This is a genomic window from Streptomyces sp. NBC_01267 (genome assembly GCF_036241575.1).
In the GTDB taxonomy this organism is placed as follows: domain Bacteria; phylum Actinomycetota; class Actinomycetes; order Streptomycetales; family Streptomycetaceae; genus Streptomyces.
In genome coordinates this window covers 5,505,590-5,736,275 of record NZ_CP108455.1, presented here as the reverse complement: position 1 = coordinate 5,736,275, position 230,686 = coordinate 5,505,590, and the positions used below count along the sequence as shown (strand labels likewise).

Here is a 230,686-nt window from a genome sequence, read left to right as displayed (position 1 = left end):
GAACGGAATCCATTGACATGTCAAAGCGGAATCCCGCACATTGAGCGGCACTCAAAAAGACGAGCGGAGAGGTACCTCGTGCCGATCGAACAGCGCGGAGTCGACACCATCCCGGACGTGGAACGCACCAGCGGGCCACGCGACCTCATCAGCATCCTGCTGGGGTCCAACCTCTGCCTGGGCGTGATCATCTTCGGCTGGCTGCCGGTCTCCTTCGGTCTCGGCCTCTGGCCGGCGGTCACCTCCGTCGTCGCCGGGACCGTCGTCGGCACGCTGCTCACGGCGCCGCTCGCCCTGGTCTCGCTGCGGACCGGCACCAACCTCTCCACGTCGAGCGGCGCCCAGTTCGGCGTACGCGGCAGGCTCATCGGTTCGGTCGTCGGCCTGCTGCTCTCGCTCGGTTACACCGCACTGACCCTGTGGGTCGGCGGTGACGTGATGATCGGGGCACTGAACCGGCTGACCGGCCTGCCGGACAACGGCTGGATCCACGCCCTCGTCTACGCGCTGATCGCCGCCCTCACCGTCGTCGGAGCGGTGTTCGGATACCGGCTGCTGCTGCGGCTCAGCAAGGCCCTCGCCGTCGGCATGACGGCCCTGCTGGTGCTCGGACTCCTCGCGTACGCCCCCGACTTCACCACCGCCGCTGCGCCGCACACCGCGTATCTGCTCGGCTCCTTCTGGCCCACCTGGTTCCTCTCGGCCGTCGCCGCCGGGCTCAGCGGGCCCATCGCCTTCATCACCCTGCTCGGGGACTACACCCGCTACGTCTCGCCCCGGCGCCACAGCTCCCGCGCGGTCCTGGGCGCCACCTGTCTCGGCCTCATACTCGGACTGCTGGTCCCCCAGCTCTTCGGCACGTACACCGCGCTCGCCGCCCGCTCCGCCGCCGACTTCGCGGGACCGCTCGTCGCCGCCTCGCCCGGCTGGTACCTGGTCCCGCTGCTGCTCGCCGCCTCCGCGGGTTCGGTGGGCAACGCGGGGCTGATGCTCTACTCGATGGGCCTGGACCTGGACGCCATCCTGCCGCGCGCCACCCGCGCGCGGGCGACCCTGGTGGTGGCCGCCGTCTCCACCGTCTTCGTCTTCGTCGGCCACTTCGCCTGGGACGCGCAGTCGGCGATGACCTCGTTCGTCCTGCTGCTCACCGCGGTCGGCACGCCCTGGGCCGTCATCACCGTCATCGGGTACGTCCGCTGCGGCGGCCGGTACGACCCGGACGCCCTCCAGGTCTTCAACCGCCGGTCCAGGGGCGGGATCTACTGGTACAACGCGGGCTGGAACCTCCGGGCGGCGGTGGCGTGGGCCATCGGCGCGGCCGTCGGTCTGACCGCGGTCTCCACCCCCTTCTACGAGGGCCCGCTGCTGCACCTCACCGGCGGGGTGGACTGCAGCTTCCTGTTCTCCGGTGCGGTCGGCGGGCTGGTCTACGCGGCCCTGACCGCGCGCACGCCCGACGCCGCTGCCCACCCGGACAGCCTGGCGGATGAGTCGGACCCGTCCGAGATCTCCACCGGGGCGCTCGCGGAGTTGTAGCGTCGTGGCCCATGGACCGTGAGATACAGGCTTTCGTTCCCGAACCGGCCCGCACCGAACGGATCGCGGCCGAGACCGCCGCAGTCACCACCCGCTGGCCCGACCCCGCCGACCGGCCGCCGCTGTTCGGCGTCCCGGTCGGTATCAAGGACATCATCCAGGTCGACACCCTACCCACCAGGGCCGGTTCGGCCCTCCCACCGGAGGCACTGGCCGGACGGCAGGCCACCGTCGTCGACCGGCTGCGCGCGGCGGGAGCCGTGGTCGCGGGGAAGACGGTGACGGCGGAGTTCGCCGTACTGGCGCCGGGGCCGACCCGCAACCCGCACAACCTCGCGCACACACCCGGCGGATCGAGCAGCGGTTCGGCCGCGGCGGTCGCCGCCGGAATGGTTCCGCTGGCCGTGGGGACCCAGACCGTCGGCTCGGTGATCCGGCCCGGCGCGTACTGCGGAGTGGCCGCCTTCAAACCGACGTACGGGCGCATCCCTGTCGACGGCGTCATCGCGAACGCCCCGAGCTTCGACACCCTGGGGCTCTTCGCGGCGGATGTGGCGGGCCTGGCTCCGGCCGCCGCGGTGGTCTGCGACAACTGGCGCCCTGCCGTGCCCACGACGGAACTCCCGGTGCTGGGCATCCCGGAGGGCCCCTATCTGGAACACGCCGAACCCGATGCGCTCGACGCCTTCCGGATCCAGGTGGACCGGCTCGAAGCGGCCGGGCACCTGGTACGGCGGATCGCCGTGATGACCAACTTCGAGCAGGTCAGGGCCCAGCTCTTCACGATGAACCGCTACGAGGTGGCCCGCACGCACGCCGACTGGTTCGCGGAGTACGGCGAGCTGTACCGGCCCGAGACGGCGCAGGCGATCCGCGCCGGGCAGCTCATCACGGAGGTGGAGTACGCACGCGCGCAGCGGGAGCGGGTGGCGTTCCGTGACCGGATGGCGGCGGCGATGGCGGACATCGACCTGTGGATCACCCCGTCGGCGACGGGTCCCGCGCCGAAGGGGCTGGCCACGACCGGAAGTTCGGTGATGTCCCTGCCGTGGAGCAACGCGGGGCTGCCGTCGCTGAACGTCCCGGCCGGGGTGGCGGGGAACGGTCTGCCGCTCGGTGTGCAGTGCGTGGCCGCGGCCGGGCGGGACGAGGAACTGCTCGGCTGGGGCCCGGCGATCGAAGCGACGCTGCGGTAGGGCCCCTGCTCCGTACGCGGTCGTCGGAGGGGCTCGGTACGGAGCCCCTCCGACGGTCCGGTCACGGGTGTCAGAAGGACGCGGTACGGAGCCCCTCCGACGGTCCGGTCACGGGTGTCAGCCCAGCGGGTGCATCCAGCCGTACCGGTCCTCGCCGATCCCCCGCTGGATGTCCAGCAGCGCCGCCCGGAGCTTCAGCGTGACCTCGCCCGGCTCCCCCGAACCCTGCTGCCACTCGCCGCCGTTGGACTTCACCGTGCCGACGGGGGTGATCACCGCGGCCGTGCCGCAGGCGAAGACCTCGGTGAGCGTTCCGTTCGCGGTGTCCGCGCGCCACTGGTCGATGGAGACGCGGCTCTCCTCGGACTCGTACCCCAGGTCGCGGGCGACCGAGAGCAGCGAGTCACGGGTGACGCCCGCGAGCAGCGAGCCGGTGAGCGCCGGGGTGACGATCTTGTTCCCGTACACGAAGTACAGGTTCATGCCGCCCAGTTCCTCGACCCACTTGTGCTCGACGGCGTCGAGGTAGGCGACCTGGTCGCAGCCCTGCTGGGCGGCCTCGGCCTGGGCGAGGAGGGACGCGGCGTAGTTGCCGCCGGTCTTGGCGTCGCCCATACCGCCGGGGACGGCGCGGACCCGGTCCTCGGACAGCCAGATCGAGACCGGCTTGACGCCACCCTCGAAGTACGCGCCGGCCGGGGAGGCGATGACGATGAAGAGGTACTCGTTGGAGGGCTTCACGCCCAGCCCGACCTCGGTCGCGATCATGAACGGGCGCAGGTAGAGGGACTCCTCGCCGCCGTGCGCGGGGACCCATGCCTTGTCCTGCTGGACCAGCGCGTCACAGGCCGCGATGAACGTCTCGACGGGCAGCTCGGCCATGGCGAGACGGTGTGCGGAACGCTGGAAGCGCTTGGCGTTGGCCTCCGGGCGGAAGGTGGCCACGGAGCCGTCGGGCTGGCGGTACGCCTTGAGACCCTCGAAGATCTCCTGCGCGTAGTGCAGCGTCATGTTCGCCGGGTCGATCGACAGCGGCGCGTAAGGGACGAGCTGGCCGTCGTGCCAGCCCCGCCCCTCGGTCCACTTGATCGTCACCATGTGGTCGGTGAAGTGGCGGCCGAACCCCGGGTTGGTCAGAATCGCCTCCCGCTCCGCGTCGGACAGCGGGCTGGAGGTGGGCTTGAGTTCGATCGTAGGCGTCGTCATGAGTGGTTGTCCTTCACCGGTTGTGTGTGACGGACCGCGCTCACGCCACTACTAGGACGTCCGAGCTTCCCCTCATACCGCGGCCCCACGTCCGATTATCGCGCGTGGTCTGCCGTGGATGAAATGCGTGAATGCGGTCCAGGAATCGATGGTCGCACCCGAGGACCGCAAAACACAGCCGCCGGGTGTCTGTGCGACCCGGCGGCTGTGATGAATCAGTCGACGGGTCAGCCCGCTACTCGTACCGCGAGCGCGTCGCCGATCTCGTCCGTCGTGCGGAACGTGCCGTCGCGCTCCGCGAGGTCCGCGGAGACGGCGTCCTCGATACGGGCCGCCTCGGCCTCGAAGCCGAGGTGACGCAGGAGGAGGGCGACCGAGAGGATCGTGGCCGTCGGGTCGGCCTTGCCGGAGCCCGCGATGTCGGGCGCCGAACCGTGCACCGGCTCGAACATCGACGGGAAGGTGCCCGCCGGGTTGATGTTGCCGGAAGCCGCCAGGCCGATGCCGCCGGTCACGGCAGCGGCGAGGTCGGTGAGGATGTCACCGAAGAGGTTGTCGGTGACGATCACGTCGAAGCGCTCGGGCTGCGAGACGAAGAAGATCGTCGCGGCGTCGACGTGCAGGTAGTCGGTGGTGACGTCCGGGAACTCCTGGGCGACCTTGTCGAAGATGTTCTTCCACATGTGGCCCGCGTACACGAGGACGTTGTTCTTGTGCACCAGCGTCAGCTTCTTGCGCGGACGCGCCTGGGCGCGGGCGAAGGCGTCCCGCACGACGCGCTCGACGCCGTACGCGGTGTTGACGCTGACCTCGGTCGCGATCTCGGCCGGAGTGCCGGTGCGGAGGCTGCCGCCGTTGCCCGTGTACGGACCCTCGGTGCCCTCCCGGACGACGACGAAGTCGATGTCCGGGCGACCGGCCAGCGGGGTGGCCGTGTTCGGGAAGAGCTTCGAGGGGCGGAGGTTCACGAAGTGGTCGAAGGCGAAACGGAGCTTCAGGAGCAGACCGCGCTCCAGGACACCCGACGGCACGGAGGGGTCGCCGATCGCACCGAGCAGGATCGCGTCGTGCTGCTTGAGCGACTCCAGCTCGGCGTCCGGGAGGGTTTCACCGGTGCGGTGCCAGCGCTGGGCGCCGAGGTCGTACTCCTTGGTCTCCAGCTTCACATCCTGAGGAAGGATCGCGTTCAGGACCTTGAGGCCCTGGGCCACGACTTCCTGGCCGATGCCGTCACCGGGGATCACTGCGAGATTGAGGCTGCGAGACATGACGGCACCCTACTGCGCGTCCCAGGTAATGACATAAGCGTCCACTATCCGGACAGCCCGTCTGCTGTACGCCTGTCGTTCATCCGGAGGGGAAGAGCACGCCAGACGGGCCAGGCACCTTGTGCGCCATGGACACACCTCGCTTCGGTATCCCCGAGAAGCTCGCCGGCCGGATGAGCATGGCCGAGCAGCACGAGTACCTGCGCACCAAGCTCACCCGCCGCGGAGTTCTCCGTACGACGGCCGCCACCGCCGCCGTCGCCGGGGCGGGCGTCGCGGCGGGCGCCCCGGCCGCGTACGCGGCCCCCGCACACCGGCCCGCCCCTTCCACGCCCGCTCACTCCACGCCCGCCGTCGACGGTTCACTGGTCGCACCGTTCGGCCGCCACCTCGCCTACGGAGCGGACCCCAGGACGCAGATGCGCGTCTCCTGGCAGGTCCCCTTCGCGGTGAAGCGGCCGTACATCCGGATCGGCACCGCCCCCTGGGACCTGAGCCGGAAGATCAGCGCCGAGGTGCGGCACCTGACCACGCCCCGCCTGAACGGCGGCAAGATCGCCGCCGCCGAGCAGTTCTACGTCCACGCCGGACTGGACCGGCTGCGGCCGGGGACGACGTACTACTACGGCGTCGGGCACGACGGCTTCGACCCGGCCGACCGCCGCCACCTGGGCACGCTCGGCACCTTCACCACCGCTCCCGCGCGGGCCGAGTCATTCACCTTCACGGCCTTCGGCGACCAGGGCGTGAGCTACCACGCGCTCGGCAACGACCAGCTGATCCTGGGCCAGAACCCGTCGTTCCACCTGCACGCGGGTGACATCTGCTACGCCGACCCGTCGGGCTCCGGCCAGGAGACCGACACGTACGACGCGCGCACCTGGGACCAGTTCCTGGCCCAGACGGAGACCGTCGCGAAGACCGTGCCGTGGATGGTGACCACCGGCAACCACGACATGGAAGCCTGGTACTCGCCCGACGGCTACGGCGGCCAGAACGCGCGCTGGACCCTGCCCGACAACGGCCCGGACCCGGTGAACCAGCCCGGCGTGTACTCGTTCGTGCACGGCAATGTGGGCGTCGTCGCGCTGGACGCCAACGACGTCTCGTACGAGATCCCCGCCAACTACGGCATCAGCGGCGGCAAGCAGACCCGCTGGCTCGACAAGCGCCTCGGCGAACTGCGGAAGAACCACGACGTCGACTTCGTCGTGATCTTCTTCCACCACTGCGCGTTCTCCACGACGAACTCGCACGCCTCGGAGGGCGGAGTGCGCGAGGAGTGGGTACCGCTCTTCGAGAAGCACCAGGTGGACCTGGTCATCAACGGCCACAACCACGTGTACGAGCGCACCGACGCGATCCTGCGGAACAAGGTCGCCAGGAAGGTCCCCATCGGCGAGCGGACCGACCCGACGCGGGACGGCATCGTGTACGTGACGGCGGGCGGCGCGGGCAAGTCGCTGTACGACTTCCCGGCGCCCGACAGTTACGAGGGACACCTCGACGAGCAGGAGAGCGTGCCCACGTACCACTGGGTCAAGGGCGGCGCCAAGGCCACCGAGACCGTCGAGTGGTCCCGGGTGCGGTACACCGGCTACTCGTTCCTCGCGGTGGAGGTGACGACCGGCCGACAGGCGAAGCTCAAGGTCAGCGCACTCGCCGAATCGGGCGAGCGCATCGACCACTTCGAGATCCAGCGCGGCCACTGACCCCGTGATCCCGCTCGACGACCGCCCTGCGCCGTACGGTGCTGGGCGGTCGGCGCCCAAGGGTGCGAGTACCGGCGGTCAGTGACCGGTGGAGCCGCCGTTGTCACGGCGGTCGAGTGCGCGCTGGAGGGCTGCTGCCGCGTTCCTGCGGTCGGACTCACCCGAACGTGCGGCGCGGGTGGTGTGACGGACGCGGCGGACGGTCTCGGCCATGGTGATCGACTCCTTGAAGAGCAAGGGGGATATCGATGCGCCGGAAGGGGCGGGGAGCGGGGCGCCGCAGGGGTTACCTGCATCGGGGCGCGGCTCACGACCGCCACTCGCTGGGTCGAGCGAGACGTTCGGCTTCTACCAAGCTAAGGGAGCAGGGCCGCTCTGTCTCCACAATTACTCGGACTTCCTACTATCTGAGACGCGATCACATCTCCGCCTGACTCGCGCACACCCCTACCTGGCTCGCGACGCCACCTAGGTTGCATTCCTAACTAGGTGGTGCTGCAATACAGCCATGGCCGCAGACCGCAGATCCAGCTGGCTCAAGGGCGTCCTTGACCTCCTCGTGCTCACCTGCCTCACCGGAGGCGAGAGCTACGGATACGAGATCGCCAAGGCGCTGGCCGCCGCCGGGGTCGGCGAGATCAAGGGCGGGACGCTCTACCCCGTACTGAACCGGCTCGAAGAAGCCGGACTCGTGGTCGGGGATTTCCGCGCCGCCGAGCGCGGGCCGGGGCGCCGCTACTACCGGCTGACCGGCGGGGGCAGGAAGGCACTCGGCGAACAGAGCGCGGCCTGGCTGGAGTTCCACACGCACGTACGGACGATGCTGGAACCAGGGGGAACAGGGGACATGCCATGACGGATCGCTCGGACACCGATATCGAGTACTTCGCGGAACTCACCGCGGCGCTGCGCTCACACGGGAGGCCCCGGGAGGAGGTGTCGGCCACCGTCGATGACCTCTCGGGCTACCTCGCCGAGACCGGGACGAGTGCGCAGGAGGAGTTCGGCCCGGTGGACGTGTTCGCGGAGCGGCTCACGGCGGCCGAGGACGGTCCCGCCGCCGGGCAAGGGACCGAGCCCCGCACCTGGAAGTGGATCGCCGACATCTACGCCGACCGCCGGCAGCTCAACCACTTCGGCGACCAGGGCTGGGAGATCGAACGCATCGACCGCTTGGGCCGGTTCGTCGCCCGCCGCGACCCGGCCACCGCGATGCGCTGGGAGTACCGGCGCGAGGTGGTCAACGCAGCGGACCGTACGGCGAAGGCGGCCGAACTGGCCCCCGACGGTTGGGAGTTGTGCGGCCACTGCCTGTACCTCATGTACTTCAAACGGCCGAAGGCGGCGAGCGCGGGCCCGGCGGCCGACCTCGCCGAACTGCCGGAAGTCCCGCACCAGAAGATCTTCCTGCGGAATCGCGCGCAACGCGGAAAGCTCTTGCTCGCCCTGCTCTCCGCCGTGGTGAGCGGCACGGTGGTGTCCCTCGCCGTGCAGCACGGGGCAAGCGTCACGCCCATCCTGATCGCAGCGCTGCTCGCGGGGGTGGTGGGCGGGGGCACTGCCTGGTACGGCGTCAAACGGGACGCCGTCGGACAGGTCGAGGACTGAGCCGGTACCCGCACCTGCCGATCGCCCTGGTTCGCCCCTTCGCAGATCAGATTTCGCAGATCAGATGGAGCAAACCAGGGCGTTCGGGCCACAGCTCTTCCGAGTGGCTAGCGGGTCCTCGCCGCGTTCCTGCGGCGCAGTGCGAAGACCAGGCCGCCGCCGAGTGCGACCGCGGCCGCACCGATGCCGGTCACCAGGGGGGTGTTGCCCGCGCCGGTCGAGGCCATCGTGCCGGTCGCGTCGCCGACCGTCGTGGTGCCGTCCGTCGTCGAGCCCCCGGTCGACGTCGTGGAGCCCGAGGTGCCCGTACCGCCGGTCGACTGGGCCTGGGTGCCGCCGTTGGTCGAACCGGACGTGGAGCCCGACGTCGAACCGGCCGTCGATGAGCCTCCGTTGGATCCGCCGGATGAGCCTGAGCCCGTGCCGGATCCCGTACCCGTGACGTCGATCACGAGCTTCGCCTTGTCGTTGGCGGCGTTCTTGTCGAAGACCGGGTGGATGTCGTACACCGACGTGGCCTTCACCTCGCTCGACGTGTCCTTCGCGCCGCTCTCGATCTTGAGCACGAACTTGTACGTGTGCAGCGAGCCGACCTCGTAGAGGTGGTCGGAAGGCAGGCAGACGTACGTGCGCTTGCCCGGTGCGGACGGGCCGCTCGGGCCGTCGATACCGAAGGGCAGGCAGTCCTTCGGGACCTCGACGGCCGTGGTGCCCTTGGGTATGCCGACCATCACCGCCGGCTGGTCGTCGCTCGTGTTGTCGTCGATCCAGCCGGGGCCGTCGTTGCGCAGCCCCGCGGTGACCGTCACCTTGTCGCCGGGCTTGCCCTTGGCGTTGTCGCCGACGGCGGCGAGGTCGGCGGTGTTGTCCGCGGTGACCGCGAGCGAGCGGTAACTGATGTCGGTGGAACCGGACTCCGGGTCGCCGCCGGTGGAGCCGGTGCCGTACTCCACGTTCTCCAGCAGCGCCTTGGACAGCACCTTGAACTTGAGGGGCACGTCGAAGGACTTGCCCGGGTCGAGCACCTGGTCGAAGTGGCAGACGGCCACCGACACCTGGTCGGCGTCGGTCGAGTACGTACATCCGGCGGCGTGCTCCGGGAATTCGATGCCGCGCGTGATCCGCAGCCGCATCGTGAGGCCGTCGGCGGGCGCGTCGCCCTGGTTGGTGAAGGTGAGGGAGTCCTCGCGGACCGTGCCCGGCTGCCACGGATCGCTGGACAGCTCGGACACCACGAGGGCGGGGGCTGTCCCGTCGGCGTGCGCCTGGGCGGCCGGTGCGAGGGCGACGGCGAGCAGGGCCGCCGCTACGGCGGACGACGAGCTGATGCGGTGACGCAAAACGGTTCTCCCGGGTGGGTTTCTGCTGTGTACGCGGGTACCTGCGGCGCGGGTTCTCGGCCTGCACGCACGGGCACCTCCCGCGTGGGGGGGCTTCGACCACACGTGAATTCATGTGCGGTACGGGGGCTTTGACCGCCGGGTGACGCACAGGGTTGCACGAGGTCACGGGACCATCACCGGTGCGGCACAGGTCCCACACCTGGAGCCGCGGACCGCGGCCGGCTCATCCGGTGACGGTCTCGATGTCCTCCGGCACGCCCGTGACGCCCCGCACCACCTCGCCGCTGCCCCTCCGGACGGGCAGCACGCTCGCGAGCAGCCCGTCGTCGGCCGGGTACGGGAGCTCCCGGGGCAGCAGGGCGGTCGCCGCCGCTTCGTCGCCCTCGCGGACCAGCGCGTGGATCCGGTGCACCAGCGGGGTGACGTCCCGGATCGAGACCGTCCATTCGTCCGCGTACCGCCGCGCCGCCTCCCCGCTGAGGCCGAGCTGCAACGAGCGGTGGGGCTGCGGGCGGAGCCACAGATCTCGTTCCGGGTCCCACTGCACCCGGGCCGGTGACCGCTGCAACTCCCTCTTCCAGGCGGCCTGGTCGGCGTGGAACCCGCGCTCGTACGCGGAGAGACACGCGTGCCGCAGCGCCCAGTCGAACCCGGCGCGGCTGATCTCGACGGCCAGGACCGTCTCCTGGCCCTCCTTCGCCGCCCAGCCGCAGCGGTACATCATCCACAGGAACGACGGCTTGATCCAGGTCATCCGGGACCGCTTCCAGGCTGCGGGGAAACGGCCGTCGCGGGCGGCGGGGAGGCCCAGGGACGGGGTGTACGCCTGGTAGACGGTGACCGTCGACTCCGTGTGGAGCGCGCGGATGCGGTGGGACGGTTCGGGGGCGAGGTGTTCTGCCATGCGGGCAAGGGTGCGTCGGCGCACGGCGGGCGCGCCACTGAATTCCGTACGGCCCCGGGAACGCGAAACCGCCCCCGCCCGGTGGGGGGACCGGATGGGGGCGGAGCTTCGCGGGGCGTGCCCGGGGTGACCCGGGGGGGGTGTCAGCCCTGGTGCGGGTAGGTGTACTCGGTCGGCGGGACCAGCGTCTCCTTGATGGCCCGGGTCAGGGTCCAGCGCTGGAGGTTCTGCGGGGCACCGGCCTTGTCGTTGGTGCCGGAGGCACGGCCGCCGCCGAAGGGCTGCTGGCCGACCACGGCGCCGGTCGACTTGTCGTTGATGTAGAAGTTGCCCGCCGCGTAGCGGAGCTTGTCCATCGTGTACGCGGTAGCGGCGCGGTCCGACGAGATGACCGAGCCGGTCAGCGCGTAGTCGGAGACCGACTCCATCTGGGTCAGCATCGCGTCGTACGCGCCGTCCTGGCTGTCGTCGTAGACGTGGACGGCGAGGATCGGGCCGAAGTACTCGGTCGTGAAGACCTCGTTCTCCGGGTCGGAGCACTCGATGACGGTGGGTCGGACGAAGTAGCCGACGGAGTCGTCGTACGTACCGCCCGCGACGATCGTGCAGCTCGGGTCAGCCTTCGCACGGTCGATCGCGCCCTTGTTCTTCGCGAACGCGCGGTCGTCGATGACGGCGCCCATGAAGTTCGACAGGTCGGTGACGTCACCCATGGTGATCCAGTCGACCTCGGCGGCGAACTCCTCGCGGAAGCCGCTGTTCCAGATCGAGGCGGGGACGTACGCACGCGAGGAGGCCGAGCACTTCTGGCCCTGGAACTCGAAGGAGCCACGGGTCAGCGCGGTCTTCAGCACGGCGCGGTCGGCGCTGGGGTGGGCGACGACGAAGTCCTTGCCGCCGGTCTCGCCGACCAGCCGCGGGTAGGTGCGGTACTTGCCGATGTTCTCGCCGATCGTCTTCCAGAGGTACTGGAAGGTCGGGGTGGAACCGGTGAAGTGGATGCCCGCCAGGTCGCGGTGGTTCAGGGCGACCTCGGAGACGGCGATGCCGTCGCCGGTCACCAGGTTGATGACGCCCTTGGGGAGACCGGCCTCCTCCAGGAGCTGCATCAGCAGGACGGCCGCGTGGGTCTGCGTCGGGGACGGCTTCCAGACGACCACGTTGCCCATCAGGGCCGGGGCGGTCGGGAGGTTGCCCGCGATGGCCGTGAAGTTGAACGGCGTGATCGCGTAGACGAAGCCTTCGAGCGGGCGGTGGTCGAGACGGTTCCAGACGCCCGGGGAGTTGGCCGGGGGCTGCTCGGCCAGCAGGTCACGGGCGTACTTGACGTTGAAGCGCCAGAAGTCGATGAGCTCGCAGGGGGTGTCGATCTCGGCCTGCTGGGCGGTCTTGCCCTGGCCGAGCATCGTCGAGGCGGCGAGCGTCTCGCGCCACGGGCCGGACAGCAGCTCGGCGGCGCGGAGGATGATCGCGGCACGGTCGTCGAAGGACATCGCACGCCAGGCCGGGGCGGCGGCCAGCGCGGCGTCGATCGCCTCCTGGGCGTCGGCCTGCGTGGCGTGCGCGCCGGTACCGATGACCGACCGGTGGTTGTGCGGCTGCACGACGGTGAACGGCTCGCCGCCACCCATCCGCTTCACACCGTTGATGGTCATCGTGAGCTCGATGGGGTTCTCGGCCAGCTCCTTGAGCTTGGCTTCGAGACGCGCCCGCTCCGGGGTACCGGGGGCGTAGGAGTGGACCGGCTCGTTGACCGGCGCGGGGACCTGGGTCACAGCATCCATGAGTGCCTTGTCTCCTTGTGTCAGGGGTGGGTGGTCAGCCGGGCGGGTCAGCCCTTGGTGAGGATGGAGCGGCCGAAGAACAGCAGGTTGGCCGGCTTCTCCGCGAGACGGCGCATGAAGTAGCCGTACCAGTCGGTGCCGTACGCGGTGTAGACGCGCATCCGGTGGCCCTCGGCCGCGAGCCGGATGTGCTCCTCGCTGCGGATGCCGTACAGCATCTGGAACTCGTACTCGTCCAGCTTGCGCCCGGCCTTGCGTGCCAGCTCCTGCGCGACGGCTATCAGACGCGGGTCGTGGGACCCGATCATCGGGTAGCCGTCGCCCTCCATCAGGGTCTTCAGGATGCGGACGTAGGCCTTGTCGATCTCGGGCTTGGCCTGGTGCGCGACGGAGGCGGGCTCCTTGTAGGCGCCCTTCACGATGCGGACGCGGCTGCCTGCGGCGGCCAGGCGGCGGGCGTCGTCCTCGGTGCGGAACAGGTACGCCTGGATCACGCATCCGGTCTGCGGGAAGTCCTTCCGCAGCTCCTCGTGGATGGCGAACATCGAGTCGAGGGTGGTGTGGTCCTCGGCGTCGAGGGTGACCGTGGTGCCGATCTCGGCGGCGGCCTCGACGACCGGGCGGACGTTGGCGAGCGCCAGCTCGTGCCCGCCCTCCAGCGCCTGGCCGAACATGGAGAGCTTGACGGACATCTCGGCCTTGGTGCCCAGACCGAGGTCCTTGAGGCGGCCGATCAGTTCCAGGTAGGCGTCACGGGCCGCGGCGGCCTGCTCGGGCGTGGTGATGTCCTCGCCCACCACGTCCATGGTGACCTCAAGGCCCTTGTCGGCGGCGTCCTCGATGATCGGGACGACCTGGTCGACCGTCTCACCGGCGATGAACCGGCCGACGACCTGCTTGGTGCCAGGTGCGGCCGAAATGAAACGGCGCATCTTGTCGCTGCGGGACGCGGCGAGAATCACGGGACCCAGCACGGGGCACCTCCACGGAAAGTACGAACGAAGGCCGTACCTGCGCAGACCGATACAGAGCGGTACAGAGCGGTACGGAGAACCACCGTGAAATCTAGGGATCACTCCGATTTTCTGCCATCGACAGCTGTCACGCATCCGTACCCCGGATCTCAGACATATGTCTGAAGGGGTGCGAGAATGCCAGGGTGAAGGCTGATTACCAGGACCTGGCCGACGAGATCTCGGCGCTGCTCGGCGCCCCCGCGACGCTGGAGAACCGGGATTTCGGGCTGATCGCCTTCGGCGCGCACGACAGCGAGGACGACAGCGCCATGGACCCGGTCCGCACCCGGTCGATCCTGACCCGGCGCTCGACACCCGCGGTCCGTGCCTGGTTCGAGGGCTTCGGGATCACCCACGCGACCGGCCCGGTCCGGATCCCCGCGGCCCCCGACGCCGGGGTGTACCGGGGAAGGATCTGTCTGCCGGTACGCCACCGTGGCACGGTCTACGGCTACGTCTGGCTCCTGGACACCGACCCGGGCCCCACGGAACAGCAGCTGGCCGCGGCGATGGAGGTGACCGCGCGCATCGGTGACCTGCTCTTCGACGAGGCACAGGCGGGCGCCGGTCTGTCCCGCGAATTCCGCGCGGTCCTCACCGCCGAACGGGGCTGGCCGCGGGACATGGCGGTCGCCTCCCTGCGTACGGCGCTGGGCCCCAGCGCCGACGGGCTGCACGCCATGGTGTGCGTGACGCCGTGGCCGGACGAGGACACACCGGTACGCCCGGTACCGGCCACCGCGGCGCTGTGCACCATGCCGGCCGACGGCGGCCCGGCGGCCGGGGACGCCACCACGTACCGCCTGGCCGCGCTGATCCGGCTGCGCACGCCGGACGCGCTCGACCCGGCGCTGACCGCCGCGGCCCACCTCAGGGAGTCGGCGGGCGCCGGGGCCACGGCGGGGATCGCACCGGCCCGCCGGGGTCTGGGCGAGCTGACCGCGTCCTGGCAGGAGTCCTCGGCGGCATCCCGCGCCGCCGCGGCCGAGAGCCGGTTCGGCGCGGTCGCCGCATGGGCGTCGATCGGCCCGTACCGCATGCTGACGGCGCTCCCCCAGGAGACGGCCCCGGACCCCGTGGTGGGCGATCTGCTGTCGCCCGCCCACGCCGAACTGGCCCACACCGCCGAGGTGTTCCTCGACCGCGCGGGCCAGGCCGGGCGTACGGCGGCGGCACTGGGCATCCATCGTCAGACGCTCTACTACCGCCTCTCCCGCATCGAGCAGCTGACCGGCCTCGACCTGGACGAGGGCGAGGACCGGCTGCTGCTGCACATGGCGCTGAAGAGGGCTCGGCTGTAAGAGGCCGCGTCGGTCTCCGATCCCGCCCCGGACAGCAGCGCACCCGGCGCGCAGACATCTGTGCTCCACATGTCTACGGGCCGGGTGCGCCGGTGAGGTACGGGGATCAGTCGGTCAGGTCCACCGAACGGGCCGAGACGGCGCCGATCTCGTCGGAGATCTCGGCGAGCACGGCCGGCGGCACGGTGTCGTCGACGGTGAGCACGACCAGCGCCTCGCCACCCACGGCGGCCCGCGAGACCTGCATGCCCGCGATGTTCAGCCCGGCCTCGCCGAGGATCTTGCCGACCGCGCCGACCACGCCGGGGCGGTCGGTGTAGCGCAGGACGACCATGTGGTCGGAGAGCGCCACGTCCACGTCGTACTCGCCGACCGCGACGATCTTCTGGAGGTTCTTGGGGCCGGCCAGCGTGCCGGAGACCGAGACCTCCTCGCCGCCCGCGAGCGTGCCGCGGACGGTGACGACGTTGCGGTGGTCCGGGGACTCCGAACTGGTCGTCAGACGGACCTCGACGCCGCGCTCCTGCGCGAACAGCGGGGCGTTGACGTAGCTCACGGTCTCGTCGACGACATCCTCGAACACGCCCTTCAGCGCGGAGAGTTCAAGGACCTTGACGTCGTGCTGGGTGATCTCGCCGTACACCTCGACGTCGAGCCGGGCGGCGACCTCGCCCGCCAGCGCGGTGAAGATCCGGCCGAGCTTCTCGGCGAGCGGCAGCCCCGGACGGACGTCCTCGGCGATCACGCCGCCCTGGACGTTGACCGCGTCCGGGACCAACTCACCGGCGAGCGCCAGGCGTACGGACTTGGCGACCGCGACACCCGCCTTCTCCTGGGCCTCGTCCGTGGACGCGCCGAGGTGCGGGGTGCAGACGACCTGGTCGAACTGGAAGAGCGGGGAGTCCGTGCAGGGCTCCTTCGTGTACACGTCCAGACCGGCACCGGCGACGCGGCCCTCCTTGAGGGCGGAGGCGAGCGCCTCCTCGTCGACGATCCCGCCGCGGGCGGCATTGACGATCCGCACGTGCGGCTGCACCTTGTGCAGCGCCTCGTCGCCGATCAGGCCGATCGTCTCGGGGGTCTTGGGGAGGTGGACGGTGATGAAGTCGGCGACTTCGAGCAGTTCGTCGAGCGTGAGGAGCTTGACGCCCATCTGGGCTGCGCGCGCGGGCTGCACGTAGGGGTCGTACGCGACGATCTTCATACCGAAGGCCGACATGCGCTGGGCGACCAGCACGCCGATCCGGCCGAGACCGACGACGCCGAGGGTCTTCTCGCTCAGCTCGACACCGGTGTACTTCGAGCGCTTCCACTCGCCGTTCTTGAGCGCGCTGTTGGCCTGCGGGATGTTGCGCGCGGTGGCGACCAGCAGACCGCAGGCCAGCTCGGCGGCGGTGACGATGTTGGAGGTCGGGGCGTTCACGACCATGACGCCGGCCTTGGTGGCGGCGGAGACGTCGACGTTGTCCAGGCCGACTCCGGCGCGGGCCACGATCTTCAGCTTCTTCGCGGCGGCGACGGCCTCGGCGTCGACCTTGGTGGCGGAGCGCACCAGGATCGCGTCCACATCGGCGATGGCGGGCAGCAGTTCGGCGCGGTCCGCACCGTTGCAGTGCCGGACCTCGAAGTCCGGGCCCAGCGCGTCCACCGTGGCGGGCGACAGCTCTTCAGCGATGAGTACGACAGGTTTCGAGCTCACGTGAGTCCTCACAAGTCCGTTGCGGAGGGCCGTCCCGACGGCCGCAGGCGGAGGGGCTGGGCGCGTGGAAGACGCACGACGCTGTGGGCCTGACGCGTATGTTCTGAGCAGTGTAGTGGCGTTGCGGGGTGGATATTCCGCCGATGCGGCGGGATCACCCGTACGTGGTTGGACGAGGTGGACAAGGGGGCTCCTCCGTCCGGAGAAGCCCCCTGATCCGTACTGCTTACGCGTCGCCGTTGTCGACCCAGCTCATGAGCTTGCGGAGCTCCTTGCCCGTGGTCTCCAGCAGGTGGTTCTCGTCGGCCTTCTTGTACTCGTTGTACTTCTTCAGGCCGCCGTGGTACTCGTCCATCCAGTTCTTGGCGAACGTACCGTCCTGGATCTCGCCCAGGATCTTCTTCATCTCGACCTTGGTCTGGTCGGTGATGATGCGGGGGCCGCTGACGTAGTCGCCCCACTCGGCGGTCTCGGAGATCGACCAGCGCATCTTCTCCAGGCCGCCCTCGTACATGAGGTCCACGATGAGCTTCAGCTCGTGCAGGCACTCGAAGTACGCGATCTCCGGCTGGTAACCGGCCTCGGTCAGGGTCTCGAAGCCCGCCTTGACCAGCGCGGCGGTGCCGCCGCACAGAACGGCCTGCTCGCCGAAGAGGTCGGTCTCGGTCTCCTCGGTGAAGGTCGTCTTGATGACGCCGGCGCGGGTGCCGCCGATGCCCTTGGCGTACGAGAGCGCCAGCTGCAGGCCCTTGCCGGTGGCGTCCTGCTCGACGGCCACGATGCACGGAACGCCGCGGCCCTCCTCGTACTGACGGCGGACCAGGTGACCCGGGCCCTTCGGGGCGACCATGCAGACGTCGACGCCGGCCGGCGGCTTGATGAAGTCGAAGCGGATGTTCAGGCCGTGGCCGAAGAACAGCGCGTCGCCGTCCTTGAGGTTGTCCTTGATGGACTCCTCGTAGACCTGGGCCTGGATCGGGTCCGGGACGAGGATCATGATGACGTCGGCCTCGGCGGACGCCTCGGCGGGGGTCACCACACGCAGGCCCTGCTCCTCGGCCTTGGCCTTGGACTTGGAGCCCTCGTGCAGACCGACTCGGACGTCGACGCCCGAGTCACGCAGCGACAGCGCGTGGGCGTGGCCCTGGCTGCCGTAACCGATCACTGCGACCTTGCGGCCCTGGATGATCGACAGGTCGGCATCGTCGTCGTAGAAAAGCTCGGCCACTGGGATATCTCCTTGGTCTGCAGGTGTTACAGCCCACCGTACGGCGGGCGGGTGGAGGAAAGTTTCCGGGTCTCGCAATGCGAGCAGCCCTTGACCGGTTCTCAGGCGCTGCGGTCGAGCGCCCGCAGGCTGCGGTCCGTGATGGAGCGCGCGCCTCGCCCTATGGCGATCGAACCGGACTGGACGAGCTCCTTGATGCCGTACTGCTCCAGCATCTTGAGCATCGCGTCCAGCTTGTCGGTGCCCCCGGTGGCCTCGATGGTCACGGCTTCCGGGGAGACGTCCACGGTCTTGGCGCGGAACAGCTCGACGATCTCGACGATCTGGGAGCGGGTCTCGTTGTCGGCGCGGACCTTCACCAGGACGAGCTCGCGCTGGATCGCAGCGCCGGGCTCGAGTTCGACGATCTTCAGGACGTTGACCAGCTTGTTGAGCTGCTTCGTCACCTGCTCGAGCGGCAGGTCGTCGACACTCACCACAATCGTGATGCGGGAGATGTCGGGGTGTTCGGTGACGCCCACGGCGAGCGAGTCGATGTTGAAGCCGCGGCGGGAGAACAGGGCGGCGATCCGGGCGAGGATGCCCGGCGTGTTCTCGACCAGGACGGAGAGCGTGTGCTTGGTGGACATGTCGTCGGTCTCTCTCTGCTCTCTCAGTTCTCTTCGCTGTCGCCGAAGTCGGGGCGGATGCCGCGGAGGGCCATGACTTCGTCGTTGGAGGTTCCTGCGGCGACCATCGGCCACACCATCGCGTCCTCGTGAACGATGAAGTCGACGACGACCGGGCGGTCGTTGATCGCGTTCGCCTCCGCGATGACCTTGTCCAGGTCCTCCGGGCGCTCACAGCGCAGCGCGACACAGCCCATCGCCTCGGACAGCTTCACGAAGTCCGGGATGCGGGTGCCACCGCTGGCCTTGCCGTCCACCGCGATGCCGTCGGCGCCGGGGCCGGAGTGCAGCACGGTGTTGGAGTAGCGCTGGTTGTAGAAGAGGGTCTGCCACTGGCGGACCATCCCGAGGGCGCCGTTGTTGATGATCGCGACCTTGATCGGGATGTTGTTGAGCGCGCAGGTGGTCAGTTCCTGATTGGTCATCTGGAAGCAGCCGTCGCCGTCGATCGCCCAGACCATCCGGTCCGGCATACCGGCCTTGGCGCCCATCGCGGCCGGGACCGCGTAGCCCATCGTTCCGGCGCCGCCGGAGTTCAGCCAGGTGGCGGGCCGCTCGTACTGGATGAAGTGCGAGGCCCACATCTGGTGCTGTCCGACACCCGCCGCGAAGATCGTGTCGGCGTCGGCGGCCAGCCCGATGCGCTCGATGACCTGCTGCGGGGACAGGCTGCCGTCCTGCGGCAGGTCGTAACCGAGCGGGTAGGCGTCGCGCCAGCGGTTGAGGTCCGTCCACCAGTCCGCGTACCGCTTCTGGGCGGCGGTGCCGATGGTGCCCTCGGTGTGCTCGGCCTGGACGGCCTGGACCAGATCGGCGATGACCTCCCGGGCGTCCCCGACGATCGGCACGTCCACCTGTCGGTTCTTGCCGATCTCAGCGGGGTCGACATCGGCGTGGATGACCTTCGCGTCCGGGGCGAAGCTGTCCAGCTTGCCGGTGACGCGGTCGTCGAAGCGGGTACCGAGGGCGATCAGCAGGTCCGACTTCTGCAGCGCGGTGACGGCGGTGACCGAACCGTGCATGCCCGGCATGCCCACGTGCTGCGGATGGCTGTCGGGGAACGCGCCGAGCGCCATCAGCGTCGTGGTGACCGGCGCTCCGGTCAGCTCGGCCAGCACCTTGAGCTCGGCGGTGGCGTGGGCCTTGATGACCCCGCCGCCGACGTACAGGACCGGGCGCTTGGCCTGGGTGATCAGCCGGGCCGCCTCACGGATCTGCTTGGCGTGCGGCTTGGTCACCGGGCGGTAGCCGGGCAGCTCCTGCTGCGGCGGCCAGGAGAAGGTCGTGTCCGCCTGGAGCGCGTCCTTGGCGATGTCGACGAGCACCGGGCCCGGACGGCCGGTCGAGGCGACGTGGAACGCCTCGGCGATGACCCGCGGGATGTCGGCGGCGTCGGTGACCAGCCAGTTGTGCTTGGTGATCGGCATCGTGATGCCGCAGATGTCCGCCTCCTGGAAGGCGTCCGTACCGATCGAGGCGGCGGCGACCTGGCCGGTGATCGCGACCAGCGGCACCGAGTCCATGTGCGCGTCGGCGATCGGGGTGACCAGGTTGGTGGCGCCCGGACCCGAGGTGGCCATGCAGACCCCGACCTTGCCGGTGGCCTGGGCGTAACCGGTGGCCGCGTGGCCCGCGCCCTGCTCGTGACGGACCAGGATGTGCCGCACCCGGGTGGAGTCCATCATCGGGTCGTACGCCGGAAGGATCGCACCGCCGGGAATGCCGAATACCGTGTCGGCGCCGACTTCCTCAAGAGAACGGATGAGGGACTGCGCGCCCGTGACGTGCTCGACGGTGACGGACGACGGTCCGCCGTTACGGGCTCGCGGCTGCGGGTGGTGGGCCCCGGTGGCCTGCTCGGTCATCGGCATTCTCTTCTCGAAGCTGAGGGTTTTTGCGGGGATTTTCGCGGTGTTCGGGTGGTGCTGGTGCAACAAAAAACCCCCCGTGCCGTGAGGCAAGCGAGGGGAGCGCGTCGGTGCGTTGTGCGGAGCTGGTGAGGAGCTCTGCTTCAGCCGACGCGCTTTCCAAGTACGAGAATTCGGGTGGTCATGGCCTTGACCCTCCTCCTGGCGCCCGGTGACTGTCAAGTGGGTGGGACGGGCGTCTCATTATTTGAGCTGGCGAACGAGGGGGTACCGAGCAGGACGGGCCGGGCCGCGCCGCCGGGCAGGGGGAAGCGCGCGCGGGCCAGGGAGCGGCGCAGGCGGTACTCGTCCAGTGGTCCGGAGAAGGCCATACCCTGCCCGTGCGTACACCCCATCGAGCGAAGAGCGATCACCTGTTCGGGTAGGTCCACGCCGTCGGCGACGGACTGCATGCCGAGGTCGCAGGCGATCCGCAGCAGTCCGCTGGTGATTTTGTGCAGCCGTGCGGATTCCACCACTCCCTCGACGAGACCGCGGTCCAGTTTGAGTACGTCGACGGGCAGTCGGCGCAGGGCGTTTATCGCGGCGTACCCGCGCCCGAAGCCGTCCAGCGCGATCCGTACGCCGAGCCTGCGCAGCACCATCAGACGGCGCTCCAGCTCCTCGAAGGCGATGCGCGGGTCGCTGTCGGTGATCTCGATGACCAGGGCGCCCGAGGGCAGCGCGTGCCGGCTGAGGAGTGCCTCGATGGACGCGAGCGGCATGGACCTGTCGAGCAGCCTGCGGGCCGAGAGCCGCACGGCGACCGGCACCTGGTGCCCGGCGCCTCCCCGGTCGGCTGCCTGCTCGACGGCTTCTTCGAGCAGCCAGCGGCCCAGCTCGCCGGTACGTGCCCCCTCTTCCAGGTCGCCCGCCCCCTGGACCTGGAGGAACTCGGCCGGGGTGAAGAGGATCCCCTGGGTGGAGCGCCAGCGCGCCTGGGCGGCGACCGCGGCGATCCGGCCGGTGGTGAGATTCACCACGGGCTGGTGCAGCAGGGCGAATTCACCGTCGTGGAGCGCGGTGCGCAGCCGGGTGGACAGCTCGGACCGGCGGACGACTTCGGCCTGCATCTGCGGGGCGTACAGCTCGACGCGGTTCTTACCTCCCGCCTTCGCCCGGTACATGGCGAGATCGGCGTTGCGCATCAGGTCGGTCGGGGTGACACCGGATTCGGCGAAGGCCACGCCGATGGAGGCCGCGACCCGCACTTCGCTGCCGTCGATCCGGTACGGCTGGGAGAGCCGCAGGCGCAGCCGGTCGGCGATCTCATGGACCTGGCACTCCCGGGCGGGCTGGTCCTGGCTGCCGTTGCCGACGATGAGCGCGGCGAACTCGTCGCCGCCGAGACGGGCCGCCGTGTCCGCCGACCTGACCGACTCCTGGAGGCGGCGGGCCGCCTGGACGAGCAGTTCGTCGCCCGCCTGGTGGCCGATGGTGTCGTTCACCGCCTTGAAGCCGTCGAGGTCGATGAAGAGCACCGCCGTGCCGTGGTCGGTCGCCCTGCGCCCGCCGAGCGCCTCGCGGACCCGGTCCGTGAACAGGGCCCGGTTGGGCAGGTCGGTGAGCGGGTCGTGTTCGGCGTTGTGCTGCAACTGGGCCTGGAGGCGGACCCGTTCGGTCACGTCCCGGCTGTTGAAGATCAGCCCGCCCTGGTGCCGGTTGACGGTGGACTCCACATTGAGCCAGTCCCCGGTCCCTGATCTGAAGCGGCACTCGATACGGGTGGTGGGCTCGGAGGCGGGCGACGCGGCCAGAAAGCGGCGCACCTCGTGGACCACGCGCCCCAGGTCATCGGCGTGAATGAGCGAGGCGAGCTCGGAGCCGATGAGTTCCTCGGCGTCCCGGCCGTAGACACCCGAGGCTGCCGGGCTGACGTAGCGGAGTATGCCGGTCGGCGCGGCGATCATGATGACATCGCTCGACCCCTGCACGAGGGACCGGAAGTGGTTCTCCTTCTGGGCCAGTTCATGGGTGAGTGCGATGTTGTCGACGAGCATGATGCCCTGCCGGACCACCAGCGCGAGGACGACCGTGCAGCCGGTGAAGACGACCACCCGGTCCACCCGGTGGCCGTCGATCACGTTGTTGAGGATGCCGAGCGTGCAGACGGCTGCGGCCAGGTACGGGGTGAGTGCGGCCAGCGAACCGGCGATGGGACGGCTGGGGTGCCGGATTCCGCGCGGTTCGGGCACCGGGTCGGTGCCGGTGAACCCGCTCGCCCCCAGCCGGGCACCCCAGGGCGCGTACGCCAGGAGCAGCGAGCCTGCGAACCATCCGGCGTCCAGCAACTGCCCCGAGCGGTAGCTCGCCCGCAACAGCGGCGAGGTGAACAGGGCATCGGACAGCACGGTCAGCGCCAGCCCGGCAATGGCGGTGTTGATCGCCGAACGGTTGGCGTTCGACCTGCGGAAGTGCAGGACCAGCACCATGGACACCAGGACGATGTCGAGGAGCGGATAGGCGAGGGAGAGCGCGGCGTGCGCCACGCTCTCCCGGCCGCCTTCCAGGCGTGCGGCGTGCGCGAGGGCGAGGCTCCAGGAGAGCGTCAGCAGCGAACCGCCGATGAGCCAGGCGTCCAGCGCCAGACAGACCCAGCCCGCCCGGGTGACCGGCCGCTTCGCGAGGACCAGCAGTCCGACGATGGCGGGTGGCGCGAAGCAGAGGAAGAAGAGGTCGGCGAGCGAGGGGGTGGGAACCGGAGTCCGCAGGATGACCTCGTACCACCCCCAGACAGCGTTTCCGCAGGCCGCCATGGCGGAGGAGAGTGAGAACAGCAGCCAGGCGGGACGGAACCGGCTTTCCCGGGTGCGTGAATAGAAGAAACAGGAGACCGCGGCGAGCGCCGCCGCGAAGCTGAGGCCGAAGTCACCCATGACGAGCGCCAGTTCATCCGATCCCCAGTCGAACGCCGAGCCGATCGCATAGCCTCCGCACACCACCGCGAGAAGGAGCTGGGAGAGCAGACCCGCGGGGCCGCCGGAGACCGGCTGCCGGGCGAGGAGCGCCCCCGACGTGCTCACCGGTCCTTCCCGGATGTCGCCGTCCGCCGCATCGCCGAGCGAGGGTCCGAGCCGCGCGCCCTCGTCCGTCGGGGACGTCGTCGGTGGATCCGCCGCGTCGGTTGGTCAGTCCACTGGCCGTGCATCGTCCGTCGCCCCCTCAAGATCTGTGCGCTCGCCCGCACCGCGTCCCTGCGCGGCCCCCATCCGGACGATACACCAGTACCGTCACTCAGGGACATAGCTTCTCTACTCTCCGTGACGAGCAAAGGAGTTATGGGCACCCGGCACATCCGAACATCCACAGAACGGTCTTATTCGGTCGTCAGCACCACATTGTCCAGCTGCTCCCCGGCGACGAACCGGGTGAGCTGGGAAGCCAGCAGCCGCTTGGCGCGGGGCATGAACGCCGAGGTGGGACCGCCTGCATGGGGGCTGATGAGGCAACCAGGGGCATGCCACAGCGGATGCCCGGCGGGCAGCGGCTCGGGGTCGGTGACGTCGAGCGCCGCATGCAGTCGCCCCGACTCCAGCTCGGCAAGGAGTGCCTTGGTGTCGACGACGCCCCCTCGCGCGACGTTCACCAGCAGCGCACCGTCCTTCATCGCCGCCAGGAAGTCCGCGTCCACCATGCCCCTGGTGTCCTCCGTGAGAGGAGTGGAGAGGACGACGACGTCCGCGTCCAGCAGCAGCCCGGACAGATCGGTGAACGCGTGCACTTGACCGCGCTCCGTGGTGCGCGAGGAGCGCGCGACGCGCGCCACCCGCGCACACTCGAAGGGGACGAGCCGGTCCTCGATGGCCGCGCCGATCGACCCGTAACCCACGATCAGTACGGACTTGTCCGCCAGCGCGGGGCGGAACCCCGAGCGCCACTCCTCCTGTTGCTGTCCGCGCACGAAGTCGGGGATACCGCGCAGGGACGCGAGTATCAGCGCGAGGGCGAGCTCGGCGGTCGACGCCTCGTGCACACCGCGGGCGTTGCAGAGGCGCACCCCCGGGTGCAGGCCGCCGATTCCCGGGCGAACGTGATCGACTCCGGCGGACAGGGTCTGCAGGACCCGCAGGGACCTCATCGCGGCGAGCGGGCGGACGGCGACCTCCATGCCCAGCATGTAGGGGACGACGTAGTACGCGCAGTCCGCGGGGTCCGCCGGGTACTCGGGCCCGCCGTTCCAGTAGAGGTAGCGCGGGCCGTCGGGGAGCCCGTCGATCTCGTCGGCCGGGATGGGGAGCCACACATCAGCAGTCATGGTCAGGAGGTTAGTTTGGGGGACGCGAAGAGGGAGGATGCGGCCAGGTGGAGCGCAGGACAATCGGGGCGGCAGCGCTCGAAGTGGGCGCGATCGGGCTCGGCTGCATGCCGATGAGCTGGGCGTACACCGGCTCGCAGCAGCGCGGGGACCGGTCTCTGCGTGCCGTGCATGCCGCGCTCGACGCCGGCTCGTCCCTGCTCGACACGGCCGACATGTACGGGCCATTCACCAATGAGCTGTTGCTGGGTCGGGTACTGAAGGAGCGCAGGACCGATGTCTTCGTCTCGACCAAGTGCGGGTTGCTGGCGGGCGAGCAGCACATCGTGGCCAACGGCCGTCCCGGCTACATACGCAGGGCGTGCGACGCCTCGCTGCGGCGGCTACAGACCGATGTGATCGACCTGTACCAGCTCCACCGGCCCGATCCCGAGGTCCCGGTGGAGGAGACGTGGGGCGCCATGGCCGGGCTGGTGGCCGCGGGGAAGGTGCGGGCCCTGGGGTTCTGCGCGATAGGGGCGCGAGCCTCCCGGCGTTCCGGTGCGCGGCTGTACGACACGACGGTCAGCCAGCTGGAGCGGGTGCAGCAGGTGTTTCCGGTGAGCGCGGTGCAGGCCGAACTGTCCGTGTGGTCACCGGAGGCGCTGGACAGGCTGCTGCCGTGGTGCGAGGCGCGGGGAATCGGTTTTCTGGCCGCGATGCCGCTGGGGAACGGTTTCCTCACGGGGACGCTCACGCCCGGGATGGGTTTCGAGCCGGACGACGTGCGGGCCCGGCATCCGCGGTTCACCGCCGAGATGATGGCGGCGAACCAGCCGGTGGTCTCAGGACTCCGGCGGGTCGCCGAGCGGCACGGAGCGACGCCCGCGCAGGTGGCGCTGGCGTGGGTGCTGGAGCAGGGGGCCCATGTGGTGCCGGTGGCGGGGACCAAGCAGGAACGGTGGGCGGTGGAGAATGCCCGCGCTGCGGAACTGGTGCCGACGACGGAAGATCTGAGGGAGATCGCGGAGCTGCCGGCCGCGCGGGGTTCCTGGGACTGACCCCGTTGCGGTGGGGTGCGGGTGGTACTGGTGTGCGGCGGTGCAGGTGCGCGGGCCTGGTGCGGAACCTTCGGCAGGGTTGCGGTGTATGAACAGTAGCTGTGCTGTCGTCGAAGGGATCAGAACCGTGCAACGTCCAGCTGTGACAGCCGTGTTGGCGGCATCCGTGCTGCTGTCGCTGGCCGGGTGCTCCGCCGGGGGCGGCGGGGCACTCTCCGCACCGGACCGGAGTCCTGGTTCACACCCCGCCGCCTCCGCCTCGGTCTCCCCGTCAGCCTCTGTACCCCCGGCGAAAGGCTCGGTGAAGGTGGTGTCGACCCTCGCCACGGGCCTCCGGTCGCCATGGGGTCTCGCCGTGCTCCCTGAGGGAGATCTGCTGGTTTCCTCACGTGACGAGGCCACGATCACCAGGGTCGACGCGAAGAGCGGCAAGAAGACCCTGGTCGGGAAGGTGGCGGGGGTCGCCCCGGCCGGCGAGGGGGGCCTGCTGGGGATAGCGCTCTCCCCTTCGTACGCCACGGACCATCTGGTCTACGCGTACTTCACCACCGCCTCCGACAACCGCATAGCGCGCATGCTGTACGACGAGAAGCAGCCCCCGGGTGAGCAGCTGGGAGCACCCGACACGGTCTTCAAGGGCATCCCCAAGGGGACCGTCCACAACGGCGGGCGGATCGCCTTCGGCCCGGACAAGATGCTCTACGCGGGCACGGGCGAGACCGGCGACCGCGACCTGGCCCAGGACAAGAAGTCGCTGGGCGGGAAGATCCTTCGGATGACACCCGACGGGCAGCCGGTGCACGGTGATCCCTGGCCCGACTCCGTCGTCTACACCTATGGGCATCGCAATGTGGAGGGGCTGGCCTGGGACAAGGACGACCGTCTGTGGGCCAGCGAATTCGGGGACCACACCTGGGACGAGTTGAATCTGATCCAACCGGGGAAGAACTACGGCTGGCCGGAGGAGGAAGGCAAGGGCGGGAAGCCGGGCTTCGTGAACCCGGTGGAGCAGTGGAAGCCTGCGGTCGCCTCACCGAGCGGCATCGCCTATGCCGAGGGGTCGATATGGATGGCGGCTCTGCGCGGCGAGCGGCTGTGGCGTATCCCGCTGAACGGGGACAGACCTTCAGCGACACCGCAGTCCTTCCTCCAGGGCAAGTACGGACGGCTGCGCACGGTGGTGTCGGCCGGGGGAAACCGGCTGTGGCTCGTCACGAGCAATACGGACTCACGTGGGAAGCCCGGCCCGAGCGACGACCGGATTCTCCAGCTGGAGGTGAGCTAGGACCTCTCGTTTGGATCACCCGGGCTCGCGGGCTGTCCAGTCGATCTTGTGGGTTCAGCTCGGGACATCCGGTGCGGTGCGTCACGAGGCGCCGTGCGGGCGTCCTGGGCCCCGGCAAGGGCCTGCTGGGCAGCCCCTGGGCGGGGTTACGCTGGGAGCCGGGGCTCACAGTGGGGGTCTGAATGTTCAACATGATCGAGCAGCTGTTCTCGCCCGGACGTAAGCACACCGAGGACGAGAACAAGCGGCTGGAGCTGTCCCGGGTCGATCTCAACGACGGCGACCCAGGGCACGGACCGATAGATCTGGATTCGGGCACGGTGATCATCCGGCGAGAGGAACAGCCTCCAGCTCAGTGACCACTCAACCGCCGGAACCGGGCGCACCAGCAGCGGCACCGCCCACGGCGCTGCCGGCCACGGCGCCCGTGCCGGTCGCCGTGGCGATGGCTGTGGCAGTGTCCGTGCCAAGGTCTGTGAACAGACGCAGCCGGTGGGCCAGTGCCGCTGCCTCGCCGCGGCCCGCGACTCCCAGCTTCGCCAGGATGTTGGAGACGTGCACGCTCGCCGTTTTCGGCGCGATGAACAGGGCTTCGGCGATCTGGCGGTTGGAACGGCCCGCAGCGACCAGGCGCAGTACGTCCTGCTCACGGTTGGTGAGGCCGAAGCCGTCGACAGCCGGGCGCGGGTCCGTCGGTGCCGGGGCCTTCTCGTCCGCGTCCGCGCGGAGAGAGACCCGGGCCCGCTGAGCCAGGAGTTCGATCTCCTCCCCCAGTGGCCGGGCGCCCAACCGGTCGGCCGTGGCATAGCTCCGGCGGAGCAGGGCGGTCGCCAGCTCCCGGTCGGAACCGTGCGCGAGCAGGGCTCCGGCCCACTGGTAGCGGACCTGCGCCAGCTCGTACGGATGCTCCAGCGGCTCCAGGGCAGAGGCTGCCTCGGCCCACTGGTCCGGCCGGTCCCGGCCCTCGGCCCGCGCCAGTTCGGCGGTGACGTGCAGGGCGTAGGCATCCCAGAGAGGTACCGGGGTGGCCAGCCGTTTCGCCGCCGAGCGGATCAGGGCCAGGGCGTCCGGGCGCCCCGGCTCCGCCGTCGGTAGGCCCCGGGTGTTGGCCTCGGCGGTGGCTGCGGCGAGCATCAGCGGCCAGCCGTAGCACTGGGTCCCGGGCGGGAATCCGGCTTCCGTCGCCTCCGCGAGCGCGCCCCGGACCTCGTCGATGTGGCCCTGTGCCGCTGCGATCGCGACGGTGAGCCGGGCCAGCGGTATCGAGTGCTGAGGCATCGGGTCGTGTGTGCCGAAGTGCCCGTTCGCGGACTCCAGATATCCGGCAGGCGTGCCCCGTTCGCCGCGTCGCAGGGCGAGTTCCGCCAATTGGATACAGGCGTTGCCACGAGGGTTGGCGCTCCGCGCGGCCAGCAGGGTGCGGTGGGCGCAGGCCGATGCCTCGTCCCAACGCCCCAGCGAGAGGAGCGAGTCGGTCATATTGCTGCGGATCCAGGCCTCCTGGTCGTGCAGGCCGTACCTGGCTGCCAGTTCCACCCCGGCCTCGGCCACGGCCACCGCCTTGCCGGAGCAGCCGATGGATTCCAGGTTCGATGTCAGATTGGTATGGGCGCGGCAGAGTTCGCCTATCAGGCCGAGTTCGGCGGAGCGGTTCACCGCGGCGTACATCGTGGTGAGGCCGGTCTCGATGTCGCCTGAGTCGACCAGCAGACCGCCGAGCGTGAGCCGGGCGTTCAGTTCGATTTCCTCCGCGCCGACGAGCCGGGCGTAGTCCACCGCCCGCTCCGCGGCGGCCAGACTGTCCGGGCCCGGCTCGTGGAGCATGGCCCAGCCTGCGGCGGTGGCGAGCACTTGGGCGTGGACCGCGGACGGGGGCAGTCCGCGCACCAGTTCCTGGGCGGTGGCGATCTCCTCCCAGCCGTTACCGCGTGCCAGGCCCTGCACCAGCTTCGAGCACTCGGTCCAGAACCAGGCAGCGCGGAGGGGGTCTCCCTGCCCGACCAGCGTGGCAGGGCCGTTCTCGCCGTTCCCGATGAGCGCGGCAGGGCCGTTCTCGCCCTCCCCCATGAGCCGCAGGGCCTTCCTGATGATCTTCAGGGCGCGTTCGCGCTCGCCGCAGAAACGTGCGGCGACCGCCGCCTCGGCGAGCAGGTCGAGATAGCGCAGCGCGGAGGCGCCGGTTCCGTAGCCGTAGGCCGGGTAGGCGTCGGCGGTTTCGATCGGCCGCAGCCCATCTCGTACTTGGGCGGGCGCGCTGTCCCAGAGCCCCATCGCCCGTTCCAGCAGCCGCAGTTGCTCGGCGTAGGCGTGTCGGCGCCGCGCCTCGGCGGAGGCCAGGAGTACGGCGGGCAGGGCCTTCGCCGCGTCGTGGGCGTAGTACCAGTAGCCCGCAAGACGCGTGGTGCGCGCGTCGGCCCGTACGAGCGTGGGGTCGGCCTCCAGTGCCTCGGCGCAGCGGCGGTTGATACGGGAGCGTTCGCCGGGCAGCAGATCGTCGCTGACGGCCTCGCGCACCAGCGAGTGGCGGAAGCGGTAGCCGTCGCCGTCCGGCACCGCGATCAGGATGTTGGCGCCGACGGCGGCCCGAAGCGCCTCGATCAGGTCGTCCTCGGGCAGCCGGGTCACCGCCGCGAGCAGCGGGTATTCGACGGTCGAGCCACCCTCGGCCACGAAGCGGGCGACCCGCTGGGCCTGCTCGGGCAGTTCCTCCACCCTGACCAGCAGCAGATCGCGCAGCGACTCGCTGATGCCGGAGACCGAGCCGCTGCCGCTGCACACGGCAAGTTCCTCCACGAAGAAGGCGTTGCCGTCGGAGCGCTCGAAGATCTCCTGCGCCAGGGACGGTTCGGGTTCGGCTGCGAGGATGCCGGTCAGCTGACGGACCACTTCGACGCGGGTGAAGCGGGACAGCTCGATCCGCCGGACCGTACGCAACCGGTCCAGCTCCGCCAGCAGCGGTCTCAGGGGGTGGCGGCGGTGGATGTCGTCGGCGCGGTAGGTGGCGACGACAACGATCCTGCCCCTGCTCAGGGTGCGGAAGAGATAGGCGAGCAGATGGCGCGTCGAGGCGTCCGCCCAGTGCAGGTCCTCCAGCACCAGCACGACGGTGCGGTCCGCAGCGATGCGTTCGAGCAGCCGGGCCGTCAGCTCGAAGAGCCGGGCCGTGGCGTCCTCGTGGTGCGTCTGGCCGCTGGTGTCGCCCAATTCGGGCAGCAGCCTGGCCAGTTCGCCCTCCTGGCCCTCGATCGCGTCGTCCATCTCCTGGGGGAGGTGGCGGCGCAGCGCCCGCAGCGCGGTGGAGAAGGGGGCGTACGGCAGGCCGTCGGCGCCGATCTCGACACAGCCGCCGACCGCGACGACGGCCTTCGCGCGGCAGGCGCCGTCCAGGAACTCCTCGACGAGCCGGGTCTTGCCGACCCCGGCCTCGCCGCCGATGAGCAGCGCTTGCGGCTCTCCGCCGGCCGCGTGGGCAAGCGCGCCGTCGAGGGCGGCCAACTCGTCGGCGCGACCCACGAATACGGGGCTGACTGACTTGAATTCCACATCGCCGAGCATCGCACAGCGGCCCGACCGGACGGCCCCCGTTCTCCGGCCGCCGCCCGCCGCGACGACCACGCCCGCCGTGACCGCCATGCCCTCCGTACGACTACGGGCGGGACGACTATGCCCCCCGTCGCGTCGCTCATCAAGCCGCACGGTCATCAGGCTGCTCAAGCCGCACGGTCATCAGGCTGCTGAGGCGAAACGTGACCTCGACGAATCCACCTGCCCTCCCGTGTCCTGGTTCCGGGACCCGCGGGCGGCACGACGCACGGTCCTGCGCGCGGTCCGGCGGGCAGCGCGGGCCTGGTCGGCCAGGCGCTCGGCCTCGGCCTCACGCATGAGGTCGGCGGTGCGGAACTTCTGGAGCTGGTGGTGAAACATGGCGTTCTCCCCTGTGGCGGAGGCCGGTTCCGGCTTCCTTCGGTGCCTCGATCCTGGTCTGCCAGGGGGGTCCGCCACATCGGGCGAGTGCCGCATCCTCATGGCGGAGGGGCCTTAGGCCGCGTACGTGTGTGCTTACGTACGGCCCAGGCCCCCCGCGGGATGTCTTACGGGTGCTCCTGGCCCTACTGGGTCGGGGTGGACGTCGCCGCAGGAGCGCTGGGCAGCGCGGCGAACAGGTCGAAGTACATTCCGGCGGCGATCACCAGACCGATGACCGCCACGGCGACCGAGCCCCAGGCGACCGCACGCACCCAGACTGCTTGCGTCCGGGCCGGTGTGCTGAACAGCGGGAGGGCCAGCACGACCACTCCGACGATCAGCGCCAGCAGCGCGAACCCGCCGTTGACCAGGGCGGTGGTGTGCCAGGGGGCCGCGTAGACCTCGTGGATCTGCTGCGCCGCCGAGGCGCCCTGCGGAAGGTGGATCTGACCGGTCAGGGTCTTGCGCTCGGAGAGCACCGTGCCCATCCAGCTGCCGGAAAGGGCGACGAAGGCGAGCGCCGCCGCGACGACGGCACCGGCTCCGGCCCCGACCCCGCTCCGCCGAGCGACGGCGGGGTCCGCATCCGGTTCCCCGTCCTCGGCTTCGCCCTCTCCGGTCTCCTCCTCCTCGGAGGCGGAGTCGTGAGGGGCGGAGCTATGAGAGGCGGAATCGCGAGGGGCCGAGACCTGAGGGGCCGAGTCGTCGGCGTTCTCCGTGACCGCCTCCGCCGTGGCTTCCTCGGCCTCTGCGGCCTGCGCTTCTGCGGCGGCGGAGTCGTCGATCGTGTCGGGCTTGGTGGTGGCGTTCATACGGCGCACGCTAGGTGGCCTTTCTGAGAGCGCCCTTAACGCTTCCTGTGCGCCCGCCACTCGTCCGCGAGGACCGACCACATCTCCATGTCGAGCCGGACGCCCCGGTGCGGATAGCTCTCCCGCCGTACCCCCTCGCGGGTCATGCCCAGGCGCTCGGCGACCTTGACACTGGCGGTGTTCGTGGAGGCAGCCTCCCATTCGATCCGGTGCATTCCGCGCTCCTCCACCGCCCAGTCGATCAGCACCCGCACCGCGCGGGTGACCAGCCCGCGGCCCGTTCCGGCCGGCTCCAGCCAGCAGCCCACCTCACAAGTGCCCGAGGCGCTGTCGAAGACCCGGAAGAGCACTCCACCGACGAGGGTGCCGTCCAGCCAGATGCCGTAGAGCATGCCGGTGTCCGCGGCCTGCTTCTCCGCGTACGACTGGAGGAACGCCCGCGCCGACACCAGGTCCGTGGCGGCCGTCGCCAGTCCGACGAACTGGCTGATGAACTCGCGTCCACGGTCGATGTGCGCCAGGTACTCCTCGGCCCGCCAGGGCTCCAGGGGCCGCAGCTCCCCGCCGTCACCGAGCGATATCGCGAACATACTTCTCCTCCACCAGGGTCTTCTCCGCCGCCATGGTCTCCGGCTCTGCTGTCTCCGGCACGGTCGTGGGCTGCTGGGGAATTTTCGCACGCGTACGGCACCCGGGATTCTCGATGCTGATGCGGGGCAGCCGCCGGTCCAGCCAGCCGGGCAGCCACCAGTTGGCGCCGCCCAGCAGATGCATCAGGGCGGGGACCAGGAGCGTACGGAGCACGAAGGCGTCAAGGGCCACGGCGGCGGCGAGCGCGATGCCGAACATCGCGATGACGCGGTCACCGCTGAGGACGAAGGCCAGGAAGACGGAGATCATGATGACGGCCGCCGAGTTGATCACGCGGCTGGTCTCGGCCAGGCCGACCCGTACGGCCCGCCGGTTGTCGCCGGTCTCCAGCCACTCCTCGTACATGCGGCTCACCAGGAACACCTGGTAGTCCATGGAGAGCCCGAAGAGCACCGAGACCATGATCACGGGCAGGAAGGGTTCGATCGGCCCGGCGCTGCCGAGTCCCAGCAGTTCGCTCCCCCATCCCCACTGGAAGACCGCGACCACGACCCCGAAGGCCGAGGCCACGGCGGCCACATTCATCACGGCGGCCTTCAGCGGAATGCCGACCGAGCGGAAGGCCAGCAGCAGGAGCGCGCAGCCGAGCGCGATCACCACACCGACGAACAGCGGGAGTTTGCCCACGATGACCTGGGCGAAGTCGTCGTAGCTCGCGGTGACACCACCGACGTGGACGGCGAGTGACGTGCTGTCCTCGGCCTTCGGAATCACGTCCGTGCGCAGCCGGTCGACGAGGTCGCTGGTCTTCTGCGACTGCGGGGAGGAGTCCGGGACGACGGTCAGCACGGCCGTGTCACCGCTGCTGTTGTACGTGACCGGGCTGACGGAGGCGACATCCGGGGTCGCGCGCAGTTGGTCGGGCAGTCTGTCGAGAGCGACCCGGTCCCCCGCCCCGTCGAGCTGGGCGACCAGGGTGAGCGGGCCGTTGACGCCGGGCCCGAACCCCTTGGCGAGCAGGTCGTACGCCTGCCGGGTGGTCGATCCCGCCGGGCTGTTGCCCTGGTCGGACGTGCCCAGATGGAGCCCGAACGTCGGCAGCGCCAGGACCAGCATCACGGTGGCGGCGAACGTGCCGAGCAGCTTCGGGTGCCGCTCCACGAAGGCGGACCAGCGGGCGGCGAATCCGGTGGGCAGCTCGGGCTGCGGGCCGCGCTCGGCGAGCCGTCTGCGTTCGCGGCGGCTCAGCGCCCGCATCCCGATGAAGGAGAGCAGCGCGGGCAGCAGGGTCACCGAGGCCGCCACGGTCAGTACGACGGTGAGCGAGGCGGCGATGGCGACACCGTTGAGGAAGCTCAGCCGCAGGATCAGCATGCCGAGCAGGGCGATACAGACCGTCGCACCGGCGAAGACGACCGCACGTCCGGTCGTGGCCACCGACTGCGTCACCGACTCGGCGACCGGCAGACCGCTGCGCAGCCCCTTGCGGTGTCTGGTCACGATGAAGAGCGCGTAGTCGATCCCGACGCCGAGGCCGATCAGCATGCCGAGCATCGGCGCGAAGTCGGCAACGGTCATGACATGGCCGAGGAGTTCGATCCCCGCGTACGCCGTACCGACACTGACCAGTGCGGTGGCGATGGGCAGCAGGCTGGCGGCGAAGGCGCCGAAGGCGAGGAAGAGGACGAGCGCGGCGACGGCCACCCCGATGATCTCGCTGGTGTGCGCGCTGGTCGTCTGGGTGAGTCCTATCGCGCTGCCGCCGAGTTCGACCTGGAGCCCGTGGGCCTCCGCCGCCTTCGCGGTGTCGACGACCGTCTGGACCTGTGCCTTGGGGATCTCGTCGGACTGTGCGTCGAAGGTGAACGTGGCGTAGGCGGTGTGCCCGTCCTGGCTGGTCTGCGGTGCGCCGACGGACGCGATGCCGGGAAGGCCGTCGATCCGGTTCAGGGTCTGCGTCATCCGCTGCTCGACGCCCGAGGCCCGGACGCTGCCCTCGTCGGTGTGCCAGACGATGGTGTCGCTGTCGCCGCCCTGGCCCTGGAAGCCCTGGTCGAGCAGGGCGGTGGCCCGGCCCGATTCCGTACCGGGTGCCTCGTAGTCGTTGGAGTACGCGGATCCGGCGACTCCGGCGGCAGCCGCCGTGCCGCCCAGGGCCAGGAGCCAGAGCAGGACGGTGAGGAGGCGGTGCCTGATGCACCATCGCGCGATGGCTGCCAACGGACTGCTCCCTCGGTGATTCGACCCGGGCGATTACAAGGTCTTTATCGGGAATAGACCGAAAAGAGCGTATGACCTTTGACGAGTCACTCTGACATCGAAACGTGATCAATTGCCGCTTTCGTGGGGTTAGTCACAGGGACACGAACGGCCGTAGGGTCGGTGCATGGCTGCAGACGAGGGGACCGTACGGCTCGACACCTGGATCTGGTCGGTACGGCTCACGAAGACCCGCTCACAGGCGGCTGCCGCCTGCCGCGCCGGTCACGCCCGGCTCAACGGGGAGCGGGTGAAGCCCGCCCATCCGGTGCAGGCGGGCGACGAGGTCCGGCTGTTCCACGCGGGTCGCGAACGGATCGTCGAGGTGTCGCGGACCGTGCGCAAGCGGGTGGGCCCGCCGGTCGCCGCCGAGTGCTACGTGGACAACAGCCCGCCGCCCCCGCCGCGCGAGGCCACGGTCGACATCCCGGTGCGCGACCGGGGCACGGGAAGGCCGACGAAGCGGGACCGGCGGGAGATGGAACAGCTGCGCGGGGACATCCGGGGGCGTTGACCGCACGCCCCTTCGGCCCGAGCGGCCCTTCCGCACGGGAGGGCCGCACGGGAGTGGGCGCCCGGTCAGCCCCCGAACAGGTGGAGCGCGCCCCACAGCGCGACGGTCGACACGGCCAGCGTCGCCGGGACGGTCAGCAGGCCGAGCCGGGAGAAGGTGCCCAGCTCGGGTTCGCTCCCGTGCTCGTTCATGATGCGGCGCCAGAGCAGCGTGGCGAGCGAGCCCACGTACGTCAGGTTCGGCCCGAGGTTGACGCCGATCAGCGCGGCCAGAACGGGCCCGGGGCCTGCGGGGCCGACCACCGGCAGCAGTGCCAGGATCGCCGGCAGGTTGTTGATCGCGTTGGACAGTACGGCGGCGACCACGGCCACCGCGAGGAGCGCGGGCAGCGAGGCGCCGCCCGGCAGCAGCCGGCCGATGCCGTCGCCGAGACCGTTGTCGACCACCGCCTTCACCACGACGCCCAGCGCGAGGACGAACAGGCAGAAGTACGGGTTGGCATCACGCACCAGGCCGACGACGGTCGTACGTCTCCGGCGCAGCGCACGGACCGCGAGCACCAGCGCCCCCGCGACGGCGGCCCAGACCGGTTGGGCCCCGGCGAACGAGGTGACCACGAACCCGGCGAGCGTCAGCCCCAGCACCACCAGGGTGAACACCGGCACCTCGGCCCGCTCCGCTTCCTCCGTCGGGTGCGCGCCCGCCGCCAGATCCTTGGCGAAGAAGCGGCGGAAGACGGCGTACTCGACGACGACGGCGGCCAGCCAGGGCAGCGCCATCAGCCCGGCGAACCGGGTGAAGGTCAGCCCGCTCGCGGCGAACGCCAGCAGATTGGTGAGGTTGGAGACCGGCAGCAGCAGCGAGCCGGAGTTGGCGAGATGCGCGCACGCGTAGACGTGGGGCCGCGAACGGGCGCCGACCCGCGCGGCCGTGGCGAAGACCACCGGGGTGAGCAGGACGACGGTGGCGTCGAGGCTGAGGACGGCCGTCACCACGGCGGCCACGACGAACACCCCGCCGAGCAGCCGCACCGGCCGCCCGCCGCAGACCCGCGCCACCAGGTCGCCCGCGGCGGCGAACAAGCCGTCGGCGGCGCAGAGTTGGGAGAGTACGAGTACGGCGGCGAGGAAGCCCACGACCGGGAGCAGGGTGCGGATCTGGTCCCACGCGTCGGAGAGCGGGACGGCTCCGACAGCTACGACGATCACGGCCGCAGGGACGGCCGCGGCGGCTTCGGGGCGGCCCTGGGGACGGGCGACGGCGAAAGCGAGTACGCCGAGCAGCAGGGCTACGGAGAGGGTCTCGGCGGCGATGGTGTTCAGCGGGTGCTCCGGAGATGTGTGGGGGGGGGTGGGCCGCTGCGCGGAGCTTTTCCCCTCCCCGCCCGTTCCCGTGACCGGGGCTCCGCCCCGGGCCCCGCTCCAAACGCCGGAGAGGCTGAAAATCGCCGGACGCGCTTGAAATCAAGCCCGTCCGGCGATTGGGGACAACGGGGGCCTGCCCCCGTTGTCCTGAGGCGTCAGCCCTCGGCGCCGAGCTTCTCCAGGATCAGCTCGCGCACCCGTGCCGCGTCCGCCTGACCCCGGGTGGCCTTCATGACGGCGCCCACGAGCGCACCGGCCGCGGCCACCTTCCCGCTGCGGATCTTGTCGGCGATCGCCGCGTTGGAGGCGATCGCCTCGTCCACGGCCGCGCCGAGCGCGCCGTCGTCCGAGACGACCTTCAGACCGCGCTTCTCCACGACCTCGTCCGGGCCGCCCTCACCGGCGAGCACGCCGTCGATGACCTGGCGGGCCAGCTTGTCGTTGAGGTCGCCCGCCGCGACGAGCGCAGCCACCCGGGCGACCTGCTCGGGCGTGATCGGCAGCGCCGCGAGCTCACGGCCGGTCTCGTTGGCGTTGCGGGCCAGCTCGCCCATCCACCACTTGCGGGCCTGGTCGGACGGGGCGCCCGCGTCGATCGTCGCGACGATCGGCTCGATCGCACCGGCGTTGAGAATCGACTGCATGTCGAACTCGGAGACGCCCCACTCCTCACGCAGCCGGTTACGGCGTACGCGCGGCAGCTCGGGCAGCTCGGCTCGCAGCTCCTCGACCCAGTCGCGCGCGGGCGCGACCGGGACCAGGTCGGGCTCCGGGAAGTAGCGGTAGTCCTCGGCGTTGTCCTTGATGCGGCCGGCCGTGGTGGAGCCGTCCTCCTCGTGGAAGTGCCGGGTCTCCTGCACGATCGAACCGCCGGAGTTCAGCACCGCGGCGTGGCGCTGGATCTCGTAGCGGGCGGCGCGCTCCACCGAACGCAGCGAGTTGACGTTCTTCGTCTCCGAGCGGGTGCCGAGCTTCTCGACACCGTGCAGACGCAGCGACAGGTTCACGTCGCAGCGCATCTGGCCCATTTCCATCCGGGCCTCGGAGACGCCGAGCGCCTTGATGAGTTCGCGCAGCTCGGCGACGTACGCCTTGGCGACCTCGGGGGCACGCTCCCCGGCACCCTCGATCGGCTTGGTGACGATCTCGATGAGCGGGATGCCCGCGCGGTTGTAGTCGAGCAGCGAGTGGGACGCGCCGTGGATACGGCCGGTGGCGCCGCCGACGTGCAGCGACTTTCCGGTGTCCTCCTCCATGTGGGCGCGCTCGATCTGCACCCGGAAGGTCTCGCCGTCCTCCAGCTGGACGTCCAGATAGCCGTTGAAGGCGATCGGCTCGTCGTACTGCGAGGTCTGGAAGTTCTTCGGCATGTCCGGATAGAAGTAGTTCTTCCGGGCGAAGCGGCACCACTCGGCGATCTCGCAGTTCAGCGCGAGGCCGATCTTGATGGCCGACTCGACGCCGATCGCGTTGACGACCGGCAGCGAGCCCGGCAGACCCAGACAGGTGGGGCAGGTCTGCGAGTTGGGCTCGGCACCCAGCTCGGTCGAGCAGCCGCAGAACATCTTGGTCCTGGTGCCGAGTTCGACATGGACCTCAAGGCCCATGACGGGGTCGTACGTCGTGAGGGCTTCCTCGTACGACGCGAGTTCAGTGACGGTCACGATGAGACTTTCCCTCTCAGCCCAGCAGGACGTCGTCGTCGCCCAGGCGCTTCAGCTCACGCAGGAGCAGAGCGATGCCGGTGGCGATGGCGGCGGCGGAGACGACGGCGTCGACCAGACGGAGCGTGTCGTTCTCGGTACGGGCCTGCTTGGCCTGCTTGACCACGCTCAGCGCACCGAAGGCGGTGGTTCCGATGGACAGGTACGTACCGGCCTTGGACTTCTTGAATCCCTTGGCCTTGCTCACAGCACTCACAACGACGGAGCCTCCTCAAGCAGCGGGTGTCCCCACTTTTCCACGAAGGCGGCCTCGACGGCGGCCCCGACCTTGTACAGACGGTCGTCCTTCATGGCGGGGGCGATGATCTGCAGGCCGACCGGCAGCCCGTCCTCCGGGGCCAGGCCGCAGGGCAGCGACATGGCGGAGTTGCCGGCCAGGTTGGTCGGAATGGTGCACAGGTCGGCGAGGTACATCGCCATCGGGTCGTCGGCGCGCTCACCGATCGGGAAGGCGGTGGTGGGCGTGGTCGGCGAAACGATCACGTCGACCTGCTCGAATGCCTTCTCGAAGTCCCGCGTGATGAGCGTGCGGACCTTCTGGGCGCTGCCGTAGTACGCGTCGTAGTAGCCGGAGCTGAGCGCGTACGTACCGAGGATGACGCGGCGCTTGACCTCGTCGCCGAAACCGGCCTCGCGGGAGAGCGCGGTGACGTCCTCGGCGGACTTCGTGCCGTCGTCGCCCACCCGCAGGCCGTACCGCATGGCGTCGAAGCGGGCCAGGTTGGAGCTGCACTCCGACGGGGCGATCAGGTAGTAGGCCGAAAGAGCCAGGTCGAACGAGGGGCAGTCCAGCTCCACGATGTCGGCGCCGAGCCCCTTGAGGAGCTCGACCGACTCGTCGAAGCGCTGGATGACCCCGGCCTGGTAGCCCTCGCCGCGGAACTGCTTGACGACGCCGACCCGCAGCCCGGCGACCGAGCCGTTGCGCGCGGCCTCGACGACCGGCGGGACCGGGGCGTCGATGGAGGTCGAGTCGAGCGGGTCGTGCCCGGCGATGGCCTCGTGCAGCAGGGCCGCGTCCAGCACCGTACGGGCGCAGGGACCGCCCTGGTCGAGGGAGGACGAGAACGCCACCATGCCGTAGCGGGAGACCCCGCCGTAGGTCGGCTTGACCCCGACGGTGCCGGTGACGGCAGCGGGCTGGCGGATGGAACCGCCGGTGTCCGTACCGATGGCGAGCGGGGCCTCGTACGCGGCAAGCGCGGCGGACGAGCCGCCGCCGGAGCCGCCGGGGATCCGGGTGAGGTCCCAGGGGTTGCCGGTGGGTCCGTAGGCGCTGTTCTCCGTCGACGACCCCATGGCGAACTCGTCCATGTTGGTCTTGCCGAGGATGACGACGTCGGCGGCCTTGAGGCGCTTCGTGACGGTCGCGTCGTACGGCGGGATCCAGCCTTCGAGGATCTTCGAGCCGACGGTGGTCGGGACGCCCTCGGTGGTGAAGATGTCCTTCAGCGCCAGGGGAACGCCGGCCAGCGGACCGAGCTTCTCGCCGTTCGCCCGCTTGGCGTCGACGGCGCGGGCCTGCGCGAGCGCGCCCTCGCGGTCGACGTGCAGGAAGGCGTGCACCTTCTCGTCGACGGCCGCGATGCGGGCCAGGTGGGCCTCGGTGACCTCGACGGCCGTGAGCTCCCCGGAAGCGATCTTCTCGGCGATCTCGGCGGCGGTGAGCTTGATGATGTTGATGTCCGTCATGACTGTTAGTCCTCCCCCAGGATCTGCGGCACCTTGAAACGCCGCTGCTCCTGGGCGGGGGCACCGGAGAGGGCCTGCTCCGGGGTGAGCGACGGACGGACCTCGTCCGCGCGCATGACATTGGTCAGCGGCAGCGGGTGGGAGGTCGGCGGTACGTCTTGATCGGCGACCTCGGAGACGCGGGCGACCGCGCCGAGAATGTCGTCGAGCTGTCCGGCGAAGTGATCGAGCTCTTCGGCCTTCAGCTCCAGACGTGCCAGCCGTGCGAGGTGGGCGACCTCCTCGCGCGTGATGCCAGGCATGCGGCGATCCTCAGGGGTGAGTGTGAGTGGATTTTGGCCCAATCCTATGGGGCGGGGGCCCCTGCTCACTAAACGGATTCCCCTGGGGTGGTGGTGACCGGGACGGGACGGTCGTTCCACGGGGTCTGCGCACGGGGCTGTTCCACTCCCCCGATGCCGTGCGGGCCGGGGGAAACCCCGTCTGCGGGTACGTGCTTGTCGCTACGGCCGCGGCTCCGGCGGCCGGCCCGGCCTGCTGTGCAGTACGACCTGACCCATCCTTTTCTCCTGCTCCGCCGCCGCGGCAGCCGCAGCCGCAGCCGCCAGTTCCGCGGGCCGCTGCCATCCCCGGGACCCACGCGCCAGCAGCCACGCGGTCGCCTCGTGCGGCGGCATCGCCGCGGCCACCAGCCATCCCTGCACCGCGTCGCAGCCCAGGTCCCTCAGCCGTTCCCAGGTCTCGTCGTCCTCGACGCCCTCGGCGACGACGATCAGGCCCAGCGAGTGCGCCAGGTCGACGGTGCAGCGGACGATCTCCGCGTCCTCGTTGTCCACCGCCAGCCGGGCCACGAACGACCGGTCGATCTTCAGTTCGCTGACCGGCAGCCGGCGCAGGTGGACCAGTGAGGAGTACCCGGTGCCGAAGTCGTCCAGCGACATCTTCACGCCGTGCGCGGTCAGCCCGGCCAGGGTGTCGGCCGCCCGCTGCGGGTCCTCCAGCAGGACGTGTTCGGTGATCTCCAACTGGAGGGCGCCCGGCGGCACGCCGTGCCGGGCCAGCCGCGCGGCCACCGCGCCCGCGAAGCCGGGGGTGTGCACGTCGCGCGGCGACACATTGACCGCCACCGGGACCTTCAGGCCCTGCGCGCGCCACTTGGCGACCTGGGCGAGGGCCGTCTCCAGTACGTATTCGGTGAGGTGCGGCATCAGCCCGGACGACTCGGCGATCGCGATGAACTCGTCCGGGGGGACCCTGCCGCGCTCCGGGTGCACCCACCGGACCAGTGCTTCAAGTCCCGCCACCTGTCCGTCGAACCGGACCTTCGGCTGGTAGTGCAGTTCCACGTCACCCGCGTCGAGGGCGCGCCGCAGGTCACCCAGCAGTCCGAGCCGGTCAGGTGTGTTGGAGTCCCGCTTGGACTCGTAGACCTCGACGCCCGTGCGGTCCCGCTTCGCCTGGTACATCGCTACGTCCGCCCGCTGGAGCAGCCCCTCGGCGTCCAGCGCGTGGTCGGGAAAGACGGAGACGCCGGCGCTCGCCTCCAGCACCAGCGTCAGTCCGTCCAGGTCGAGCGGGGAGCCCAGTTCGGCGACGAGATGGCGGGCGATGCGCATCACGCTCGTCGCCGAGTCGGCCACCGGGAGCAGTACCGCGAACTCGTCGCCGCCCAGCCGCGCGACCTCCGCGCCGCGCGGCAGCGCGAGCCGCAGCCGGTCTGCTATCTGCAACAGCAGCCTGTCGCCCGCCAGATGGCCGAGCGTGTCGTTGACCGACCGGAACCGGTCGAGGTCGATCAGCACGAGCGACGATCTGCTTCCGCTGCTCTCCGCCTCCGACAGCGCCGCCCAGGTCCGCTCCAACAGCCACTGGCGGTTGGGCAGTCCGGTCAGCGGGTCGCGCAACTGCTCCTCCGCGCGGGCCCTCGCGATCCACAGCGTGGAATCCAGGGCGATCAGCGGTACCGCGAAGAGCGGCAGCAGCAACGGCAGCGACATACCGACCACGCAGATCAGCGGGGCGATACCGAGCAGGGCGACGCCGACGAGGCCCTGCCTGACCAGTGCCGTGCGGGCCACCGTCGGAAGTCCGCCGTTGTGCGGCGCCAGCGCGGACCACAGCAGCACCCTGGTCACCAGCAGATAGGCGCAGGCCGCCACCACGATTTCTAACGCGGAGCCGATCCCCCAGTGGAGTGGCCGCCAGGGGTGCTCGACGGTCGGGGCCTCCCCGAACGCGGCGAGGACGAGAGCGGCGGCGCCGATGCCCAGGATGTCGGACGCGCCGTGCAGCAGCCCCTGCCGCCAGCGGTGGCTGCGCGCCGCCCCGACCAGGACGACGACGGCCAGGCTGACCAGCGCGGCCGGCAGCCAGCCGTACAGCAGCAGTACGGCGAGAGTGAGGGCGGCGCCGGATCCGGTGCCGCCCCACCAGCGGTCGCGGCCGAGGGCGACCAGATGGCCCACGATGACGCCGGTGAGCACGGCCAGTGCCCAGCCGACCGTGCCGTCGGGGAACAGCGCGCTGCCGTCCCGGACCGCCTGCAGCAGCCCGGTCGCCAGAGCGATGGCCGCCAGTCCCACGACGAAGGGGAAGGCGGACAGCTTCGACACGGAGTGAGCGAAGTACGCGAGGCCGCGCACTCGCCCGTCCGGATCGGCGCTCTCGGTCGGTTTCATGCCCGTCCCTCTCACAGCCGGCAGTGCCCATGCCACGCGATGGCCCTCTGTCGTGCCATCACGACTTGAACCCGTCCCGAGCTCCGGGGGAGCAGGGGAGACCGTTTGGAAGCCGTGCACGACGGGCGCACTGTTCAACAGTAGGCCGCAGAAGGCCCCGACGGGCAGCCGTCTGCAGGTCTTGCCCGAATGCGACCCGACCATCCTTAACCATCTGCTATGCGCCGAACGGGTGAGCTTGGGCCCGGTCCTGCGGCTACTCCGCTGCCGGACCGTCTGCCGGTTCATCCGCCGGTACCGCCGCCTCGCGGGCCGCGTCGGGTCCTTGTTCGAGCAGTACGGCGAAGCCCTCTTCGTTCAGCACGGGGACCTTCAGCTGCATCGCCTTGTCGTATTTGGAGCCGGGGCTGTCCCCCACCACCACGAAGGCCGTCTTCTTGGAGACGGAGCCGGTGACCTTCGCGCCGAGGCTCTGGAGTGCTTCTTTCGCGCCGTCGCGGGTGTGGTGCTCCAGGGTGCCGGTGACCACCACGGTGAGCCCGTCCAGCGGGCGGGGGCCTTCGTCCTCGCCACTGCCCTCGTCCTCCGTACGGACCCCGGCCGCCCGCCACTTGCGCAGGATCTCCCGGTGCCATTCCTCGTCGAACCACTGCTTGAGCGAGGCCGCGATGGTCGGCCCGACACCTTCGACGGCGGCCAGCTCCTCCTCCGTGGCCCCTTCGATCCGGTCCAGTGAGCGGAACTCGCGGGCCAGTGCCTCGGCGGCGACGGGGCCCACGTGCCGGATCGACAGCCCGGTGATGATCCTGGCCAGTGGCCGGGTCTTCGCCGCCGCGATGTTGTCCAGCATCGCCAGGGCGTTCTTCCTCGGCTCGCCCTGCTGGTTGGCGAAGACCGTGGCGATCTTCTCCTCGCCGGTCTTCGGGTCGCGCTTGGGCAGTCCGCTGTCCTGGTCCAGGACGTACGCCTTGATGGGCAGCAACTGGTCGATCGTGAGGTCGAACAGGTCGCTCTCGTCGCGCAGCGGCGGTTCGGCGGGCTCCAGGGGCTGGGTGAGCGCCGCCGCGGCGACATAGCCGAAGTTCTCGATGTCCAGGCACTTGCGCCCGGCCAGGTAGAAGAGCCGTTCGCGCAACTGGGCCGGGCAGGAGCGGGAGTTGGGGCAGCGGAGGTCGATGTCACCCTCCTTCATCGGGCGCAGCGCCGTCCCGCACTCGGGGCATTCGGCGGGCATCACGAACTCCCGCTCGCTGCCGTCCCGCAGGTCCGCGACCGGGCCGAGGATCTCCGGGATGACGTCCCCCGCCTTGCGCAGCACCACCGTGTCACCGATGAGCACGCCCTTGGCCTTCACCACGTCCTGGTTGTGCAGGGTGGCGAACTCGACCTCGGACCCGGCCACCGTCACCGGCTCGACCTGGGCGTACGGGGTGACTCTGCCCGTACGGCCCACACCGACGCGGATGTTCACCAGCTTGGTGTTGACCTCCTCCGGCGCGTACTTCCAGGCGATCGCCCAGCGCGGCGCGCGCGAGGTGGAGCCGAGCCGTCCTTGGAGCGGGATCTCGTCGAGCTTGATGACGACGCCGTCGATCTCGTGTTCCACGGAGTGCCGGTTCTCGCCGAAGTAGGCGATGAACTCCCGTGCGCCCGCGAGGTCGTCGACGACCTTGTTGTGTTGGGCCGTGGGCAGGCCCCACTCGTGCAGCAGCTCGTAGGCGTGCGACAGGCAGTCGATGTCGAAGCCCTCACGGGCACCGATGCCGTGCACCACCATGTGCAGCGGACGCGTCGCGGTGATCTTCGGGTCCTTCTGGCGCAGCGAACCCGCCGCGGCGTTGCGCGGGTTGGCGAACGGTTTGTCGCCTGCCTCCACCAGCCGGGCGTTGAGCCCTTCGAAGGCGTCCATCGGGAAGTACACCTCGCCGCGGATCTCGACGAGCGCCGGGATCCGCTCGCCGCGCAGCCGGTGCGGGATGTCGGCGATCGTCATGACGTTCGGCGTGATGTCCTCGCCGGTGCGGCCGTCGCCGCGGGTGGCGGCCCGCGTCAGTCTGCCGTTCTCGTAGGTGAGGTTGACGGCCAGGCCGTCCACCTTGAGCTCGCACAGGAAGTGGTAACCGGCCGAACCGACGTCCCGGGCCACCCGCTCGCCCCAGGCGGCCAGTTCCTCGTCGTCGAAGGCGTTGTCCAGCGACAGCATCCTGTCCCGGTGCTGCACGGACGTGAACTCCGTCTCGTACGCCCCCGCTACCTTCTGGGTCGGCGAGTCGGGGGTCCGCAGCTCCGGGTACTGCTCCTCCAGGGCCTCCAGCGCGCGCAGCTGCGTGTCGAACTCGGCGTCGCTGACGACCGGCTGGTCCTTCACGTAGTACCGGAAGCGGTGCTCCTCGATCTGCTCGGCCAGCTGCGCGTGGTTCTCCCGCGCCTCCGCAGGCACAGCACCCTGCTGTTCGACAGCCACCGTCTCGTCCTCCCGTTGATGGAACTCAGCCCGTTACTCAGGGTTGTCCGCGAGCGACTTCGCCGCACGGATACAGTGCGCGAGGGCCGCACGGGCGTACGCGGGCGAAGCGCCCGCCAGCCCGCACGCCGGGGTGAGCACCAGGGACTCGGTGAGAGTCCCCGGATTCAGCCCCAGCCTGCGCCACAGCGTCCTGACACCCATGACGCTACCGGCAGGGTCTGACAATGCGGTGTCGGTGCCGGGCACCACTCCGGCGAAGAGCCGGGTACCGCCCTCCACGGCCTCTCCGATCGCGTCCTCGTCACGCTCGGTGAGAAGGCTGAAATCGAACGAGACGCCTGCGGCGCCGGCCCGCCGAAGCAGCGCGAACGGCACGTCGGGCGCACAGGAATGCACGATCACCGGACCGTCGCTGACCGCCATCACGTCGCGCAGCGCGCCCTCGACGAGCTGCCGGTCCACGGCCCGGTGGGTCCGGTAACCGCTGGCCGTCCTGATCTGCCCGCGCAGTACGGAGACGAGCGACGGCTCGTCGAGCTGGAGCACCAGCTGAGCGCCCGGCACCCGGCGGCGCACCTCGGCGAGGTGCCCGCGCAGCCCCTCGGCGAGCGAGGCGGTGAGGTCCCGGCAGGCGCCGGAGTCGCCGAGAACGGCCTCTCCGCCCCGCAGTTCGAGCCCGGCGGCCAGCGTCCAGGGCCCGACGGCCTGCACCTTGAGCGGCCCTTCGTACCCCTGGGTGAACTCCTCCAGCGCGTCGAGGTCCTCGCCCAGCCAGGAGCGTGCACGACGGGTGTCGTGACCCGGCCGGTCGCTGACGCGCCAGCCGCTGGGCTCCAGGTGGGCGTACATCTCGACGAGCAGCCCGATGGTCCGCCCGATCATGTCGGAGCCCGGCCCGCGCGCGGGCAGTTCGGCCAGATACGGAAAGTCCTCGAAGGACCCGATGACGGTCTTCGCGGTCTCCCGCGCGTCGCCGCCCGGCATGGAACCGATCCCGGTGGCCGGTCCCCAGCTGAACTTGCTCTTCTCGCTCACGCACAAAGCCTACGAGCAGGAGGGACAGCCGGATGACGGCCGAGGCCGGGGCCGGGGCAGCGGTCGCGCTGTCAGTGGGCGGTACTACCATCTGGCGCACAGCAATCGGGGGAGAGCGATGAAGGACGATCTGGACGGCTGGACCTGGAACTCCAGCGGCACGGAGTCGGAGGACCCGCCGGTGGTGGGCCCCGACGGGCGCGTCCCGCGGATACGGCGCAGCCCCGCCGAGTCGGCGCGTGCCACGGCTGCGTGGGTCCGGGTCAGGGCGGTCAAGCTGGTGACCGTCGCGGTGGTGCTCGCGCTGGCCATCGGTGGCTGGCAGACGTACACGTACCTCACCCGCTACCACGAGCAGATGAGCGGGCCGCACGGCGACTTCCCGGCGGCGCTCGGCAGCAGTGCGCCCGTGAAGCCCAGCAGGGTGGTGGCGACCTTCGAGGGCTCCATGAGCGGGATCGCCGGTGGGCTGTACCTGCACGAGGAGCCCAGGGGCGTCACGGCGTTCTCTCTCCGTACGGGCAAGAGCTACTGGCACTACGGGCGGGAGAAGACCGGCCTGGTGGACGTGACGAACTCCCGGGACACGGTGGTGCTCTCGTTCGACGACCAGCTCGTGGTCGGGATCGACGCACACAGCGGCAAGCCGCGCTGGCACGTCAAGGTGCCCGGCGACGCGAAGTCCGGGCAGAGCAGGCTCTGGCTCGACGAGGACACGGTGATCCTCAGCCAGCCGGCCTCGGTCACCGCTCTTGCCGTGCACGACGGCAAGCGGCTCTGGACGGCTCCCCCGCCCAAGGGGTGCCGGAAGTGGGCCGTCCGGGCCCCCGTCGCTCTGAAGGACGTGGTGGCGTACCGGGCCACCGACTGCGAGGGCAGCAGTGACGAGTACGTCCTGTCCGGTATGGACCGGAGCACGGGCCACCCTCGCTGGCAGCTGAAGGACGAGATCACCGGCTACTGGCGCCTCGACGACCACACCATGGCGACCGCGTCCGTGCGCGACGCACTGGTCGTGACCGATGTCTCCGGCAGCCGGCCCCGGACCCGTTCGACAGCGCTGTCGAACGACCTGTCTCTCGGCTACGCCGACGACAACATCATGGTGTTCGACTCCAGCAGCAGCCGGACTCTCACCGCGATACGGGTGACCGCGGAGGGGAACCGAACCGCCTGGACCCACCCGGCCACCAAGGGGCTTGAGTTCGGCAGGCCCTGGATAGCCGACGGCCGGGTGTACGTCACCCAGGGCGTCCCGCCACTCGATGCCCGGCGGGACAAGGTGCCCGCCTCCGCCCGGCTCCTGGTGCTCGATGCGCGTACCGGTCACGAACTGTCCCGGGCGGATCTGCCGAAGTCACTGTTCCAGGGCGAGAACGAGGACCAGAGGTCGCTTCCCGCGATCCGCGGGGCGGGGTCCGGGGTGGTCCTGATCGGCTGGGCGGACTTCGCCTTCTCCTCGGTGGATCTGGCGCTGGCGGAGTGAGCGGTCTCAGCGGCCGGCGCGCACCGTCAGGTCGTTGACCTCCGCGTCCCGCGGCAGGTCCAGCGCCATGAGGATCGTGGTGGCGACCGACTCGGGGTCGATCAGGCCCTCCGGGCGGTACTCCTTGCCCTCCTGCGAGTGGACCTTGGCCTGCATCGGGCTGGCGGTACGTCCGGGGTAGACGGACGTGACCCGTACGCCGTTCCCGTGCTCCTCGTGGCGGAGCGCGTCGGCCAGGGCCTTCAGCCCGTGCTTGGCGGCGGCGTACGCGCCCCACTCGGCGTGGGCGTTCAGGCCCGCGCCGGAGTTGACGAAGATCACCTGGCCCCGGACGGTACGGAGCTGCGGCAGCATCAGCCGGGTCAGCTCGGCCGGTGCGACGAGGTTGGTGTTGAGCTGCTGGTGCCAGGTCGTGGGGCGCAGTTCCGCGATGGGGCCGAGGTCGACGATGCCCGCGATGTGCAGCAGCGAGTCGACCTGCGCGGGCAGCGCCTGCTTGTCGAGCGCCCAGGAAATACGGTCGGGGTTCGCCAGGTCCGCGACGAGCGTGCCCGCCCCGGGGAAGCGCCCCGCGAGCTCCCTGGCGCGCCCGGCGTCGCGCGCCACGATGACGAGGTCGTCACCCCGCTCGTGGAGACGGCGCGCGACGGCCGCGCCGATGCCGGAACCCGCGCCGGTGATCACATGTGTAGCCATGGCCCCATCGTCGCACTACTGCACGCCGTGCGACTCCTCCAGGTAGGCCAGCGCCGCCACCCCGTCCTCCGCGAAGAACACCAGGTCAGTGAGGGGCACGGGCAGGAAGCCCTCGTCCTCCATCCGCTGGAACTGCTGCTTCAGCCCGTCGTAGAAGCCCGCCGTGTTCAGCAGCACCACGGGCTTGTCCGTCCTGCCGTGCTTCTTCAGCTCCAGGATCTCGGTGGCCTCGTCCAGCGTCCCGGTCCCACCGACCATGATCACGACAGCGTCCGACTTGGCGAGCAGCAGCGCCTTGCGCTCGGCGAGGTCGGCGGCGATGACCATCTCGTCGGCATCGGTGCGGGCCTTCGCGGCCAGGAAGTCCACGGAGACCCCGACGAGCCGCCCCCCGTTCTCCTGCACCCCGTCGGCGACGACCTTCATGAGGCCGCTCTCCGAACCGCCCCAGACCAGGGTGTGACCGCCCTTGCCGATCAGCTCGGCGAATTCACGGGCGGGGCGGGTGTAGCGCTCGTCGAGGTCGGCGGCGGAGAGGAAGACACAGATATTCATGCGTCCACCGTAGAGGGAAGAAGCGGGCCGCTCCGAGCGCTGTACCAGTCATGACTACCGGACACCGCATCACCGTCGAGCAGGGCACCGACCATGTACGGGTTGTTCGTGAGGGCCAGGTCCTGGCGGAGAGCCGCCGCCCCCTGCTGCTGCACGAGACAGGGCTGCCGGTGCGCTACTACCTCCCGCCGGAGGACGTACGCACCGAACTGCTGACACCTTCGGACACGCACACCCACTGCCCGTTCAAGGGCGACGCGTCGTACTGGTCGTTGCCCGGGGCCGCCGATCTGGTCTGGGCGTACCCGGAGCCGCTGGCCCAAGTGGCGGAGATCAAGGACCACTTCTGCTTCTACGACACCGAGGTGGTCTGAGCCGCCCGGCTGCCGGGTGGACCCAGGCGGAGACGGCCCCGAGGGCGAGTTCGAACCGGACGGTTCTTCCCGCCGGGTCCACCCGGGCCCTCCGAAGCGTCAGGCAACAACTGCGTCGAGGTCGCCGTGCCGCACGCGGACGGCATCGGGGGCGCTCTGACGTGCGGGGCGCCCGGCGGGCTCGTCCGAGCACGGCCCGCAGACCCTCGAAGCCGGGTTCAACAGCCGCAGCCGACCGGCGGGGACGACGTCAGGGCGAGCGCGGCAGTTCGCAGCTCGGCCACCCAAGTCGGCTGGTCGAACCCCAGCGTGTACTCGATGCAGCACACGCATTGCGGGATCAGCGACACGAACACCCGCTCCTCCGGGGTCTCGACTGCGGTCTCCCACCAGTCGTCCGCCACGGTCTCCGTGAGAGCGGTCTCCCCGCCGTCGATGATTCGCTCTGCCAGGCGGCGCAGCGCGTGGCGGCGTGCCAGGCCGGGAGCAGGCAGCTCGATTCCTGACTCGGAGAGGGCCTGCTCGAACGCATCACGAATGTCGCGGGGATCAGCGGTGCGCGGCCACCCTGCTAGTTCGCACAGTGTCGGGGCGTCCAGCCCGGCGGCGAGCGCCTCGGCAGCGATCATCGGCAGGTCCTCCGAGCAGACCTCACCCGCCTGATATCGGCACGCCGCCTCCGCCAAGGACATCCGACCGTCCGGCGTGACGATGCCCGGTTCCGTTGTCACCGCTGCTCTCCCCCTGCTGGCTCGCACGATGCCGCATCGTACACAGGCGAGTCCGTACCCCTGTCACGTGAGTCCGTGCCGCTCCCCGCGCAATTGCCGGGACGGCGCCGCCCCCGAGTGCGGTGCCACAACGGGGAGTTGACATGCAGAGTTCGAGATACGCCCTCGTCCTAGCCGCGCTGTGACCCGGTCCGGGCGGGCCGGCTCGCCCGGCCGATCCGCACTACCGGCCGCCGCCACCTCACCCGGCACGGACGACCGTGCCGGTCACACCGCCGCCGTGGCCGCCCGGTCCGTCGTGGCGATCGTCGCCGAGCCGACGACCCGGGTGCCGTCGTAGAGCACGATCGCCTGGCCGGGGGCCACGCCCCGGACCGGCTCGTCGAAGGAGACCCGCAGCTCGTCACCGACCAGCTCGGCGGTGACCGCCGTCTCGCCGCCGTGCGCGCGCAGCTGTGCGGTGTACGCTCCGGGGCCCGCCGGGGCGTTCCCGCACCAGCGGGGCTTGATCGCGGTGAGCGCGGTGACGTCCAGGGCCTCCACCGGTCCGACCGTCACCGTGTTGTTCACCGGGGAGATGTCGAGCACGTAGCGCGGCTTGCCGTCGGCGGCCGGGTGGCCGATCCGCAGGCCCTTGCGCTGGCCGATGGTGAAGCCGAAGGCGCCGTCGTGGCTGCCCACCTTCGTACCGGACTCGTCGACGATGTCGCCCTCCGCCTTGCCGCCGAGGCGCGAGGCGAGGAAGCCCTGGGTGTCGCCGTCGGCGATGAAGCAGATGTCGTGGCTGTCGGGCTTCTTGGCGACGGCCAGGCCCCGCCGCTCGGCCTCGCCGCGGATCTCGTCCTTCGTGGTGAGGGTGTCACCGAGCGGGAACATCGCGTGGGCGAGCTGGCGCTCGTCGAGGACCCCGAGGACGTACGACTGGTCCTTCGCCATGTCGGAGGCGCGGTGCATCTCCCGCGTGCCGTCCTCGTTGACGACGACCGTCGCGTAGTGGCCGGTGCAGACCGCGTCGAAGCCCAGGGCGAGCGCCTTGTCGAGCAGCGCCGCGAACTTGATCTTCTCGTTGCAGCGCAGGCACGGGTTGGGGGTGCGCCCGGCCTCGTACTCCGCGACGAAGTCGTCGACGACGTCCTCACGGAACCGCTCGGCCAGGTCCCAGACGTAGAACGGGATGCCGATGACGTCGGCCGCGCGCCGGGCGTCGCGGGAGTCCTCGATGGTGCAGCAGCCGCGCGCGCCCGTACGGAAGGACTGCGGGTTGGCGGAGAGCGCCAGGTGCACGCCTGTCACGTCGTGCCCGGCTTCGGCGGCGCGGGCGGCGGCGACGGCGGAGTCCACGCCGCCGGACATGGCGGCCAGTACCCGGAGGGGACGGGGGCGGGGGCTCTGGGATGTCTGAGTCATAGCCGTACCAGGGTACGGGCACGGGGGAACCGAAAGCGCGTGAGTATGCGTTGACGATCGTATGGGGACAAAGGGCAGCGCAGGATGGAACCCCGGCCGCCACCTGGGGCGCCGGGGCCTGCTGCTCGGTGGGCTGGGCGGGCTCGGCGCGGCTGTCGGAGCCGTGGTGCTGGGCCGCGAGCACCGGACGCACGGGGGCGGCGGACCGCGTGAGGCGGGCGCGGTGGACTACGCGGGCGCGCAGTGGGCCGCTGCCTCCCCCGCGAACTACCGACGGGCCGACCGCCCCGACGACTACGCGATCGACCGGGTGGTCATCCATGTCGTGCAGGGCAGCTTCACGATGGCGCTCCAGGTCTTCGGCGACCCGGCGCACCGGGCCGCCGCGCACTACGTGCTCCGCAGGGACGGGCACGTGGCGCAGACGGTCCGCGAGCTGGACGTGGCGTTCCACGCGGGGAACCGCTCCTACAACGAACGCAGCATCGGCATAGAGCACGAGGGCTTCGTGGACCGGCCCGCGTCGTTCACGGACGCGATGTACCGGTCGTCGGCGCGGCTGACGGCGGGGATATGCAAGCGGTACGGGATACCCGTCGACCGGGAACACATCGTCGGGCACGTGGAGGTGCCTGGCGCGGACCATACGGATCCGGGGCGGTACTGGGACTGGGCGCACTACCTGAGGCTGGTGCGGGCCGTGTGAGCGGCTGAGAATCACGGCCCCGGGCAGGGCCGGGTGCCGCGTGGGCCCGATGGGCCGAGGGCCGTCGTCGCGGCGGGCGGCTCAGCTCAGCCCCGCCGACCTCGCCCGTTCCACCGCGGGACCGATCGCTTCCGCCACCGCCGCCACATCGGCCTCCGTCGACGTGTGCCCGAGCGAGAACCTCAGCGTCCCCCGTGCCAGGTCCGGATCCGTGCCGGTGGCCAGGAGTACGTGGCTGGGCTGGGCCACCCCCGCCGTGCAGGCCGAGCCCGTGGAACAGGCGATGCCCTGGGCGTCCAGGAGCAGCAGCAGGGAGTCGCCCTCGCAGCCGGGGAAGGTGAAGTGGGCGTTGGCGGGGAGCCGGTCGACCGGGTCGCCGCCGAGGATCGCTTCGGGGCAGGCCGACCGTACGGCCGCGATCAGTGCGTCGCGCAGCCCGCCGATCTCGCGTGCGAAGTCCGCCTGCCGCTCGGCGGCCAGCGTCCCGGCGACGGCGAACGAGGCTATGGCCGGGGCGTCGAGCGTTCCGGACCGGACATGGCGTTCCTGGCCGCCGCCGTGCAGCACCGGGACCGGGGTGTACTCGCGGCCGAGCAGCAGCGCGCCGATGCCGTAGGGGCCGCCGATCTTGTGGCCGGACACGGTCATCGCGGCCAGGCCGGACGCGGCGAAGTCCACCGGGAGCTGGCCGTACGCCTGGACCGCGTCGGCGTGCAGCGGGATCTCGAACTCGGCCGCCACCTGGGCGAGTTCGCGGACCGGCAGGACGGTGCCGATCTCGTTGTTGGCCCACATCACGGTGGCCAGGGCCACATCGGACGGGTCCCGTTCGATCGCCGCGCGGAGGGCTTCGGGGTGCACCCGGCCGTAGGCGTCGACCGGAAGGTATTCGACGGTCGCGCCTTCGTGGGCGCCGAGCCAGTCGACGGCGTCCAGGACGGCGTGGTGCTCGACGGGGCTGACCAGCACCCGGTTCCGGCGCGGATCGGCGTCCCGGCGGGACCAGAAGAGCCCCTTGACCGCGAGGTTGTCGGCCTCGGTGCCGCCGGCGGTGAAGACCACCTCGCTGGGGCGCGCGCCGAGCGATTCGGCGAGGGCCTCGCGGGCTTCCTCGACGGTACGCCGAGCCCGTCGCCCGGCGGCGTGCAGCGATGAGGCGTTGCCGGTGACGGTGAGCTGGGCGGTCATCGCCTCGACCGCCTCCGGAAGCATGGGAGTGGTCGCAGCGTGGTCGAGGTAAGCCATGGTGACCACGATTCTACGAGCTTCGGTTTGTCGGCCCGACGCCCGTCCCACCTGTCGGTCAGCCGCCGATGTTCCAGATCACGGCGCCGCTGGAGGTGACGAGCGCGGCCAGGACCACGAGGTCCGCGACACCGAGCGCCAGCGCGAGCAGGGCGCGTCCGCGGCGGGCGGTGCCGCGCCGGAGTGCGAGTGCGGCCAGCACGATGGCGGTCGGACCGAGGACGATGTTCAGCACGAGCAGGCCGAGCAGTCCGAGCACGAACGCGGCGACGGCCATGCCGTCGGCGTCGCGGGTGCCGATGCGGGTGGTGGTGCCGGTGCGGGCAGGGGCGGTGGTGCGGGTGGTGAGTTCCATGGTGCGGCTCCGTTACTCGGGCTCGGTCACTGATGCGCCGTCACTGGGGCGCTGTCACTTGGACGAGAGGCGCTCGCGCACGGCGAACACGACCAGCCAGCCGCCGATGACGAGCGCGGCGACCAGGGACACGGAGACCGGGAAGTGGGCCACGGCACCGAGCACGACTCCGAACAGGAGGAGAAGCGCGACGAGGGCAATCATCACTGTCCTTCCGAAGAACAGACGGACTCACGGGAGCGGACGGATCAATTCGGTGAACAGTTGTGAGTACGACTGTTCACTGACCAGTGAGTCTACGCTTCCCTTCGACGGAGAACGGTTGTTTACTGAATGGCATGAGTCACACCGCCGGAATCCGCCAGGCCCAGAAGCAGAAGACCCGCCAGGCCCTCCTGGACGCGGCCCTCGGGCTGCTGGAGGAACAGAGTCTCTCCAGCCTCGGACTGCGTGAGGTGACGCGCGCCGTGGGGGTCGCGCCGACAGCCTTCTACCGGCACTTCCGGGACACCGCCGACCTCGGCGTCGCTCTCGTCGAAGAGACCCTGGGTTCCCTGCACGGCCTCATCGCCGCCACGCTCGCGGAGACCGGCGACAGTGCGGTACGGATCGACACCACCATCGACCTCATCGCCGCCCTGGTCCGTACGCACCCCGCCCATGTCCGCTTCATCGCCCGCGAACGGCACGGCGGGGTCCAGCCGGTGCGCACGGCCATAGGGACCCAACTCCGCCTGTTCACCGAGGAGGTGGCCGCGGCGTTCGCGGGCGAGCCGCAGTCCGAGGGGTGGAGCCAGGACGATCTGCTGATGCTGGCGGGTGTCTACGTGGACCACATGGTGATGACCGCCTCGGTCCTGCTGGAGGCCGAGGAGGCCGGCCCGCAGGCGGTGGAACGCGCACGCGACACCGCACGGCGCCAGATGCGCCTGGTCACCCTCGGCCGCCTGCACTGGCTCGACTGAGCCGCCGCCCGGCTCGTCACGGGCGGCGGCCCCCGGTCGGCCCCGATCAGCCCCGCGGGGCCAGCGCCAGTTGGCGGGACTGGGCCACCAGCCGGTCCGCGCTGTCCCAGACCTCCGCGTCCTCCTCCAGGAATCCGCCCGCGAGGTTGCGCGTGACGATGGACACCCGGAGCGGACCGGGCGCCGGGCGGCAGCGGACATGGGTGGTGAGTTCCACCGTGGGCACCCAGCCCTTGATGCCGAGTTCGAACGCGGTCGGCGGCAGCGCGTCCACCGTCAGCAGCAGCGAGAGCGGGTCCGCGTCGCGGCCGTCCGCGAGCCCGAACCAGGCACGCATCTCCCCCTTGCCGGACGGTGCGCCGACTGCCCAGCCACAGGTGGCGGGGTCGATCTTGAGCATCAGACGGTCGGTGATCGCGGACGATCCCGGAATGGGCGCGGGCCCGTCGGAGGAGCCGAGGCAGTGCTCGATCGGCGGGATGACCGGCGGCTTCGCCGTGGTGCGGACGTCGTCGGGGAGCGCGTCCAGGTCTCCGTACGAGGCGAGCACCCGGATCCGCTCGACCTCGGTGCCGTCCTCGGCGTACTGGAAGAGCGAGGCCTGGCCGGTGGAGAGGGTGCGCCCGCTGCGGACCAGTTGGGTGCGGATCACCGCGGGCCCCGGACGGGACGCCGTGACGTAGTGCGCGGAGACCGAGAACGGGTCGGAGTGCGGCAGGGCGTCGCCGAGCGCGCGGGCGATCACCGCCAGCAGATAGCCGCCGTTGACCGCCTGGATGATGGTCCAGCCCGCGGAGAGCTCCGCGTCGTAGACGCCTTCTTCACGACGGGTGACTGCGGTGTCGCGGTCGAACTCGCTGTCCCCGATGGATGCCTGTGCCATGGACAGCACCGTACACCGCAAAGTTACTCGTCGGTAGAGACGGCCGACGAGCGACGGTTCCAGGCCCGTGAGGCCCGCCAGTGGAACCGCAGCGCGAGCAGCCGCAGTACGAAGCAGGTGACGGCCGCGAGAGTGCCGGTGGTCGCGGTGAGCACGTCGAACCGGAGGAAGAGCACCACCATGGTCGCCCCCACGATCGCCGGTACCGCGTAGAGGTCACGGTCCCAGCGCACCAGGGAGGGCGTCTCGTTGGCGAGCACGTCGCGCAGCACACCGCCGCCGACCGCGGTCGCCAGCCCGAGTACGGCGGACGAGGTGAGCCCCAGCCCGTAGTCGTACGCCTTGGTGGTGCCCGTCACGCAGAAGAGCCCCAGCCCCGCCGCGTCGAAGACGTTCACCGCGCCCTGGATCCGCTCGACCTCGGGATGCAGGAAGAAGACCAGCGCGGCGGCTATCAGCGGCGTGACGAAGTATCCGAGGTCGGTGAAGGCCGCGGGCGGGATCGCGCCGATCACGATGTCGCGGAACAGGCCTCCGCCCAGCGCTGTGACCTCGGCGAACACCGCGATGCCGAAGACATCGAAGTTCTTCCGGACGGCGAGCAGCGCGCCGGAGATCGCGAACACGAAGATCCCGACGAGGTCGAGCGAATGCTGGACGGAGGCGTTGAAGAGGTCATGGAGCACCCGACAGTTCTACCTTTTACGACCGGGTCCGGTTGCTACCGGCCCAGCGGCCACCGGCCCGACCGCCACCGGCCCGACTGCCGCTGGTCCGGCTGTTACTGGTCCAGCGCCGGCCTGCCGGTCGTGTACAGCCACTTGTCGAAGAGGTCCCCGAGGTGCTGCCCGGAGATCTTCTCCGCGAGGGCGGTGAACTGCGCCGTATCGGCGTTGCCGTAGCGGCGCGCCTTCGCCCAGGCGGGCAGCAGCCGGAAGAAGGCCTTGTCGCCGATCCGCTCACGCAGCGCCTGCAAGGTCATGGCGCCGCGCTGGTAGACGGCGGAGGCGAACATCGTGTCGCGCTGCGGGTCGGCGACCTCCGTCTGCCAGAAGGACGAGGTGCCGGGGCGCGAGTTGTAGCCCGCGAGGAACGCGTCGTGGGCCGAGCGGGTGCCCCGGTGCTCGGCCCACAGCCACTGGGCGTAGGTGGCGAAGCCCTCGTTGAGCCAGATGTCCTTCCACTGCTTCACCGAGACCGAGTCGCCGAACCACTGGTGGGCCAGCTCGTGCACGATCGTCGACTCGTCGCGTACGGCCGAGTAGCTCGGCTTGGACTGGGTCTCCAGCGAGAACCCGGCCTGCGGCATGTCGTCGACGACCGCGCCGGTCTCCTCGAAGGGGTAGGGCCCGAAGAGCTTCGACCAGTAGTCGGTGGCCTCGGCGGTCACGGCGTACACGTCGACGGCGTTGCTGTGGGCGAGCACCGGGTCGATCGCCACGTAGATCGGCGTACCGCCCGGGGTCCGGCCGGTCCTGACGTCGAACTTCCCGATGGAGGCGGTCGCGAGGTAGGTGGCCATGGGCTTCGACTCGCGCCAGTGCGCGACGGTGGACGCGCCCTGGGTACGGGTGGAGACCAGCCGTCCGTTGGAGACACCGGTGAGCCCCTCGGGCGCCTTGAGGGTGATGTCGAAGGAGGCCTTGTCGGAGGGGTGGTCGCTCGAAGGGAACCAGGTGGACGCCGCGTTGGGCTCACAGGCGACGAAGACCCCGTCCGAGGTCTTCATCCAACCGTAGTCGGAGCCGAAGACGATCGGACCGCTGAGCGCCTGCGGCACGCCGCCGTAGACGACCTCGGCGGTGAAGGTGCGGCCCTTGCGCAGGGCGTCCCCGGGGGTGATCCGCATCTCGTCGCCGGAGCGCGTGAAGCGGGCGCGTCTGCCGTTCACCTCGACCGAGGTGACGTCCAGCTTCTGGAGGTCGAGGTCGAAGGACGAGAGGTTCTGGGTGGCGCGGGCCGTGAGCGTCGTACGGCCGTCGAGCCGGCCGGAGCCGGGGTCGTACGCGATGTCCAGCCCGTAGTGCAGGGCGTCGAAGCCGCCGTTGCCCAGCTGCGGGAAGTACGGGTCTCCGATCCCGGCGGACCCGGGTGAGGGTGCGGGGGATGCCGCGATCAGACAGAGGGACGCCGTCGCTGTCGCGAGGGCCGCCAGACGTGCCGAACGGGAGAGTGCCAAGAGTCTGCCCTTCGTGCGTGCGCCGTTGGTACGGACACACAGACTCTGCACTCCCCCGTTTCGGCATGTTCATGACTTTGCCAAGTCGTCATTGCCGCACCGTCGTTGCCACGTCACACGGCCGTTGCCACGTCACGCCGCCGTTGCCACGTCACGCCGTGGCTGCCACGCCGGCATGGGCGGCGCCCCGGCTACTTGCCGTCCGGCTCCTCGGCGGCGGGCGCCGGTGCGGGCACCTCGACGGGGGTTTCCTCCGGGTGGTGACAGGCCACCTGGTGCCCGGTCTTCAGCGCCACCAGCGGCGGCTCCTGCGTCTTGCAGACGTCCGTCGCCTTCCAGCACCTGGTGTGGAAGCGGCAACCGCTCGGCGGCGAGATGGGCGAAGGCACGTCCCCCTCCAGCCGGATCCGGTCGCTCTTGGCCCCCTTGCGCCGGGGGTCGGGCACCGGAACCGCCGAGAGCAGCGCCTTGGTGTACGGATGCATCGGCGACTCGTACAGCGACCTGCGGTCCGCCAGCTCGACGATCTTGCCGAGGTACATCACCGCGATGCGGTCCGAGACGTGGCGGATGACCGAGAGGTCGTGCGCGATGATCACGTACGTCAGGCCGAGTTCGCTCTGCAGGTCGTCCAGCAGGTTGACCACCTGCGCCTGGATCGACACGTCGAGGGCCGAGACCGGCTCGTCGGCGACGACGAGCTTGGGCCGCAGGGCGAGTGCGCGGGCGATCCCGATGCGCTGGCGCTGGCCGCCGGAGAACTCGTGCGGGTAGCGGTTGTAGTGCTCGGGGCTGAGGCCCACCAGCTCCAGCAGACCCTGGACCTCCTTCTTCACGCCGCCCTCGGGCTCGACGCCCTGGAGCCGGAAGGGGGTGCCCACGATCCCGCCGATGGTGTGGCGCGGGTTGAGCGAACCGTAGGGGTCCTGGAAGATCATCTGGACGTCGCGGCGCATCGGCCGCATCTGCCCCGCGGAGAGGTGCGTGATGTCCCGCCCCTCGAACTCGACCTTGCCGCCGGTCGGTTCGAGCAGCCGGGTGATCAGCCGGCCCATGGTCGACTTGCCGCAGCCGGACTCGCCGACGACACCCAAGGTCTCCCCCGGGTACACGTCGAAGGACAGCCCGTCGACCGCCTGGACCGCCCCCACCTTGCGCTTGAGCACACCCTTGGTGATCGGGAAGTGCTTGGCCAGGTCGGTGACCTTCAGGAGCGGCTCCGCAGCGGCTCCCGCGGAGTCCTTCGACGTCTGCTGCGGAACCTGCGCAGCGTTCTTCGTCTCATCAGTCACAGCTTCGGCGCAATCTCTTCGGTCCAGATCTTTTCCCGCTGGGGCCGCGACAGGTGGCACGCGGAGAAGTGCCCGTCGGTGCTCTCCCGCAGCTCCGGACGCTCGGTGCGGGTGATGTCGTCCTTGGGCACATCGGCGTACGGGCAGCGCGGGTGGAAGGCGCAGCCGGACGGGACGTTGATCAGGCTGGGCGGCGAGCCCTTGACGGGCACCAGCCGCTCGGTCTGCTCGCGGTCGATGCGCGGCATCGAGCCCAACAGGCCCCAGGTGTACGGGTGCTGGGGCTCGTAGAAGACCTTCTCGGCGCTGCCGCGCTCGATGCACCGGCCCGCGTACATCACCAGGAGGTCGTCCGCGATCTCGGCGACGACGCCGAGGTCGTGGGTGATGATGACGACCGCCGAGCCGAACTCCTGCTGGAGGTCGCGGATGAGGTCGAGGATCTGCGCCTGGACGGTGACGTCCAGGGCGGTCGTCGGCTCGTCCGCGATGAGCAGTTCGGGGTTGTTGACCAGGGCCATCGCGATCATCGCGCGCTGGCGCATACCGCCGGAGAACTGGTGCGGGTAGTCGTCGAAGCGCCGGCCGGGCTCGGGGATACCGACCCGGTCGAGCATCTCGACGGCGCGCTTCCTGGCGGTCTTCTTGTCGACCTTGTTGTGGACGCGGTACGCCTCCACGATCTGCGCGCCGATGCTGTAGTACGGGTGCAGCGCCGACAGCGGGTCCTGAAAGATCATGGCCATCTTCCGGCCGCGGAGGGCACGTACCCGCTCGGGTCCCGCCCCGATCAGCTCCTCGCCGTCGAGCCAGATCTCGCCGGAGATCCGGGCCCGGTCCGAGGTGTGCAGCCCCATGATGCCCAGCGAGGTCACGGACTTGCCCGAGCCGGACTCGCCGACGATACCGAGGGTCTGACCGGCCTTCAGGTCGAAGCTGACGCCGTCCACGGACTTGACCAGACCGTCGTCGGTGTCGAAGTGGATCCGCAGGTCCCGTACCGAGAGGAAGCCCTTGGCGTCGGTGGCCGTACCGGTCGTGCCGCCGCTGTTCGCGGGCTCGCCCGGATCCGTCTTGCGCACGTCGCTCATGAGAGCCTCACCCGGGGGTCGATCGCGGCGTACACGAGGTCCACCAGCAGATTGCAGACAACGATGAAGAAGGCGGCGACCAGCGTCACACCCATGACGACGGGCAGGTCGCTCTTGGTGACGCCCTCGATGGCGTAGGCGCCCATCCCCTGGAAGGAGAAGACCGTCTCGGTGATGACGGCGCCACCGAGCAGCAGCGCGAAGTCCATGCCGAAGATGGTCACCAGCGGGGTCAGCGCGGCGCGCAGACCGTGCTTGACGACGACGTTGCGCTCCCGCAGGCCCTTGGCCCGCGCCGTTCTGATGTAGTCCTCGCCCATGGTCTCCAGCATTCCCGCGCGGGTGAGCCGGGCGTAGAGCGCCGAGTACAGGAACGCGAGCGTGCACCAGGGCAGGACCAGATTCCAGGCCCAGTCCGCCGGGTTGGTCGTGAAGGGCACGAAGTGCACGTTGTCCCAGAGCGTCCAGTGGAAGCTGAACAGGGCGAGCGAGACCATGCCGGTGAAGAACATCGGCAGGGAGACACCGGCCAGGGCGACGCCCATGGCCAGCCGGTCGATGATCGTGCCGCGCTTGAGCGCCGAGACCACACCGGTGGCCACACCCGAGACGACCCAGATGACCGCAGCACCGACGGCCAGCGACAGCGTCACCGGGATGCGCTGCTTGATCTCGGGCCAGATCGCCGAGTGGGTCTTGAAGGAGTAACCGAAGCAGGGCGCGTGGCAGACAGCCGGGTCGGGCCCGAAGTTGTAGTGCGCACCGGCGACGATGCCCTTGATGAAGTGCCAGTACTGGAGATACAGGGGCTGGTCGAGCCCCAGGTTCTTCTTGACGGCGGCGATGACGTCCGGGTCCGGGCTCTTGCCGACGTACTGGGCGGCCATGGAGTCGGTCGTCTGCCCGCCGAGACGGGGGACAAGGAAGAAGATCGCGAACGTGACTGCGCTGACCACCAGCAGCAGCAACACCGCGGCGAAGACGCGTCGGATGATGTACGCAGCCACAGCCGTGCGGCGCCGGGTCGGCCGGACGGGATACGCCCGGCCGACCCGGCACCTTCACCTGCCTTTCAGGGGGTGCTGTCGATGAACAGGTGTTACTTCTTGGTCGAGGTCATCAGCACGTAGTCGTACATACCGAGGTACGCGTCGGTGACCGTGACGTTCGCCGCCGAAGTCGGGCGGTACAGCAGGTTCTTGCGGTAGAAGAGCGGCACGACGGACGCGTTCTCCATGACCTTCTGGTCGACGTCGCCCCAGATCGCGTTGCGCGCGGTGGTGTCGACGGTGCCGATGCCCTTGACGAGTTCGGCGTTGATCGCCTTGTCGTTGAGCTCCATCAGGTTGGTGCCACCGGAGGCCTTGATCGCCGTGCCGTCGACGATCTGGTCGAGGAAGCCGTAGCCGGTCGGCCAGTCGGCGCCCCACGCCATCATCATCATTCCGGCGTTGTTCTTGTGGACCCAGGCCGGGACGCCCGCGAAGTCGGTGAAGTACTTGTCCGCCGGGAACGTCTTGATGTCGGCGGTGATGTTGATCTTCTTGAGGCTCTGCTGGAGCTGCGTGGCGTTGGTGACCTCGTCGGGACGGTCGGAACGCGCGGTCAGCGTGGTGTGGAAGCCCTTGGGCTTACCGCACTTGGCCAGGTACTCCTTGGCCTTGGCGACGTCACCCTTGTTGCCCGGCGTCGGGTACAGGTCGAACTTCTTGTAACCGGCCACGGTCGGCGGGATGACCGTCGTCGCCGGGTCGCCCTTGACGCTGCCACCGATGGAGTCGACCATGCCGGCCTTGTCGGTGACGTACTGGACGGCCTTGCGGCAGTCGACGTTGTCGAACGGCTTCACGTTGACGTTCAGCGCCAGGTACTGCAGGGCGCCGGCGTACGGGTTGTCCGTCTTCGCCTTCTCGGCGGGCTTGACCAGGACCTTCGGCTGCGTCTTCGACTGCAGTCCGGTGCCGTTGATGTCGGCGGTGGACGTGTCGTTCAGCAGGTGCTCGTCGACCGTGGTGGGGTTGACGTTCAGGTTCAGGACGATCTTGTCCGGCAGCGCCTTGCGGACCGGGTCGGTCTTCGGGTCCCACTGCGGGTTGCGGACCAGCGTCGCGCCACGGCTCTCGCTGTACGAAGCGAACTTGTACGGGCCCGAGGAGACCATGTGCTGGACATAGGCGGCGCCCTTGTCGGCCTTCGCCGGCACGGGGGCCGTCTGCGAGAAGGCCGCGAGGTAGTCCATGTCCGCGAACGGCTTGTTCAGGTGGAAGACGATCGTCGAGTCGTCCGGCGTCTCGATGGACTTCAGACCGTCCGCCGACTTGTCCTTGTAGGGACCCTTGTACTTGTCACCGCCCGCCAGGTACGCCTTGAAGTACGTCGGGCCGTTGGACAGCGCCTCGGGCGCGAAGTTGCTGCGCTCGATGGCCCACTTGACGTCCTTCGACGTGATCACGGTGCCGTCGTCGAACTTCACGCCCTTGCGGAGCGTGTACGTCCAGGTCTTGGCGTCCGGGCTGGCCTTGCCGAGCCCCGTGGCCAGGTCGGGCACGAGCTGGAGGCTGTCCTTGCCCGCGGCGGGCTTGAAGGTCACCAGGGCACGCGCGTAGAGGCGGGAGAAGTTCTGCACCCAGCCGTAGTACGTGTTGCCCGGGTCGAGGGAGTCGGGACCGCTGGAGTGCTCGTAGGTGACCGTCCCCCCCTTCTTGTCGGTCTTGTTGACGATGCTCGTCAGACCGGCGTCGGCCTTGGCGTTACCGCCGCTGCCTCCGCTGCCGCTGTCGCTGCTGCCACAGGCGGTCGCGGCCAGTCCCAGCGCCACCGTCACGGCTATCGCCGCTGCCGTCTTCCTGCTGTTCATCGTGAGGAAAGCCCCCTCGGTTGTCCGGTGCGGCACGGCCGCGATTACTTGCCACGGGGGTCGAGTGCGTCACGCAGCCCGTCCCCCAGCAGATTGAAGGCCAGCACGGTGATGAAGATCGCCATGCCGGGAATGACCATGAACATCGGGTCCACCTGGTAGAGGTCGACCGCGGTGGACAACATGCCGCCCCAGGAGGCCTGCGGCGGTGCGATACCGACACCGAGGAAGCTCAGGGACGCCTCGAAGAGGATGTTGGTGGGAATCAGCAGCGTCGAGTAGACGAGGATCGGCGCGATCAGGTTCGGCAGCAGCTCGCGGAAGAGGATGAACGGGCCGCGCGCGCCCAGCGAACGGGCCGCCTCGACGAACTCCCGCTCCCGCAGGCTCAGCGTCTGCGCGCGGACGATCCGGCCCATGTAGGGCCAGTTGAAGAAGCCGATCACGAAGATCAGTACGACGATACGGAGCGTCAGACCGTCCAGGCCGAACGCGTGGCCCTGGAGCGAGGCCGAGATGGAGATCGCGAAGAGCAGCAGCGGGAAGGCCAGGAACGTGTCCATCAGCCGGCTGATGCCGCTGTCCACCCAGCCGCCGTAGAAGCCCGCCACCACGCCCATCACGACGCCGATGACGACGGAGAGCAGCGTGGACCCTGCGGCGACGACCAGCGAGACCCAGGAACCCTCGATGATGCGCGCGAGGATGTCCCGGCCGGTCTGCGGTTCGACGCCGAGCGGATGGCTCCAACTGATGCCGCCGAAGCTGCCCTTGGGCGCCAGCAGGGTCGGGTCGACCAGGCTCTGGTGGAAGCTGTTGGGGTCGAGTCCGAACATCGCCTGGATCGGCTTGGACAGGATGGCGACCAGGACCAGCAGGAGCACGACGATGCCGCCCGCCATGGCGACCTTGTCCCGCTTGAAGCGCGTCCAGGCGATCCGGCCGAGCGACCGGCCCTCGATCTGGCTCTGCGTGGCCCCCGTGAGTACTGCCTCCGGCTGCGCTTCGGCAGTCGCTCCGGTGGTCTCGATCGGTGCGGTCACAGTGCCTTAGACCCCTCCCGGCCGGTGGTGGCCGGCCCGTACCTGCCGCGGTGGCGGCTGCTGTGCGTGAAGCGCATCGGGTGATGCCACTGGTGGTGTCACTGAGCTGAGTTGATGCCGCTGTGCTGAAGCACCGGACGGGTCCTCAGCGGCATGTCGCACACGGACACGACGATGCGCGTTAGCGGGGAGTCTTCATGGCGGTTGCGATCACCCGCCAGACCTGACGGGGAATGTTTGCGCAAACGTGATGCGCTCAATGAGCTTCCGTTATCCGGACGTCGGAGGCGGCTGAGCGGTAAACCTGCGTACGAATCCCGCAGATCGGACATGGCGCCCAACAGGCGCTATCGGCGCTTTAATTGGGACGGTCAGCCTACCGGCGGGTACCCGTACCCGGCCGCCGGTGCGGGCGCCACCTGGGCCTCGCGGTCGTAGAACGGACGGGAGTTGGCGCGCAGCCACATCCCGACCGGGTCGTACTCGTCGGACATCGCCACGGTCGAGACGGGCAGCCCTTCGGGCACGGCGGCGATCGACTGCTGCATCATCGCCCGCACGGAGTCGATGGACTGCTGGCTCGTGTCGTACAGATCGAGACCGATGGCCAGATAGGGCGTGCCGAGCGCGGGCTGCACCCAGACGCGGCGCAGGGAGCGGACCGCGGGCGTGTGGTGGGCGCTCTGGGTGAGCAGCGCGTAGAACTGCGGGATGTCGATGGCCGGTTCGGACAGCCGGAGCGGCCCGGCGGGCATCCGGTCGAGGCCGGTGGCGATCCGGCGCAGATCGGTCCACGGGATGCCGACACCGCCGCCGGGGGCGTGCGGGTTGAGCCAGATGCCCCAGCGGTCCGGGTAGAGGGACCGGGCGAGGTCGCGCCCGGTGACCACTTCGTGCGAACGGTTCCAGCCGGAGACCGCGAGTTCCTGGGCGGAGGTCACGCAGGGGGCGTAGCCGAGGCCTTCGATCTCCATGTTCCCGTACTGGGCGTCGGGTGCTCCTGCCTGACCGTGCCAGAGCAGCATCCAGACCTGGCTGTCGGCGAGTGCGTGCAGCAGTGCCTCGTAGGCGTCGTACCGCCCGGGGGTCACCTGGCGCAGCATGTGCTCGACCTGCCCGGCCGCCGCCGTGCCCGACGCACTCACTCTGGGTTCCGCCCCTCTTCGATCCGCCTTCCCCCGGCTACCGCCGGGAGGCAACCCCACCGGCCGCCCGCCCACCGGTCATTCCACGCATCCAACCAGCTTAGGCCGGTCCGTGCCCGGTCACCCCCTACGACGCGGACCTGACATAGAAGGGCCTGATCTTCTCCAGCATCCAGTCGGTGACCGGGTCCTGTGCCACGTCCAGCAGGACGAGGTTGACCGGCCAGGGGACCGCGACCCGGCCGAGTGCCCGGCCGAGCGCGTCCATCGGGGCGTTCCGGCCCGCGCCGTCCCAGGTCGCGAACTCGACGCCGACGAAGAGGACCGGGTCGCCGCCCTCGATGGAGGCGAGTGCCCGGCGGGCCGAGCGCACCACGCCCGTCTCCTCGAACTCGCCCGCCGCAGCGGAGAGGAAGTCGACGGGCTCCTCCTGCCAGTCCGGTTCGAAGAGCCGCACCCTGCCGCCGGTCGCCGGGCCGTCCAGCGAGGTGTGTCCCGCCCGGCACAGCTCGGCCACGGCGGGCGGCGGCAGCGGCATGCCGACGGCGCCGCCCGGGTTCACCGCGATGCCCGCCTGCGGCGGCAGCCCGCGGGCGAACTCGACCGCCGGAGCCACCGTGAAGGAGAAGTGCGAGCCCATGCACCGGACGAACTGCGCCTCGGAGCTGAAGACCGGGACGTACGCCGCGCCCTCGATGTCGAGCATGGGCAGATCGAGCGAACTGCTGTCGTTCCCACCGCCGTTGGGCAGCGGGACCCAGACGCTGCTGCGCCCCAGCACCTCGATCAGCCGGCCACCCGCTTCGGGGTTGCCGATCGAAGCGGCCAGTACCTCTTCGAGCTCATTGCCCGGCCATGCCATGTCCACCGAGGTATCCCCTTCTCACCGGTCGTCTGCCGGACGACCCTAACGACCCGGTGCGCGAGGTCGTCACTCCGGCCGTCGTTCCGGCCGTCCGCGAACCCGATGCGGCGCAGCACCGCTGCCGCGTCCCGGTCGAGCAGCACCGCGGATCCGCACCCGGCGGGCAGCAGTTCACGCTCCGCGTCCCGGACCAGCGCGGCCACCGCTCTGCGGTGCCTGGCGAAGGCGTACGCCGAGACGCCGCGGCCCCGCTCGGCCTGTCCCGCCCGTGCCACCTCCGGCGCCACGTCGAGCAGCAGCAGGTGCAGGGCGCGCCCGCGCCGCCGGGCCGCGCGGGCCAGCAGTCCGCGCACCCAGGACTGCGTACCGCAGTCGTGCACGACGACGCTGTCACCGGAGCGCAGGGCCCGCCACAGCCCGAGGTAGTGCGTGGTCCGCACCAGCGGCCGGTAGGTCCAGTACGGCAGGGACCGGGGCATCCGGCGCTCCCAGCGCTCCCGCGCGTCCTGCGAGTCGATCCGGTGGGCTACGGCCCGCCGTAACAAGGTGGACTTGCCGCTGCCCGGGAGCCCCGACACGACCACCACGTCCCCGGCGGCGAAGACCAGGCCGTACGGGCTGCGGCCGGCCCGCTCGCGCAGATCACGGACCGTGGACACCGTACGGTCGCCCCCGGCCGTACGCGGGCGGGGCCCTGGGCGCACGGGCACCGGCCGCGGTCCGCCGGTCGCGCTGTGGACGTGCTGCCCCTGGCCTTGCCCGTTCATGAGCACTCCCCCTGTCGGGCCCCCCGGCTACCTGCCCACGAAGGGTAAAGAAAGAGTAATGCGATACGGGCGGTTCGCTGCCGGTCCGGGCATGCGATGATGTGCGCGCCAACTCCATACAGGCCGTTCGAATCCGCGCGGGAGAGTCCCCGACCACTGGTCGGGGCGCCGAAGGAGCAAGTCCCTCCCTTGTAATCTCTCAGGCCCCGTACCGCGCGGACGAGGCAGATCTGAAAAGCGGGCCGCCCTGGTGCGGTCCCACCCAAGGTGCAAGCCGCGCCCTCTCGACAGGCGCCGGCGAACCTCTCAGGTTCCGATGACAGATGGGGAGGAATCGTCCTCACCTGTCATGCCCCGGGAGCACCGCATATGAGCAGCACCCCCCGTCTCACCTCACTCGACGCCCTGCACCGTTCGCTGGGTGCGACCATGACCGACTTCGCGGGCTGGGACATGCCGCTGCGCTACGCCAGTGAGCGCGACGAGCACAACGCCGTACGGACCCGTGCCGGGCTCTTCGACCTCTCCCACATGGGCGAGATCACCGTCACCGGCCCGCAGGCCGTGGACCTGCTGAACTACGCGCTGGTCGGCAACATCGGCACCGTGGGCGCCGGCCGCGCCCGCTACACCATGATCTGCCAGGAGGACGGCGGGATCCTGGACGACCTGATCGTGTACCGGCTGGCCGACCAGGAGTACATGGTCGTCGCCAACGCCGGTAACGCCCAGACCGTGCTGGACGCGCTCACCGCCCGCGCCGAGGGCTTCGACGCCGAGGTGCGGGACGACCGGGACGCGTACGCGCTGCTCGCCGTGCAGGGCCCGGAGTCCCCCGGCATCCTGAAGTCGCTGACCGACGCCGATCTGGACGGGCTGAAGTACTACGCGGGCCTGCCCGGCACCGTCGCGGGTGTCCCGGCGCTCATCGCCCGTACCGGTTACACGGGCGAGGACGGCTTCGAGCTGTTCGTGGACCCGTCCGACGCCGAGAAGCTCTGGCAGGCGCTGACCGAGGCCGGCGCGGCCGTGGGCCTGGTGCCGTGCGGGCTCTCCTGCCGCGACACGCTGCGGCTGGAGGCGGGCATGCCGCTGTACGGCCACGAGCTGACCACCGCGCTGACCCCGTTCGACGCCGGTCTCGGCCGGGTCGTCAAGTTCGAGAAGGAGGGGGACTTCGTCGGGCGTACGTCCCTCGAAGCCGCCGCCGAGCGCGCCGCCGCCGCGCCGCCGCGCAAGCTGGTCGGGCTGATCGCCTCGGGCCGCCGGGTCCCCCGTGCGGGCTATCCGGTCGTCGCCGACGGCCAGGTCGTCGGCGAGGTCACCTCCGGCGCACCGTCGCCCACCCTGGGCAAGCCGATCGCCATCGCGTACGTCGACGCGGCGCACGCCGAGCCCGGTACGTCCGGTGTGGCCGTGGACATCCGCGGTACGCATGAGCCGTACGAGGTCGTGGCGCTCCCCTTCTACAAGCGCCAGAAGTGACCCACACCATCTCAGCCCGTAAGACCACCGTTCATCAGCACTCCCCCGCATCCAGGAGAATCAGGTCATGAGCAACCCCCAGCAGCTGCGTTACAGCAAGGAGCACGAGTGGCTGTCGGTCGCCGAGAACGGCGTCTCGACGGTCGGCATCACGGAGTTCGCGGCCAACGCGCTCGGTGACGTCGTCTACGCCCAGCTCCCTGAGGCCGGCTCCACGGTGACCGCGGGCGAGACCTGCGGCGAGCTGGAGTCGACCAAGTCGGTCAGCGATCTGTACGCCCCGGTCACCGGTGAGATCACCGCGGTCAACCAGGACGTCATCGACGACCCGTCGCTGGTGAACACCGCCCCGTACGAGGGCGGTTGGCTGTTCAAGGTGCGCGTCACCGGTGAGCCGGACGATCTGCTCTCCGCCGACGAGTACGACGCTTTCTCCGCCGGCAACTAGGGACTCCTTCATGTCGCTTCTTGATTCCTCCCTCCACGAGCTCGACCCGGACGTCGCCGCCGCTGTCGACGCCGAGCTGGTACGCCAGCAGTCCACCCTCGAAATGATCGCCTCGGAGAACTTCGCCCCGGTCGCGGTCATGGAGGCCCAGGGCTCGGTTCTCACCAACAAGTACGCCGAGGGCTACCCGGGCCGCCGTTACTACGGTGGCTGCGAGCACGTCGACGTCATCGAGCAGATCGCCATCGACCGCATCAAGGCGCTCTTCGGCGCCGAGCACGCGAACGTACAGCCCCACTCGGGTGCCCAGGCGAACGCCGCCGCGATGTTCGCGCTGATCAAGCCCGGTGACACGATCATGGGTCTGAACCTCGCGCACGGCGGGCACCTCACCCACGGCATGAAGATCAACTTCTCCGGCAAGCTCTACAACGTGGTCGCGTACCACGTCGACGAGAAGACCGGCGAGGTCGACATGGCCGAGGTCGCGCGCCTCGCCAGGGAGTCCCGGCCGAAGCTGATCGTGGCCGGCTGGTCCGCGTACCCGCGCCAGCTGGACTTCGCCGCCTTCCGCAAGATCGCGGACGAGGTCGGCGCGTACCTGATGGTCGACATGGCGCACTTCGCGGGCCTGGTCGCCGCGGGTCTGCACCCGTCGCCCGTCCCGCACGCGCATGTCGTGACGACGACCACCCACAAGACGCTGGGCGGCCCGCGCGGTGGCGTGATCCTCTCCACCGCCGAGCTGGCCAAGAAGATCAACTCCGCGGTCTTCCCCGGTCAGCAGGGTGGCCCGCTGGAGCACGTGATCGCGGCCAAGGCCGTCTCGTTCAAGGTCGCGGCGACGGAGGAGTTCAAGGAGCGCCAGCAGCGCACCCTGGACGGCGCCCGCATCCTGGCCGAGCGTCTGGTGCAGCCCGATGTCACCGAGCACGGCGTCTCGGTCCTCTCCGGCGGCACGGACGTGCACCTGGTCCTCGTCGACCTGCGCGACTCCGAGCTGGACGGCCAGCAGGCCGAGGACCGTCTCCACGAGGTCGGCATCACGGTCAACCGCAACGCGGTCCCGAACGACCCGCGCCCCCCGATGGTCACCTCGGGTCTGCGGATCGGTACGCCCGCGCTGGCCACCCGCGGCTTCCAGGCCGAGGACTTCACCGAGGTCGCCGACATCATCGCGGCTGCGCTGAAGCCCGCATACGACCGGGAGGCGCTGGCCGCCCGGGTCACCGCGCTGGCCGAGAAGCTCCCGCTGTACCCCGGCCTGAAGTAAACGCACCACATCGGTACGTTCACTATCCGTACGCTGTAAACCGTACGTTTTTGTACGAACCACGGGGCACCCGCACACTGAACAGTGAGCGCGGTGCCCCGCACCGTGTACCCCTTCTCTGCACCACCCCGGCAGACAAAGGCGTCTACCAAGATCTAGGAGTCCCCGTGGCCATATCGGTCTTCGACCTGTTCTCGATCGGCATCGGCCCGTCCAGCTCCCACACGGTCGGCCCCATGCGGGCCGCCCGGATGTTCGCGGCCCGCCTCAAGAACGAGGGTCTGCTGGCGCACACGGCCACCGTGCGCGCCGAGCTGTACGGCTCGCTGGGCGCGACCGGCCACGGACACGGCACCCCGAAGGCGGTGCTCCTCGGCCTGGAGGGTGAGTCCCCCCGTACGGTCGACGTCGAGCACGCCGACGAGCGCATCGACCAGATCCGCGGCACCGGCCGCATCAACATCCTCGGCGCGCACGAGATCGCCTTCGACTTCGACGCGGACCTGGTCCTGCACCGGCGCAAGGCACTTCCGTACCACGCCAACGGCATGACGGTCCTCGCGTACGACAGCGAAGGCGCCACGCTCCTGGAGAAGACGTACTACTCGGTGGGCGGCGGCTTCGTGGTGGACGAGGACGCCGTCGGCGAGGACCGCATCGTCCTCGACGACACCGTGCTGAAGTACCCCTTCCGCACCGGCGACGAGCTGCTGCGGCTCACCCGCGAGACGGGGCTGTCCATCTCCGCGCTGATGCTGGAGAACGAGAAGGCCTGGCGCACCGAGGCGGAGATCCGCTCCGGGCTCCTCGACATCTGGCACGTCATGCAGGCCTGTGTCGCACGCGGCATGTCCCGCGAGGGCATCCTCCCCGGCGGCCTCAAGGTCCGCCGCCGCGCGGCCAATTCGGCCCGCCAGCTGCGCGCCGAGGGCGATCCGCTGGCCCGTGCGATGGAGTGGATCACCCTCTACGCGATGGCCGTGAACGAGGAGAACGCGGCGGGCGGCCGGGTCGTCACCGCCCCGACGAACGGCGCGGCGGGCATCATCCCGGCCGTTCTGCACTACTACATCAACTTCATCCCCGGCGCCGACGAGGAGGGCATCGTCCGCTTCATGCTCTCCGCGGGCGCCATCGGCATGCTCTTCAAGGAGAACGCCTCCATCTCCGGCGCCGAGGTCGGCTGCCAGGGCGAGGTCGGCTCCGCCTGCTCGATGGCGGCGGGCGCGCTGGCCGAGGTGCTCGGCGGCTCCCCCGAGCAGGTGGAGAACGCGGCCGAGATCGGCATGGAGCACAACCTGGGCCTGACCTGCGACCCGGTCGGCGGTCTGGTGCAGATCCCGTGCATCGAGCGCAACGGGATGGCGGCGGTCAAGGCCGTCACCGCGGCGAAGATGGCCATGCGCGGGGACGGCAGCCACAAGGTCTCCCTGGACAAGGTCATCAAGACGATGAAGGAGACCGGCGCGGACATGTCGGTCAAGTACAAGGAGACCGCGCGCGGCGGGCTCGCGGTGAACATCATCGAGTGTTGAGAGAGCGGGCCCCTGACGCGGTCCCGGCTCCTTCGTGTCCAGCGCCCTCGCGCGGCGGGGCCCGGCCCGGTCGTCAGCAGACGACCGGCATGCTCCGCAGGCCGTAGACGATGTCGTTGAGCCTGAAGTCGGACCGCGTCAACGGCCTCGCCAACCGCAGCCCCGGCACCCGGCGCAGCAGCGTGACGAGCGCGATCCGGAGCTCGATCCGGGCCAGCTGGTGGCCGATGCACTGGTGCGCGCCGAACCCGAACGCCAGGTGGGTGCGGGCCTGCCGGCCGAGATCGACGGTGTCCGGGGCCGGGAAGACACTCTCGTCCCGGTTGCCCGACGGGACCGCGGCGACCAGCCACTCTCCCGCCTTCACCGCGGTGCCGCCGACGGAGAGGTCCTCGGTGGCGTACCGGAGCAGCCCGAACTGGATCACCGAGAGATAGCGCAGCAGCTCCTCCACGGCGGCGCCGATGGTGTCCGGCGCGGCACGCAGCGCAGCCATCCGGCCGGAGTTCTCCAGCAGCACCAACGTGCTCAGTGCGACCATGCTGGCGGTCGTCTCGTGTCCGGCGACCAGCAGCAGCTTGGCGAGCGTGACCAACTCCTGCGTGGTCAGCGGCCGGTCGGTCTCGTTGCCCCGGTCGATCAGCCGGCTGAGCAGGTCGTCCTGCGGCTCGGTGAGCCGCTGCCCGATCACCTCGCCGAGGTAGCCGTCCAGCCGCTGGTCGGCCGCGTCGCGGGTCGCCTCGTCGGAATCGAAGCCCATCAGTACCTGGCTGTCGCGCCGGAACGCCTCGTGGTGGTCGTAGGGCACGCCGAGCATCTTGCAGATCACCAGCAACGGGATCGGCAGGGCGAAGTCCCGGACCAGGTCCGCGGTCGTCCCGGCGAGCATCGCATCGATGTGCTCATCGGTGATCTTCTGGATGTACGGCCGGAGCGCCTCCGCCCGCCGCATGGTGAACTCGCCCATCAGCAGCCGCCGCAACCGCGCGTGCTCCGCGCCGTCCAGCTGGATCATGAAGCCCGGGACCGGGTCTCCTCCGTCGAACGACGGCAGCATGTGATTCGAACCCGCGCCGCGTGAGCTCAGCCGCGGATCCGCGAGTACGTCCTGCACGTCCTTGTACCGACTGACCAGCCACGCGGTCATCCCGGCCGGGCAGCGGACCAGCGACACGGGCTCCCCGGCGCGCAGCCGGGTGTAGGTCTCGTCGGGGTCGAAGGAACAGGAATCCGGCCTGGTGACCGGGAAGTCGCGGACTTCCGTACGGGAGGTGAGGTGGGCGTCCGTCATGCGGGGCAGCTCCAGACCGATGGGTCACATCATTTCGCTGACGACGCCCCATTCAACGGATTTCCAATATCTTCGCGCTCGAACGTAAATTACCGTTCGACATAATCACCAGGACCACTGTCGAGGGTCGCACCGATACGGTCAAGCTGATTATTCCGATTCACCGGATCGCATGATGCGATCCATGAGCCGGATACGCGAAATACACCCGGCAGCGCGCGGCCCACCCCAGGAACGCCCCAGAAGGATTGGTTCCAGGCGGACTGGGCATTGGATCGCACCATGCGATCGAGTACATCGAAATTATGAGCTTGACCGAATCCACTGGACCGCCGACAGTGGTTCTGAAGATTCCACCGACAAGTGTCGCGCACAGGAATTTTCGAGACAGGAAAGATCCGCGAACGGCTTTCCCCGGTTACACGCTCCGCGTGAAATTACACGCTCCGCGTGAAACAGAGAGCCGTGAACAGGGAGCAATTCATTCGCGGCCGTGCTCCGGCGTTGCGTCGCGTCGACGGAAAGCACGGTGATCCCATTGGGCGGGCAACAGGACGACTCGGTCTGCGCCCGGATGCCGCTCTCCGGCATCACGGTGGTGGACGTCTCCACGCTGTTCGCCGGTCCGTACGCGGCGCAGCTGCTCGCCGACTTCGGTGCCGAGGTGATCAAGGTCGAGCACCCCTCGGGTGACCCCCTGCGCCGCTTCGGCCAGTCCCACGACGGCGTCCCCCTGCTGTGGAAGGTGCTCAACCGCAACAAGAAGTGCGTGACGCTCGACCTGAAGCGGGCCGAGGACAAGGACCGGTTCCTCGCCGTGGTTCGCGACGCCGACATCCTGATCGAGAACTTCCGCCCCGGCACACTGGAACGCTGGGGCCTCGGCCCCGATGTGCTGCGGGAGGCCAATCCCGCGCTGGTGGTCACCCGGGTGACGGCGTTCGGTCAGGACGGTCCGTACGCCGGCCGGCCGGGGTTCGGCACGATCGCGGAGGCGATGAGCGGGCTCGCGTCGATGTCCGGTGAGCCCGACGGCGCTCCGCTGCTGCCGCCGTTCCCCCTCGGTGACGCCCTCGCCGGGCTGCATGCGGCGCTGGCCTGCATGATCGCCCTGCACGCGCGGGGGAGGACCGGCCGTGGCCAGATCGCCGATGTGGCGATCACCGAGGCCGTGATCGGCGCGCTCGGTGCCCAGATCACCGGCTACGACAAGGCGAAGGCCAAGCCGGCCAGGGTCGGCAACGGCTCCACCAACAACGCTCCACGCAACGTCTACCGCTGCGCCGACGGCACCTGGGTGGCGGTGTCGGCGCCCGCGCAGTCCGTCGCGGAACGGGTGATCACTCTTGTCGGCCGGCCTGACCTGGTCGACGAACCGTGGTTCGCCACCGGCACCGGCCGTGTCCGGCACCGGACGCTGATCGACGAACTCGTCGGCGGCTGGATCGCCGACCGTGACCGGGACGAGGTCGTCGCGGCGTTCGACCGTGCCGAGGCGGCCGTCGCCCCGGTCTACGAGGTCGACGACGTGCTGGACGATCCGCACTTCCGGGCCCGGGAGGTCGCGGTCCGCGTCCCTGACGGGGAACTGGGCACGGTACTGATGCAGAACGTGCCGTTCCGGCTGTCGGAGACGCCCGGTCGTGTCCGGTGGGCCGGCCCCCCGTTGGGGGCGCACACCGACGAGTTGCTCGCGCGTCTGTCGGCAGAACAGGGCACGACCAGTGGAACCTGACCCGCGCAGCCGTCCGGTGTTCCGGAGCTGCCTGTACGTACCCGGGCACCAGCCCGACCGGATCGAGCGGGCCTACGCCTCGCAGGCCGATGCGGTGATCCTGGACCTGGAGGACGCCGTGCCGGCGTGGGAGAAGGACCGCGCGCGGGAGATCGTCGCGTGCCGCACGGCTCAGCCGACCGTCAAACCGACCTATGTGCGGGTCAACGGGATCAGCACCGGCCGCTGTCTCGACGACGTGGCCGCCGTCGTCGGCGCCGGACTCGCAGGCGTCCGGATGGCGAAGACGCGCCACCCCGACGATGTCCGCCAAGTGGCGTCGGTGCTGGAGCAGTTGGGCAGCTCGGCGACCATCCATCTGCTGATCGAGTCCGCGCACGCGCTGGAGAACGTCTACGGGCTGGCCACCGCGTCGAAGGCGGTGACCATGCTCGGTCTCGGCGAGTCCGACCTCCGTGCGGACCTGCGCACCGGGCTGGAGGGCCCGACGATGGACGCCGGCAGGGCCCGGGTGATCATCGCGTCCAGGGCGGCCGGCCTGCCCAGCCCGTGCCAGAGCGTGTGGCCGGAGCCCCGCGACCTCGAAGGGCTGCTGCGCTCCAGCGTGCACGGCAAGAACCTCGGCTTCATCGGCCGGATGGCGATCCACCCCGACCAACTGCCGATCATCCACGACGTCTACACGCCCACCACCGGCGAGATCAAGGACGCCCAGGAGATCTGCGAAGCGGCCGACCTCGCCCTCGCGAACAACGCATCGGTCGTGCTCACTCCCCAGGGCAGGCTGGTCGCTCCCCCGATCATCGCCAACGCCAAGCAGACGCTGTCCCTGGCCGACGCGCTCAACCTGATGACGGAGGCGTCATGACCGATGCTCTGCTCACCGCTGTCCGAACGGGACTGCGGATCTACGACCTGGCCCAGCCGCTGGCGAACGGGATCCCCTGCTCGCCCAACCATCCCGGCTTCCGGATGTCGCTGGCCCGCCGGCACGGCGACATGGTCCGCCCCGACGGCGGGTCCGCCGCCAACGAGCTCATCGTCACCGGCGGCCACGTCGGCACCCACGTCGACGCGCTGGCCCACGTCTCCCAGGACGGGAAGCTGCACGGCGGCGTCGACTGCGCGGACGCCCTGACCGGCGGCAGGTTCTCCGTGCACGGCGTGGACACGATCACGCCGATGATCGTGCCCGGGGTGCTGCTGGACGTCGCCGCCCTGCACGGCGTGGACTGCCTGCCCGCCCATCACGGCATCACCGCCGACGACCTCGCCGCCGCCGCGAAGCGCGCCGGAGTGGCGCCGTCCGAGGGTGGGGTGTGCCTGGTCAACACCGGGTGGAGCACGTGGTGGTCGGCTCCGGACACCTACCTCGGCACGGCCAGCGGTGTGCCGGGCGTGACCCCGGACGCCGCCGAGTGGCTCGCCTCGCACCGGATCGTCGCGGCCGGCTCCGACACCACGGCCTTCGAGCAGGTGCACCCCGAGGTCGGCCATGCCACCATGCCGGTGCACCGCATCCTGTTGGTGGACAACGGGATCCACATCATCGAGCACATGCGGCTGACGGAGATAGCCGAGCGGGGCGTCGCCGAGTTCACCTTCGTCCTGTCCCCGTTGAAGATCGTCGGTGGCACGGGGTCGCCGGTCCGGCCGCTGGCCGCGGTCAGCGAGGTGTGACGGTGCGTGGACTGGTCGACGTCGTCGGCGAGTACGCCGAGTCCGTGGCGCGCGGCGGTCTGCCGGCCGGCCGGCGCTCCTGCGCGGTGCGGGCGGTGTCGGACACGGTCGGCAACATGATGTTGGCGGCCGACCAGCCGGTCGCCGATCTGGTGACCGAGGTGGCCGGCAGGTGGGGCAGCGCCGACGTGGCCACCGTGGTGGGTCGGTCGCAGCGGTTTCCCCCGGGCAGCGCCGCCTTCGTGAACGGCACGCTGGCGCACTGCATGGACTTCGACGACACCCATCTGCCGTCGGTGCTGCACCCGAGCGCGTCGGTCGTGCCGGCCGCGCTGGCCGTCGCGGAGGAGACCGGTGCCGGTGGGCCCGCACTGCTCGACGCCGTCGCCGTGGGGGTCGAGGTGTGTGTGCGGCTGGGCATGGCCGGCTACGACAGGGAATTCGGCAACTCGATCTTCTTCGAGCGGGGCCAGCACGCGAGTTCCATCTGCGGTGCGATCGGGTCGGCCGTCGCCGCCACGATGCTGTCCGGCGGCGACGCGGGCACCCTCGCCGACGCGGTCGCGATCGCCGCGAGCATGGGATCCGGGGTGCTGGAGGCGAACCGGACCGGCGGCAGTGTCAAGCGGATCCACACCGGGTGGGCGGCGCACTGCGGTGTGTCCGCCGCGCAGCTCGCGACCGCGGGTCTGACCGGTCCGCCGACCGTGCTGGAAGGCCGGTTCGGGTTCTTCCAGGCCTTCTGCGGTGACCGCGCCGTACCGGAGATCGTCACCGCGGGCCTGGGTGCGCACTGGTACTCGGAGTCCTTGCACATCAAGCCCTATCCGTGCAATCACTTCACGCACACCGGGATCGACGCCGCCCTGGAACTGCGGGCACGCGGCGTGACACCGGACGACATCGTCGCGATCGAGGCCGGGGTGGCGCAGCCGGTGCTGCGCACCATCGCCGAACCACCGGCCGTCAAGGCTGTGCCGGAAAGTGGTTACGCGGCCGCGTTCTCCGGTCCGTACACGATCGCTTCCGCACTGGTCGGAGGCGGCGGACTCGGCCTCTACCTGGAGGACTTCACCGACGAGGCGGCCTGCCGGCCCGAGGTACTGGCGCTGGCGGCGAAGGTCAGCTGTCACGCCGACGCCGCGTGCACGGCGGACTTCCCCGGCCAGTTCCCGACAATCCTGACCGCGAGACTGCGCGACGGCCGTACCGAGCGGGTGGCCGTGATGACCAATCGGGGCGGCCCGCACCGGCCGCTGTCCCAGGCCGAGCTGGACCTCAAGTTCGACCTCGGCACCCGGACCCGGTGCGACGGGGCCACCTCGCGCGCCCTGCGCGAGGAGATCCGGAGCCTGACGGGTCCGGCGACCGCGCGCACGGTCCTGCGTCTGATCACCTTGGCAACTACCAGTACGGAGGCCCGCGATGGCCGGTGACGACACCACCGTATGGAAGATCCTCGACCCGGCGGTCGACCCGTGGGATGCCGACGAGTACCTGCGGACCGCGGTCCGCTGGCACTTCGGCGAGGACACCGGCTCGCCGTTCTGGCTGCGCCGGGCCAGGACCCTCGGTTTCGATCCCCTCACCGAGGTCGGCACGTTCGACGATCTGCGCAAGTTCCCCAACGTGGTGGACGAGTTGCGCGACGTCCCGGTCGAGGACCTCGTGCCGCGCGGGTACGGTCCGAACCCGCCGGCTCCGCACGTCTTCGAGACCGGCGGCACCACCGGCGCCCCCAAGCGCATCATCCTGATGCCGGACTGGATCGAGGCGGCCGTCGAGCGGTTGCGCAAGGGCCCGCAGTTCGCGGGCCGCCGCAGGGCGCACATCCTGGTCGCCACCCCCACCGGTCCGCACAAGATCGGCGTGTTCTACGACTTCCTGGTCGAGCGGGAGAACATCGTCAAGTTCAGCATCGACCTGGACCCGCGCTGGGTGAAGAAACTGATCGCCCGTGGGGAGACCGAGCAGGTCGCCGCCTACGTCGAGCACGTCCTGGACCAGATCGAGCACGTCATGGCCACCCAGGACATCGGTCTGCTGGTGATCACCCCGCCGCTGCTGCAGGCGTGCACCCGCCGCCCCGAGCTGACCAAGCTGATCAAGGACAAGGTCGACCTGATCTTCTGGGGCGGCGCGCACATGACCATCGACGAGCGGTTCGAGCTGGAGTACGAGTACTTCCCCGGCGTGCGGATGCTCAGCCGGTACAGCAGCGCCCTGATCCTGGAGGGCACGACGGAACGGGCCGGTCTTTCCCGTGACGAGGACATCGTCTACGACACCCGCAGCCCCGTGGTGACCTTCCGGGTGGTGGACCCCGCGACCGGCGAACAGGTCGAGTACGGCACCCGTGGCCAGGTCGTGATGAGCCACGTCAGCAAGGTCATGTTCCTGCCGAACAACAGGGAGCGCGACACGGCGATCCGGGTGCCGGCGCCGGAGGGACACCTCGGCGACTCGGTGTCCGCGCCCCAGCCGGTCGAGACGTTCGGCGGCGAAGCCGTCATCGAAGGCATCTACTGACCCACCCGCCCCGGCCGGGCGCGGAAGTCACCGTGCCCGGCGCGGGAACCCATCGCAATCGCTGTACTGCCGACGACGTGCACCGTGAGGAAGCCATGACCATGCGCAGCAGCTTCGCCGGGATACCGGTCCGCCACACGCCGGAACGGAGCTGAGCCGATGTCCACCGACCTGTGCGTGCCGACCGGTTCCGGCACGGTCAGGGGCTTCTGCGACGACCGGGGCGTGATCCACTGGCGAGGTGTCCCGTTCGGCTTCGTGCCGCAGCGGTTCCGTCCCGCCGAACCGCTCGCGGTCGCTGGTGATCTGGACGCCACGCACTGGGGTCCGGTCAGCTGGCAGGCCCCGCCGTACCTGGAGAAGAAGCTCACCACCACGCTCCCGGGCGTCGTCGAGTCCGAACAGTGCCTCAACCTCAACGTCTGGTCCCGCAGTTACGGGGACGGCCGGCCGCGACCGGTGCTGGTGTGGATCCACCCCGGCCGGAACACCTGCGGCGCCGGCGCCCAGCCCAGGATCGACCACTGGACGGTCGCCGCCCAGCACGAGGTCGTCGTGGTCAGCGGCAACTACCGGCTCGGACCGTGGGGCTGGCTGCACCTGGGGCTGCTCGACGACCGGTTCACCGGCACCACCAACCTCGGCGTGCGTGACCAGGTGCTGCTGCTGCGCTGGGTGCGCGAGAACATCGGCGCGTTCGGCGGCGACCCGGACAACGTCACACTGTTCGGCAACTCGGCCGGTTCCTCCAACGTCAGCACCCTGTTCGGGGTGCCCGAGGCGCGCGGCCTCTTCCACCGGGCGGCCGTCTACAGCGGCAATGCCGAGCAGCCCACCACCGCCGCCGAGGCCGTCGAGTTCGCCGAGGACTTCCTGCGCTCGGCGCCGTCCCTGGCCGGCGGCCCGGCCGGACTCGCCGGCCTGTCCAATGTGGAACTCCGGTACATGCACCGTCAGTTACTGAGAAAGGGTCAGGTCCACTACCGACCGGTGATCGACGGCGAGCTGATCCCGAAGGCACCGCTGGATTCCGTTCGGGAGGGCCTGATAGCCGACGTGCCGTTGCTGGTGTCCGTGACCTCCAACGAGGCCCGGTGGCACGACCTGGTCTCCGACACCGAGATCGACCGGCTGTACGCGGCGCTGCCCGCCACGGACCCCTCGCTGACCCACGACGAGAAGATCGACGTCGTCTCCCGTCACGTGTTCATCGATCCCGCGCGGCGTCTGCTCGACGCGGCTGCCGTTACCGGTACGTGCTGGGCGCAGGTCTTCGACTACCACGCGACCACGTCACTGACGGCGGCAGACCCCCGTATCAAGGGGCGCGCGATGCACACCTGCGACATCGAGTCGTTGTTCTGCGATCTGGCCTCGGGTACCGACACCGACCGTGCGGTCGCTGCCGTCGAACAAGGCGCGCTGGTGGCCCTCGCCACCGACGGCAGACCGGGCTGGGGTCCGTACGACAGCGAGAAACCCGTCGCGCGCTGGGTCGGCCCCGCGCCGAGGACCGGGGCACTGCCGACACCTTGACCTGAAAGGCCCACCACCGATGGCCGCCACCGCCGTCAACAGCGGGCGCGAACTGAGCCACCGACAGATCCTCCACCTCCTGTCGGGGCTCCTGCTCGGCCTCTTCCTCGCCCTGCTGGACCAGAGCGTGATATCCACCTCGATCCGCACCATCGCCAACGACTTCCACGGCTACGCGCTCCAGGCCTGGGTCACCACGGCGTACCTGGCCACCTCCACGATCACCACCCCGCTGTACGGCAAGCTCTCGGACATCTACGGGCGCAAGCCGCTCTTCATGTTCGCCATCTCCGTGTTCATGCTGGGATCGCTGCTGTGCAGCTTCTCGGCGTCGATGTACCAGCTCGCCGCGTTCCGCGCGGTACAGGGAATCGGGGCCGGCGGGCTGGCGTCGCTGACGCTGACCATCCTCGGTGACCTCGTCGCACCCCGGCAACGCGCCCGCTACCAGGGGTACTTCCTCGCCGTGTACACCGGTTCCGGCCTGTTCGGGCCGGTCGTCGGCGGTCTGTTCTCCGGTACTCGCAGCATCGCCGGTATCACCGGCTGGCGCTGGGTGTTCCTGGTCAACGTGCCACTGGGGCTGGTGTCGCTGCTGGTGGTGTGGCGGGTGCTGAGACTGCGATCGGTCCGGCGCGAGGACGTACGGATCGACTGGCCGGGCGGTCTGCTGCTCACGGTGGGCCTGGTGCCCCTGCTCGTCGTCGCCGACCAGGGCCGCACCTGGGGCTGGGGCGCGCCGGACTCCGTGCTCTGTTACTGCACCGGGTCCGGCGGTCTGCTCGTGTTCGTCCTCGTCGAGAAGGCCATGGGGGAGCACGCGTTCGTCCCGCTGCGCATCTTCGGCGACGCGCGGTTCAGCCAGGGCCTGGGGCTGGCCGTGGTACTCGGTGCCACACAGCTCGGGGTGATCACGCTGTTGCCCCAGTACTTCCAGGTCGTGCTCGGTCTGACCCCGACTGTGGCCGGATTGCTGCTCCTGCCGACGCTGCTGGGCACCGTCGTCGGATCCGTGGTGTCCGCGCAGATCGTCTCGCGCACCGGCACGTACCGTACGCACACCATCGTCGGTGCTGTCGTGTTCGTGACCGGCGTCTTCCTGCTGCAATTCCTGCATACCGACTCGGCGTTGCCGGGGACGTCCGTACTGACGCTGTTCGTCGGTCTCGGTCTCGGGGCGTTCAACCAGCCGCTGAACCTGGTGATGCAGAACATCCTGCCGGGCAGCGACATGGGGGTGTCCACGGCCGCCGTCACGTTCTTCCGGCAGATCGGCAGCACCTTGGGCGTGGCGCTGTTCCTGACGCTGCTCTTCTCGTTCGCCGCACCCGACATCGCCGCCGAACTGCGCGTCGCCGGAGGGCAGCACGTGCCGGACGTCGGCAGTCTCGTCGCGGACACCTCGGTGCTGGACCGCCTCCCCGCTGCGACCGCCGGTCCGGTCCGGCACGGCTTCGCCGACTCGATGGACACCGTGTTCCTGTGCATGTCCGCGTTGGCGCTGGTCGGCCTGATCCTCCAACTCTTCTGGAAGCCCGTGTCCCTGGGGGCGCGCGCCGGGCGGCGGGAAGGCTCCACCGGGTGACCGGCCGGGGAGGAACTCCATGTCACCGCACCCCGGGTGCCCGTGCCACCGCACTTCCGACGTGAGACCGAGGGGGCACACCGGCGATCTGCGCGTACGCCACGCACTCCGGCACGTTTCCTCTCCGGCGTCGAGGTGTACGGATGGTCCCCGGTATCCCCCGGTGTTCCCCGCGTCCCCCGGTGTTCCCCGCGTCCCCGGTGTTCCCCGTGTCCCCCGTAGCCGCTCAGGACGCGAAGACGATGACCGCGACGACGAAGCCGACAAGAAGGATCATGGCCAGCGAGAGAAGGGGCGGGCTGACGATGCCGCCCAGCGGCTGCCGTTGGCGCATCCGGTCCTGGCGGGTGCGCCACTGGACGTATCCCGCGACCATGACGCCGCTCGACAGGGCGATGAGGTAGCCGGCCAGTGCCAGCCGCAGGGCACGAGGGGTGATGCCGGTGAGCCTCACGACGGCGAAGGAAGCGGCCAGCAACGCCAGTGACGTTCGTGACCAGGCCAGCAGGGTGCGCTCGTTGGCCAGGGTGGCCCGGTAGTCGGGTTCCTCGCCCCGCTGCCACCAGGCCCCGGACCGGGAGGTGTCCGCTTCGTCCTCGGGCATCAGCGGTCACCCCCGCGGGCCGGGCCGGAAGGCGTACCGGCGGGCCGGGTCATCCGGTCAGTCCGCTGATCGCGTCGCCGACGTACTTGGCGCCCAGAACGACCAGCACCGTCGTCATGATGGCCGCGTCGTGCCGGGTCATCCACGTCCGCCACTCGCTCAGCACCGCCTCGGACCGGCTGCCGCCGAGGAGGTACGTCCCCAACGGCAGCAGAGTGCACAGCGACCCGATGAACACCATCAGGACAGCGGCGACGGTCTTTCCGCCCGGACTCGCGCCGGAGGCCGCGATGGAGAGGGCCCCACCCACGGCGAGCACCAGGTTCTTCTGGTTGGCGACGGCCAGCCCCGCGGCCAGCCCGGCAGATTTCCCGGGAGAGAAGCGGTCGATGGCCCGCATCCAGCCCGGCTCCGCGAGACCTCCGGACGCCGCGACCTGACGAGCCCACCCGGGTGAGCGCGGCATCGTGGACCGGTCCCGCCCGGTCACCGGCCGCTCCTTCTGCTGTGTCTGCGGTTGCGGTTGCGGTTGTACACGAGCAGGGCCCCGCACAGGAGGCCGATCACGAACATGATCAGGAGGGCCGCGTAGAGCGGCATCGTGACCACCGGCACCACCAGACGGATCTTCACCTCCCGGGTGTTCTCCGCGATCAGGACGATGGCCAGGGCGGCCAGCACCAGGGCCAGCCAGCGGGTCGGGGTGAGGCTCTCACGCCATCTGGAAGCCCTTGATGTGCTGGGACCGCGTGAGTCGGGGCCCTGCGGGGAGCCGGGGCCGTGCGGGGAGTAGGGGGCTTGTCCGTCGCTCATGGCATCAGGATCAGCCCCGGCGCGCCGGGATCCCTGCCGCCGGCTGCGCCACGAGTGCCGTATCACCCGTCCGGCCGTCCCGGCGACCGGAGGTTCCACCGGCCCCGGAGCCGCCCCAGGAGCCCACGGGCACGGGCTGCCGCTCCTGGAGCGCCGGTCGCGTGGAGCCCGCCGCACCGCCTCGAACGGAGCACGTGCACTCGTGGAACGCGGCTGCCCAACCGAGGGTGGAGCTGGTGCTTCGGCCCTGCCGCCGATCCGGCCAACCGCCAGCAAGGGAGACCACGTTGTCCCAGCACACCGAGCCCAAGCCCGCGCAGCCGACGATCGCCGCCGCCAACAAGGCGCTCACTGCCCGTCTGCCGTTCGACGACACGCAGGACATGGAGGACGCCGAGCGCGGCTTCATGGGCACGGCCGGGAACAACCTGATCACCGACGGCACCGGGCGCACCGTGTGGGACCTCCACGCGTACGGATTCCTGAACAAGGACTGCCCCGACACCGCGAATCCGAGCCTGTGGAGGCAGGGCAAGCTCTGCGCCGACCACGGACTGTTCGAGGTGACCGAGGGCATCTACCAGGTCCGCGGCTTCGACCTGTCGAACATGACGCTCGTCGAGGGCGAGCGCGGCATCCTGGTCATCGACCCCCTGCTGACCACCGAGACCGCCGCCGCCGGCCTCGCCCTGTACCGGGAGCACCGGGGCGACCGCCCGGTGACCGGCGTGCTGTACACCCACAGCCACGTCGACCACTTCGGTGGAGTACGCGGAGTCGTCACCGACCAGGACATCGCCGACGGCGTACCGGTCCTCGCGCCGCTGGGTTTCCTGGAGCACGCGGTCAGCGAGAACGTCTACGCGGGCACCGCCATGAGCCGCCGCTCCGCGTACATGTACGGCGCCGCCCTGCCCAAGGGCGGACGCGGCCAGATCGGCGCGGGTCTGGGCCTCACCGTGTCCACCGGCGCGGTGACCCTGATCCCGCCGACGCTCGACATCACCCGCACCGGGCAGACCGAGACCGTCGACGGCATCCGCATGGTCTTCCAGCTCACCCCCGGCACCGAAGCCCCGGCCGAGCTGAACATCCACTTCCCCGACCGTTCCGCCCTGTGCATGGCCGAGAACGCCACCCACAACCAGCACAACCTGCTCACGCTGCGGGGGGCCGAGGTCCGCGACCCCCGTGTCTGGGCCCGCTACCTCACCGAGGCGATCGACCTGTTCTCCGGAGCGTCGGACGTCGCCTTCGCCTCGCACCACTGGCCGGTGTGGGGCCGGGAGCAGCTGACGCGGTTCCTGTCCGAGCAGCGCGACCTGTACGCCTACCTGCACGACCAGACCGTGCGCATGCTCAACCGGGGAATGACGGCCCTGGAGATCGCCGAAGCCATGCAGATGCCCCCCGCGCTCGAACGCGCCTGGCACACGCACGGCTACTACGGCTCGGTCAGCCACAACACCAAAGCGATCTACCAGCGTTATCTGGGCTGGTTCGACGGCAACCCGGCCCACCTGTGGGAGTACCCGCCGACCGAGGCAGCCCGCCGCTACGTGGACTTCATGGGCGGCGCCGACGAGGTCGTGCGCCGGGCCCGGCAGTCCTTCGCCGACGGCGACTTCCGCTGGACCGCGCAGGTCGTCAACCATGTGCTGTTCGCCGACCCGGGCCACGCCGACGCCCGCGAACTGCAGGCCGATGCCCTGGAGCAGCTCGGTTACGGCAGCGAGAACGGCACCTGGCGCAACTTCTACCTCACCGGCACCCTCGAACTGCGGCAGGGGCCGGTCGGCACCCCCACCGCCACCACCTCCCCCGACATGTTCGCCGCGCTGACGCTGGACCAGCTCTTCGACGCCCTCGCGATCCGGGTGGACGGCCCCGGATCGTGGGACACCGACATCGCCCTGCGATGGAACATCACGGGCCAGGACCCCGTCACCCTCCACCTGCGCAACGGCGTGCTCATCCACACGGCCGGTCGCGGACCCGCCACACCGGACCCGGACGTCGAAGTCACCCTCACCGAGGCTGATCTGCGCTCGCTGCTCCTCGGCACGGTGAGCCCCGACGACCTGGCGGCACGTCCCGGGGTCGAGATCGGCGGCGAGGCGGGCAAGCTGGCCGAACTCCTCGGCCACCTCACGGACCCCGACCCCGACTTCGCCGTCGTCACGCCCTGAACACCCCGAACCCTCACGTGCGTCGGCGCGTGACGGGACGCCTGCCGGACAGCTGACGCCGGGCCCGCTCCCCTCCGGAGCGGGCCCGGCGTCTGTAATGCCCGAGTAACGGCGTCGCTCTAGCGTCCGGGCTCCCCCGTACCGTTCCTGGAGGAGCACCCCGATGCACCTGCCCCAACCGCCCCGGCGCAGACGCGCAGTCCGGGCGGCGGTCGCCTTCACCGCGACCGCTCTGCTGACCGCGCCCCTGCCGATGGCCGCCGCCGCCGAGGCCGGCCCGTCGGCCAAGGTCGACCCCGCACTCTCCGCCGCAGTGGCCAAGGCGGGCGACGCCTCGTTCTTCGTCGTCCTCAAGGACCAGGCGGACCTGTCCGGCGCCCGTGAGAAGCGGACGCACGCGGCGAGGGCCAAGGCCGCCTACGGCGCGCTGACCGCACACGCCAGGTCCAGCCAGAAGTCGATCAATGCCTTTCTCGACAAGGCGAAGGTCGGCCACCAGGACTACTGGATCGCCAACGCGGTCAAGGTGACCGGCGACCAGGATCTGGTCAACCAGCTGGCGAAGCGTTCGGACGTCGCGAGCATCGTCAAGGAGCAGCACTACAAGCTCGACGACATCGAGACGGCCGACAACAAGGTCACGAAGTCGCGCACGGACTCCTCGGCCACCGGTGACAACGACACCCCCGAGTGGGGCGTCGCCGACATCAAGGCCGACCAGGTCTGGAAGCAGTACGACGTCCGCGGCGAGGGCATCGTCATCGCCAACGTCGACTCCGGGGTGCAGTACGACCACCCGGATCTCGTCGGCAACTACCGTGGCAACAACGGCGACGGCACCTTCACGCACGACTACAACTGGTACGACCCGACCGGCCAGTGCGGCACCAGCGGTGTCCCGTGCGACAACAACGGTCACGGCACCCACACCATGGGCACGATGGTCGGCAAGAACGGTATCGGGGTCGCGCCGAACGCGAAGTGGATCGCCGCCAAGGGCTGCGAGACCTCCTCGTGCTCGGACGAGTCGCTGCTCGCGGCCGGCCAGTGGATCCTCGCCCCGACCGACCACAACGGGCAGAACCCGCGCCCGGACATGGCACCGAACATCGTCAACAACTCCTGGGGCGGCGGCAACACGACGTTCTACCAGGACATCGTCGAGGCCTGGAACTCCGCAGGCATCTTCGAGGCGTTCGCGGCCGGCAACGACGGTGACGGCGTGACCTGCTCCACCACGAAGGCCCCCGGCGCGCAGGCCCCGTCCTACGGCGTCGGCGCGTACGACTCCACCGGCAAGATCGCTTCCTTCTCCGGTTTCGGCCCGTCGCTCGTCGACGGCTCGGCGAAGCCGAACATCTCGGCGCCGGGCGTCAACGTCGAGTCGACCTGGCCCGGTTCGTCGTACAACGTCGAGAACGGCACGTCGATGGCCACCCCGCACGTCGCGGGCTCGGTCGCCCTGCTGTGGTCGGCGGCGCCGTCGCTGATCGGCAACATCGACGAGACGCGTGACCTGCTCGACGAGGGCGCGACCGACGTCGACGACACGCACTGCGGCGGCACGGCCGGCATGAACAACGTCTGGGGCGAGGGCAAGCTCGACATCCTCGCGTCCGTCGACAAGGCCCCGCACACCGCGGGCACCGTCACCGGCAAGGTCACCGACAAGGCCACCGGCGCCGCCCTGTCCGGCGTCACCGTCAAGGCCACGAACGCCGCCTCCGGCACCCGTACCGTCACCACCGGCGCCGACGGCACCTACCGTCTGTCGCTCAACCCGGGCACGTACGACTTCTCGCTCAGCGGCTACGGCTACGGCACGTCCGAGGTCACCGGCGTCGAGATCGCCCAGAACCAGGGGCTGGCCCAGGACGTCGCGCTGTCCGCGGTCCCCTCGCACCAGGTCACCGGCACCGTCCTCGACGTCACCGGCAAGGCCCTGTCCGGCGCGACCGTCGAGGTGACCGGGACCCCGGTCCCCTCGGTCACCACCGATGCCAAGGGCACGTACACGCTGCCGAAGGTCGCCGAGGGTGCCTACACCCTGACGGTGAAGCCGGTCGCGCCGGTCCTGTGCAACGGCATCTACAGCGGCTCGCTCACTGTCACCGCCGACCTCGGCAAGGACGTTCAGGTCCCGGCCCGCACCGACGCCGCCGGCAACAGCTGCGCCCCGGCCACGTACTCCTGGATCGCTGGTACGAAGAAGGTCGCCCTGACCGGTGACGAGGACTCCGCCACGGTCGCGCTGCCCTTCCCGGTCAAGCACTACGGCGTCTCCTACTCCACCGCCTCGGTCACCACCGACGGCCTGGTGAACTTCCTGTCCTCGCGGGTCGGCGACTACAGCAACACCGCGCTGCCCACCACCGGCGCGAACAGCGTGAAGGGCTTCGTCGCCCCGCTCTGGGACGACCTGACGCTCGACAAGAAGTCCTCCGTGCAGACGGCCACCACCGGCACCAGGGGCAGCCGCGAGTTCGCCATCGTCTGGAACAACGCCGCCTACGCGAACGGCACTTCGGGCCGTGCCACCTTCGAGGCCGTCTTCGACGAGGCCACCGGCGCCGTGACCCTCCAGTACAAGTCGCTCGCCGACCGGGGTGCGGGCGCCACCGTCGGCATCGAGAACCAGGCCGGTACCGACGCCCTCCAGTACGCGTACAACCAGCCGGTCGTCACCGACGGTTCGGCCATCCGCTTCACCCAGGGAGCCAAGTGATGAGAACCCACTCCCGGCGGGCTCTCCGGCTCGCCTCCACTCTGGTCGCCGCCGGGCTCTGCCTGAGCGCCGCCCCGCAGGCCCTGGCCGCCGACGACAGCGGCTCGGGCATGAAGCTGAGCAGCGCCGAGGCCAGGACGCTGGCCACCCACGTCACCCTCGATCCGTACGGTGACACCACCGACGCCGAGGACAGCTCGAAGGACGGCTCGAAGACCGACGGTGCGACCAGGTCGCCCGACGGTACGAAGGACACGTCCTCCGGTTCGAAGACGGCGGGCGCCACCACGGACGACGCCACCACCCCGGTCGCCTTCACCGCCAAGTCCACGCTGGAAGGCGTACGCGGCATGGGCGTTACGGTGCCCGTCGGCAGGAACGGTGACTACTTCACCGTCCACAGTCTGGGCAACGTGCAGCGCCATGCCGCCGACGGCAGTTCGGTGTGGGAGCGCACCAACACCTCGCTGTACACGGACTGGGGCGTCGAGCCGCAGCGCGTGTGGCAGACCGAGCCGTACCCGGCGCGGATCGTCATGGGCTACAACGCGGTCTCCCCGTTCTCGCCCAACTCCGACTCGGGGTACTCCACCGGCGACCTGACCGGTGACGGTGTCGACGACATCGTCTTCTCGGCGAGTGTCGGCTCGGTGCCCTACCGCCCGTTCACCTCGCCCGGCTCCTCGCTGCCCACCGGCACGTTCGTGACGGTGCTCGACGGCTCGACCGGCAAGACGCTGTGGTCGAAGCTGTACGACTACGCCTCGATGGTGAAGATCGTCGACGGCACGCTGCTCGTCGCCGACGCGCCCCGGATGAACATGAACGCCCCGGCGTCCGACACGGCGAAGCTGTCCGGCATCCGCTTCTCCTACGCGGACGGCGCGTTGACCCCGTCGTCGACGTGGACGTACGACACGAAGGCCGCCGGCCAGGCCAACTGGGGTGACATCCAGGGCCTCGGCAAGGGCAAGGCCGCCGTCTCCTGGGACCTGGCCAAGACCTCGGCCTCCGACGGCCGGGGCCGCACCCTCGTCCTCGACACGGCCGACGGCTCCGTCACCTGGCAGACCGACAGCCTGCTCTACAGCCGTCAGCTGCGTGTGGACGCCGGGCGCAAGCGGCTGGTCGCCGTCGAGGAGACCGACCCGACCGACGAGGTCCGCTACGAGATCGCCGCGTACGACCTCAGGACGGGCCGGCGCTCGACGCTGGACAGCCGTACCAACGTGATCCCGACCGCGCTGACCGTGGGTGATCTCACGGCCAAGGCGGGCGACGAGTACGCCGTCGCCGAGTCCTCCCTGGACGGCGACCTGTACGTGAACGCCAGTACCGTCCGCGCCCTGAACGGCGACGACCCGAGCAAGGTGCTCTGGTCGAACACCGTCAAGCGCGACGCCGACAACGTCTCCGACGGCGCCAGCATCTGGGGGCTGAGGGTGGCCGACGGCACGCTCGTCACCGCCGCGCAGGACGACGAGAAGATCGGCACATCGCAGAACGCGGGCGGCGGACGCCTCGCCACGCTCACCGTGTTCACCGGCAAGGGCACGGTGAAGTGGCAGCAGAAGGGCGTCGGCGCGGCGCCGATGTACCAGGACGTCTTCAGCGACGCCCAGGGCGCCCATCTGCGGGTCGTCGACCAGAGCCAGAACATCCGCACGTTCAAGCTGGGCAACGGCAAACAGCAGGACATCACCCCGCTCCAGGGCGACATCGCCTACGCCAAGGCCACCGACCTCGACAAGGACGGCAAGTCCGACGTGGTCATGGCCGGTTCGTCGAACGGCGTATGGGCCTACTCCGGCCCGTCGCTCGCCGACGGCAAGCCGAAGAAACTGTGGCAGGCCACGGTCCCCGGTGCGGTGCACGACATCGAGACCGGTGACGTGAACGGCGACGGCAAGCCCGAGATCGTCGTCGCCGCCGACAACGCGGTCGTCGTCCTCAACGGCAGGACCGGCAAGACCCTCGCCACCATCGACGGCGGCGGCCAGTTCGTGCACTCCGTGAAGCTCGCCGACCTCGACGGGGACGGCGAACTGGACATCCTGGTCCCGACGAACAAGCTGAACGCCTACTACGGCGACGGCCACCAGATCTGGTCGTACGCATCCAAGTCCCTCGGCGGCGACGCCGTCTTCTCCGACCCCTCGGTCCTCGACGGCAAGGTCTACACCTCGTACTCCAAGGTGAACTCGGTCGACCTGGCCGACCCGGCGGCGGACGCGGTCGCGCTGAACGCCCGGACCGGCAAGGCCAAGTGGGACATCGCGCCGAAGGCTCCGGCCGTATCGAGCGACGGCATCATCCACGCCGCCATCACGTTCCACGGGACCTTCGCCTCCAAGGACATCCCGTACGCGGACGGCCACGCGGTCGTCTACCTGTGGGACATCCAGTCGCAGGCCGGCGTCGGTTCCACCGACGCCGACGGCCCGCACCAGTACATGGAGATCCGCGACGGCCGCACCGGTGCGGTCGTGCACGCCACCACCATCGGCGGTCTGTGGACGCACAACAGCTTCTTCACCGACGGCGGGAGCCTGTACCAGGTGGGCACGTCGTCCTTCCGGCGGTTCAGTGGCGAGGGCACGGACGACTTCACGATCTACGCGATCCCCGAGTCCCACGACGCCGCCTTCGCGACCGGCCCCGGCGGGCGCAAGCTCCTGATCGGCGGCGTCGAGGGCGGCCTCGACGCCTGGGACCCGAGCATCTTCAGCTCCACCGACTCCTACGCGTCCAGCGTCGGCAGTGCCACTGTCATCGGCGGCCGCAACTACCTGGCCGCCGACCTCGACGGTGACGGCGTCACCGAGGTGCTCTCACTCAACGCCGACCGCTACGGACTGGACCGGATCGCCGAAAACCTCGGCGGCCGTTACCTGACCAGCGACAACGGCATCCACCAGGTCGGCACGTTCACGCTCTCCTGAGCCGGTACGGAGCTGACCGCACAGAGCCGGCCGGAGGCCGACGGACCGGGGGGCCGTCGGCTGACCCGGCCGACGGCCCCCCGGGCCTCGCCCGGGGGGCCCTCAGCATGTTCGATTAAAGTGCGCCTCCATGGACGCGCAACGCCCGGACGGCAGCACAGCCGCCGCACCGTTGCTGCGCCTGCACCTTTTCGGCGGTTTCAGGGTGACTCGCGACGGCGGCCCCGCGCTCGCCGAGCGGTGGCCCCGGCCCGGGGCCAGGGCCCTGGTGAAGCTCCTCGCCGTCGTCCCCGGGCACCGGCTCCACCGCGAACAGGCCATGGACATCTGCTGGCCCGACGCCGACCCGAAGGCCGCCGCGGGCAGCCTGCGCGTCGCCCTGCACGCCGCCCGCCGCGCCCTGGAACCCGAGTTGGCCCCGCGCGCCACCTCCTCGTACCTGATCTCCGACGGGACACTTCTGCGCCTCGGTCCGGCGACGGTGTGGATCGACGCCGACGACGCCGAGGCGTCGGCCCGGACGGCCCTCGCCGACGGTGGTGTGGAGGAACTGACGAGCGCCCTGGACCGGTTCACCGGCGAGATGCTGCCGGAGGACCGGTACGCGCGCTGGGCCGACGGCCGGCGCGGGCAGCTCACGCTGCTGCGCGAGCAGGTGCTTCTCCGGCTCGCGCAGGAACACGTGGAACGGGGCGCCACCGACGAGGCGGTGGCCGCCGCCGAGCAGGTCCTCGCGGCCAGCCCCGCGGAGGAGCTGGCCCACCGCGTCCTCATCGACGCCTGGCTGCGTCAGGGGCTGCGCCGCCGCGCGGTGCACCAGTACCACGTGTGCCGCGAGATGCTCGACGCGGAACTGGGCGTGCGGCCGGGCCCGGAGACGGAGCGGCTGCACAAGGCCGCGCTGGCCGCGGCGCCCGCCCCCGTCCCCACCACCCCGCTGCTCCCGGCCCCGCTGCGGGCCGCCCGCGCCGCACCCCCGCTGCGGGGCCGCGCCGCCGCGCTCGAACGGCTCCTCTCGGCGGACGGGCCGCCGGTCACGCTGCTCAGCGGCGAGGCGGGCGTGGGGAAGACCCGCCTGGTGGGCGAGGTGGCGCGCCGTGCCACCGCGGTCGGCACGGCCGTGCTGTGGGGCGGCAGCCAGGACGCGGAGGGGCACACGCCGTACGGGGCGTTCGCGGAGGCGCTCGACGGCTGGCTCGCCGAACACAGTGCGGACGAGCGCGCGAGGGCCGGCGCCGAGTACCCCGAACTCGCCTCGTTCCTGCCGTCGCTCGGGCAGGTGGGAACGTCCGGCGAGCGCAGCCCGGAGGAGGAGCGGGACCGTCTCTTCCGGGGAAGCACGGCACTGCTCGGCGACCTGGCCGCGCTGCGCCCGGTGCTGGTGGTGCTCGACGACCTGCACGCCGCCGACACGGGCTCGTTCCAGCTGCTCAGCCATCTGGCCCGCCGGGCCGTGGAGCGGGGGACGGCTCTGCGGTTCCTGGTGACGTACCGCGAGGAGGAACTCCCCGACGGCGACGCGCGACGCTCGGCCGTGGCGTCGATGCTGCGCCAACGCCTCGCCCTGCGCGAGGAGTTGGGGCGGCTCGACAGGGAGGCCTGTCTGGCGTTGGTGCGTGACGCGGCCACGGAGGTGTCGCGCGACGACCGGATCCACCGCGTGTGGGAACTCTCGCTCGGCAATCCGCTGTTCGCCCTCGAACTCGCCCGCGACCTGACCGACGGGGACACCGGCGGCCTCGCCCCGGAAGGCGTACGGGAACTGGTGGCCGACCGGCTCGTGCGGCTGGACGCGGACGCGCGCCGCATCGTCGAGGCGCTCTCCGTGGCCGGGGGCGACGCCGCGCTGTCCGAACTGCTCGACGTCGCCGAACACGGGCTGCACCCGCCGGTGTCCGGCGCCGCGGCGGCCGACGCCCTGGAGCGGGCCATCGCCGCCTCACTCGTCGAGGAACGGCACGTCGTGGTGGCCGGGCGGCCCGAAGCGGGGGTGGCCTTCCGGCATCCGCTGGTCCGGCTGACCTGCTACGAACAGCTGACCGTGGTCCGCCGCAGGCAGCTGCACGCCGCGTTCGCACAGGCGGTACGGCGGCGCCGCCCCGATGCCGTCGACACCCTGGCCTCCCACTTCGCGCGCGCCGACGACCCGCGCGCGGCCGAGTACCTGCGCCGGGCGGCGGAGCGGGCCGCCGCCCTGTACGCCAACGACACCGCCGACCGCTACTACCAGGACCTGGTGGCCCGACTGGACGTCGACGCGGCCCGCGCCCGGCTCGCGCACGCCCATGTCCTGCGCAGAATGGGCCACTTCGAGCAGGCGGCCGGTACCGTACGGCTCGCCCTGACCGAGTTCGAGCGGCGCGGCGACCACGACCACGCGGTCCTCGCGGCGGCGCTGCTGGCCGAGACGCTCGTCAAGACGAGCGCCTCCGGATCCGGCCGCCGAACACTGCGGGAACACCCGGTGACCGCGGACACCGCGCCGGAACCGGCCGCCAGCCACTACCTCGCCCTGTCCGTCGTCCGCTGCGTCCAGGGGCGGTACGCGGCCGGGGCCGAGGCGGCCCGGCACGCACTGGAGGCGGCACGGCGCATGCCAGGGCTGCGGGGACAGGGGCTGGTGGCTCGCGCCTTCGCCCTGCAGGCCGCCAACCTCGGACTCGCCGGCCTGTTCGACCAGGCACGCGAAGCGGGCGACGAGGCGCTGGCCCCGGCCGAGGCGTACGGAGATCCGACGCTGCTCGGCTCGGTCCTCTCCACGCTGCGCGAGAACGCGCGGCGGGCCGGACGGTTGCGCGAGGCCGTGGAGATCGGGACTCGCGCGCTCGGCCTGGCCGAACAGTCCGGTGATCCGACCGCCGCCGCCTTCGAGCGGGCGAACCTCGCCGAACTGCGGTTGCTGCTCGAAGAACCCGAGCCTGCCCGCGCCCTCGCCGAACAAGCGGTGGCGGGCGCGGAGGCGTACGACGCCTGGTGCCTGACCTACACGCTCGCGACCCTGGCGCGCGTGCGGGTGTTCCTGGGCGAGACGGAGCAGGCCACGGCCCTCCTGGACCGCGCCGGAGGGGTCGCCACCGCGCTCGGGGACCGGCAGGCGGAGCACGAGGTGCGCACGGCCCGTGCCGAACTCGCGTTGTACGCACGCCGACCGGACGACGCGCTGCGCGTCCTGGACGGGCACACCGACGAGGCGCCGGTGCTGGTGGCCTGGGCGGAACTCCTGTCGGGGCGGGCCGAGGCCGCGCTGCGGCTCGCGCGCGCCGAGGTGGCACGGGCGCAGCGCACCGGGGAACGCCTCGCCGAGGTGGAGGCGCGGATCGCCGTCGGGACGTCCCTGTCCCGGCTCCACCGGACGGCGCAGGGCGCGCGGGAGCTGGCACGAGCCGAATCGATGGCCGGAGTTCTGCCGTATCCGGCCGGGGCCCGCCGGGCGGCATGGGCACGGGGTCTGCTCGGCGAGGCGTGACCCCGGTGTGTCACACCGGACTTGTGCCGCGCACGGCCCGCCCGTGCGCCGGGTCGGGGCTGCACAGCCAGCCGTTGACGGCGAAGCGGCTGTCCGCGTGCTGCTTGCCCGGACAGCTCACCGGCCGCACCTCGTGCCAGGAGGTGGGCAGGAAGAACACGATGCTGTCGTGCTCGGGCTGCCAGTCCCGCCAGGTGCGCTCCTGCCACTTTCCCGCGGTCGCGGTGTGCAGCGGCAGGGCGACGTCGAACACGCGCAGCTCGCCCCCGTCGAAGGGCCGGGGTGTGCGGTGCAGGTAGTACACGAAAGTGAGCAGACGCCGGGGGGAGAACTCGGCGCTGGTGTCCTGGTGCGGACGGTAGAAGTCACCGTCGTTGTGCACGTTGAGGCTGTAGTCGGCCTCGGTGTACCGGCAGGAGACGCCCAGGGTGTGCTCGACCGACCCCCGTACCGCTTCGATGGCTGCCAACAGCTCGGGGGCGGCGAACTCCTGGCACGACCGGGACCGGCGGAAGTCGGGGACCACCTCCCGGTCCCGGATCATGGAGGGCCGCAACGTGTCGCCGGTGGAGGCGATGGCACGCTCCAGCAGGGTGTCGGCCGTCCGCTCGCCCAGGAACTGGGTGATGCGGCAGACCGTCACCGGAAGCCGCCAGATCGCGTCCGTACACACCGGTGACCGCTGCTCCACCACCTCGGTGGGGCCCGCCAGGTGGCCCTGTCCCGCCAGGTGGCCCTGTCCCACCAGGTTGTCCTGTCCCACCAGGGGTTCCTGTCCCGCCAGGGCGTCCTGCTTCGTCATGGTGTCCTGTCTTCCGGATCGGGACGGGTGTTCCGCGGGGGCCGGCTCCCGTCCGGCCTGGTCACGCCGCCTCGGGCCTGTTCGCGCGCGTGGCTTCGCGCAGCCGGTCCACTTCGGCCGTGAGCTCTTCCACGCGGCGGTTCAGCGCCTGGACGCACACCAGGGCGACGCCGAGGCCGTCCACGACGGGGATGGTGGTGCCGTCCTGGTTGAAGCCGAAGGCCGCCTGCCAGTCCTGGGCCATCGGCCCGAGGTGGCGTACGTCCTCGGGCTCCCAGAGGTAACGCCAGGTGCTGAGGGGCAGCGTGGCCACGGTCTCCAGGACCGCGTACCCGTTGACCGCGCCGACCGGAGCCACCGCACCGGCCTCCCGCGCACCGTTCTCCCGGGCATCGGTCTCCCGGGCGTCCGCCTCCGGCGCACCGGCCGCACGACGGTCCGGTGTGCCGCGGTCGGCCGCCCGGGACCGCCGGTGGAGGATGCGCATCCTCACCGGCTCCAGTCGACCGGGACCACGTCCCGCTTGAGCCCCCGGTCGCTGCAGACGGAGCACGGGGCGCCCGGGACACCCGGGCCCTGATCGGTACCGACGGTGATCGCGCCGTGGCCCCCGGCCGGGGCGTGCACGCCGTCGCCGACCATCGCGGCCTCGTAGCCGCCGAGCAACTCCTGGAGGGTGCCGGGGCCCAGGTTCTCCGGGGCGGTGAGCGCGGCCACCCCGTCGTAGTCGGTGTAGGCCGCCCCCAGCGTCCGGCCGCCGACGGTGGCGAACACGATCCGCGCGCCGCGGATGGGTTCCCCGGTCACCGCGTCGGAGGCCATCGCCTGGATGTTCTCCAATTGCATCTGGCTGACGTTCAGGGAGGCCTGGCTGACCGCGAGCCTGGTCGGCTGCAGGCTGGGGCACTCCGCTCCGCTGCACGGCGCGACCGGTTGGGTGGTCGCGGAAGCGGTGACACTGCTCCCCGCGCCCAGCGACGCCAGCGCCGCGGCCATCACCGCGACGGTCCTACGACCCACTGAACTCATGTGCACTCCCGGGGGAATCGCCCGCACGTGATTCCCTACCGGCGCATGACGGCCGGACGGCCTGGGCGCACGCGGCACACGACGGGTGCCGCCCTCTCGGGGGCGACACGGACGACCGTAGCCACGCCGGTCCGGCACCGACCAGCGGACAAACGGGAGTTCGCGCTATCTGATGAACCACCGGCGGGACGGTGACGAACGCGAGCGACGCGGACAAACCCGTGAGCGACCGCGGCAGCCTGCCGCCGCCCACGGGGCCGGGGGCCGCGTCAGGGGTGGTGCCCGTGCTGCGGCCTGAGCGGCGGCTCCTCCTTGCCCGTGGCCTGCACCGACGCGGCGCCGCCACCGCCGTGGTGCGTCAGCGGCCCGCCCCGGATGTCGTGGACGCCGCTCAGCCGGCCGGACAGCCAGCGGAAGACCTCGGGAAGGAGCGGCTTCCACACCACGTTCAGATGACCGCCGCTGGTCCGCTGCACCCACACCTTGGTGGGCGCCTTCGCGGCCTTGTGGATCGCGAGCGCGTCCTCGTAGCCGTCGCCGGGCTGTCCGGTGAGGAACAGCGAGGTGCGCGGCGGGTGCGCGGCGTGCGTGAGGATCCACAGCGGGTTGGTCTCACGGCGCAGCAGCTTGTCGTGCGCCGCGATCGAATCGGTCTCGGCGGCCGGGTCGTTGTAGCCGGAGAGTGCGACCCCGGCGCGGTAGCGGTCGGGGTGCTCGATGGCGAGTTTGGCGGCGCAGTGGGCGCCCGCCGAGATCCCCGCGACGGCCCAGCCGTCGGCGCCGGTCTCGGCCCGGAAGTTGTCGGTGACCATCCTGCGCACGTCCACGCTGAGCCAGGTGTCGGCGTTGACGACGCCCGGCACATTGGCGCAGCCGGTGTCCTGCCCGGCCAGCAGCGAGGTGCGCGGCGCGACCAGGATGAACGGCTTGACCTGGCGCTTCTCGATCAGGTGGCGGAGCTGGCCGACCACGTCGAGGTTGGTGAACCAGTCCTTGGCCGATCCGGGGTAGCCGGGCAGCACCTCCACGACGGGGAAGTCCTTGGCCTTGTACGCCGCGTGGGAGTACTGCGGCGGCAGCCAGACGTACACCTCACCCTCCGCGCCGGACACCCGGCCCGTCAGGTGCGTGACCTGGACGCCCGCGCCCATGGCGGGGTCGTCGACCGGCGTGAACGCCTGCTTTATCCGCGGCCCGCCGGCGGTGTTCCGCCCGCCGGTCCCGTCGACGCCGAGGTCGGGGGCGGCGAAGACATGGCTCTCGGTGCCGAGCAGATCACCCCAGTTGTCGTAGAGCCCGTTCGCGTTGTTGACGGCGACGAACACGACGACGACCGCGGCGGCCTGCGCGACGAGCACCATGGCGAGCTGCGCGGCGCCACGCACCACGGCGGGCCCGCGGACCTTGTGCCAGAGGACCAGTGGCACCAGAACGGCGAGCGCGGCCACCAGGATCGCGGTCACGAAGAAGGGGGTTCCGGTCAGGCTCATCACGACAGGCAAGAGTGGCACGAGAGCATCCGGGTTGCCGGTTTTGCCATGGTTTTACACGGGTAAAGCCGTGGCGCCCACCCTCCCCGACCGGGGACACGGCCGGGGACACGGCGCGGCCGGGGCAGTACCGGACAGCCGCCCGCCCCGCCCGCCCGCGCCGCCCGCGCCGCCCGCCGGATCAGAGCACGCGCCGCATCCAGCCGTGCTCGTCCTCCGCGCGGCCGTACTGGATGTCCAGTACGTGCCCCCGCAGGGCCGCCGTCCGCTCGCCGGGCTCTCCGTTGCCGAGGGTGAATTCGTAGCCGTCGCCCTTGAAGCCCACGATCGGTGTGATGACCGCGGCCGTACCGGCGGCGAAGGCCTCGGTGATGCTGCCGTCGGTGGCCCCGGCGCGCAGTTCCTCCAGGCTGACCTGCCGCTCCACCGGGGTCAGGCCGTGGTCGGCGGCCAGGGCGAGGACGGTGGCCCGGGTGACGCCGTCCAGGATGGTCCCGAGCGCGGGTGTGACGAGTTGACCGTCCGAGGTGACCAGGCAGAGGTTCATCGTGCCCGACTCCTCCAGATTGCCCTGACCGGCGCCGTCCAGGTACATCACCTGGTCACAGCCCTGCTCGCGGGCCTCCCGCTGCGCGACGAGGCTCGCCGCGTAGTTGCCGCCGCACTTGGCCGCACCGGTGCCGCCCTCGGCCGCGCGGGTGTACGTACTGCTCACCCACAGCGTGACGCCGGTCATGCCGGAGGCGAAGTACGGGCCCGCGGGGCTCGCGATGACGGAGTAGACGACCTCCGCCGCAGGCCGCACCCCGAGGAACGCCTCGGACGCGAACATGAACGGCCGCAGATAGAGGCTCTCCTCACCGGCCGACGCCGGGACCCACTGCTCGTCGGCGCGGACCAGCGCCTCCACACCGGCCAGGAAGTCCTCCTCCGGCAGCTCCGGCAGCGCCAGCCGCCGGGCCGAGCGGGCGAAGCGCCGGGCGTTGGCCTCCGGGCGGAACAGCCAGACGCTGCCGTCGGCGTGCCGGTACGCCTTGAGGCCCTCGAAGATCTCCTGCCCGTAGTGCAGCACGGCGGAGCTGGGATGCAGCGTGAACGGCTCCAGCGGGCCGACCTTGTGGCCGTGCCAGCCGGCGTCCTCCGTCCACACGGCCGACGCCATGTGATCGGTGAAGTACCGCCCGAATCCTGGCGCGTCGAGTATCGCCCGGCGTTCCTCGTCGGGCAGGGCCTTCGTCGTACGGGTCAGCGGGAAGCCAGCGCTCATGGCCGAATCCTTACGTCAACACGGATGCGGGTGAGAACAGTTGATACCCGCCGGGACACACCCGCCATGTTAACGACCGTTGACCGCACGGGGGTTACCGCGTGCGGTCGGCCCCGAGCACCGGAAAGCGCGGCGATCACTCGATTCCGTGGCCCGCCCCGTACGTGGCGTCGAGGACGAGCGCGAGCAGCCTGCCCGGCTGCCCCTCGTCGTGGCCTCCGGCCGGGGCACGTCCGACCAGGCATGGCCGCCCGCCACTTCACGGAACCGCCGGCGCCGGAGTGGCCCGACGCCGGGATTCGAAAACCCGTTAGCACGGACCGCCAGGCCGTAAGCGGCTGCTGACTTTCCCTCCCGGCTGGGTAAGTGGAACATCGAGGTCCCCACGAACCACCAGGAGGCGGTGCACATGCTGCACGGCATCGATGTCAGCACGTACCAGTCGTCGTTCAGCACCAGCGGTCTCGACTTCGTGTTCATCAAAGCCACCGAGGGCCATACCTACGTCAACCCCCGGCTGGCATCCCAGACCAAACTCGCACGGGACGCCGGATGCGTCGTCGGCTTCTACCACTTCCTGTGGCCGGGGAACATCACCGCGCAGGCCGAGTACTTCGTGAGCAAAACACCCGAGAAGAGCGGGGATCTGCTCGCGGTGGACTGGGAGACCACCGGCGAGCACACCCGTGCGAGCAACGCGGAGAAGGACAGCTTCATCCGCGCGGTGAAGAAACTGCGGCCCACGTACCGGGTGCTGCTCTACACCAACCGGAACTTCTGGCTGACCGTCGACACCACCTCGTACGCCGGGGACGGACTGTGGATCGCGGACTACACGACTGCGGGAAAGCCCCGGATCAAGGCGAGTTGGACCTTCCACCAGTACACCGACAACCCGCTCGACAAGGATGTGGCCCACTCCAGGTTCGCGAGCAGGAGCGCCCTCAAGGACTGGGCCACGCCGTAGACCTGCCGATCGCAGCCACCCCCACGCCCGCACCCCCGCCCGCGGTTCCCCGGCCGTCCCGGTCCGTCCCGGTCCGGCGCAGGTCAGGCCCGGAACGCCGCCGGGCGCTCGCGCGAGGCCTCGGCGAGCGCCTTGGCGACCCCGTCCGCGTCGGTCGAGAGACCGTAGACAGGGGTGTCGGGCTGCTGGCGCCAGGAGTCGTCGAGCCCGCCCGCGTCGACCGTGTCGAAGCCGATCTCGTCGATCAGGTCCCGTACGACCTGCTTGGCGGCCTCGTCGTCACCGGCGACCGGGAGGGCGAACCGGCCGGCTGCGCCCCGGGGCCGCGCCTCGTCGAGGATGTTGTGGGCGTAGATGCCGTTGAACGCCTTGATCACCGGGTGGCCGATCTGCCGCTCGGTCCAGCGGCTCTCCGTGAGGCCGTCCTCGATGGCGTCGATCCGGCCGTCGCGCTGCTGCGGGTAGTAGTTGCCGGTGTCGATCACCGCGACGCCGTCCGCCGCTCCGTCGAGCAGCCCGGACGGCAGGTTGAGCACGGCGTGGACCGGGATGGCGATCACGAGGACCCGGGCGCCCCGGGCGGCCTCGGCCGCCGTGACGGGGGTCGCGCCGGTCTCCTCGGCGAGCGCGCCCAGCGTCTGCGGTCCGCGTGAGTTGGCCACGGACACGTCGTGCCCGAGGGCCGTGAGCCGCCGGGTGAGATTGCCGCCGATCTGACCTGCGCCGATGATGCCGATCTTCATGACTGACCTCCGGAGTGACGGTGTCGAGCGATGTCGCAGTGCACCAACCCCCGGACCGTCGGGGCTATTCCGGAGTACGGCCGAATGCGTCGCGAAGGACGGAGATTTCCGTCAAGCACCCTTTCCTGTCTTCGAGTTGTGAAGGATAAGAGATAGTGAGAGCGCTCTCAGGCATAGGTCTTGACCTGCCTTCCCGGCTCTCGCAACAGTAGGTCCGTCCACCCCCGAGAGCCCCGAGAGCACCCAGAGCACCCGTCCACCTCCCAGTGCGTCCCTCCACCGCCAAGAGCACCACAGAAGGCGCCTCCACCACGTGAGCGCCTGCCGCACTCCGCCCCCCACAGACCACAGGAGACCGTGCGTGATTTCCCGCAGACTGTTCCTGACCGGCGCCACCGCCGCCGCCACCGCCACCGCGCTCACCGGGCCCGCCTGGGCAGGCGCGCCCTCCCCACACGCCTCCGCCGCTGCGGCCACCTGCGAACTGGCCCTGGAGAACACGTCGTTGTCCGGCAGCGTCAACGCGTACGTCACCGGCCACGAGCAGGGCACCGGCCAGTGGGTACTGCTGCGCGCCGACGGCAGCGTCTACCATCCGGAGTCCCCCTCGGCCCCGCAGACCCCCCTGCCGGTGGACTGCGCCATCCCGCTCAAGGCCGCGGGAGCCGGTCCCGTCACCCTGACGCTGCCTCAGATGTACGGTGCGCGCGTCTACTTCGTACGCGACGGCAAGCTGGACTTCTTCCTCAACCCGGGGCCCGCCCTGGTCGAACCGGCATTCGCCACCTCCACCGATCCGAACTACGGCCGTACCTGGTCGTTCTGCGAGTTCACCTTCAACCCGGACCAGCTGTACGCGAACATCTCCTACGTCGACCTGGTCACCTCGCTGCCCATCGGGCTCACGCTCGAAGGCACCACGAAGCACACGGTCGCCCCGCTGCCCGACGGCGCCGTCGACAGGATCGCCGCGGACCTCACCGCGCAGGCCGCCAAGGACGGTCAGCCCTGGGACCAGCTGGTCACCCACGGGTCGGACGGCCGGGTCCTGCGGGTGATCTCGCCGCAGAATCTGATGGCGCCCTTCTTCGACCGGCCGGACCAGATGCCGTTCCGCGATCTGTGGACCGGCTACATCGACCAGGTCTGGGACAAGTACCGCTCCACCGATCTCACCATCGACCTCCAGGGCGACCGGGGGGTGTTCACCGGGCGGGTCAGTGGCGACACCCTCACGTTCAACGGCGGGCACTCCTTCAGCAAGCCCGACTCGAAGTCCGTGTTCACCTGCAACCACGGCCCCTTCGCCAACAATCCGGGCGACCCCGACGACAAGAAGGGCCTGCTCGCCCGGATCGCCGCCGGATTCAACCGCTCGCTCATGCTCACCCACCCGCAGCAGCCGAACGGCACCACGGCGGCCGACTACTACCAGGGCGATGTGACGAACCACTGGGCGCGGGTGGTGCACGCCAACTCGCCGATCGGGTACGCCTTCCCGTACGACGACGTGATCCCCGACGGCCAGCCGGACGTCTCGGGCGCCGCCAACGACGGCAACCCGGTCCGCTTCACGGTGTCCGTCGGATCCTGACCGGCCGGCAGTGGAGTACGGGGTGGGGGTGCGGCGCGAGGGCCCGCATCCCCACCCCGGATCACCCCGACTCCGTTACGTCCAGCACCAGTTGGCGTTCCACCACGGCCCGCGCCACGTCCGTCAGCTTCAGTCTGTTCGAGCGGGCGTGGCCGCGCAGCACCGCGAAGGCCCCGTCCATGTCCAGCCGCAGCTGTTCCGCGAGCACACCCTTGGCCTGCTCGATGACGATCCGGCTGTCCAGCGCCCGGCTCAGCTGCTCGGCCGTCTCGCGCTGTCTTCGCAGTTCGTCGCCCTGCGTGAGGAGCGCGACGGCCAGATCACCCAGCCACTGGGCGGATTCGACCTCAGTTTCCGACAACTGCCGCTCCTTGCTCAGCAGTTGGAGCACGGCGCAGGGACGGGCGGCGGTGCCGCGCAGCGGCAGCAGGGTCACCGCCGTATGGCCGCCCGCCCGTGCCCGCGCGGTGAACTCCGGCCAGCGCCGGGCTTCTTCCCGCAGGTCGAGGTTGGTCAGCGCGCGGTCGTCGCGGAGGCACTCGGAACCCGGCCCGCCCTCCTGGGAACCGGCCGCCCCTGCCCGTATCACGGCGGCACCCGAGAGGTGCAGCAACTCCACGCAGTAATTGCACAGGTGACGCATGAGCTGAGGCGCACGTGCTTCGTCGGCCGCGACGGCCGCAAGGCCGAAGGCGCTGCGCATCCACTGCTGTTCCTGCTCCATGTCGGGCCAGATTACCCAGCCCGCGGCGTCCTGGGTGCCGTACGCCCGGTAAGCACGAATCGGGTACGGAACCGACGCACGGCTCGGGTACGGAACCGACGGCGGCCGTTCCTGGCCACCGCCGGTCCGCCGCCCCGCTACTTGTCGAGCGAGGCCCAGAACTCGTCGAAGGAGAGCTTTCCGTCACCGTTGGCGTCCTTGGACCTGATGATGGACTGAGCCACGGTCTCGGTCACGTGGAAGTCACCGAGCTGCGCCATGACGCTCTTGTACTCACTCGCCGTGATCCGGCCGTCGCCGTCCACATCGAGACGCCCGAACGCCTTGCGGGCCTCTTCTATGTCCGCCACTGGGTCCACCCCTTCTTGGTACGTGTCTGACGGAAGTCAGATTAACGGGCAGGGTGCGGGGACTCCGCGGAGGTTCGCCCCTGCCGGGCGGGGACCCGGGCCGGTGCAGGATAGGCGTATGAGAACGGACAGCGCGGCGCCCGCGAGGGGCACACTGGCGGAGATCCTGGCAGCTGCGGCGCGGGGAGTCTTCCCGCCGCCGGACGGCTCCACCACGGTGGTCGCCCAGCCGAACACCCGGGACGCCGGAGTACTGGCCTTCACCGCCCACTCGGTCGTCTTCCTGGACGAGGACCCGGAGTGGATACGGGCCACCCTGGCCGCGACGGACTGCGACCCGCTCGCCGCGACGATGAACCCCGGCTTCCTGGCCGCGCTGATGGCCCGTACCGGACGGCGGATGAACACCATCGACCTGCTGACGGCCGCCCCCGCGCTGCCGGGCCCGCCGCCGCTCGCGCTGCGGGAGATCGAGGACCCGGACCATCCGCGGGTCGTGCGGGCGAGGACGTTCCGGGACGGCGTACGGGTATGGGCGGCGGACGGCGGGGTGCTGATCCTCGGACAGGGCGTCGCGGGGCGCCCGGAGGCCGCTGTCGAGGTGGACGAGGCGGCGCGCGGCCGGGGCCTGGGTCCGCTGCTGGCGGTGGCCGCCCGGCACCTGGTCGACGGCGGGACGGTGTGGGCGCAGCAGTCGCCGGGGAACGCCCGCAGCGTGCGGGCGTTCCGGACGGCGGGGTACCGGCCGGTGGGCTCCGAGGCGCTGCTGGTGGCGGACCGGGCCCGGTAGCGCACTCCGGGGACACGGCCTACCGGAAGATCCCCGTGTGCCCGAGCGAGTACCGCCCCGGCTGCGGATACACCGCGAGTCCGTGCGGGCCGCTGCCCACGGGGATGCGGGCGAGCTGCTTCCCGGTGGTGGTGTCGATCGCGTACACCTCGGCGTTGTAACGGCCGGTCAGCCAGAGCACCTTCCCGTCGGCCGAGACCCCGCCCATGTCGGGGCTGCCGCCGCCGGGCAGGACCCACTTCTTGGTGAGCTTCTTCGCCGGGAAGTCGAAGATCGAGATGGTGCCCTCACCGCGGTTGGAGATGTACATCTCCTTGGAGTCGCGGCTGATGTAGAGACCGTGGCAGCCCTTGCCGGTGTGCAGCAGTTTCGGGGTGGTGAATGTGTCCCCGTCGAGCACCCACATGCCGTCGGCCATCATGTCGGCGATGTAGAAGGTCTTGCCGTCGGGCGAGATCTTGACGTCCTGCGGCATCGCGCCGTGGAAGGGCAGCTTCTGCTGGCCGATGACCTTCATCTTCTCGGTGTCGACCTTGAGCAGTTCGCCGGAGAACTCGCAGGAGACGATGAAGTACCGCCCGTCCGCCGAGAAGTCCGTGTGGTTGACGCCTGAGCAGGTGACGGGGAGGGTCTTGGCGATCTTCATGGTGTGCGGGTCGCGGAAGACCAGCTGGTGGTCCATCGAGGCCATGACGATGGCGTACTTGCCGTTGGGCGTGAAGTAGAGGTTGTACGGGTCGTGGACGCTGACCGGCTTGCCCGGCTTGCCCGTTCGCGGGTCGAGCGGGGTCAGGGTGTTGCCGCGGTCGTTGTTGACCCACAGCGTCTTCAGGTCCCAGGAGGGCACGACGTGCTGGGGCTGCACGCCGACCGGGATGGTCCCGGTGACCTTGTACGTCTTCGGGTCGATCACCGTGACCGTGTTGGAGTTGGTGTTCGGCACGTAGACGCGCGACGGGAAGTCCTTGACGACCGGCGACAGCTTGTTCGGGCGGTCCGCCACGTACAGGTCCTTGGGATCGAGGACCGGCGGCATCCCGGGCAGCCCGGTGGGGTCCGCCTTCTTCGCCGCGACGGCCGGCGGAGCCGCGCCCTCGGTGGTGCCCGTGTGCGGCGAACTCTTCTGTGCGGACGAGGCGCAGCCTGCCACCGCGGCGAGGAGGGCGGCGGTGAGGAGCGTGGCGGTGCGTTGCGTGATCATGAAGTCAGCAGCTCCGTGGTCGTCACCGCGTGCAGGCCGCGGCGGGCGAGTGCGTCGAGGACGGCGGGCAGCGCGGCGACCGTGTCCGCGTAGCCGAAGTGCAGGGACACGACCGATCCGTTGCGGACCGCGTCGGTGACGTTGCGGGTGACCGCCGCGGCACCGGGCGAGGTGTAGTCGCGCGAGTCGGTGTCGTACGAGAGGACGTGCGGATACCCGGCCCGCCCGGCGAGCTTCTGGACGAGCGGGGTCGCGTACGGGGTGCGCGAGGGGCGGAACCAGGTGCCTATGGAGCCGGTGAGCCTGCGCAGCCGGTCCGCGCAGCCGGTGATCTCGGCGAGTGCCTCCTCCTCGCCCATCGACGAGATGGAGGTGTGGTGGAGGGTGTGGTTGCCGAGGTCGTGGCCGCCGTCGAGGATCCGGCGGGCCATCTGCGGATACTCGTCCAGCCAGGTACCGACGGCGAGGACGGTGACCCGTGCGCCGGCCCGTTCCACCTCGGCGAGCACGGCCTTGGCGACGGCCGGTTCGCCTTGGCCGTGGAAGGTGAGCGCAACGCGGGGGCGGTTGCGGGGGCCGTGCACGATCTGCGCCGGCTGCCCGGAGAAGGCGAGGGGGGCCGGGGCGCGGCGGGGCGCCGGGGAGGCGGCGGCCCTGGCCGCGCCGGGCGGCGCGGATCCGGGCGGCGCGGATCCGGACGGCTCGGCTGCGGGTGCGCCGTCGGAACAGCCTGCGGCGAGGGCCCCGGCGACGGCCACGCCCGCTCCTGCGCGCAGTGCGCTGCGGCGGTCTATCTCAGTCACTCGACCAGTTAAAGGCGAAACACGGAGAAGATCCTGATTTGTCACCTCAGAGGCGTGACGACCGTACGACCACAAGGAGTAGCAACCCGGTGACTCGGTCCGCCATCCATGCGGCGCTTCCGGTATTTATTCATCGTTTACCAGGTGGGTGACTCAGTTCACCTACGATTCATTCGCGGAATGTCACAGTGTGGGCGATATACCCGATTGGCGACTTTGGCGGCACGGTCTCCCCTCTGTCATAGTCGGAGACACGATCCCCGTTGACCCGGGCCGGATCGCCGTAAGCCGCCGTGGATTCACCCCCCCTGATCCACGGCGCTCCACAGAAGCCCCCGCAGCGCCGTAACCCGGCCGACCGGGGGCTTCTGCAGTTCAGGACGGCTGACGGTCCGCGACCCGCATCTCGAACCAGGTGGTCTTGCCGCGCGGCAGCAGATCGACGCCCCAGCGGTCGGAGATCTTGTCGACGAGGAAGAGGCCGCGTCCGCTGATGTCCATGGCCTGCACCGGCATCAGACAGGGCAGCCCGCGGGACGGATCGCGGACCTCGATCCGGAGCCAGCCCCGGCGGCGCAGCATCCGCAGCCCGAAGGCGCGGGCGCCCGTGTGGCGCACCGCGTTGCCGACGAGCTCCGACACGAGTAACACCGCGTACTCCGCGGTCTGCGGGGAGAGTCCCCACTGGCGCAGCACCACGCACTGGGTGAGCCGGCGCGCGGTGGCCGCGGACTCGGGGCGGGACGGCAGCCGGACTTCACCCTCCGTGGGATTTCCGAACAACTCCATTGCTTTCAGAGCCTGTTCGTCCTCGGCCGCAGGCGACCAGCGAACAGCCATCGCCTCTGCGCGCTGTCGCGGCTGCTCCACACCCTCCAGGCCCGCCATGTCCTCCATCATGGCGGGCCCACGGAGCTTCCGGGGCCGTTCCCGGGGAATCCACGACCAGGAATCCGAGGGGGTGACTCGTCGGATTGGCATATGTCAACGGCATGAAAAGTGTCTCCATACCCCTGCTGACCTGCGAAGACACTCACCTGATGAACGAAAGTCAAGGACGGCGGGGACCGGCGTCAGAGGCCGCCCGCCGTCCCCGTCAATCCACCCAACCGGTGACCTCTCAGCGGAACTTGGCCTTGCCGGGGCCCTCGTCGACGAAGCTGCGCATGCCGATTTCGCGGTCCTCGGTCGCGAACAGACCGGCGAACCAGGTGCGTTCGATGGCGAGACCGGTGTCGATGTCGGTCTCCAGGCCCGCGTCGACGGCCTCCTTGGCGGCGCGCAGTGCGATGGCCGGCCCCTGGGCGAGCCGCGCCGCCCAGGCGTACGCCTGCTCGTACACCTCGGCCGCCGGGACGACCCGGTCGACGAGCCCCAGGGCGAGGGCCTCCGGAGCCTTCACCTGACGGCCGGTGAAGATCAGGTCCTTGGCCTTGGACGGGCCGATCAGCCGGGACAGCCGCTGGGTACCGCCCGCGCCGGGGATCAGCCCGAGCAGGATCTCGGGCTGGCCGAGCTTGGCGTTCTCCCCGGCCACCCGGAAGTCGGCGCAGAGCGCGAGTTCGCAGCCGCCGCCGAGCGCGTAGCCGGTGACCGCGGCGACGACCGGCTTGGGGATGCGGGCCACGGCGGTGAAGGAGTCCTGGAGCGCCCGGGAGCGTACGACCATCGCCGCGTGGTCCATGCCCTGCATCTCTTTGATGTCCGCGCCGGCCGCGAACACCTTCTCGCCGCCGTAGAGCACCACGGCGCGTACGTCGTCGCGCCGGGACGCCTCTTCGGCGAGTTCCCGCAGCCGGTCCTGGATCGCGACGTCCAGGGCGTTCATGGGCGGGCGGTCCAGCCGGATGGTGCCGACGCCTTCGGAGACTTCGAGGGTGACTGTCATGGCAGCAGGTTAGCGCTGGTTAACGGGGTACGGCCCTGGTGCACTTGGTCACAGTGCACCAGGGCCGTACCCCGCAAGCTGCGGCACATTCCGAGCCGGGGTTACTTCTTCCAGTCCGCCCAGGAGAGGTTCCAGCCGTTCAGGCCGTTGTCGGGCTGGATCGTCTTGTCGTGCGAGTTCTTGACGATCAGGACATCGCCGACGATCGACTGGTTGTAGTACCAGGCGGCCGGGGTCTCCTTGCTCCAGCCCCCGCGCACATCGTGCAGGCCGACGCAGCCGTGGCTCGTGTTGGCCGCGCCGAAGATGCTGTTCGCCGCCCAGTAGTTGCCGTGCACGAAGGTGCCCGAGTCGGAGAGGCGCATGGCGTGCGGGACGTCCTTGATGTCGTACTCACCGCCGAAGCCGACCGTGGCACCGTTCATCCGGGTCACCGCGTACTTCTCGCTGATGACCATCTGACCGTTGTACGTGGTGGTCGCCGGGGCGCCCGCGCTGATCGGGATGTTCCTGATCTGCTTGCCGTCCTTGACGACCTTCATGGTGTGCTTCGCGGCGTCCACGGTGGAGACCATGGAGCGTCCGATGGTGAACCGCACGGTCTTGGTCTGCTTGCCGTACACCCCGGGCCGGCCCTCGACCCCGTCGAGCGTCAGCTTCACGGTCACCTTGGTCCCGGCCGCCCAGTACTTCTCGGGGCGGATGTCGAGACGGTCGTTGCCGAACCAGTGGCCCGCGACCGGTACGGCGGGGTCCGCCGTCACCTTGATCGCGTTCGCCACGTCGTCGGGGTGGGTGATGCCACGGGTGAAGTGGATCGAGACCGGCATACCGACGCCGACCGTCGCACCGTCCTCCGGCGTGTACTGGCCGATGAAGGTGTTCTCCGGGACGAGCGTGGTGAACGAGGTGTCCTTCGCGGACTCCCGCCCCTTGGCGTCCTTGGCGACCGCGTGCACCTTGAACCGGGTCGCGGCGGGCAGGTGCTGGAGCGGCTCCCAACTGGCGCCGCCCGCAGCGATGGTGCCCCCGACCTCGTGGCCCTTGGTGTCCTTCACGACGACGGAGGTCAGCTTGCCGTTGTCCGCCGTGACCTTCAGCGCGCCGCTGGTGGCCACGGAGTCCGCGCCGTCCTTCGGTGCGACCGTCACGACGGCCTGGGAGGCGGCGGTGTCGTCGGCAGCCTTGCCGGACCCCAGTTTCGCCTTCCCCTCGCTGCCGCTGTCCGAGCCGCCACCGCAGGCCGTGACCAGCAGCAGCATCGCCCCCAGCAACAGGGCCAGCAGGCCGGGCCCGCCACGCCGCCCACGGCGCGACGGCCGTCTCCCGGTCGATCTGCCGGATATCGGTAGCCCGTTCAAGATGGTGGTCTCCCCTCGCGCACGGCCCGGCCCCGCCGAAGCACGTACCCCCACGCGCTGGTTCCGCGCGTCCGCTAAAGAATAATCACATCCCTGGCGCACGGGGCTCCCCCGTAATGTCACCGTTCCGTCCCAACCGGGCGGCGGCGGTGCAGGTCATACGGGTGGCGGGGCAGAAGCGTCAGCCGAGCGCGGACCCGGCCTTCCACCGGGTCCAGTTGAGGTTCCAGCCGCTGAGTCCGTTGTCCGGGGCGACCTGGCCGTCGTGCGAGTTGACCACCTCGATCACGTCGCCGATGAGCGACCCGTCGAAGAACTGCCCCGCCGGGGAGCGTGCGCTGCCACCGCGTGCGTCCCGCAGGCCGACGCAGCCGTGGCTGGTGTTGACCGCCCCGAACGTGCGGGCCGGGGCCCAGTAGTTGCCGTGCACGAAGGTGCCCGAGTCGGAGAGGCGCATGGCGTGCGGGACGTCCGGGATGTCGTACTCACCGCCGAAGCCGACCGTCCGCCCGTTCATCCGGGTCACGGCGAACTTCTCCATGACGACCATCCTGCCGTTGTACGTCGGGTGGGCGTCGGCGCCCGCGCTGACCGGCAGGGTGGTGACCGGCGCCCCGTCGCGGTGCACGGTGAGGGTGTGCGCCGCCGCGTCCACCACGGACGTCTGGGAGCGGCCCACCGTGAAGCCCACGGTCTTCTGCTGGAACCCGTACACCCCGGGCGCCGCCCGCACCCCGCGCAGCCGCAGCCCGACGGAGACCTGGGTGCCGGGCTTCCAGTACGTGCTCGGGCGGAAGTCGAGGCGGCTGTTGCCGAACCAGTGGCCCGCGACCGGCACCGCGGGCAGGGCGGTGACGTCGATCGCCTGCTCGATCGCCCGGCGGTCCTCGACGGGGCGGCTGAAGCGGAACGACACGATCATTCCGGTGCCGACGGTGGCCCGGTTCTCCGGGGTGAACCAGCCGATGAACCGGTGCTTGGGCACGGCCGTGGTGAAGGTGGTGTGGCGGGCCAGCCGGTGCCCCTGCCCGTCCGAGGCGGTCGCGTCGACCTTGTACGTGGCGGCGGGACCCAGCGGACCGTCCGGTCTCCAGCTCAGCCCGTCGCCCGAAACGCTCCCCGGTACGGCCTCCTCCCGCCCGTCCGCGATCCGCACGACCTTGACCGCTTCGATCCTGCTGCCGCTCGCGACCCGCACCTCGACCTTCTCACCGGCCCCGACGCCCTTCGCCCCGTCGTCGGGCACCACCCGGATCGCCTGTTCGGACGACCCCGCTTTGCCACTGGTTCCGTCGCCCCCGGCGCCGCATCCGGCCAGCCCGGCCATCAGTCCCGCCCATGTCAGCACGGCCATGATGCCCGCACCTGTCCGCTTTGTCAGTTCTCTCACGCCCCGCTCAACGACCACCCCCCTGCGGGGGAAACGTGACATCGACGGTTGTTGCGGGCAGAACAACGAGGAGGACCACGCGAGGGAAGCAACGGCCGGGACGCCGTGCGCCCTCGTGGCGCCGGTCCTGATGAGCCGCGGGAGGCCGACAGGTGTCGAGCGCAGCCGAGCAGGAGACCGTACGGGAAGCCGTGCCGGGAGCGGTGCCCGAGCGGGAGAGCCCTCACCTGCCGAACGGGCACGGGAGCGAGCAGCACAGCGAGCAGGAGGAGGACGCCGCACCACCGCTGACCGTGTGGCCGGGGGCGCCCATGCCGCTGGGGGCGCGCTACCGGGTGGGACCGGACGGGGTCGCGGGCACCAACTTCGCCCTCTGGGCGGGCGGCGCCGAGGCCGTGGAGCTGTGCCTCTTCGACGGGGAGGGCCACGAGGCCCGCTGCGAACTGACCGAGCTGACCCATGAGATCTGGCACGGCTTCCTGCCCGGGGTGCGCCCCGGTCAGCGGTACGGCTACCGCGTCCACGGGCGCTGGGACCCCTGGACGGGCGCCCGCTGGAACGCCTCGAAGCTGCTCCTCGATCCGTACGCGCGCGCCGTGGACGGGGACTTCACGCTGCCGCCCGAGGTGTACGGGCACGTACGCGACTGGCCGCAGCAGGAGATCGCGGACACCGTGCGCGACGAGCGGGACTCGGCGCCGTACGTACCGAAGGGGGTCGTCGTCCACGACGACACCCCCGGCGACGAGTGGGCGGACGACCTCCGGCCCAAGACGCCGTGGGCGGACACCGTGATCTACGAGCTCCATGTGCGCGGCTTCACCCGGCGCCATCCGGGGATCCCGGAGGAGCTGAGGGGCACCTATGCGGGGCTGGCGCATCCCGCGGCGATCGGGCATCTCGTACGGCTGGGCGTGACGGCGGTCGAGCTGCTGCCGGTGCACCAGTTCGCCCACGAGGACCATCTGCTGCGGCGCGGGTTGAAGAACTACTGGGGGTACAACTCCATCGGCTACTTCGCCCCGCACGCCGGCTATGCCGCGTCCGGGACCGGGGGCCAGCAGGTCGGGGAGTTCAAGCGGATGGTGCAGGCGCTGCACGCGGCCGGGATCGAGGTCATCCTGGACGTCGTCTACAACCACACGGCGGAGGCCGGTGAGCTGGGCCCGACGCTGTCGCTGCGCGGTGTCGACAACCGCGGCTACTACCGGCTGCAGGGCGATCCCCGCAGGTACGCGGATTACACGGGCTGCGGCAACACCCTGCACGTGGTGCAGCCGCACGTACTGCGGCTGATCACCGACTCGCTCCGCTACTGGGTCACCGAGATGGGCGTCGACGGGTTCCGCTTCGACCTGGCCGCCGCGCTGGCCCGGTCGTTCCACGACGTCGACATGCTCTCCCCCTTTCTCGCGGTCATCGCCCAGGACCCGGTGCTGCGGCGGGTGAAGCTGATCGCCGAGCCGTGGGACGTGGGCAACGGCGGCTACCAGGTCGGCTCCTTCCCGCCGCTGTGGACGGAGTGGAACGACCGCTACCGGGACGCCGTGCGGGACTTCTGGCGGGGTGCGCTGCCGGACGTACGCGATCTGGGGTACCGGCTCTCCGGTTCGAGCGACCTGTACGCCTGGGGCGGGCGCCGCCCGCAGGCCTCCGTCAACTTCATCACCGCGCACGACGGGCTGACCCTGCGCGACCTGGTCAGTTACGGGCACAAGCACAACGAGGACAACGGCGAGGACAACCGGGACGGCACCGACGACAACCGGTCGTGGAACTGCGGGGCCGAGGGCGAGACGGACGCCCCGGACGTCAACGCGCTGCGCCGGCGCCAACTGCGCTCCCTGCTGACGACGCTGCTGGTGTCGACCGGGGTGCCGATGCTGGTCGCGGGCGACGAGATGGGGCGGACCCAGGGCGGCAACAACAACGCGTACTGCCAGGACAACGAGGTGAGCTGGATCGACTGGTCGCTCCTGGACGAGCCGGGGCCGCGGATGCTGCTCGGTCTCACCTCCCGGCTGCTCGCGCTGCGCCACGCCCACCCGGTGCTGCGCCGCCGCGCCTTCTTCTCCGGGCGGGCGCAGGCGACCGACGGGCTGCGGGATCTGGCGTGGTTCACCCCGCACGGCAGTGAGATGACGGAGCAGGACTGGTACGCACCGGCCGCCACGCTGGGTGTCTACCTCTCGGGACGCGACATCCCCGGCCGGGACGCCCGGGGCGCGGCGGTGACCGACGACAGCTTCCTGACGGTGCTCCACTCGGGGGCGCGGCCGGTGAGCTTCCTGCTTCCCGGGGCGCCGTGGGCGGACGGGTACGAACTGCTCGTCGACACCTCGCGGGAGGACCAGGGCGCGGCGCCGGGCACCCTGCACCGGGGCGGCACGGCGGTCACCGTGCCCGCGCGGTCGGTGCTGCTGCTGAAGGTGCGGATGTGACGCGGAGCTCAGCCGAGGATCTTGCGGTCGTACGCCACCGCGACCGCGGCTGCCCGGTCCTTCACTTCCAACTTGCCGTAGATGTGGGTGAGATGGGTCTTGACCGTGGCCTCGCTGATGAACAGCTCACGGGCGATCTCCCGGTTGGACGTACCCCTGGCCACCAGCACCAGGACCTCGCGCTCACGGGCGCTCAGCGCGTCGCGGCCCGGCGGGACGGGGGCGCGGACCCGGGAGACCAGCCGGGAGGCGACCGCCGGGGAGAGGACCGTGCGGCCGTCGGCCGCCGCCCGTACCGCGGTGAAGAGTTCGTCGCGCGGGGCGTCCTTGAGCAGGTAGCCGGTGGCGCCCGCCTCGATGGCCGGGAGGGTGTCGGAGTCCGTGTCGTACGTGGTCAGCACCAGCACCTTGGCGCGGCTCCCCCGGCGGGTCAGCTCGGCGATGGCGTCCACACCGTTGCCGCCGGGCATCCGCAGGTCCATCAGGACCACGTCCGGGTCGAGGAGTCCGGCCAGTTCGACCCCGGCGACACCGTCGGCCGCCTCCCCGAGGACCTCGAAGCCGGGGGTGCCGGTGAACATGCCGCGCAGGCCGTCCCGGACGACGGGGTGGTCGTCGACTATCAGCAGGGTGATGACGTCAGATCTCATCGCGGACCAAAGGTACGCGAGCGGAGACCGCGGTCCCGTGTCCCGGTTCGGACTCGACCGTCACCGTGCCCGCGATCCGCTCGGCGCGGGCGCACATCCCGCCGAGTCCGAAGCCCCCGCCGGTGGAGCGCGGCGGAAGGGCGAGCGGGTCGAAGCCCCGGCCGTCGTCGCGTACGTCCAGCGCCATCTCGTCGTCCATGTACGAGAGGGTCACCCCGACCCGGGCGGCCCCGGAATGCCGTGCGGTGTTGGTGAGCGCCTCCTGGGCGATGCGGAGCAGGGTGGCCTCGACCTCGTCGTGCAGCGGCTCGACGGTGCCGGTGACGGTGAACTCGGCCCGTACGCCCGTCGACCGGGACCACTCCCCGACCAGCTTCTCCAGTGCTTCGGGCAGCGAGTCGTCGGCCAGCGCGACCGGGCTGAGGTTCTGCACGGAGCGACGGGCCTCGCCCAGGCTGTGGCGGGCCAGTTGCTGGGCGCGGGCCAGGTGTTCCCGGGCGGTCTCCGGGGTGCCGCCGGTCATGGTGACCACCTGGAGCTGGGTGATGATGCCCGTCAGCCCCTGCGCCAGGGTGTCGTGGATCTCGGCGGCGAGCCGGCGCCGCTCGTCGGCGACGCCCGCTTCCCGTGCCTGGACGAGGAGTTGGGCGTGCAGGGCGGTGTTCTCGTCGAGGGCCTGCTGGAGCCGGATGTTGGTCCGCTCCAGTTCACCGATGGTGACGACCTGGGCCCGCGCCAGCTCCTCCTCCCGGGAGGCGACGCGGCCGAAGACGGTGAGCAGGGTGAGGTTGATCCCGAGTACCACCCCGAAGATGACCCAGCCGACGGAACCGCGGGGCGGCAGCCCACCGGACTGGGATCCGGCGATCGTGACGGCGGAGGCGAACAGACCGGCCCGCAGCAGTCTGCGGGGCAGCACGCGCTCCGCGCCGATGTAGCCGGTGGACGCGTAGAAGGCGAAGAAGGGGTTGATCCAGGTGAGCACGAAGGCGATCGCCCAGCGCAGGAAGTAGTAGAGGGCGCCGAGCGTCCCGGGGCCCTGGCGGCTGGGCAGGGCCCGTCCCCACCAGAGCTGGAGGAGGACAGCGGCGACGATCAGGGTTCCGGCGACGTACAGCTCGCCGGTGGTCGTCCCGAGCGCGCCGATGGTCGCCGAGCCGACCACGGTGGAGAACGCGAGGAGACCGTACGGGCCCCAGCGCTGCAACGTCGCCCAGCGCTGCTCGACCAGCGAGGAGGCTGCCGCCGCCCGGACGGCTGCCTCCCTGACGCGCGCACGGTCCGGGTGAGCGGATACGGCCGGGGCGGTGGAGCCGGTCGGATCGGCCGGGATGACGGTCATCCGACCAGTCTGCCCGGTCCGGTCCGGCTCGGTGCCCGCTCGTGCGGCCATCCCCGTTCCCCTTCCCGCTCTCGTTCCCGCTCTCGTTCCTGCTCTCCTTCCCGCTCCTTTTCCCGCTGCCGCGTCCGCTCCTGTGGTCACTCCCAGCGGAACCAGCGGTTGGCCCCGGCCGACAGCAGGACGGCCCACAGGGCGAGCACACCCAGGTGGGTCCAGCCGGGCCAGTTGCCCGTGGCCGCCTGGCTGAGCGCCTGGGAGGCGGCGCCGAAGGGGGTGAGTTCGACGATGTGGGCGAGGGTGTCCGGCATGGTCTGGACCGGCAGCCAGACGCCCGCGCAGAACATCATCGGGAAGAAGACCGCCGAGCCGATCGCGTTGGCGGCCTTGGAGTTGCGCGACAGCGCGGAGACCAGCGCGCCCAGCGCCAGCGCGGTGAGGATCGCGAGCAGCAGCGCGAGAACGTATCCGAAGGCCTGGCGCGGCAGCGGCACGTCGAAGGCGATCCGGCCGACCGCGAGCGACAGCAGGGTGGAGATCAGCCCGGCAGCACCGTGCAGTCCCATCTGGGCCGCGAGCAGCGCGTGGGGGCGGACCGGGGTGGTGGACATCCGGCGCAGGATGCCGCGCTCCCGGTAGCCGGTGATCACCGGGGGCATGGCCTGGAGGCCGGCCAGGATCATGGCGAGCAGCACGGTGACGGGGACGTACGCGTCGACCAGCCGTCCGCCGCCGAGCGCGTCGGTGGGTTCCCGGAACGAGGGGATGGAGCCGAGGATCACCAGCAGCAGGGTGGGAAACACCATGACCCAGAACAGGGTGGCGGGCTCCCGGCGGAAGAGCCGGGCCTCGGTCCGCAGCACGGTGGCGGAGGCCCCGGCCCGCCGGGTCACCGTCGCGGGCGGGTTCGCGGTCGTGGTGCTCATGCTGCGGCCTCCGTGAGGTCGAGGAACGCGTCGTCCAGCGTGGCGTCGGTGACTCGGAGTTGGTGGGCGGTGATGCGGTTCCTGGCGAGCAGGGTGATGACGGCGTTGACGGTCTCGTCGGTACCGTCGATGACGAGCCCGCCGTCCCGCTCCTGCACGGCCGTGGCACCGGGCAGACCTTCCAGTTCCCGTACGTCGAGCGGGGACGACGGGGTGAAGGTCATGACCGTCGAGCTGGACGAGCGGCGGATCAGCCCGGCCGGGGTGTCGAGAGCGACGACCCGGCCCTTGTCGATCACGGCGATCCGGTCGCAGAGGCGCTGGGCCTCCTCCATGAAGTGGGTGACGAGCAGAACGGTCACCCCGCTGTCGCGTACGTCCTCGATCAGCTTCCAGGTGTCCCGGCGGGCGCGCGGGTCGAGTCCGGTCGTCAGCTCGTCGAGCACGACCACCCGGGGGTTGCCGATCAGGGCGAGTGCGATGGACAGCCGCTGCTTCTGACCGCCGGAGAGCTTGGCGAAACGGTCGTCGAGCTTGGCTTCGAGGCCGAGGCGCTCGGCGAGCGGGCGCCAGTCGGCGGGGTGCGCGTAGAAGGAGGAGTAGAGCTCCAGTGCCTCACGCACGGTGATCTTCGGCTGGAGTTCGCTCTCCTGGAGCTGGGCGCCGAGGATCTTCGTCACCCGGTCGTGGTCGGCGACCGGATCGAATCCGGCCACCCGGACGGCGCCCGCGTCGGGCACCCTCAGCCCCACGACGCACTCCACCGTCGTGGTCTTGCCCGCGCCGTTCGGTCCCAGGATCCCGAAGATCTCCCCCACCTCGACGGCGAAGGACACCCCGTCCACGGCGGGTTGGGCGCCGTAGGCCTTCCGCAGTCCGTTCACTTCGATGATTGCCATGTTCAGAGGTTCGCCGGAACCGGCGTCCCGCGGCATCCGCCATCACGCTCGAACCGGCATCAGCCGATCGGTTGATACCGGCCTACGACCCGTGGCGGCCTTCCGCGTGAGCGGCCGGGAACGCCGCGAAACTCGGTGGGCACTGTCAGTGGCGAACCGTAGTCTCGCCACTGATGTCCGAACCACATGCAACGCCCCGTCCCCAGTCCGGCGTACGGTCACTCCTGCGGCTCCGGCCGTACGTACGGCCGGTGCGAAGACAGCTGGCCGGGGCGGCGTGCATCGCGATCGTCGCCTCGTGCCTGGGGCTGGTGTTCCCGCTCGTACTGAAGTGGATCGTCGACGGGCCGGTCGCCGGCCGGGACGCCCGCGGGGTCTGGCTCGGCGCTCTGATGCTGTTCGGGCTCGGAGTCGCGGAGGCCGTACTCTTCGGCGTCCGGCGCTGGCTGGTCGCCCGGCCGCTCGCCTCGGTCGAGGCGTCGATGCGGGCCGATCTCTACCGTCATCTGCAGCGGCTCCCGGTGGCCTTCCACGACCGGTGGCCGTCCGGGCAGTTGCTCTCGCGCGGCACGACGGATCTGATGATGGTGCGGATGTTCCTCTCCTTTCCGCTGACGTTCCTGGTGGTCAACGGGGTGACGATCGTGGTCGGGTTCGTCATTCTGCTGGTGCAGCAGTGGACGCTGGGACTGGTGCTGCTGGCCCCGGCGATCCCGCTGATGATCATGTGCAAGGTCTTCGAGACGAAGTACGCGCTGGTCGCCCGGGTCTCCCAGGACCAGGTCGGCGATCTGACGACGGTCGTCGAGGAGAGCGTGCTGGGCATCCGCATCATCAAGGGCTTCGGCAGGCACCGCAGCCAGGCCCTGGCCTTCCGTGAGCTGTCCCAGCGGCTGCGTGCCACGGAACTGGTCAAGGCACGTCTGCTGGCGGCCATCTGGACGCTCATCACCGCGATCCCCGAACTGGCCATCGGAGCCGCCCTGGTGGTCGGAACGGTCCAGGTCGCCGACGGCGGCCTGTCGGCGGGCACCCTGGTCGCGTTCCTCTCCACGGCGCTCGCGCTGCGCTGGCCGGTGGAGTCGATCGGCTTCCTGCTGGCGATCAGCCAGGACGCGGCAACGGCCACCCAGCGCTACTTCGAGGTGCTCGACGTGGCCGAGGAGACGGATGTGGCCGAGGAGGCAGGCCGGGCCGAGGAGGTGGACCGGGTCGAGGAGGTGGACCGGGCGACGTACGCCCCGGACGGCCGTGCCGCCGCCACGGCCGGGGGCGACGGGAGCGGACTGCGCTTCCACGGCGTCGAGTTCCGGTACCCCGACGCAGCCCCGGACGCCCCGCCCGTCCTGGAGCGGATCGATCTGCACATCCGGTCCGGGGAGACCCTGGCCGTCGTCGGCTCCACCGGCTCGGGCAAGACCACGCTCACCTCGCTCGTACCGAGGCTGCACGAGATCACCGGGGGCCGCATCACCCTCGACGGCCGGGACATCACCGCCATGCCGCGGGAGCGGCTGCGGGAGCTGGTCTCGGTGGCCTTCGAGGAGCCGACACTCTTCTCCGCGAGCGTCGGTGAGAACGTCCGGATGGGCCACGCGGAGGCGGACGAGGACGCGCTGCTGCACGCCCTGGACACCGCTCGGGCCGACTTCGTGCACGACCTGCCGCACGGCCCGCGCACCCAGGTCGGCGAGCAGGGCCTGAGCCTCTCCGGCGGGCAGCGCCAACGGCTCGCCCTGGCACGGGCGGTCGTCGGGCAGCCGCGCTTCCTGGTGCTGGACGATCCGCTGTCCGCGCTGGACGTGCACACCGAGGCGCTCGTCGAGGCGGCCCTGCGCCGGGTGCTCGCGGAGACGACGGCGCTCGTCATCGCGCACCGGCCGTCCACCGTGATGCTCGCCGACCGGGTCGCGCTGCTGTCCGAAGGGCGGATCGCGGCCGTCGGCACCCACCACGAACTCCTGCGCAGCAACGCCGAGTACGCCTGGCTGATGTCGGGCGCCGAAGGGGACGAGACCCGATGACCACCAACGTCGACGGCCGACGGGCCGCGGAGCCCGGCGCTGATCCGGACGCGGACGCGGGAACGGCGCCGGGCGCGCCGGAATCACCGGGAGCCGGCGCCGCGCCGCAGAAGGCCGGTGACGACCCGTACGACAAGGACGCGCTGCCCACCCCGCCCGGCGCGACCGGGGCCCTACTGCGCTCGCTCCTCGCACCGCACCGGACGCTCGCGGTGGTCTCCGCGCTGCTGATGCTCGTCCAACAGGCCGCGATCCAGGCGGGCCCGCTGCTCGTCGCGTACGCCATCGACCACGCGGTCCCCGCCTTCCGCGACCACGACCACGGCCCGCTGATCGCCGTCGGTGTCGGCTACCTCGGCTGCGCGCTGCTCTCCGGGGCCCTGCAGTACGCCTTCGTGCTGACGTCCGCGCACGTCAACCAGGGCGCTCTCCTCGATCTCCGCGGGCGGATCTTCCGGCACGCCCAGGCGCTGAGCGTCGACTTCCACGAGCGCTACACCTCGGGGCGTCTGATCGCCCGCTCCACCACCGATGTCGAGTCGCTGCGCGAACTGCTCAGCGACGGCCTCCAGGAGCTCATCGGGGTGGTCCTCTCGGTGGTCTACATCTGCGTGATGCTGCTCTTCCTGGACTGGCAGCTCGGCGCGGTCGCGGTGCTCTCCTTCGTACCGCTGTATCTACTGATCCGTCTCTACCGGCGCCGGGTCTCGGTGGTCTTCGCTCAGCGCTCGACCGCGGTGGCCGCCGTCATCGTGAAGTTCGCGGAGACCATGAACGGCATCCGCCCGGTGCAGGCGTTCCGCCGCGAGCGGGCCAACGACGCGGAGTTCGACGAGCTCAACCGGCGCCACGAGCGGGTCAACGGCGATGCGCTGCTGGAGATGGCCCGCTATGTGGCCGGCTCCCGGCTGATCGCCAACACCGCCGTGGCGGGCATCGTCCTGTGGGGCGCCTACCGGGTCACCGAAGGGGGACTCGCCCTCGGTGTGCTGGCCGCGTCCGTGCTGTACCTGCGCAGGCTGTACGACCCGATCGACCGGCTCGGCATGTTCCTCAACTCCTACCAGTCGGCGGCGGCCTCACTGGAGAAGATCGCGGGCCTGCTGGCCCAGGAGCCGACCGTCCCCGCGCCCCGGACCTCCCGGCCGCTGCCCGCGCTCACCTCCGGACACCCGGGCCGCGAGGTCGTCTTCGACGGCGTCCGCTTCGCCTACCGCACCGGCGGCGAGGTACTGCCCCGCTTCGACCTCACCATCCCGGCGGGCCAGACGGTCGCGGTCGTCGGCTCGACGGGCGCGGGCAAGTCGACGCTCGCCAAACTCCTGGCCCGTTTCTACGATCCGACCGACGGCCGGGTCCGCCTGGACGGGGTCGATCTCGCCGATCTGGACGTGCCCGAACTGCGGCGCGGCGTCGTCATGGTGACGCAGGAGGCGTTCCTCTTCTCCGGCACGATCGCCGAGAACATCGCCATCGGCAGCCCCGGGGCGACGCCCGAGGACATCGAACGGGCCGCGAAGGCCATCGGCGCGCACGACTTCATCGCCTCGCTGCCGGAGGGGTACGACACGGACGTACGCAAGCGTGGCGGCCGGATCTCCGCGGGCCAGCGCCAGTTGGTGTCCTTCGCCCGCGCGTTGCTCGCCGACCCCGCGGTGCTGATCCTCGACGAGGCGACGAGTTCGCTCGACATCCCGGGCGAACGGGCGGTGCAGCGCGCGATGGACACGGTGCTGCGCGGCCGTACGGCGGTGGTCATCGCCCACCGGCTCTCCACCGTGGAGATCGCGGACCGGGTCCTGGTGATGGAGAACGGCAGGATCGTCGAGGACGGGACCCCGGACGAACTCATCGCGGGGACGGGGCGGTTCGCGGGTCTGCACCGGGCGTGGCGGGAGAGCCTGGTGGGGTGAGCGCGGTGGGATGAGTGCGGCCTCAGGTGTCGCCCGGCGCCCGGCAGGTCAGGTCCTCGGCCGGGAGGCTGCCGGTGGTCAGATAGGCCGTGGCGCTCCGGTCCGCGCAGGAGTCGGCCAGGCCGTAGACGCCGTGCCCCTCCCCTCCGGCGACAGTGACCATCCGGGAGCCGTGCAGGGCCCGGTGCAGGCCCCGGGCGCCGGGCAGGGGGGTCTGGGGGTCCCACTCGTTCTGCAGGATCAGTGCGCTGACGTCGTTGTTCACCGTCGTCCCCGGCTCGCTGCCCTGTTTCCAGAAGGCGCACGGCTTGATGGTGGAGGCGATGTCGCCGTACAGCGGGTACCGGGCCTTGTCGCGGATCGCGTCGCGGCGGTACTGCTCGGGGTCGCTCGGCCACGAGGTGCGGGTGTCGGCGCAGACGACGGCCCAGGCGATCGCGGCGTCGTTGTCCGGGGGGACGGTACGGCCGAACGCTGCCGGGGCGGGGCCCGACGCCTGCTCGGGTGTACCGGGCGGTGCGGCCGGCTGCTCGCCCCCGGCCGCCTTCTTCAGCTCGGCGACCCGTTCGGCGGCGGCCCGGACGTGGAAGAAGACGGGGCGCAGTTCGGAGCGGATGCCGTCCCCGGTGAGGAGCGTCCCGCCGGAGTCGACCGGCTCGCGGTCGGCCCGGCCGATCAGGTCCCAGAAGCTCTCGCGGACCTGGGCGGGGGTGTCACCCAGGTGGTACGTGGTGTGCCGCTGGGCGGTCCACTCGGTCCATCGCGTGAAGGCCGCCTCGGCCCCCTTCGCCATCTCCTGGAACGTGGCCCGCCAGATCTGTGCGGGATCGGCCGCGCTGTCCAGCACGAACCGGTCGGTCCGCCGGGGGAACATCTGCGCGTAGACGGCTCCGAGGTAGGTGCCGTACGAGTAGCCCAGGTAGGAGATCTTCTTCTCCCCCAGCACGGCGCGGACGACGTCCATGTCGCGGGCGGTGTTGCGGGTGGTGAGGTGCGGCAGCTCGTCACCCGCCGCGGCCCGGCACTTGTCGGCCACCGTACGGGCCCACGCCACGTCCTTCGTGAACGTACCGGCCTTGTAGGGGCGTTCGTCGTTCTCCTCGTCAGCGGTCAGTCCGCAGCCGAGGGGAGAACTCTGCCCGACACCTCTCGGGTCGAACCCGATGAGGTCGTACTGCCTCTTCACCGCCCCGGGGATGTTCAGCTCCGGTGCGACGGGCAGGTCCAGGCCCGGCCCGCCGGGGCCGCCGGGGTTGAGCAGCAGAACACCGCGGCGTTCCTTCGCGCTGCTCGCCTTCAGCCGGGATATCGCGATGTCGATCTGTTTGCCGCCGGGATCGCCGTAGTCCAGCGGCACCTTGACGGTCGCGCACCGAAACGTGGTGGGGCTCTGCGCGTCGCAGCGCTGCCACCGGAGTTTCTGCTGTGTGTACGGGCGCGGCGAGGCCGTGGCCACGGACGCCCGGGGTGCGGCGAAGGCCGTCGCGGGCGTCAGTGCGGAAACGAGAGTCACCGCGGCTCCGGCGGCCAGAAGAGATGCCGTTCGTCTGTTGCGCGTCATCGTGTTCGTCCTTGCCGGGCAGAGGTGGCCGGTCGGCCCTTCCGCCCTCGGGTGCGTGCGGGGGGGGCGGATCCACCGCTCAGGGGCGGCGGATCCGCGGTGCTGCCGGGCACCGGTCAGTGCCCGCCGAGCTGCTGGTGGACGCAGTGCGTGTACTGCCGGAAACTGTCGGGCCGGTAGCACTCCTGGGTGTGGTCGGCGTACCAGGCGACGGAGACGGCGACCAGGACGGACACCACGATGGCGATCGACGACGTCACCAGACCGGTGACGGCCATGCCACGCCCGACGCCGGTCCGCTTCGTCGTCCTCAGGGCGGCGGCGCCCAGGATCAGGCCGATGACGCCGAGCGGGCCGCCGATCAACACGATCGAGGTGGCCAGACCGGTGACGCCCAGCACCATCGCGGTCACGGTCAGGCCGTTCCGGCCGGCCTCGGGCGGTGTGGCGTGGCCGGTGCCCCGGGGGTGGGGCAGCGTCCTCGTCCCTTGTGTGTTCATCAACTGTCCTCCGGTCAACTGGTCGGGGCACGATCCTGGCTCGCGGGGTCCTGGACGCACATCGCGGGAAAGCGGGAGAAAGCGCTCCCCCGATCGGGGGAGGCCGTCGGTGGGCTCGCCGGTCATACTGGCCGCATCATGATCAGGGGAATCCGGCCGCTGCTGCGCGGCTCCACGTACACGGGTGTGCTGTACGCCTGGTGCGCCGCGTTGGCGAGCATCGCTCTGCTGCCTTTCGTGACGCTGCCCGCACTGGCGTGGCGGTCCGCCCCCTACGGGGTGCAGGTCGTTCTGGACCTGCTGGCGTGGGCGGCGCTGATCGGCGCGGTCGGGCTGGCCCGCACCACACGGCGGGGGCTGATCGTCTCCGCCCGCCGGCTGCTGAGGGTGCCGTTGCCGGATCCGCTGACCGGTCGGCGGCCGGCGGGTTCGCCCGGCACCGGCCGGGCTCCCACCGCGCCGGCGTCCGCTGCCGGCCGTTGGCGGACTCCGGTCTGGCTGCTGCTGCACGTGGCACTGGGGTGGACGGGGGCGCTGGTGAGCGGTGTGCTGATGATCGCGGGCCTGGTCCTGCCGGGGAACTGGCTCGGCGCCGAGGGAGAGCTGAGCCTGTTCGGCCGGTCGGTTCGGCTGGAGGGTGGCTGGGGCAGCTGGGCGGCGGCGCTCGGCTGCGTGCTGCTGGCGGCGGCTGTCTGTGCGGTGGTGACGGGCACTCTGCGGTGGCTGGCGCCACGGCTGTTGGGGCCGTCGTCGGCCGAGCGGCTCGCGCTGGCGGCCGAGCGGGAGCTGCTGATGGCCGAACGGAACCGGCTGGCCCACGAGTTGCACGACTCGATCGGGCACACGCTGACGGCGACCACGATCCAGGCGGCGGTGGCGGGCGAGGTGCTGTCCGCCGACCCGGTGGCGGCGCGGGCCGCGCTGCGCAGCATCGAGGAGTCGACCCGGGCCGCACTGGAGGACCTGGACTACGTGCTGGGCGTGCTGCGCGAGGAGGAGTCGGGGACAGCCCCGACCCGCACCCTGGCCGACCTGCCCGAACTGCTGGACCGGTTGCGGCACGCGGGGGCGGTGGTGGAGCCGGAGCTGACGGGCGGGCTGGCGCAGGTGCAGGGGACGCTCTCCCGGGCGGCGTACCGGATCCTGCAGGAGGGATTGACCAACGCGTTGCGGCACGGGGCGGGCGGCCCGATCGAGGTCCGGGTGGCAGCCGCGCCGGACGGACTGGAGCTCGGTGTGGTCAACCGGACCGGGCCGCGTACGAGTACGAGTACGGGCGGGGGCCCGGGTGCCTTCCCGACGTCCGGGCACGGCCTGCCCGGACTGGCCGAGCGCGTACGCCTGTTGCACGGTGAGATCGAGGCAGGCCCGGACGGTCCGCAGCACTGGCGGTTGGCGGTCCGGCTGCCGGCCCGGTTGCGCGCGTGACGGGCTCCGACGCGAGCGCAGCCGTCACGGCCGGCGCCGCCGGAACCGGCCCCGTCACCACCAACCCCACCAGCTCCCCCGCCAACTCCCCCGTCACACTCCTGATCGCGGACGACGACGAGGTGACCCGCAGCGGTCTGCGCACCCTGCTCGCGGTGCAGCCGGGGATCACGGTGATCGGCGAGGCCGCCGACGGCGTCGAGGCGGTCGAACAGGCGCGGCGGCTGCGGCCGGACGTGGTGCTGATGGATGTACGGATGCCGCGCCGCAACGGGATAGACGCCACCCGGCAGTTGCTGGCCGGGTCGGCCGCTCCGCCGAAGGTCGTGGTGATCACCACCTTCGAGAACGACGGCTACGTCACCGCCGCGCTCAGCGCGGGGGCCAGTGGCTTCGTACTCAAGCGGCTTCCGGTCCGGCAGATCGCGGAAGCGGTACGGGTGGTGGCGGCGGGAGAGGCGATCCTCTTCCCGGCGGCGCTGCGCCGGATGGTCGCCGCCCGCCCGCTGGACTCCGCCGAGGCGCTGCCGAGGGCGGCACTGACGGGGCGGGAGGAGGAGGTGCTGAGGCTGATGGCCACCGGCCTGTCCAACCCGGAGATCGCGGAGTCGCTCACGGTGAGCCTGGAGACGGTGAAGACCCATGTCGGGAACGTGCTGACCAAACTCGGCGCGCAGAACCGGACCCACGCGGTGGTGATCGCGTACGAGTCCGGTCTGGTGGTGCCGGGGGTCGCGGGCCGGCCCGCCTGAACGGGCCTCCGGTGCGGGAATTCGCCGACGTCGAAGAAGATCCGGTTCTCCACTTCGACCACGGCCGACCGGCCCTTTTCGACCACGGCCGACCGGCCCTTCATCCACCGGGCCGTAGAACAGATGTGATGCCGCTCATTCTTGAGGGTGAACCCTCCAAGTGATCGCACTTGTTCGCCCGATCGGCCTCATAGCCTTGTGCGGTCGGCCCTCGGCTCGTGATGTCGAGTGGCCGTATCTGTTTCTCCGGCTTGTCATCGAAGGGCGTTCGCAGATGATTCCCGCTCAGCAGAGTGCGTTGCTCGACCGGAAGTTCGACATGTGTTTCGGGCATGCCGATCAGAACAAGGACGGGGTGGTCGACGCCGCCGACATTCTGACCTTCGCCGCGCGGATCATCGCGGCCGTGGGCGAGCCCTTCGGCTCTCCGAAATCCGTAACGATGCTGAACGTCTGCCAGGACTGGTGGCACGGCCTCGTGACCGAACTGGACACCAACGGCGACGGGAAGATCGACCCGACCGAGTACCGGGTCGGGATGCGGAAGCTCGTCGGCTCGGCCGAGAGCTTCAACGCAGCGAGCCGCCCGGTGGCGAACGCCATCTGGAGTCTCTGCGACCGTGACGACGACGGCCGGGTCACCGCCACCGAATTCAGCGCCGTGCAGCTCGCGTTCGGGACCTCGCCCGAGAACGCACGCATCGCGTTCGAGCGGCTCGACCTCAACAGCGACGGGTCGCTGTCAGTGGACGAACTGATGGTCGCCTTCCGGGACTTCTACACGAGCACCGACGCCGAAACCAACGGCAACTGGCTCTTCGGAGCCGCCTTCCAGACCGCCGCGGTCTGAACAGTGCGGTCAGGGGTGACTGCCGGCCTACCGAAGCCGCCCCCGACGGAAATTCCGACGCCCCCCCTGCCCGCTGGGTACGCCCCGGGTTAGTTCCGCGGGCGGGGTGGGATGCCGTACTGGTCAGCCGCCGAGAAGGTCGAATGAACATCGCCGTTGTGGACGTGGACGGAACGCTCTATCAGGGGACGCTGGGTTTCGCTCTCCTGGACGAGCTGAACTCCGCGGATCTCGTCAGCGCATCAGCTGTGCACCGGGTGCGGAACGCCATGCGACAGCACCGCGGCGCGGGGAAAGCATTCCGTACCACGCTGGAGTCCACCAGCGACTGCTATGCCCGCGCCGTGGAAGGCGTCCCGCAGGAACGTATCCTCGCCGCCTCGCACGCGGCATGGCAGCGTGTCCGGCACCGATTGCTCGACAGCGCGGGCCCGTTGATCGAAATCCTGGAAAAGGGCGGGTTCGTTCCTGTGCTGATATCGGGCAGCCCGCAGGAGATGATCGACCGAATAGCCGACGAGCTGGGCATCAGCCACCGGTTCGGTATGCGGCTCGCCGTCGACAACGGCGTTTGCACACACCGATTCCTGAGCCTCCCGGCAATCCCTGAAGTGAAGGTCGGCCTGCTGCGTGAGCTGGCTTCCCAGCTGAACGCAGATATGACCGAAGCACTGGCGATCGGTAACGGGGCCTCGGACTACGCCCTGTTGCACGCCGTCGGGCATCCCATCGCCTTCGAACCGGACGAAACCCTGCGGTGCATGGCCCGGCACGGAGCCTGGACCGTCGCCGACCGCCGCACCCTCGTTCCGCAGGTATCGGCTCTCGTCTCCCCCTCACGCCCTTCCCGGCGCACAGCCACTGCGCCAGTGGTCGTTGCCGTCCCCACCGTCTCCACCGTCTCCACCGTCCCCTCGGAGAGGAACCTCGATGCGTACTCCGCATGACCTTGCGTCCCGGCTGATCGAGCGGAAGGTCGACGTGTGTTTCGCCCACGCCGATCACGACCGTGACGCCCGGATCGAACTCGCCGACGTGTCGCTCCTCTTCGTCCGGATCCTGGTCTACCTGGGTGAGCCCCTGGGCAGCCGTAAGGCACAGGCCGTCCTCGCCGCGTCACAAGGCTTCTGCGACCACATCGCGGCGGTCACCGGATGGCGGCCCGACCGGGCTATCACTCCGGAGGAATGGCGGGAGGCCATGACGAAGGCGCTGATCGGCGGCGCTGCCGACTACGACGCCTATTTCAAGCCGGTCGGCGAAGCCGTCTGGTCCGCGGTGGACCGCGACGACGACGGGCAGATCCGGCTGACGGAATTCACCGCCTTCCAGCAGGGCATGGGAACCCCGGCCCCGAACATCGCTCTCGCGGCAGCACGGATGGGTCTGCCCACCGGGACCTCCGAGGTTCCGCTGGGAGACATCCTCCGGGCGCACCGCGAGTTCTACACCAGTGACGATCCGGAAGCCGCCGGGAACTGGCTCTACGGGGACGTCTGGGCGGACGAATTCTGGGACGGCACGAAGGCCGGACTGTGAAGGTCCGGGCCGCGGTCCTGCGCCATCCGGCGCTCCCCTTCACGGTCGAGGACGTGAACCTGGCGGAGCCCGGCCCCGACGAGGTGCTCGTCCGCATCGCCGGGGTCGGCTTCTGCCACACCGATCTGCTGCCCCGCACTCCGCGGGCGGGCATCGCGCTGCCCCTCGTTCCGGGGCACGAGGGCTCCGGGGTCGTGGAAGCGGTGGGACAGCACGTGACCGATGTGGCCCCGGGTGACCGGGTGGTCATGTCGTTCGACTCCTGCGGCAACTGCCGCGCCTGTCTGGGAGGACGGCCGGCCAACTGTGCGACGTTCTTCCCCCGCAATCTCACCGGCCGCCGCCCCGACGGCTCCGGTACGGCCCGCGGTCAGGCAGGCGAGGAGATCTCCGCGCGGTGGTTCGCCCAGTCCTCCTTCGCCACGCACGCCGTGGTCCCGGCCCGCAGCCTCGTCCCGGTTCCGCCGTCCGCACCACCCCTGGAGCTGCTCGGCACACTCGGCTGCGGCTTCCAGACCGGGGCGGGCGCCGTCCTCAACTCCCTTCGCGTCCGCGCCGGATCAAGCATCGTGGTGTCCGGAACGGGAGCCGTGGGACTCGCCGCCGTGATGGCCGCGTACGCGGCCGGAGCGACGGTGGTCGTCGCGGTGGATATCCACCCCCTGCGCCGGAAACTGGCCGAGGAGTACGGCGCGACCCACACCCTCGACGGACACAGCCGGGACCTCACCGAGGAGATCAGGGAAATCACCGATGGCGCCGACTACGCCCTCGACACCACCGGCGTGCCCTCGGTCATCACCTCGCTCATCCGCGCCCTGCACAGCCACGGCACCTGCGGCCTCATCGGTGTACAGGACGGGGACCTCACCGTGGACCCGCTGCTCCTCGCCGCCGGCCGGACCGTCAAGGGCATCATCGAGGGTGACGCCGTCCCCCGGCTGTTCGTCCCACAGCTCATCGGCCTGTGGCAGCAGGGCCGCTTCCCCTTCGACCGCCTGATCCGGACGTACCCGCTCGATGCGATCAACCAGGCGGAACGCGACGTGGCGAGCGGCGAAGTCGTCAAGGCCGTCCTCCTGCCCGTCTGACCTCCTGCCTGCCTGTCTGACCTCCTGCCTGTCCGGCTTCCTGCCCGTCCGGCTTCCTGCCCGTCCGAACAACTCACCGATCGGAAGGCTTCACCGTGCCGGCCCGCATCGCACTCGACCCTCACGCAGACATGCAGGAGCAGTCCCGGACACTGCGCGCGCAGGGAACCGTCGTCCCGGCTCGGTGGCCGGGCGGTGTCGACTGCTGGGCCGTCGTGGGCTTCGACGAGTTGGAAGCGGTTCTGACCCGGCCTCTGTACTCCCGCTCGCCCCAGCACTTCAGAGCCCTGCAGAACGGCGAGGTCCCCGCGGACTGGCCGATGATCGACCACCTGAACAGGCAGTGGATGCTGACAGCCGACGGGGCGGACCACACCCGGCTCCGCCGCATCGCCGCCACCGCCTTCACCCCCCGCCGCATCAGGAGCCTCCAGCCCGCGGTCGACCGGACCGTCACTCGTCTCCTCTCCGGCCTCGATCCCGTGCAGCGGCCGGTCGACCTGCGGACGGAGTTCGCCCTCCCGCTGGCCCTCGACGTGCTCTGCTCGCTCCTCGCCGTCCCGGAAGCCGAGCGCCCGCAGGCAACCTCCCTGGTCTTCCGGGCTCTCTCGCGCGCCGCACTCACGCCACGGGAATCCCAGCAGCTGAGCAGCGAGATCCGCACCTACCTCGGCCACCTCCTGGAGCGCCCGGCCGGGCGGGACGAGGACGGCGGTTTCGTCACCGACCTCCAACAGTCCGTCGAGAGCGGCTCCCTGACCCGGCGGGAGGCCCAGGACACTCTCTGGCTCTTCCTGGCCGCCGGCTTCGACACCACCGTGGCAGCCCTCGTCAACGCCGCCCGCGCCCTCCTCGAACACCCGGCGCAACTGCGACGCGTCCTCGACGGCCAGGTGACCTGGGACCACGTGGTGGAGGAAGCCCTGCGCTACGACTCCAGCGTCTTCGCGCTGCCCTTCGCCTTCCCCCGCGAAGATGTCGTGCTGGGCGGGCAGCACCTCAGCAAGGGCGACGCCCTCCTGCTCTGCTACACCGCGGCCAACCGGGACACCCGGCGCACTTCCAGCGGTCGGTTCGACATCGCCGCGCCCCGGCAGCACCACCTCGCGTTCGGCCGCGGCCCGCATTTCTGCCTCGGCGCTCCACTCGCCCGGCTCCAGCTCCGTACCGCCCTGTCCGGCCTGTTCACCGCACTCCCGCCCTTGCAGCTCACCGGCCCGCCCGGTCCGCCCACCACCTCGCTGACCATCAACAGCGTCAGCGCACTCCTGGTGTCGGGCGCATCCGCACACACCCTGCACACCGAAGCGGCGGGCACCGGGCAGCCCTGAGGGCCATGGGGGAGCGCCCCCCTGTGCGCGCTCCCCCATGGCTCTTCCCCTCAGACCAGCAGCGCGGGCTCGGTGGTCCGTACCGCTGCCGGGCTCGTGCCCCGCAGCAGGACGACCGACAGCACCGCCGCGCCCGCCATGGCCACCGCCGCCCCGATCGCCGCGCAGTCCAGGGCGTGGACGAACGCGTGGTGCGCGGAGGCGAGGAGTTCGCCGTGGGCCACCGCGGTCGCGCCGCCCAGCGTCTCGCGTACGGCATCGGGTGCGCCCGCCATGTCGGCGCGGTACACCGCGGCGCCGACGGAGCCCAGGATGGCCATGCCCAGTGCCCCGCCCAGCTCCTGACCGGATTCCAGGACCGCGGCGGCCGAGCCCGCGCGCTCCGGCGGGGCCGCGCCGAGGGCGAGTTCGTTGGCAAGTGTCATGGCGGCTACCAGACCGCCCGCGTACACCGCGGCGCCGGCCACCGTGACCCAGAGCGCCGAGCCGCTGTGCACCCGGCTGAGCCAGAGGAACCCGCACGCGGAGACGGCGAAGCCCGCGCCCATGACGTACGCGCGGTCGAAGCGCTTCGCCGCCAGCGCGGCGGTCGGCGCCAGTACCGCCACTCCCGCCATCGGGGCCAGCGACCAGAGCGCCGCCCTGAGCGCGCTCATGCCCAGCACGGACTGGAGGTACTGGCTGAGGAAGACGGCGAAGCCGACCGTCGCGAACATCGCCAGGAGGTTGGCGAGCAGCGATCCGCCGAAGGCGCGGTGGCGCAGCAGGGACAGGTCGATCATGGGGTGTTCGACGCGCTGCTGACGCAGGACGAAGACGACGCCGACGGCGAGGCCGGCCGTGACGGAGAGAGCGGGCAGCGGGGCGTAGCCGTGCGCCGCCAGTTCCTTGATGCCGTAGATGACCGGGAGCAGGGTGGCAAGCGAGAGCGCCGCGCTGAACAGGTCGAACGTTCCCCTGACGGGCGCCCTGAACTCCGGGAGCAGCAGCGGCCCGAGGATCAGCAGGAGCGCCATCGCGGGCAGGTTGACGAGGAAGACCGAGCCCCACCAGAAGTGTGCGAGGAGCAGTCCGCTGACGACCGGGCCGAGTGAGATGCCGGTGGTCATCACCCCGGTCCACAGGGCGATGGCCCGACCGCGCTGCTTCTCGTCGAGGAAGAGGTTGCGGATGATGGCGAGGGTCGAGGGCATCAGCGCCGCGCCACCGACGCCGAGCAGCGCCCGGACCGCGATGAGCATCTCGGCGCTGTGGGCGTACGCGGCCACGACCGACGCGGCACCGAAGAGCGCGGCCCCGCCGAGCACCATCCTGCGCCGCCCGACGCGGTCACCGAGCGCGCCCATCGTGATCAGCAGCCCGGCGAGCACGAAGCCGTACATGTCGAGGATCCAGAGCTGCTGGGTGGCGCTGGGCTCCAGGTCCTGGCTGATGGACGGGATGGCGAAGTAGAGGATGGAGACGTCCATCGACACGAGCAGCAGGGGCAGCATCAGCACCGCGAGCGCGGTCCATTCGCGGCGGCCCGCGGTGGGTGGTCCGGCGGAGTGTCCGGTGGATTCAGTGGTCATGCCGGGAGCGAAGCAGCCGGTCGCGTACACCGCAAACAGCTACCTAGTGCACCTCCACAACGACCAGCTCCCAGCAGGCATTTGACGCTCAGGTGCACTAGTACACTCACGGAGTGGACACCGAACCGCCCTACCGACGCATCGCCGCCGAGATCCGCCGCCGGATCGATGCCGGCGAACTTTCGCCGGGCGCGCGCGTCCCGTCGACGAGGGCCATCACCGAGGAGTGGGGCGTGGCGATGGCGACGGCCACCAAGGCGCTGGCCGCACTGCGCCAGGAGGGGCTGGTGCGGGCGGTGCCCGGCGTCGGGACGGTCGTCACCGCACCGGCCGCGCCCGCCCCACCGGGCCGTGGCCCCGCCGGGGCGGGCGCGGGGCTGAGCCGCGACCGCGTCGTGCGTACGGCGGTCGCGCTCGCCGACAGCGAGGGCCTGCCCGCGCTGTCGATGCGGCGGGTGGCGACCGAACTCGGCCTCTCCACCATGGCGCTGTACCGGCACGTCCAGGGCAAGGGCGAGCTGGTGCAGCTGATGGCGGACGCCGTCTGCGCCGAACAGCCGCTGCCCGCACGGCAGCCCGACGACTGGCGCGAGCGCTTCGTGTGCGGCGCCCGGTGGATGTGGGCGGTGTACAACCGGCACCCGTGGATGGTCCACGCCATGGCCTCCCTCACCCGGCCCACGCCCGTCCCGAACGCCATGGCGTACACCGAGTGGATGCTGCGCGCGGGCGCGGACACAGGGCTCTCGAAGAGCCGGCTGATGCACCTCCATCTCACGCTCTTCGCCTACATCCAGGGGCTGGCGATGGCCACCGACCTGGAGGCGCAGGCGCTCCAGGACACCGGACTGTCCACCGACGAGTGGATGGCACGGAACGAGACACAGTTCGAGGTTCTCGCCGCGACCGGCGCCTACCCGCATCTGAATTCGCTGGATGAACACGGTGGCTTCGAACTGGACCTCGCCACCCTCTTCGAATTCGGGCTGCACCGGATTCTGGACGGCACCGCGGCACTCATCAGCAAAGTTCCCGAATAGCGAACACGACCATGTGGACAACGGACGATTTTCGGCCAACCTTTTGACGCGCTCCTGACAGCAGCACTTCACAGATGACACTCTCTCCCCGTTCTGCGCACTGCTTGCTCTGCCAGGGCGGCTCACCAGGTCGCTCTGTCCCCCTCGCAGAAGGAGATCGCGTGAGACCCACGCACCGTCGTGCCACCGCCACCGGCGCCCTCGTCGCCGCTGCGGCCCTGCTCGCCGTAGGCGTTCAGACCGGCACAGCCTCCGCGTCACCCGAGAACAGCAGCGCTTCCGCCGCTGTCACCGCCAAGGCCCGCCCCGGCGCGGCCCCCGCCGCTCTCTCGCCCGCCCAGCGGGCCGAGTTGATCCGCGAGGCCAACGCCACCAAGGCGGCCACCGCGAAGGACCTCGGTCTCGGGGCACATGAACAGCTCCAGGTCCGCGACGTCACCCAGGACCGGGACGGCACCACGCACACCCGGTACGAGCGCACCTACGACGGACTGCCGGTACTCGGCGGCGACCTGGTCGTCGACCAGTCGAAGGCGGGGCAGACCGAGGGCGTCACCAAGGCGTCCCGCGCAGAACTGAAGAACATCAGCACCGGTGCGACCGTCGCGCCGGCCGCCGCCGAGAAGTCGGCGCTGAAGGCCGCGGCGGTGCAGGGCTCGGCGAAGACCAAGGCCGACAAGGCGCCCCGCAAGGTGATCTGGCTGGCGCAGGGCACGCCGACACTCGCCTACGAGACGGTCGTCGGCGGCTTCCAGGACGACGGCACCCCGAGCGAACTGCACGTCATCACCGACGCCACCACCGGCAAGAAGCTCTTCGAGCGCCAGGCGATCGAGACCGGCGTCGGCAACACCGAGTACAGCGGCCAGGTCACCCTCGGCACGACGCAGTCGGGGTCCACCTACACGCTGAACGACGCGAGCCGCGGTGGCCAGCTGACGTACAACCTGAACCACGGTTCGTCCGGCAAGGGCACCCTGTACTCGAACACCACGGACACCTGGGGCAACGGCCTCGCCTCCAACTCGGAGACGGCCGCCGCCGACGCGCACTACGGCGCCGCCGAGACCTGGGACTTCTACAAGAACGTTTTCGGCCGCAATGGCATCGCGGGTGACGGCGTCGCCGCCTACTCCCGTGTCCACTACGGCAATTCGTATGTGAACGCCTTCTGGGACGACAGCTGCTTCTGCATGACGTACGGCGACGGCTCGGGCAACGCCGCCCCGCTGACCGCCATCGACGTCGCCGGCCACGAGATGTCGCACGGCGTCACCGCCGCCACCGCGGGTCTCAACTACAGCGGTGAGTCCGGCGGCCTCAACGAGGCCACCTCGGACATCTTCGGCACCGCCGTCGAGTTCTACGCCAACAACGCCTCCGACCCGGGCGACTACCTCATCGGCGAGAAGATCGACATCAACGGCGACGGCTCCCCGCTGCGCTACATGGACAAGCCCAGCAAGGACGGCGCTTCGGCCGACAACTGGTCGTCCAGCCTCGGCGGCCTCGACGTCCACTACTCGTCGGGCCCCGCGAACCACTTCTTCTACCTGCTCAGCGAGGGCAGCGGCAAGAAGACCGTCAACGGCGTCAACTACGACTCGCCCACGTCCGACGGCCTGCCGGTGACCGGCATCGGCCGGGACAAGGCCGAGCTGATCTGGTACAAGGCGCTCACCGAGAAGTTCACCTCGACGACCAACTACGCGGCGGCCCGCACCGGGACGCTCGCGGTCGCCAGTGAGCTGTACGGCGCGACCAGCGCCGAATACAAGTCCGTCGCCGACGCGTGGGCCGGCATCAATGTCGGCACGCGCCCCGGCGGTGGCGGTGACCCGGGAACGGGCACCGTCTTCCAGTCCACCACGAAGGTGTCGATCCCGGACGGCGGTGCGGCGATCAACTCGCCGATCGCGGTCACGGGTGTGACGGGCAAGGCTCCGGCCACGCTCAAGGTGGACGTCGACATCAGCCACACGTGGCGGGGTGACCTGGTCATCGACCTGGTCGGCCCGAGTGGCAAGACGTACCGGCTGAAGAACTCCAGCTCGTCCGACTCGGCGGACAACGTGGTGGCCACCTACACGGTCAACGCGTCCAGCGAGACGGCCAACGGCACCTGGAAGCTCAAGGTCCAGGACGTCGCACGGCAGGACACCGGAACGCTCAACAGCTGGAAGCTCACCTTCTGATTCCAGCGCTCCACGGCAGCAACCGCTGCACGCACCAAGGACAGTGCTGCCCGGGGTGACCCCAATCTCCCCCGGGCAGCACCACCACCCGCACGTCACCCGCATATCCCCAACCCCCCACCTCTGAAAGGGAAAATCGAGTGACTTCTCACATATCCCGCTCGCAGCGCATCGCCGGTTCGATCGCCGTCGCGGCGCTTCTGGCCACCGGCCTCACCACCCTCGCCTCCGGCTCCGCGGGCGCCACACCCGCCCCCGCCGCACCCGGAGCGCAGGCGCTCTCCCTCTCCACCACCCAGCACGCCGACCTGCTCCGCGCGGCGAGCGCCGACGCGTCGAGCACGGCCGGGAAGCTCGGCCTGGGCAGCCAGGAGAAGCTCATCGCCCGGGACGTCATCAAGGACGCCGACGGCGCCACGCACACCCGGTACGAGCGCACCTACGCCGGACTTCCGGTCCTCGGCGGCGACCTGGTCGTCCACACCGCGAAGAGCGGCGCGACCAGTGTCACCAAGGCCACCAAGTCGACCATCAAGGTCGCGGGCACCACGGCGACCGTGAAGCCCGCCACCGCGCAGCAGAAGGCGCTCGTCGCGGCCAAGTCCGCGGGCTCCGCCAAGACTTCGGCCGACCAGGCCCCGCGCAAGGTCATCTGGGCGGCCAGCGGCAAGCCGGCCCTCGCCTACGAGACGGTCGTCGGCGGCTTCCAGGACGACGGCACCCCCAGCCAGCTGCACGTCGTCACCGACGCCACCACCGGCAAGAAGCTCGCCGAGTGGCAGGCCGTCAAGACCGGCACCGGAACCAGCGAGTACAGCGGGAAGGTCACCCTCGGCACGACGAAGTCGGGGTCCAACTACACGCTGAATGACGCGGGCCGCGGCGGCCACATGACGTACAACCTGAACCACGGCAGCTCGGGCAAGGGCACGCTGTACTCGAACACCACCGACACCTGGGGCAACGGCCTCGCCTCCAACTCGGAGACGGCGGCGGTCGACGCGCACTACGGCGCCGCCGAGACCTGGGACTTCTACAAGGACGTCCTGAAGCGCAACGGCATCGCGGGCGACGGCGTCGCCTCGTACAGCCGGGTCCACTACGGCCAGAGCTACGTGAACGCGTTCTGGGACGACAGCTGCTTCTGCATGACGTACGGCGACGGCGAGGGCAACGCCGCCCCGCTGACCGCCATCGACGTCGCCGGCCACGAGATGTCGCACGGTCTGACGGCGGCCACCGCCAACCTCGACTACTACGGTGAGTCGGGCGGTCTGAACGAGGCCACCTCGGACATCTTCGGTACGTCCGTCGAGTTCTACGCCAACAACACCTCGGACCCGGGTGACTACCTCATCGGCGAGAAGATCGACATCAACGGCGACGGCTCCCCGCTGCGCTACATGGACAAGCCCAGCAAGGACGGCGGCTCGGCCGACTACTGGTCGTCCAGCCTCGGCAACCTGGACGTCCACTACTCGTCGGGCCCCGCGAACCACTTCTTCTACCTGCTCAGCGAGGGCAGCGGCAAGAAGACCATCAACGGCGTCAACTACGACTCGCCCACCTCGGACGGCTCCACGGTCACCGGCATCGGCCGGGACAAGGCCATCCAGATCTGGTACAAGGCGCTGTCGACGTACATGACGTCCACGACCAACTACGCGGCAGCCCGCGTGGCGACGCTCAAGGCCGCGAGCGACCTGTACGGCGCGACCAGCGCCGAGTACAAGGCGGTCGGCGCCGCCTGGACCGGCATCAACGTGAAGTAACAACACCGCACCACGAAGGCCCCGCCCGCACCGGACCACGGTGCGCGGGCGGGGCCTTCCGCTGTCCGGGTCCGGGGCTGTGCCTTCCGCCGAGACGCCCCGGCTCATCCCCCACACGGGCCCGGCACCGAAGCGGCGCCGGCCCGTGGCGGATGTCGTTTCCGTCACCTCAGCAGTACGCCCGCGCCCTCCCCCGTGGCAACCGTCGGCAGGGCGAGCAGCCCCATCTCCGCTCCGGTCGCGAGGAGTTGGTGGGCCGGCAGGATACGGACCGTATAGCCGTAGGGACCCGTGCGGTCGAGGGCCAGTGGGCCCTCGTACAGCCAGTGGCCCTCCAGGTCCGGGCCGCCGGCCGGCTTGAGGGCCACGGTCCGTGCCTGGGCGATGCGGTCCTGTGCGTCGACCCGGCCGGACACCGCCTGCACCTCCACGTCGTCCGGCCGCAGGGCCCCGAGTGCCACCTGTACCCGCAGTTCAAGGGTGGAACCGAGCTCGGCGGTGCCGTTGGGCGTGGTCGCTGCGACGGCCTCCACATGGTCGACGTGGACGTCCGGCCAGGCGGCCCGCACCCTCGCCTTCCATTCCGCCAACTCCCGTGCCGGGTCGGGCCCGAGTGCCCGGTGGGCGAGCGCGGCGGGCGCGTAGAGCCGCTCCACGTACTCACGCACCATCCGCCCCGCCAGCACCTTCGGGCCCAGCGTGGCCAGGGTGGAGCGGACCATTCCCACCCAGCGTTCGGGCAGCCCGGCGGAGTCGCGGTCGTAGAAGCGCGGCACCACCCGGTCCTCGATCAGTTCGTACAGCGCGGCGGACTCCAGCTCGTCGCGCCGGTCCTCGTCCGTCCCGGACCCGTCGGCCGTGGGGATCGCCCAGCCGAAGTCGGGCTCGAACCACTCGTCCCACCAGCCGTCGAGCACCGAGAGGTTGAGGCAGCCGTTGAGTGCCGCCTTCATCCCGGACGTCCCGCACGCCTCCAGCGGGCGGAGCGGGTTGTTCAGCCACACGTCGCAGCCCGGGTAGAGCCGCTCGGCCATCGCCATCCCGTAGTCCGGCAGGAAGACGATGCGGTGGCGCACCCGGGGATCGTCCGCGAAGCGCACCAGCTCCTGCACCAGCCGTTTCCCGCCGTCGTCGGCCGGATGGGCCTTGCCCGCGACGACGATCTGGATCGGCCTGGTGGGGTGCAGCAGCAGGTCCGTCAGCCGGTCGCGGTCGCGCAGCATCAGGGTGAGGCGCTTGTACGAGGGGACACGCCGGGCGAATCCGATGGTCAGGACCGAGGGGTCCAACACGCCCTCGATCCATCCGAGTTCGGCCTCGGAGGCCCCGCGTCCACGCCAGGAGGCGTGCAGCCGGGTCCGTACTTCGCCGACCAACTGCTCACGCAGGGTCCGGCGCAGTTCCCAGATGTCGGCATCCGTGATCCGGGCGGCATCGTCCCAGGCCTCCGGCCCGTCCAGCGGGCCCGCCTGGCCGATGTCGCCCGCCTGGCCGATGTCGCCAGTGTCACCGGTGTGGCCGGTGTGGCCCACGCCCCGGACCTGTCCGGTCGGTCCGCCGGGCCCGGCAGCGGCCCCGCCGGTTCCGGCAGCGGCCGGCCGGGCGGATCCCAGCCGGGTGACCTCGGGCGCCACCCAGGTCGGGGCGTGCACCCCGTTGGTGATCGAGGTGATCGGCACCTCGTCGGGGTCGAATCCCGGCCACAGTCCGGCGAACATCTCCCGGCTGACGGCGCCGTGCAGGGTGGAGACCCCGTTGGCACGCTGGGCCAGCCGCAGTCCCATCACCGCCATGTTGAAGAGATTCGGTTCGCCGCCCGGGTAGCTCTCCGTGCCGAGTTGCAGGACGCGCACCGGGTCGACGCCCGGCAGTTCGCCGTCGTCCCCGAAGTGCCGGGCGACGAGCTCGCGGTCGAACCGGTCGATTCCGGCCGGTACGGGGGTGTGGGTGGTGAAGACGGTCCCGGCGCGCACGGCTTCCAGTCCCGCGTCGAAGTCCAGTCCCGCACCCGCGAGTTCACGGATGCGCTCCAGACCGAGGAACCCGGCGTGCCCCTCGTTGGTGTGGAACACCTCGGGGTCGGGGTGCCCGGTGAGACGGCAGTACGTGCGCAGCGCCCGCACCCCGCCGATACCCAGCAGCATCTCCTGGAGCAGCCGGTGCTCGCTGCCGCCGCCGTACAGCCGGTCGGTGACACCGCGCTCTCCCGGCTCGTTCTCCTCGACGTCGGAGTCGAGCATCAGCAGCGGGACCCGGCCGACCCGCGCCTGCCAGATGTGCGCCCTGAGTGAGCGTCCGCCGGGAAGCGTGAGGGAGATCTGGCAGGGTGAGCCGTCGCGCTCACGCAGCAGGCTCACCGGCAGTTCGTCCGGGTCGAGCACCGGATAGTGCTCCTGCTGCCAGCCGTCGCGCGAGAGGGACTGGCGGAAGTAGCCGTGCCGGTAGAGCAGACCGACCGCGATGAGTGGTACGCCCAGGTCGCTTGCGGCCTTCAGATGGTCACCGGCGAGGATGCCGAGGCCGCCGGAGTACTGCGGGAGCGCAGCGGTCACACCGAACTCGGGTGAGAAGTAGCCGATGGCAGCGGGCAGCCCGGCGGGCTGTTCCTGGTACCAGCGCGGTCCGTGCAGATAGGTGTCGAGGTCGGCGGCGGCTTCGGTCAGTGCGCGCAGGAAGTCCGGATCGGCGGCCAGCTCGGCGAGCCGTGCGGCGGACACCGATCCGAGCACCTGAACAGGGTCACCACCGGCCGGCAACCGGCCGTCGGGGTCGACTCTTCTGAACAGGTCCCGGGTCCCGGCGTGCCAGGACCAGCGGAGATTGCGGGCGAGCTCACCCAGCGGGAGCAGCGGCTCGGGGAGGACGGGGCGGACGGTGAATCGACGAATGGCCTTCACGTGCTCCACCTTCGCAGGGGATGTGCGCATCCGAGGGGACGCACAGCGGTGTGCGTCCGCGCTTCACCCCCGAAGGTAGCCGCGGTCACCACCCGCAACCACGGCGCGCAGGCGCGGGCGGCGAGCGCCACGCGTGCGCCGGTCTGACCCGCCCACCGGCCGGCCGCCGTTCCCCGGCGGGACGACATGGCCGATTTCGCCCCCTCCGGCGGGCTTGTGCGTCTTCGCCCGGCGGAGAAGGCTGCACCGTGACAGGCGTCCCCGCGGCGGGCCCACCCGGTCCTCCGTACTGCCCCGGGCCGCACCGCCGTCCGTGGTACCCGGGCGGCCCGGACCCGCCGCGACGCGCGACAGACCCGGTCCTTGCCCTGCACATTACGCACGAGTACTTAACTCAGGAGCCGGATTGCCCGCCCGCGATGCGGGGGAAGGCTCCACCGGCACCTACCTGAGCACACCCCCAGTGAACGCGGACAGGAGCAGCCATGCCCGCAGCCCGCCGGCCATCATCGGACAAGCCGACCAAGGGAGAACTCCCGAAGGTCCTGAAGCCCCCGAAGCGGCCCCCCACCGATACGCTGATCGGCCGTATCCCGGTACTCGATGTGCAGCCGCGCGTCGAGGGCGGGCGGTGGCCCGCGAAGGCGGTGACCGGTGAGACCTTCCAGGTCACGGCCACCGTCTTCCGCGAGGGCCACGACGCGGTGGCGGCCGGTGTGGTGCTGCGCGGTCCGCGCGGCCGTACGGGTCCGTGGACGCCGATGCGCGAGCTGGCCCCGGGCACCGACCGCTGGGGCGCCGACGTCACGCCGGACGCCGAGGGCCGGTGGACCTACGCCGTCGAGGCGTGGAGCGACCCCGTCGCGACCTGGCTGCACACCGCGCACATCAAGATTCCCGCGGGCATCGACGAGGAACTGGTGCTGGCCGAGGGCGCCGAGCTGTACGCGCGAGCGGCGGCCGGGGTACCGAGGGGCAGGGGGCGCACCGCGGTACTCGCGGTGGCGGCCGCGCTGCGCGACGCCGAGGCGCCCGCCGCGGAACGCCTCGCCGCCGCCGAAGCGCCCGACGCCGTGGCGGCCCTGGCCCGGCATCCGCTGCGTGAGCTGGTCAGCTCCTCGGAGCCGCTGCCGCTGCTCGTCGAGCGGGAACGAGCGCTCTACGGCTCCTGGTACGAGCTGTTCCCGCGCTCCGAGGGCGCCGTGGTCGAGGAGGGGAAGCCCGCGGTCAGCGGTACTTTCCGGACAGCGGCGAAACGTCTCTCCGCGGTGGCGGCCATGGGTTTCGACGTGGTCTATCTGCCGCCCGTCCACCCCATCGGTACCACCCACCGCAAGGGCCCCAACAACGCGCTGACCGCGGGCCCCGACGATGTCGGCGTGCCGTGGGCCATCGGCTCACCGGCCGGTGGCCACGACGCCGTCCACCCGGACCTCGGCACCCTGGAGGACTTCGACGACTTCGTGGGACGCGCCCGTGAGCTGGGGCTGGAGATCGCGCTGGATTTCGCGCTCCAGTGCTCGCCCGACCACCCCTGGGTGCGGCAGCACCCGGAGTGGTTCCACCACCGGGCGGACGGCACCATCGCGTACGCGGAGAACCCGCCGAAGAAGTACCAGGACATCTACCCGATCGCCTTCGACCGGGACATGGACGGCCTGGTGACGGAGACCGTGCGCGTCCTGCGCTTCTGGATGGAGCACGGCGTACGCATCTTCCGGGTGGACAATCCACACACCAAGCCGGTGGTCTTCTGGGAGCGGGTCATCGCCGCCGTCAACGGCCCGGACCCGGACGTGGTCTTCCTGGCCGAGGCGTTCACCCGGCCCGCGATGATGCGGACCCTGGGCGCCATCGGTTTCCAGCAGTCCTACACGTACTTCACCTGGCGCACCACCAAGCAGGAACTCACCGACTACGTCACCGAGCTGGCCGGGGAGTCCGCCGCGTACATGCGGCCCAACTTCTTCGTGAACACGCCGGACATCCTGCACGGCTACCTCCAGGACGGCGGCCGGCCGGCCTTCGAGGTGCGTGCGGTGCTCGCCGCGACGACGGCTCCGTCCTGGGGTGTGTACGCCGGGTACGAGCTGTGCGAGAACGCCACGGCCAGGCCGGGCAGCGAAGACTACCTCGACTCGGAGAAGTACCAACTGCGGCCCCGCGACTGGGACTCCGCCGAGCGGGAGGGCCGGTCCATCGCCCCCCTGATCACCACGCTCAACGAGGCGCGGCGGCGTCATCCGGCGCTGCGGCAACTGCGCTCGGTGCACTTCCACCACACCGACAACGACGCGGTGCTCGCCTACTCCAAAACGGCCGACGGCGAGACCGGTTCGAACACGATTCTCGTTGTCGTCAACCTTGACCCGCACCACACCCAGGAGGCCACGGTCTCGTTGGACATGCCGGATCTCGGCCTGGAATGGCACGAATCCGTCCCGGTGCGCGACGAGCTCACCGGTGAGACCTATCACTGGGGCAGGGCCAACTATGTGCGTCTGGAGCCGGGCAGCACGCCCGCGCACCTTCTGGTCCTGCGACCGTCCCCGCCGATCGGAGGGTCACCCACATCATGATCGTCAACGATCCCGTCCATGACAAATTCGCGGACACGCCTGCCAAGGACCGCGACCCCGACTGGTTCAAACGCGCGGTCTTCTACGAGGTCCTGGTCCGTTCGTTCCAGGACAGCAACGGAGACGGCGTAGGCGACCTCAAGGGCATCACCGCCAAGCTGGACTATCTCCAATGGCTGGGCGTCGACTGCCTCTGGCTGCCACCGTTCTTCAAGTCACCGCTGCGCGACGGGGGTTACGACGTCGCGGACTACACGTCCGTGCTGCCGGAGTTCGGCGACCTCGCCGACTTCGTCGAGTTCGTGGACGCCGCGCATCAGCGCGGTATGCGCGTGATCATCGACTTCGTGATGAACCACACGAGCGATCAGCACGAGTGGTTCCAGGAGTCGCGCAAGGACCCGGAGGGGCCGTACGGCGACTACTACGTCTGGGCCGACGACGACAAACAGTTCCCGGACGCCCGGATCATCTTCGTCGACACGGAGACGTCCAACTGGACCTTCGACCCGGTGCGCAAGCAGTACTACTGGCACCGGTTCTTCTCCCACCAGCCGGACCTCAACTACGAGAACCCGGTGGTGCAGGAGGAGATCATCTCGGCGCTGCGCTTCTGGCTCGACCTGGGCATCGACGGCTTCCGCCTCGACGCGGTCCCGTACCTCTACCAGGTCGAGGGCACCAACTGCGAGAACCTGCCGCAGACCCACGCGTTCATGAAGCGGGTCCGGGCCGAGATCGACGCCGACTACCCGGACACGGTGCTGCTCGCCGAGGCCAACCAGTGGCCGGAGGACGTCGTCGACTACTTCGGCGACTTCAAGAAGGGCGGCGACGAGTGCCACATGGCATTCCACTTCCCGGTGATGCCGCGCATCTTCATGGCCGTACGGCGGGAGTCCCGCTACCCCGTCTCGGAGATCCTGGCCAAGACCCCGGCCATCCCGGAGAACGCCCAGTGGGGCATCTTCCTGCGCAACCACGACGAGTTGACGCTGGAAATGGTCACGGACGAAGAGCGCGACTACATGTACGCGGAGTACGCCAAGGATCCACGGATGCGGGCCAACATCGGCATCCGGCGGCGGCTCGCGCCGCTGCTGGACAACGACCGCAACCAGATCGAGCTGTTCACCGCGCTGCTGCTCTCGCTGCCGGGCTCCCCGATCCTCTATTACGGGGACGAGATCGGGATGGGCGACAACATCTGGCTCGGTGACCGGGACGCGGTCCGTACGCCCATGCAGTGGACACCGGACCGCAACGCGGGCTTCTCGTCCTGCGACCCCGGGCGGCTCTACCTCCCGACGATCATGGATCCGGTCTACGGCTACCAGGTGACGAACGTCGAGGCCTCGATGGCCTCGCCCGCCTCGCTGCTGCACTGGACCCGCCGGATGATCGAGATCCGCAAGCAGAATCCGGCCTTCGGCCTCGGCTCGTACACCGAGCTGTCCTCGTCCAACCCCGCCGTGCTCGCCTTCCTGCGCGAGTACAAGGACGACCTGGTGCTGTGCGTGCACAACTTCTCGCGGTTCGCGCAGCCGACGGAGCTGGATCTGCACTCCTTCACCGGACGCCGTCCGGTGGAGCTGATCGGTGGTGTGCGCTTCCCCGCCATCGGTGAACTGCCGTATCTGCTCACCCTCGCAGGGCACGGCTTCTACTGGTTCCGGCTGCGCAAGGACGCCCTCCTGAAGTGACGGCCGGCCCGGCGCGGGGCGGTTTCCGCCGTCCCGCGCCGGGCACCCTCCCTCTCACCACCCGGCCCAATCGGCTCGTAGTCCATTTGGACCATCCTCACCCGCACCGTCCCGCACAGCCGGATTCCCGCCCTCCTAGCGTTCAGCATGGGGGGCTGACCCACGCAATCCGGGACACTCTGCGCATAGTGTGGTGTGCCCGGGAAAGGACGCGATGCCATGTCCAAGGCTGCATCCACCCGGAACACCTCGCGCTCCGCCGGGGCGTCCGGCCCGCTCGGCCTCCTCGCCTCGCTCACCCCACTGCTGCACGAGTGGCTGCCCCGGCAGCGCTGGTTCGCGGGCAAGGGCCGTCCTGTCAGCGCCTTCAGCCTGGTCTCCGCCACCGAACTGCTGCCGGTGGGCGCGGCCCCGGGGCTGCTGCACCTGCTCGTCCGGGCCCAGCAGGAGCCGTCCGCCGGCTCCGGGCCCACCGGTGACTGCTACCAGTTACTGCTCGGCGTACGGACCTCGCTGCCGCCCCGGCTCGCCGCCGCGCTGCTCGGCCGCGCCGCCGCCGGACCGCTGGCCGGACTCGTCGTGTACGACGCGCTGCTCGACCCGCGGCTGACCGCGCTGCTGCTGGAGCGGCTGCGCGCGCCCGGCCGCCTCGGGGCGCTGCGCTTCGACCGTGATCCGGCGGTGGTGATCCCCGCCGGACTGGTCGCGCGCCCGCTCGGCGCCGAGCAGTCCAACACCTCTCTGGTCTACGGCGATACGTTCATCCTGAAGGTCTTCCGCCGGGTCCACCCGGGCTCCAACCCGGACCTGGAGCTGCCGCTCGCGCTGGCCCAGGCAGGCTGCGCCCGGGTACCCGCGCCGGTCGCCTGGTACGAGACCACCGAGCCCGAACCCGCCACGCTCGGGGTGCTCCAGCCGTTCCTGTTCGGCTCCGAGGACGGCTGGCAGCTGGCCCTGCACGCGCTCGCCGACGGGCACGACTTCACCGCGGGCGCCCACGCGCTGGGCCGGGCCACCGCCGAGGTGCACGGCACGCTGGCGTCCGCGCTGCCCACCGCCGTACTGCGCAAGCGGCAGATACAGCGCCTCGCCGCCGAGATGACGGAGCGTCTGGAGACGACGGCCCGAGCGGTGCCCGCGCTCGCTCCCTACGCCGCCGGGCTGCGCACCGCCTTCGACGCCCTCGCCGACCTGGGGCACGCGGGCCGCGTCTGGGCCGCCCAGCGGATCCACGGCGATCTGCATCTCGGCCAGAGCCTGCGGGCCAGGGACGGCGAGTGGTCGGTCATCGACTTCGAGGGTGAACCGGCCCGCCCGCTCGCCGAACGCACCCGCCCGCAGCCGGTGGTCCGCGACGTCGCGGGGATGCTCCGCTCGTTCGACTACGCGGCCCGCTCGCACCGCCCCTGGTCCCCGCAGTGGGCCACCGGCTGCCGGGACGCGTACTGCGAGGGGTACGCCGCCGTCTCCGGCGCCGATCCGCGTGCCGAGCCGGAGCTGCTGCGCGCGTACGAGACCGACAAGGCGGTGTACGAGGTCCTCTACGAGGCCAGGAACCGCCCCGACTGGCTGCCCGTCCCGATGGCCGCGATCAAGCGGCTCTCCACCCCCTTCCCCACCCGTGCGCCGAAGCTGCCGAGGAGGCCGCCCCAGTGACCGCCCGTCCCCCGTCCCGCACCCCGTCGCCCGCCGAACCCGAACCCGGCTCCCCCGCTCCCGCCGCCGTCCTGCCCTCCCAGCCGAGCGGCGGGGTGCGTCCCGCCGGGGCGCTGGGCGCCGACGACCGGGAGCGGCTGCTCGGCGGCGGCCACCACGACCCGCACTCCCTGCTCGGCGCCCATCCGGTGGCCGGCGGGATCGCGGTCCGGGTCCTGCGGCCGTACGCGCAGTCCGTGACCGTCCTCGCCAAGGGGCTGCGGGCTGAACTGCACGACGACGGCCAGGGATTCTTCTCCGGTCTGCTGCCGCTGCGGGCCGTCCCCGCGTACTCGCTGCTGCTCACGTACGACAACGACGAGACCGAGGTCCACGACCCCTACCGCTTCCTGCCCACCCTCGGTGAGCTGGATCTGCACCTGATCGGCGAGGGCCGTCACGAGGAGCTGTGGAAGGCGCTCGGCGCCCGGCCGATGACCGTCCAGGGGGTGACGGGCACCCGCTTCACCGTGTGGGCGCCGAACGCACGGGGGGTGCGGGTCAGCGGTGACTTCAACTACTGGGACGGCACGGCGTATCCGATGCGTTCGCTCGGTTCGTCCGGGATCTGGGAGCTGTTCCTGCCCGGCGTGGGCGAGGGCGCGCTGTACAAGTTCGACCTGATGCGCCCGGACGGCAGCCACACCCTGCGCGCCGACCCGATGGCCCGGCGCACCGAGGTGCCGCCCGCCACCGCTTCGATCGTGACGGACGCGCACCACGTCTGGCAGGACGGCGCGTGGATGGCCCACCGCGCGGACCGCCCGGTGCACGCGGCGCCCTTCTCGGTGTACGAGGTCCATCTGCCGTCCTGGCGACCGGGCCTGACGTACCGTCAACTGGCCACGCAGCTTCCGGCGTACGTGCAGGACCTGGGCTTCACCCATGTGGAGCTGATGCCGGTCTCCGAGCATCCGTTCGGCGGCTCCTGGGGATACCAGGTCACCGGTTTCTACGCGCCGACGGCCCGGATGGGCACGCCCGACGACTTCCGGTACCTGGTGGACGCGCTGCACCGGGCGGGCATCGGCGTCCTGATGGACTGGGTCCCCGCGCACTTCCCGAAGGACGACTGGGCGCTGGCGCAGTTCGACGGCCGGCCGCTGTACGAGCACCCGGACCCGGCCCGCGCCGAGCACCCCGACTGGGGCACCCTGGAATTCGACTACGGGCGCACCGAGGTCCGTAACTTCCTTGTCGCCAACGCCACTTACTGGTGCGAGGAGTTCCACATCGACGGGCTGCGGGTGGATGCCGTCGCCTCGATGCTCTACCTCGACTACTCCCGCGAGTACGGCCAGTGGTCGCCGAACGAGCACGGCGGCCGGGAGAACCTGGACGCGGTGGCCTTCCTCCAGGAGATGAACGCGACGGTCTACCGGCGCAACCCCGGTGTCGTCACGGTGGCCGAGGAGTCGACGGCCTGGGACGGCGTCACCCGCGCCACCGACCTGGTCGGACCGGGGGGCTTCGGCGGGCTCGGCTTCGGGCTGAAGTGGAACATGGGGTGGATGCACGACTCCCTGGAGTACGTCGCCAAGGAGCCGGTGCACCGCAAGTACCACCACAACGAGATGACGTTCTCGATGGTGTACGCGTTCAGCGAGAACTACGTGCTGCCCATCTCGCACGACGAGGTGGTGCACGGCAAACAGGCGCTGGTCTCGAAGATGCCGGGCGACTGGTGGCAGCAGCGGGCCACGCACCGTGCGTACCTGGGCTTCATGTGGGCCCACCCCGGCAAGCAACTCCTCTTCATGGGACAGGAGTTCGCCCAGGGAGCGGAGTGGTCGGAGGCGCACGGGCCGGACTGGTGGCTGCTCGACCCCTCGTACCCGGCGGCGCACGACCACCGCGGGGTACGGGACCTGGTCCGTGATCTGAACGCGGTGTACGCGGCGGCCCCGGCGCTGTGGCAGCGGGACACCGACCCGGGCGGCTTCGACTGGGTGGCGGGTGACGCGGCGGAGGACAACGTCTTCGCCTTCCTGCGCTACGACGCGCACGGCGCCCCGCTGCTCTCCGTCTCCAACTTCTCGCCGGTGGTACGGCACGAGTACCGCCTGGGCGTGCCGGATGCGGTGCCGGAGTGGCAGGAGGTGCTCAATACCGACACCGGGCTGTACGGCGGCGGTGACATCCGCAACACGGACCCGCTGAAGCCCGAGGCGGTGGCCTCCCACGGGCGGGCGTCGAGCATCCAGCTGACGCTGCCGCCGCTGGCGACCGTGTGGTTCAGGCCGGTCTGAACCACCCGCCGGGCCCGCGCGCTCGCACCCTCGGGGGCGGAGCCGCGGGCCCGTTCGCGTCCTACCCGGCCAGCCCTTCGGGCAGGTCGCCGGTGTGCACCAGACCCAGCGCCTGGGTGGCCCGGGTCAGCGCGACGTAGAGGTCGTTGGTGCCGCGCGGAGACCCCGAGACGATCGACTGCGGCTCGACGACGATCACCGTGTCGAACTCCAGGCCCTTCGCCTGGCGTGGCGTGATCAGCACGACCTCGCTGGTCAGATCGGGGGCGAGGCCGTGCCCGGCGCCCGGGAGACGGTCCAGCAGCGCGCCGTGCAGCTCGGCCGGCGCGATGACCGCGAGCCTGCCCTGCGCATGCCGCGCCCCGGCGACCGCCTCGGCGACCGCGTGCGGCAGGTCGTCGGTCCGCCGCGACCACGGGTGCACCCCGGTGGAACGGATCGAGCGGGGAGGCTCGAAGGCGGGGTCGCCGGCCTTCGAGCGCGCGGCGCTCAGGAACGCCGCCGCCCGGTCCATGATCTCTTCGGGGGTGCGGTAGTTGATGCCGAGCCGCACGTGCTCGTAGCGGTCCTCGACGTACGGGGCGAGCATCGCGTCCCAGTCGCCGACGCCACCCGGTTCGGCGGTCTGGGCCGGGTCGCCGACCAGCGTCATCGAGCGGGTCGGGGAGCGGCGCATCAGCAGCCGCCACACCATCGGGGAGAGCTCCTGCGCCTCGTCGACGATGATGTGGCCGAAGGCCCAGGTGCGGTCGGCGGCGGCGCGTTCGGCGGCGCTGCGGTAGTCCGCCTCCTCGTGGCGCTCGGCCATCCGCTCGGCGTCGATGATGTCGTGCGCGGCGAGGAGTTCGGACTCCTCGTCCTCGAACTCGTACGACTCCGAGCCCTGCGAGAGGTCGAGCACTCCCTGGGCGAAGGCGACCTGTTCCTGGCGGGCGGCCTCCGCGGCGGCGCGTGCGGCGGAATCGTCCTCGCCGAGGAGCTCGGCGGCCTCGTCGAGCAGCGGGACATCGGCGGGTGTCCAGTCGCCGCCCTTGCGGCGGATCACTTCCGCGTCGGCGTCCGGCAGGTGCACCGGGTCGGACAGGAAGTCGGCCAGCAGTTCCTTCGGCGTGAGCTGCGGCCACAACTCGTCGATGGCGGCGTGCACTTCGGGGCTGGCGGCGATGGCCTTGCCGAGCTGGGCGAGGTCGTCGGGGCCCAGGAAGTTGGGCCCGCCGTAGGGGTCGGCGCCGAGCCGGTCGGCCAGTTGGGCGGTCAGCTCGTCGATGATCCGGAACGCGAAGCGCGGGCGGGCCAGGTTGTGCGGCAGCCCGGTGGCGCGGGCCGCCTCGCGCGCCACGTCCGCGATCGTCCAGTCGAGCAGCAGGTCGCCGTCGTCGTGGGCGATGGTGCGGGGCTCGCCGGGCTCCGGCGTGCGCTGGAGGTCCTGTACGAACGCGGCCAGCGCTCCGGCCATCTCCGTACGCCCCTTGACTGCGGCTGCCTCCGGGGTGTCCGTACCGGTGGCGGTCACCCCGGGGAAGAGCTCTCCCGGGGTGGCGAGCAGGACGCCCGTCTCGCCGAGCGAGGGCAGCACCTCGCCGATGTAGCCGAGGAAGGCCGGGTTGGGGCCGACGATCAGGACGGCCCGGCGGGCGAGCTGGTCCCGGTGCGCATACAGCAGATAGGCGGCACGGTGCAGCGCGACCGCGGTCTTGCCGGTGCCGGGGCCGCCCTCGACGACGAGGACGCCGTGGTGCGGGGCGCGGATGATCTCGTCCTGTTCGGCCTGGATGGTCTGCACGATGTCGTGCATCCGGCCGGTGCGCGCGGAGTCCAGCGCCGCGAGCAGCACGGCGTCGGCGTCGGTCCCCTCGTGGCCGGTCCGCTCGGGGTCGGAGAGGTCGAGGATCTCGTCGTGGAGCGCGGTGACGGTGCGCCCCTGCGTGGTGAGGTGACGGCGGCGGCGCAGGCCCATCGGGGAATGCCCGGTCGCGAGATAGAAGGGGCGCGCGGCCCGCGCCCGCCAGTCGATCACCAGCGGGGTGCGTTCGTCGTTCTCGTCGGCCTCCTCGCGGATTCCGATGCGGCCGATGTGATGGCGGGTGCCGTCGGTGAAATCGATCCGCCCGAAGCAGAGCCCGGATTCCACCGAATTCAGCGCACTGAGCAGCCCGGACTGTTCGGCGACCAGCACATCGCGCTCGACGCGCGCCTGGAGCCCCTTGCCCACCTGGGCGAACGAGCCCTGGACGGCGGCTTCGGCACGCTCACGGAGCGCGTCCAGACGCTCGTAGAGCCGTGAGACGAATTGCTGTTCATGCTGCAATTCCTCGGTTGACAATTCAGCTCCTGACGCGGTACGGTGTCTACATAAGACTTCTTCATGGCTTTGTCATGCGCAAAGACATGAAGTGCTCAATATACGCGCCGCAATACCCCGGACGTCAATTCGTCCGGGGTATTTTTTGCGTTTCTGCCGGTCGGAGCGCCGCGGTCAGAGCACGTCGGCCAGTTCCTGGAGCAGCCGCCGCTTCGGCCGGGCGCCGACCATGGACTTCACCGGTTCGCCGTCCCGGAACACCATCAGGGTCGGCATCGAGAGCACCCCGTACCGGACCGTGACCTCCGGGTTCCTGTCCACGTCCAGCTGGACGATCCTGAGGCGGCCCGCCTCCTCCTCGGCGACGGCGCTCAGTACCGGTGCCAGTTGCCGGCACGGGCCGCACCACTCGGCGGTGAACTCCACCAGCACCGGGAGCCCGCCCCGCAGTACCTCCGTGTCGAAGTCGGCGTCCGTCACGACGTCGACACCCTCCGCATGGATCATCATCCCTCGTCCTCCCAATGGCTACCGTCGGAAAGTTCACAGCGCGGCTCCGGGCCGCCCGGCAACTCCGCCTCGGCGCGCGCCAGTTCGGCCCCCACCTGGGTGCGGACGTCCTGGAGCCTGCCGATCAGCGCGTCCAGCTCGGAGAGCTTGCGCCGGTACACGTCGAGCGAGGCGGGGCACACGTCCCCGGCCGGGTGCCCGGCGCGCAGGCACTCCACGAACGGCCGCGTCTCCTCCAGGTCGAACCCGAAGTCCTGAAGGGTCCGGATCTGCTGGAGCAGACGCAGGTCGTCCTCGTCGTACGTGCGGTAGCCGTTCACCGCCCGGCGGGCGGGCAGCAACTCCCGTGACTCGTAATATCGCAGAGCCCGGGTGGTCATGCCCGCACGCTCCGCCAGCTCGCCGATTCGCATGTCCCCGACGGTAATCCTTGACGTCGGCGTCAAGGCAAGGAGGAGATGTCCCGCACCGCACCCCGCCGGCGCCGGGCCGCCGGCCGGTCGGTCGGCCGGGGCGTGCCGGACCGGGTCACACGGAGGTGCTCACCGGCTCCTCGGCCGGTACCGCCTCGGCCTGGCCCTCGGCCCGGTCCGTACGACGGCCGCGTCCCGGTACCAGGAGCGCCACCAGCACCGTGCCCACGCCGAGGACCACCGCGCCGACCAGACTGGTGTGCGCGACCGCGTCCGAGAAGGCGCCGTCGACCGCCTTCACCAGGGCCTGCGCCTGCTCGGGTCCCGCCTGGGCGCCGACCTTCTGCGCCACGGCGAGCCCGGCGCCCACCGAGTCCTGCGCGGTGCTCAGCGCGGCGGCCGGGAGCTTGCCGCCGACCGCGTCCGCGAGGTGCGAGGAGTACGCGCCGGACAGCACCGAGCCGAGTATCGCGATGCCCAGCGAGCCGCCGAGCTCGATCGAGGTGTCGTTGACCGCGCCGCCGACGCCCAGTTCGGACTCGGGGAACGCGCCCATGATGGCGTCGGTGCACGGCGACAGGGCGAGCCCGATGGCCAGGCCGAGCAGGACCAGCGGCAGGACGAAGGCCCCGTACTCCGATGCCGCGTCGATCCGGGTGAGCAGGGCCAGCGACGCGGTGCCGCCCACCATGCCCGCGGTGACCGTGACGCGCATGCCGAGCCGGGGGGTGAGGAATCCGGTCAGCGCCGAGCCGACGAAGACCGCGCCGGCCAGCGGCAGCATCCGTACGCCGGTCTCGAAGGCGTCGTACCCGAGGACGAACTGAAGGTGCTGGGTGAGGAAGTAGAAGGCCCCGAAGACCGCGAGGAAGAACAGCGCGACGGCGAGGTTGGACCCGGCGAATCCCCGGTCGAGGTAGCGCCGCACGTCCAGCACCGGGCGGGGGTGCCGCAGCTCCCACAGGACGAACGCGACGAACCCGACGCCCGCCACGACCGCGGCGGTGACGGCCTTGGCGCCCCAGCCGAAGTGCGGTCCCTCAATGATCATGTAGACGAGGGCGCCGACCGAGATCACCGAGAGCAGCCCGCCCACGTAGTCGATCCGGTCCTTGTGTCCGGCCTTCGACGGCGGCACGAGGACGAAGGCGCCGATGATCGCGAGCACCGCGATCGGCACGTTGATCAGGAACGTCGAGGCCCAGCCGTGGTGTTGCAGGAGTGCGCCCGCGACGAGCGGTCCGGCCGCGATGGCGAGCCCGGCGGTGGCCGTCCACAGGACGATCGCCTTGGCCCGCTCGGCGCGCGGGAAGCTCGCGGCGAGCAGCGAGAGCGTGGCAGGCATGATCATCGCCGCGCCGATGCCCATGACGGCGCGGGCCGCGATGACGCCGGTCGCACTGGCGACGAGGGATCCGGCGACGGCTCCCCCGCCGAAGACGACGAGCCCCAGGACGAGCGCCCCGCGCCGGCTGTACTTGTCGCCGATCGCACCGAGCAGCAGCATCAGGGCTGCGTACGGAACGGTGTAGCCGTCGATGACCCACTGCAGGTCGGAGCTGCTGAGCCCCAGGTCCTTGGTCATGTCGGGGGCGGCGACCGTCAGAGCGGTGTTCGCCATCACGATGATCAGCAGGCTCAGGCACAGCACCAGCAGCGCCCACCAGCGGCGCCGGTACGGCCCGTCCATCTCCGCGACCGGCTGCCTCACGATCAGATTCACAACGCTCCATCCTCTCCGCGACTTGCACATGATTGTGCAATTACACACTGCTGTGCAATTTAGCGCGCATCCCGGCGCGGTGCAAAATGGGACCCGTGACCTCCGGACGAGCAGACGCCAACCGCCGCCGCATCCTGGATGTGGCGCTCACCGAGCTGCTGCACGACCCGGACGCCTCGATGGACCAGATCGCCCGCGCGGCGGGCGTGGTGCGGCGCACGGTCTACGGGCACTTCCCCAGCCGGGAGGCGCTGATCGCCGCGCTCGTCGACAACGCGACGGCCGCCGTCGTCGAGGCGCACACCACCGGCCGCGCCGGAATCAGCGACCCGGCCGAGGCGCTGGCCCGCGCGATACTCGCGGTCTGGGAGATCGCCGACCGCTACCGGCTGCTGGTCGCGATGGCCCAGCGCAGCGTCACGATGGCGGGCATCACCCAGCGGCTGACCCCGGTCCGCGAGGACTGCGCAGCGCTGCTCCAACGCGGCCTGGACGAAGGCATGTTCACCTCACCGCTGCCCGCGGCGGCTCTCGCGTACGTCCACGAGCAGGCGCTGTTCGGCCTGATGGAAGCGGTCAACGACGGCGCCCTCCCGGCGGCGGGCGCGGGGATCGCGGCGGCGTCGACGGCCCTGCTCTCGGCGGGCTTCCCCGCCGACCGCGCCGCCGCACTGCTCGCGGCGATCACGGACACCGTCGGGGCGCGCGGCTGAACACCCGCGCCCGGGGGCGGGAAGCGTTCGGGCTCAGCGCCGCGCCATGTAGAGCCCGAAGGCCTTGTGCAGCACCTTGTTGAGGGGGTAGTCCCACTCCCCGACGTACTCGGCGGCCTGACCGCCGGTGCCGACCTTGAACCGCAGCAGGCCGAGCAGATGGTTCCCCTCGTCGAGGGTGTCGGTGATGCCGCGGAAGTCGTAGACCGTGGAACCGAGTTCGTGCGCGTCGCGGATCATCTGCCACTGGATGGCGTTGTTGGGCTGCACCTCGCGCTTGCGGCTGGTGGAAGCACCGTAGGAGTACCAGGTGTGCCGGCCGACCGTGAGCATGGTGGCCGCGGCCAGCACCTCACCGTCGTGCTCGGCGAGGTAGAGACGCATCCGGTCGGGGTGCTCGGCGGACAGCGCCTGCCACATCCGCTGGAAGTACGCGAGCGGGCGCGGGAGGAACTGGTCGCGGGCGGCGGTCTCCGTGTACAGCTCGTAGAAGGCGGCCAGTTCGTCGTAGCCGCCCCGCATCACCTTCACCCCCGCCTTCTCCGCCTTCTTGACGTTGCGGCGCCACAACTGGTTGAAGCCGCGCTGGATCTCGTCCAGCGAACGGCCGCCGAGCTGCAACTGGAAGACATGGCGCGGCTGCCCGGCGGCGAAGCCCTCCTCGCCGCCCGCCCCGGCCTGCTGCCAGCCCATGCCCCGTAGCCGTACGGCGAGTTCGAGCGCTTCCGGGTTCTGATCGGTGGGCTCGACCTCGCTCAGCCGGTGGGCCCCCGGATCGGCGATGGCGTCCTTGACCACGGACGCGTCCCAGCGGCGGGCGACCACGGGCGGCCCCATCTTCACCGAGAAGGCACCCCGCGTCCGCAGATGAGCGAGCAGCGGGCGGAGCCACTCGTCGAGATCGGCGTCGTGCCAGTCGATGACCGGCCCCTCCGGCAGGTACGCCAGGTACCGCTTGATCCTCGGCAGCGGCCGGTAGAGCACCAGCGCCGCACCCACGATCCGGCCGCTTCCGTCCGTCCACCCCACGCTCTCGGCGCGCCAGTCGGGCTTCACGTCACCCCAGGACGGCACCTGCATATGGCTCGCCGAGGGCAGACCGCTGATGAACGCGAGGTGCTCGTCTCGGCCGATCGTCCTCAGTCGGAGGGTCATGCGGATGCTCCTGATCGATGGAGGTGATCCCCGCGCGGTGCCCCGCGCCCGGTCGTGGGGCAGCGTACGCGCGGACCCGCGCCGATCGGCCGAGGCGGGCGACGCGTCAGGCCGTCGGCACCCGTCCGGGCCCGGTGGGGCGGGCGCGGACGGGTGCCGGGGCCGTGCTTCAGGGCCGTACCTCCGGACCGTGCGTCAGGAACGGACGGCCGGCTCCTTGTCGCTCCCGCCCGGGAGCGGTGCCTCCTCGGCGGCGCTGCCGCCCGGTGCGGCACCGGCGTCCGCCGCGGCACCGGTGTCCGGTCCGGCGTCCTCGGCCGCGCCGTCGTCGATGAGGGTCGCCTCGTCGAACGGGATCCGGCCGGACAGCACCTCCGCCGCCCGTTCCTTGTCGATCTCCTTCGTCCAGGTGCCGACCAGGACCGTGGCCACCGCGTTCCCCGCGAAGTTCGTCATCGCGCGGGCCTCGCTCATGAAGCGGTCGATGCCCACGATCAGCCCGACCCCGTCGACCAGTTCGGGGCGGTGCGACTGGAGTCCGCCGGCCAGCGTGGCCAGCCCCGCACCCGTCACCCCCGCGGCACCCTTGGACGCGACGATCATGAAGAGCAGCAGCGAGATCTGCTCGCCGCCGCTGAGCGGCTTGTCCATCGCGTTGGCGACGAACAGCGAAGCCATCGTCAGATAGATCGCCGTGCCGTCGAGGTTGAAGGAGTAGCCGGTCGGGACCGTGATCCCGGCCACCGGCCTGCTCACCCCCAGGTGTTCCATCTTGGCGATCAGCCGTGCCAGCGCCGACTCCGAGGACGACGTGGAGAGGATCAGCAGGAACTCCCGGCCCAGGTACTTGAGCAGCAGGAAGATGTTCATGCCCGCGATCAGCCGCAGCAGCGTGCCGAGGACCAGGAAGACGAAGAGCGCGCAGGTCAGATAGAAACCGATCATGATCACGGCCAGCGACTTGAGCGCTGCCACGCCCGTCTCGCCGACCACGGCCGCCATCGCGCCGAACGCGCCCACCGGGGCCGCCCACATGATCATGGCGAGGATCCGGAACACCAGCCGCTGGATGTGCTCGATCCCGCGCAGCACCGGCCGGCCCGCCGGGCCGATCGCCTGCAGCGCGAAGCCGGTGAGCAGCGCGATCAACAGCGTCTGCAGCACCTCGCCCTGGGTGAAGGCGGAGATCATCGTGGTCGGGATGATCCCGATCAGGAAGTCCGCCGTCGACTCGCCGGCGCCCTGGGCCTGTGCGGCGCCCGCGTGCCGTACCGACTCGGTGAGGTGCAGCCCCGAACCCGGCTCCAGCAGATTGCCGACGAGCAGACCGATGGCGAGCGCCACCGTCGACATCACCAGGAAGTACCCGAGTGCCAGACCGCCGACGGCGCCGACCTTCGCGGCCTTGCGGACCGAGCCGACGCCCAGCACGATCGTGCAGAAGATGATCGGCGAAATCATCATCTTGATGAGATTGACGAACCCCGTGCCCAGCGGCTTGAGCTCGACGGCCACCCCTGGTGCGGCGAAGCCGACCACGATGCCGAGTACCACCGCGGCAATGACCGCGGCATACAGATAGTGCGTACGGTCCCGCTTCATTGCGGACACGCTGCCTCCTCGTCCACTTCCGATCCACGTCCCTGACCATCCCGGTGAATCTCCGCGACTCTCCACGAGCCTGTGATCCGGGTCACGGTTACGTGCATTTCGTTCACGGATTCAGCGGCGTGCAGACTGTCCGCCATGCACATACGCACCCCCCGGCCCCGCAGCCTCGCCGGCCAGCTCTTCGCGATGCAGGTCGTGCTGGTCTCGGTGATCGTCGCCGGGTGCGTGGTCTTCAGTTACGTCTCCGACCAGCGCCAGGCCCAGGCCGCGGCGCGGCGGCAGGCGACCGCGGCGGCGCGGGCGGTGGCGCTCTCCCCGTCGGTGCGGCGGGCCACCGTCGGCGACGATCCGACGGCGGTCCTCCAGCCGTACGCCGAGCAGGTGCGGCGCGCGACCGGGGTGGCCTTCGTGACGATCATGGACACCGACGGCATCCGCTGGACGCACCCCGACCCGGACCGGATCGGTGAGCACTACCTGGGTCACATCGCGGAGGCGCTGCACGGCCGGACGTACACCGAGACCTACACCGGCACGCTCGGCGCCTCGGTCCGGGTCGTCACCCCGGTCCGTGCGTACGGGGGCGGGGACGGAGGCGCGGCCGGGAACGGGGCCGACCGGCGGATCACCGGGCTGGTCAGCGCGGGCATCACCGTGGAGCGGATCGACGCCCAACTGCGGGACCAGGTGAGCGTGCTGCTCTGGTTCGCGGGGGCGGCGCTCGCGCTCGGCGGCATCGGGACGTACGTCATCAACGCGCGGCTGCGCCGCCACACCCACGGGATGAACCCCGCGGAGCTGAGCCGGATGTACGACTACCACCAGGCCACGCTGCACGCCGTACGGGAAGGGCTGCTGATGCTCGACAGCGGGCGGCGTATCGCGCTCATCAACGACGGCGGCCGGGAACTGCTGGGTCTCGACGCCCACGCGGTCGGCCGCAACGCCGCCGAGCTGGGGCTGCCCGCCCCGCTCACCGGCGCGCTGCTCGCCGACGGGCCGCGGGTCGACGAGGTACATCTGACCGCCGACCGGGTCGTGGTCCTGAACAGCAGGCCGGTGTCCTCCGGGGAGCACCGAGGAACCGTCGTCACCTTGCGCGATCACACGGAACTCCAGGCACTGTCAGGCGAGTTGGACTCCGAGCGCGGGTTCACCCAGGCGCTGCGCGCACAGGCTCACGAGGCGGCGAACCGGCTCCACACGGTCGTCTCGCTGATCGAGCTGGGGCGCGTCGAGGAGGCCGTCGAGTTCGCCACCGGCGAGCTGGAACTGGCCCAGACCCTCACCGACCGGGTGGTGGGCGCCGTGGACGAGCCGGTGCTCGCCGCGCTGCTGCTCGGCAAGGCCGCGCAGGCCAACGAGCGCGGCGTCGAACTGGTGCTGGCCGACGACAGCGTCATCGACGAGGGGCTGCTGCCCGCCCGCGACCTCGTCACGATCCTCGGCAACCTCGTCGACAACGCGGTCGACGCCGCGCAGGGCAGCGAAGGCGCCCGGGTCACGGTCACGGTGCGCGCGGCCGGCGGTGAGCTGCTGATCCGGGTCCGCGACACCGGTCCGGGCCTCGGCACGGCGGAGGCCGAGGACATCTTCCGGCTCGGCTGGTCGACGAAGAGCGCGGGGCGCGGGCTCGGGCTCGCACTGGTCAGGCAGACGGTGCTGCGCGGTGGGGGTACGGTCACGGTCGCGGGCCCACCACGGGAGAGCGCCGCACCGGGGAGCGCCGCACCGGGCGGCGCCCCGTCACGCGGCGCGGAGTTCGTGGTCCGGCTGCCCGTCCGACAGGAGCTGACCACATGATCAAGGTGCTGGTCGTCGAGGACGACCGGGTGGCCGCGGACGCCCATGAGCTGTACGTGGGCCGCGTCCCCGGCTTCGAGGTGACGGGGAAGGCCCACTCCCGGGCGGAGGCCGTGCGCGTCCTGGACCGCACGCCGGTGGATCTGCTCCTGCTCGATCTGCACCTCCCCGACGGCCACGGCCTCCAACTGGTCCGCTCGCTGCGCACCGCGCGGCACACCGCCGATGTCATCGCCGTCACCTCGGCGCGCGATCTGGCGGTGGTACGGGAAGGTGTCTCGCTCGGCGTCGTGCAGTACGTACTGAAGCCGTTCACCTTCGCCACCCTCCGCGACCGCCTCGTGCGGTACGCCGACTTCCGCGGCGCGGCGGCCGGTGAGGCGAGCGGCCAGGAGGAGGTCGACCGGGCCCTGGCCACCCTGCGCAGCCCCGAACCCGCCGCGCTCCCGAAGGGGTTGAGCGCCCCGACGCTGGAGGCGGTGACCCGTACCCTGCGGGCGGCGGCCGACGGGATCACCGCCACCGCCGCGGGCGAGGCGGTCGGCATCTCGCGGATCACCGCGCGCCGCTATCTGGAGCATCTGGTGGGCACGGGCCGGGCGTTGCGCCGGCCGCAGTACGGGCAGATCGGGCGCCCGGAGCTGCAGTACCGCTGGCTGAGCCGCCCGTAACGGCGCGTACCGGCCCCGATCCGCTCATGCCGACCGGGGCCGCAACAACGTTGTCATGCACGGGGATTGACCTTGGATTTGGGTCCGTCTTACGTTCGCCGGGCAGCCGCTGACCGCGGTCGCACCTGAGGAGGTCGTGCCCGTGCGCCCCACCGCCCCGCTCATCCTCGCCGCCGCAGCCACCGTCCTGGCGGCAGGCACGCTCACTGCTTGCGGCAGTGGTTCCGGCAGCAGTCCCGACACCGTGCGGATCGCGTACGAGCGGTCCACCAGCAACAAGGTCCGCATCATGGACAACTATCTGGAGTCGGTGAAGAAGGAGTTCGAGAAGGCCAACCCGGGCAAGAAGGTCGAGCTCCTGCCCATCCAGGCCGACGAGAACGCCTACTACACCAAGATCCAGCAGATGATGCGCTCCCCCAGGACCGCGCCCGATCTGGTCTACGAGGACACCTTCCTGATCAACTCGGACATCAAGAGCGGATATCTCGCGCCGATCGACACGTACCTGAAGAACTGGCCGAGTTGGCAGCACTTCGTCCCGACGGCCAAGGCCGCCGCGAAGGCGCAGGACGGGAAGACGTACGGCGTTCCCGACGGCACCGACACCCGCGGGATCTGGTTCAACAAGGACATCTTCCGCAAGGCCGGTCTGCCCACGGACTGGCAGCCGAAGAACTGGGCCGACATCCTCGACGCCGCGCGCACCATCAAGCAGAAGGTCCCCGGCACCGTTCCGCTCAACATCTACACCGGCAAGGGACCGGGCGAGGCCGCGGTCATGCAGGGCTTCGAGATGCTGCTGTACGGGACGGGCGCCGATCCGTTGTACGACGCGAAGCAGGGCAAGTGGGTCGCGGGCAGCAAGGGGTTCACGGACTCGCTGGCCTTCGTGAACACCGTCTTCGCGGAGAAGCTCGGGCTCGACAAGTCCGACGCGCTCGACCCGAACGCCATGACCAACGTACAGACCGACTGGGTGCCCAAGTCCAAGCTGGCCATCGACATCGACGGTTCCTTCGCCGGTCAGCAGTGGCTGCCGTCGGGCGGCAGCCCCTGGCCCGCGTGGTCGACGACGATGGGCCAGGCCGCGATGCCCACCCAGTACGGCCAGGCGCCCGGCAAGGTCTCCATGTCCGGCGGCTGGACCTGGTCCATCCCCGCCAAGTCCAAGAACGCGGACCTGGCCTGGAAGATGATCGAGCAGCTGCAGACCAGGAAGAACGCCGTGAAGTACACCATCGAGGGCGCGCAGATCGCGTGCCGCGACGATGTCGCCCAGGACCCGGCGTACCTGAAGTCCAGTCCGGGCGTGAAGTTCTTCACGAGCCTCGTCGAGTACACCCACTACCGGCCGGCGCTGCCCGCCTATCCGCAGGTCTCGTCCGCGATCGGCGAGGCGATGGAGTCCGTCACGACCGGTGACGCCGGTCCGCAGGCAGCGGCGAAGACCTACGACGAGCAGTTGAAGACGGCTGTCGGCGACGCGATCGTCCACCGGCCATGAGTACGCCGGCCACGGGTCCGCAGGCCACGGGTCCGCAGGCCACGGGTCCGCAGGCCACGGGTCCGCAGGCCACGAGTCCGCAGGCCACGAGTCCGCAGGCCACGAGTCCGCAGGCAGTGGTCCCGCAGGGGTCGGCCGGCACGCTGCACCGGGGTGGCCCGCTGGGCTGGCTGCCGATCACCCCGGCCGTCGCACTGCTGCTCGTCTTCCTCGCGGGCCCCATCGGTTACTGCGTCTACATCGCTTTCACGAACATGCAGCTGACCGGCTCGTCGTCGACCGACTTCGTCGGTCTGGCGAACTTCCGGCGGGCCTTCGCCGACCCGGAGTTCCGCAACGCCGTCTGGCTGACGCTCGTCTTCACGGTCATCTCCTCGATCATCGGCCAGAACAGTCTCGGGCTGGCGCTGGCCACCCTGATGCGCCGCGCCTCCAGGCCCGTGCGCACCGTGACCGGCATCTTCGTGATCGCCGCCTGGGTGCTTCCGGAGATCGTCGCCGCGTTCCTGCTCTACGCCTTCTTCCGCCGCGAGGGCACCCTGAACGCCATCCTGGACCAGCTGCACCTGCCGTCCCAGAACTGGCTCTACAGCCTGCCCATCCTCGCCGTCTCCTTCGCCAACGTCTGGCGCGGCACCGCGTTCTCGATGCTCATCTACTCGGCGGCGCTCAACGAGATCCCGCAGGACATCACCGAGTCCGCCGAGCTGGACGGCGCGGGCGGGCTGCGCCGCTTCTGGCACATCACCCTGCCGATGATCCGCCGTTCCGTCGCCACCAACCTGATGCTCAACACCCTGCAGACGCTGTCGGTGTTCGGGCTGATCTGGGCGATGACCCGCGGCGGCCCCGGCAACCGCAGCGAGACGCTGCCGGTCTTCATGTACGACCAGGCGTTCCTCAAGAGCTTCATCGGCTACGGCACCGCCGTCGCCCTGCTCCTGCTGCTGATCAGCTCGCTCTTCTCGGTCGTCTATCTGCGCCTGCTCAAGACGGAGGTGTGAGGTGTCCATGCGCCGCCGTACCACCGAACGCCTCGCCGTGGACGCCGCCCTGCTGGTGGTCGCCGCGGCCTTCGCCGTGCCGCTGCTGTGGCTCGTCCTCTCCTCGGTCGACCCGCACGCCGGGCTGCGCGTCCGCCTCCCCGACAACCCCGGCCTGTCGAACTACTCGGACATCCTCACCGAGGACATCACCTTCCGGCCGATGCTCAACAGCCTGATCCTGTGCGGCGGCGCGACCGCGCTGACCGTCGCCTCGGCCGCGCTCGCCGCGTATCCGCTCTCCCGGTACCGCTCCCGGTTCAACCGGCCGTTCCTGCTGACGGTCCTGTTCACCACGTGTCTGCCGATCACCGCGATCATGGTCCCGGTCTACGCCCTGTTCGTGCAGACGGACCTGATCGACACCGTGTACGGCACCGCGCTCTTCCTCGCCACCTCCCAACTCCCCTTCGCCATCTGGCTGATGAAGAACTTCATGGACGGCGTCCCGATGGTCCTGGAGGAGGCGGCCCGGACGGACGGCGCGAGCGGGATGCAGACACTGCGGCGGATCGTGCTGCCGCTGATGGGGCCCGGCGTCATGGTCGTGACGATCTTCAGCTTCATCATGATGTGGGGGAACTTCTTCGTCCCCTTCATGCTGCTGCTCACCCCGGAGCAGCTGCCCGCCTCGGTCTCCGTCTACAACTTCTTCGGCAACCGCGGCGGCCAGGTGGCGTTCGGGGAGCTGGCCGCCTTCTCGATCGTCTACTCGACCCCGGTGGTCCTGCTGTATGTCCTCATCTCGCGCCGTCTCGGCAGTGGTTTCGCCCTGGGGGGTGCGGTCAAGGGCTGACGCGTAGGTTCCGACGAACCGTGGGACTGTGCGAACACACCGTAGGCGTGAGGGCACACCCGCCCCTATGGTGTGCCCGTGCACCAGACCCCGCCCTTCGACGCCCCCGCCGCACGCCGTCTGCGCGAGGCGCTGGGCATGGCGCCCGGCCATGTCGCCCACGGGCTGCGTGCCCAGTACGGCCTCCTCGTCACCCCGGATGTGGTGGCTGCCTGGGAGCGCGGCCTCCAGCACCCCACCTCGCGTGAACTGACCGCGCTGGCAGGCGTGTTGTGGTGTTCCGTCGGGGATCTGCTGGTCTCGGCGACCACACTGCGTGAGCACCGGCTGGCGCGCGGTACGGCGGCGGAGGACCTGGCGCGGCTGATCGGCATGGACACCTCCGCCTATCTCAAGATGGAGGAGTCGGGCCGGTGGCGCGGCAACGAACGCCAGACGGCCGCGCTCGCGGAGACGCTTGCCCTGACCCCGGCGGCCTTTCTGACCGCGACCGGCCGGGACGAGGAACTGGCCGGGCTGCTGCGGAGCGCGGTGACGACGCGCTGGCAGGCGTACGTACGCCCCACGGCCAAGCTCGTACCGCTGTCCCGGGCGCAGCTGGAGCCGGTGCTCGAACAGCTGCATTCCGACTACCAGGCGCAGATGGTGCGGACGCTCAACTGGGGGGCGGCCGGGTCGGGCGGGGACGAGGGGCGGGACTTCCTCGACTCCATCGTCGGGCGGTTCTGGACGCTGACGCCGGGCTGACCGGCGGTTCGCCCGGAACGACCCGGCGCGGGGCCCGGCTTCGGCCCCGCGCGCGGCGTTCTTCCCGGCGGTGTTCTTCCCGGCGCGGCGTTCTTCCCTGTGCGGGTTCTTCCCGGCGCGGCGGGATCAGTGCGCGGCGGGATCAGTGCGCAATCAATCGACGACAGCGGGATCAGAAGACGGACTCGGCCTCGTACATCCGGCTCGCGTCCACCGTCTTCAGATGCGTCACCGCGTCCGCCAGCGGGACCATCGCGATGTCCGTTCCGCGCAGCGCGGTCATGTTGCCGAAGTCGCCGCGGTGCACGGCCTCCACCGCGTGCCAGCCGAAGCGGGTCGCCAGGACGCGGTCGTACGCGGTGGGGGTGCCGCCGCGCTGGACGTGGCCGAGGATGACCGGCCGGGCCTCCTTGCCGAGGCGGCTCTCCAGTTCGATCGCGAGCCGGGTGCCGATACCGGCGAAGCGCTCGTGGCCGAACTTGTCGATGACGCCCTTCTCGTACGGCATCGAGCCCTCGGCCGGGTGCGCGCCCTCGGCGACACAGATGACCGCGAAGCGCTTCCGGCGGGAGAAGCGCTCCTCGACCATCTTCACCAGGTCGTCCACCTCGAAGCGCCGCTCGGGCAGACAGATGCCGTGTGCGCCGCCCGCCATGCCCGACTCCAGGGCGATCCAGCCCGCGTGCCGGCCCATGACCTCGACGACCATCACCCGCTGGTGCGACTCGGCGGTGGTCTTCAGCCGGTCGATCGCCTCGGTCGCGACACCGACGGCCGTGTCGAATCCGAAGGTGCGGTCGGTGCCGGAGATGTCGTTGTCGATGGTCTTCGGGACCCCGACGACCGGCATTCCGGCGTCGGAGAGCATCCGGGCGGCGGTGAGGGTGCCTTCGCCGCCGATGGGGATCAGGGCGTCGATGCCGTAGCGCCGGGTCAGCTCCGCGCAGTTCTCGGCGGCCTCGCGCAGCCGGTCGCGCTCCAGCCGGGCGGAGCCGAGGATCGTACCGCCGCGGGCGAGAATGCCGCTGACCGCGTTGAGGTCGAGGGGCCGGAAGTGACCGTCGAGCAGGCCCTTGAAGCCGTCCTCGAAGCCGATCACTTCGTCGTTGTGCCCGGCCACGGCGCGGTGCACGACCGACCGGATGACGGCGTTGAGGCCGGGACAGTCGCCGCCTGCGGTGAGGACTCCGATGCGCATCGCGCTGTTTCTCCTGCTCCTAGTGGTACCTGCGAGCCGTTCCGATTCTTCCACGGCCCCTCGCCGCGTCGCGCTGTCAGGCTCCTCGCGGTCACGGCCCCGTAGCTGCCGCGGTCCAGCCGCGGACAGGCGACGTAGCCAGGCCCGAGGGTACTGTCAAGAGGGCGCACCCGGCCCCCCGGGCGACCCGACGACGTGACCCCGGCCCTGATCCGCCGGGCACGCCCGGGGCGCCGACATCCGAGAAAGAGGACGGAGAGCACGCGTGACGCGCAGCGTGTACGTGACCGGGATCGATCGCGGCGACGGCCGCCAGGTCATCGAGCTGGGGGTCATGGAGCTCCTCACCCGGCAGGTCGACCGGGTGGGTGTTTTCCGGCCACTGGTGCACGAAGGCCCCGACCGCATGTTCGAGCTGCTGCGGGCCCGCTACCGGCTGAGCCAGGACCCGGCGTCCGTGTACGGCATGGACTACCACGAGGCGACCGCCCTCCAGGCCGAGCACGGCACCGACGAACTCGTCTCGCGCCTGGTCGGCCGCTTCCACGAGGTGGCGCGGGCGTACGAGGTGGTGCTCGTCCTCGGTACGGACTTCTCCGGGACCCAGCTCCCCGACGAGCTGGCGCTGAACGCGCGGCTCGCGAACGAGTTCGGCGCCTCGGTGATCCCGGTCGTCGGCGGGAAGGGCCAGCCGGCCGAGTCCGTACGGTCGGAGACGCGCAACGCCTACCGGGCGTACGAGGTGCTCGGCTGCGACGTCATCACCATGGCCGTCAACCGGGTCGCCCCGGGTGACCGGGCGGCGCTCGCGGAGCAGCTGGACGCGCAGCTCCCGGTGCCGTGCCCGGTGCTGCCCGACGAACCGGCGCTGGCCGCGCCGACCGTCGCCCAGATCACCCACGCACTCGGCGGGACCGTGCTGCTCGGCGACGAGGCCGGGATGGCCAGGGACGCGCTGGACTTCGTGTTCGGCGGGGCGATGCTGCCGAACTTCCTGAACGCGCTGACCCCCGGCTGCCTGGTGGTGACCCCCGGCGACCGGGCGGACCTGGTGGTCGGCTCGCTCGCCGCGCACAGTGCGGGCACGCCGCCGATAGCCGGTGTCCTGCTCACCCTGGACGAACGTCCGGGAGCCCCGGTCCTCCGGCTCGCCGACCGGCTGGCGCCGGGCACCCCGGTGATCGCGGTGTCCGGCGGCTCGTTCCCGACCGCGGGCGAACTCTTCGCGCTGGAGGGCCGGATGACCGCGGCGACCCCGCGCAAGGCGGAGACCGCGCTGGGCCTCTTCGAGCGCCATGTGGACACCGCGGAGCTGCTGAACCGGCTCTCGGTGTCGCGCAGCGGGCGGGTCACCCCGATGATGTTCGAGCACGAACTGCTGGAGCGGGCGCGCGCGGACCGCCGCCGGGTGGTGCTGCCCGAGGGCACGGAGGAGCGGGTGCTGCGCGCCGCCGACATCCTGCTGCGCCGCGGTGTCTGCGACCTGACGCTGCTCGGCGACCCGGACACGGTCCGCAGGAAGGCCGCCGACCTGGGCATCGATCTGACCCGGGCGGATGTCGTCGACCCGGTGACGTCCGAGCTGCGGGACCGGTTCGCCGAGGTGTACGCGAAGGCGCGCGCCCACAAGGGCGTCACCGTCGAGCTGGCGCACGACGTGGTCGCCGACGCCTCGTACTTCGGCACGCTGATGGTCCAGGAAGGACTGGCCGACGGCATGGTGTCGGGTGCGGTGCACTCGACGGCGGCCACCATCCGGCCCGCCTTCGAGATCATCAAGACGAGGGAGGACGCCTCGATCGTCTCGTCGGTGTTCTTCATGTGCCTGGCCGACAAGGTGCTCGTGTACGGCGACTGCGCGGTCAACCCCGACCCGGACGCCGAGCAGCTCGCGGACATCGCCGTCCAGGCGGCGGCCACCGCGGCCCAGTTCGGGGTGGAGCCGCGGATCGCGATGCTCTCGTACTCGACGGGCACCTCGGGGTCGGGCGCGGACGTCGACAAGGTACGCCGGGCCACCGAGCTGGTGCGGGCGGCGCGGCCGGATCTGCTGATCGAGGGGCCCATCCAGTACGACGCGGCGGTGGAACCGACGGTCGCCGCCACCAAACTGCCGGGCTCGGCGGTCGCGGGGCAGGCCAGCGTGCTGATCTTCCCGGACCTCAACACCGGCAACAACACCTACAAGGCCGTGCAGCGTTCGGCCGGCGCGGTGGCCGTCGGGCCGGTGCTCCAGGGGCTGCGCAAACCGGTCAACGACCTCTCGCGCGGCGCGCTCGTCGAGGACATCGTCAACACCGTCGCGATCACCGCGATCCAGGCCCAGACCCAGACCCAGGTCCAGGAGGGCCCCGCATGACACCGACCGCCACCCGTGTCCTCGTCCTCAACTCCGGCTCCTCGTCGCTGAAGTACCAGCTGCTCGACATGGCGGACGGCGCCCGGCTGGCCGTGGGCCTGGTCGAGCGGATCGGCGAGCAGACGTCCCGGTTCCGGCACACCCGGCTAGGACAGGACCTGGTGGACGGCGCCGACACCCGTGAGCGGACCGGGCCCGTCCCCGACCACGCGGCGGCGCTGAAAGCCGTCGCGGAGGAGCTGGACGCCGACGGTCTCGGCCTGGACTCGCCCGAACTCGCGGCGATCGGCCACCGGGTGGTGCACGGCGGACTGAAGTTCACCGCGCCGACGGTGGTGGACGACGCGGTGCTCAAGGAGATCGAACGGCTGGTGCCGGTCGCCCCGCTGCACAACCCGGCGAACATCATCGGGATCCGTACGGCCCGGCAACTGCGCCCCGATCTCCCCCAGGTCGCCGTCTTCGACACCGCGTTCCACACGACGATGCCGGAGTACGCGGCCCGCTACGCCATCGACACGGCGACCGCGGACGCCCACCGCATCCGCCGCTACGGCTTCCACGGCACCTCGCACGCCTATGTCTCGCGCAGGACGGCGCAGTTGCTGGGCCGCACGCCGGAGGAGGTCAACGTGATCGTGCTGCACCTCGGCAACGGGGCCTCGGCCTCGGCGGTGGCCGGCGGCATCTGCGTGGACACCTCCATGGGGCTGACGCCGCTGGAGGGGCTGGTGATGGGGACCCGGTCCGGTGACCTCGATCCGGCGGTGATCTTCCATCTGTCGCGGGTCGCCGGAATGTCCGTCGACGAGATCGACGTACTGCTCAACCAGAAGAGCGGTCTGGTCGGGCTCTGCGGCGACAACGACATGCGCGAGATCGTGCGGCGCGTCGGCGAGGGCGACGGACGGGCCCGGCTCGCCTTCGAGATATACGTGCAGCGGCTGAAGAAATACCTGGGCGCGTACACGGCGGTCCTGGGCCGGGTGGACGCCGTCGCCTTCACCGCAGGGGTCGGCGAGAACTCGGCGCCGGTGCGCGAGGCCGCCGTCGCGGGCCTGGAAGGGCTGGGACTCGTGGTCGATCCCGAGCTCAACGCCGTACGTTCCGACGAACCCCGGCTGATCTCCCCGGGCACCTCGCGGGTGGCTGTCGCCGTGGTCCCCACGGACGAAGAACGTGAAATTGCACAACAGGTCTACGCCTTGGTGAACGGCTGACACCTGAGCGCCACACCGCCCATTTGTACTTTCCACCAGACGGAATATTCCGTAGCGAAACAAACCGATAGGATCCGCCTCATGCGCCGTTCCAAAATCGTCTGCACACTGGGCCCAGCCGTCGACTCCTATGAGCAGCTGAAAACGCTCATCGAGGCCGGCATGAATGTGGCCCGTCTGAATATGAGCCACGGGTCCCACGCGGAGCACGAGGAGCGGTACCACCGCGTCCGCAAGGCTTCGGAGGCCACCGGCCGCGCCGTGGGCGTGCTCGCCGACCTCCAGGGCCCCAAGATCCGCCTGGAGACCTTCGCCGAGGGCCCCGTCGAGCTGGTGCGTGGTGACGAGTTCACCATCACCGCCGACGACGTCCCCGGCGACAAGACCATCTGCGGCACGACCTACAAGGGTCTGCCGGGCGATGTCACCAAGGGCGACCCGATCCTGATCAACGACGGGAACGTCGAGCTGAAGGTGACCTCCGTGGAGGGCTCCGAGGTCAGGACCATCGTCATCGAGGGCGGTGTCATCTCCGACCACAAGGGCATCAACCTGCCCGGCGCGGCGGTGAACGTCCCGGCCCTGTCCGAGAAGGACATCGACGACCTGCGCTTCGCGCTGCGGATGGGCTGCGACCTGGTCGCGCTCTCCTTCGTGCGCGACGCCGGTGACGTCAACGACGTCCACAAGATCATGGACGAGGAGGGCCGCCGGGTCCCCGTCATCGCCAAGGTCGAGAAGCCGCAGGCCGTCGCCAACATGGAGGGCGTCGTCGCCGCCTTCGACGGCGTCATGGTGGCCCGTGGCGACCTGGCCGTCGAGTACCCGCTCGAAAAGGTCCCGATGGTGCAGAAGCGGCTCATCGAGCTCTGCCGCCGCAACGCCAAGCCGGTGATCGTCGCGACCCAGATGATGGAGTCGATGATCACCAACTCGCGCCCGACGCGCGCCGAGGCGTCCGACGTCGCCAACGCCATCCTGGACGGCGCCGACGCGGTCATGCTCTCCGCCGAGTCGAGTGTGGGCGCGTACCCGATCGAGACCGTCAAGACGATGTCGAAGATCGTGGTCGCGGCCGAGGAGGAGCTGCTCTCCAAGGGCCTCCAGCCGCTGGTGCCCGGCAAGAAGCCGCGCACCCAGGGCGGCTCGGTGGCCCGCGCGGCCTGTGAGATCGCGGACTTCCTGGACGCGAAGGCGCTGGTCGCCTTCACCCAGTCCGGAGACACCGCCCGCCGTCTCTCCCGCTACCGCACCTGCCAGCCGATCCTCGCCTTCACGACGGACGAGTCGACCCGCAGCCAGCTCGCGCTGAGCTGGGGCGTCGAGGCGCACGTGGTGCCGCACGTGGACAACACCGACGCGATGGTCGACCTGGTCGACGCCGAGGTGCTGAAGCTGAAGCGCTACAACGAGGGCGACCGGATGGTCATGACCGCCGGCTCGCCCCCCGGTGTCCCCGGCACCACGAACATGGTCCGGGTGCACCACCTGGGCGGCGAGGACAACCAGGGCTGACCGGACACCGGTCCGCTGACACGGCTGTGGCCCGTACCCCCCTTACGGCGGGTACGGGCCACAGCCGTGTCCGGGCTCACTCCGGGCCGGACGCACCGGCTCGCCGGTAGTACAGGAGGACGACACCGTTCCCGAAGGTCCGGGACTCCACGAGGTCGAGGCCGGCGGTGGCCCCCGCGTCCGGGAAGAGGCGCGTGCCGCCGCCGACGAGTACCGGGTGGACGTAGATGTGGAACTCGTCGATCAGCCCGTGCGCCATGAAGGACGCGGCGAGACGCGCACCGCCGAGGGACAGGTCGCCGCCGGGCCGGGCCTTGAGCGCCCGTACCTCCTCGGGCACCACCTCCCGGACCACCGTGGTGTTCCAGTCGGCCCGCTCCAGGGTTCTGGAGTACACGGTCTTGGGCATCCCGCGCCAGAGAGCGGCGAACTCCTTCACCGGCTCGGGACTCGCCGGGTCGGCGTCCGCGGTCGGCCAGAATCCGGCCATCAGCTCATGGGTCACCCGGCCGTGCAGGAATCCGTCCATCGTCGCGAGGTACGCGTTGATGTGGCGGTGCACCTCGTCGTCGACCCGGTGCCAGCTGATGTCACGGTCCGGCCCCTCGCTGTACCCGTCCAGGGACATCGACATCGTCAGGACGATCTTCCTCATCGCGGTCCTCGCCGAAAGCGTCGGGGCCGGGCTGCTCCGGCCCGTCATGGCGGGGAGGATACGCGGCCGGCCCCTGCTCCGTACGGATCCGCGGCCCCCGACGCGGCGCGGGCCCGGCGTCCCCGCCCCGGGTGGCACGGCCCGCGCAGAGGCCCAGGACGAGCGCCAGCCCCACGGCGATCAGATGCTCGCGGCCCGCGAGGTTCGGCTTGAGCAGCGACTGGACCACGATCAGTCCGCTGGTCGGCACGGCCAGGACCGGAGCGCGCCGGACCACCGCCAGGTACGCGAAGAGCCCGGCCACCGCGGCGGACGGCCCGGTGTCGAGCACATGCGCGGTCTCGGGCGGCAGCCCCAGCGGACCGTGGCCCAGCGCGATCATCGCCCGAGCGCCCAGCGTGCCCGCCAGGGACGTGACGCAGGCGATCACCAGGGTGCGGGTGCGGCCCAGGACCAGTTCGGCGAGCGCGAACGCGAGGAACAGCTTGGGCAGCCCCGCCCACACCGGCAGACCGGGATCGGCGAGTACCAGCGATCCGGGGGTACGCAGCAGCACCAGCGGGAGGGGCAGATCGGCCCGGACGTCGGCCACCAGCCGCACCAGCACCGCGCCGTCGGGCGTCCGTATCAGCTGGTGGACGACGACGACCGCGACCGTGGCGAGCAGCGCCAGGGAGATCCCGGACACCCCGCGGCGCCGCAGCTCCCGGAACGGCCCGACGGCCACCGCCTGCCACTCGGCCCGCAGCATCCGCCCCGGGTACGGGGTGAACCGCCCTGCCGCGGGGGCCTGTTGTACGCGGGGACCGGTGCGGCCGGCCTCGCCGGTGTCACGGCAGCCGTCGACAGCGCCCACTGCTCACTCCCCCACGCTCCACGCCCACCACCGGATCGTGTCCGGATGTACGGCCCCCGGCGATTCTGCCGCACGGCGGTTCGGAGGTCTCGGCCAGGCGGCGGAACCGTGGCCGGCCGGTGCGGTTCACACGGGCGGTGCGGTTCACGCGGGTGGTGCGCCCTGTCGACAGCTGTGGCCCGCACCCCGGTCGGGGGTGCGGGCCACAGCTGTTTCCGCGGCTCCCGGACGTATCTCCGGCGGCGGGTCAGGCGCCGGTGAAGTAGTTCTGGAGTCCGGGCACATGGAGCGTGCCGCCGAACTGGCCTGCCTGCTTCACGGTGACCTTCGTGAAGAACGCGAAGGGCACATTGATCGGCGGCGGGCTGTCGGGGCTGAACGTGATCGGGATGAGGCCGAAGAGGTTGCCCTTCAGCGACTCCGTGTACATCGTGACCTGGCCGTCACGGATGGTCGACGTCGAGCCCGTTGCCGCCTTGACGTGGCCGGTGGCCCCGTTGGGGGCGACGGTCGTCTGGTGCAGGTCCTTGATGTCCAGCGACGAAGCGGTGAACTTCAGCACCTTCTTGATCTTCCCGCTGCCGGTCCTGACCTCGACGATGCCCTTGTAGTCGAGCCCGTTGAGCGTGAGCATCGAACTGTTCAGCGTCCACGGGTCGTCGGGGAGGGCGGGGATGCCCTGCTCCAGATCGGCCGCGGCGAGCGCCTTGGGATCGGCGGTCGGGCACGGGTAGGACGGCTTGGCGCCGTCTGGGATGGCCGTGTCCTTCTTCGGGTCCAGGCCCTTGGCGTCCGCGGGCAGGTCCTTGACCGGCTTTCCGGCCTCGGCCGCCGCCTCGCGGATCTTCTCGGCGGTCTTGTCGGCCTCGGTCTTCGCGGTTGCCGTGGCCTCGTCGGCCTTCTTGGAGTCGGCGGTCTTCTTCTCGGCCGCCTTCTTGTCAGCGGCCTTCTTGTCAGCGGCCTTCTTCTCCGCCGCGGTCTGCCCGGAGGTCTTGGACGACACGGAGGACGACGGGTCCGGGGACGGGCTCGCCGTGTCCTTGTCCGGGTTGAACAGCTTCTTGAGCGCGTCCCCCACACCCAGCGGGTCCAGCGGGTTCGTCGACTTCGTCGCGGTCGGCGACGGGCTCGACGAGGCAGCCGCCCGGTCCGAGGCGGCGGACGGTGAATCCGACGTCTTCTTCTCGGACTTCACGGAGTCGGTCGCGTCCGCCGCCGGGGTGGCCGACGGGGACGGCTGGGCCGACACGTCCGCGCTCTTGCCGTCCTTCTTGGCCTTGTCACCGGCCGTGTCGCCCGACGCACTGGCCGAGGGGCTCGGGGAGTCGGACGGCTTCGGGGAGTCCGACGGCTTCGCCGACTCGCTCGGCTCGTCGGAGCGGGAGACGCACGGACCGGCGGCGAACGGGATGTCGCCGTGGTCGTCGGCCATCGCCAGCTTGGGGGTGAGGCCCATCCCGACGAACACCGCGGTCGGCATCGCAGCCAGGGCTATCGCCTTGCTCGCGGGAATGTGCAGCTTCGTCAGCAACGATCTCCTGGGGGCCGCGTGACGGCCGCCTCTGCGCTCTCCGAGGTCGTTGCGTTCGGTGGTACCCGGCTGCGCTTCGTCACCCCGCACGGTGCCTCCCACCGTTGGCATCCACTGTCGTGTTCTTGTCAGGTTCAACCGTCTGCTGCTCCGGGACGACGGCCTCCCGGTCGAAAGCGAACTCCCCTGCGGGAGCCGCGACTCCGGGTGCCACTCCGTACGGCGTCCCGTCCGCGGAGCCGCCCTGGGCGGGCAGCGCCGGGTCGCCCTGCGGCCCCGCGGGAGCCCAGGAGAGCGAGAGGGCCCCACCGATCATCGACAGCAGGAAGCCGATGACGAAGCCGCCGATGTTCGCCACCGGGAGGGAGATCAGCGCCAGCAGGATCGCCGCTATCCCCGCGAACACCCTGACGATCCCGTGGAACCACATCGTCAGGCCGAGGGTGACCAGCAGCACCCCGATGATCAGTGATCCGGCTCCCGCGGTGGTGGACATCGCCAGCGTCATATTGCCGAGGTGCATATTGGCGTACGGGAAGTAGGCGATCGGCAGGCCACCCACCATCGTGAACAGGCCCGCCCAGAAGGGTCGGTTGCCCCGCCACGCACGGAAGCGAAGCCGCCAGTAGGTGAAGTCGCGGGAACCCGAGGACTCGGCGCTCATGGAAAACAGCTCCCTGGTACCGGTGTTGCTCTGAGAAGTGGTGAGGTTCGGGCAGCCGGGGACCATGCGTCCCCGGCCACCCCGGGTGTGCTTAGTAGCACTCCGCCTTGCCGGACGTCAGGCCCAGCTTCAGGTTGCTGAGCTTGAACGTGCCGGCGGTGGTCGCCCACGCCTCCTGCTTCACGTTGGTCAGCGTCGCGCTCTTGGCGCGCTGCGCGAAGCCGTCCGGATCGACCTTCTTTTCCGTGCCGGGCTGGATGCCCGCTTCCTGCGCGGCCACACCGATGTCGAGGTGGTCGAAGGTCGCGTCGGCCTGGAGGCTCGCGATGTCGAGGTAGAGGTTGGTCGCCTCGACCGGCTTCTTGGGGTTCGTTCCGGCGGTCAGCCGGAGCGTGACGGTGCCGAGGCCGAACGGCAGGTTCGGCGTGACCACCGACTGGCACATGTTGGTGATCGTCGCACTGCTGAAGCCCGACACGGCCACCGCGTGAGCGTCGCCGCCCTTGCCGTCCGGGTTCCTGCCCGTCGCGACACTGCCGTACTGGACGAAGTCATGACCGACCAGACTGTCGGCGTGGACCTTGAACGACTGGCCGGACACGCTGAACGAAGCGGCGAGCGCACCCTGCGCGAGGCCTACGCCCACCGCAGCGGTGGCGACCACGCTCGGGACCATGACGATCGCGAACCGCTTCCATCTGGTTCCGCCACGTACCTGGGAACTCACTTAGTTTCCTCCTTCTCGGACGTACATCTCCGGACCGGGTTCGAAGCCCGTCCTGGGATGGGAGAAGTGCTACGTCCTCGGGAAGGAGAGCGCCCGTTTCACAAACGCGAACCGCGTCCGAAGCACCGGCGATCACCCCCGAGCGACAACCACTGGCCACGCGTTCGCGCAACCGCTGGACAGGCCCCGCCGGGTGGCGGGAACCCCCCTGTCCGCAGCCGGCGCCACTGTCGCCGACCGGCTCGGTGGGGACCCAAGTGGCCACGACGCGACCGGATGCCGCGCTGGTGCGCTATTGGACCGAGCGTGGCCGATCGTGGTGCATTCGCGGCTGTGACACAAGGGGTTCATTACCGGCTAGTAACGGCGGGATAACCGAACCGCGACCGGCCGATATCGCGCAGGCACACAGGGTGGAGCCGACCCAGCCGCTACATGGGGCGGTAGACGCCCATAATCGGGCAGAAGGATGCACTGCATTTACTCCGAGTAACAGGCGGCCGCAATTGCCAAGTTTTGGCAAAGTGCGGCCGTCCGTTATCTCCGTGTCGCCAAATCGTCAGCCGGAACTCGCCCGCACCGCGCGCTTAGTGACTGTTCAGAGCAGCGTGGCTGTTCAGAACCGTGTGACCGTTCAAAACCGGGTGACCGTTCAGAACAGCACCCGCGCCAGCGCGGTACGCGCGGCCGTCACCCGCGGGTCGTCGGACCCGATCACCTCGAAGAGCTGGAGCAGATGGACACGCGCGGCCTCCCGGTCGTCACCCACCGTGCACCGCACGGCCGCGACCAACCGCCCGAAGGCGTCCTCGACATGACCGCCCACCAGATCCAGGTCGGCCGCGGCGATCTGCGCCGGCACATCGGCGGGCTTCTCCGCCGCCTCCGCGCGGACCTGCTGCGGGTCGAGCTTCTGCACCCGCGCGAGCAGTTCGGCCTGGGCGAGGCCGAGTGCGGCCTCCTCGTTGCCCGGGTCGTCCGAGAGGACGTTCTTGTACGCCTGGACGGCGCCGCCGAAGTCGTTCGCATCCAGCGCCTGTACGGCCGCTTCGAGCAGCGCGTCGTAGGGACCGGCCGGCACCTCCGCCGGTTCGGCGTCGGCCCCGGCGGGCGCGGCGTCGGGGTCGACGACGATCCCGGTGAGCCCGAAGCGCTCCTCGCCGACCTTGATCAACTGGTCGAGGGTCTCCCGGATCTGGGCCTCGGGGGCCGCGCCCTGGAAGAGCGGCAGCGCCTGACCGGCGACCACCGCGAAGACGGCCGGAATCCCCTGGATCCCGAACTGCTGCATCAGCATCTGGTTGGCGTCGACGTCGACCTTGGCGAGCAGGAAGCGGCCGTTGTACGCGACAGCCAGACGTTCGAGCAACGGGCCGAGCTGCTTGCACGGCTCGCACCACTCGGCCCAGAAGTCGATGACGACCGGGACCTCGGAGGAGCGCTGGATGACGTCGCGCTCGAAACCGGCTTCGTCGACGTCGATCACCAGCGAGGCGGGCGACACACCGGCGCTGCCGCCCTGCCTGGCGGTCTCGGCGCGCGCCTGTTCCGCTTTCTGCCGGGCCTCGCCGGCGGCCTTCACTGCGGCGAGGTCGACGACGCCGCTCATGGACATGTTCCTAGGCTGCATGCGTACATCCTCCCCCCTCCGCCGCCCGTTCAGGAAAGCTGTTGGCGTAATCCGCCGTCGTACCGGCCGGGCCCGCCCGTACACCCCCCGCCGGATGCGGGGCGTACGGACAGACGCGGCCGTTCGGCCCGAGGAGGGGCCTGGGACAGGCGCAGGGTCCCCACCCTGGCGCCAGTGGCTTGTCACGTGGCTGTCGCTCTTTACGCTACGAGCCGTAGCGTAACTGGTCGGCGGCGATCAACGGGCGGGATTTCCCCGCCAGTTTCTCGTGATCTGACTCACGGCGCCGGAGCTACTGACCGGTATGGTCGCGGTCATGCCGATCAGCAAACCCACCCGAACGGGTCGCCCCCGCAGCACGGAAGCCGATGCCGCGATCCTCGTGGCGACGAGGGCCGCGCTGGTCGACCTCGGCTGGTCGAAGCTGACCATGGGCGATGTGGCCACCCGTGCCGGAGTGGCGAAGACGACGCTGTACCGGCGCTGGGCGAACAAGAACGAACTCGTCGTGGACGCGGTGGCGGTCCTCTTCGACGAGCTCGAACTGCCCGACCGGGGCAGCCTGACGGCCGATATCGAGGGCGTGGTGCTGCAGTTCGCGGCGCTCCTCGCCCGGCCCGAGACCAAGACCGCGCTGATGGCGGTGGTGGCCGAGTCGATCAGCGACGAGGCGCTGCGCGCCCGGATCCGCTCGGCGATCGTCGACCGGCAGAAACGGCTGGTGACGGTCGGCCGCGAGCGCGCCCAGGCGCGCGGTGAACTCCCCTACGAGGCCGACCCCGAGGCCTCGGCCCGGCACACCGACCTGATCTTCGACGTGGTCGCGGGCGCGGTGGTGCACCGGGCGCTGGTCAGCGCGGAGCCGGTGGACGGGGCGTGGGCACGCGAGTTCACCCTGCTGCTGTGCGTCGGGCTGAGCGCGACGCCCACGGCCCCGTAGGGCCCGTTCTGCGTGAGTTCCCCGCTCAGACCTGGTAGCGGTCGGCCGCGAAGAGGTGAAGGTGCTCCGCGACCCACTCCGAGGTCCGCTTCAGCCCCTCGGTCAGGGAGACTTCGGGCTGCCAGCCCGCCCAGGCGCGGGCGCGGGAGTTGTCCGAGAGCAGCCGCAGGACCTCGCTGCCGGACGGGCGCAGCCGGGCCGGGTCGACGACGACCTCGGCCGGTCGTCCGGAGGCCTCGATCAGGGCGCTCGCCAGGTCGCCGATCGATATCTCCTGCCCCGTACCCAGATTGACGCTCTCCCCCAGTGCGCGGTCGCAGCCGGCCAGTGCGAGGAAGCCGCGCGCCGTGTCCGTGACGTAGGTGAAGTCACGGGTCGGCGCGAGGGAGCCCAGCCTGATCTCACGTGCCCCGGAGTGCAGTTGGGCGAGGATCGTCGGGATCACGGCGCGCGCGGACTGGCGGGGACCGTAGGTGTTGAAGGGGCGCACCACGGTCACCGGGAGCTCGAACGCGTGCCAGTGCGAGAGCGCCATCATGTCCGCTCCGATCTTGGACGCGGAGTACGGGGACTGGGGCTGGAGCGGGTGCTGCTCGCTGATCGGGGCGGTGCGGGCGGTGCCGTACACCTCGCTCGTGGAGGTGTGGACGAGACGGCGTACGGAGTGGCGGCGGCAGGCCTCGGCGATGTTCTCGGTACCGACGACATTGGTCGCGACATACGCGCCAGGGGCGTCGTAGCTGTACGGAATGCCGATCAGCGCGGCCAGATGGAAGACGGTGTCGCACCCCGCGACGGCGTCGTCGACCCGCCCGGCGTCGCGGACGTCACCGGCCACCATCTCCACCTGCGGGGAGCCGAGGTGGTGGGCGAGGTTCCCCTTCTCGCCGTACGGCTTGTAGTGGACGAAGGCGCGGACCTTCGCCCCCTGCTCCACCAGGAGATCGACAAGGGCCGAACCGATGAATCCCTCGGCGCCGGTGACGAGGACGGTGCGGTTCTGCCAGTTCACGCCCCCGGCCGGGTGGCTCCGGCTGCTGGGGTTCGTGCCGGTGGGGTTCATGCTGCTGCCGTTCGCGCTGCTGGGGTTCGTGTTCATGCGGGACGCTCCGTGTACGAGAGGACGGTGGCGGCCAGCAGGTCGGCCGCCCGTGCGTGGGTGGAGGGGTCGGCCGCGCCGCTCATCGCGGCGAGCCGGGCCGGGTCGGCGAGGAGCGGGCCCGCCAGCTCCGCGAGCCGTTCGGCGGTCGTCGCCGCGTCGGTGAGCAGCAGTCCGGCCCCGGCGTCGCAGAGGACGCGTGCGTTGTGGGTCTGGTGGTCGCCGGGTGCGTGCGGATACGGGACGAGGATCGCGGGCACCCCGGTGCTGGCCAGTTCGGCGACGGTCGCCGATCCGGCACGGCAGACGACCAGGTCGGCGGCGGCGTACGCGAGGTCCATCCGGTCGAGGTAGGGGACGGCGCGCGCGACCCGGTCGCCGCCCTCGTCGGCCAGCCGCGCGGTGGCGTCCGCCAGGGCGGCGGGCCCGGTCTTGATCAGCAGGTGGACGTCGGTACGGTCCTGCCACCGGGCTGCGAGGCCGACGGCCGCAGCGGTGAGCCGGGCCGCTCCGAGACTGCCGCCGTTCACCAGCAGCAGCCGCGCCCCGGCGGGGACGCCCAGCTCACGCCGGGCCTCGCCCCGCAGGGCCGCGCGGTCGAGGGCGGCGATCGGTGCGGCGATGGGCATGCCGACGGTCAGCGCGTTCTCGCCCCCGGCGAGACGGGCGCGGCTGCGGTCGAAGGCGACGGTGAGGTGCGGGGTGAGGCGGGCGGCGAACTGGTTGGCGCGGCCGGGCACCGCGTTGGACTCGTGGATCACGCTGGGCAGTCCGGCCATCCGCGCGCCGAGGACGACCGGCGCGCTGGGGTAGCCGCCCATCCCGACGGCGACCTGGGCGCGCTGCTCACGCAGGATGGTCCGGCACTGCATGCCGGACCTCAGCAGGGCGGCGGGCAGCAGATAGCGCCTGGCGCCCAGCGCGGGGTCGAACGGGATCATGTCGACGGTGTGGAGCCGGTACCCGGCGCCGGGTACGAGCGAGGTCTCGAGTCCGCGTTCGGTGCCGACGAACGAGATCACCGCGTCGGGTGCGGCGCGGCGCAGGGCGTCGGCCAGGGCGAGCCCGGGGTAGATGTGGCCGCCGGTGCCGCCCGCACCGATCACGACGGAAGGTGGTGTGCGCATGGGGAGCACACTCGCGCCGCGGGGTAAGAAGGTTCTAAGAGCCGGGTTTGACAGGCTTTGCTCCATGAACCCGCACCCGCACCCGCATTCCGTGAGCACCCAGCAGCGAAAGATCCTGGTCGTCGACGACCAGCCCGAGGTGCGCGCGGCGGTCGAGGACGGCCTCGCGGTCGAGGGGTACGAGGTGCGGGGCGCGGCCGACGGCCTGGCAGCGCTCTCCACCGTCTCTTCCTGGCAGCCGGACGCGATCGTGCTGGACGTGATGATGCCGGTGCTCGACGGGCTCGGGGTCTGCCGTCAGCTGCGGGCCGTGGGCGACCGTACGCCCGTCCTGGTGCTGACCGCGCTGGACTCGGTGAGCGAGCGGGTGGACGGCCTGGAGGCAGGCGCGGACGACTATCTCGTGAAGCCCTTCGCCCTCGACGAACTCGTCGCCCGGGTGCGGGCGCTGCTGCGGCGGGCGGCCCCGGCGGAGGAGGACCGGGCCACGCTGTCGTACGCGGATCTCACCGTCGACCCGCAGACCCGCACCGGCCGCCGCTCCGAGCGCCCGATCGAATTCAGCCGGACCGAATTCGCCCTGCTAGAACTCCTGCTGCGCCACCCGGGGCAGGTCCTCACCCGCGAGCTGATCCTGGAGCGGGTCTGGGGGCAGGACTTCGGCCCGGACTCCAACTCCCTAGCGGTGTACGTCGGTTACCTCCGCCGCAAGCTGGAGGCGGCGGGCGAGCCCCGCCTGGTCCACACCGTGCACGGCGTCGGCTACCGGCTGGATCTGGCGTGAGCGCGCAGGACGCGGAACCGGTGGGAGGGCGCACCCCGCGCACCGCCCCCTCCCACCGGCTCGGCGCCCGCTGGCGCCGCCGCCGGCCGCTGCGCACCCGGCTGGCCCTGACCGCGTCCGCCGCGGTGGCCCTGGTGGCGCTCGGCATGTGTGCGGCGGCCTTCTTCGTGCAGCGGTACGAGCTCTACCACCAGCTGGACCTCAATCTGATCCAGTCGGCGGCCCTGGTCAGCGGCGGGCACACCGGTGGGCCGCCTGGTGTCGTGGCGGGCGAATGCCGCTACCTGGCCTCCCCGGCCTGTTCGCAGATCGTGCCGGCCGATCCGGCCGGTGACCCGTCGAAGCCGTACCTCCTGCCGGTCGCGCGGCCGGTGCGGGAGGTCGCCGCGGGCCGACGCGCTCCGTACTTCAGCAACATCACGCTGCAGGGGCGCCCCACCCGGATGCTCACCACCACCTTCGGCCACCGCGAGGCGGTGCAGGTCGCGCTCCGTTCCGACCCGGTGGAGCGGAGCGTACGGCGGACGGCGTGGCTGCTCGCCGCCGCCGGCGGGGTCGGTGTGCTCTTCGCCGCCGCCCTCGGCTACTGGGTGTCACGCACCGGACTGGCCCCGGTCGCGCGGCTCACCCGGGCCGCCGAGCGGATCGCGGCCACCCGCGATCCGCGCCACCGCATCGAGCTGCCCCCGGGGCCGGTGACACGGGAGGACGAGGTCACCCGGCTGGCCGCCACGTTCAACGCCATGCTGGGTGAGCTGGAACAGTCGGTCACCGCCCAGCGCCGGCTGGTGGCGGACGCCTCCCACGAGCTGCGTACCCCGCTCACCGCGCTCCGTACGAACGCCGAACTCCTCTCCCGGGCGGACCGGTTGACCGACGCCCAGCGCGACAGGGCCGCCGCGGCGCTCCGGCGGCAGATCCATGAGGTCACGACGTTGGTGAACGATCTGATCGAGCTGGCCCGCGACGAGGAGCCCGTCCCGCTCCTGGAGGCCGTCCGGCTGGCTCCGCTGGTCGAGCACGCCGCCACGGCGGCACGCGGCCACTGGCCCGGGGTCGCCTTCACGGTACGGATCCTGGCCGACCCGGTCGTTCCCGGTGTCCCGGCCCGGCTCTCCCGGCTGTTCGCCAACCTTCTCTCCAACGCGGCCAAGTTCTCCGAGCCGGGGGGCGAGGTCGAACTGGTGCTCACGGCGGAGGAGCTGACCGTCCGCGATCACGGACCCGGGATCGCGGACGAGGACCTCCCGTACGTCTTCGACCGTTTCTACCGGGCGGAGGCGGCCCGCGCGCTCCCCGGCTCGGGCCTGGGGCTGGCGATGGCCCGGCAGATCGCCCGCGCGCACGGGGCCGAACTCACGGCGGAGCGGGCGCCGGGCGGCGGGGCGCTGTTCCGGCTGGTGCTGCCCTGAGGCCGGCGGCGGAGGCGCGAACCCTCCGTGGCCGGTGTCAGGCGCGTCTACGGCGTGGTCACCGGGCGAGCCGCCCCAGCAGCGCCGAGGACACCAGGATGCTCACCAGCGCGGCCCCGGCCAACACGCCGAAGTCGAGACCCAGGTGCGAGGGTGTGCCCAGCAACAGACCTCTCAGGGCGTCGACCTGATAGCTCAGTGGATTGAACTTGCTCACCGCCTGGAGCCAGCCCGGCATGATCGCGACCGGGTAGAGGGCGTTGGAGGCGAAGAACAACGGCATCGTGATGGCCTGTCCGATACCCATCAGCCGGTCACGGGTCAGCACGATCCCGGCGATGGCCACCGACAGACAGGAGAAGAAGGCCGCACCCATGATCACCACGACCGCCACGCCCAGGAGCCGCAGCGGGTTCCAGGTGAGTCCGACGCCGAGCAGCGCGGCGATGACGATCACCACGACCGCCTGGATCAGCGCCTTCACCCCGGCGGCGAACGCCTTACCGGTGGTCAGCGCGGATCTCGGGGTCGGCGTGACCAGGAGCTTGGTGAGAATCCCGGCGTCCCGCTCCCAGATGATCTGAATGCCGTAGAAGATCGCGATGAACATCGCGGACTGGGCGATGATGCCCGGCGCGAGATAGTCGATGTACGGAATGCCGCCGGTCGGAATGGCCTTGATCCGGGTGAAGGTCTCACCGAAGATCAGCAGCCACAGGGCCGGCTGGATGGCCCTGGTGTACAGCTCGGTGCGGTCGTGGCGCAGTTTCTGCAGCTCGACCAGGCACATCGCGGCGACCCTGGCCGGGACCATCCGCCAGCCGGTGCGGGCCTTGGGCGGGACCAGGAGCAGTCCCGGCTCGCCCACCGGGGTGGGGTCAGCCGACCCGGGTGGCGGTGCGGCGCGTGGTGCGGACATCACGGAATTCGCCTCCCTGCTCGTCGAGACCGCTGCCTGCGACGTCCCGGAAGACGTCCTCCAGCGTCGGCGGACGGTCGCTGCCGCCCTCGGCGCGGTTGCGCTCGCGAAGGGCGGACCTGAGCTCGTCGGGCGTACCGACGGCCCGTACCCGCCCGAGGTGCATCAGCGCGAGCCGGTCGCAGTACTGGTCGGCCTCGTCCATGTAGTGGGTGGTCACCAGCACGGTCATGCCGGTGGCTTTCCGTACGGCGTCGATGTGCTCCCACACGCTGGTCCTGGCGATCGGGTCGAGACCGATGGTCGGTTCGTCCAGAATCAGCAGCCGGGGAGCGCTGACCAGCGCCTGGGCGAGTTCGAGACGGCGGATCATGCCGCCGGAGTAGGTCTTGGCGAGCCGGTCGGCCGCGTCGGTCAGCCCGACGGCGGCCAGCACCTGCGCGACGCGCTCGGCCCGTTCCTTTCGGGAGACGTCGAAGACCCGGGCGAACAGGGTCACGTTCTCCCGCCCGGTGAGACCGGCGTCGGCGGAGAGCTGCTGCGGTACGTAACCGAGCAGCCGCCGGACCGCCATCCGCTCCTTCGCCGCGTCGCGCCCGAAGACCCGCACGCGGCCCGCCGGGACCGGCAGCAGGGTGGTGATGCAGCGGATCACGGTGGTCTTGCCCGCTCCGTTCGGCCCGAGCAGGCCGAAGACCTCACCGGCCTCGACCGACAGATCCACGTCGTCGACGGCTTTCGCCTCGCCGAAGCTGTACTCCAGACCGTTGCAGGCGACCGCGATGCCGTCGGCTGCCGGGTCGGTGTACTCCGTAGCACTCATGAGCCCTCCACCTCCTCGCGCAGGTTCCGGGTGAGGCTGCGCAGCGCCGGAAGCGCCGCGGCCAGTGCTGCCCGGTCCTCCTCGGACAGCCGGGCCACCTGGGCACGGACCAGCTCGCTGCGCCGCTCCTGCCAGTCACGCAGCCGCTCGCGGGCCGCGGGGGTCAGCAGCAGCCGCACCGAGCGGCGGTCGTCCGGGTCCCTCTCGCGGCGCAGGTACCCGACGTGGGTGAGCTGGTTCACCAGCGTGGAGACCGAATTCCCGGCCAGACACAGCTCCTTGGCCGCGGCCGAGACCCGGATACCGGGGCTGCCGGCGACCAGCCGCAGAAGCTCGGCCTGTGCGCCACGCAGCGGCGGGGCACGCAGCTCCCGGCGCAACCGCCGCCGGATGAGCCGGTGAACACCGGCCAGGGCGTCGGCGAGCGAGTCGGGGAACTCTCCCGTGGCCATGAGCCCAATTTTAGCTCTGTCTCCGAGGTATCGCCCCTGCGCGCCCGGTACCGCGTCCAGGACCCGGGCCCGGCGCCCGGGATCCAGACCGCTCAGAACCCGGGCGGCTCCGTGTACACCCCCCACTCGTCCCGCAGCACCCCGCAGATCTCGCCGAGCGTCGCCTCCACCCGGACCGCGGCCAGCATCGGCTCGATCATGTTCGAGCCGTCCCGGGCCGCTGCCAGCATGGCGTCCAGCGCGGACCGCACGCGGGTCTCGTCCCGGGCCGCCTTGCGGCCTGTCAGGTCCTCGACCTGGTCGCGTTCCACCTCGTGGCTGACCCGCAGGATCTCCAGGTCGCCCGTCACCGAGCCGTGCAGACAGTTGACGCCGACGACCCGCTTGTCGCCCTTCTCCACCGAGCGCTGGTACTGGAAGGCCGACTCGGCGATCTCCCCGGTGAACCAGCCGTCCTCGATGCCGCGCAGGATCCCCGAGGTGACCGGCCCGATCGGGTGCTGCCCGTCGGGGTGCGCGCGCAGGCCGCGCTCCTTGATCTGCTCGAAGATCTTCTCGGCGTCGGCCTCGATGCGGTCGGTGAGCTGCTCGATGTACCAGGAACCGCCGAGCGGGTCGGCCACATTAGCGACGCCCGTCTCCTCCATCAGCACCTGCTGCGTGCGCAGGGCGATCTCCGCCGCCTGCTCGCTCGGCAGCGCGAGGGTCTCGTCCAGGGCGTTGGTGTGCAGGGAGTTGGTGCCGCCGAGGACCGCGGCCAGCGCCTCGACCGCGGTCCGTACGACGTTGTTGTACGGCTGCTGCGCGGTCAGCGACACACCGGCCGTCTGGGTGTGGAAACGGAGCCACTGCGCCTTGTCGGTCCGGGCGCCGTACACGTCCTTCATCCAGCGCGCCCAGATCCTGCGCGCCGCGCGGAACTTGGCGATCTCCTCGAAGAAGTCGACGTGCGCGTCGAAGAAGAAGCTGAGGCCGGGCGCGAAGACGTCCACGTCCATGCCGCGGGAGAGGCCGAGCTCCACGTAGCCGAAGCCGTCGGCCAGGGTGTACGCCAGCTCCTGCGCGGCCGTCGCGCCCGCCTCGCGGATGTGGTACCCGGAGACCGAGAGCGGCTTGTACGCGGGGATGGAGGCGGCGCAGTGCTCCATCAGGTCACCGATCAGGCGCAGATGCGGCTCGGGCTGGAAGAGCCACTCCTTCTGCGCGATGTACTCCTTGAAGATGTCCGTCTGGAGCGTGCCGTTGAGCACGGCCGGATCGATGCCCTGGCGCTCGGCGGCGACCAGGTACATGCAGAAGACCGGGACGGCCGGGCCGCTGATCGTCATCGACGTGGTGACGTCGCCGAGCGGGATGTCCTGGAAGAGGACCTCCATGTCGGCGGCCGAGTCGATGGCGACCCCGCAGTGGCCGACCTCGCCGAGCGCCTTCGGCTCGTCGGAGTCGCGGCCCATCAGGGTCGGCATGTCGAAGGCGACCGAGAGGCCGCCGCCGCCGTTGGCGAGGATCGTCTTGTACCGCTCGTTGGTCTGCCGGGCGTTGCCGAAACCGGCGAACTGCCTGATGGTCCAGGTACGGCCGCGGTATCCGGTGGCGTGCAGACCCCGGGTGTAGGGGTACTCGCCCGGCCAGCCGATCCGCTCGAACCCTTCGTACGTGTCCCCGGGCCGGGGTCCGTACACCGGGTCCACCTGGTCACCGGAGAGCGTGGTGAAATCGGCGTCCCGCTTGCGGGCCTTGTCGTACCGGGCCTGCCAGCGGCGGCGGCCTTCTTCAACGGCGTGAGCGTCCATGCACTCGAATTTACTAGGACGTCCAAGTAAATGTCGACGGCAAACCGCCCGCGCATCGCACGGGCGGTGGGGGTTACGCCTTGGCCGCAGCCGGGACCGGCTCCCTGACCTGCGGTTCCAGCTCCTTGGAGATCTTGCGCTCGACAAAGAAAGCCGCGGTCGGAATCGTTCCCGCCAGCAGCACCCAGAGCTGCTTCGTCACCGGCCACTTGGCCTTGGAGCCCAGGTCGAAGGCGAAGACGAGGTACACGACGTACAGCCAGCCGTGCGCGATGCCGACGATGCTGACAAAGCCGGTCGCCCCGTCGATGTCCAGCAGGTACTTGGCGATGACGCCGAGGGTGAGCAGGACCAGCAGCACACCGGTGACATAGGCCATCACGCGGTAGCGGGTCAGCACGCTTCGTTTCATGGAGTCGAGCGTATCCGGACAGGGCGGGCGATCTTCGGCGGGGTTGCCGATCCCCCGACGGCCGCTCCCACCTGCCAGAACACGGCTCAGGAGTCCTCGAAATCCTCCGCGGCCACCCGCAGCGGCCTGAGCATCGCGAAGATCTCCGCGCACTCCTCCGCGTCGTAGGCGCGCAGCCCGAAGTCCATCTTCATCAGATCCGCGCTGGCCTCCTCGACGACCTCGCGGCCCTTGTCGGTGATGGAGGCCAGCGTGCCCCGCCCGTCGTTCGGGTTGGGGCGCTTGTCGACCAGGCCCGACTTCACCAGCCGGTCGACGGTGTTCGTCACCGAGGTGGGATGCACCATCAGCCGCTCACCGATCTTGGACATCGGCAGCTCTCCGGCCTTGGAGAAGGTGAGCAGGACGAGCGCCTCGTAGCGCGCGAAGGTCAGCCCGTACGGCTTGACGACCGCGTCGACCTCCGCGAGCAGGATCTGGTGCGCACGCATGATGGAGGTGATCGCGGCCATCGAGGGCACGGGTCCCCAGCGCTGCTGCCAGAGTTCGTCGGCGCGCGCGATGGGATCGAAGGCAAGACTGAGCGGCTTCGGCACGGCATCGACCCTACCGGCCGGTCATATGCCGGTCAGCCCTGTCTCGCCTTTCGGTCCGATCCGGAGGTAGGGACTAGTCGGCGAGGTGCCGCTCCACGGTTTCGACCTTGGAGGTCAGACCGTCCGTGACGCCCGGCCGGATGTCGGCCTTCAGTACGAGCGAGACCCGCGGCGCACGCGCCTCGACCGCGGCGACGGCGCGCTTCACGACGTCCATGACCTCGTCCCACTCGCCCTCGATCGAGGTGAACATCGCGTCCGTGCGGTTGGGGAGCCCCGACTCGCGTACGACGCGGACGGCGTCGGCGACGTACTCACCGACGTCCTCGCCCACACCCAGCGGGGAGACCGAGAAGGCGACGATCATGACGCCTCCACCACGCCTTCGCGGCGCGCGCGGGAAGCGATGATCGCGTTCTCGGCCTCGCGGCGCAGCTTGCGCTCGGCGAAGAAGCCGCCGGTCGGCAGCACCGAGAGGACGAAGTAGAGGGCGGCGGTCTTCGCGGGCCACTTGGTGCGGTTCCAGGCGTCCGCCCAGAAGATCACGTAGAGCACGAAGAGGATGCCGTGCACCATGCCCATCACCGGCACCGCGTTGAAGTCCGTCGTCCGCTTGAGCACGGAGCAGACGAGCAGCAGCAGGAAGGAGACGCCTTCGGGGGCGGATACCAGGCGGAGGCGGCGGATTGCGGATGCGGTCTTGATGTCCACGGAGGAAACCTTCAGCAGCGGGCGACGGGGGGCGTGATCACACGTACGCGTGATCTTGTGAAAGCACGCACAAACTCGGAACCATTGTGGCAGCCCCACATATCAGGGCTCTTTCAGGGTGCGTCCACACCCTGGGAACCCTGTTCGCCCTTGCCCCGGGCCGATACCGTCGTTCCTGTGGCTCAGTTCCGACTCCAAGGCAGCAGGATGCTCGCCGTCGACATGACAGGCGACGCCGTCAAAGCGAAGAACGGCTCGATGGTCGCCTACGACGGCCAGATGACCTTCAAGAAGATGACCGGCGGCGGTGAGGGCCTCCGCGGGATGGTGACCCGGCGGCTGACCGGTGAGCAGATGACCGTGATGGAGGTGCGTGGCAAGGGCACGTGCTACTTCGCGGACCGTGCCACCGAGATCAATCTCGTCGCGCTGCACGGCGAGAAGCTCCATGTCGAGGCGAGCAACCTCCTCTGCACGGACGCCGGGCTGCGCACCGGGACGACCTTCACCGGCCTGCGCGGCGCCTCCCAGGGCAACGGTCTGTTCACCACCACCGTCGAGGGGACCGGGCAGGCCGCGATCCTGTCGGACGGTCCGGCGGTCGTGCTGCGGGTGAGCCCCCAGTACCCGCTCCAGGTCGACCCCGGCGCGTACATCGCGCACACCGGCAGTCTCCGGCAGCACTTCCAGACGGGTGTCGGCTTCCGCACGTTCATGGGCGAGGGGTCCGGCGAGTCCTTCCAGATCCGCTTCGAGGGCGAGGGCCTGGTGTACGTGCAGCCCAGCGAGCGTTCCACCATCGGGGGCGACGTCTGATGCCGTTCGGTGAGATCAACTCGAAGATGGTCGAGGCGACGGTGGTCCCCGGCCAGAAGCTGTACTGCCAGCGCGGCGCGATGCTCGCGTACAAGGGCGACGTGACCTTCACCCCGAACATCCAGGGCGGGCAGGGCGGGGTGCTGTCCATGATCGGGCGGCGGGTGGCGAACGAGGCGACCCCGCTGATGACGGTCGAGGGGAACGGCACGGTGATGTTCGGTCACGGCGGCCACCACATCCAGCTGATCACCCTGGCCGGCGACACCCTGTACGTGGAGGCGGACCGGCTGCTGGCGTTCGACGGGTCGCTCAAGCAGGGCACGATGTTCATGGGCTCGCAGGGCGGGGTCATGGGGATGGTGCGCGGCCAGGTGGCCGGCCAGGGGCTCTTCACCACGACGCTGAAGGGCCACGGCGCGGTGGCGGTGATGGCACACGGCGGCGTCGTGGAGCTGCCGATCACGCCGCAGCAGCCGGTGCACGTCGATCCACAGGCGTACGTCGCCCACCACGGGGACGTACGCAACAAGCTCTCCGCGGCGCTCGGCTGGCGGGAGATGGTCGGCCGGGGCTCGGGCGAGGCGTTCCAGCTGGAGCTGTCGGGCAACGGCTCGGTGTACGTACAGGCCTCGGAGGAGAAGCTGTGACGGGACCCGTGGTCCACGACCCGATGACGTTGCCCGCCAACGACAACGTCAACAACTACACCTTCTGCGTGGAGCTCAAGAGCAGTCAGTGGTTCCTGCAGAAGGGCAAGATGATCGCCTACTACGGGCGCATCGACTACAGCGGATTCGGCAACGGCCGCCTCGACCATCTGCTGCGCAGCAGCTTCCACTCGCCGATCCACGCCGCGGACTGGGTGGTGGCGGAGGGCTCGGGGAAGATGCTGCTCGCCGACCGGGCCTTCGATGTGAATTCGTACGACCTGGAGGACGGCAACCTCACGATCCGCTCGGGGAACCTGCTGGCCTTCGAGCCCTCGCTGGCCCTGAAGCAGTCGATCGTGCCGGGCTTCCTCACGCTGCTCGGCACGGGCACGTTCGTGGCCGCCTCGAACGGTCCCGTCGTCTTCATGGAGCCGCCGATCCGGGTGGACCCGCAGGCGCTGGTCGGCTGGGCGGACTGTCCGTCGCCGTGCCACCACTACGACCACGCCTACATGACAGGGGTGCTGGGCGGGATCAGATCGCTCACCGGTCTCGGCGGTACGTCCGGCGAGGAGCACCAGTTCGAGTTCGTGGGGGCCGGGACCGTGCTGCTCCAGTCGACCGAGGCGCTGCTGCCGGAGCAGCCGACCGGGCCGGTGCCGGACGAGCCCGGAATTCCTGGTGGACAAGGACCGCGTTCCGGCCAAAACAGCGCAGGATCGCGGTTTCCCGGCCAGGTCGGAGATCTTCAGCGCCGCTTCGGGCTGTGAGCGATAGTCTGCGGAGGGTGACGTCGAACACCTGAACCCCGACGCGTGTCATGCGTCACCCCCTCCCAGAATTGTCCAATATTCAACTTCTTAGGTAGAATTCTCATCATGGAGACCGAGACAGCCACCCCTTGGCTGAGCGATGCCGAGCAGTGCGCCTGGCGCACCTACCTGGACGTCAACAGGCTGCTGACGTACCAGCTGGAGAAGGACCTCCAGCCGTTCGGGCTGACCATGAACGACTACGAGATCCTGGTCAATCTCTCGGAGGCGGAGGACAAGCGGATGCGGATGAGCGATCTCGCCGCCGCCACCCTCCAGTCCAAGAGCCGCCTCTCGCACCAGATCACCCGCATGGAGAAGGCCGAACTGGTCCGCAGGGAGCACTGCGAGTCCGACCGGCGCGGGCTGTTCGCCGTCCTCACCGACCTCGGCGGCGAGACCATGCAGAAGGTCGCACCGCACCATGTCGCGTCGGTGCGCAACCACTTCGTCGGCCTGCTGACCCCCGAGGCGCTGGCCGACCTGCGTGAGTCGCTGACGCCGGTCGCGGATCAGCTCCGGGGACTCCGCAAGGGCTGAGCCGCCCGGACCGGGCCTATGCCGACGCGGGGAGCCGCAGCACGAAAGCGGCGCCGTCGCCGACCGTGAGCGTGCCACCGTGCCGGTGGGCCACGTCGCGGGCGATGGCAAGACCGAGACCGGCACCACCGTCGTCCCGGGTCCGCGCGTCGTCGAGCCGTACGAACCGCTCGAAGATCCGCTCGCGCTCCGCGGCGGGCACCCCCGGGCCGTCGTCGGCCACCTCCGTGACGACACAGCCGGCCTCGGCGCGCAGGGACACCGTGACCGCCGTACGGGCGTGCCGCTGCGCGTTGTCCAGCAGATTGCCGATCACCCGCGCCAACTGCCCGCGCGAGCCCGCCACTTCGAGTCCGTCAGGGGCGTGGACCGTCACCGGGACCCGCCCCGTGCGCCGCTGGGACACCTCCTCGTACACCAGCGCCCGCAGGTCGATCCTGCCCTCCCCCGGCCGCTCTCCCGCGTCCAGCCGCGCGAGCAGCAGCAGGTCGGCGGCGAGTTGCTGCAGCCGTACGGTGTCCGCGACCGCGCCGTCCACATCGAGCAACTCCGGGTGCGCGGAGCCGACTTCCAGCTGGGTGCGCAGACTCGCGATCGGGCTGCGCAGTTCGTGCGAGGCGTCCGCGACGAAGCGCCGCTGGCGGTCGACGGACGTCTCCAGTGCGGCGAGGGTCTCGTTGGTCGTACGGGCCAGCCGGGCGATCTCGTCGTGCGAACGGGGCTCGGGCACCCGGCGGGTCAGGTCCTCGGAGGCGGTGACCGCCGCCATCTCGCGCCGGATCCCCTCGACCGGGCGCAGCGCACGGCGGGTGACCAGCCAGGTGACACCGGCGACGACGAGCAGCAGGACCGGCAGCCCGACGAGCATCGCGTCGCGGACCGTGGCGACGGCGCTCTGCTCGGTGGCCAGGGGCGCGCCCGCGTACACCACGAGGGTCTCGTCACTGCCGTTGGTCACCTCCACCGCGGCGAAGCGGTAGTCGGCGGTGTCACCGTCGACGGTCGCCGTGCCGGAGCCGAAGTGCGTCCTGTCGCGGGAGACTTCGCCGCGGGGCGGGTCGTCGCTGCCGTGTCCGCTGTCGTGGTCGTCGTCGTGGTCGCCATCGTCGTCGTCCGCGGACGGCGCCCGCGGCCGTACCTCGGTGGTGGCCGTCCCGGTCACGGCGTCCAGATCGTCGCTGACCGCACGCACCCGGCCGTGCTCGGTCACCACCTGTACCGGGTTCTCGTCGGAGTCGGGCAGGTGGAGCTTGCCGTACGGAACGTCGAGGGCGACCTGCGAGGCGACGCCCTGGGCGGCCACCTCGGCCCGCAGATCGGTCTGTTCGGTGAGGTGGGAGCGCAGGACCAGCAGGACGGACAGCCCGGCGGCGACCAGTGCGACGGCGACGACGGCCGTCGCGCCGAGCGCGGCCTTCGCCCGTACCGAGCCGAAGAGCCGCCGCACCGGGTTGCGGGTCATCGGGGTGCGGGTCACCGGATCGCTGGTCACCGGATCGCTGGTCACCGGGACACCAGCCGGTACCCGGCGCCGCGTACCGTCTCGATGCGTCCGGCGCCCAGCTTGCGGCGGAGCGCGCTGACGTACACCTCGACGATGTTCGGGTCGCCCTCGTAGGCGAAGTCCCAGACGTGCTCCAGGATCTCCGGCTTGCCGACCACTTCGCCCGCGCGCACGGCGAGCTGTTCCAGTACGGCGAACTCCTTGGCGGTGAGGGCGACTTCGCCCTCCGCGCAGTGCACCCGGCGGGTGGCGGTGTCGATGCTCAGCTCCCCCGCGGTCAGCACGGGCGACGGGCGCCCGGCGGACCGGCGCCGGATCAGGGCCCTGATCCGGGCGACGAGGACGAGGTAGGAGAACGGCTTGGTGAGGTAGTCGTCGGCGCCGGTGTCCAGGCCCTCGGCCTCGTCGTACTCGCCGTCCTTGGCGGTGAGCATCAGGATGGGTACGTCGTTGCCCGCGGCCCGGAGCGCCGCGCAGACCCGGTAGCCGTTCATGCCGGGCAGCATGATGTCGAGAACGACCAGGTCGTACGGGATCTCACCGGCCCGGTACAGCCCTTCGAGCCCGTCGTGCACGACGTCCACGGCGAAGCCCTCGGCGGTGAGTCCCGCGGCCAGGGACCTCGCGAGCCGCTTCTCGTCCTCCACGATCAAAAGGCGCATGGGGACACCCTCGCAAATCCGACCTGAAGACTTCTTCAGGGGGCTTCAGGGTGCGTTCAGCTCCCTCCCGGCAGGTTGGTGACCGTCCGGCACCCGGACCGGGCACCACGTCGAGCACCGGACCGGGCCCACGTCGAGCACCACGTCGAGCACCAGGAGGAACCCTCATGAAGCGCAATATCGTCATCGCCGGAATCGCGGCGGCAGCGCTGGTCGCGGGCGGCACGGCCACGGCGGTCGCTCTGACCGGCGGCAGCGGTGGTTCTCCGGCGGCGGGCGCGGCCCCGTCCGTGACCGCGCCGGGTATCGCGCTGCGGTCCGGGTCCGGTTCCGGTTCCACGGGGCCGGTCTCCGTGGAACGGGTGATCGGGGCGGCGCAGGCACACACCCCCGGCACGGTGACCTCCGCCGAACTGGACCACGGCCGCTGGGAGGTGGACCTGTACGGCAAGGACGGCGCCTGGCACGAACTCCGCCTCGACCCGCGCTCCGGCAAGGTCACCTCCTCGCGCACCGACGGCGGCGACCAGGACGACCGCAAGGGCGCCCCCGTCACCGCCGTCCGCGCGGCAGCGGCTGCCCGCGGAGCCGTAGCGGGCACGGTGACCTCCGTCGAGCTCGACAACGGCCGCTGGGAGGCCGAGGTGACGGCCACCGGCGGCGCGCGGCACGAGGTCTACGTCGACCTGGACACCGGCAAGGTCACGGCCGAGCACCTGCACCGGCACGAGCACGACGGCCACGAGGACGACCACCAGGACCGGGACGACGACTGATCCGCGACCGGCTCCACAGGGCCGGCCCTGCGGAGAGCAGTGCGGGGGCCGCCGCGAGCGCGAAGCAGAGCGCGAGCGGCAGCCTTCCGATCAGCATGCCGGCGGCGGCCGTGCCGCCCGAAGAGCCCGCGTTCACCGCGGTGTTGACCCAGGCGCCCGCCCGGGTCCGGGCGTTCGGGGCGGCGGTCTCGTCGGCGATCAGGTACGCGGTGGTCAGCGCGGGGGCGACGAACAGCCCGGCCAGGGCGACGGCCCCGCCCAGTACGTACAGATTCGGCGCCCATCCGGCCCCGGCCAGGGAGAGGCCCAGGGCCGCGGCGATGAGCGGGAGCCGCGTCCCGGCCGGGGACCGCCAGGTGACCGCCCCGTTGACCAGCCCGCCGACGGCGCTGCCCGCGGAGAGCGCGGCCAGCACCCAGGCGACAGCCCCGGGGCGGTCCTGGTGCCCGGCGAAGGCCACCACCAGCAGCTCCAGCCCGCCGAGCCCGAGGCCGACCGCGAGGGCCACCACGACCGGCTGTCCGGGCAAGCCCGCCCGGACGCGTACGGCCGGAGCCGCGTCGTCCGCACGCGGGGCGGGCGGGACGTGTGCGACCGGTGACGAGACGAGTGCGAGGGTCCCCGTCAGCACCAGCACGGCGCTGACGGCCACCCCGGCCGCCGCCGACGCGTACGCCACCAGAACCCCGACGAGCACCGGTCCGGTGACGAAGAGCAGTTCTTCGGCCACGCCGTCCAGGCTGTACGCGCGCTGCAACAGCTCACGTTCGGGAAGGAGTTGACGCCACAGGGTCCGCATCGTCGGTCCGAGCGGCGGCGTACCGGCTCCGGCGGTCGCGGTCAGCGCCACGATCACCGGTGTGGGCGTACCGGGGTGGCGGGTCACCGCGGCGAGTACGAGCAGCAGGGCCGCGTAACCGCAGGCCATGGGGGTGAGGGCACGGCGCGGCCCGTACCGGTCGATGAGGGCTGCGCGGGCGGGCGAGAGGAGGACGCTGGTCGCTCCGAAGAGCGCCATGGCGGTACCGGCGGCGCCGAAGGAGCCGGAGGCGCTCTTCACGGCGAGCAGCAGGGAGAGGGGGGCCGTCCCGTACGAGAGACGGCCGATCAGGGCGGCGCCGAAGGTACGGCGGGCGTGCGGGGCACGCAGGACAGCGGCGTAGGACAGCACGGGAGTTCCTCGGAGAGCGGGCACGACAGGGACCTGGGTCGGGTCGTCGCGGCCTACGCACGGGGGAGGAACATCCGGCCAAGGTAGCAGGGGCCGGGCGGCAACCGCGCGGCCCCGCCCGGGTCCCCGGACCTCAGCGCCCCGCCGTCACGCCCTCCACCAGCGCGTCCGCCGCCGCGTACGGGTCCAGTGCGCCCGCCACGATCCGCTCGGCCAGCGCGTCCAGCCGCCGGTCCCCCCGCAGGTCCCCGATCCGCTCACGGAGCGCCGTGACCGCGATCGTCTCGACCTCGTGCGCCGCCCGCGTACGCCTGCGGTCCTTGAGTACGCCGCGCTCCTCCATCCACGCCCGGTGCTTCTCCAACGCCTCGACGACCTCGTCGATGCCCTCGCCCCGTGCGGCGACCGTCTTCACGATCGGCGGGCGCCAGTCGCCCGCGCCCCGGGACTCGCCCAGGCCCAGCATGTGGTTGAGCTCCCGGGCCGTGGCGTCCGCGCCGTCCCGGTCCGCCTTGTTGACCACGTACACGTCGCCGATCTCCAGGATCCCGGCCTTCGCCGCCTGGATCCCGTCGCCCATGCCGGGGGCCAGCAGCACCACGGAGGTGTCGGCCTGCGAGGCGATCTCCACCTCGGACTGGCCGACCCCGACCGTCTCCACGAGCACCACGTCGCACCCCGCCGCGTCCAGCACCCGGATCGCCTGCGGGGCCGACCAGGCGAGGCCGCCCAGGTGGCCGCGGGTGGCCATCGAGCGGATGTAGACGCCGGGGTCCGAAGCGTGCTCGGACATCCGGACGCGGTCGCCGAGCAGCGCGCCCCCGGAGAAGGGGGACGACGGGTCGACGGCGAGCACGCCGACCCGCTTGCCGGCCCGCCGGTACGCGGCGACCAGCGCCGACGTCGAAGTCGACTTGCCGACACCGGGCGATCCGGTGAGCCCGACCACGTACGCACCGCCGGTCAGCGGAGCGAGCCGGGCCATCACCTCGCGCAGCTGCGGGGACGCCCCCTCGACGAGGGAGATCAGCCGGGCCACGGCCCGGGGCCTGCCCGCTCGGGCCTGCTCGACCAGGGTGGGGACGTCCACGTCCACGTTCACAGCTCCGCTCAGTCGATTCCGTACCTGCCGCGTCCGGGAACTACTTGCCCGGTACGCGGACGATCAGGGCGTCGCCCTGCCCGCCGCCGCCGCACAGCGCCGCCGCACCGACCCCGCCGCCGCGCCGCTTCAGTTCCAGCGCGAGGTGCAGGACGACCCGGGCCCCGGACATCCCGATCGGGTGACCGAGGGCGATCGCGCCGCCGTTGACATTCACCCTTTCCGGGGAAACGCCGAGGTCCTTCATCGACTGCACGGCGACCGCGGCGAACGCCTCGTTGATCTCGATGAGATCGAGGTCGCCGACCGTCAGGCCCTCCTTCTCCAGGGCGTGCTCGATGGCGTGGGACGGCTGGGACTGGAGCGAGTTGTCGGGACCCGCCACATTGCCGTGCGCGCCGATCTCGGCGATCCAGTCGAGACCCAGCTCCTCGGCCTTCGCCCGGCTCATCACCACGACCGCCGCCGCACCGTCGGAGATCTGCGAGGAGGTGCCCGCCGTGATGGTGCCGTCCTTGGTGAAGGCGGGGCGCAGCTTGGCCAGCGACTCCGCCGTGGTCTCCGCCCTGATGCCCTCGTCCTCGGCGAAGAGGACCGGGTCGCCCTTGCGCTGCGGGATCTCGACCGGCGTGATCTCCGCCGCGAAGATGCCGTTCTTCTGCGCGGCGGCGGCCCGCTGGTGGGAGGCCGCCGCGAACTCGTCCTGCGGGGCGCGGGCGATGCCCAGGCGGGTGTTGTGCTTCTCGGTGGACTCGCCCATGGGGATGGACTCGAAGGAGTCGGTGAGGCCGTCGTGGGCCATGGAGTCGAGCATCTCGATCGCACCGTACTTGTGGCCCTCACGGGACTTGGGAAGCAGGTGCGGCGCGTTCGTCATGGACTCCTGGCCGCCCGCCACGACCACGTCGAACTCTCCGGCACGGATCAGCTGGTCGGCCAGCGCGATGGCGTCGAGCCCGGAGAGGCAGACCTTGTTGACGGTCAGCGCGGGGACGTTCATGGGGATGCCCGCCTTGACGGCGGCCTGGCGTGCCGGGATCTGCCCTGCCCCGGCCTGGAGCACCTGCCCCATGATCACGTACTGCACCTGGTCGCCGCCGATGCCGGCCCGTTCCAGGGCCGCCTTGATGGCGAATGCGCCCAGGTCGGCGCCCGAGAAGGACTTCAGCGAACCCAGGAGCCGGCCCATCGGGGTCCTGGCTCCGGCGACGATCACGGAGGTGTTGCTGTTCGTTCCAGACATGAGGCTCGGCCCCTTGGAAGAGAGAGTGAGGGTGAGTGAACGACGGTTTACTCGAATGTACTGAGCGGTCCCCCGCTCGTCACCGCTCTGCGGATGTGATCGCGCGCACGTTGCGTAACCATGTGTCGGCGCGCTGCACTGGGGGCATGCTGACGCGAATCGACCACATCGGGATCGCCTGTTTCGACCTCGACACGACTGTCGAGTTCTACCGGGCGACATACGGCTTCGAGGTGTTCCACACCGAGGTCAACGAGGAGCAGGGCGTCCGGGAAGCCATGCTCAAGATCAACGGTACGTCGGACGGCGGCGCTTCGTACCTCCAGCTCCTGGAGTCCGTGCGCGAGGACTCCGCGGTGGGCAAGTGGCTGGCGAAGAACGGCGAGGGCGTGCATCACATCGCCTTCGGCACCGCGGACGTGGACGGTGACTCCGAAGCCGTACGCGACAAGGGCGTCCGGGTCCTCTACGACGAGCCGCGGATCGGCTCGATGGGGTCCCGGATCACGTTCCTGCACCCCAAGGACTGTCATGGTGTGCTGACGGAACTGGTCACGTCCGCCGGGGCGGGCGGGCCGGATTCACCAGCTCCGAAGGAGCACTGACCTCCGGATACCCGGGCCGGTAGAGTGGGCGACTCCGGTCCGGGGCCGGATCGGGGCCTGTGACCCATGCCTCGTCGTTGATCTGACACCATTCCCCCGGGGGGCCGTCATGCACGGCGACGCGCTCGCGTACGGAAGAAGTGTTGCGATCAGGAGTGGGGTCTCCCCTGCTCGAACGAAGTTGAGAGCTTGGGGAAGGACGGGACCGCGCAGTGCGGGGCTACGAACGCCAGGAGAGCCACCGGGCTGAAGACGACCATCTCTCGCGGTTCGAGGCCGAGATGGACCGGCTGAAGACCGAGCGGGAGAAGGCCGTCCAGCACGCCGAGGACCTCGGTTACCAGGTCGAGGTCTTGCGCGCCAAGCTCCACGAGGCGCGCCGCAATCTGGCGTCCCGTCCTGCCTACGACCAGGCCGACATCGGTTACCAGGCCGACCAGTTGCTGCGGAACGCGCAGGTGCAGGCCGATCAACTGCGTACCGACGCCGAGCGCGAACTGCGCGACGCCCGCGCCCAGACGCAGCGCATCCTCCAGGAGCACGCCGAGCACCAGGCCAGGCTCCAGGCCGAGCTGCACAGCGAGGCGGTGACCCGCCGCCAGCGCCTCGACCAGGAGCTCGCCGAGCGCCGGCAGACCGTCGAGTCGCACGTCAACGAGAACGTGGCGTGGGCCGAGCAGTTGCGCGCCCGGACCGAGGCGCAGGCCCGCAGGCTCATGGACGAGTCGCGCGCCGAGGCCGAGCAGGCCCTGTCCGCCGCGCGTGCCGAGGCGACCCGGCTGGCCGACGAGGCCCGTCAGCGGCTGGGCTCCGAGGCGGAGTCGGCCCGCAGCGAGGCCGACACGATCCTGCGCCGGGCCCGCGCCGAGGCGGAGCGGCTGCTCAACGCCGCGTCCAGCCAGGCGCAGGAGGCCACCTCCCACGCCGAGCAGCTGCGTACGGCCACGACCGCCGAGTCCGACCAGGCCCGGCAGCAGGCCGCCGAGCTCAGCCGTGGCGCCGAGCAGCAGGTACAGGAGGCGGAGCGCGCGCTGCGCGAGGCGCGGACCGAGGCCGAGAAGGTGCTCACGGAGGCGAAGGAGTCCGCCGCCAAGCAGCTCACCTCCGCCGAATCGGTCAACGAGCAGCGCACCCGTACCGCGAAGGCCGAGATCGCCCGGCTGGTCGGTGAGGCCACCAAGGACGCCGAGGCGCTGAAGGCCGAGGCCGAACAGGCCCTGGAGGACGCCCGCGGCAAGGCCGAGCGGATGGTCGCCGAGGCCGGTGACAAGGCCCGTACGGCCGCCGCCGAGGACACCGCTGCCCAGCTGGCCAAGGCCGCCCGTACCGCCGAGGAGGTCCTCACCAAGGCCTCCGAGGACGCCCGGTCGACCACCAGGGCGGCGGCCGAGGAGGCCGAGCGGATCCGCCACGAGGCGGAGGCGGAGGCCGCGCGGCTCAGCGACGAGGCCGCCGAGTCCGCCGAGCAGCTCAAGGGTGCGGCCAAGGACGACACCAAGGAGTACCGCGCCAAGACCGTCGAGCTCCAGGAGGAGGCGCGCAGGCTGCGCGGCGAGGCCGAACAGCTGCGGTCCGACGCGGTCGCCGAGGGCGAGCGGATCCGCGGCGAGGCCCGCCGGGAGGCCGTCCAGCAGATCGAGGAGGCGGCCAGGACCGCCGAGGAGCTGCTGACCAAGGCGCAGGCCGACGCCGACGAGGTCCGGACCGGAGCCGACACCGAGTCCGAGCGGGTACGGACCGAGGCCGTCGAGCGCGCCACGACCCTGCGCAAGCAGGCCGAGGAGACGCTGGAGCGCGCCCACGCCGAGGCCGAGCGGATGCGTACGGAGGCCGAGGAGCAGGCCGAGGAGAGCCGCGCCCGGTCCGAGGAGGCCGCCCGCGAACTCCGCGAGGAGAACGAACGCGGCATAGAGGCCCGCAGGGCCGACGCCGCCGATGAGCTGACCCGGCTGCACAGCGAGGCCGAGGAGCGGCTGAGCGGCGCCGGGGAGACGCTGACCGAGGCCCGCGCCGAGGCGGAGCGGCTCCGCAAGGAGACCACCGAGGAGGCCGACCGGCTGCGTACGGAGGCCGCCGAGCGGGTCCGCACGCTCCAGGCCCAGGCCGAGCAGGAGGCCGAGCGGCTGCGGGACGAGGCCGCGGCGGACGCCTCGCAGGCGCGCGCCGAGGGCGAGAACATCGCCGTACGGCTGCGCGGCGAGGCCACCGCGGAGGCCGAGCGCCTCAAGTCCGAGGCGCAGGACAGCGCCGACCGGGTGAGGGCCGAGGCAGCGGCAGCGGCCGAACGGGTCGCCACCGAGGCGCAGGAGGCGCTCGCCGCCGCCCAGGAGGAGGCCAACCGGCGTCGCCGGGAGGCCGACGAGACCCTGTCGAACGCCCGGAGCGAGGCGGAGCAGGAGCGGGTCCAGGCCCGCGGCCAGAGCGAGGAGCTGCTGGCTTCCGCCCGGAAGCGGGTGGAGGAGGCGCAGGCCGAGGCCACCCGGCTGGTCGAGGAGGCGGACCGCAGGGCGAGCGAGCTGGTGTCGGCCGCCGAGCAGACCGCTCAGCAGGTACGGGAGTCCGTCGCCGGGCTCCAGGACCAGGCCGAGCAGGAGATCGCCGGGCTGCGTTCGGCCGCCGAGCACGCGGCGGAGCGTACGCGGACGGAGGCGCAGGAGGAGGCGGACCGGGTCCGTTCCGACGCGTACGCCGAGCGGGAGCGCGCGTCCGAGGACGCCGCCCGGATCCGCGGCGTCGCCCAGGAGGAGTCCGAGGCCGCCAAGTCGCTTGCCGAGCGCACCGTCTCGGATGCGATCGCCGAGTCCGACAAGCTGCGTTCCGACACCGCCGAGTACGCCCAGCGGATGCGCACCGAGGCTTCGGACGCGGTGGCGTCCGCCGAGCAGGACGCGGCCCGTTCCCGTGCCGAGGCGCGCGAGGACGCCAACCGCATCCGCTCGGAAGCCGCGGCCCAGGCGGACCGTCTGATCGGCGAGGCTTCGGGCGAGTCGGAGCGGATGCGGGCCGAGGCGGCCGAGACGGTCGGCTCCGCCCAGCAGACCGCCGAGCGGATCAGGGCCGAGGCCGAGCGGGTCGGGGCCGAGGCTGCGGCAGCGGCCGAACAGCTGCGCGCCGAGGCCCAGTCGGAGTCCGACCGGGTGCTCGACGAGGCCCGCGAGACGGCGTCCAAGCGCCGGGCCGACGCGGCTTCGCAGGCCGACCAGTTGATGGCGAAGGCGCAGGAGGAGGCGCTGCGTACCGCCACCGAGGCCGAGGCCCAGGCCGACACGATGGTGGGTGCGGCCCGCCAGGAGGCCGACCGGATCACCGCCGAGGCGACGATCGAGGGCAACAGCCTGGTGGAGCGGTCCCGTACGGACGCCGATGAACTGCTCGTCGGCGCACGCCGGGACGCGACCGCCATAAGGGAACGTTCCGAGGAGCTGCGCGACCGCGTCACGGCCGAGATCGAGGAGCTGCACGAGCGGGCCCGCCGGGAGACCTCCGAGCAGATGAAGTCCGCGGGCGAGCGCGTCGACAATCTGCTGAAGGCCGCCGCCGATCAGCAGTCCGAGGCCGAGGAGAAGGCCAAGGAGCTGGTCGCGGACGCCGAGTCCGAGGCGGCCAAGGTCCGTATCGCGGCCGTCAAGCGCGCCGAGTCGCTCCTCAAGGAGGCCGAGCAGAAGAAGGCCGGCCTGATACGGGAAGCGGAGCAGATCAAGGCGGACGCCACCGCCGAGTCGGACCAGCTCGTCGAGGAAGCCACCCGCGAGCACGATGTGCTGATGCGCCGTCGGGCGGACATCCAGACGGAGATCTCCCGTGTGCAGGACGTACTCGAAGCGCTGGAGTCCTTCGAGGCGCCGACCGGGGGTGGCAAAGCAGCAGGCAGCGGCACCGGAGCGAGCGGTGTCAAGGCAGGTGCGGCAGCAGGCGGAACTCGTTCCGGTGGCAAGCCTTCTGATGGCTAGCCACTCAAAAGGCTGGACATTCTCCAGATCAAACAGGCATCTGCTCGATGACACGCCGCTCAGGCCCCTAGGATTCCCTCTATCACCTCACCGGTCTCATTCGACAGGAACCCCATGAGCGACACTTCCTCCCCATTCGGCTTCGAGCTCGTGCGGCGTGGTTACGACCGCGGTCAGGTGGATGACCGCATTACCAAGCTCGTCGCCGACCGTGACAGCGCTCTGGCACGGATCACCTCTCTGGAAAAGCGCATCGAGGAACTCCACCTCGAGACGCAGAACGCCCAGGCCCAGGTCAGCGACGCGGAGCCGTCGTACGCCGGTCTCGGCGCCCGCGTCGAGAAGATTCTCCGGCTGGCCGAGGAGGAGGCGAAGGACCTCCGTGAGGAGGCCCGTCGCGCGGCCGAGCAGCACCGCGAACTCGCCGAGTCGGCCGCCCAGCAGGTGCGCAACGACGCCGAGTCGTTCGCCGCCGAGCGGAAGGCCAAGGCCGAGGACGAGGGCGTCCGGATCGTCGAGAAGGCGAAGAACGACGCCTCCACGCTGCGTTCCGAGGCGCAGAAGGACGCGCAGTCCAAGCGCGAGGAGGCCGACGCGCTCTTCGAGGAGACCCGCGCCAAGGCCGCCCAGGCCGCCGCGGACTTCGAGACGAACCTGGCCAAGCGCCGCGAGCAGTCGGAGCGGGACCTGGCGTCGCGTCAGGCCAAGGCCGAGAAGCGTCTGGCCGAGATCGAGCACCGCGCCGAGCAGCTCCGTCTGGAGGCGGAGAAGCTGCGTACGGACGCCGAGCGCCGCGCCCGTCAGACGGTGGAGACCGCTCAGCGCCAGGCCGAGGACATCGTGGCCGACGCGAACGCCAAGGCCGACCGGATCCGCAGCGAATCGGAGCGCGAGCTGGCGGCGCTCACCAACCGCCGCGACTCGATCAACGCCCAGCTGACCAACGTCCGCGAGATGCTGGCCACGCTGACCGGTGCCGCGGTGGCCGCGGCCGGTACGCCGGCCGACGACGAGCCGATCTCCCGTGGGGTCCCGGCTCAGCAGACCCGCTGACCGCGTCCGTACGTCGCCTCTCCCCCGGGGCTGCGTCCGTGCACGTCTGAGGGAATCCGTACACATGGCAAGCCCCCCGTCATTCCGGTGGCGGGGGGCTTGTCGTGCGCCTAGCGTGACCCTCATGCTGGCCCGGCCGGGGCCGCAGGGGCGGCCGGGGGTGACCTTCCCGACACGACGAGGCGGAACGCAGTGATCGAGCTCTCGGGGCTGACCAAACGCTACGGCGAGAAGACGGCCGTCGACCAACTGTCCTTCACGGTGCGGCCGGGCATCGTCACCGGCTTCCTCGGACCGAACGGCGCGGGCAAGTCCACCACGATGCGGATGGTCCTCGGCCTGGACAACCCGACGGCGGGGGACGTCCGGATCGACGGGAAGCACTACGCGGAGCTCAAGGACCCACTGAAGTACATCGGCGCCTTGCTCGACGCCAAGGCCATGCACGGCGGGCGCACCGCGTACAACCATCTGCTCTGTCTCGCGCAGAGCAACGGCATCCCGGCGTCCCGCGTCGGCGAAGTGCTGGAGACCGTCGGCCTCGCCGCGGTGGCGAGGAAGCGCGCCAAGGGCTTCTCGCTCGGCATGGGCCAGCGGCTCGGCATCGCGGGGGCGCTGCTCGGGGATCCCGAGATCCTGATGTTCGACGAGCCGGTGAACGGCCTCGACCCCGAGGGCATCCACTGGATCCGCAATCTGATGAAGTCGCTCGCCGCGCAGGGCCGCACGATCTTCGTCTCCTCCCACCTGATGAGCGAGATGGCCCTCACCGCGGACCATCTGGTCGTCATCGGCCAGGGGCGGCTGATGGCCGACACCTCCATGGCCGACTTCATCGCGGAGAACTCCCGGTCGTACGTACGGCTGCGCTCCCCGCAGCAGGAACGGCTGCTGGACGTCCTGCACGACGCCGGGCACACGGCGGTCACGGCGGGCAACGGCTCCGTGGAAGTGGACGGAGCCACCGCCGCCGAGATCGGCGAACTGGCCGCGCGACACCAGCTCGTCCTGCACGAACTGAGTCCCCAGCAGGCTTCACTCGAAGAGGCGTTCATGCAGCTCACCGCGGAATCGGTGGAGTACCACGCACACGACGGCATGACTCCGGATCAGTCGCAGCAGTCGTCGCAGCAACCGCCGGCACCGCAGGGGCCCCAGTGGGGCGACCAGCAGAGGGGGGCCTGACCATGGCAGCCGCCCAGGTGGTGAAGTCGGAGTGGACCAAGATCCGGTCCGTGCAGTCGACGGTGTGGACCCTGGCACTCGCGCTGGTGGTGACCGTCGCGTTCGGGGCGCTGATCAGCCTGGTGTCCAAGAACGAGTTCAGCAAGATGAACCAAGGGGACCAGCTGACCTTCGACCCGACGGCCGTGAGTTTCGTCGGCATCGGGCTGGGACAGCTGGCGCTGATCGTCTTCGGGGTGCTCGTGGTGTCCAACGAGTACAGCACCGGAATGATCAGGACCTCGCTGGCGGCCGTTCCGCAGCGCGGCACCTTCTACTTCAGCAAGCTCGCCGTGGCCACGGCGCTCGCCTTCGTCATCGCTCTGCTGACGAGTTTCGCCTCCTACTTCCTCGGCCAGGCGCTGCTCGGCGATCACCGTTCGCACATCGGTGACCCGGGCGTCCTGCGCGCGGTGATCGGCGCGGCGCTCTACATGACACTGATCGCGCTCTTCTCGATGGGCGCCGCGTCGATGCTGCGCAGCCCGATGCTGTCGCTCGGCATCCTGATGCCGTTCTTCTTCCTGGTCTCCAACATCCTGGGGAGCGTCTCCGCCACCAAGAAGTACGGTCAGTACCTTCCTGACCAGGCAGGACGCAAGATCACGCAGGTGGTGTTCACCAATAACGACGCCTCGTACGGTCCCTGGGCCGGGCTCGGGATCATGGCCCTGTGGGTGATCGCCGCGGTGATCGGCGGCTACGCGCTGCTCAAGAAGCGGGACGCCTAGACCGGGACGCCTGGACCGTGTTCTGAAAGCCCCGCGGGCGGCTGCGAAAGATCACGCTTGGCCGGAACCGTCAAGGCCTGGATATCCTCCTCACTCATACGGGGGCGTTTGGCCGGAGACGGCCAGGCCCCGACGCCACGAGGACGTCGATGGGGCTGGAGAATGATCGAGGCAGTCGGCCTGACGAAGCGCTACGGTGCCAAGACAGCCGTGTACAACCTTTCCTTCCAGGTACGGCCGGGTACCGTGACGGGCTTCCTGGGGCCCAACGGATCCGGCAAGTCGACGACCATGCGCATGATCCTGGGGCTCGACCAGCCCACCTCCGGCCATGTCACGATCGGCGGCCACCCCTTCCGTGAACTGCCGAACGCCCCCCGGCAGGTCGGTGCGCTGCTCGACGCCAAGGCCGTGCACGGCGGGCGCAGCGCCCGCAGTCATCTGCTCTCGCTGGCGCAGCTCTCCGGGATCCCGGCGAGCCGGGTCGACGAGGTCCTGGGGGTGGTCGGCCTCCAGGATGTGGCCCGAAAGCGCTCCAAGGGCTTCTCGCTCGGCATGGGCCAGCGGCTCGGCATCGCCGCCGCGCTGCTCGGCGACCCGCAGGTGCTGCTCTTCGACGAGCCGGTCAACGGGCTCGACCCCGAGGGCATCCTGTGGGTCCGCAACCTCATGAAGTCCCTTGCGGCAGAGGGCCGTACGGTCTTCGTCTCGTCCCACCTGATGAGCGAGATGGCCCTCACCGCGGACCATCTGATCGTGATCGGCCGGGGGCAGCTGCTCTCGGACATGAGCGTCACGGACTTCATCTCGCACAACTCGGCGGACTTCGCCCGGGTGCGTACGCCCGAGGTCCCGCAGCGCGAGAAGCTGACCGCCGCGCTGACCGAGGCCGGCGGGCAGGTCATGCCGGAGCAGGACGGCGCGCTGCGGGTGACCGGGCTGCCGCTGCCGCGGATCAGCGACCTGGCGCACGACGCGGACGTACGGCTGTGGGAACTCTCCCCGCACCAGGCCTCGCTGGAGGAGGCGTACATGCGGATGACGCAGGGCGCCGTCGACTACCGCTCCACCGCGGACCAGCTCTCCGGTTTCCAGCAGCCCGGACACCCGGCGGCCGGACCGCCGGAGATGCCGCAGCAGGGCTGGTACGCCCCGCCGCCGCCCGGTCAGAACCCGTACGCCGCTCCCCCGGCCCCGGCGGCGCCCGCGGCGCCGCCCACAGCGCCCCCTGCCGCGGCTCCCGCGCCCGCTCCGGCCCCGAAGGACCTCCGATGACGATCCCCGCCCCCGCGCCGTACCAGCAGCCGCAGCAGGCCGGGCACTACGTCTCCCCCATCCCGGTGACCGACGCGCATCTCGGTCATGCCGTCGCGTCCGAGTGGACGAAGATCAGGTCGGTGCGCTCCACGATGTGGACGCTCGGCGTGATGTTCGTGCTGGTCTTCGGCATCGGGCTGCTGGCCGCGGTCGCCGTCCGGTCGAGCAGTGCCCCGATGAACAACACCCCGGTGCTCAGCATGGGCTTCTTCGGAGTCCTGCTCGGCTCCATGTGCGTGATCACGCTCGGGGTCCTGACGGTGGCCTCCGAGTACGGCACCGGAATGATCCGTACGACCCTGACCGCCTGCCCGAGCCGGGGGCGGGTGCTCACCGCGAAGGGCATCGTCTTCTTCCTGCTGTCCTTCGTGATCCTGCTGGTGACGACCACGCTGGTCGCGGTGATCCAGTACGCGCTGCTGAACGGGACGAGCAACTCGGCGCCGAGCGGCGGCGACTGGTTCCGCGCCACCGTGGGCGTCAGCCTCTACGTCGCACTGCTCGGGCTGCTGGCACTCGCCGTCGGCTCGCTGATCCGCCACTCCGCCGGCGCGATCACGGTCATGCTGGGACTGCTGCTGCTCCCGCTGGTACTGGCGCTGTTCATGTTCTCGGATTCCCTGGCGACCCTGCGCGAGAAGCTCTTCGAGTACTCGATCCCCAACCAGCTCAGCGCGTTCTACGACACCTCGGTCGCAAACTCGGGTCCTTCGGGCTGGGAGCCGCTGTGGATCCTGCTCGGGGTGACGGCTGTCGTGTACGGGGCGGCGCTCGCCGTGCTCAACCAGCGCGACGTCTGACCGCGGCCCGGAACGTCCGGCCGCCGGGCCGGTCAGTACCTGGGAGCGTTACGGGACCGCTGCACCCGCGAGGTGCGGCGGTCCTTCGCGTTCCAGCAGGCCTTGTGCCAGTGTCTGCGGTCCTCGACCCCGCCGTACTCGGGCCAGGCCACCACGTGCGGCACCCCGGAGGGGATCTCCTGGTCGCAGCCGGGGCAGCGGTAGCGCTTGCCCTGCGCGCTCGCGCCACTGACCATGCGGACCGACCACTCCTCGCCCTGCCAGGACTCGGTGGACTGCAGCCCGAAGCGGTCGGATCCCCCACCCCCGCTCACGGGCTCGCTCGGCTTCTCGCCCCCACGGGGACGGTTGCGGCGCGGGGACACGTAACACCTCACGGGGCAGACCGGACAGTTTCTCGGTTCTCCAGCCTACGGGCAGCGGAAAGGGACACCGGTCGTCCTCACCGTGAGAACGTGAAACCCCTGGGCCAGTGCTTACCGGAAAATCACAACAACTTTGCGAGCGGCCGTGCCTTTGGCACGTGTCAGGCGTTGTTGCCGGGTAAGGGGAGAGTCGCGTCGGCCGCAAGGAGGCAGAAGGCGATGCGTGTTGGGGCATTTGTACTGGCAGCCCAGTTTCCGGGGCAGGGCCAGGAAGAGGCACTGCACCGCGCGGTGCGATCCGCGGAGGTCGCCGAGGAATCCGGGCTCGATTCGGTCTGGCTGGCCGAACACCACTTCGTGCCGTACGGGGTGTGTCCGTCGGCGGTGACGCTGGCCGCACTGGTCCTCGGCCGCACCCGGCGGATCCGGGTGGGTACGGCGGTGAGCGTGCTGCCGACCACCCATCCCGTCGCACTCGGCGAACAGGCGGCACTGCTGCACGTCGCCTCCGGGGGCCGGTTCAGCCTCGGCGTGGGGCGCGGCGGGCCGTGGGTCGACCTGGAGGTGTTCGGCGCGGGCCTGGAGGCGTACGAGAGCGGCTTCCCGGAGTCGCTGGATCTGCTGCTGCGGTGGCTGCGCGAGGCCCGGGTCTCGGCGGACGGAAGCCGCTTCCGCTTCCGTGAAGTCCCGGTCGTACCAAGGCCGGATGAGCTGAGCTGCGGTGAGGTGCCGGGGCCGGAGGTCATCGTGGCCTGCACCTCACCGGCCAGTGTCCGGCTCGCCGCGGAGCGCGGGCTGCCGATGCTCCTCGGGATGCACTCGGACGACGAGCAGAAGGCCGAAATGATCGCGCTGTGGCGCAGCCACGCACGGGCGGCCGGGCTGTCGCCCGAGGTGATCGCGGACGCCGGACATGTGGCGGCCGGGGTGGCGCAGATCGCGGACCGCCGGGCCGAGGCCACCGAGACGCTGGTCAAGGCGATGCCGGGCTGGCTCAAGCAGGGGCTGGACGCGCATGTGACCGTCGACGGCAGGCACCGGGTCATGCGGGACCCCGTCGCGTACACGGAGATGCTCTGCGGCATCCACCCGGTGGGCCCTCCCCGCCTGGCTGCCGACCGGCTCGCGGCCACTGCGGAGAGGACCGGCATCACACGGTTCGCGATGCTGGTGGAGGGTTCGGGCGATGTCGCGGCCACCGAGGAGAACGTACGGCTCATCGGGGCCGAAGTCCTGCCGCAGCTCTGTTAGTTCGGCCGGCTCGGCCGGCTCGGGGAATCGGGGCGCTGCCCCTCCGCATCCGTGGAACGGTCCGGATGCGGAGCGGCAGCACAAAGGTGTCAGCAGTCCCGAAGCTCGGGAGACTGGTTGAGCAGCTGGCCCCGGACCGAGGTGAAGCGGCTGAGCCGCTCGTCGACCGAGGAATCCAGCGGGAAGACCGCCACGCGATGGCAGTTCTGGAATGCCAGACGCACTCCGAAATGCCGCTGCAGCGACCCTCGAATGGCATCACTTGCGAGTGCGCGCAGCAGTTGGCCGCGTGCCTGCTCATTGGGGGGAGGCGTCTGGTTGTCGGCGAACTCGCCGCCGTCGACCTTCAGCTGGGCCACCAGAGAGCTGATCATCTCCCATGCGTAGGGCAGGGAGGTCCGGACGCAGTCGATGAAGTCGGCTTCATCGACCTCGCCTCGCTCGGCCTGTTCGAGTAGGGCCGGTGAGACGTCGAGCGACATGGGTTCTCCTCTCGCGACCCCGGCGGGCGGGGTCTTACGGGCAGGGAAAGGAGGACGGCGACGCAGAGTACACGCGCGACGACCTCCTGCATCCACGGTATGCGCGCCACCCCGCCCGCACCAGAAGAATGGGCACACAACCGGCCAATAACGAAGGGGGTTGTTCAGGGCGAATCGCGTACAACCACTGATGTCGAGTAGCGTTGCCGACCATGCGTCTCGTCATCGCCCGCTGCTCCGTCGACTACGCGGGCCGCCTCACCGCCCATCTGCCCTCAGCTCCGCGCCTGATCCTGGTCAAGGCCGACGGAAGCGTCTCGATCCATGCGGACGACCGGGCGTACAAGCCCCTCAACTGGATGTCCCCGCCCTGCACGGTGAAGGAGGGTGCGGGGGACGACGCCGGTGTGTGGACGGTCGTGAACAAGGCGGGCGAGAAGCTCATCATCACGATGGAGGAAGTCCTCCACGACTCCTCGCACGAGCTCGGGGTCGACCCCGGGCTCATCAAGGACGGGGTGGAGGCGCACCTCCAGGAACTCCTCGCGGACCGCATCGAAATCCTCGGCGAGGGCTACACGCTGATTCGGCGTGAATACATGACGGCGATCGGCCCCGTGGACATCCTCTGCCGCGACGCGGACGGCGCGACGGTGGCCGTCGAGCTCAAGAGGCGCGGCGACATCGACGGGGTGGAGCAGCTCACCCGTTACCTGGAACTGCTGAACCGGGACCCCCATCTGGCCCCGGTGAAGGGCGTGTTCGCGGCGCAGGAGATCAAGCCGCAGGCACGGGTGCTGGCCACGGACCGCGGCATCGGCTGTGTGGTGCTCGACTACGACGCGATGCGGGGCATCGAGGACGACAAACTCCGGCTGTTCTAGAGGCTGCCGGAGGCCGTCCTCCAGGGGCCGTCGAGAAAGTAGCGCGGTACGGGGAAGGGGCCCCGGTTCCGCAGGACGTCGGAGTCCTGCGGAACCGGGGCCCCTTTTGCTTCTGCTCCTGCTTTTGCTTCTGCTTCTGCTTTTGCTTCTGCTTCTGCTTCCGCTGCGTTCTGCCGCGGTGCGGTCAGCTCGACGCGGAGTCGCCCGGGACCGGACCCGTGGAGGTGGCGGCGAGGTCGGCCACCGGGGCGCTGTTGCTGTTCCCGGCCGTCCCGCCCTGTGACGCACCCGTCGACCCGCCGTCGGACGACGTGCCGCCGGTGTCGGTCGGATCGCCGCTCGGGCTGCCCGAGGTGCCACCGGTGTCGGTCGGGTCGCCGCTCGGGCTGCCGGACGTACCGCCGGTGCTCGTCGGACCGCCGCTCGGTGACGAGGGCTTGCCCCCGCCGGGGGTGGAGGGCTTCCCGCCGCCCGGCGTCGACGGCTTGCCGCCCGGTGTGGACGGCCCGTCCCCGGGTGAGGACGGGGTGTCCCCCGGCGACGACGCGCCGTCGGACGGGGTGGCGCTCGTACTGGGCTGTGCGCTGCCGCTGGCGCTGGGAGAGCCCGGGGCCGAGGGGGTGTCCGTCCCGCCGCCGGATGCCGGGGAGCCGCCCGTGGTGGTGTCCGTGGGCTCGTCGGCGGCCGTTCCGTCCTTGCCGGAGTCCTCGTCGACGGACTGACCGGGCCGGGTGGTGCCGTTGTCCGGATCGCTGTGGCCCGTCGCGCCCAGCGTCACCACGGTGCCGAGCACCCCGGCGAGCAGGACGCCCGCCCCGGCCGCGACCAGGTTGCGCCGGGCACCGCGCACGACCGTACGGCGCTTCCCGGGCGGGGTGGCTCCGGCGAGCTTCACCTGCGGGGTGATCAACGTGGCGTTCTCGTCCGCCGGTCCGGACGGCGACACCAGCGTGCCCTCCGCGGGGGTACCGCCGGTCGGCAGGTACGGCCTGGCGTATCCGGCCGCCGGGGTCTCCTCGCCGGCCGGAGCGCCGCCGGGCAGCCCCTGCGCCCCGGACCCACCGGACACGCCGGGTACGAAGCCGCCGAGCGACGCGGCTCCGGTGCGGTCGGCGATCAGCGCGAGTGCCCTGCGCCCGGCGACCGTGCCCGCCTTGTCGGCCAGCGCACCGCGCATCGCGATGGACGCCTCCAGCTCGGCGCGAGCCCGGTCCACCTGCCCCGTGCAGAGCGCGAGAACGCCCAACTCATGGTGGAAATAGGCCTCTTCGGCGACCTCGCCGGAGAGCCTGGCCGCCTCCTGGCCGGTCCGCAGGGCGCGCTCCCAGGCACTCCAGTGCAGTCCGGCGGCGAACGCGGGCGCGGCGCTGCGGGCCAGCAGCACGGCGGCGCTGGGGTGTCCGGCCTCCGAGCCCGGTACGAGCGCGCTCATCGCCGCGAGTACGGCGTCGGCCTCCGCGACGGCCCGCTCGGGCCCCACCGAAGGGTGTCCGGCCCACCAGGCGTAGTGCTGGGCGACGGTCTGTGCCTGCCCCGCGCTCTCGTCGCCGTACCCCCCGGCCTCCAGCTGCTGTACGACACCGGCGGCCAGCCGGTAGTGCGATCCGGCCGGGGAGAGCAGACCGGACCGGGCCAGCTCGCCCAGGGCCGCGTCGGCGTGGGTGTCGCCCACCAGCGCCGGAAGGTGCGCCTGGTGCGGTACCTCACCGCCGAGCGCCACGGCGAAGCCCAGGGTGACACGCGCCGATTCGCTCAGCCCGTCGGCGAGCAGGGTCGCGGGAGCAGCACCCTCGCCGAGGGTGGGCAGGGGTATCTCCGGGGTGTCGTCCGGCCGGACACCGGCCGGGGCCGTGTCGGACGGCCGCCCCGGGAAGGAGCCGTACCCGTCGAGGGCTTCGAGGCCCTCGGGGTCCGCGCGCAGCAGATCACGCCGGCGCAGCAGCGCCCCCGCCTGTACGAAGCGCAGCGGCAGCCCCTCCGACTCGAACCACAGGTCGCCCGCCCAGTTGGCCTCCTCGTCGGTGAGCGGCCGTCCCACGGCGCGCCCCAGGAGGTCGAGCGAGGCACTGCGGCCGAGGCCGCCGAGGAGGACCTCCTCGACGTGCGACTCGACGAGCGGGCCGGGCACATCGGGGGTCGCCGCGAGCAGGAAGGCGCACTCGGGGGTGGCGTCGAGAAGTTCCTCCAGCGCGGCCCCGCCGAACTCCAGGTCGTCGAGGACGACGATCGCGCCGATCCCCCGGACCAGTGCGAGCAGTTCGGTGCGGTCGGGCCGGTGCAGCGGGGCGTGGTGAACGGCGGCGAAGAGGCTGTAGAGCAGGTCGGCCGGGGTGCGGTGGTAGCCGGAGAGCCGGATCACCCCGTCGGGCGCGAATCCGCTGCACTCGCGGGCGACGGCGTCGAGCAGCGACGTACGGCCCGAACCGGCGGTCCCTGTGAGGCGTACGGAACGTCCGCGGGCCAGCAGCCCTACCAGCTGCTCCTGTTCCTCCTGCCGCTCCAGCAGCGGAAGTTCGGGGCCGGCGGGTCCCGGCGGTACGGGCGGTCCCGCGGCCCGCGCGAGGTCGGCGCACTCCTCGGCGGTGCGCCGTCGCGGAGCGTCGGGGTGCTCCCCCGGCGGGCAGTGTTCGATCTCACTGCCGTCGACGGGGTTCACGGTGACCAGGAAGTCACCGGTGACGAGCTGGACGGTGCGCGCACGGGCAGGCGCCTGCGTGAGGTCCGGGACCGACCCGTCCCGCGGCGGCCGTGCCGCGCCGGGGCCGCCGCCCCGCGTACCGTAACGGTCGGATTCCTGGCCGTACTCTTCCGGTCCCCGGTTCATCGGGTCCATGGTGAAAGCCCCCCAGATGGCGTCGTGCGCGGTTGCCCTCCCGGCCTCGCACGCCACGCTGTCGCTTCTGGTCCGGTGCCTACCGCACGGGTTCGTCAATCAGCAGGCGACCGAACCCTAGACCGTGGGCCAGTATCCCTGACCACTCGGGGTGCCGGGCCGCCCCGGACGTCCCGGCTTCGTGAGGATTGCGCGAGGGAGTCCCCTTCACGCACTCGCCCCACCTTCGTCACACGCGCGGCAGCGATTCCGCGGCGATTCCACCCTCGATGGCCAGAATGCGGTGCAGCCGGGTCGCGACGAGGAGGCGCTGCATCTGCGGAGGCACCCCCCGGAGCACCAGCCGCCTGCCGCATCTGCCGGCCCGCCGGTGGGCGCCCATGATCACGCCCAGTCCGGTGGCGTCCCAGGAATCGAGCTCGGTCAGGTCCAGCACCAGATCGCCGACTCCGTCGTCGACCGCCGCGTGCAGGACCGTACGGGCGTCCGCCGCGCTGCGGACGTCGAGGCGGCCCCCGACGACCAGCTCGGCGTGGTCGCCCCTGATATGCATATGTGCTCCCCGAGAGTTCTCGGACTTCGTCACGTCTTTCACGTCTGTCACTGAACTGACTGCCCCGTCGGCACAGAAGTTGCCGTCCGTAAGCGAACCGATACCGAATTCACCCATGCGGGCGATCACCGAACAGTCTGTGCGGTTCAGTGCTTGTAGAACCCCTGCCCGCTCTTCCGCCCGATGTCACCCGCGTCGACCATTCGGCGCATCAGCTCGGGCGGTGCGAACTTCTCGTCCTGGGATTCCGTGTAGATATTGCTCGTCGCGTGCAGCAGGATGTCGACGCCCGTGAGATCCGCGGTGGCCAGGGGCCCCATGGCGTGCCCGAACCCCAGCTTGCAGGCGACGTCGATGTCCTCGGCGCTGGCCACGCCCGACTCGTACAGTTTGGCAGCCTCGACCACGAGGGCCGAGATGAGCCGGGTGGTGACGAAGCCCGCCACATCGCGGTTGACGACAATACAGGTCTTGCCGACCGACTCGGCGAACTCCCGTGCGGTGGCGAGGGTTTCGTCGCTCGTCTTGTAGCCGCGGACCAGTTCGCACAGCTGCATCATGGGAACCGGCGAGAAGAAGTGCGTACCGACGACCCGCTCCGGACGCTCCGTCACCGCCGCGATCTTGGTGATCGGGATGGCGGAGGTGTTGGAGGCGAGGACGGTGTCCTCCCGTACGAGCTTGTCCAGCGCCCGGAAGATCTCGTGCTTGACTTCGAGCTTCTCGAAGACCGCCTCGACGACGACATCCGCGTCGGCGACCGCGTCCAGATCGGTCGTCGTGGTGATGCGCGCGAGAGCCGCGTCGGCGTCGGCCTCCTCCAGCTTCCCCTTGGCGACGAATCGTGCGTACGAAGCCTTGATGGAATCGGTCCCCCGAGTCACCGCCGCATCGGTGACATCACGCAGAACGACGTCCCAACCCGCCTGGGCCGAGACCTGCGCAATTCCGGAACCCATGAGTCCGGCTCCGACGACAGCGAGCTTCCTGGCCAATTGGCACCCCTTAGACGGCTTCATACGAACGGCTCTGGGGCGGAGGCTATAGGCCCTGGGGCCCCTTGTGGTGGCGAAGAGATGCGCGTCACGTCTCAAATGACGGACATCACACCGCGGCGGCCCATCAGGCCTCACGCACCGCATAGTTGAGCACTTTTTCGCTCAGCAGTTCCTCCATCTCGTCGAGGAGGCCGAGCGCCTCACGTGACACCTCGTCGAGGCTCCGGCCCGCGATCGCCTCACGGCTGATGAAGCCGATCGCGCTGGGGCCGGCCTGGCTGAACGTCCTCTCCCACTTCGTCCCGTTCCGGTACCTCGTCGACGCGGTACGCAGCGCCTACCTCGGTCACTACGCGACGGAGCAGATGCGGTACGGAGTCCTGGTCGCCCTCGGTTTCGCGGCGCTCTCGGTGACAGTCGGCACACGTGTCTTCCGCAGGGCCGGAGCATAACTACGCTGGACCCATGGTCAATCTGACGCGCATCTACACCCGCACCGGCGACAAGGGCAGCACCGCGCTCGGCGACATGAGCCGCACCGCCAAGACCGATCTGCGGATCTCCGCGTACGCCGACGCCAACGAGGCGAACGCGGCCATCGGTACCGCCATCGCGCTCGGGCAGCTGTCCGAGGAGATCGTGAAGGTCCTCGTCCGCGTCCAGAACGATCTGTTCGACGTGGGCGCGGACCTCTGCACGCCGGTGGTCGAGAATCCGGAGTATCCGCCGCTGCGGGTGGAGCAGAGTTACGTCGACAAACTGGAGGCCGACTGCGACCGCTTCCTCGAAGACCTGGAGAAGCTGCGGAGCTTCATCCTCCCGGGCGGTACGCCGGGGGCGGCGCTGCTGCACCAGGCCTGCACCGTGGTGCGCCGGGCGGAGCGGTCCACGTGGGCGGCGCTGGAGGTGCACGGGGAGGTGATGAACCCGCTCACCGCGACCTATCTGAACCGGCTGTCGGATCTGCTCTTCATCCTGGCGCGCAGCGCGAACAAGGAGGTCGGGGACATCCTCTGGGTACCGGGCGGCGAGCGTTAGGGCCTACGGACCGGGAACCCCGGCGGGCGTGCTGGAATCACGCAACGTTGACTCGCCCCCGGACTCCGACCGGGGGGACCCCCGACCAACGAGCCTCTTCAATCACGCAACGTTGACTCGTTGACCGGGAGGCGCCGCCTCCAGCCAGGCGAGGAAGCCGGTCAGCGCGTCCTCGCTCATCGCCAGTTCCAGGCGCGTCCCCAGGTGCGAGCAGCGCAGCACGATCGCATCGGAGAGGAGCGCCAGCTCCTCCTCGCCCTCCGGCGTACGCCGGGAGACGACCTCGATGGCCTGGCGCTCCAGGATCCGGCGCGGGCGCGGGGCGTACGAGAACACGCGGAACCACATGATGCGGTCGCCGCTGTAGCGGGCCACCCCGTACACCCAGCCTTTGCCCGAGACATCCGGTTTCTCCGGGAGGTCCCAGCGCACACTGCAGTCGAAGGTGCCCCCGGACCGCTGGATCAGCCGCCGGCGCAGGCCGAAGACGAAGAGTCCCACCGCTACCAGTACGACGACCAGGCCACACACAAGCAGAGCGAGGATCATCTACACCGACCTCCTCGCCTCATGCCGTAACGGAACTGGTTATGCATCGCCTCAGCCGCGACCCGGTCCGGATCACTCCGGACGGGCCGCGGCTGAGGTCACATCTTTGGTGGGAGGCGTCAGTTCCCCGTCACCGCGCGCAGTCGGACGTCGGCGCGCCGCTCAGCGGCGGCGTCCTCCTCCGACTTCGCACTCTCCAGCGCACGCTCGGCGCGCTGGACATCGATTTCGTCCGCCAGCTCAGCGATCTCGGCCAGCAGCGAAAGCTTGTTGTCGGCGAACGAGATGAAACCGCCGTGCACAGCGGCAACGACCGTCCCACCCTCGCTCGTACGGATGGTCACCGGGCCAGATTCCAGCACACCGAGCAGCGGCTGGTGACCGGGCATGACGCCGATGTCGCCGGACGTGGTGCGCGCGACAACCAGTGTCGCCTCGCCGGACCAGACACTACGGTCCGCCGCGACCAGCTCGACGTGCAGCTCAGCAGCCAAGGGTGGCTCCTCGGGTCACCACCCGGCACTGCTGCCGGGTGTTGGGTCAAAGTCTAATGGGCGTGAGGAGAGGGACGGGACATGCCCGCCCCTCTCACACAAGTCGGATGACTCACACGAGCCGGACGACTCAGGAGACGCCGAGCTCCTTGGCGTTGGCCTTCAGGTCCTCGATGCCACCGCACATGAAGAACGCCTGCTCGGGGAAGTGGTCGTAGTCCCCGTCGCAGATCGCGTTGAACGCGGTGATCGACTCGTCGAGCGGAACGTCCGAACCGTCCACGCCGGTGAACTGCTTGGCGACGTGGGTGTTCTGCGACAGGAAGCGCTCGACGCGACGGGCACGGTGGACAACGAGCTTGTCCTCCTCGCCCAGCTCGTCGATACCGAGGATCGCGATGATGTCCTGGAGGTCCTTGTACTTCTGAAGGATTCCCTTGACGCGCATACCGGCGTCGTAGTGGTCCTTCGCGATGTAACGCGGGTCCAGGATCCGGGACGACGAGTCCAGCGGGTCGACCGCCGGGTAGATGCCCTTCTCCGAGATCGGACGCGACAGCACGGTCACCGCGTCCAGGTGGGCGAAGGTGGCCGCCGGCGCCGGGTCGGTGAGGTCGTCCGCGGGGATGTAGATCGCCTGCATCGACGTGATCGAGTGACCACGCGTCGAGGTGATGCGCTCCTGCAGCAGACCCATCTCGTCGGCCAGGTTCGGCTGGTAACCCACCGCGGACGGCATACGGCCGAGCAGCGTGGAGACCTCGGAACCGGCCTGGGTGTAACGGAAGATGTTGTCGATGAAGAAGAGCACGTCCTGCTTCTGCACATCGCGGAAGTACTCCGCCATGGTCAGACCGGCAAGCGCGACGCGGAGACGGGTGCCCGGGGGCTCGTCCATCTGACCGAAGACAAGCGCCGTCTTGTCGATGACGCCGGACTCGGCCATCTCCTCGATGAGGTCGTTGCCCTCACGGGTACGCTCACCGACGCCCGCGAACACCGACACACCGTCGTGGTTGTTGGCGACGCGGTAGATCATTTCCTGGATCAGAACGGTCTTGCCGACACCGGCACCGCCCATCAGGCCGATCTTTCCACCCTTGACGTACGGGGTGAGAAGGTCGATGACCTTGACGCCGGTCTCGAACATCTCGGTCTTCGACTCGAGCTGGTCGAAGGCCGGGGCCTTGCGGTGGATCGCCCAGCGCTCGGTGATCTCCGACTCGGCCTCGGGCTTGTTCAGGATCTCGCCGAGGGTGTTGAACACCTTGCCCTTGGTGACATCGCCGACCGGCACCGTGATGCCGTCGCCGGTGTCGGTGACCGGGGCCTGGCGGACCAGACCGTCGGTGGGCTGCATCGAGATCGCGCGGACCACGCCGTCACCCAGGTGCTGGGCGACTTCGAGGGTCAGCTTCTTGAGCTTGCCGTCCTCGGCCGGGTCAGCGACCTGGACGGTGAGGGCGTTGTAGATCTCCGGCATCGCGTCGACGGGGAATTCCACGTCGACGACCGGGCCGATGACCCGGGAGACACGCCCCGTGGCGGCGGCCGTCGCGGCGCTTTCGGTAGTCGTCGTCATTTACCTGTCACTCCCCGCGGTCGCGTCGGCCAGAGCGCTGGCGCCACCGACGATCTCGCTGATTTCCTGGGTGATTTCGGCCTGGCGGGCCGCGTTGGCAAGCCGGGTGAGGCTCTTGATGAGATCCCCGGCGTTGTCGGTCGCCGACTTCATCGCGCGGCGACGGGCGGCGTGCTCGGAAGCGGCCGACTGAAGCAGTGCGTTGTAGATACGGCTCTCGACGTAGCGCGGCAGCAGGGCGTCGAGGACGTCCTCCGCCGACGGCTCGAAGTCGAACAGCGGAAGGATCTCGTCCTTCGTGCCGCCCGTGGGTGTCTCGCCCTCAGCGGCCTTCTCCAGCGAGAGAGGCAGCATCCGGCTGTCGACCGCGTTCTGCGCGATCATCGACACGAATTCCGTGAAGACGATGTGCAGTTCGTCGACGCCACCCTCGGCCGTTTCCTTCTCGATGGACTCGATCAGGGGGGCCGCAACCCGCTTGGCGTCCGCGTAGGTCGGGCTGTCGGTGAACCCGGTCCACGACTCCGCGACCTTGCGCTCGCGGAAGCCGTAGTACGAGACACCCTTGCGGCCGACGATGTACGCGTCGACCTCCTTGCCCTCGCCGCGCAGCTGCTCGGTGAGCCGCTCCGCCGCCTTGATGGCGTTGGAGGAGTAGCCGCCGGCCAGACCGCGGTCGCTCGTGATGAGCAGAACCGCGGCGCGGACCGGGGACTCGGCCTCGGTGGTGAGCGGGTGCTTGGTCGTCGAGCCGGTCGCGACCGCGGTCACCGCACGGGTGAGCTCGGTCGCGTACGGCATCGATGCCGCCACCTTGCGCTGCGCCTTGACGATGCGCGAGGCGGCGATCATCTCCATCGCCTTGGTGATCTTCTTGGTCGCGGTGACGGATCGGATGCGACGCTTGTAGACCCGGAGCTGCGCTCCCATGAGTCAGGTCCCTTCCGTCGTCACTTGGAGACGTTGACGGCCGGCGCGTCCTCGCCCAGGAGCTTGCCGTCCGAGGTCTCGAACTGGCGCTTGAAGGCGGTGATCGCATCGGCGATCGAGGTCAGCGTGTCGTCCGACATCTTGGCGCCCTCGGCGATCGAGGTGAGGAGTTCCTTGCGCTCGCGGCGCAGGTACTCCAGCAGCTCGGACTCGAAGCGGCGGATGTCCTCGACCGGGACGTCGTCCATCTTGCCGGTGGTACCGGCGTAGATGGAGACGACCTGCTCCTCGACGGGAATCGGCTGGTACTGGCCCTGCTTCAGCAGCTCGACCATGCGCTTACCGCGCTCCAGGGAAGCCTTGGAAGCGGCGTCCAGGTCGGAACCGAAGGCGGCGAACGCCTCCAGCTCGCGGTACTGGGCGAGGTCGACACGGAGTCGGCCGGAGACCTGTCGCATGGCCTTGTGCTGCGCGGAGCCACCGACACGGGAGACCGAGATACCGACGTTCAGCGCGGGCCGCTGGCCGGCGTTGAACAGGTCGGACTCCAGGAAGCACTGACCGTCGGTGATGGAGATGACGTTGGTCGGGATGAACGCCGACACGTCGTTCGCCTTGGTCTCGACGATCGGGAGGCCGGTCATCGAACCCGCACCCATGTCGTCGGAGAGCTTGGCGCAGCGCTCCAGCAGACGCGAGTGGAGGTAGAAGACGTCGCCCGGGTAGGCCTCACGGCCCGGCGGACGGCGCAGCAGCAGCGAAACGGCGCGGTAGGCGTCGGCCTGCTTCGAGAGGTCGTCGAAGATGATCAGGACGTGCTTACCGGCGTACATCCAGTGCTGGCCGATGGCCGAACCGGTGTACGGCGCCAGGTACTTGAAGCCGGCCGGGTCGGAAGCCGGAGCAGCGACGATCGTCGTGTACTCCAGGGCGCCCGCCTCCTCCAGCGCACCGCGCACGGACGCGATGGTGGAGCCCTTCTGGCCGATGGCGACGTAGATGCAGCGGACCTGCTTCGACGGGTCGCCGGTGCGCCAGTTGTCGCGCTGGTTGATGATCGTGTCAACGGCCAGCGCGGTCTTGCCGGTCTGCCGGTCGCCGATGATCAGCTGACGCTGGCCACGGCCGATCGGCACCATCGCGTCGACGGCCTTGTAACCGGTCTGCATCGGCTCGTGCACCGACTTGCGCACCATGACGCCGGGAGCCTGCAGCTCCAGCGCACGGCGGCCTTCGGTCTCGATGTCGCCGAGGCCGTCGATCGGGTTGCCGAGCGGGTCGACGACGCGGCCGAGGTAGCCCTCGCCGACACCGACCGCGAGCACCTCACCGGTGCGCTGCACCGGCTGGCCCTCCTCGATCCCGCTGAACTCGCCGAGAACGATCGCGCCGATCTCGCGCTCTTCAAGGTTCAGCGCAAGACCGAGCGTGCCGTCCTCGAACTTCAGCAGCTCGTTCGCCATGGCCGAGGGAAGACCCTCGACCTTCGCGATACCGTCGCCGGCCACGCTGACCGTACCGACCTCCTCGCGCGAGGCCGCGTCCGGCTTGTACGACTGGACAAACGTGTCCAGCGCGTCCCGGATCTCCTCCGGCCGGATCGTGAGCTCCGCCATCTGGGTTCCCTGCTCTCCTTGTTGGGCCCGAATCAATTACTTGTCGGCCCAACTCGGGCCGTTATCAATACTGTTGAGTTGGTAGCTGGCGCAGCCGGCTCAGCCGGCCATCCGCCGTGTCGCTTCGTCGAGGCGGTCCGCGATGGAGCCGTTGATGACTTCACCGCCGACCAGCACCTGGATTCCGCCGAGGACCGCGGGGTCCACGTCGAGGTTGAGGTGCATGCTGCGGCCGTACAGCCTGGCCAGTACATCGCCGAGGCGCTGCTTCTGACCGTCGCTGAGCGGCACCGCCGAGGTGATGACGGCGACCATGCGGTCCCTGCGCTCCGCGGCGAGCTGGGAGAGGGACTCCAGTCCCGCTTCCAGGCTACGTCCGCGCGGCTGGGACACCAGGCGCACGACCAGTCGCTCGGTGACCGCGTCGGCCTTGCCCCCGAGCAGGCTGCGGAGCAGCTCGCTCTTGGCGGCGGTGGAGGCCGTACGGTCGGTGAGCGCGGCGCGCAGTCCGGTGTTCGAGGCGACGATCCGGCCGAACCGGAACAGCTCGTCCTCCACACCGTCCAGCGTGCCCGCCCGCTGAGCCGCGGTGAGGTCGGCGGTGGCCGAGAGTTCCTCGACCGTGTCGACCAGGTCACGCGAGGAGGACCAGCGGGAACGGACCAGGCCGGCCACCAGGTCCGCGGTCTCGCCGCCCACCTGGCCGCTCAGCAGCCGTCCGGCCAGCTGGGCCTTGGCCTCGGCGGGCTGTGACGGATCGGTCAGGACCCGGCGCAGCGACACCTCACGGTCGAGCAGCGCGGTGACGGCAGCCAGCTCGGCGGCGAGCTTCGCCGCGTCGACGGACGTGTTGTCCGTCAGCGCGTCGAGACGCTCACGTGCTGCGGCCAGCGCCTCGCGGCTCGCGCCGTTCATCGAGCCGCCTCGGCCTTCGAAGCAGCCTCGTCGAGGCCGTCGAGGAACCGGTCGATCGTGCGGCTCTGCCGGGCGTGGTCCTCGAGGGACTCGCCGACGAGCTTGCCGGCCAGGTCGGTGGCGAGCTTGCCCACGTCCTGACGCAGCGACTGCGCGGCCTGCTTGCGGTCGGCCGCGAGCTGGGCGTGACCGGCAGCGATGATGTCCTCACGCTGACGCTGGCCCTCCGCACGCATCTCAACGATGAGTGCGGCACCCTGCTCCTGCGCCTCCTGGCGCAGCCGCGCGGCTTCGTGCCGGGCCTCGGCGAGCTGAGCCTTGTACTGCTCAAGCACGCTCTCGGCTTCGAGCTTGGCGGCATCGGCCTTTTCCATACCGCCTTCGATGGCCTCGCGGCGCTCGTCCAGAACCTTGTTGATGTTCGGGAGGAGCTTCTTGGCGAGGAAACCGAAGACGATGACAAAGGCGATGAAGCCGATGACGAGCTCAGGGATCGGCGGAACGAGCGGGTTTTCCGTCTCGGCCGCCAGGTTGAGCAGCTGGCTCATATCAGTGCCCTTCGTCTAGTGGGTTCGCTGATCCGAAGATCACTTGCCGTAGACGAACGGCATGACCAGACCGATCAGGGCGAGCGCCTCACAGAAGGCGAAGCCGAGGATCTGGTTCGAGCGGATCAGACCGGCAGCCTCGGGCTGACGAGCGAGCGCCTGGGTGCCGTTACCGAAGATGATGCCGACGCCGACGCCGGGGCCGATCGCAGCGAGGCCGTAGCCGATGGAACCGAGGGAGCCGGACACGGCGGCGGCAAGAGTCTGGGACATGCCAGTTCTTCCTTCTCTTTCACGGACCGGTGGGGGTTGGCCACCGGACGAACGGAGGTCAGGGGTGGAGCACTCAGTGGTTCTCGGCGAGCGCACCCTGGATGTACGTGCACGTCAGCAGCACGAACACGTAGGCCTGAAGGGCTTGGATGAAGAGCTCGAAAGCTGTCATCACAATGGTCATCACGAACGAGACGCCTGCGTAAGCAAAGCCGATACCGTTCAGCAGGTACCAACTGGCGATCGTGAAGAGCAGCAGCAGCGTGTGGCCCGCGAACATGTTCGCGAACAGTCGCACAGCGTGCGTAAACGGCCGGACAAGCAGGTTCGAGAAGAACTCGATGACCATCGCGAGCGGCAGAACTGCACCCAGCGACTTGTCGTAGCCCGTGAAGTTCTTGAAGGCGCCGACAAATCCGTGCCGCTTGAAAGTGAGTGAAACCCACAGAACGTAGACGATCGCTGCCAGCGCCGCCGGGTAGGCAATGATTGCCGTCACGGGGAACTGAGCAACCGGGATGATGGACCAGAGGTTCATCATCCAGACGAAGAAGAACAGGCTCACGATCAGCGGGACGTACTTCTCGCCCTCGCGCTTGCCGATCGTCTCGTACACGATTCCGCGGCGCACGAAGTCGTATCCGGCCTCAGCCACCATCTGCAGCTTGCCCGGCACCACCTTGGGCTTGCGGAACGCGACCCAGAAGAAGCCGATGATGACGACGGAGCCGAGCAGCGCCAACAGCATCGTCTTGTTGAAGTACAAGTTGCTGTCCCCGTCGCCCCAGATGGGCTTGAACAGGAACGAGTGCAGGCCGGGAGCCGGGAATCCACAACCGTCAAAGATGTGGCAGTCGGTCTCGAAGGCGAGCACCTGCGTCGGGTCAGCACTCACCGCGGGCTCCTTCAACATGGCGCATAGGTACGGCAACCTCGTTGTGTCGGCGCGGCGCACAGCCGCGGTTCGGCACTGGACTGGTGTTACGGATGTGGGGGCGGCAGGCTGGTTGTGAGCCTCGCGATGGTGCAGGCGTCAGCTCGGATGCCCGCGAGCGCAGTGCCGCAGTTGGAACCGGACGATAGCAGGATCCACAACGCCCGCTTATCCCGCCCCTACCCTTCACTTCGAGGACCCCGTCTTTTCGGGCTTGTGCCCGTCCGTGGAGTCCGGTTCGACGTAGAGGATCTTGGCCTTCATATGCGCGCGCGCCTGGGCAGCGATCCAGACAACGGTGGCGACAACCAGCGTGATGGCAAATGACTTCGGGTTGAACAACGTGGTGTTCTTGAACACCGCGACAAAGATGAAGAGCAGCAACAGCTGTGCGGTGTAGAGCATCAGCCCCATCGCCTGGAACAGATGCGGCAGGGACTTCGCGGTGCGATTCAGGACGACGAGTCCGATCCCCATGAAGAGCATCACGATCACCGTCGCAACGAGCGCACCGATCGCCCCCTTACCGCCCGCGACCACGCCGCTGACGACCGCGGCGATGACGCCGGCGGCAGCGGTGGGTACGGCGGTCTGGAGGAGTGTTCGGGCGTCATTGGACGGCATGGCGGCAGCTCCGCTTCGGGTGGGGGCAGGGTGTCGTCATGGACGAGCGTAGGCCCGGGTCCGAGAGTGGATCTCGGGCCAAAGGACCGTCGCACTACGGCCCTTCGGCTTCGTCGCCGGGTTTCGTGAACGGTATCACAAACTATTTGATGAGGTCTTTACCATGGGAGTGTGCTGCCCGTCACACATGAGAGTGACTCCGCGCGCCTGTGCAACACGATCGCCACTTTGCCTGATATTGGCGCCTGTTGAGCGAAATGCTCAATGCACCTCGGCGTCAGGTCCTGGCTTCACTGCGATCGGGAAGATGCACACGGTGGCCAATTGCTGTCGCCCCGTTGACGCCTGCCGGAACGGGCGCACTTCCGACCCCGTCGGCGAATCCGTCGGCATCGTCAATTCCGCCCGAAATGCCCGAATCCTGCGAGAGTTCGGCGTGCGCGGTCTCCGGTTCGGCCGCACCCTGACGCAGCCGTCGTAGCCGGTAACGCGGCGGTACGAAGCGCTGGGCCCACTGCGGAGCGCGCGGCGTGAAGCGGGGCAGCAGGAGCAACACCAGGCCCACCGCGCTCAGTCCCACGATCACCAGCAGGATCCAGGTGGACGCGGAACGCACCGAGTAGGCGACGGCGCCGAAGGCGAACAGGGCCGACCAGAAGTACATGATCAGCACTGCCCTGCTGTGCGAGTGGCCGATCTCCAGGAGCCGGTGGTGCAGGTGACCGCGGTCGGCGGCGAACGGCGACTGGCCGTTCCAGGTACGCCGGACGATCGCCATCACCAGGTCGGCGAACGGCACCGCGATGATCGTCAGGGGCATCAGCAGCGGGATGAAGACCGGGAGCATCGCATGGGTCGCCTCGCGCCCTCCGCCGAGGTTCAGGCTCATCGCGTCCGGGTCGACCTGACCGGTCACCGAGATCGCGCCGGCGGCCAGCACCAGCCCGATCATCATCGAGCCCGAGTCGCCCATGAAGATCCGGGCGGGGTGCATGTTGTGCGGCAGGAAGCCCAGGCACATCCCCATCAGCACGGCGGCGAAGAGGGTCGCCGGGGCGGCGGCCTCGATCCCGTACCCGTACCAGATCCGGTACGTGTACATGAAGAAGGCGGCGGCGGCGATGCAGACCATGCCGGCGGCCAGGCCGTCCAGGCCGTCCACGAAGTTCACCGCGTTGATGGTGATGACCACGAGCGCGACGGTCAGCAGCGTGCCCTGCCAGGAGGTCAGCCCGACCGTTCCGACGCCGGGAATCGGCAGCCACAGGATCGTCAGGCCCTGCATCACCATGACACCCGCGGCGATCATCTGGCCGCCGAGCTTGATCAGGGCGTCGATCTCGAACTTGTCGTCCAGGACGCCGATGAGCCAGATCAGGCCCGCGCCGGAGAGCAGCGCGCGTGGTTCGTTCGACAAGGTGAAGACGCTGCTGAGGTTCGTCAGATGGTCCGCGACGAGCAGACCCGCGCACAGACCGCCGAACATGGCGATGCCGCCGAGCCGCGGCGTCGGTTCCCGGTGCACGTCACGGGCACGGATCTCCGGCATCGCCCCGGCCATGATGGCGAACTTCCGCACCGGCCCGGTCAGGAGATACGTCACCGCGGCCGTGACGCAGAGCGTCAGCAGGTATTCACGCACGGGCTGCCCCACAGATATCGCTAGCCATCTCAGCCCCACACCTTAGCTTCGGCATGCATAGGGTTAAGGACACACGGGTACCAACGATGGTTGCACGGGTGCCTGTCTATCCCGAATTCGACGGAAACCTCCTGGCCAGTTCTCGGACTTCTTCACGGGTTCCCTGCTCTTCGCGCAACGCCTTCATGAACAGCGCCGCGATGTCGGCCATCTCCGGCGCCCCCATGCCCTGCGTGGTGACGGCGGCGGTGCCCAGCCGGATGCCCCGCCCATCACCGTAAGGCAGTGCGCAGGTGTCCAGGACCAGGCCCGCGGCTGCCAGGAGGCTGCGGGCCTGCTGCCCGCCGATGCCGAGCGGGGCCGGATCCGCCGTGATCAGGTGGGTGTCGGTCCCGCCGGTGGTGACCGCGAAGCCCTCCGCCGCGAGTCCGGCCGCGAGCACGCGCGCGTTCGCCACCACCTGGTGGGCGTAGGAGGCGAAGGCCGGCGTCGCTGCCTCGCCGAAGGCCACGGCCTTGGCCGCGATCGTGTGCATCTGCGCGCCGCCCTGGGTGAACGGGAAGACGGCCCGGTCGATCCGGTCGGCCAGGTCCGGGCCGCAGAGGATCATCCCGCCGCGCGGACCGCGCAGCACCTTGTGGGTGGTGGCGCAGACGACATCGGCGTACGGAACGGGACTGGGCGCCGCTCCCCCGGCGATCAGGCCCATCGGGTGGGCCGCGTCCGCGATCAGATAGGCGCCCGCCTCGTCGGCGATGGCGCGGAACGCCGCGTAGTCGGGGTGGCGCGGATACGAGATGGACCCGCAGACGATGGCCCGCGGCCGGTGCTGCTCGGCGAGGGCCCGCACCTGGTCGTAGTCGATCAGTCCGCTCTCGGCGTCCACCCCGTACCCGACGAAGTCGAACCAGCGGCCGGAGAAATTGGCGGGCGAACCGTGCGTGAGGTGCCCGCCGTGCGCCAGACCCATGGCGAGGACCGTGTCACCGGGGCGCAGAAGGGCCGCGTACGCCGCCAGGACGGCCGAGGACCCGGAGTGCGGCTGTACGTTCGCGTGTTCGGCTCCGAAGAGCGCTGTGGCCCGCTCACAGGCGATCCGCTCGGCGATGTCGACCATTTCGCAGCCGCCGTGGTGGCGGGCGCCCGGATAGCCCTCCGCGTACTTGTTGGACAGCGCGGAGCCGAGAGCCGCGAGGACGGCGGGTGAGCTGAAGTTCTCCGCGGCGATCAGCTGGAGCGAGCCGGTCTGCCGCTCGGTCTCGCCGCTGATGACGTCGGCCATCTCCGGGTCCTGCGCGCGCAGGGCGTCGAAACCGGCGGAGTGGCGGGCTGTGGCGGTGACCGGCATCTTGGGGCTCCTCGGCGTCCCACCCAATGTAGGCCGGGCCGTACCGGGGCGCCCGCCGGACGGGGTCCGGCTCGTCCGGGCGTGCGCGGGCGGACCCGACGGGCCGCACCGCGGGGTCAGTGGGTCGCGGCCACACCCGTCAGCGCGGTCACCACCGGATCCAGCGCCTGGTTGATCTCGTCACCGATCGACCGGAAGAAGGTGATCGGCGCCCCGTACGGATCGTTGACCTCGTCCGCCTCGACCGTCGGCGCGAGCAGCCACCCGCGCAGCGCCGCGGCGGCCCGCACCAGGGCCCGCGCGCGCTCCACCACGCCCTCGTCGAGCGGGTCCGGCAGCGTCGCCGGGTCTATGGCCCGGACGAGACGGGTGAACTCCTTCAGGGTGAAGGTGCGCAGCCCCGCCGAGTGGCCCATCGAGATGACCTGGGCCCGGTGGTCACGGGTCGCGGTGAGCACCAGGTCGGCGCGGATCACGTGGTCGTCGAGCAGCTCGCGGCCGAGGAAGCCGTCGGCGTCCGCGCCGTAGTCCGACAGGACGGTCGCCGCGTTGGCCTCCATCGGGGCCCCCTCGTGGCCCCAGGTGCCCGCGCTCTCCACGATCAGGCCGCCGGTCAGCCGGGCGCCCAGCCGGTCGGCCAGGGCATGGCGGGTCAGCCGCTCGGTGATCGGCGAGCGGCAGACGTTGCCGGTGCTGACGTGGAGGATCCTGAACGTGCCGCCGGGGGCGACCGCGCCTATGCCACGCCCCTCAGGGGCTGTCAATTGGCCACCTCAAGGTCAGGTACCACCTTGCGGAGCTCCTCGGCGGAGAGTGCGCCCGCGCGCAGCAGGACCGGGATCCTGCCGGTGACGTCGACGATCGACGAGGGGATGTTGCCGGGGGTCGGGCCGCCGTCCAGGTACACGGAGACCGAGTCTCCGAGCATCTCCTGGGCCGCGTCGCAGTCCTCCGGCGCCGGGTGGCCGGTGAGGTTGGCGCTGGAGACGGCCATCGGGCCGACCTCCGTGAGCAGTTCGATGGCGACCGGGTGCAGCGGCATCCGTACGGCCACGGTGCCCCGGGTGTCGCCCAGGTCCCACTGGAGGGACGGCTGGTGCTTGGCGACGAGCGTGAGCGCGCCCGGCCAGAAGGCGTCGACGAGCTCCCAGGCCTGCTCGGAGAAGTCCGTGACGAGCCCGTGCAGGGTGTTCGGGGAGCCGATGAGGACAGGGGTGGGCATGTTGCGCCCGCGCCCCTTGGCGTCCAGCAGGTCCACCACGCCCTCGGAGCTGAAGGCGTCCGCCCCGATGCCGTACACGGTGTCCGTCGGGAGTACGACGAGCTCGCCCCGGCGGACGGCGGACGCTGCTTCACGCAGACCTGTGGTGCGGTCGGTCGCGTCGTTGGTGTCGTATCGCCGTGCCATTTAGCGAGCCTCCTCGTGCAAAGCCTGAAAAATCTGCTGTGGAACTGACCCGGCGGCCGTCACGGCAGGGCCTTGCGGGCTGTCGCGAAACGGGGCCGGTTGTTCAGGTCGGGGTGGTCGGCCGCGTCGGCCCAGCCCCGCTCCTCGGTGAAGATCCACGGAACCTGGCCGCCCTGGGTGTCGGCGTGCTCGATGACGACGACGCCGCCGGGCACGAGGAGACGGTGGGCGGTGCGCTCGATTCCGCGGATCGTGTCGAGGCCGTCCTCGCCGGAGAAGAGAGCCATCTCCGGGTCGTGGTCACGGGCCTCGGGGGCGACGTACTCCCACTCGGTGAGCGGGATGTACGGCGGGTTGGAGATGACCAGGTCCACCTGGCCGTCGAGCTCGGGGAGCGCGCTCAGGGCGTCGCCCTGGTGGACGGTGACCCTGGACCCCTCGGCGTTCTTCCGGGTCCAGTGCAGCGCGTCGTCGGACAGTTCCACGGCGTGCACCCGGGAGCGGGGCACCTCCTGGGCCATGGCCAGCGCGATGGCTCCGGAGCCCGTGCACAGGTCGACGATCAGCGGTTCGACCACGTCCATGGCGCGCACCGCGTCTATGGCCCACCCGACGACCGACTCGGTCTCCGGCCGGGGCACGAAGACACCGGGCCCGACCTGGAGTTCCAGGTAACGGAAGAAGGCGCGGCCGGTGATGTGCTGGAGCGGTTCCCGGGCCTCACGGCGGGCGATGGTCTCCCAGTAGCGGGCGTCGAAGTCCTCGTCCTTGACGTGGTGGAGCTCGCCCCGCTTGACGCCGTGCACGAAGGCGGCGAGCTCCTCGGCGTCGAAGCGCGGGGAGGGCACGCCGGCGTCGGCCAGCCGCTGGGTGGCCTGGGCCACCTCGGCAAGCAGCAGGTTCATGCGGTTCTCCAGTACGGGCCGGCTACTACTGGGCGGCGGCGAGCTTGGCCGCGGAGTCCGCGTCCACGCACGCCTGGATCACTGCGTCCAGGTCGCCGTCGAGCACCTGGTCCAAGTTGTACGCCTTGAAGCCGACACGGTGGTCGGAGATCCGGTTTTCCGGGAAGTTGTACGTCCGGATCTTCTCGGACCTGTCGACGGTGCGGACCTGGCTGCGCCGTACGTCGGAGGCTTCCCGTTCGGCGGCCTCCTGGGCCGCGGCGAGCAGCCTGGAACGCAGGATACGCATCGCCTGCTCCTTGTTCTGGAGCTGGCTCTTCTCGTTCTGGCAGGAGGCGACGACGCCGGTCGGCAGGTGCGTGATGCGGACCGCGGAGTCCGTGGTGTTGACCGACTGTCCGCCGGGCCCTGACGAGCGGTACACGTCGATGCGGAGGTCGTTGGGGTGGACCTCGACCTCGACCTCCTCGGCCTCGGGGGTGACGAGCACCCCGGCCGCCGAGGTGTGGATGCGGCCCTGCGACTCGGTGGAGGGCACCCGCTGCACGCGGTGCACGCCGCCCTCGTACTTCAGCCGCGCCCAGACGCCCTGGCCGGGCTCGGTCGCGCCGTTGCCGCCCTTGGTCTTCACCGCGACCTGGACGTCCTTGTAGCCGCCCAGTTCGGACTCGGTGGCGTCGATGATCTCGGTCTTCCAGCCGGCCCGCTCGGCGTAGCGCAGGTACATCCGCAGCAGGTCACCGGCGAACAGGGCCGACTCGTCGCCGCCCGCGCCCGCCTTGACCTCCAGGAGAACGTCCTTGTCGTCGCTGGGGTCGCGCGGCACCAGGAGCAGCCGGAGCTTCTCGGTGAGCGCCTCGCGCTGCTTGTCCAGCACCTTGACCTCGGCGGCGAACTCCGGGTCGTCGTAGGACAGTTCACGGGCCGTCTCGATGTCGTCCCCGGTCTGCTTCCAGGAACGGTACGTGGCGACGATCGGGGTCAGCTCGGCGTAGCGCTTGTTGAGCCTGCGCGCGTTGGCCTGGTCGGCGTGGACCGACGGGTCGGCGAGCTGTTCCTCAAGACCGGCGTGCTCGCCGATCAGTTCCTCGACCGCCTCGAACATCGGGGGTTTCCTGCTTTCGTACGTCAAAAAGGGCTGCGGCTGCTCCGGACGGCAAAAGCGCCGGTCCGGTCGCTCCGCGAAGGAGCGACCGAGGACCGGCGCAGTGGCTCGCTACTTGGCGTCGGAGCCGGCGGCCTTCTTGCCGAAGCGGGCCTCGAAGCGGGCCACACGGCCACCGGTGTCGAGGATCTTCTGCTTGCCCGTGTAGAACGGGTGGCACTCGGAGCAGACCTCGGCACGGATGGTGCCTTCGGCGAGGGTGCTGTGGGTGGTGAACGAGGCACCGCAGGTGCAGCTGACCTGGGTCTCGTGGTACTCGGGGTGGATGTCGCGCTTCAAGGTGGCTCCTAGTTTCGGGAGGGCGCCGGGTCGTGCGGACGGAATTGTCCGAACGTGAACCGGGGCCGACGTACCAGTCTGCCAGGACTGGCCCGTCCTTCAAAATTCCGGACAGTTGGCCAACCCCGGGCGGGCCGGATCTATTCCGGGGTGGGCCTCTACGAGCTGGTCACGACCTTGCCCGCCTCGCCCTGGTCGCCCGCGGAGCCCTTGGTCGCGGCGGCCGGAATGGGCCGGTCCTGCTTCAGCGCGGTCCACACCTGCTGCGCCTTCGCCTCCAGCGGGATCACCCGGTTGGGATCCGCCGGGTCGTACTCGACGGGCATCGTGACCATCTTCATGTCGCCCGCGCCGATGCCCTTGAGCCCGTTCGCGAAGCTCACCAGGCTCTTGACGGAGTTGATGTCGGAGTCGGTGGTGACCGTCTTGGTGGCGGTGTCCGCGAGGTTGTAGAGCTTCGTGGGGCTGGTGAATACCCCGACGTGCTTGATCTGGTTGATCAGCGCCTTGATGAAGGCCTGCTGGAGCTGTATGCGGCCGAGGTCGCTGCCGTCGCCGACGCCGTGCCTGGTGCGTACGAGGCCGAGCGCGTCCTCGCCGTTGAGCGTGTGGGTGCCCGCCGCGAGGTGCAGGTGGCTCTTGTCGTCGTTGATCGCCTTGGTGGTGGTGACGGGCACACCGCCCAGGTCGTCGATGAGCTTCTGGAAGCCGGAGAAGTCGACCTCCAGGTAGTGGTCCATCCGGATCCCGGACATCTTCTCGACGGTCTTCACCGCGCAGGCCGGACCGCCGCTCTCGTACGCCGTGTTGAACATGGCGTGCTGCGCGCCCGCGACCGTGGCGCCCTTGGAGTCGGTGCAGTCGGGCCGGTCCACGAGGGTGTCGCGGGGGATCGACACGACACTGGCCTTCTTGTGGCCCTGGTAGACGTGGACGACCATCGCGGTGTCCGAGCGGGCGCCGCCCTCGTCCTTGCCGTACTTGGAGTTCGCCCCCGCGCGGGAGTCGGAGCCGAGCACCAGGATGTCCATGGAGCCGTTGTCGACCTTGGCGGGGCGGTCGGTGCCGAGCTGGGCGTTGATGTCGACGCTCTTGAGGTTGCCGTCGAGCTTGAAGTAGAGGAAGCCCAGTCCGCCGCCGCCGAGTACGACGACTCCGGCGGCCACCCATGCCGTGATGGTCAGCGTCCTGCGCCGGGTGGATGCCCTCCTGCGGCGTTTGCCGCTGCCCCGTATTCGGCCCGCCTTCTGTGACTCGCCCATGTCCCCTCCAGCTTCTCGGTGGTCGCGCTACCCCCTGCCCCGAAGTTCAGGCAACGGTGTGTCATCACTTGGGAGACGACGTATCTCGCGAAAGCGTTGCACAACGCCCTGTGACCTCAGCGTGCGCGGAAGTGACAGGGCGTAGTCGGGCAACTGCCGCAAAGCGGCCCTCACCTGGGGTTTTCGGCAGTACGGGGCGAACCCGGGACGACCGGCCCCGGTGCGCGGGCTGTGGCGAACGTCTCGGAGGCCGCCGATGCGGCCCGACGGGGCGGCGGAGCGGTGCCGGAGACGCGGCGGGGGAACGGAAAAGGGGTGTGAAAGCCGGACACCACTCCCACACACAACTGGCCCGCCCCGTCACTTCCGTGACAGGGCGGGCCAGTTGACAATCCGTGACGGAACGTCAGTCGTTGCCGCTCCCGGGCGTGGTCTTCGCGATCTGCATCAGGAACTCGGCGTTCGACTTGGTCTTCTTCATCTTGTCGAGCAGCAGCTCGATCGCCTGCTGCGAGTCGAGCGCGTGGAGCACCCGGCGCAGCTTCCAGACGA

198 protein-coding genes, 3 pseudogenes and 1 riboswitch (1 of these 202 only partly in view) are annotated in these 230,686 nt (G+C 70.4%); of the genes and pseudogenes, 78 read left to right on the top strand and 123 right to left on the bottom strand.

Annotated features, from left to right (window positions below; translation table 11 throughout):
• Positions 1-78: 78 nt before the first annotated feature.
• Complete coding sequence (locus OG709_RS26250; protein ID WP_250297630.1) at positions 79-1,536, top strand: cytosine permease; 1,458 nt, start codon at positions 79-81, stop codon at positions 1,534-1,536.
• An 11-nt stretch (positions 1,537-1,547) separates the two neighbouring features.
• On the top strand, positions 1,548-2,732 hold the full coding sequence (locus tag OG709_RS26245) for an amidase (protein WP_250297631.1): 1,185 nt from the start codon (positions 1,548-1,550) through the stop codon (positions 2,730-2,732).
• 117 nt (positions 2,733-2,849) lie between these two features.
• Here OG709_RS26245 and OG709_RS26240 read toward each other — a convergent pair whose 3' ends face one another.
• Positions 2,850-3,938: a branched-chain amino acid aminotransferase gene (locus OG709_RS26240; RefSeq protein ID WP_250297632.1), complete on the bottom strand. Its 1,089-nt coding sequence runs from the start codon at positions 3,936-3,938 to the stop codon at positions 2,850-2,852.
• A 227-nt stretch (positions 3,939-4,165) separates the two neighbouring features.
• A complete protein-coding gene (locus OG709_RS26235; RefSeq protein ID WP_250297633.1) occupies positions 4,166-5,206 on the bottom strand; it encodes a 3-isopropylmalate dehydrogenase in 1,041 nt (346 codons plus the stop codon).
• Positions 5,207-5,334: 128 nt separating this feature from the next.
• Between OG709_RS26235 and OG709_RS26230 the strand changes: the two genes are divergently transcribed.
• Entirely contained in the window at positions 5,335-6,918 is a 1,584-nt protein-coding gene (locus OG709_RS26230; RefSeq protein ID WP_266640594.1) for a purple acid phosphatase family protein, read from the top strand.
• A gap of 78 nt (positions 6,919-6,996) precedes the next feature.
• Here OG709_RS26230 and OG709_RS26225 read toward each other — a convergent pair whose 3' ends face one another.
• Positions 6,997-7,131: a hypothetical protein gene (locus tag OG709_RS26225; protein WP_266640596.1), complete on the bottom strand. Its 135-nt coding sequence runs from the start codon at positions 7,129-7,131 to the stop codon at positions 6,997-6,999.
• A gap of 295 nt (positions 7,132-7,426) precedes the next feature.
• Between OG709_RS26225 and OG709_RS26220 the strand changes: the two genes are divergently transcribed.
• Both OG709_RS26220 and OG709_RS26215 read left to right on the top strand, forming a co-directional pair.
• Positions 7,427-7,774 (top strand): PadR family transcriptional regulator, encoded by a 348-nt coding sequence (locus tag OG709_RS26220; protein WP_329167772.1) that lies wholly within the window; start codon positions 7,427-7,429, stop codon positions 7,772-7,774.
• The gene (locus OG709_RS26215) at positions 7,771-8,526 is read left to right on the top strand and encodes a hypothetical protein (protein ID WP_250297636.1); all 756 of its coding nucleotides are present in this window, start codon (positions 7,771-7,773) and stop codon (positions 8,524-8,526) included. The genes OG709_RS26220 and OG709_RS26215 overlap by 4 nt, the downstream gene beginning before the upstream one ends.
• A gap of 107 nt (positions 8,527-8,633) precedes the next feature.
• On the opposite strand, the gene OG709_RS26210 is transcribed toward OG709_RS26215, so the two are convergent.
• The 4 genes from OG709_RS26210 to OG709_RS26195 all read right to left on the bottom strand — a co-directional run bounded on the left by OG709_RS26210 (position 8,634) and on the right by OG709_RS26195 (position 13,531).
• Positions 8,634-9,866, bottom strand: a complete 1,233-nt coding sequence (locus OG709_RS26210; RefSeq protein ID WP_250297637.1) for a hypothetical protein — start codon at positions 9,864-9,866, stop codon at positions 8,634-8,636.
• 226 nt (positions 9,867-10,092) lie between these two features.
• Positions 10,093-10,773: a DUF4291 domain-containing protein gene (locus tag OG709_RS26205; RefSeq protein ID WP_250297638.1), complete on the bottom strand. Its 681-nt coding sequence runs from the start codon at positions 10,771-10,773 to the stop codon at positions 10,093-10,095.
• Positions 10,774-10,916: 143 nt separating this feature from the next.
• A complete protein-coding gene (pruA, locus tag OG709_RS26200) occupies positions 10,917-12,557 on the bottom strand; it encodes an L-glutamate gamma-semialdehyde dehydrogenase (RefSeq protein WP_250297639.1) in 1,641 nt (546 codons plus the stop codon).
• 47 nt (positions 12,558-12,604) lie between these two features.
• A complete protein-coding gene (locus OG709_RS26195) occupies positions 12,605-13,531 on the bottom strand; it encodes a proline dehydrogenase family protein (RefSeq protein ID WP_266640601.1) in 927 nt (308 codons plus the stop codon).
• 185 nt (positions 13,532-13,716) lie between these two features.
• Here OG709_RS26195 and OG709_RS26190 point away from each other — a divergent pair, with 185 nt between their 5' ends.
• Positions 13,717-14,874, top strand: coding sequence for a PucR family transcriptional regulator (locus OG709_RS26190; RefSeq protein WP_329167771.1), 1,158 nt, complete (start codon positions 13,717-13,719; stop codon positions 14,872-14,874).
• A 106-nt stretch (positions 14,875-14,980) separates the two neighbouring features.
• On the opposite strand, the gene serA is transcribed toward OG709_RS26190, so the two are convergent.
• The 6 genes from serA to OG709_RS26160 all read right to left on the bottom strand — a co-directional run bounded on the left by serA (position 14,981) and on the right by OG709_RS26160 (position 24,631).
• Positions 14,981-16,573, bottom strand: a complete 1,593-nt coding sequence (gene serA / locus OG709_RS26185; RefSeq protein WP_250297642.1) for a phosphoglycerate dehydrogenase — start codon at positions 16,571-16,573, stop codon at positions 14,981-14,983.
• Between the two features lie 226 nt (positions 16,574-16,799).
• On the bottom strand, positions 16,800-17,801 hold the full coding sequence (ilvC, locus tag OG709_RS26180; RefSeq protein ID WP_250297643.1) for a ketol-acid reductoisomerase: 1,002 nt from the start codon (positions 17,799-17,801) through the stop codon (positions 16,800-16,802).
• Positions 17,802-17,902: 101 nt separating this feature from the next.
• Complete coding sequence (gene ilvN, locus OG709_RS26175; protein ID WP_250297644.1) at positions 17,903-18,430, bottom strand: acetolactate synthase small subunit; 528 nt, start codon at positions 18,428-18,430, stop codon at positions 17,903-17,905.
• A 23-nt stretch (positions 18,431-18,453) separates the two neighbouring features.
• Positions 18,454-20,340: an acetolactate synthase large subunit gene (locus tag OG709_RS26170; RefSeq protein WP_250297645.1), complete on the bottom strand. Its 1,887-nt coding sequence runs from the start codon at positions 20,338-20,340 to the stop codon at positions 18,454-18,456.
• A 215-nt stretch (positions 20,341-20,555) separates the two neighbouring features.
• Positions 20,556-23,399, bottom strand: coding sequence for a putative bifunctional diguanylate cyclase/phosphodiesterase (locus OG709_RS26165; RefSeq protein ID WP_250297646.1), 2,844 nt, complete (start codon positions 23,397-23,399; stop codon positions 20,556-20,558).
• 293 nt (positions 23,400-23,692) lie between these two features.
• On the bottom strand, positions 23,693-24,631 hold the full coding sequence (locus OG709_RS26160) for a 2-hydroxyacid dehydrogenase (protein WP_329167770.1): 939 nt from the start codon (positions 24,629-24,631) through the stop codon (positions 23,693-23,695).
• A gap of 47 nt (positions 24,632-24,678) precedes the next feature.
• On the opposite strand from OG709_RS26160, the gene OG709_RS26155 reads away from it, so the two are divergent.
• The 3 genes from OG709_RS26155 to OG709_RS26145 all read left to right on the top strand — a co-directional run bounded on the left by OG709_RS26155 (position 24,679) and on the right by OG709_RS26145 (position 27,315).
• Positions 24,679-25,671: an aldo/keto reductase gene (locus OG709_RS26155; RefSeq protein ID WP_329167769.1), complete on the top strand. Its 993-nt coding sequence runs from the start codon at positions 24,679-24,681 to the stop codon at positions 25,669-25,671.
• Positions 25,672-25,759: 88 nt separating this feature from the next.
• Complete coding sequence (locus OG709_RS26150; protein WP_250297649.1) at positions 25,760-26,956, top strand: PQQ-dependent sugar dehydrogenase; 1,197 nt, start codon at positions 25,760-25,762, stop codon at positions 26,954-26,956.
• Between the two features lie 182 nt (positions 26,957-27,138).
• A complete protein-coding gene (locus OG709_RS26145; RefSeq protein ID WP_250297650.1) occupies positions 27,139-27,315 on the top strand; it encodes a DUF6191 domain-containing protein in 177 nt (58 codons plus the stop codon).
• A 4-nt stretch (positions 27,316-27,319) separates the two neighbouring features.
• Here OG709_RS26145 and OG709_RS26140 read toward each other — a convergent pair whose 3' ends face one another.
• From OG709_RS26140 to OG709_RS26120, 5 genes are all read right to left on the bottom strand, one after another.
• Positions 27,320-30,511, bottom strand: coding sequence for a helix-turn-helix transcriptional regulator (locus OG709_RS26140; RefSeq protein WP_329169207.1), 3,192 nt, complete (start codon positions 30,509-30,511; stop codon positions 27,320-27,322).
• Between the two features lie 171 nt (positions 30,512-30,682).
• Entirely contained in the window at positions 30,683-30,880 is a 198-nt protein-coding gene (locus OG709_RS26135) for a hypothetical protein (RefSeq protein WP_250297651.1), read from the bottom strand.
• A 185-nt stretch (positions 30,881-31,065) separates the two neighbouring features.
• The gene (locus tag OG709_RS26130) at positions 31,066-31,734 is read right to left on the bottom strand and encodes a hypothetical protein (protein ID WP_329167768.1); all 669 of its coding nucleotides are present in this window, start codon (positions 31,732-31,734) and stop codon (positions 31,066-31,068) included.
• Between the two features lie 35 nt (positions 31,735-31,769).
• Positions 31,770-32,324: a GNAT family N-acetyltransferase gene (locus OG709_RS26125; RefSeq protein WP_329167767.1), complete on the bottom strand. Its 555-nt coding sequence runs from the start codon at positions 32,322-32,324 to the stop codon at positions 31,770-31,772.
• The gene (locus OG709_RS26120) at positions 32,302-34,545 is read right to left on the bottom strand and encodes an MMPL family transporter (RefSeq protein WP_329167766.1); all 2,244 of its coding nucleotides are present in this window, start codon (positions 34,543-34,545) and stop codon (positions 32,302-32,304) included. Before OG709_RS26120 ends, OG709_RS26125 begins: the two co-directional genes overlap by 23 nt.
• Before the next feature lie 166 nt (positions 34,546-34,711).
• Between OG709_RS26120 and OG709_RS26115 the strand changes: the two genes are divergently transcribed.
• Positions 34,712-35,098, top strand: coding sequence for an RNA-binding S4 domain-containing protein (locus OG709_RS26115; protein WP_250297655.1), 387 nt, complete (start codon positions 34,712-34,714; stop codon positions 35,096-35,098).
• Positions 35,099-35,163: 65 nt separating this feature from the next.
• Here the strand turns inward: OG709_RS26115 and OG709_RS26110 are convergent, their stop codons facing one another.
• From OG709_RS26110 to OG709_RS26075, 8 genes are all read right to left on the bottom strand, one after another.
• Positions 35,164-36,420, bottom strand: coding sequence for an SLC13 family permease (locus OG709_RS26110; protein ID WP_266644866.1), 1,257 nt, complete (start codon positions 36,418-36,420; stop codon positions 35,164-35,166).
• A 197-nt stretch (positions 36,421-36,617) separates the two neighbouring features.
• Positions 36,618-38,126, bottom strand: a complete 1,509-nt coding sequence (gene gatB / locus OG709_RS26105; protein WP_250297656.1) for an Asp-tRNA(Asn)/Glu-tRNA(Gln) amidotransferase subunit GatB — start codon at positions 38,124-38,126, stop codon at positions 36,618-36,620.
• Between the two features lie 16 nt (positions 38,127-38,142).
• Positions 38,143-38,382 (bottom strand): hypothetical protein, encoded by a 240-nt coding sequence (locus tag OG709_RS26100; RefSeq protein WP_250297657.1) that lies wholly within the window; start codon positions 38,380-38,382, stop codon positions 38,143-38,145.
• Positions 38,379-39,878: an Asp-tRNA(Asn)/Glu-tRNA(Gln) amidotransferase subunit GatA gene (gene gatA / locus OG709_RS26095; RefSeq protein ID WP_266640612.1), complete on the bottom strand. Its 1,500-nt coding sequence runs from the start codon at positions 39,876-39,878 to the stop codon at positions 38,379-38,381. The genes OG709_RS26100 and gatA overlap by 4 nt, the downstream gene beginning before the upstream one ends.
• Positions 39,879-39,883: 5 nt before the next feature.
• Positions 39,884-40,180, bottom strand: coding sequence for an Asp-tRNA(Asn)/Glu-tRNA(Gln) amidotransferase subunit GatC (gatC, locus tag OG709_RS26090; protein WP_250297659.1), 297 nt, complete (start codon positions 40,178-40,180; stop codon positions 39,884-39,886).
• Positions 40,181-40,381: 201 nt separating this feature from the next.
• Positions 40,382-42,556 (bottom strand): putative bifunctional diguanylate cyclase/phosphodiesterase, encoded by a 2,175-nt coding sequence (locus OG709_RS26085; RefSeq protein WP_250297660.1) that lies wholly within the window; start codon positions 42,554-42,556, stop codon positions 40,382-40,384.
• Positions 42,557-42,812: 256 nt separating this feature from the next.
• Positions 42,813-45,020 (bottom strand): NAD-dependent DNA ligase LigA, encoded by a 2,208-nt coding sequence (ligA, locus tag OG709_RS26080; protein WP_250297661.1) that lies wholly within the window; start codon positions 45,018-45,020, stop codon positions 42,813-42,815.
• Between the two features lie 33 nt (positions 45,021-45,053).
• Positions 45,054-46,058, bottom strand: a complete 1,005-nt coding sequence (locus OG709_RS26075) for a methionine synthase (protein WP_329167765.1) — start codon at positions 46,056-46,058, stop codon at positions 45,054-45,056.
• 118 nt (positions 46,059-46,176) lie between these two features.
• Here OG709_RS26075 and OG709_RS26070 point away from each other — a divergent pair, with 118 nt between their 5' ends.
• On the top strand, positions 46,177-47,544 hold the full coding sequence (locus tag OG709_RS26070; protein WP_329167764.1) for an outer membrane protein assembly factor BamB family protein: 1,368 nt from the start codon (positions 46,177-46,179) through the stop codon (positions 47,542-47,544).
• A gap of 6 nt (positions 47,545-47,550) precedes the next feature.
• On the opposite strand, the gene OG709_RS26065 is transcribed toward OG709_RS26070, so the two are convergent.
• Complete coding sequence (locus tag OG709_RS26065; RefSeq protein WP_250297664.1) at positions 47,551-48,240, bottom strand: SDR family oxidoreductase; 690 nt, start codon at positions 48,238-48,240, stop codon at positions 47,551-47,553.
• Positions 48,241-48,255: 15 nt separating this feature from the next.
• Positions 48,256-48,795: a TIGR00730 family Rossman fold protein gene (locus OG709_RS26060; RefSeq protein WP_329167763.1), complete on the bottom strand. Its 540-nt coding sequence runs from the start codon at positions 48,793-48,795 to the stop codon at positions 48,256-48,258.
• 50 nt (positions 48,796-48,845) lie between these two features.
• On the opposite strand from OG709_RS26060, the gene OG709_RS26055 reads away from it, so the two are divergent.
• The gene (locus tag OG709_RS26055) at positions 48,846-49,169 is read left to right on the top strand and encodes a DUF427 domain-containing protein (RefSeq protein ID WP_250297666.1); all 324 of its coding nucleotides are present in this window, start codon (positions 48,846-48,848) and stop codon (positions 49,167-49,169) included.
• Positions 49,170-49,387: 218 nt separating this feature from the next.
• Here OG709_RS26055 and OG709_RS26050 read toward each other — a convergent pair whose 3' ends face one another.
• Both OG709_RS26050 and mnmA read right to left on the bottom strand, forming a co-directional pair.
• Positions 49,388-49,900 (bottom strand): hypothetical protein, encoded by a 513-nt coding sequence (locus OG709_RS26050; RefSeq protein ID WP_326693943.1) that lies wholly within the window; start codon positions 49,898-49,900, stop codon positions 49,388-49,390.
• Positions 49,901-50,167: 267 nt separating this feature from the next.
• Positions 50,168-51,307: a tRNA 2-thiouridine(34) synthase MnmA gene (mnmA, locus tag OG709_RS26045; RefSeq protein WP_250297668.1), complete on the bottom strand. Its 1,140-nt coding sequence runs from the start codon at positions 51,305-51,307 to the stop codon at positions 50,168-50,170.
• Positions 51,308-51,368: 61 nt separating this feature from the next.
• On the opposite strand from mnmA, the gene OG709_RS26040 reads away from it, so the two are divergent.
• Positions 51,369-52,013 (top strand): N-acetylmuramoyl-L-alanine amidase, encoded by a 645-nt coding sequence (locus tag OG709_RS26040; protein WP_329167762.1) that lies wholly within the window; start codon positions 51,369-51,371, stop codon positions 52,011-52,013.
• An 81-nt stretch (positions 52,014-52,094) separates the two neighbouring features.
• Here OG709_RS26040 and OG709_RS26035 read toward each other — a convergent pair whose 3' ends face one another.
• Genes OG709_RS26035 through OG709_RS26025 form a run of 3 tightly spaced genes read right to left on the bottom strand, consistent with a single transcriptional unit; the run spans position 52,095 to position 53,817 of the window.
• A complete protein-coding gene (locus tag OG709_RS26035) occupies positions 52,095-53,258 on the bottom strand; it encodes a cysteine desulfurase family protein (RefSeq protein WP_329167761.1) in 1,164 nt (387 codons plus the stop codon).
• A gap of 58 nt (positions 53,259-53,316) precedes the next feature.
• Positions 53,317-53,613: a DUF4190 domain-containing protein gene (locus tag OG709_RS26030; RefSeq protein WP_250297671.1), complete on the bottom strand. Its 297-nt coding sequence runs from the start codon at positions 53,611-53,613 to the stop codon at positions 53,317-53,319.
• Positions 53,614-53,667: 54 nt separating this feature from the next.
• The gene (locus OG709_RS26025) at positions 53,668-53,817 is read right to left on the bottom strand and encodes a hypothetical protein (RefSeq protein WP_250297672.1); all 150 of its coding nucleotides are present in this window, start codon (positions 53,815-53,817) and stop codon (positions 53,668-53,670) included.
• A 134-nt stretch (positions 53,818-53,951) separates the two neighbouring features.
• Here OG709_RS26025 and OG709_RS26020 point away from each other — a divergent pair, with 134 nt between their 5' ends.
• On the top strand, positions 53,952-54,578 hold the full coding sequence (locus OG709_RS26020; RefSeq protein ID WP_250297673.1) for a TetR family transcriptional regulator: 627 nt from the start codon (positions 53,952-53,954) through the stop codon (positions 54,576-54,578).
• A gap of 46 nt (positions 54,579-54,624) precedes the next feature.
• Here OG709_RS26020 and OG709_RS26015 read toward each other — a convergent pair whose 3' ends face one another.
• From OG709_RS26015 to OG709_RS25965, 11 genes and pseudogenes are all read right to left on the bottom strand, one after another.
• Entirely contained in the window at positions 54,625-55,461 is an 837-nt protein-coding gene (locus OG709_RS26015) for a thioesterase family protein (RefSeq protein ID WP_326693945.1), read from the bottom strand.
• Positions 55,462-55,484: 23 nt separating this feature from the next.
• The gene (locus OG709_RS26010) at positions 55,485-56,147 is read right to left on the bottom strand and encodes a trimeric intracellular cation channel family protein (protein ID WP_250297675.1); all 663 of its coding nucleotides are present in this window, start codon (positions 56,145-56,147) and stop codon (positions 55,485-55,487) included.
• Positions 56,148-56,242: 95 nt separating this feature from the next.
• A complete protein-coding gene (locus tag OG709_RS26005) occupies positions 56,243-57,640 on the bottom strand; it encodes a M1 family metallopeptidase (RefSeq protein ID WP_329167760.1) in 1,398 nt (465 codons plus the stop codon).
• 191 nt (positions 57,641-57,831) lie between these two features.
• Positions 57,832-58,932 carry an ABC transporter ATP-binding protein gene (locus OG709_RS26000; protein ID WP_374211178.1) on the bottom strand — a complete coding sequence of 367 codons (1,101 nt, stop codon included), beginning with the start codon at positions 58,930-58,932 and terminating at the stop codon, positions 57,832-57,834.
• Positions 58,929-60,023 (bottom strand): ABC transporter ATP-binding protein, encoded by a 1,095-nt coding sequence (locus tag OG709_RS25995; protein ID WP_250297677.1) that lies wholly within the window; start codon positions 60,021-60,023, stop codon positions 58,929-58,931. The genes OG709_RS26000 and OG709_RS25995 overlap by 4 nt, the downstream gene beginning before the upstream one ends.
• Positions 60,020-61,030: an ABC transporter permease gene (locus OG709_RS25990; RefSeq protein ID WP_250297678.1), complete on the bottom strand. Its 1,011-nt coding sequence runs from the start codon at positions 61,028-61,030 to the stop codon at positions 60,020-60,022. The genes OG709_RS25995 and OG709_RS25990 overlap by 4 nt, the downstream gene beginning before the upstream one ends.
• Before the next feature lie 92 nt (positions 61,031-61,122).
• The gene (locus OG709_RS25985) at positions 61,123-62,880 is read right to left on the bottom strand and encodes an ABC transporter substrate-binding protein (protein WP_250297679.1); all 1,758 of its coding nucleotides are present in this window, start codon (positions 62,878-62,880) and stop codon (positions 61,123-61,125) included.
• A gap of 44 nt (positions 62,881-62,924) precedes the next feature.
• Positions 62,925-63,923 (bottom strand): ABC transporter permease, encoded by a 999-nt coding sequence (locus OG709_RS25980; RefSeq protein ID WP_250297680.1) that lies wholly within the window; start codon positions 63,921-63,923, stop codon positions 62,925-62,927.
• Between the two features lie 371 nt (positions 63,924-64,294).
• On the bottom strand, positions 64,295-65,068 hold the full coding sequence (locus tag OG709_RS25975; protein ID WP_266640631.1) for an enhanced serine sensitivity protein SseB C-terminal domain-containing protein: 774 nt from the start codon (positions 65,066-65,068) through the stop codon (positions 64,295-64,297).
• A 127-nt stretch (positions 65,069-65,195) separates the two neighbouring features.
• Positions 65,196-65,930 (bottom strand): enhanced serine sensitivity protein SseB, encoded by a 735-nt coding sequence (locus tag OG709_RS25970; RefSeq protein ID WP_329167759.1) that lies wholly within the window; start codon positions 65,928-65,930, stop codon positions 65,196-65,198.
• Between the two features lie 92 nt (positions 65,931-66,022).
• Positions 66,023-66,700: pseudogene (locus OG709_RS25965) on the bottom strand (AAA family ATPase); the annotation flags it as partial.
• Positions 66,701-66,828: 128 nt separating this feature from the next.
• A riboswitch (glycine riboswitch) is annotated at positions 66,829-66,924 on the top strand.
• A gap of 145 nt (positions 66,925-67,069) precedes the next feature.
• On the opposite strand from OG709_RS25965, the gene gcvT reads away from it, so the two are divergent.
• The 4 genes from gcvT (at position 67,070) to OG709_RS25945 (ending at position 71,441) form a co-directional block, all read left to right on the top strand.
• A complete protein-coding gene (gcvT, locus tag OG709_RS25960) occupies positions 67,070-68,185 on the top strand; it encodes a glycine cleavage system aminomethyltransferase GcvT (RefSeq protein WP_250297683.1) in 1,116 nt (371 codons plus the stop codon).
• Positions 68,186-68,252: 67 nt separating this feature from the next.
• A complete protein-coding gene (gene gcvH, locus OG709_RS25955) occupies positions 68,253-68,633 on the top strand; it encodes a glycine cleavage system protein GcvH (protein ID WP_266640635.1) in 381 nt (126 codons plus the stop codon).
• A gap of 10 nt (positions 68,634-68,643) precedes the next feature.
• The gene (glyA, locus tag OG709_RS25950) at positions 68,644-69,906 is read left to right on the top strand and encodes a serine hydroxymethyltransferase (RefSeq protein ID WP_250297685.1); all 1,263 of its coding nucleotides are present in this window, start codon (positions 68,644-68,646) and stop codon (positions 69,904-69,906) included.
• A gap of 167 nt (positions 69,907-70,073) precedes the next feature.
• Positions 70,074-71,441, top strand: coding sequence for an L-serine ammonia-lyase (locus OG709_RS25945; protein ID WP_329167758.1), 1,368 nt, complete (start codon positions 70,074-70,076; stop codon positions 71,439-71,441).
• 73 nt (positions 71,442-71,514) lie between these two features.
• On the opposite strand, the gene OG709_RS25940 is transcribed toward OG709_RS25945, so the two are convergent.
• Positions 71,515-72,732, bottom strand: a complete 1,218-nt coding sequence (locus tag OG709_RS25940; protein ID WP_266640638.1) for a cytochrome P450 — start codon at positions 72,730-72,732, stop codon at positions 71,515-71,517.
• A gap of 529 nt (positions 72,733-73,261) precedes the next feature.
• Here OG709_RS25940 and OG709_RS25935 point away from each other — a divergent pair.
• The 7 genes from OG709_RS25935 (at position 73,262) to OG709_RS25905 (ending at position 81,797) form a co-directional block, all read left to right on the top strand.
• On the top strand, positions 73,262-74,467 hold the full coding sequence (locus OG709_RS25935) for a CaiB/BaiF CoA transferase family protein (RefSeq protein WP_401273791.1): 1,206 nt from the start codon (positions 73,262-73,264) through the stop codon (positions 74,465-74,467).
• Positions 74,457-75,335 carry an HpcH/HpaI aldolase/citrate lyase family protein gene (locus tag OG709_RS25930; protein WP_250297688.1) on the top strand — a complete coding sequence of 293 codons (879 nt, stop codon included), beginning with the start codon at positions 74,457-74,459 and terminating at the stop codon, positions 75,333-75,335. Before OG709_RS25935 ends, OG709_RS25930 begins: the two co-directional genes overlap by 11 nt.
• The gene (locus OG709_RS25925; protein WP_250297689.1) at positions 75,332-76,147 is read left to right on the top strand and encodes a cyclase family protein; all 816 of its coding nucleotides are present in this window, start codon (positions 75,332-75,334) and stop codon (positions 76,145-76,147) included. The genes OG709_RS25930 and OG709_RS25925 overlap by 4 nt, the downstream gene beginning before the upstream one ends.
• A 2-nt stretch (positions 76,148-76,149) precedes the next feature.
• A complete protein-coding gene (locus tag OG709_RS25920) occupies positions 76,150-77,583 on the top strand; it encodes an MmgE/PrpD family protein (protein WP_329167757.1) in 1,434 nt (477 codons plus the stop codon).
• The gene (locus OG709_RS25915) at positions 77,573-78,676 is read left to right on the top strand and encodes a phenazine antibiotic biosynthesis protein (protein ID WP_266640643.1); all 1,104 of its coding nucleotides are present in this window, start codon (positions 77,573-77,575) and stop codon (positions 78,674-78,676) included. Before OG709_RS25920 ends, OG709_RS25915 begins: the two co-directional genes overlap by 11 nt.
• A gap of 159 nt (positions 78,677-78,835) precedes the next feature.
• The gene (locus OG709_RS25910; RefSeq protein WP_329167756.1) at positions 78,836-80,212 is read left to right on the top strand and encodes a carboxylesterase family protein; all 1,377 of its coding nucleotides are present in this window, start codon (positions 78,836-78,838) and stop codon (positions 80,210-80,212) included.
• Positions 80,213-80,231: 19 nt separating this feature from the next.
• Positions 80,232-81,797 carry an MDR family MFS transporter gene (locus OG709_RS25905; protein WP_329167755.1) on the top strand — a complete coding sequence of 522 codons (1,566 nt, stop codon included), beginning with the start codon at positions 80,232-80,234 and terminating at the stop codon, positions 81,795-81,797.
• A gap of 226 nt (positions 81,798-82,023) precedes the next feature.
• Here the strand turns inward: OG709_RS25905 and OG709_RS25900 are convergent, their stop codons facing one another.
• From OG709_RS25900 to OG709_RS36110, 3 genes are read right to left on the bottom strand one after another with little or no spacing between them, the layout of a single operon-like run.
• Complete coding sequence (locus tag OG709_RS25900) at positions 82,024-82,401, bottom strand: YidH family protein (RefSeq protein WP_266640646.1); 378 nt, start codon at positions 82,399-82,401, stop codon at positions 82,024-82,026.
• A 49-nt stretch (positions 82,402-82,450) separates the two neighbouring features.
• Positions 82,451-82,891, bottom strand: coding sequence for a GAP family protein (locus OG709_RS25895; RefSeq protein WP_266640648.1), 441 nt, complete (start codon positions 82,889-82,891; stop codon positions 82,451-82,453).
• Complete coding sequence (locus OG709_RS36110) at positions 82,888-83,214, bottom strand: LapA family protein (protein ID WP_374211181.1); 327 nt, start codon at positions 83,212-83,214, stop codon at positions 82,888-82,890. Before OG709_RS36110 ends, OG709_RS25895 begins: the two co-directional genes overlap by 4 nt.
• 383 nt (positions 83,215-83,597) lie before the next feature.
• Between OG709_RS36110 and OG709_RS25885 the strand changes: the two genes are divergently transcribed.
• The 4 genes from OG709_RS25885 to OG709_RS25870 all read left to right on the top strand — a co-directional run bounded on the left by OG709_RS25885 (position 83,598) and on the right by OG709_RS25870 (position 94,536).
• Complete coding sequence (locus tag OG709_RS25885) at positions 83,598-85,403, top strand: alkyl/aryl-sulfatase (RefSeq protein ID WP_443068588.1); 1,806 nt, start codon at positions 83,598-83,600, stop codon at positions 85,401-85,403.
• A gap of 163 nt (positions 85,404-85,566) precedes the next feature.
• The gene (locus OG709_RS25880) at positions 85,567-88,128 is read left to right on the top strand and encodes a S8 family serine peptidase (protein WP_329167753.1); all 2,562 of its coding nucleotides are present in this window, start codon (positions 85,567-85,569) and stop codon (positions 88,126-88,128) included.
• Entirely contained in the window at positions 88,128-91,070 is a 2,943-nt protein-coding gene (locus OG709_RS25875) for an FG-GAP repeat domain-containing protein (RefSeq protein WP_329167752.1), read from the top strand. Before OG709_RS25880 ends, OG709_RS25875 begins: the two co-directional genes overlap by 1 nt.
• Positions 91,071-91,200: 130 nt before the next feature.
• Complete coding sequence (locus OG709_RS25870) at positions 91,201-94,536, top strand: ATP-binding protein (RefSeq protein WP_329167751.1); 3,336 nt, start codon at positions 91,201-91,203, stop codon at positions 94,534-94,536.
• 10 nt (positions 94,537-94,546) lie between these two features.
• Here the strand turns inward: OG709_RS25870 and OG709_RS25865 are convergent, their stop codons facing one another.
• The 5 genes from OG709_RS25865 to OG709_RS25845 form a co-directional block, all read right to left on the bottom strand.
• Positions 94,547-95,338 (bottom strand): 2OG-Fe(II) oxygenase, encoded by a 792-nt coding sequence (locus tag OG709_RS25865; RefSeq protein WP_329167750.1) that lies wholly within the window; start codon positions 95,336-95,338, stop codon positions 94,547-94,549.
• Between the two features lie 61 nt (positions 95,339-95,399).
• Positions 95,400-95,825: a tail fiber domain-containing protein gene (locus OG709_RS25860; RefSeq protein ID WP_266640659.1), complete on the bottom strand. Its 426-nt coding sequence runs from the start codon at positions 95,823-95,825 to the stop codon at positions 95,400-95,402.
• Positions 95,826-95,827: 2 nt separating this feature from the next.
• On the bottom strand, positions 95,828-96,367 hold the full coding sequence (locus OG709_RS25855) for a hypothetical protein (protein ID WP_250297702.1): 540 nt from the start codon (positions 96,365-96,367) through the stop codon (positions 95,828-95,830).
• A 269-nt stretch (positions 96,368-96,636) separates the two neighbouring features.
• Complete coding sequence (locus OG709_RS25850) at positions 96,637-97,857, bottom strand: alpha/beta hydrolase (RefSeq protein WP_250297703.1); 1,221 nt, start codon at positions 97,855-97,857, stop codon at positions 96,637-96,639.
• Between the two features lie 181 nt (positions 97,858-98,038).
• Complete coding sequence (locus OG709_RS25845; protein ID WP_250297704.1) at positions 98,039-99,124, bottom strand: branched-chain amino acid aminotransferase; 1,086 nt, start codon at positions 99,122-99,124, stop codon at positions 98,039-98,041.
• A gap of 409 nt (positions 99,125-99,533) precedes the next feature.
• On the opposite strand from OG709_RS25845, the gene OG709_RS25840 reads away from it, so the two are divergent.
• On the top strand, positions 99,534-100,091 hold the full coding sequence (locus tag OG709_RS25840; RefSeq protein ID WP_250297705.1) for a glycoside hydrolase family 25 protein: 558 nt from the start codon (positions 99,534-99,536) through the stop codon (positions 100,089-100,091).
• Between the two features lie 83 nt (positions 100,092-100,174).
• On the opposite strand, the gene OG709_RS25835 is transcribed toward OG709_RS25840, so the two are convergent.
• Positions 100,175-100,873 carry an NADPH-dependent F420 reductase gene (locus OG709_RS25835; RefSeq protein ID WP_266644870.1) on the bottom strand — a complete coding sequence of 233 codons (699 nt, stop codon included), beginning with the start codon at positions 100,871-100,873 and terminating at the stop codon, positions 100,175-100,177.
• Positions 100,874-101,195: 322 nt separating this feature from the next.
• Here OG709_RS25835 and OG709_RS25830 point away from each other — a divergent pair, with 322 nt between their 5' ends.
• On the top strand, positions 101,196-102,428 hold the full coding sequence (locus OG709_RS25830) for a glycoside hydrolase family 64 protein (RefSeq protein WP_329167749.1): 1,233 nt from the start codon (positions 101,196-101,198) through the stop codon (positions 102,426-102,428).
• Positions 102,429-102,489: 61 nt separating this feature from the next.
• Here the strand turns inward: OG709_RS25830 and OG709_RS25825 are convergent, their stop codons facing one another.
• Both OG709_RS25825 and OG709_RS25820 read right to left on the bottom strand, forming a co-directional pair.
• The gene (locus tag OG709_RS25825; RefSeq protein WP_250297708.1) at positions 102,490-103,152 is read right to left on the bottom strand and encodes an ANTAR domain-containing response regulator; all 663 of its coding nucleotides are present in this window, start codon (positions 103,150-103,152) and stop codon (positions 102,490-102,492) included.
• Between the two features lie 137 nt (positions 103,153-103,289).
• Complete coding sequence (locus OG709_RS25820) at positions 103,290-103,502, bottom strand: EF-hand domain-containing protein (RefSeq protein WP_250297709.1); 213 nt, start codon at positions 103,500-103,502, stop codon at positions 103,290-103,292.
• 118 nt (positions 103,503-103,620) lie between these two features.
• Here OG709_RS25820 and OG709_RS25815 point away from each other — a divergent pair, with 118 nt between their 5' ends.
• On the top strand, positions 103,621-104,292 hold the full coding sequence (locus tag OG709_RS25815; RefSeq protein ID WP_250297710.1) for a GNAT family N-acetyltransferase: 672 nt from the start codon (positions 103,621-103,623) through the stop codon (positions 104,290-104,292).
• A gap of 19 nt (positions 104,293-104,311) precedes the next feature.
• Here OG709_RS25815 and OG709_RS25810 read toward each other — a convergent pair whose 3' ends face one another.
• The 6 genes from OG709_RS25810 to OG709_RS25785 form a co-directional block, all read right to left on the bottom strand.
• Positions 104,312-105,493, bottom strand: coding sequence for a YncE family protein (locus OG709_RS25810; RefSeq protein WP_250297711.1), 1,182 nt, complete (start codon positions 105,491-105,493; stop codon positions 104,312-104,314).
• Positions 105,490-106,296, bottom strand: a complete 807-nt coding sequence (locus tag OG709_RS25805) for a polysaccharide deacetylase family protein (RefSeq protein WP_266640666.1) — start codon at positions 106,294-106,296, stop codon at positions 105,490-105,492. Before OG709_RS25805 ends, OG709_RS25810 begins: the two co-directional genes overlap by 4 nt.
• A 375-nt stretch (positions 106,297-106,671) precedes the next feature.
• The gene (locus tag OG709_RS25800) at positions 106,672-107,196 is read right to left on the bottom strand and encodes an ATP-binding protein (protein ID WP_329169203.1); all 525 of its coding nucleotides are present in this window, start codon (positions 107,194-107,196) and stop codon (positions 106,672-106,674) included.
• Positions 107,197-107,416: 220 nt separating this feature from the next.
• Complete coding sequence (locus OG709_RS25795; RefSeq protein ID WP_250297713.1) at positions 107,417-108,184, bottom strand: enoyl-CoA hydratase/isomerase family protein; 768 nt, start codon at positions 108,182-108,184, stop codon at positions 107,417-107,419.
• Between the two features lie 101 nt (positions 108,185-108,285).
• Positions 108,286-109,545, bottom strand: a complete 1,260-nt coding sequence (locus OG709_RS25790; protein WP_250297714.1) for a L,D-transpeptidase — start codon at positions 109,543-109,545, stop codon at positions 108,286-108,288.
• Between the two features lie 181 nt (positions 109,546-109,726).
• Entirely contained in the window at positions 109,727-110,899 is a 1,173-nt protein-coding gene (locus OG709_RS25785) for a L,D-transpeptidase (RefSeq protein ID WP_250297715.1), read from the bottom strand.
• 188 nt (positions 110,900-111,087) lie between these two features.
• Here OG709_RS25785 and glgX point away from each other — a divergent pair, with 188 nt between their 5' ends.
• A complete protein-coding gene (gene glgX / locus OG709_RS25780; protein ID WP_329167748.1) occupies positions 111,088-113,376 on the top strand; it encodes a glycogen debranching protein GlgX in 2,289 nt (762 codons plus the stop codon).
• Between the two features lie 8 nt (positions 113,377-113,384).
• On the opposite strand, the gene OG709_RS25775 is transcribed toward glgX, so the two are convergent.
• The 4 genes from OG709_RS25775 to OG709_RS25760 all read right to left on the bottom strand — a co-directional run bounded on the left by OG709_RS25775 (position 113,385) and on the right by OG709_RS25760 (position 117,190).
• Complete coding sequence (locus OG709_RS25775) at positions 113,385-114,026, bottom strand: response regulator (RefSeq protein WP_250297717.1); 642 nt, start codon at positions 114,024-114,026, stop codon at positions 113,385-113,387.
• Positions 114,016-115,368 (bottom strand): sensor histidine kinase, encoded by a 1,353-nt coding sequence (locus OG709_RS25770; protein ID WP_250297718.1) that lies wholly within the window; start codon positions 115,366-115,368, stop codon positions 114,016-114,018. Before OG709_RS25770 ends, OG709_RS25775 begins: the two co-directional genes overlap by 11 nt.
• 137 nt (positions 115,369-115,505) lie before the next feature.
• Positions 115,506-116,291 carry an ABC transporter permease gene (locus tag OG709_RS25765; protein ID WP_250297719.1) on the bottom strand — a complete coding sequence of 262 codons (786 nt, stop codon included), beginning with the start codon at positions 116,289-116,291 and terminating at the stop codon, positions 115,506-115,508.
• Entirely contained in the window at positions 116,288-117,190 is a 903-nt protein-coding gene (locus OG709_RS25760) for an ABC transporter ATP-binding protein (RefSeq protein ID WP_250297720.1), read from the bottom strand. The genes OG709_RS25765 and OG709_RS25760 overlap by 4 nt, the downstream gene beginning before the upstream one ends.
• A gap of 173 nt (positions 117,191-117,363) precedes the next feature.
• On the opposite strand from OG709_RS25760, the gene OG709_RS25755 reads away from it, so the two are divergent.
• Both OG709_RS25755 and OG709_RS25750 read left to right on the top strand, forming a co-directional pair.
• Complete coding sequence (locus OG709_RS25755; RefSeq protein WP_250297721.1) at positions 117,364-119,214, top strand: ABC transporter ATP-binding protein; 1,851 nt, start codon at positions 117,364-117,366, stop codon at positions 119,212-119,214.
• Positions 119,211-121,127 (top strand): ABC transporter ATP-binding protein, encoded by a 1,917-nt coding sequence (locus tag OG709_RS25750; RefSeq protein ID WP_250297722.1) that lies wholly within the window; start codon positions 119,211-119,213, stop codon positions 121,125-121,127. The genes OG709_RS25755 and OG709_RS25750 overlap by 4 nt, the downstream gene beginning before the upstream one ends.
• Before the next feature lie 22 nt (positions 121,128-121,149).
• On the opposite strand, the gene OG709_RS25745 is transcribed toward OG709_RS25750, so the two are convergent.
• Positions 121,150-122,688 carry an alpha/beta hydrolase gene (locus tag OG709_RS25745; RefSeq protein ID WP_329167747.1) on the bottom strand — a complete coding sequence of 513 codons (1,539 nt, stop codon included), beginning with the start codon at positions 122,686-122,688 and terminating at the stop codon, positions 121,150-121,152.
• 116 nt (positions 122,689-122,804) lie between these two features.
• Positions 122,805-123,188 carry a DUF4190 domain-containing protein gene (locus tag OG709_RS25740; protein ID WP_250297725.1) on the bottom strand — a complete coding sequence of 128 codons (384 nt, stop codon included), beginning with the start codon at positions 123,186-123,188 and terminating at the stop codon, positions 122,805-122,807.
• Between the two features lie 138 nt (positions 123,189-123,326).
• Here OG709_RS25740 and OG709_RS25735 point away from each other — a divergent pair, with 138 nt between their 5' ends.
• From OG709_RS25735 to OG709_RS25705, 7 genes are all read left to right on the top strand, one after another.
• Positions 123,327-124,616, top strand: coding sequence for a sensor histidine kinase (locus OG709_RS25735; protein WP_329167746.1), 1,290 nt, complete (start codon positions 123,327-123,329; stop codon positions 124,614-124,616).
• A gap of 122 nt (positions 124,617-124,738) precedes the next feature.
• Entirely contained in the window at positions 124,739-125,368 is a 630-nt protein-coding gene (locus OG709_RS25730; RefSeq protein ID WP_442815364.1) for a response regulator, read from the top strand.
• Between the two features lie 274 nt (positions 125,369-125,642).
• Positions 125,643-126,218, top strand: a complete 576-nt coding sequence (locus tag OG709_RS25725) for an EF-hand domain-containing protein (protein WP_250297727.1) — start codon at positions 125,643-125,645, stop codon at positions 126,216-126,218.
• A gap of 143 nt (positions 126,219-126,361) precedes the next feature.
• Positions 126,362-127,165, top strand: a complete 804-nt coding sequence (locus OG709_RS25720; RefSeq protein WP_329167745.1) for an HAD family hydrolase — start codon at positions 126,362-126,364, stop codon at positions 127,163-127,165.
• A complete protein-coding gene (locus OG709_RS25715) occupies positions 127,149-127,757 on the top strand; it encodes a hypothetical protein (RefSeq protein WP_266640681.1) in 609 nt (202 codons plus the stop codon). Before OG709_RS25720 ends, OG709_RS25715 begins: the two co-directional genes overlap by 17 nt.
• Entirely contained in the window at positions 127,754-128,848 is a 1,095-nt protein-coding gene (locus tag OG709_RS25710; RefSeq protein WP_329167744.1) for an NAD(P)-dependent alcohol dehydrogenase, read from the top strand. Before OG709_RS25715 ends, OG709_RS25710 begins: the two co-directional genes overlap by 4 nt.
• Positions 128,849-128,979: 131 nt before the next feature.
• Entirely contained in the window at positions 128,980-130,179 is a 1,200-nt protein-coding gene (locus tag OG709_RS25705) for a cytochrome P450 (protein ID WP_329167743.1), read from the top strand.
• Between the two features lie 50 nt (positions 130,180-130,229).
• On the opposite strand, the gene OG709_RS25700 is transcribed toward OG709_RS25705, so the two are convergent.
• Complete coding sequence (locus tag OG709_RS25700; RefSeq protein WP_250297732.1) at positions 130,230-131,750, bottom strand: MFS transporter; 1,521 nt, start codon at positions 131,748-131,750, stop codon at positions 130,230-130,232.
• Positions 131,751-131,863: 113 nt separating this feature from the next.
• Here OG709_RS25700 and OG709_RS25695 point away from each other — a divergent pair, with 113 nt between their 5' ends.
• From OG709_RS25695 to OG709_RS25685, 3 genes are all read left to right on the top strand, one after another.
• Positions 131,864-132,790, top strand: a complete 927-nt coding sequence (locus OG709_RS25695) for a TetR/AcrR family transcriptional regulator C-terminal domain-containing protein (RefSeq protein WP_329167742.1) — start codon at positions 131,864-131,866, stop codon at positions 132,788-132,790.
• 161 nt (positions 132,791-132,951) lie between these two features.
• Entirely contained in the window at positions 132,952-134,985 is a 2,034-nt protein-coding gene (locus OG709_RS25690) for a M4 family metallopeptidase (protein ID WP_250297734.1), read from the top strand.
• Positions 134,986-135,125: 140 nt separating this feature from the next.
• On the top strand, positions 135,126-136,757 hold the full coding sequence (locus OG709_RS25685) for a M4 family metallopeptidase (RefSeq protein WP_329167741.1): 1,632 nt from the start codon (positions 135,126-135,128) through the stop codon (positions 136,755-136,757).
• A gap of 164 nt (positions 136,758-136,921) precedes the next feature.
• On the opposite strand, the gene glgP is transcribed toward OG709_RS25685, so the two are convergent.
• Positions 136,922-139,654, bottom strand: coding sequence for an alpha-glucan family phosphorylase (glgP, locus tag OG709_RS25680; protein WP_329167740.1), 2,733 nt, complete (start codon positions 139,652-139,654; stop codon positions 136,922-136,924).
• 578 nt (positions 139,655-140,232) lie between these two features.
• Between glgP and OG709_RS25675 the strand changes: the two genes are divergently transcribed.
• The 4 genes from OG709_RS25675 to glgB all read left to right on the top strand — a co-directional run bounded on the left by OG709_RS25675 (position 140,233) and on the right by glgB (position 147,880).
• Entirely contained in the window at positions 140,233-142,233 is a 2,001-nt protein-coding gene (locus OG709_RS25675) for an alpha-1,4-glucan--maltose-1-phosphate maltosyltransferase (RefSeq protein WP_266644872.1), read from the top strand.
• Complete coding sequence (gene treS / locus OG709_RS25670; RefSeq protein WP_250297740.1) at positions 142,230-143,936, top strand: maltose alpha-D-glucosyltransferase; 1,707 nt, start codon at positions 142,230-142,232, stop codon at positions 143,934-143,936. The genes OG709_RS25675 and treS overlap by 4 nt, the downstream gene beginning before the upstream one ends.
• A 219-nt stretch (positions 143,937-144,155) precedes the next feature.
• Entirely contained in the window at positions 144,156-145,592 is a 1,437-nt protein-coding gene (locus OG709_RS25665) for a maltokinase N-terminal cap-like domain-containing protein (protein ID WP_329167739.1), read from the top strand.
• Between the two features lie 71 nt (positions 145,593-145,663).
• Positions 145,664-147,880 (top strand): 1,4-alpha-glucan branching enzyme, encoded by a 2,217-nt coding sequence (gene glgB / locus OG709_RS25660; protein WP_250298011.1) that lies wholly within the window; start codon positions 145,664-145,666, stop codon positions 147,878-147,880.
• 61 nt (positions 147,881-147,941) lie between these two features.
• On the opposite strand, the gene OG709_RS25655 is transcribed toward glgB, so the two are convergent.
• The 4 genes from OG709_RS25655 to OG709_RS25640 form a co-directional block, all read right to left on the bottom strand.
• A complete protein-coding gene (locus OG709_RS25655; protein WP_250297742.1) occupies positions 147,942-150,203 on the bottom strand; it encodes a HelD family protein in 2,262 nt (753 codons plus the stop codon).
• Positions 150,204-150,356: 153 nt separating this feature from the next.
• On the bottom strand, positions 150,357-150,689 hold the full coding sequence (trxA, locus tag OG709_RS25650; protein ID WP_250298012.1) for a thioredoxin: 333 nt from the start codon (positions 150,687-150,689) through the stop codon (positions 150,357-150,359).
• Positions 150,689-151,105: a MerR family transcriptional regulator gene (locus tag OG709_RS25645; RefSeq protein WP_266640693.1), complete on the bottom strand. Its 417-nt coding sequence runs from the start codon at positions 151,103-151,105 to the stop codon at positions 150,689-150,691. Before OG709_RS25645 ends, trxA begins: the two co-directional genes overlap by 1 nt.
• Positions 151,106-151,220: 115 nt before the next feature.
• Complete coding sequence (locus tag OG709_RS25640) at positions 151,221-152,795, bottom strand: MFS transporter (RefSeq protein ID WP_266644875.1); 1,575 nt, start codon at positions 152,793-152,795, stop codon at positions 151,221-151,223.
• A gap of 119 nt (positions 152,796-152,914) precedes the next feature.
• Between OG709_RS25640 and OG709_RS25635 the strand changes: the two genes are divergently transcribed.
• A complete protein-coding gene (locus OG709_RS25635; protein WP_250297744.1) occupies positions 152,915-153,541 on the top strand; it encodes a TetR/AcrR family transcriptional regulator in 627 nt (208 codons plus the stop codon).
• A 33-nt stretch (positions 153,542-153,574) separates the two neighbouring features.
• Here OG709_RS25635 and OG709_RS25630 read toward each other — a convergent pair whose 3' ends face one another.
• Positions 153,575-154,696 carry a lipid II:glycine glycyltransferase FemX gene (locus tag OG709_RS25630; RefSeq protein WP_250297745.1) on the bottom strand — a complete coding sequence of 374 codons (1,122 nt, stop codon included), beginning with the start codon at positions 154,694-154,696 and terminating at the stop codon, positions 153,575-153,577.
• 195 nt (positions 154,697-154,891) lie between these two features.
• A complete protein-coding gene (locus tag OG709_RS25625) occupies positions 154,892-156,298 on the bottom strand; it encodes a cation:dicarboxylate symporter family transporter (protein ID WP_266644877.1) in 1,407 nt (468 codons plus the stop codon).
• Between the two features lie 144 nt (positions 156,299-156,442).
• Here OG709_RS25625 and OG709_RS25620 point away from each other — a divergent pair, with 144 nt between their 5' ends.
• The 6 genes from OG709_RS25620 (at position 156,443) to OG709_RS25595 (ending at position 162,874) form a co-directional block, all read left to right on the top strand.
• Positions 156,443-158,110 carry a sensor histidine kinase gene (locus OG709_RS25620; RefSeq protein ID WP_250297746.1) on the top strand — a complete coding sequence of 556 codons (1,668 nt, stop codon included), beginning with the start codon at positions 156,443-156,445 and terminating at the stop codon, positions 158,108-158,110.
• Positions 158,107-158,781, top strand: a complete 675-nt coding sequence (locus OG709_RS25615) for a response regulator (protein ID WP_250297747.1) — start codon at positions 158,107-158,109, stop codon at positions 158,779-158,781. Before OG709_RS25620 ends, OG709_RS25615 begins: the two co-directional genes overlap by 4 nt.
• A 142-nt stretch (positions 158,782-158,923) precedes the next feature.
• The gene (locus OG709_RS25610; protein WP_250297748.1) at positions 158,924-160,288 is read left to right on the top strand and encodes an extracellular solute-binding protein; all 1,365 of its coding nucleotides are present in this window, start codon (positions 158,924-158,926) and stop codon (positions 160,286-160,288) included.
• Positions 160,285-161,292 (top strand): carbohydrate ABC transporter permease, encoded by a 1,008-nt coding sequence (locus OG709_RS25605; RefSeq protein WP_329167738.1) that lies wholly within the window; start codon positions 160,285-160,287, stop codon positions 161,290-161,292. Before OG709_RS25610 ends, OG709_RS25605 begins: the two co-directional genes overlap by 4 nt.
• A 7-nt stretch (positions 161,293-161,299) precedes the next feature.
• On the top strand, positions 161,300-162,127 hold the full coding sequence (locus OG709_RS25600) for a carbohydrate ABC transporter permease (protein WP_250297750.1): 828 nt from the start codon (positions 161,300-161,302) through the stop codon (positions 162,125-162,127).
• Between the two features lie 78 nt (positions 162,128-162,205).
• Positions 162,206-162,874: a helix-turn-helix domain-containing protein gene (locus tag OG709_RS25595; protein WP_250297751.1), complete on the top strand. Its 669-nt coding sequence runs from the start codon at positions 162,206-162,208 to the stop codon at positions 162,872-162,874.
• A gap of 172 nt (positions 162,875-163,046) precedes the next feature.
• Here OG709_RS25595 and OG709_RS25590 read toward each other — a convergent pair whose 3' ends face one another.
• Complete coding sequence (locus OG709_RS25590) at positions 163,047-164,072, bottom strand: ATP-dependent 6-phosphofructokinase (RefSeq protein WP_250297752.1); 1,026 nt, start codon at positions 164,070-164,072, stop codon at positions 163,047-163,049.
• 265 nt (positions 164,073-164,337) lie between these two features.
• Here OG709_RS25590 and pta point away from each other — a divergent pair, with 265 nt between their 5' ends.
• The 3 genes from pta (at position 164,338) to pyk (ending at position 169,166) form a co-directional block, all read left to right on the top strand.
• Positions 164,338-166,431, top strand: a complete 2,094-nt coding sequence (pta, locus tag OG709_RS25585) for a phosphate acetyltransferase (RefSeq protein ID WP_326693975.1) — start codon at positions 164,338-164,340, stop codon at positions 166,429-166,431.
• Positions 166,428-167,651, top strand: a complete 1,224-nt coding sequence (locus OG709_RS25580) for an acetate kinase (protein WP_326693976.1) — start codon at positions 166,428-166,430, stop codon at positions 167,649-167,651. The genes pta and OG709_RS25580 overlap by 4 nt, the downstream gene beginning before the upstream one ends.
• 81 nt (positions 167,652-167,732) lie before the next feature.
• A complete protein-coding gene (pyk, locus tag OG709_RS25575; protein ID WP_250297755.1) occupies positions 167,733-169,166 on the top strand; it encodes a pyruvate kinase in 1,434 nt (477 codons plus the stop codon).
• A gap of 76 nt (positions 169,167-169,242) precedes the next feature.
• Here pyk and OG709_RS25570 read toward each other — a convergent pair whose 3' ends face one another.
• From OG709_RS25570 to OG709_RS25545, 6 genes are all read right to left on the bottom strand, one after another.
• Positions 169,243-169,821, bottom strand: coding sequence for a dihydrofolate reductase family protein (locus OG709_RS25570; RefSeq protein WP_266640701.1), 579 nt, complete (start codon positions 169,819-169,821; stop codon positions 169,243-169,245).
• Positions 169,757-170,677, bottom strand: a complete 921-nt coding sequence (locus OG709_RS25565; protein ID WP_250297757.1) for a hypothetical protein — start codon at positions 170,675-170,677, stop codon at positions 169,757-169,759. Before OG709_RS25565 ends, OG709_RS25570 begins: the two co-directional genes overlap by 65 nt.
• 247 nt (positions 170,678-170,924) lie before the next feature.
• Positions 170,925-172,298, bottom strand: coding sequence for a hypothetical protein (locus OG709_RS25560; protein WP_329167737.1), 1,374 nt, complete (start codon positions 172,296-172,298; stop codon positions 170,925-170,927).
• Entirely contained in the window at positions 172,288-172,872 is a 585-nt protein-coding gene (locus OG709_RS25555) for a DUF6114 domain-containing protein (protein WP_329167736.1), read from the bottom strand. Before OG709_RS25555 ends, OG709_RS25560 begins: the two co-directional genes overlap by 11 nt.
• A 91-nt stretch (positions 172,873-172,963) precedes the next feature.
• Complete coding sequence (locus tag OG709_RS25550) at positions 172,964-173,599, bottom strand: DUF6230 family protein (protein ID WP_250297760.1); 636 nt, start codon at positions 173,597-173,599, stop codon at positions 172,964-172,966.
• Positions 173,600-174,251: 652 nt separating this feature from the next.
• Positions 174,252-175,229 (bottom strand): tetratricopeptide repeat protein, encoded by a 978-nt coding sequence (locus tag OG709_RS25545; protein ID WP_250297761.1) that lies wholly within the window; start codon positions 175,227-175,229, stop codon positions 174,252-174,254.
• A 316-nt stretch (positions 175,230-175,545) separates the two neighbouring features.
• Between OG709_RS25545 and OG709_RS25540 the strand changes: the two genes are divergently transcribed.
• The gene (locus tag OG709_RS25540) at positions 175,546-176,169 is read left to right on the top strand and encodes a TetR/AcrR family transcriptional regulator (protein WP_250297762.1); all 624 of its coding nucleotides are present in this window, start codon (positions 175,546-175,548) and stop codon (positions 176,167-176,169) included.
• 25 nt (positions 176,170-176,194) lie between these two features.
• Here the strand turns inward: OG709_RS25540 and OG709_RS25535 are convergent, their stop codons facing one another.
• Positions 176,195-177,232 (bottom strand): SDR family NAD(P)-dependent oxidoreductase, encoded by a 1,038-nt coding sequence (locus tag OG709_RS25535; protein ID WP_329169200.1) that lies wholly within the window; start codon positions 177,230-177,232, stop codon positions 176,195-176,197.
• A 32-nt stretch (positions 177,233-177,264) separates the two neighbouring features.
• A complete protein-coding gene (locus OG709_RS25530) occupies positions 177,265-178,395 on the bottom strand; it encodes a UDP-N-acetylglucosamine--N-acetylmuramyl-(pentapeptide) pyrophosphoryl-undecaprenol N-acetylglucosamine transferase (protein ID WP_329167735.1) in 1,131 nt (376 codons plus the stop codon).
• Positions 178,396-178,459: 64 nt separating this feature from the next.
• Between OG709_RS25530 and OG709_RS25525 the strand changes: the two genes are divergently transcribed.
• Positions 178,460-179,179 carry a response regulator transcription factor gene (locus OG709_RS25525; RefSeq protein WP_405687118.1) on the top strand — a complete coding sequence of 240 codons (720 nt, stop codon included), beginning with the start codon at positions 178,460-178,462 and terminating at the stop codon, positions 179,177-179,179.
• Complete coding sequence (locus OG709_RS25520) at positions 179,176-180,591, top strand: sensor histidine kinase (RefSeq protein ID WP_326693980.1); 1,416 nt, start codon at positions 179,176-179,178, stop codon at positions 180,589-180,591. Before OG709_RS25525 ends, OG709_RS25520 begins: the two co-directional genes overlap by 4 nt.
• Positions 180,592-180,649: 58 nt before the next feature.
• Here the strand turns inward: OG709_RS25520 and OG709_RS25515 are convergent, their stop codons facing one another.
• The 8 genes from OG709_RS25515 to OG709_RS25480 all read right to left on the bottom strand — a co-directional run bounded on the left by OG709_RS25515 (position 180,650) and on the right by OG709_RS25480 (position 186,297).
• Entirely contained in the window at positions 180,650-181,510 is an 861-nt protein-coding gene (locus tag OG709_RS25515) for an ABC transporter permease (RefSeq protein WP_250297766.1), read from the bottom strand.
• Complete coding sequence (locus OG709_RS25510) at positions 181,470-182,333, bottom strand: ABC transporter ATP-binding protein (RefSeq protein ID WP_250297767.1); 864 nt, start codon at positions 182,331-182,333, stop codon at positions 181,470-181,472. Before OG709_RS25510 ends, OG709_RS25515 begins: the two co-directional genes overlap by 41 nt.
• Positions 182,330-182,785 (bottom strand): MarR family winged helix-turn-helix transcriptional regulator, encoded by a 456-nt coding sequence (locus tag OG709_RS25505; protein ID WP_250297768.1) that lies wholly within the window; start codon positions 182,783-182,785, stop codon positions 182,330-182,332. Before OG709_RS25505 ends, OG709_RS25510 begins: the two co-directional genes overlap by 4 nt.
• Before the next feature lie 92 nt (positions 182,786-182,877).
• Positions 182,878-184,578, bottom strand: coding sequence for an acyl-CoA mutase large subunit family protein (locus tag OG709_RS25500; RefSeq protein WP_250297769.1), 1,701 nt, complete (start codon positions 184,576-184,578; stop codon positions 182,878-182,880).
• A gap of 73 nt (positions 184,579-184,651) precedes the next feature.
• Positions 184,652-184,990, bottom strand: coding sequence for a DUF3817 domain-containing protein (locus OG709_RS25495; protein WP_250297770.1), 339 nt, complete (start codon positions 184,988-184,990; stop codon positions 184,652-184,654).
• A gap of 86 nt (positions 184,991-185,076) precedes the next feature.
• Positions 185,077-185,586 carry a MarR family winged helix-turn-helix transcriptional regulator gene (locus OG709_RS25490; RefSeq protein ID WP_250297771.1) on the bottom strand — a complete coding sequence of 170 codons (510 nt, stop codon included), beginning with the start codon at positions 185,584-185,586 and terminating at the stop codon, positions 185,077-185,079.
• A gap of 73 nt (positions 185,587-185,659) precedes the next feature.
• Positions 185,660-185,953, bottom strand: a complete 294-nt coding sequence (locus OG709_RS25485; protein WP_250297772.1) for an MTH1187 family thiamine-binding protein — start codon at positions 185,951-185,953, stop codon at positions 185,660-185,662.
• The gene (locus OG709_RS25480) at positions 185,950-186,297 is read right to left on the bottom strand and encodes a DUF3817 domain-containing protein (protein WP_250297773.1); all 348 of its coding nucleotides are present in this window, start codon (positions 186,295-186,297) and stop codon (positions 185,950-185,952) included. The genes OG709_RS25485 and OG709_RS25480 overlap by 4 nt, the downstream gene beginning before the upstream one ends.
• Before the next feature lie 177 nt (positions 186,298-186,474).
• On the opposite strand from OG709_RS25480, the gene OG709_RS25475 reads away from it, so the two are divergent.
• The 4 genes from OG709_RS25475 (at position 186,475) to OG709_RS25460 (ending at position 189,118) form a co-directional block, all read left to right on the top strand.
• Positions 186,475-187,113, top strand: coding sequence for an AIM24 family protein (locus tag OG709_RS25475; protein WP_250297774.1), 639 nt, complete (start codon positions 186,475-186,477; stop codon positions 187,111-187,113).
• Positions 187,113-187,763 carry an AIM24 family protein gene (locus OG709_RS25470; RefSeq protein ID WP_266640708.1) on the top strand — a complete coding sequence of 217 codons (651 nt, stop codon included), beginning with the start codon at positions 187,113-187,115 and terminating at the stop codon, positions 187,761-187,763. The genes OG709_RS25475 and OG709_RS25470 overlap by 1 nt, the downstream gene beginning before the upstream one ends.
• A complete protein-coding gene (locus OG709_RS25465) occupies positions 187,760-188,536 on the top strand; it encodes an AIM24 family protein (RefSeq protein WP_266640709.1) in 777 nt (258 codons plus the stop codon). Before OG709_RS25470 ends, OG709_RS25465 begins: the two co-directional genes overlap by 4 nt.
• A 108-nt stretch (positions 188,537-188,644) precedes the next feature.
• The gene (locus tag OG709_RS25460; RefSeq protein WP_329167734.1) at positions 188,645-189,118 is read left to right on the top strand and encodes a MarR family winged helix-turn-helix transcriptional regulator; all 474 of its coding nucleotides are present in this window, start codon (positions 188,645-188,647) and stop codon (positions 189,116-189,118) included.
• A gap of 16 nt (positions 189,119-189,134) precedes the next feature.
• Here the strand turns inward: OG709_RS25460 and OG709_RS25455 are convergent, their stop codons facing one another.
• Entirely contained in the window at positions 189,135-190,580 is a 1,446-nt protein-coding gene (locus OG709_RS25455; RefSeq protein WP_329169199.1) for a sensor histidine kinase, read from the bottom strand.
• Between the two features lie 41 nt (positions 190,581-190,621).
• A complete protein-coding gene (locus OG709_RS25450; protein WP_266640710.1) occupies positions 190,622-191,284 on the bottom strand; it encodes a response regulator transcription factor in 663 nt (220 codons plus the stop codon).
• 167 nt (positions 191,285-191,451) lie between these two features.
• Here OG709_RS25450 and OG709_RS25445 point away from each other — a divergent pair, with 167 nt between their 5' ends.
• Positions 191,452-192,060 (top strand): PepSY domain-containing protein, encoded by a 609-nt coding sequence (locus tag OG709_RS25445; protein ID WP_266640711.1) that lies wholly within the window; start codon positions 191,452-191,454, stop codon positions 192,058-192,060.
• Here OG709_RS25445 and OG709_RS25440 read toward each other — a convergent pair.
• The 3 genes from OG709_RS25440 to OG709_RS25430 all read right to left on the bottom strand — a co-directional run bounded on the left by OG709_RS25440 (position 191,987) and on the right by OG709_RS25430 (position 195,576).
• Positions 191,987-193,231: an MFS transporter gene (locus OG709_RS25440; protein ID WP_250297780.1), complete on the bottom strand. Its 1,245-nt coding sequence runs from the start codon at positions 193,229-193,231 to the stop codon at positions 191,987-191,989. The genes OG709_RS25445 and OG709_RS25440 overlap by 74 nt on opposite strands.
• A 133-nt stretch (positions 193,232-193,364) precedes the next feature.
• Positions 193,365-194,333, bottom strand: coding sequence for a methylmalonyl Co-A mutase-associated GTPase MeaB (gene meaB / locus OG709_RS25435; protein WP_266640712.1), 969 nt, complete (start codon positions 194,331-194,333; stop codon positions 193,365-193,367).
• Between the two features lie 40 nt (positions 194,334-194,373).
• Positions 194,374-195,576 (bottom strand): acetyl-CoA C-acetyltransferase, encoded by a 1,203-nt coding sequence (locus tag OG709_RS25430; protein WP_250297782.1) that lies wholly within the window; start codon positions 195,574-195,576, stop codon positions 194,374-194,376.
• Between the two features lie 146 nt (positions 195,577-195,722).
• On the opposite strand from OG709_RS25430, the gene mce reads away from it, so the two are divergent.
• The 7 genes from mce to OG709_RS25395 all read left to right on the top strand — a co-directional run bounded on the left by mce (position 195,723) and on the right by OG709_RS25395 (position 205,256).
• Positions 195,723-196,181 carry a methylmalonyl-CoA epimerase gene (gene mce, locus OG709_RS25425; RefSeq protein WP_250297783.1) on the top strand — a complete coding sequence of 153 codons (459 nt, stop codon included), beginning with the start codon at positions 195,723-195,725 and terminating at the stop codon, positions 196,179-196,181.
• 212 nt (positions 196,182-196,393) lie between these two features.
• Positions 196,394-200,131: a polarized growth protein Scy gene (gene scy / locus OG709_RS25420; RefSeq protein ID WP_329167733.1), complete on the top strand. Its 3,738-nt coding sequence runs from the start codon at positions 196,394-196,396 to the stop codon at positions 200,129-200,131.
• Positions 200,132-200,245: 114 nt separating this feature from the next.
• Positions 200,246-201,184, top strand: a complete 939-nt coding sequence (locus tag OG709_RS25415; RefSeq protein ID WP_250297785.1) for a cellulose-binding protein — start codon at positions 200,246-200,248, stop codon at positions 201,182-201,184.
• Positions 201,185-201,376: 192 nt separating this feature from the next.
• The gene (locus OG709_RS25410) at positions 201,377-202,369 is read left to right on the top strand and encodes an ABC transporter ATP-binding protein (RefSeq protein ID WP_266640714.1); all 993 of its coding nucleotides are present in this window, start codon (positions 201,377-201,379) and stop codon (positions 202,367-202,369) included.
• A 2-nt stretch (positions 202,370-202,371) separates the two neighbouring features.
• Complete coding sequence (locus OG709_RS25405; protein WP_250297787.1) at positions 202,372-203,139, top strand: ABC transporter permease; 768 nt, start codon at positions 202,372-202,374, stop codon at positions 203,137-203,139.
• A gap of 162 nt (positions 203,140-203,301) precedes the next feature.
• On the top strand, positions 203,302-204,414 hold the full coding sequence (locus OG709_RS25400) for an ATP-binding cassette domain-containing protein (protein WP_250297788.1): 1,113 nt from the start codon (positions 203,302-203,304) through the stop codon (positions 204,412-204,414).
• Entirely contained in the window at positions 204,411-205,256 is an 846-nt protein-coding gene (locus tag OG709_RS25395; RefSeq protein ID WP_250297789.1) for an ABC transporter permease subunit, read from the top strand. Before OG709_RS25400 ends, OG709_RS25395 begins: the two co-directional genes overlap by 4 nt.
• A gap of 32 nt (positions 205,257-205,288) precedes the next feature.
• Here OG709_RS25395 and OG709_RS25390 read toward each other — a convergent pair whose 3' ends face one another.
• The gene (locus tag OG709_RS25390) at positions 205,289-205,621 is read right to left on the bottom strand and encodes an ATP/GTP-binding protein (protein WP_250297791.1); all 333 of its coding nucleotides are present in this window, start codon (positions 205,619-205,621) and stop codon (positions 205,289-205,291) included.
• 219 nt (positions 205,622-205,840) lie between these two features.
• On the opposite strand from OG709_RS25390, the gene OG709_RS25385 reads away from it, so the two are divergent.
• The gene (locus OG709_RS25385) at positions 205,841-206,872 is read left to right on the top strand and encodes an LLM class flavin-dependent oxidoreductase (RefSeq protein ID WP_250297792.1); all 1,032 of its coding nucleotides are present in this window, start codon (positions 205,841-205,843) and stop codon (positions 206,870-206,872) included.
• A gap of 89 nt (positions 206,873-206,961) precedes the next feature.
• Here OG709_RS25385 and OG709_RS25380 read toward each other — a convergent pair whose 3' ends face one another.
• Entirely contained in the window at positions 206,962-207,354 is a 393-nt protein-coding gene (locus tag OG709_RS25380; protein ID WP_250297793.1) for an SCO5389 family protein, read from the bottom strand.
• A gap of 212 nt (positions 207,355-207,566) precedes the next feature.
• Here OG709_RS25380 and nucS point away from each other — a divergent pair, with 212 nt between their 5' ends.
• Positions 207,567-208,238 carry an endonuclease NucS gene (nucS, locus tag OG709_RS25375; protein ID WP_250297794.1) on the top strand — a complete coding sequence of 224 codons (672 nt, stop codon included), beginning with the start codon at positions 207,567-207,569 and terminating at the stop codon, positions 208,236-208,238.
• A gap of 184 nt (positions 208,239-208,422) precedes the next feature.
• Here nucS and OG709_RS25370 read toward each other — a convergent pair whose 3' ends face one another.
• The 4 genes and pseudogenes from OG709_RS25370 to OG709_RS25355 all read right to left on the bottom strand — a co-directional run.
• Entirely contained in the window at positions 208,423-211,071 is a 2,649-nt protein-coding gene (locus tag OG709_RS25370) for an ATP-binding protein (RefSeq protein WP_329167732.1), read from the bottom strand.
• Between the two features lie 229 nt (positions 211,072-211,300).
• Entirely contained in the window at positions 211,301-211,624 is a 324-nt protein-coding gene (locus tag OG709_RS25365) for an STAS domain-containing protein (RefSeq protein WP_225014396.1), read from the bottom strand.
• Between the two features lie 146 nt (positions 211,625-211,770).
• On the bottom strand, positions 211,771-212,619 hold the full coding sequence (locus OG709_RS25360) for a 3-hydroxyacyl-CoA dehydrogenase family protein (protein ID WP_250297796.1): 849 nt from the start codon (positions 212,617-212,619) through the stop codon (positions 211,771-211,773).
• 127 nt (positions 212,620-212,746) lie between these two features.
• Positions 212,747-212,872 (bottom strand): annotated as a pseudogene (locus tag OG709_RS25355) (TetR/AcrR family transcriptional regulator); the annotation flags it as partial.
• Here OG709_RS25355 and OG709_RS25350 point away from each other — a divergent pair.
• Positions 212,862-213,074, top strand: a pseudogene (locus tag OG709_RS25350) (ABC transporter permease); the annotation flags it as partial. The pseudogenes OG709_RS25355 and OG709_RS25350 overlap by 11 nt on opposite strands.
• A 13-nt stretch (positions 213,075-213,087) precedes the next feature.
• Positions 213,088-213,660 carry a cob(I)yrinic acid a,c-diamide adenosyltransferase gene (locus tag OG709_RS25345; protein WP_250297797.1) on the top strand — a complete coding sequence of 191 codons (573 nt, stop codon included), beginning with the start codon at positions 213,088-213,090 and terminating at the stop codon, positions 213,658-213,660.
• Between the two features lie 102 nt (positions 213,661-213,762).
• Here OG709_RS25345 and OG709_RS25340 read toward each other — a convergent pair whose 3' ends face one another.
• From OG709_RS25340 to rho, 19 genes are all read right to left on the bottom strand, one after another.
• Positions 213,763-214,209 carry a DUF2550 domain-containing protein gene (locus OG709_RS25340; RefSeq protein ID WP_250297798.1) on the bottom strand — a complete coding sequence of 149 codons (447 nt, stop codon included), beginning with the start codon at positions 214,207-214,209 and terminating at the stop codon, positions 213,763-213,765.
• Positions 214,210-214,328: 119 nt separating this feature from the next.
• Positions 214,329-214,703, bottom strand: coding sequence for a F0F1 ATP synthase subunit epsilon (locus tag OG709_RS25335; RefSeq protein WP_250297799.1), 375 nt, complete (start codon positions 214,701-214,703; stop codon positions 214,329-214,331).
• Between the two features lie 130 nt (positions 214,704-214,833).
• On the bottom strand, positions 214,834-216,285 hold the full coding sequence (gene atpD, locus OG709_RS25330; protein WP_250297800.1) for a F0F1 ATP synthase subunit beta: 1,452 nt from the start codon (positions 216,283-216,285) through the stop codon (positions 214,834-214,836).
• Positions 216,286-217,215, bottom strand: coding sequence for a F0F1 ATP synthase subunit gamma (locus OG709_RS25325; protein WP_250297801.1), 930 nt, complete (start codon positions 217,213-217,215; stop codon positions 216,286-216,288).
• A gap of 20 nt (positions 217,216-217,235) precedes the next feature.
• Positions 217,236-218,831: a F0F1 ATP synthase subunit alpha gene (atpA, locus tag OG709_RS25320; RefSeq protein WP_250297802.1), complete on the bottom strand. Its 1,596-nt coding sequence runs from the start codon at positions 218,829-218,831 to the stop codon at positions 217,236-217,238.
• 99 nt (positions 218,832-218,930) lie between these two features.
• On the bottom strand, positions 218,931-219,746 hold the full coding sequence (locus tag OG709_RS25315; RefSeq protein WP_250297803.1) for a F0F1 ATP synthase subunit delta: 816 nt from the start codon (positions 219,744-219,746) through the stop codon (positions 218,931-218,933).
• Positions 219,743-220,294 (bottom strand): F0F1 ATP synthase subunit B, encoded by a 552-nt coding sequence (locus tag OG709_RS25310; protein WP_326693988.1) that lies wholly within the window; start codon positions 220,292-220,294, stop codon positions 219,743-219,745. Before OG709_RS25310 ends, OG709_RS25315 begins: the two co-directional genes overlap by 4 nt.
• A 39-nt stretch (positions 220,295-220,333) precedes the next feature.
• Positions 220,334-220,567 carry an ATP synthase F0 subunit C gene (atpE, locus tag OG709_RS25305; RefSeq protein ID WP_326693989.1) on the bottom strand — a complete coding sequence of 78 codons (234 nt, stop codon included), beginning with the start codon at positions 220,565-220,567 and terminating at the stop codon, positions 220,334-220,336.
• 73 nt (positions 220,568-220,640) lie between these two features.
• A complete protein-coding gene (gene atpB, locus OG709_RS25300) occupies positions 220,641-221,462 on the bottom strand; it encodes a F0F1 ATP synthase subunit A (RefSeq protein ID WP_326693990.1) in 822 nt (273 codons plus the stop codon).
• 225 nt (positions 221,463-221,687) lie between these two features.
• Positions 221,688-222,125: a hypothetical protein gene (locus tag OG709_RS25295; protein WP_250297807.1), complete on the bottom strand. Its 438-nt coding sequence runs from the start codon at positions 222,123-222,125 to the stop codon at positions 221,688-221,690.
• Between the two features lie 277 nt (positions 222,126-222,402).
• Positions 222,403-223,779, bottom strand: a complete 1,377-nt coding sequence (locus OG709_RS25290) for an MraY family glycosyltransferase (protein ID WP_250297808.1) — start codon at positions 223,777-223,779, stop codon at positions 222,403-222,405.
• Between the two features lie 94 nt (positions 223,780-223,873).
• A complete protein-coding gene (gene glyA / locus OG709_RS25285) occupies positions 223,874-225,115 on the bottom strand; it encodes a serine hydroxymethyltransferase (protein ID WP_250297809.1) in 1,242 nt (413 codons plus the stop codon).
• 116 nt (positions 225,116-225,231) lie between these two features.
• Complete coding sequence (locus tag OG709_RS25280) at positions 225,232-225,879, bottom strand: arsenate reductase/protein-tyrosine-phosphatase family protein (protein ID WP_250297810.1); 648 nt, start codon at positions 225,877-225,879, stop codon at positions 225,232-225,234.
• Positions 225,876-226,523, bottom strand: a complete 648-nt coding sequence (locus OG709_RS25275; RefSeq protein ID WP_250297811.1) for an L-threonylcarbamoyladenylate synthase — start codon at positions 226,521-226,523, stop codon at positions 225,876-225,878. Before OG709_RS25275 ends, OG709_RS25280 begins: the two co-directional genes overlap by 4 nt.
• A 59-nt stretch (positions 226,524-226,582) precedes the next feature.
• A complete protein-coding gene (gene prmC / locus OG709_RS25270; protein ID WP_250297812.1) occupies positions 226,583-227,428 on the bottom strand; it encodes a peptide chain release factor N(5)-glutamine methyltransferase in 846 nt (281 codons plus the stop codon).
• A 25-nt stretch (positions 227,429-227,453) separates the two neighbouring features.
• Positions 227,454-228,533, bottom strand: a complete 1,080-nt coding sequence (prfA, locus tag OG709_RS25265) for a peptide chain release factor 1 (RefSeq protein ID WP_250297813.1) — start codon at positions 228,531-228,533, stop codon at positions 227,454-227,456.
• A gap of 111 nt (positions 228,534-228,644) precedes the next feature.
• On the bottom strand, positions 228,645-228,872 hold the full coding sequence (rpmE, locus tag OG709_RS25260) for a 50S ribosomal protein L31 (protein WP_250297814.1): 228 nt from the start codon (positions 228,870-228,872) through the stop codon (positions 228,645-228,647).
• A 158-nt stretch (positions 228,873-229,030) separates the two neighbouring features.
• The gene (locus OG709_RS25255; RefSeq protein WP_266640725.1) at positions 229,031-230,134 is read right to left on the bottom strand and encodes an LCP family protein; all 1,104 of its coding nucleotides are present in this window, start codon (positions 230,132-230,134) and stop codon (positions 229,031-229,033) included.
• Positions 230,135-230,540: 406 nt separating this feature from the next.
• Positions 230,541-230,686: the 3' end of a transcription termination factor Rho gene (gene rho, locus OG709_RS25250; RefSeq protein WP_250297816.1), read on the bottom strand. Its footprint extends 1,921 nt past the window's final position; the window shows 146 of its 2,067 coding nt (coding positions 1,922-2,067); its start codon lies off the right edge, out of view; its stop codon occupies positions 230,541-230,543.

Coding starts and splice junctions, on each gene's coding strand:
- OG709_RS26245 (WP_250297631.1), top strand. CDS start 1,548: ATGGACCGTGAGATACAGGCTTTCGTTCCCGAACCGGCCCGCACCGAA.
- OG709_RS26240 (WP_250297632.1), bottom strand. CDS start 3,938: ATGACGACGCCTACGATCGAACTCAAGCCCACCTCCAGCCCGCTGTCC.
- OG709_RS26235 (WP_250297633.1), bottom strand. CDS start 5,206: ATGTCTCGCAGCCTCAATCTCGCAGTGATCCCCGGTGACGGCATCGGC.
- OG709_RS26230 (WP_266640594.1), top strand. CDS start 5,335: ATGGACACACCTCGCTTCGGTATCCCCGAGAAGCTCGCCGGCCGGATG.
- OG709_RS26225 (WP_266640596.1), bottom strand. CDS start 7,131: ATGGCCGAGACCGTCCGCCGCGTCCGTCACACCACCCGCGCCGCACGT.
- OG709_RS26220 (WP_329167772.1), top strand. CDS start 7,427: ATGGCCGCAGACCGCAGATCCAGCTGGCTCAAGGGCGTCCTTGACCTC.
- OG709_RS26215 (WP_250297636.1), top strand. CDS start 7,771: ATGACGGATCGCTCGGACACCGATATCGAGTACTTCGCGGAACTCACC.
- OG709_RS26205 (WP_250297638.1), bottom strand. CDS start 10,773: ATGGCAGAACACCTCGCCCCCGAACCGTCCCACCGCATCCGCGCGCTC.
- pruA (WP_250297639.1), bottom strand. CDS start 12,557: ATGGATGCTGTGACCCAGGTCCCCGCGCCGGTCAACGAGCCGGTCCAC.
- ilvN (WP_250297644.1), bottom strand. CDS start 18,430: ATGTCCACCAAGCACACGCTCTCCGTCCTGGTCGAGAACACGCCGGGC.
- OG709_RS26170 (WP_250297645.1), bottom strand. CDS start 20,340: ATGCCGATGACCGAGCAGGCCACCGGGGCCCACCACCCGCAGCCGCGA.
- OG709_RS26160 (WP_329167770.1), bottom strand. CDS start 24,631: ATGACTGCTGATGTGTGGCTCCCCATCCCGGCCGACGAGATCGACGGG.
- OG709_RS26150 (WP_250297649.1), top strand. CDS start 25,760: ATGAACAGTAGCTGTGCTGTCGTCGAAGGGATCAGAACCGTGCAACGT.
- OG709_RS26145 (WP_250297650.1), top strand. CDS start 27,139: ATGTTCAACATGATCGAGCAGCTGTTCTCGCCCGGACGTAAGCACACC.
- OG709_RS26140 (WP_329169207.1), bottom strand. CDS start 30,511: ATGCTCGGCGATGTGGAATTCAAGTCAGTCAGCCCCGTATTCGTGGGT.
- OG709_RS26135 (WP_250297651.1), bottom strand. CDS start 30,880: ATGTTTCACCACCAGCTCCAGAAGTTCCGCACCGCCGACCTCATGCGT.
- OG709_RS26130 (WP_329167768.1), bottom strand. CDS start 31,734: ATGAACGCCACCACCAAGCCCGACACGATCGACGACTCCGCCGCCGCA.
- OG709_RS26125 (WP_329167767.1), bottom strand. CDS start 32,324: ATGTTCGCGATATCGCTCGGTGACGGCGGGGAGCTGCGGCCCCTGGAG.
- OG709_RS26115 (WP_250297655.1), top strand. CDS start 34,712: ATGGCTGCAGACGAGGGGACCGTACGGCTCGACACCTGGATCTGGTCG.
- gatA (WP_266640612.1), bottom strand. CDS start 39,878: ATGACGGACATCAACATCATCAAGCTCACCGCCGCCGAGATCGCCGAG.
- gatC (WP_250297659.1), bottom strand. CDS start 40,180: ATGCCTGGCATCACGCGCGAGGAGGTCGCCCACCTCGCACGGCTGGCA.
- OG709_RS26085 (WP_250297660.1), bottom strand. CDS start 42,556: ATGAAACCGACCGAGAGCGCCGATCCGGACGGGCGAGTGCGCGGCCTC.
- OG709_RS26070 (WP_329167764.1), top strand. CDS start 46,177: ATGAAGGACGATCTGGACGGCTGGACCTGGAACTCCAGCGGCACGGAG.
- OG709_RS26065 (WP_250297664.1), bottom strand. CDS start 48,240: ATGGCTACACATGTGATCACCGGCGCGGGTTCCGGCATCGGCGCGGCC.
- OG709_RS26060 (WP_329167763.1), bottom strand. CDS start 48,795: ATGAATATCTGTGTCTTCCTCTCCGCCGCCGACCTCGACGAGCGCTAC.
- OG709_RS26055 (WP_250297666.1), top strand. CDS start 48,846: ATGACTACCGGACACCGCATCACCGTCGAGCAGGGCACCGACCATGTA.
- mnmA (WP_250297668.1), bottom strand. CDS start 51,307: ATGACTCAGACATCCCAGAGCCCCCGCCCCCGTCCCCTCCGGGTACTG.
- OG709_RS26040 (WP_329167762.1), top strand. CDS start 51,369: ATGGGGACAAAGGGCAGCGCAGGATGGAACCCCGGCCGCCACCTGGGG.
- OG709_RS26035 (WP_329167761.1), bottom strand. CDS start 53,258: ATGGCTTACCTCGACCACGCTGCGACCACTCCCATGCTTCCGGAGGCG.
- OG709_RS26030 (WP_250297671.1), bottom strand. CDS start 53,613: ATGGAACTCACCACCCGCACCACCGCCCCTGCCCGCACCGGCACCACC.
- OG709_RS26025 (WP_250297672.1), bottom strand. CDS start 53,817: ATGATTGCCCTCGTCGCGCTTCTCCTCCTGTTCGGAGTCGTGCTCGGT.
- OG709_RS26020 (WP_250297673.1), top strand. CDS start 53,952: ATGAGTCACACCGCCGGAATCCGCCAGGCCCAGAAGCAGAAGACCCGC.
- OG709_RS26015 (WP_326693945.1), bottom strand. CDS start 55,461: ATGGCACAGGCATCCATCGGGGACAGCGAGTTCGACCGCGACACCGCA.
- OG709_RS25995 (WP_250297677.1), bottom strand. CDS start 60,023: ATGAGCGACGTGCGCAAGACGGATCCGGGCGAGCCCGCGAACAGCGGC.
- OG709_RS25985 (WP_250297679.1), bottom strand. CDS start 62,880: ATGAACAGCAGGAAGACGGCAGCGGCGATAGCCGTGACGGTGGCGCTG.
- OG709_RS25970 (WP_329167759.1), bottom strand. CDS start 65,930: ATGGCATGGCCGGGCAATGAGCTCGAAGAGGTACTGGCCGCTTCGATC.
- gcvT (WP_250297683.1), top strand. CDS start 67,070: ATGAGCAGCACCCCCCGTCTCACCTCACTCGACGCCCTGCACCGTTCG.
- gcvH (WP_266640635.1), top strand. CDS start 68,253: ATGAGCAACCCCCAGCAGCTGCGTTACAGCAAGGAGCACGAGTGGCTG.
- glyA (WP_250297685.1), top strand. CDS start 68,644: ATGTCGCTTCTTGATTCCTCCCTCCACGAGCTCGACCCGGACGTCGCC.
- OG709_RS25940 (WP_266640638.1), bottom strand. CDS start 72,732: ATGACGGACGCCCACCTCACCTCCCGTACGGAAGTCCGCGACTTCCCG.
- OG709_RS25925 (WP_250297689.1), top strand. CDS start 75,332: ATGACCGATGCTCTGCTCACCGCTGTCCGAACGGGACTGCGGATCTAC.
- OG709_RS25915 (WP_266640643.1), top strand. CDS start 77,573: ATGGCCGGTGACGACACCACCGTATGGAAGATCCTCGACCCGGCGGTC.
- OG709_RS25910 (WP_329167756.1), top strand. CDS start 78,836: ATGTCCACCGACCTGTGCGTGCCGACCGGTTCCGGCACGGTCAGGGGC.
- OG709_RS25905 (WP_329167755.1), top strand. CDS start 80,232: ATGGCCGCCACCGCCGTCAACAGCGGGCGCGAACTGAGCCACCGACAG.
- OG709_RS25900 (WP_266640646.1), bottom strand. CDS start 82,401: ATGCCCGAGGACGAAGCGGACACCTCCCGGTCCGGGGCCTGGTGGCAG.
- OG709_RS36110 (WP_374211181.1), bottom strand. CDS start 83,214: ATGAGCGACGGACAAGCCCCCTACTCCCCGCACGGCCCCGGCTCCCCG.
- OG709_RS25885 (WP_443068588.1), top strand. CDS start 83,598: ATGGAGGACGCCGAGCGCGGCTTCATGGGCACGGCCGGGAACAACCTG.
- OG709_RS25880 (WP_329167753.1), top strand. CDS start 85,567: ATGCACCTGCCCCAACCGCCCCGGCGCAGACGCGCAGTCCGGGCGGCG.
- OG709_RS25875 (WP_329167752.1), top strand. CDS start 88,128: ATGAGAACCCACTCCCGGCGGGCTCTCCGGCTCGCCTCCACTCTGGTC.
- OG709_RS25870 (WP_329167751.1), top strand. CDS start 91,201: ATGGACGCGCAACGCCCGGACGGCAGCACAGCCGCCGCACCGTTGCTG.
- OG709_RS25865 (WP_329167750.1), bottom strand. CDS start 95,338: ATGACGAAGCAGGACGCCCTGGCGGGACAGGAACCCCTGGTGGGACAG.
- OG709_RS25860 (WP_266640659.1), bottom strand. CDS start 95,825: ATGCGCATCCTCCACCGGCGGTCCCGGGCGGCCGACCGCGGCACACCG.
- OG709_RS25855 (WP_250297702.1), bottom strand. CDS start 96,367: ATGAGTTCAGTGGGTCGTAGGACCGTCGCGGTGATGGCCGCGGCGCTG.
- OG709_RS25850 (WP_250297703.1), bottom strand. CDS start 97,857: ATGAGCCTGACCGGAACCCCCTTCTTCGTGACCGCGATCCTGGTGGCC.
- OG709_RS25845 (WP_250297704.1), bottom strand. CDS start 99,124: ATGAGCGCTGGCTTCCCGCTGACCCGTACGACGAAGGCCCTGCCCGAC.
- OG709_RS25840 (WP_250297705.1), top strand. CDS start 99,534: ATGCTGCACGGCATCGATGTCAGCACGTACCAGTCGTCGTTCAGCACC.
- OG709_RS25825 (WP_250297708.1), bottom strand. CDS start 103,152: ATGGAGCAGGAACAGCAGTGGATGCGCAGCGCCTTCGGCCTTGCGGCC.
- OG709_RS25815 (WP_250297710.1), top strand. CDS start 103,621: ATGAGAACGGACAGCGCGGCGCCCGCGAGGGGCACACTGGCGGAGATC.
- OG709_RS25810 (WP_250297711.1), bottom strand. CDS start 105,493: ATGATCACGCAACGCACCGCCACGCTCCTCACCGCCGCCCTCCTCGCC.
- OG709_RS25800 (WP_329169203.1), bottom strand. CDS start 107,196: ATGATGGAGGACATGGCGGGCCTGGAGGGTGTGGAGCAGCCGCGACAG.
- OG709_RS25795 (WP_250297713.1), bottom strand. CDS start 108,184: ATGACAGTCACCCTCGAAGTCTCCGAAGGCGTCGGCACCATCCGGCTG.
- OG709_RS25785 (WP_250297715.1), bottom strand. CDS start 110,899: ATGGCCGTGCTGACATGGGCGGGACTGATGGCCGGGCTGGCCGGATGC.
- OG709_RS25775 (WP_250297717.1), bottom strand. CDS start 114,026: ATGAGATCTGACGTCATCACCCTGCTGATAGTCGACGACCACCCCGTC.
- OG709_RS25770 (WP_250297718.1), bottom strand. CDS start 115,368: ATGACCGTCATCCCGGCCGATCCGACCGGCTCCACCGCCCCGGCCGTA.
- OG709_RS25765 (WP_250297719.1), bottom strand. CDS start 116,291: ATGAGCACCACGACCGCGAACCCGCCCGCGACGGTGACCCGGCGGGCC.
- OG709_RS25760 (WP_250297720.1), bottom strand. CDS start 117,190: ATGGCAATCATCGAAGTGAACGGACTGCGGAAGGCCTACGGCGCCCAA.
- OG709_RS25755 (WP_250297721.1), top strand. CDS start 117,364: ATGTCCGAACCACATGCAACGCCCCGTCCCCAGTCCGGCGTACGGTCA.
- OG709_RS25750 (WP_250297722.1), top strand. CDS start 119,211: ATGACCACCAACGTCGACGGCCGACGGGCCGCGGAGCCCGGCGCTGAT.
- OG709_RS25745 (WP_329167747.1), bottom strand. CDS start 122,688: ATGACGCGCAACAGACGAACGGCATCTCTTCTGGCCGCCGGAGCCGCG.
- OG709_RS25740 (WP_250297725.1), bottom strand. CDS start 123,188: ATGAACACACAAGGGACGAGGACGCTGCCCCACCCCCGGGGCACCGGC.
- OG709_RS25735 (WP_329167746.1), top strand. CDS start 123,327: ATGATCAGGGGAATCCGGCCGCTGCTGCGCGGCTCCACGTACACGGGT.
- OG709_RS25725 (WP_250297727.1), top strand. CDS start 125,643: ATGATTCCCGCTCAGCAGAGTGCGTTGCTCGACCGGAAGTTCGACATG.
- OG709_RS25720 (WP_329167745.1), top strand. CDS start 126,362: ATGAACATCGCCGTTGTGGACGTGGACGGAACGCTCTATCAGGGGACG.
- OG709_RS25715 (WP_266640681.1), top strand. CDS start 127,149: ATGCGTACTCCGCATGACCTTGCGTCCCGGCTGATCGAGCGGAAGGTC.
- OG709_RS25705 (WP_329167743.1), top strand. CDS start 128,980: ATGCAGGAGCAGTCCCGGACACTGCGCGCGCAGGGAACCGTCGTCCCG.
- OG709_RS25700 (WP_250297732.1), bottom strand. CDS start 131,750: ATGACCACTGAATCCACCGGACACTCCGCCGGACCACCCACCGCGGGC.
- treS (WP_250297740.1), top strand. CDS start 142,230: ATGATCGTCAACGATCCCGTCCATGACAAATTCGCGGACACGCCTGCC.
- OG709_RS25665 (WP_329167739.1), top strand. CDS start 144,156: ATGTCCAAGGCTGCATCCACCCGGAACACCTCGCGCTCCGCCGGGGCG.
- trxA (WP_250298012.1), bottom strand. CDS start 150,689: ATGATCCATGCGGAGGGTGTCGACGTCGTGACGGACGCCGACTTCGAC.
- OG709_RS25645 (WP_266640693.1), bottom strand. CDS start 151,105: ATGCGAATCGGCGAGCTGGCGGAGCGTGCGGGCATGACCACCCGGGCT.
- OG709_RS25640 (WP_266644875.1), bottom strand. CDS start 152,795: ATGGACGGGCCGTACCGGCGCCGCTGGTGGGCGCTGCTGGTGCTGTGC.
- OG709_RS25635 (WP_250297744.1), top strand. CDS start 152,915: ATGGGACCCGTGACCTCCGGACGAGCAGACGCCAACCGCCGCCGCATC.
- OG709_RS25630 (WP_250297745.1), bottom strand. CDS start 154,696: ATGACCCTCCGACTGAGGACGATCGGCCGAGACGAGCACCTCGCGTTC.
- OG709_RS25625 (WP_266644877.1), bottom strand. CDS start 156,298: ATGAAGCGGGACCGTACGCACTATCTGTATGCCGCGGTCATTGCCGCG.
- OG709_RS25620 (WP_250297746.1), top strand. CDS start 156,443: ATGCACATACGCACCCCCCGGCCCCGCAGCCTCGCCGGCCAGCTCTTC.
- OG709_RS25615 (WP_250297747.1), top strand. CDS start 158,107: ATGATCAAGGTGCTGGTCGTCGAGGACGACCGGGTGGCCGCGGACGCC.
- OG709_RS25605 (WP_329167738.1), top strand. CDS start 160,285: ATGAGTACGCCGGCCACGGGTCCGCAGGCCACGGGTCCGCAGGCCACG.
- OG709_RS25600 (WP_250297750.1), top strand. CDS start 161,300: ATGCGCCGCCGTACCACCGAACGCCTCGCCGTGGACGCCGCCCTGCTG.
- OG709_RS25590 (WP_250297752.1), bottom strand. CDS start 164,072: ATGCGCATCGGAGTCCTCACCGCAGGCGGCGACTGTCCCGGCCTCAAC.
- OG709_RS25580 (WP_326693976.1), top strand. CDS start 166,428: ATGACACCGACCGCCACCCGTGTCCTCGTCCTCAACTCCGGCTCCTCG.
- pyk (WP_250297755.1), top strand. CDS start 167,733: ATGCGCCGTTCCAAAATCGTCTGCACACTGGGCCCAGCCGTCGACTCC.
- OG709_RS25570 (WP_266640701.1), bottom strand. CDS start 169,821: ATGAGGAAGATCGTCCTGACGATGTCGATGTCCCTGGACGGGTACAGC.
- OG709_RS25555 (WP_329167736.1), bottom strand. CDS start 172,872: ATGAGCGCCGAGTCCTCGGGTTCCCGCGACTTCACCTACTGGCGGCTT.
- OG709_RS25545 (WP_250297761.1), bottom strand. CDS start 175,229: ATGCAGCCTAGGAACATGTCCATGAGCGGCGTCGTCGACCTCGCCGCA.
- OG709_RS25540 (WP_250297762.1), top strand. CDS start 175,546: ATGCCGATCAGCAAACCCACCCGAACGGGTCGCCCCCGCAGCACGGAA.
- OG709_RS25535 (WP_329169200.1), bottom strand. CDS start 177,232: ATGAACCCCACCGGCACGAACCCCAGCAGCCGGAGCCACCCGGCCGGG.
- OG709_RS25530 (WP_329167735.1), bottom strand. CDS start 178,395: ATGCGCACACCACCTTCCGTCGTGATCGGTGCGGGCGGCACCGGCGGC.
- OG709_RS25525 (WP_405687118.1), top strand. CDS start 178,460: ATGAACCCGCACCCGCACCCGCATTCCGTGAGCACCCAGCAGCGAAAG.
- OG709_RS25515 (WP_250297766.1), bottom strand. CDS start 181,510: ATGTCCGCACCACGCGCCGCACCGCCACCCGGGTCGGCTGACCCCACC.
- OG709_RS25510 (WP_250297767.1), bottom strand. CDS start 182,333: ATGAGTGCTACGGAGTACACCGACCCGGCAGCCGACGGCATCGCGGTC.
- OG709_RS25505 (WP_250297768.1), bottom strand. CDS start 182,785: ATGGCCACGGGAGAGTTCCCCGACTCGCTCGCCGACGCCCTGGCCGGT.
- OG709_RS25500 (WP_250297769.1), bottom strand. CDS start 184,578: ATGGACGCTCACGCCGTTGAAGAAGGCCGCCGCCGCTGGCAGGCCCGG.
- OG709_RS25495 (WP_250297770.1), bottom strand. CDS start 184,990: ATGAAACGAAGCGTGCTGACCCGCTACCGCGTGATGGCCTATGTCACC.
- OG709_RS25485 (WP_250297772.1), bottom strand. CDS start 185,953: ATGATCGTCGCCTTCTCGGTCTCCCCGCTGGGTGTGGGCGAGGACGTC.
- OG709_RS25470 (WP_266640708.1), top strand. CDS start 187,113: ATGCCGTTCGGTGAGATCAACTCGAAGATGGTCGAGGCGACGGTGGTC.
- OG709_RS25460 (WP_329167734.1), top strand. CDS start 188,645: ATGGAGACCGAGACAGCCACCCCTTGGCTGAGCGATGCCGAGCAGTGC.
- OG709_RS25455 (WP_329169199.1), bottom strand. CDS start 190,580: ATGACCCGCAACCCGGTGCGGCGGCTCTTCGGCTCGGTACGGGCGAAG.
- OG709_RS25450 (WP_266640710.1), bottom strand. CDS start 191,284: ATGCGCCTTTTGATCGTGGAGGACGAGAAGCGGCTCGCGAGGTCCCTG.
- OG709_RS25445 (WP_266640711.1), top strand. CDS start 191,452: ATGAAGCGCAATATCGTCATCGCCGGAATCGCGGCGGCAGCGCTGGTC.
- OG709_RS25430 (WP_250297782.1), bottom strand. CDS start 195,576: ATGTCTGGAACGAACAGCAACACCTCCGTGATCGTCGCCGGAGCCAGG.
- mce (WP_250297783.1), top strand. CDS start 195,723: ATGCTGACGCGAATCGACCACATCGGGATCGCCTGTTTCGACCTCGAC.
- OG709_RS25415 (WP_250297785.1), top strand. CDS start 200,246: ATGAGCGACACTTCCTCCCCATTCGGCTTCGAGCTCGTGCGGCGTGGT.
- OG709_RS25405 (WP_250297787.1), top strand. CDS start 202,372: ATGGCAGCCGCCCAGGTGGTGAAGTCGGAGTGGACCAAGATCCGGTCC.
- OG709_RS25400 (WP_250297788.1), top strand. CDS start 203,302: ATGATCGAGGCAGTCGGCCTGACGAAGCGCTACGGTGCCAAGACAGCC.
- OG709_RS25395 (WP_250297789.1), top strand. CDS start 204,411: ATGACGATCCCCGCCCCCGCGCCGTACCAGCAGCCGCAGCAGGCCGGG.
- OG709_RS25385 (WP_250297792.1), top strand. CDS start 205,841: ATGCGTGTTGGGGCATTTGTACTGGCAGCCCAGTTTCCGGGGCAGGGC.
- OG709_RS25380 (WP_250297793.1), bottom strand. CDS start 207,354: ATGTCGCTCGACGTCTCACCGGCCCTACTCGAACAGGCCGAGCGAGGC.
- nucS (WP_250297794.1), top strand. CDS start 207,567: ATGCGTCTCGTCATCGCCCGCTGCTCCGTCGACTACGCGGGCCGCCTC.
- OG709_RS25370 (WP_329167732.1), bottom strand. CDS start 211,071: ATGGACCCGATGAACCGGGGACCGGAAGAGTACGGCCAGGAATCCGAC.
- OG709_RS25365 (WP_225014396.1), bottom strand. CDS start 211,624: ATGCATATCAGGGGCGACCACGCCGAGCTGGTCGTCGGGGGCCGCCTC.
- OG709_RS25345 (WP_250297797.1), top strand. CDS start 213,088: ATGGTCAATCTGACGCGCATCTACACCCGCACCGGCGACAAGGGCAGC.
- OG709_RS25340 (WP_250297798.1), bottom strand. CDS start 214,209: ATGATCCTCGCTCTGCTTGTGTGTGGCCTGGTCGTCGTACTGGTAGCG.
- atpD (WP_250297800.1), bottom strand. CDS start 216,285: ATGACGACGACTACCGAAAGCGCCGCGACGGCCGCCGCCACGGGGCGT.
- OG709_RS25325 (WP_250297801.1), bottom strand. CDS start 217,215: ATGGGAGCGCAGCTCCGGGTCTACAAGCGTCGCATCCGATCCGTCACC.
- atpA (WP_250297802.1), bottom strand. CDS start 218,831: ATGGCGGAGCTCACGATCCGGCCGGAGGAGATCCGGGACGCGCTGGAC.
- OG709_RS25315 (WP_250297803.1), bottom strand. CDS start 219,746: ATGAACGGCGCGAGCCGCGAGGCGCTGGCCGCAGCACGTGAGCGTCTC.
- OG709_RS25310 (WP_326693988.1), bottom strand. CDS start 220,294: ATGAGCCAGCTGCTCAACCTGGCGGCCGAGACGGAAAACCCGCTCGTT.
- atpE (WP_326693989.1), bottom strand. CDS start 220,567: ATGTCCCAGACTCTTGCCGCCGCCGTGTCCGGCTCCCTCGGTTCCATC.
- OG709_RS25295 (WP_250297807.1), bottom strand. CDS start 222,125: ATGCCGTCCAATGACGCCCGAACACTCCTCCAGACCGCCGTACCCACC.
- glyA (WP_250297809.1), bottom strand. CDS start 225,115: ATGCCGGTCACCGCCACAGCCCGCCACTCCGCCGGTTTCGACGCCCTG.
- OG709_RS25275 (WP_250297811.1), bottom strand. CDS start 226,523: ATGGCACGGCGATACGACACCAACGACGCGACCGACCGCACCACAGGT.
- prmC (WP_250297812.1), bottom strand. CDS start 227,428: ATGAACCTGCTGCTTGCCGAGGTGGCCCAGGCCACCCAGCGGCTGGCC.
- prfA (WP_250297813.1), bottom strand. CDS start 228,533: ATGTTCGAGGCGGTCGAGGAACTGATCGGCGAGCACGCCGGTCTTGAG.
- OG709_RS25255 (WP_266640725.1), bottom strand. CDS start 230,134: ATGGGCGAGTCACAGAAGGCGGGCCGAATACGGGGCAGCGGCAAACGC.